Annotated in this window: 208 protein-coding genes, 7 tRNA genes, 1 other RNA gene, 6 pseudogenes and 1 riboswitch (2 of these 223 only partly in view); of the genes and pseudogenes, 111 read left to right on the plus strand and 111 right to left on the minus strand. The window is 65.8% G+C overall.

Annotation, left to right across the window (positions count from 1 at the left end; genetic code table 11):
- The 4 genes in view from BCEP18194_RS09980 to BCEP18194_RS09995 are tightly spaced (at most 12 nt apart) and all read left to right on the plus strand, a layout consistent with a single transcriptional unit that may run on beyond the window.
- On the plus strand, positions 1-352 hold the end of the coding sequence (locus BCEP18194_RS09980; protein WP_011351162.1) for a glycosyltransferase family 2 protein. It extends 503 nt beyond the left edge of the window; 352 of the gene's 855 nt are visible here — the last part of the coding sequence; the start codon falls outside the window, past its left edge; its stop codon occupies positions 350-352.
- Positions 349-1,311, plus strand: a complete 963-nt coding sequence (locus tag BCEP18194_RS09985; protein WP_011351163.1) for a UDP-glucose 4-epimerase family protein — start codon at positions 349-351, stop codon at positions 1,309-1,311. Before BCEP18194_RS09980 ends, BCEP18194_RS09985 begins: the two co-directional genes overlap by 4 nt.
- A gap of 5 nt (positions 1,312-1,316) precedes the next feature.
- The gene (locus tag BCEP18194_RS09990) at positions 1,317-2,333 is read left to right on the plus strand and encodes an MraY family glycosyltransferase (protein WP_011351164.1); all 1,017 of its coding nucleotides are present in this window, start codon (positions 1,317-1,319) and stop codon (positions 2,331-2,333) included.
- A gap of 12 nt (positions 2,334-2,345) precedes the next feature.
- Positions 2,346-4,229 carry a polysaccharide biosynthesis protein gene (locus tag BCEP18194_RS09995; RefSeq protein ID WP_011351165.1) on the plus strand — a complete coding sequence of 628 codons (1,884 nt, stop codon included), beginning with the start codon at positions 2,346-2,348 and terminating at the stop codon, positions 4,227-4,229.
- Positions 4,230-4,315: 86 nt separating this feature from the next.
- On the opposite strand, the gene BCEP18194_RS10000 is transcribed toward BCEP18194_RS09995, so the two are convergent.
- The 5 genes from BCEP18194_RS10000 to BCEP18194_RS10020 are packed head-to-tail and all read right to left on the minus strand — an operon-like array spanning position 4,316 to position 9,754.
- A complete protein-coding gene (locus BCEP18194_RS10000) occupies positions 4,316-5,422 on the minus strand; it encodes an MraY family glycosyltransferase (RefSeq protein ID WP_011351166.1) in 1,107 nt (368 codons plus the stop codon).
- Between the two features lie 27 nt (positions 5,423-5,449).
- Positions 5,450-6,472, minus strand: coding sequence for a UDP-glucose 4-epimerase GalE (gene galE / locus BCEP18194_RS10005; protein WP_011351167.1), 1,023 nt, complete (start codon positions 6,470-6,472; stop codon positions 5,450-5,452).
- A gap of 15 nt (positions 6,473-6,487) precedes the next feature.
- A complete protein-coding gene (locus BCEP18194_RS10010; protein ID WP_011351168.1) occupies positions 6,488-7,624 on the minus strand; it encodes a glycosyltransferase family 4 protein in 1,137 nt (378 codons plus the stop codon).
- A gap of 52 nt (positions 7,625-7,676) precedes the next feature.
- Positions 7,677-8,501 (minus strand): glycosyltransferase, encoded by an 825-nt coding sequence (locus BCEP18194_RS10015; protein WP_011351169.1) that lies wholly within the window; start codon positions 8,499-8,501, stop codon positions 7,677-7,679.
- Positions 8,498-9,754 (minus strand): lipopolysaccharide biosynthesis protein, encoded by a 1,257-nt coding sequence (locus tag BCEP18194_RS10020; protein ID WP_011351170.1) that lies wholly within the window; start codon positions 9,752-9,754, stop codon positions 8,498-8,500. Before BCEP18194_RS10020 ends, BCEP18194_RS10015 begins: the two co-directional genes overlap by 4 nt.
- A 263-nt stretch (positions 9,755-10,017) precedes the next feature.
- Here BCEP18194_RS10020 and BCEP18194_RS10025 point away from each other — a divergent pair, with 263 nt between their 5' ends.
- From BCEP18194_RS10025 to BCEP18194_RS10040, 4 genes and pseudogenes are all read left to right on the plus strand, one after another.
- Complete coding sequence (locus BCEP18194_RS10025; RefSeq protein WP_011351171.1) at positions 10,018-11,412, plus strand: phosphomannomutase/phosphoglucomutase; 1,395 nt, start codon at positions 10,018-10,020, stop codon at positions 11,410-11,412.
- An 886-nt stretch (positions 11,413-12,298) separates the two neighbouring features.
- A pseudogene (locus tag BCEP18194_RS39460) lies at positions 12,299-13,107 on the plus strand (IS5 family transposase).
- A 142-nt stretch (positions 13,108-13,249) separates the two neighbouring features.
- On the plus strand, positions 13,250-14,128 hold the full coding sequence (locus tag BCEP18194_RS38695; RefSeq protein ID WP_011351173.1) for a class I SAM-dependent methyltransferase: 879 nt from the start codon (positions 13,250-13,252) through the stop codon (positions 14,126-14,128).
- A 254-nt stretch (positions 14,129-14,382) separates the two neighbouring features.
- Complete coding sequence (locus BCEP18194_RS10040; protein ID WP_041492760.1) at positions 14,383-15,429, plus strand: acyltransferase family protein; 1,047 nt, start codon at positions 14,383-14,385, stop codon at positions 15,427-15,429.
- A gap of 237 nt (positions 15,430-15,666) precedes the next feature.
- Here BCEP18194_RS10040 and BCEP18194_RS10045 read toward each other — a convergent pair.
- The 3 genes and pseudogenes from BCEP18194_RS10045 to BCEP18194_RS10055 all read right to left on the minus strand — a co-directional run.
- A pseudogene (locus tag BCEP18194_RS10045) lies at positions 15,667-16,206 on the minus strand (transposase); the annotation flags it as partial.
- Positions 16,194-16,417, minus strand: a pseudogene (locus tag BCEP18194_RS39465) (IS5/IS1182 family transposase); the annotation flags it as partial. The pseudogenes BCEP18194_RS10045 and BCEP18194_RS39465, both read right to left, overlap by 13 nt.
- Positions 16,418-16,623: 206 nt before the next feature.
- Positions 16,624-18,273, minus strand: coding sequence for an FAD-dependent oxidoreductase (locus tag BCEP18194_RS10055; RefSeq protein WP_011351176.1), 1,650 nt, complete (start codon positions 18,271-18,273; stop codon positions 16,624-16,626).
- Between the two features lie 247 nt (positions 18,274-18,520).
- Between BCEP18194_RS10055 and BCEP18194_RS42045 the strand changes: the two are divergent.
- The 4 genes and pseudogenes from BCEP18194_RS42045 to waaA all read left to right on the plus strand — a co-directional run.
- Positions 18,521-19,267 (plus strand): annotated as a pseudogene (locus BCEP18194_RS42045) (DDE-type integrase/transposase/recombinase); the annotation flags it as partial.
- Positions 19,268-19,418: 151 nt separating this feature from the next.
- The gene (gene waaC, locus BCEP18194_RS10065; protein ID WP_041493025.1) at positions 19,419-20,414 is read left to right on the plus strand and encodes a lipopolysaccharide heptosyltransferase I; all 996 of its coding nucleotides are present in this window, start codon (positions 19,419-19,421) and stop codon (positions 20,412-20,414) included.
- A gap of 44 nt (positions 20,415-20,458) precedes the next feature.
- Positions 20,459-21,343, plus strand: a complete 885-nt coding sequence (locus BCEP18194_RS10070; RefSeq protein WP_011351180.1) for a Kdo hydroxylase family protein — start codon at positions 20,459-20,461, stop codon at positions 21,341-21,343.
- Positions 21,344-21,380: 37 nt separating this feature from the next.
- The gene (gene waaA / locus BCEP18194_RS10075) at positions 21,381-22,727 is read left to right on the plus strand and encodes a lipid IV(A) 3-deoxy-D-manno-octulosonic acid transferase (RefSeq protein WP_011351181.1); all 1,347 of its coding nucleotides are present in this window, start codon (positions 21,381-21,383) and stop codon (positions 22,725-22,727) included.
- 63 nt (positions 22,728-22,790) lie between these two features.
- On the opposite strand, the gene ureG is transcribed toward waaA, so the two are convergent.
- The 16 genes from ureG to hemN all read right to left on the minus strand — a co-directional run bounded on the left by ureG (position 22,791) and on the right by hemN (position 37,536).
- A complete protein-coding gene (gene ureG / locus BCEP18194_RS10080; RefSeq protein ID WP_011351182.1) occupies positions 22,791-23,438 on the minus strand; it encodes an urease accessory protein UreG in 648 nt (215 codons plus the stop codon).
- A gap of 18 nt (positions 23,439-23,456) precedes the next feature.
- Positions 23,457-24,137, minus strand: coding sequence for an urease accessory protein UreF (locus BCEP18194_RS10085; protein WP_011351183.1), 681 nt, complete (start codon positions 24,135-24,137; stop codon positions 23,457-23,459).
- Positions 24,124-24,747, minus strand: a complete 624-nt coding sequence (gene ureE, locus BCEP18194_RS10090) for an urease accessory protein UreE (RefSeq protein WP_011351184.1) — start codon at positions 24,745-24,747, stop codon at positions 24,124-24,126. The genes BCEP18194_RS10085 and ureE overlap by 14 nt, the downstream gene beginning before the upstream one ends.
- A gap of 22 nt (positions 24,748-24,769) precedes the next feature.
- A complete protein-coding gene (gene ureC, locus BCEP18194_RS10095) occupies positions 24,770-26,476 on the minus strand; it encodes an urease subunit alpha (RefSeq protein ID WP_011351185.1) in 1,707 nt (568 codons plus the stop codon).
- A 29-nt stretch (positions 26,477-26,505) separates the two neighbouring features.
- Positions 26,506-26,811 (minus strand): urease subunit beta, encoded by a 306-nt coding sequence (locus BCEP18194_RS10100; RefSeq protein ID WP_011351186.1) that lies wholly within the window; start codon positions 26,809-26,811, stop codon positions 26,506-26,508.
- Positions 26,812-26,819: 8 nt separating this feature from the next.
- The gene (gene ureA, locus BCEP18194_RS10105) at positions 26,820-27,122 is read right to left on the minus strand and encodes an urease subunit gamma (RefSeq protein WP_006406310.1); all 303 of its coding nucleotides are present in this window, start codon (positions 27,120-27,122) and stop codon (positions 26,820-26,822) included.
- Positions 27,123-27,358: 236 nt separating this feature from the next.
- Entirely contained in the window at positions 27,359-28,234 is an 876-nt protein-coding gene (locus BCEP18194_RS10110; protein WP_011351187.1) for an urease accessory protein UreD, read from the minus strand.
- Between the two features lie 194 nt (positions 28,235-28,428).
- Entirely contained in the window at positions 28,429-29,121 is a 693-nt protein-coding gene (urtE, locus tag BCEP18194_RS10115; RefSeq protein WP_041493026.1) for an urea ABC transporter ATP-binding subunit UrtE, read from the minus strand.
- A 4-nt stretch (positions 29,122-29,125) separates the two neighbouring features.
- Positions 29,126-29,983: an urea ABC transporter ATP-binding protein UrtD gene (gene urtD / locus BCEP18194_RS10120; RefSeq protein ID WP_011351189.1), complete on the minus strand. Its 858-nt coding sequence runs from the start codon at positions 29,981-29,983 to the stop codon at positions 29,126-29,128.
- Positions 29,980-31,167, minus strand: a complete 1,188-nt coding sequence (urtC, locus tag BCEP18194_RS10125; protein ID WP_011351190.1) for an urea ABC transporter permease subunit UrtC — start codon at positions 31,165-31,167, stop codon at positions 29,980-29,982. The genes urtD and urtC overlap by 4 nt, the downstream gene beginning before the upstream one ends.
- Position 31,168: 1 nt before the next feature.
- Positions 31,169-32,788: an urea ABC transporter permease subunit UrtB gene (urtB, locus tag BCEP18194_RS10130; RefSeq protein WP_011351191.1), complete on the minus strand. Its 1,620-nt coding sequence runs from the start codon at positions 32,786-32,788 to the stop codon at positions 31,169-31,171.
- A gap of 149 nt (positions 32,789-32,937) precedes the next feature.
- A complete protein-coding gene (gene urtA / locus BCEP18194_RS10135) occupies positions 32,938-34,245 on the minus strand; it encodes an urea ABC transporter substrate-binding protein (RefSeq protein ID WP_011351192.1) in 1,308 nt (435 codons plus the stop codon).
- Positions 34,246-34,702: 457 nt separating this feature from the next.
- On the minus strand, positions 34,703-35,026 hold the full coding sequence (locus tag BCEP18194_RS10140) for a rhodanese-like domain-containing protein (protein ID WP_011351193.1): 324 nt from the start codon (positions 35,024-35,026) through the stop codon (positions 34,703-34,705).
- Positions 35,027-35,040: 14 nt separating this feature from the next.
- Positions 35,041-35,697, minus strand: a complete 657-nt coding sequence (locus BCEP18194_RS10145) for a protein-L-isoaspartate O-methyltransferase family protein (RefSeq protein ID WP_011351194.1) — start codon at positions 35,695-35,697, stop codon at positions 35,041-35,043.
- 104 nt (positions 35,698-35,801) lie between these two features.
- Entirely contained in the window at positions 35,802-36,059 is a 258-nt protein-coding gene (locus BCEP18194_RS10150) for a hypothetical protein (protein ID WP_011351195.1), read from the minus strand.
- An 85-nt stretch (positions 36,060-36,144) separates the two neighbouring features.
- Positions 36,145-37,536, minus strand: coding sequence for an oxygen-independent coproporphyrinogen III oxidase (gene hemN, locus BCEP18194_RS10155; RefSeq protein ID WP_011351196.1), 1,392 nt, complete (start codon positions 37,534-37,536; stop codon positions 36,145-36,147).
- A gap of 172 nt (positions 37,537-37,708) precedes the next feature.
- Here hemN and BCEP18194_RS10160 point away from each other — a divergent pair, with 172 nt between their 5' ends.
- From BCEP18194_RS10160 to BCEP18194_RS10170, 3 genes are all read left to right on the plus strand, one after another.
- Complete coding sequence (locus BCEP18194_RS10160; protein ID WP_034195806.1) at positions 37,709-38,026, plus strand: YkgJ family cysteine cluster protein; 318 nt, start codon at positions 37,709-37,711, stop codon at positions 38,024-38,026.
- Positions 38,023-38,604, plus strand: coding sequence for a DUF1439 domain-containing protein (locus BCEP18194_RS10165; protein WP_011351198.1), 582 nt, complete (start codon positions 38,023-38,025; stop codon positions 38,602-38,604). Before BCEP18194_RS10160 ends, BCEP18194_RS10165 begins: the two co-directional genes overlap by 4 nt.
- An 81-nt stretch (positions 38,605-38,685) precedes the next feature.
- On the plus strand, positions 38,686-39,516 hold the full coding sequence (locus BCEP18194_RS10170; protein WP_011351199.1) for an undecaprenyl-diphosphate phosphatase: 831 nt from the start codon (positions 38,686-38,688) through the stop codon (positions 39,514-39,516).
- 111 nt (positions 39,517-39,627) lie between these two features.
- Here BCEP18194_RS10170 and trmB read toward each other — a convergent pair whose 3' ends face one another.
- On the minus strand, positions 39,628-40,395 hold the full coding sequence (trmB, locus tag BCEP18194_RS10175) for a tRNA (guanosine(46)-N7)-methyltransferase TrmB (protein ID WP_011351200.1): 768 nt from the start codon (positions 40,393-40,395) through the stop codon (positions 39,628-39,630).
- A gap of 134 nt (positions 40,396-40,529) precedes the next feature.
- A tRNA-Gly gene (locus tag BCEP18194_RS10180) sits at positions 40,530-40,604 on the minus strand.
- Between the two features lie 399 nt (positions 40,605-41,003).
- Here BCEP18194_RS10180 and BCEP18194_RS10185 point away from each other — a divergent pair.
- The 5 genes from BCEP18194_RS10185 (at position 41,004) to BCEP18194_RS10210 (ending at position 48,552) form a co-directional block, all read left to right on the plus strand.
- Positions 41,004-43,775, plus strand: a complete 2,772-nt coding sequence (locus BCEP18194_RS10185) for a type VI secretion system Vgr family protein (RefSeq protein ID WP_011351201.1) — start codon at positions 41,004-41,006, stop codon at positions 43,773-43,775.
- Positions 43,772-45,244, plus strand: a complete 1,473-nt coding sequence (locus BCEP18194_RS10190) for a hypothetical protein (protein ID WP_011351202.1) — start codon at positions 43,772-43,774, stop codon at positions 45,242-45,244. The genes BCEP18194_RS10185 and BCEP18194_RS10190 overlap by 4 nt, the downstream gene beginning before the upstream one ends.
- Positions 45,241-46,317: an Imm72 family immunity protein gene (locus BCEP18194_RS10195; protein WP_011351203.1), complete on the plus strand. Its 1,077-nt coding sequence runs from the start codon at positions 45,241-45,243 to the stop codon at positions 46,315-46,317. The genes BCEP18194_RS10190 and BCEP18194_RS10195 overlap by 4 nt, the downstream gene beginning before the upstream one ends.
- A gap of 696 nt (positions 46,318-47,013) precedes the next feature.
- Complete coding sequence (locus tag BCEP18194_RS10205) at positions 47,014-47,919, plus strand: Imm72 family immunity protein (RefSeq protein ID WP_041492761.1); 906 nt, start codon at positions 47,014-47,016, stop codon at positions 47,917-47,919.
- 288 nt (positions 47,920-48,207) lie between these two features.
- Positions 48,208-48,552 (plus strand): cupin domain-containing protein, encoded by a 345-nt coding sequence (locus tag BCEP18194_RS10210; RefSeq protein WP_011351206.1) that lies wholly within the window; start codon positions 48,208-48,210, stop codon positions 48,550-48,552.
- Between the two features lie 71 nt (positions 48,553-48,623).
- Here BCEP18194_RS10210 and BCEP18194_RS42430 read toward each other — a convergent pair.
- Both BCEP18194_RS42430 and BCEP18194_RS10215 read right to left on the minus strand, forming a co-directional pair.
- A pseudogene (locus tag BCEP18194_RS42430) lies at positions 48,624-48,683 on the minus strand (hypothetical protein); the annotation flags it as partial.
- A 102-nt stretch (positions 48,684-48,785) separates the two neighbouring features.
- On the minus strand, positions 48,786-49,403 hold the full coding sequence (locus BCEP18194_RS10215) for a CGNR zinc finger domain-containing protein (protein WP_011351207.1): 618 nt from the start codon (positions 49,401-49,403) through the stop codon (positions 48,786-48,788).
- Positions 49,404-49,474: 71 nt separating this feature from the next.
- Here BCEP18194_RS10215 and BCEP18194_RS10220 point away from each other — a divergent pair, with 71 nt between their 5' ends.
- The 5 genes from BCEP18194_RS10220 to BCEP18194_RS10240 all read left to right on the plus strand — a co-directional run bounded on the left by BCEP18194_RS10220 (position 49,475) and on the right by BCEP18194_RS10240 (position 53,925).
- The gene (locus BCEP18194_RS10220; protein ID WP_244272928.1) at positions 49,475-50,242 is read left to right on the plus strand and encodes an alpha/beta hydrolase; all 768 of its coding nucleotides are present in this window, start codon (positions 49,475-49,477) and stop codon (positions 50,240-50,242) included.
- Positions 50,243-50,287: 45 nt separating this feature from the next.
- Positions 50,288-51,142 carry an alpha/beta fold hydrolase gene (locus tag BCEP18194_RS10225; protein ID WP_011351209.1) on the plus strand — a complete coding sequence of 285 codons (855 nt, stop codon included), beginning with the start codon at positions 50,288-50,290 and terminating at the stop codon, positions 51,140-51,142.
- A gap of 25 nt (positions 51,143-51,167) precedes the next feature.
- A complete protein-coding gene (locus BCEP18194_RS10230) occupies positions 51,168-51,938 on the plus strand; it encodes an SDR family oxidoreductase (protein WP_011351210.1) in 771 nt (256 codons plus the stop codon).
- 257 nt (positions 51,939-52,195) lie between these two features.
- Positions 52,196-52,660, plus strand: coding sequence for an ion channel (locus tag BCEP18194_RS10235; protein ID WP_011351211.1), 465 nt, complete (start codon positions 52,196-52,198; stop codon positions 52,658-52,660).
- A 104-nt stretch (positions 52,661-52,764) separates the two neighbouring features.
- Entirely contained in the window at positions 52,765-53,925 is a 1,161-nt protein-coding gene (locus BCEP18194_RS10240; protein ID WP_011351212.1) for a mandelate racemase/muconate lactonizing enzyme family protein, read from the plus strand.
- On the opposite strand, the gene BCEP18194_RS10245 is transcribed toward BCEP18194_RS10240, so the two are convergent.
- From BCEP18194_RS10245 to BCEP18194_RS10255, 3 genes are all read right to left on the minus strand, one after another.
- Entirely contained in the window at positions 53,911-54,555 is a 645-nt protein-coding gene (locus tag BCEP18194_RS10245) for a LysE/ArgO family amino acid transporter (protein WP_011351213.1), read from the minus strand. The genes BCEP18194_RS10240 and BCEP18194_RS10245 overlap by 15 nt on opposite strands.
- 126 nt (positions 54,556-54,681) lie before the next feature.
- Complete coding sequence (locus BCEP18194_RS10250; RefSeq protein WP_011351214.1) at positions 54,682-55,023, minus strand: DMT family transporter; 342 nt, start codon at positions 55,021-55,023, stop codon at positions 54,682-54,684.
- A gap of 134 nt (positions 55,024-55,157) precedes the next feature.
- Positions 55,158-56,087: a LysR substrate-binding domain-containing protein gene (locus BCEP18194_RS10255; RefSeq protein WP_011351215.1), complete on the minus strand. Its 930-nt coding sequence runs from the start codon at positions 56,085-56,087 to the stop codon at positions 55,158-55,160.
- A 170-nt stretch (positions 56,088-56,257) separates the two neighbouring features.
- Here BCEP18194_RS10255 and BCEP18194_RS10260 point away from each other — a divergent pair, with 170 nt between their 5' ends.
- From BCEP18194_RS10260 to scpB, 3 genes are all read left to right on the plus strand, one after another.
- Positions 56,258-57,580: an MFS transporter gene (locus BCEP18194_RS10260; protein ID WP_011351216.1), complete on the plus strand. Its 1,323-nt coding sequence runs from the start codon at positions 56,258-56,260 to the stop codon at positions 57,578-57,580.
- A gap of 61 nt (positions 57,581-57,641) precedes the next feature.
- Positions 57,642-58,865: a CaiB/BaiF CoA transferase family protein gene (locus BCEP18194_RS10265; RefSeq protein ID WP_011351217.1), complete on the plus strand. Its 1,224-nt coding sequence runs from the start codon at positions 57,642-57,644 to the stop codon at positions 58,863-58,865.
- Positions 58,862-59,671, plus strand: a complete 810-nt coding sequence (gene scpB / locus BCEP18194_RS10270; RefSeq protein ID WP_011351218.1) for a methylmalonyl-CoA decarboxylase — start codon at positions 58,862-58,864, stop codon at positions 59,669-59,671. Before BCEP18194_RS10265 ends, scpB begins: the two co-directional genes overlap by 4 nt.
- 119 nt (positions 59,672-59,790) lie before the next feature.
- Here the strand turns inward: scpB and BCEP18194_RS10275 are convergent, their stop codons facing one another.
- From BCEP18194_RS10275 to BCEP18194_RS10285, 3 genes are all read right to left on the minus strand, one after another.
- Positions 59,791-60,330 (minus strand): chromate transporter, encoded by a 540-nt coding sequence (locus BCEP18194_RS10275; RefSeq protein ID WP_011351219.1) that lies wholly within the window; start codon positions 60,328-60,330, stop codon positions 59,791-59,793.
- Positions 60,327-60,938, minus strand: coding sequence for a chromate transporter (locus BCEP18194_RS10280; protein ID WP_011351220.1), 612 nt, complete (start codon positions 60,936-60,938; stop codon positions 60,327-60,329). Before BCEP18194_RS10280 ends, BCEP18194_RS10275 begins: the two co-directional genes overlap by 4 nt.
- Positions 60,939-61,219: 281 nt before the next feature.
- Complete coding sequence (locus BCEP18194_RS10285; protein ID WP_011351221.1) at positions 61,220-61,975, minus strand: DeoR/GlpR family DNA-binding transcription regulator; 756 nt, start codon at positions 61,973-61,975, stop codon at positions 61,220-61,222.
- Between the two features lie 81 nt (positions 61,976-62,056).
- On the opposite strand from BCEP18194_RS10285, the gene BCEP18194_RS10290 reads away from it, so the two are divergent.
- The 5 genes from BCEP18194_RS10290 (at position 62,057) to BCEP18194_RS10310 (ending at position 65,036) form a co-directional block, all read left to right on the plus strand.
- On the plus strand, positions 62,057-62,656 hold the full coding sequence (locus tag BCEP18194_RS10290; protein WP_011351222.1) for an NUDIX domain-containing protein: 600 nt from the start codon (positions 62,057-62,059) through the stop codon (positions 62,654-62,656).
- Positions 62,653-63,033, plus strand: a complete 381-nt coding sequence (locus BCEP18194_RS10295) for an NUDIX hydrolase (protein WP_011351223.1) — start codon at positions 62,653-62,655, stop codon at positions 63,031-63,033. The genes BCEP18194_RS10290 and BCEP18194_RS10295 overlap by 4 nt, the downstream gene beginning before the upstream one ends.
- A gap of 175 nt (positions 63,034-63,208) precedes the next feature.
- Positions 63,209-64,081 carry an SIR2 family NAD-dependent protein deacylase gene (locus tag BCEP18194_RS10300; protein ID WP_011351224.1) on the plus strand — a complete coding sequence of 291 codons (873 nt, stop codon included), beginning with the start codon at positions 63,209-63,211 and terminating at the stop codon, positions 64,079-64,081.
- A gap of 194 nt (positions 64,082-64,275) precedes the next feature.
- Positions 64,276-64,662 carry a fluoride efflux transporter CrcB gene (crcB, locus tag BCEP18194_RS10305; protein ID WP_011351225.1) on the plus strand — a complete coding sequence of 129 codons (387 nt, stop codon included), beginning with the start codon at positions 64,276-64,278 and terminating at the stop codon, positions 64,660-64,662.
- Between the two features lie 23 nt (positions 64,663-64,685).
- Positions 64,686-65,036 carry a DUF190 domain-containing protein gene (locus BCEP18194_RS10310; protein ID WP_011351226.1) on the plus strand — a complete coding sequence of 117 codons (351 nt, stop codon included), beginning with the start codon at positions 64,686-64,688 and terminating at the stop codon, positions 65,034-65,036.
- A 9-nt stretch (positions 65,037-65,045) separates the two neighbouring features.
- Here BCEP18194_RS10310 and BCEP18194_RS10315 read toward each other — a convergent pair whose 3' ends face one another.
- Positions 65,046-65,609: a YggT family protein gene (locus BCEP18194_RS10315; RefSeq protein ID WP_011351227.1), complete on the minus strand. Its 564-nt coding sequence runs from the start codon at positions 65,607-65,609 to the stop codon at positions 65,046-65,048.
- A gap of 75 nt (positions 65,610-65,684) precedes the next feature.
- Complete coding sequence (locus BCEP18194_RS10320) at positions 65,685-66,614, minus strand: Rossmann-like and DUF2520 domain-containing protein (protein ID WP_011351228.1); 930 nt, start codon at positions 66,612-66,614, stop codon at positions 65,685-65,687.
- 515 nt (positions 66,615-67,129) lie between these two features.
- Between BCEP18194_RS10320 and BCEP18194_RS10325 the strand changes: the two genes are divergently transcribed.
- Positions 67,130-67,432: a hypothetical protein gene (locus BCEP18194_RS10325; protein ID WP_041492762.1), complete on the plus strand. Its 303-nt coding sequence runs from the start codon at positions 67,130-67,132 to the stop codon at positions 67,430-67,432.
- 124 nt (positions 67,433-67,556) lie between these two features.
- Here BCEP18194_RS10325 and BCEP18194_RS10330 read toward each other — a convergent pair whose 3' ends face one another.
- Positions 67,557-68,225 (minus strand): LysE family translocator, encoded by a 669-nt coding sequence (locus BCEP18194_RS10330; RefSeq protein ID WP_041492763.1) that lies wholly within the window; start codon positions 68,223-68,225, stop codon positions 67,557-67,559.
- 58 nt (positions 68,226-68,283) lie between these two features.
- Entirely contained in the window at positions 68,284-69,840 is a 1,557-nt protein-coding gene (locus tag BCEP18194_RS10335; protein WP_011351231.1) for a UbiD family decarboxylase, read from the minus strand.
- Between the two features lie 596 nt (positions 69,841-70,436).
- Between BCEP18194_RS10335 and BCEP18194_RS10340 the strand changes: the two genes are divergently transcribed.
- Positions 70,437-71,549 carry a lytic transglycosylase domain-containing protein gene (locus BCEP18194_RS10340; RefSeq protein ID WP_011351232.1) on the plus strand — a complete coding sequence of 371 codons (1,113 nt, stop codon included), beginning with the start codon at positions 70,437-70,439 and terminating at the stop codon, positions 71,547-71,549.
- Between the two features lie 99 nt (positions 71,550-71,648).
- Here BCEP18194_RS10340 and BCEP18194_RS10345 read toward each other — a convergent pair whose 3' ends face one another.
- The 6 genes from BCEP18194_RS10345 to BCEP18194_RS39480 all read right to left on the minus strand — a co-directional run bounded on the left by BCEP18194_RS10345 (position 71,649) and on the right by BCEP18194_RS39480 (position 79,780).
- Positions 71,649-72,845 (minus strand): pyridoxal phosphate-dependent aminotransferase, encoded by a 1,197-nt coding sequence (locus tag BCEP18194_RS10345; protein WP_039371039.1) that lies wholly within the window; start codon positions 72,843-72,845, stop codon positions 71,649-71,651.
- A gap of 73 nt (positions 72,846-72,918) precedes the next feature.
- Positions 72,919-73,356 (minus strand): transcription antitermination factor NusB, encoded by a 438-nt coding sequence (gene nusB, locus BCEP18194_RS10350; protein ID WP_011351234.1) that lies wholly within the window; start codon positions 73,354-73,356, stop codon positions 72,919-72,921.
- Positions 73,353-73,871, minus strand: coding sequence for a 6,7-dimethyl-8-ribityllumazine synthase (gene ribH, locus BCEP18194_RS10355; RefSeq protein WP_011351235.1), 519 nt, complete (start codon positions 73,869-73,871; stop codon positions 73,353-73,355). Before ribH ends, nusB begins: the two co-directional genes overlap by 4 nt.
- Before the next feature lie 53 nt (positions 73,872-73,924).
- On the minus strand, positions 73,925-75,067 hold the full coding sequence (ribBA, locus tag BCEP18194_RS10360) for a bifunctional 3,4-dihydroxy-2-butanone-4-phosphate synthase/GTP cyclohydrolase II (protein ID WP_011351236.1): 1,143 nt from the start codon (positions 75,065-75,067) through the stop codon (positions 73,925-73,927).
- A gap of 191 nt (positions 75,068-75,258) precedes the next feature.
- Positions 75,259-75,777: a DUF1993 domain-containing protein gene (locus BCEP18194_RS10365; protein WP_011351237.1), complete on the minus strand. Its 519-nt coding sequence runs from the start codon at positions 75,775-75,777 to the stop codon at positions 75,259-75,261.
- 679 nt (positions 75,778-76,456) lie between these two features.
- A complete protein-coding gene (locus BCEP18194_RS39480; protein WP_011351239.1) occupies positions 76,457-79,780 on the minus strand; it encodes a 3'-5' exonuclease in 3,324 nt (1,107 codons plus the stop codon).
- Positions 79,781-80,591: 811 nt separating this feature from the next.
- Here BCEP18194_RS39480 and BCEP18194_RS38700 point away from each other — a divergent pair.
- A complete protein-coding gene (locus tag BCEP18194_RS38700; RefSeq protein ID WP_011351240.1) occupies positions 80,592-81,329 on the plus strand; it encodes a Shedu anti-phage system protein SduA domain-containing protein in 738 nt (245 codons plus the stop codon).
- Positions 81,330-81,381: 52 nt separating this feature from the next.
- On the opposite strand, the gene BCEP18194_RS10395 is transcribed toward BCEP18194_RS38700, so the two are convergent.
- The 4 genes from BCEP18194_RS10395 to BCEP18194_RS10410 all read right to left on the minus strand — a co-directional run bounded on the left by BCEP18194_RS10395 (position 81,382) and on the right by BCEP18194_RS10410 (position 85,096).
- Positions 81,382-82,017 (minus strand): riboflavin synthase, encoded by a 636-nt coding sequence (locus BCEP18194_RS10395; RefSeq protein ID WP_011351241.1) that lies wholly within the window; start codon positions 82,015-82,017, stop codon positions 81,382-81,384.
- 14 nt (positions 82,018-82,031) lie between these two features.
- Positions 82,032-83,153, minus strand: a complete 1,122-nt coding sequence (ribD, locus tag BCEP18194_RS10400) for a bifunctional diaminohydroxyphosphoribosylaminopyrimidine deaminase/5-amino-6-(5-phosphoribosylamino)uracil reductase RibD (protein WP_011351242.1) — start codon at positions 83,151-83,153, stop codon at positions 82,032-82,034.
- Positions 83,154-83,168: 15 nt separating this feature from the next.
- Positions 83,169-84,452 (minus strand): glutamate-1-semialdehyde 2,1-aminomutase, encoded by a 1,284-nt coding sequence (gene hemL, locus BCEP18194_RS10405; protein WP_011351243.1) that lies wholly within the window; start codon positions 84,450-84,452, stop codon positions 83,169-83,171.
- Between the two features lie 179 nt (positions 84,453-84,631).
- Positions 84,632-85,096, minus strand: coding sequence for a hypothetical protein (locus BCEP18194_RS10410; RefSeq protein WP_011351244.1), 465 nt, complete (start codon positions 85,094-85,096; stop codon positions 84,632-84,634).
- Positions 85,097-85,344: 248 nt separating this feature from the next.
- On the opposite strand from BCEP18194_RS10410, the gene BCEP18194_RS10415 reads away from it, so the two are divergent.
- Positions 85,345-86,562 carry a Bcr/CflA family multidrug efflux MFS transporter gene (locus BCEP18194_RS10415; RefSeq protein WP_011351245.1) on the plus strand — a complete coding sequence of 406 codons (1,218 nt, stop codon included), beginning with the start codon at positions 85,345-85,347 and terminating at the stop codon, positions 86,560-86,562.
- 96 nt (positions 86,563-86,658) lie between these two features.
- Here BCEP18194_RS10415 and BCEP18194_RS10420 read toward each other — a convergent pair whose 3' ends face one another.
- The 3 genes from BCEP18194_RS10420 to zwf form a co-directional block, all read right to left on the minus strand.
- A complete protein-coding gene (locus BCEP18194_RS10420) occupies positions 86,659-88,587 on the minus strand; it encodes a bifunctional transcriptional regulator/glucokinase (RefSeq protein WP_011351246.1) in 1,929 nt (642 codons plus the stop codon).
- Positions 88,565-89,245 carry a 6-phosphogluconolactonase gene (gene pgl / locus BCEP18194_RS10425; RefSeq protein ID WP_011351247.1) on the minus strand — a complete coding sequence of 227 codons (681 nt, stop codon included), beginning with the start codon at positions 89,243-89,245 and terminating at the stop codon, positions 88,565-88,567. Before pgl ends, BCEP18194_RS10420 begins: the two co-directional genes overlap by 23 nt.
- A gap of 88 nt (positions 89,246-89,333) precedes the next feature.
- Positions 89,334-90,803, minus strand: a complete 1,470-nt coding sequence (gene zwf / locus BCEP18194_RS10430) for a glucose-6-phosphate dehydrogenase (protein ID WP_011351248.1) — start codon at positions 90,801-90,803, stop codon at positions 89,334-89,336.
- Positions 90,804-91,233: 430 nt separating this feature from the next.
- On the opposite strand from zwf, the gene BCEP18194_RS10435 reads away from it, so the two are divergent.
- From BCEP18194_RS10435 to BCEP18194_RS10450, 4 genes are all read left to right on the plus strand, one after another.
- Complete coding sequence (locus BCEP18194_RS10435) at positions 91,234-92,481, plus strand: ABC transporter substrate-binding protein (protein ID WP_011351249.1); 1,248 nt, start codon at positions 91,234-91,236, stop codon at positions 92,479-92,481.
- A 138-nt stretch (positions 92,482-92,619) separates the two neighbouring features.
- On the plus strand, positions 92,620-93,558 hold the full coding sequence (locus tag BCEP18194_RS10440) for a carbohydrate ABC transporter permease (protein ID WP_011351250.1): 939 nt from the start codon (positions 92,620-92,622) through the stop codon (positions 93,556-93,558).
- The gene (locus BCEP18194_RS10445; protein WP_011351251.1) at positions 93,548-94,405 is read left to right on the plus strand and encodes a carbohydrate ABC transporter permease; all 858 of its coding nucleotides are present in this window, start codon (positions 93,548-93,550) and stop codon (positions 94,403-94,405) included. The genes BCEP18194_RS10440 and BCEP18194_RS10445 overlap by 11 nt, the downstream gene beginning before the upstream one ends.
- A gap of 112 nt (positions 94,406-94,517) precedes the next feature.
- A complete protein-coding gene (locus BCEP18194_RS10450) occupies positions 94,518-95,636 on the plus strand; it encodes an ABC transporter ATP-binding protein (protein ID WP_011351252.1) in 1,119 nt (372 codons plus the stop codon).
- A gap of 87 nt (positions 95,637-95,723) precedes the next feature.
- Here the strand turns inward: BCEP18194_RS10450 and BCEP18194_RS10455 are convergent, their stop codons facing one another.
- The 3 genes from BCEP18194_RS10455 to trxB all read right to left on the minus strand — a co-directional run bounded on the left by BCEP18194_RS10455 (position 95,724) and on the right by trxB (position 98,213).
- Complete coding sequence (locus BCEP18194_RS10455; RefSeq protein WP_011351253.1) at positions 95,724-96,347, minus strand: trimeric intracellular cation channel family protein; 624 nt, start codon at positions 96,345-96,347, stop codon at positions 95,724-95,726.
- Positions 96,334-97,113, minus strand: coding sequence for a Smr/MutS family protein (locus tag BCEP18194_RS10460; protein ID WP_041492768.1), 780 nt, complete (start codon positions 97,111-97,113; stop codon positions 96,334-96,336). The genes BCEP18194_RS10455 and BCEP18194_RS10460 overlap by 14 nt, the downstream gene beginning before the upstream one ends.
- 137 nt (positions 97,114-97,250) lie before the next feature.
- Complete coding sequence (trxB, locus tag BCEP18194_RS10465) at positions 97,251-98,213, minus strand: thioredoxin-disulfide reductase (RefSeq protein WP_041492769.1); 963 nt, start codon at positions 98,211-98,213, stop codon at positions 97,251-97,253.
- Positions 98,214-98,653: 440 nt separating this feature from the next.
- Between trxB and BCEP18194_RS10470 the strand changes: the two genes are divergently transcribed.
- The 3 genes from BCEP18194_RS10470 to BCEP18194_RS10480 all read left to right on the plus strand — a co-directional run bounded on the left by BCEP18194_RS10470 (position 98,654) and on the right by BCEP18194_RS10480 (position 103,173).
- On the plus strand, positions 98,654-100,963 hold the full coding sequence (locus BCEP18194_RS10470) for a DNA translocase FtsK (protein ID WP_011351256.1): 2,310 nt from the start codon (positions 98,654-98,656) through the stop codon (positions 100,961-100,963).
- Positions 100,964-101,009: 46 nt separating this feature from the next.
- Positions 101,010-101,699 carry an outer membrane lipoprotein chaperone LolA gene (lolA, locus tag BCEP18194_RS10475; RefSeq protein ID WP_011351257.1) on the plus strand — a complete coding sequence of 230 codons (690 nt, stop codon included), beginning with the start codon at positions 101,010-101,012 and terminating at the stop codon, positions 101,697-101,699.
- 163 nt (positions 101,700-101,862) lie between these two features.
- Positions 101,863-103,173: a replication-associated recombination protein A gene (locus BCEP18194_RS10480; protein ID WP_011351258.1), complete on the plus strand. Its 1,311-nt coding sequence runs from the start codon at positions 101,863-101,865 to the stop codon at positions 103,171-103,173.
- 45 nt (positions 103,174-103,218) lie between these two features.
- Here BCEP18194_RS10480 and BCEP18194_RS10485 read toward each other — a convergent pair whose 3' ends face one another.
- Positions 103,219-103,485, minus strand: a complete 267-nt coding sequence (locus tag BCEP18194_RS10485; protein WP_011351259.1) for a DUF2164 domain-containing protein — start codon at positions 103,483-103,485, stop codon at positions 103,219-103,221.
- 263 nt (positions 103,486-103,748) lie between these two features.
- Here BCEP18194_RS10485 and serS point away from each other — a divergent pair, with 263 nt between their 5' ends.
- The 4 genes from serS (at position 103,749) to BCEP18194_RS10505 (ending at position 108,110) form a co-directional block, all read left to right on the plus strand.
- On the plus strand, positions 103,749-105,050 hold the full coding sequence (gene serS / locus BCEP18194_RS10490; protein WP_011351260.1) for a serine--tRNA ligase: 1,302 nt from the start codon (positions 103,749-103,751) through the stop codon (positions 105,048-105,050).
- 135 nt (positions 105,051-105,185) lie between these two features.
- Positions 105,186-105,276, plus strand: a tRNA-Ser gene (locus BCEP18194_RS10495).
- 201 nt (positions 105,277-105,477) lie between these two features.
- A complete protein-coding gene (locus tag BCEP18194_RS10500; RefSeq protein ID WP_244272930.1) occupies positions 105,478-106,431 on the plus strand; it encodes a phosphatase PAP2 family protein in 954 nt (317 codons plus the stop codon).
- A 143-nt stretch (positions 106,432-106,574) separates the two neighbouring features.
- Positions 106,575-108,110: a methyl-accepting chemotaxis protein gene (locus BCEP18194_RS10505; RefSeq protein WP_011351262.1), complete on the plus strand. Its 1,536-nt coding sequence runs from the start codon at positions 106,575-106,577 to the stop codon at positions 108,108-108,110.
- A gap of 81 nt (positions 108,111-108,191) precedes the next feature.
- Here BCEP18194_RS10505 and BCEP18194_RS10510 read toward each other — a convergent pair whose 3' ends face one another.
- Positions 108,192-109,352, minus strand: coding sequence for an alkane 1-monooxygenase (locus BCEP18194_RS10510; RefSeq protein WP_011351263.1), 1,161 nt, complete (start codon positions 109,350-109,352; stop codon positions 108,192-108,194).
- 669 nt (positions 109,353-110,021) lie between these two features.
- Between BCEP18194_RS10510 and BCEP18194_RS10515 the strand changes: the two genes are divergently transcribed.
- The 5 genes from BCEP18194_RS10515 to BCEP18194_RS10535 all read left to right on the plus strand — a co-directional run bounded on the left by BCEP18194_RS10515 (position 110,022) and on the right by BCEP18194_RS10535 (position 113,181).
- Positions 110,022-110,534, plus strand: a complete 513-nt coding sequence (locus BCEP18194_RS10515) for a GNAT family N-acetyltransferase (RefSeq protein WP_011351264.1) — start codon at positions 110,022-110,024, stop codon at positions 110,532-110,534.
- Between the two features lie 169 nt (positions 110,535-110,703).
- Positions 110,704-111,477 (plus strand): septum site-determining protein MinC, encoded by a 774-nt coding sequence (minC, locus tag BCEP18194_RS10520; RefSeq protein ID WP_011351265.1) that lies wholly within the window; start codon positions 110,704-110,706, stop codon positions 111,475-111,477.
- 59 nt (positions 111,478-111,536) lie between these two features.
- On the plus strand, positions 111,537-112,352 hold the full coding sequence (gene minD / locus BCEP18194_RS10525; RefSeq protein ID WP_011351266.1) for a septum site-determining protein MinD: 816 nt from the start codon (positions 111,537-111,539) through the stop codon (positions 112,350-112,352).
- A 12-nt stretch (positions 112,353-112,364) separates the two neighbouring features.
- Positions 112,365-112,619 (plus strand): cell division topological specificity factor MinE, encoded by a 255-nt coding sequence (minE, locus tag BCEP18194_RS10530; protein ID WP_006486661.1) that lies wholly within the window; start codon positions 112,365-112,367, stop codon positions 112,617-112,619.
- A gap of 160 nt (positions 112,620-112,779) precedes the next feature.
- Positions 112,780-113,181, plus strand: coding sequence for a YXWGXW repeat-containing protein (locus tag BCEP18194_RS10535; protein ID WP_011351267.1), 402 nt, complete (start codon positions 112,780-112,782; stop codon positions 113,179-113,181).
- A 116-nt stretch (positions 113,182-113,297) separates the two neighbouring features.
- On the opposite strand, the gene BCEP18194_RS10545 is transcribed toward BCEP18194_RS10535, so the two are convergent.
- Positions 113,298-114,839, minus strand: coding sequence for a chloride channel protein (locus BCEP18194_RS10545; RefSeq protein ID WP_011351268.1), 1,542 nt, complete (start codon positions 114,837-114,839; stop codon positions 113,298-113,300).
- Between the two features lie 170 nt (positions 114,840-115,009).
- Between BCEP18194_RS10545 and waaC (BCEP18194_RS10550) the strand changes: the two genes are divergently transcribed.
- Complete coding sequence (waaC, locus tag BCEP18194_RS10550; RefSeq protein ID WP_041492770.1) at positions 115,010-116,008, plus strand: lipopolysaccharide heptosyltransferase I; 999 nt, start codon at positions 115,010-115,012, stop codon at positions 116,006-116,008.
- A 28-nt stretch (positions 116,009-116,036) separates the two neighbouring features.
- Here waaC (BCEP18194_RS10550) and BCEP18194_RS10555 read toward each other — a convergent pair whose 3' ends face one another.
- The 5 genes from BCEP18194_RS10555 to BCEP18194_RS10575 all read right to left on the minus strand — a co-directional run bounded on the left by BCEP18194_RS10555 (position 116,037) and on the right by BCEP18194_RS10575 (position 119,661).
- A complete protein-coding gene (locus BCEP18194_RS10555; RefSeq protein WP_011351270.1) occupies positions 116,037-116,216 on the minus strand; it encodes a hypothetical protein in 180 nt (59 codons plus the stop codon).
- A gap of 104 nt (positions 116,217-116,320) precedes the next feature.
- A complete protein-coding gene (locus tag BCEP18194_RS10560; protein ID WP_011351271.1) occupies positions 116,321-117,631 on the minus strand; it encodes an MFS transporter in 1,311 nt (436 codons plus the stop codon).
- 293 nt (positions 117,632-117,924) lie between these two features.
- The gene (locus BCEP18194_RS10565; protein ID WP_011351272.1) at positions 117,925-118,416 is read right to left on the minus strand and encodes an energy transducer TonB family protein; all 492 of its coding nucleotides are present in this window, start codon (positions 118,414-118,416) and stop codon (positions 117,925-117,927) included.
- Positions 118,417-118,759: 343 nt separating this feature from the next.
- Positions 118,760-119,053 carry a hypothetical protein gene (locus BCEP18194_RS10570; RefSeq protein WP_011351274.1) on the minus strand — a complete coding sequence of 98 codons (294 nt, stop codon included), beginning with the start codon at positions 119,051-119,053 and terminating at the stop codon, positions 118,760-118,762.
- A gap of 212 nt (positions 119,054-119,265) precedes the next feature.
- The gene (locus tag BCEP18194_RS10575; protein WP_011351275.1) at positions 119,266-119,661 is read right to left on the minus strand and encodes a hypothetical protein; all 396 of its coding nucleotides are present in this window, start codon (positions 119,659-119,661) and stop codon (positions 119,266-119,268) included.
- A gap of 183 nt (positions 119,662-119,844) precedes the next feature.
- Between BCEP18194_RS10575 and BCEP18194_RS10580 the strand changes: the two genes are divergently transcribed.
- The 4 genes from BCEP18194_RS10580 (at position 119,845) to BCEP18194_RS10595 (ending at position 124,928) form a co-directional block, all read left to right on the plus strand.
- Positions 119,845-122,517 (plus strand): type VI secretion system Vgr family protein, encoded by a 2,673-nt coding sequence (locus BCEP18194_RS10580; protein WP_011351276.1) that lies wholly within the window; start codon positions 119,845-119,847, stop codon positions 122,515-122,517.
- 34 nt (positions 122,518-122,551) lie between these two features.
- Positions 122,552-123,724 (plus strand): DUF2515 family protein, encoded by a 1,173-nt coding sequence (locus tag BCEP18194_RS10585; RefSeq protein WP_011351277.1) that lies wholly within the window; start codon positions 122,552-122,554, stop codon positions 123,722-123,724.
- Positions 123,724-124,608: a hypothetical protein gene (locus BCEP18194_RS10590; protein ID WP_011351278.1), complete on the plus strand. Its 885-nt coding sequence runs from the start codon at positions 123,724-123,726 to the stop codon at positions 124,606-124,608. The genes BCEP18194_RS10585 and BCEP18194_RS10590 overlap by 1 nt, the downstream gene beginning before the upstream one ends.
- Positions 124,609-124,679: 71 nt before the next feature.
- A complete protein-coding gene (locus BCEP18194_RS10595; protein WP_425266334.1) occupies positions 124,680-124,928 on the plus strand; it encodes a PAAR domain-containing protein in 249 nt (82 codons plus the stop codon).
- A 140-nt stretch (positions 124,929-125,068) separates the two neighbouring features.
- Here BCEP18194_RS10595 and BCEP18194_RS10600 read toward each other — a convergent pair.
- The 4 genes from BCEP18194_RS10600 to rph form a co-directional block, all read right to left on the minus strand.
- Positions 125,069-125,156: transfer RNA gene (locus BCEP18194_RS10600), tRNA-Ser, on the minus strand.
- A 44-nt stretch (positions 125,157-125,200) separates the two neighbouring features.
- A complete protein-coding gene (hemW, locus tag BCEP18194_RS10605) occupies positions 125,201-126,415 on the minus strand; it encodes a radical SAM family heme chaperone HemW (protein ID WP_011351280.1) in 1,215 nt (404 codons plus the stop codon).
- Positions 126,416-126,449: 34 nt separating this feature from the next.
- Entirely contained in the window at positions 126,450-127,076 is a 627-nt protein-coding gene (gene rdgB, locus BCEP18194_RS10610; protein ID WP_011351281.1) for an RdgB/HAM1 family non-canonical purine NTP pyrophosphatase, read from the minus strand.
- A gap of 1 nt (position 127,077) precedes the next feature.
- Entirely contained in the window at positions 127,078-127,809 is a 732-nt protein-coding gene (gene rph / locus BCEP18194_RS10615; protein WP_011351282.1) for a ribonuclease PH, read from the minus strand.
- A 173-nt stretch (positions 127,810-127,982) separates the two neighbouring features.
- Here rph and BCEP18194_RS10620 point away from each other — a divergent pair, with 173 nt between their 5' ends.
- From BCEP18194_RS10620 to BCEP18194_RS10635, 4 genes are all read left to right on the plus strand, one after another.
- Positions 127,983-128,906: a YicC/YloC family endoribonuclease gene (locus BCEP18194_RS10620; RefSeq protein ID WP_011351283.1), complete on the plus strand. Its 924-nt coding sequence runs from the start codon at positions 127,983-127,985 to the stop codon at positions 128,904-128,906.
- A gap of 6 nt (positions 128,907-128,912) precedes the next feature.
- On the plus strand, positions 128,913-129,596 hold the full coding sequence (gmk, locus tag BCEP18194_RS10625; RefSeq protein WP_011351284.1) for a guanylate kinase: 684 nt from the start codon (positions 128,913-128,915) through the stop codon (positions 129,594-129,596).
- 58 nt (positions 129,597-129,654) lie between these two features.
- Positions 129,655-129,858, plus strand: coding sequence for a DNA-directed RNA polymerase subunit omega (gene rpoZ / locus BCEP18194_RS10630; RefSeq protein WP_006025620.1), 204 nt, complete (start codon positions 129,655-129,657; stop codon positions 129,856-129,858).
- Positions 129,859-129,921: 63 nt separating this feature from the next.
- Complete coding sequence (locus BCEP18194_RS10635; RefSeq protein WP_011351285.1) at positions 129,922-132,288, plus strand: RelA/SpoT family protein; 2,367 nt, start codon at positions 129,922-129,924, stop codon at positions 132,286-132,288.
- 193 nt (positions 132,289-132,481) lie between these two features.
- On the opposite strand, the gene BCEP18194_RS10640 is transcribed toward BCEP18194_RS10635, so the two are convergent.
- From BCEP18194_RS10640 to BCEP18194_RS10650, 3 genes are all read right to left on the minus strand, one after another.
- Positions 132,482-132,558: transfer RNA gene (locus BCEP18194_RS10640), tRNA-Arg, on the minus strand.
- Positions 132,559-132,618: 60 nt separating this feature from the next.
- Positions 132,619-132,695, minus strand: a tRNA-Arg gene (locus BCEP18194_RS10645).
- Positions 132,696-132,762: 67 nt separating this feature from the next.
- Positions 132,763-132,839: transfer RNA gene (locus tag BCEP18194_RS10650), tRNA-Arg, on the minus strand.
- A gap of 128 nt (positions 132,840-132,967) precedes the next feature.
- Here BCEP18194_RS10650 and greB point away from each other — a divergent pair.
- Positions 132,968-133,531, plus strand: a complete 564-nt coding sequence (gene greB, locus BCEP18194_RS10655) for a transcription elongation factor GreB (protein ID WP_011351286.1) — start codon at positions 132,968-132,970, stop codon at positions 133,529-133,531.
- Positions 133,532-133,614: 83 nt separating this feature from the next.
- Here greB and BCEP18194_RS10660 read toward each other — a convergent pair whose 3' ends face one another.
- A complete protein-coding gene (locus BCEP18194_RS10660; protein ID WP_011351287.1) occupies positions 133,615-134,760 on the minus strand; it encodes a porin in 1,146 nt (381 codons plus the stop codon).
- Between the two features lie 501 nt (positions 134,761-135,261).
- Positions 135,262-135,534 carry a hypothetical protein gene (locus BCEP18194_RS10665; RefSeq protein ID WP_011351288.1) on the minus strand — a complete coding sequence of 91 codons (273 nt, stop codon included), beginning with the start codon at positions 135,532-135,534 and terminating at the stop codon, positions 135,262-135,264.
- A gap of 393 nt (positions 135,535-135,927) precedes the next feature.
- On the opposite strand from BCEP18194_RS10665, the gene BCEP18194_RS10670 reads away from it, so the two are divergent.
- Positions 135,928-136,131: a cold-shock protein gene (locus BCEP18194_RS10670; protein WP_011351289.1), complete on the plus strand. Its 204-nt coding sequence runs from the start codon at positions 135,928-135,930 to the stop codon at positions 136,129-136,131.
- Between the two features lie 141 nt (positions 136,132-136,272).
- Positions 136,273-137,409 carry an exonuclease domain-containing protein gene (locus BCEP18194_RS10675; RefSeq protein ID WP_011351290.1) on the plus strand — a complete coding sequence of 379 codons (1,137 nt, stop codon included), beginning with the start codon at positions 136,273-136,275 and terminating at the stop codon, positions 137,407-137,409.
- Between the two features lie 34 nt (positions 137,410-137,443).
- On the opposite strand, the gene BCEP18194_RS10680 is transcribed toward BCEP18194_RS10675, so the two are convergent.
- Both BCEP18194_RS10680 and BCEP18194_RS41630 read right to left on the minus strand, forming a co-directional pair.
- Positions 137,444-138,037 carry a chorismate mutase gene (locus tag BCEP18194_RS10680; RefSeq protein WP_011351291.1) on the minus strand — a complete coding sequence of 198 codons (594 nt, stop codon included), beginning with the start codon at positions 138,035-138,037 and terminating at the stop codon, positions 137,444-137,446.
- Positions 138,038-138,260: 223 nt separating this feature from the next.
- A complete protein-coding gene (locus BCEP18194_RS41630; RefSeq protein WP_162269111.1) occupies positions 138,261-138,365 on the minus strand; it encodes a chorismate mutase in 105 nt (34 codons plus the stop codon).
- A gap of 239 nt (positions 138,366-138,604) precedes the next feature.
- Here BCEP18194_RS41630 and BCEP18194_RS10690 point away from each other — a divergent pair, with 239 nt between their 5' ends.
- The 4 genes from BCEP18194_RS10690 to BCEP18194_RS10705 all read left to right on the plus strand — a co-directional run bounded on the left by BCEP18194_RS10690 (position 138,605) and on the right by BCEP18194_RS10705 (position 143,222).
- Positions 138,605-138,994: a DUF2946 domain-containing protein gene (locus BCEP18194_RS10690; RefSeq protein ID WP_041492771.1), complete on the plus strand. Its 390-nt coding sequence runs from the start codon at positions 138,605-138,607 to the stop codon at positions 138,992-138,994.
- A gap of 126 nt (positions 138,995-139,120) precedes the next feature.
- Complete coding sequence (locus BCEP18194_RS10695; protein WP_011351293.1) at positions 139,121-141,487, plus strand: TonB-dependent receptor; 2,367 nt, start codon at positions 139,121-139,123, stop codon at positions 141,485-141,487.
- Complete coding sequence (locus BCEP18194_RS10700) at positions 141,475-142,743, plus strand: sialidase family protein (protein WP_011351294.1); 1,269 nt, start codon at positions 141,475-141,477, stop codon at positions 142,741-142,743. Before BCEP18194_RS10695 ends, BCEP18194_RS10700 begins: the two co-directional genes overlap by 13 nt.
- Entirely contained in the window at positions 142,740-143,222 is a 483-nt protein-coding gene (locus BCEP18194_RS10705; RefSeq protein ID WP_011351295.1) for a TlpA disulfide reductase family protein, read from the plus strand. The genes BCEP18194_RS10700 and BCEP18194_RS10705 overlap by 4 nt, the downstream gene beginning before the upstream one ends.
- A gap of 79 nt (positions 143,223-143,301) precedes the next feature.
- On the opposite strand, the gene BCEP18194_RS10710 is transcribed toward BCEP18194_RS10705, so the two are convergent.
- The 7 genes from BCEP18194_RS10710 to pepN all read right to left on the minus strand — a co-directional run bounded on the left by BCEP18194_RS10710 (position 143,302) and on the right by pepN (position 151,175).
- Entirely contained in the window at positions 143,302-143,556 is a 255-nt protein-coding gene (locus tag BCEP18194_RS10710) for a GlsB/YeaQ/YmgE family stress response membrane protein (protein WP_041492772.1), read from the minus strand.
- Positions 143,557-143,817: 261 nt separating this feature from the next.
- The gene (locus BCEP18194_RS10715) at positions 143,818-144,030 is read right to left on the minus strand and encodes a hypothetical protein (RefSeq protein WP_011351297.1); all 213 of its coding nucleotides are present in this window, start codon (positions 144,028-144,030) and stop codon (positions 143,818-143,820) included.
- Positions 144,027-145,760 carry an FAD-dependent oxidoreductase gene (locus BCEP18194_RS10720; RefSeq protein ID WP_011351298.1) on the minus strand — a complete coding sequence of 578 codons (1,734 nt, stop codon included), beginning with the start codon at positions 145,758-145,760 and terminating at the stop codon, positions 144,027-144,029. Before BCEP18194_RS10720 ends, BCEP18194_RS10715 begins: the two co-directional genes overlap by 4 nt.
- A gap of 164 nt (positions 145,761-145,924) precedes the next feature.
- Positions 145,925-146,734: a helix-turn-helix transcriptional regulator gene (locus BCEP18194_RS10725; protein ID WP_011351299.1), complete on the minus strand. Its 810-nt coding sequence runs from the start codon at positions 146,732-146,734 to the stop codon at positions 145,925-145,927.
- A gap of 170 nt (positions 146,735-146,904) precedes the next feature.
- Positions 146,905-146,980 (minus strand) — tRNA-Thr (locus BCEP18194_RS10730).
- Positions 146,981-147,187: 207 nt separating this feature from the next.
- Positions 147,188-148,201 carry a class 1 fructose-bisphosphatase gene (locus BCEP18194_RS10735; RefSeq protein ID WP_011351300.1) on the minus strand — a complete coding sequence of 338 codons (1,014 nt, stop codon included), beginning with the start codon at positions 148,199-148,201 and terminating at the stop codon, positions 147,188-147,190.
- A 280-nt stretch (positions 148,202-148,481) separates the two neighbouring features.
- Positions 148,482-151,175 (minus strand): aminopeptidase N, encoded by a 2,694-nt coding sequence (gene pepN, locus BCEP18194_RS10740; RefSeq protein WP_011351301.1) that lies wholly within the window; start codon positions 151,173-151,175, stop codon positions 148,482-148,484.
- A 187-nt stretch (positions 151,176-151,362) separates the two neighbouring features.
- Here pepN and BCEP18194_RS10745 point away from each other — a divergent pair, with 187 nt between their 5' ends.
- Positions 151,363-152,061, plus strand: coding sequence for a DUF4136 domain-containing protein (locus BCEP18194_RS10745; protein ID WP_011351302.1), 699 nt, complete (start codon positions 151,363-151,365; stop codon positions 152,059-152,061).
- Positions 152,062-152,115: 54 nt separating this feature from the next.
- Here the strand turns inward: BCEP18194_RS10745 and BCEP18194_RS10750 are convergent, their stop codons facing one another.
- From BCEP18194_RS10750 to BCEP18194_RS10785, 8 genes are all read right to left on the minus strand, one after another.
- A complete protein-coding gene (locus tag BCEP18194_RS10750; protein ID WP_041492773.1) occupies positions 152,116-152,688 on the minus strand; it encodes a TMEM165/GDT1 family protein in 573 nt (190 codons plus the stop codon).
- Positions 152,689-152,782: 94 nt separating this feature from the next.
- Positions 152,783-152,904: riboswitch (yybP-ykoY riboswitch) on the minus strand.
- Between the two features lie 157 nt (positions 152,905-153,061).
- The gene (gene guaD / locus BCEP18194_RS10755) at positions 153,062-154,378 is read right to left on the minus strand and encodes a guanine deaminase (RefSeq protein ID WP_011351304.1); all 1,317 of its coding nucleotides are present in this window, start codon (positions 154,376-154,378) and stop codon (positions 153,062-153,064) included.
- Complete coding sequence (locus tag BCEP18194_RS10760) at positions 154,375-154,722, minus strand: hypothetical protein (protein ID WP_011351305.1); 348 nt, start codon at positions 154,720-154,722, stop codon at positions 154,375-154,377. The genes guaD and BCEP18194_RS10760 overlap by 4 nt, the downstream gene beginning before the upstream one ends.
- 26 nt (positions 154,723-154,748) lie before the next feature.
- Positions 154,749-155,774, minus strand: a complete 1,026-nt coding sequence (locus BCEP18194_RS10765; RefSeq protein ID WP_011351306.1) for an adenosine deaminase — start codon at positions 155,772-155,774, stop codon at positions 154,749-154,751.
- Between the two features lie 18 nt (positions 155,775-155,792).
- Entirely contained in the window at positions 155,793-156,803 is a 1,011-nt protein-coding gene (gene xdhC / locus BCEP18194_RS10770) for a xanthine dehydrogenase accessory protein XdhC (protein ID WP_011351307.1), read from the minus strand.
- Positions 156,804-157,431: 628 nt separating this feature from the next.
- Complete coding sequence (locus tag BCEP18194_RS10775) at positions 157,432-157,944, minus strand: disulfide bond formation protein B (RefSeq protein WP_011351308.1); 513 nt, start codon at positions 157,942-157,944, stop codon at positions 157,432-157,434.
- A gap of 139 nt (positions 157,945-158,083) precedes the next feature.
- Positions 158,084-159,460 carry an amidase gene (locus tag BCEP18194_RS10780; RefSeq protein ID WP_011351309.1) on the minus strand — a complete coding sequence of 459 codons (1,377 nt, stop codon included), beginning with the start codon at positions 159,458-159,460 and terminating at the stop codon, positions 158,084-158,086.
- Positions 159,461-159,467: 7 nt separating this feature from the next.
- On the minus strand, positions 159,468-160,148 hold the full coding sequence (locus tag BCEP18194_RS10785) for a GntR family transcriptional regulator (RefSeq protein WP_011351310.1): 681 nt from the start codon (positions 160,146-160,148) through the stop codon (positions 159,468-159,470).
- Positions 160,149-160,427: 279 nt separating this feature from the next.
- Here BCEP18194_RS10785 and BCEP18194_RS10790 point away from each other — a divergent pair.
- Positions 160,428-161,616: pseudogene (locus tag BCEP18194_RS10790) on the plus strand (gamma-glutamyl-gamma-aminobutyrate hydrolase family protein).
- Between the two features lie 115 nt (positions 161,617-161,731).
- On the plus strand, positions 161,732-162,424 hold the full coding sequence (locus tag BCEP18194_RS10795) for a DUF2968 domain-containing protein (RefSeq protein WP_041492774.1): 693 nt from the start codon (positions 161,732-161,734) through the stop codon (positions 162,422-162,424).
- Between the two features lie 76 nt (positions 162,425-162,500).
- Here BCEP18194_RS10795 and BCEP18194_RS10800 read toward each other — a convergent pair whose 3' ends face one another.
- On the minus strand, positions 162,501-163,418 hold the full coding sequence (locus BCEP18194_RS10800) for a hypothetical protein (RefSeq protein ID WP_341864824.1): 918 nt from the start codon (positions 163,416-163,418) through the stop codon (positions 162,501-162,503).
- A gap of 384 nt (positions 163,419-163,802) precedes the next feature.
- Here BCEP18194_RS10800 and BCEP18194_RS10805 point away from each other — a divergent pair, with 384 nt between their 5' ends.
- Entirely contained in the window at positions 163,803-165,098 is a 1,296-nt protein-coding gene (locus BCEP18194_RS10805) for an MFS transporter (protein ID WP_011351315.1), read from the plus strand.
- Positions 165,099-165,181: 83 nt separating this feature from the next.
- Here the strand turns inward: BCEP18194_RS10805 and BCEP18194_RS10810 are convergent, their stop codons facing one another.
- Positions 165,182-167,023, minus strand: coding sequence for a tetratricopeptide repeat protein (locus BCEP18194_RS10810; protein ID WP_425266335.1), 1,842 nt, complete (start codon positions 167,021-167,023; stop codon positions 165,182-165,184).
- A 130-nt stretch (positions 167,024-167,153) separates the two neighbouring features.
- On the opposite strand from BCEP18194_RS10810, the gene BCEP18194_RS10815 reads away from it, so the two are divergent.
- Positions 167,154-168,794: an FAD-dependent monooxygenase gene (locus tag BCEP18194_RS10815; protein WP_011351317.1), complete on the plus strand. Its 1,641-nt coding sequence runs from the start codon at positions 167,154-167,156 to the stop codon at positions 168,792-168,794.
- Positions 168,795-168,802: 8 nt separating this feature from the next.
- On the opposite strand, the gene BCEP18194_RS10820 is transcribed toward BCEP18194_RS10815, so the two are convergent.
- Genes BCEP18194_RS10820 through BCEP18194_RS10835 form a run of 4 tightly spaced genes read right to left on the minus strand, consistent with a single transcriptional unit; the run spans position 168,803 to position 174,105 of the window.
- The gene (locus tag BCEP18194_RS10820) at positions 168,803-169,054 is read right to left on the minus strand and encodes a formate dehydrogenase subunit delta (protein WP_011351318.1); all 252 of its coding nucleotides are present in this window, start codon (positions 169,052-169,054) and stop codon (positions 168,803-168,805) included.
- 7 nt (positions 169,055-169,061) lie between these two features.
- Positions 169,062-172,013, minus strand: a complete 2,952-nt coding sequence (gene fdhF / locus BCEP18194_RS10825; RefSeq protein ID WP_011351319.1) for a formate dehydrogenase subunit alpha — start codon at positions 172,011-172,013, stop codon at positions 169,062-169,064.
- A gap of 17 nt (positions 172,014-172,030) precedes the next feature.
- A complete protein-coding gene (locus tag BCEP18194_RS10830; protein WP_011351320.1) occupies positions 172,031-173,608 on the minus strand; it encodes a formate dehydrogenase beta subunit in 1,578 nt (525 codons plus the stop codon).
- The gene (locus BCEP18194_RS10835; RefSeq protein ID WP_011351321.1) at positions 173,605-174,105 is read right to left on the minus strand and encodes an NAD(P)H-dependent oxidoreductase subunit E; all 501 of its coding nucleotides are present in this window, start codon (positions 174,103-174,105) and stop codon (positions 173,605-173,607) included. Before BCEP18194_RS10835 ends, BCEP18194_RS10830 begins: the two co-directional genes overlap by 4 nt.
- Positions 174,106-174,236: 131 nt before the next feature.
- On the opposite strand from BCEP18194_RS10835, the gene BCEP18194_RS10840 reads away from it, so the two are divergent.
- From BCEP18194_RS10840 to BCEP18194_RS10850, 3 genes are all read left to right on the plus strand, one after another.
- Complete coding sequence (locus BCEP18194_RS10840) at positions 174,237-175,343, plus strand: substrate-binding domain-containing protein (protein WP_011351322.1); 1,107 nt, start codon at positions 174,237-174,239, stop codon at positions 175,341-175,343.
- Between the two features lie 101 nt (positions 175,344-175,444).
- On the plus strand, positions 175,445-175,714 hold the full coding sequence (locus BCEP18194_RS10845) for a hypothetical protein (RefSeq protein WP_041492776.1): 270 nt from the start codon (positions 175,445-175,447) through the stop codon (positions 175,712-175,714).
- A 379-nt stretch (positions 175,715-176,093) separates the two neighbouring features.
- Positions 176,094-176,447: a DUF4148 domain-containing protein gene (locus BCEP18194_RS10850; RefSeq protein WP_011351324.1), complete on the plus strand. Its 354-nt coding sequence runs from the start codon at positions 176,094-176,096 to the stop codon at positions 176,445-176,447.
- A gap of 276 nt (positions 176,448-176,723) precedes the next feature.
- Here BCEP18194_RS10850 and ssrA read toward each other — a convergent pair.
- The 4 genes from ssrA to ompA form a co-directional block, all read right to left on the minus strand.
- Positions 176,724-177,093, minus strand: a transfer-messenger RNA (tmRNA) gene (gene ssrA, locus BCEP18194_RS38940).
- A gap of 17 nt (positions 177,094-177,110) precedes the next feature.
- On the minus strand, positions 177,111-177,827 hold the full coding sequence (gph, locus tag BCEP18194_RS10855; RefSeq protein WP_011351325.1) for a phosphoglycolate phosphatase: 717 nt from the start codon (positions 177,825-177,827) through the stop codon (positions 177,111-177,113).
- Positions 177,828-177,840: 13 nt separating this feature from the next.
- Positions 177,841-178,539, minus strand: a complete 699-nt coding sequence (gene ubiG / locus BCEP18194_RS10860; RefSeq protein WP_011351326.1) for a bifunctional 2-polyprenyl-6-hydroxyphenol methylase/3-demethylubiquinol 3-O-methyltransferase UbiG — start codon at positions 178,537-178,539, stop codon at positions 177,841-177,843.
- Positions 178,540-178,706: 167 nt separating this feature from the next.
- Positions 178,707-179,375, minus strand: coding sequence for an outer membrane protein OmpA (gene ompA / locus BCEP18194_RS10865; protein ID WP_011351327.1), 669 nt, complete (start codon positions 179,373-179,375; stop codon positions 178,707-178,709).
- Positions 179,376-179,918: 543 nt separating this feature from the next.
- Between ompA and gyrA the strand changes: the two genes are divergently transcribed.
- The 16 genes from gyrA to cysM all read left to right on the plus strand — a co-directional run bounded on the left by gyrA (position 179,919) and on the right by cysM (position 197,656).
- Positions 179,919-182,522 (plus strand): DNA gyrase subunit A, encoded by a 2,604-nt coding sequence (gene gyrA / locus BCEP18194_RS10870; RefSeq protein WP_011351328.1) that lies wholly within the window; start codon positions 179,919-179,921, stop codon positions 182,520-182,522.
- A gap of 83 nt (positions 182,523-182,605) precedes the next feature.
- Positions 182,606-183,205, plus strand: coding sequence for a DUF2059 domain-containing protein (locus tag BCEP18194_RS10875; protein WP_011351329.1), 600 nt, complete (start codon positions 182,606-182,608; stop codon positions 183,203-183,205).
- 155 nt (positions 183,206-183,360) lie between these two features.
- Positions 183,361-184,443 carry a 3-phosphoserine/phosphohydroxythreonine transaminase gene (gene serC, locus BCEP18194_RS10880; protein WP_011351330.1) on the plus strand — a complete coding sequence of 361 codons (1,083 nt, stop codon included), beginning with the start codon at positions 183,361-183,363 and terminating at the stop codon, positions 184,441-184,443.
- A 33-nt stretch (positions 184,444-184,476) separates the two neighbouring features.
- Positions 184,477-185,559, plus strand: coding sequence for a prephenate dehydratase (gene pheA, locus BCEP18194_RS10885; RefSeq protein ID WP_011351331.1), 1,083 nt, complete (start codon positions 184,477-184,479; stop codon positions 185,557-185,559).
- A gap of 186 nt (positions 185,560-185,745) precedes the next feature.
- The gene (locus BCEP18194_RS10890; RefSeq protein WP_011351332.1) at positions 185,746-186,672 is read left to right on the plus strand and encodes a prephenate dehydrogenase/arogenate dehydrogenase family protein; all 927 of its coding nucleotides are present in this window, start codon (positions 185,746-185,748) and stop codon (positions 186,670-186,672) included.
- A 13-nt stretch (positions 186,673-186,685) separates the two neighbouring features.
- Positions 186,686-187,990 carry a 3-phosphoshikimate 1-carboxyvinyltransferase gene (gene aroA / locus BCEP18194_RS10895; protein WP_011351333.1) on the plus strand — a complete coding sequence of 435 codons (1,305 nt, stop codon included), beginning with the start codon at positions 186,686-186,688 and terminating at the stop codon, positions 187,988-187,990.
- Positions 187,991-188,003: 13 nt separating this feature from the next.
- Positions 188,004-188,690 (plus strand): (d)CMP kinase, encoded by a 687-nt coding sequence (gene cmk / locus BCEP18194_RS10900; RefSeq protein ID WP_011351334.1) that lies wholly within the window; start codon positions 188,004-188,006, stop codon positions 188,688-188,690.
- A 142-nt stretch (positions 188,691-188,832) separates the two neighbouring features.
- Complete coding sequence (gene rpsA, locus BCEP18194_RS10905) at positions 188,833-190,545, plus strand: 30S ribosomal protein S1 (RefSeq protein ID WP_011351335.1); 1,713 nt, start codon at positions 188,833-188,835, stop codon at positions 190,543-190,545.
- Positions 190,546-190,567: 22 nt separating this feature from the next.
- Positions 190,568-190,891 (plus strand): integration host factor subunit beta, encoded by a 324-nt coding sequence (locus tag BCEP18194_RS10910; protein ID WP_006486894.1) that lies wholly within the window; start codon positions 190,568-190,570, stop codon positions 190,889-190,891.
- A gap of 210 nt (positions 190,892-191,101) precedes the next feature.
- On the plus strand, positions 191,102-191,395 hold the full coding sequence (locus BCEP18194_RS10915) for a lipopolysaccharide assembly protein LapA domain-containing protein (protein WP_021157458.1): 294 nt from the start codon (positions 191,102-191,104) through the stop codon (positions 191,393-191,395).
- Between the two features lie 53 nt (positions 191,396-191,448).
- The gene (lapB, locus tag BCEP18194_RS10920; protein ID WP_011351337.1) at positions 191,449-192,621 is read left to right on the plus strand and encodes a lipopolysaccharide assembly protein LapB; all 1,173 of its coding nucleotides are present in this window, start codon (positions 191,449-191,451) and stop codon (positions 192,619-192,621) included.
- A gap of 90 nt (positions 192,622-192,711) precedes the next feature.
- On the plus strand, positions 192,712-194,112 hold the full coding sequence (locus BCEP18194_RS10925; protein WP_011351338.1) for a UDP-glucose dehydrogenase family protein: 1,401 nt from the start codon (positions 192,712-192,714) through the stop codon (positions 194,110-194,112).
- A 7-nt stretch (positions 194,113-194,119) separates the two neighbouring features.
- Positions 194,120-195,070 carry a D-glycero-beta-D-manno-heptose-7-phosphate kinase gene (gene rfaE1 / locus BCEP18194_RS10930; protein ID WP_011351339.1) on the plus strand — a complete coding sequence of 317 codons (951 nt, stop codon included), beginning with the start codon at positions 194,120-194,122 and terminating at the stop codon, positions 195,068-195,070.
- 63 nt (positions 195,071-195,133) lie between these two features.
- The gene (gene rfaD / locus BCEP18194_RS10935) at positions 195,134-196,126 is read left to right on the plus strand and encodes an ADP-glyceromanno-heptose 6-epimerase (RefSeq protein ID WP_011351340.1); all 993 of its coding nucleotides are present in this window, start codon (positions 195,134-195,136) and stop codon (positions 196,124-196,126) included.
- A 73-nt stretch (positions 196,127-196,199) separates the two neighbouring features.
- On the plus strand, positions 196,200-196,541 hold the full coding sequence (locus BCEP18194_RS10940; RefSeq protein WP_011351341.1) for a ComEA family DNA-binding protein: 342 nt from the start codon (positions 196,200-196,202) through the stop codon (positions 196,539-196,541).
- A 212-nt stretch (positions 196,542-196,753) separates the two neighbouring features.
- Positions 196,754-197,656 (plus strand): cysteine synthase CysM, encoded by a 903-nt coding sequence (gene cysM / locus BCEP18194_RS10945; protein ID WP_011351342.1) that lies wholly within the window; start codon positions 196,754-196,756, stop codon positions 197,654-197,656.
- A gap of 79 nt (positions 197,657-197,735) precedes the next feature.
- Here cysM and mltB read toward each other — a convergent pair whose 3' ends face one another.
- Entirely contained in the window at positions 197,736-199,079 is a 1,344-nt protein-coding gene (gene mltB / locus BCEP18194_RS10950) for a lytic murein transglycosylase B (RefSeq protein WP_081436585.1), read from the minus strand.
- A gap of 43 nt (positions 199,080-199,122) precedes the next feature.
- Here mltB and BCEP18194_RS10955 point away from each other — a divergent pair, with 43 nt between their 5' ends.
- Positions 199,123-200,046 carry a histone deacetylase family protein gene (locus tag BCEP18194_RS10955; protein ID WP_011351344.1) on the plus strand — a complete coding sequence of 308 codons (924 nt, stop codon included), beginning with the start codon at positions 199,123-199,125 and terminating at the stop codon, positions 200,044-200,046.
- A gap of 32 nt (positions 200,047-200,078) precedes the next feature.
- Here the strand turns inward: BCEP18194_RS10955 and BCEP18194_RS10960 are convergent, their stop codons facing one another.
- Positions 200,079-200,999 (minus strand): alpha/beta hydrolase, encoded by a 921-nt coding sequence (locus tag BCEP18194_RS10960; protein ID WP_011351345.1) that lies wholly within the window; start codon positions 200,997-200,999, stop codon positions 200,079-200,081.
- Positions 201,000-201,217: 218 nt separating this feature from the next.
- Between BCEP18194_RS10960 and BCEP18194_RS10965 the strand changes: the two genes are divergently transcribed.
- The 6 genes from BCEP18194_RS10965 to BCEP18194_RS10990 all read left to right on the plus strand — a co-directional run bounded on the left by BCEP18194_RS10965 (position 201,218) and on the right by BCEP18194_RS10990 (position 207,540).
- Entirely contained in the window at positions 201,218-202,252 is a 1,035-nt protein-coding gene (locus tag BCEP18194_RS10965) for a methionine ABC transporter ATP-binding protein (RefSeq protein ID WP_011351346.1), read from the plus strand.
- A complete protein-coding gene (locus tag BCEP18194_RS10970) occupies positions 202,242-202,895 on the plus strand; it encodes a methionine ABC transporter permease (RefSeq protein WP_011351347.1) in 654 nt (217 codons plus the stop codon). The genes BCEP18194_RS10965 and BCEP18194_RS10970 overlap by 11 nt, the downstream gene beginning before the upstream one ends.
- Before the next feature lie 29 nt (positions 202,896-202,924).
- Positions 202,925-203,719, plus strand: a complete 795-nt coding sequence (locus tag BCEP18194_RS10975) for a MetQ/NlpA family ABC transporter substrate-binding protein (RefSeq protein WP_011351348.1) — start codon at positions 202,925-202,927, stop codon at positions 203,717-203,719.
- Positions 203,720-203,947: 228 nt separating this feature from the next.
- Positions 203,948-204,697 carry an electron transfer flavoprotein subunit beta/FixA family protein gene (locus BCEP18194_RS10980; protein WP_011351349.1) on the plus strand — a complete coding sequence of 250 codons (750 nt, stop codon included), beginning with the start codon at positions 203,948-203,950 and terminating at the stop codon, positions 204,695-204,697.
- Positions 204,698-204,713: 16 nt separating this feature from the next.
- Complete coding sequence (locus tag BCEP18194_RS10985; protein WP_011351350.1) at positions 204,714-205,649, plus strand: electron transfer flavoprotein subunit alpha/FixB family protein; 936 nt, start codon at positions 204,714-204,716, stop codon at positions 205,647-205,649.
- Positions 205,650-205,749: 100 nt separating this feature from the next.
- The gene (locus tag BCEP18194_RS10990) at positions 205,750-207,540 is read left to right on the plus strand and encodes an acyl-CoA dehydrogenase (RefSeq protein WP_011351351.1); all 1,791 of its coding nucleotides are present in this window, start codon (positions 205,750-205,752) and stop codon (positions 207,538-207,540) included.
- Between the two features lie 86 nt (positions 207,541-207,626).
- On the opposite strand, the gene BCEP18194_RS10995 is transcribed toward BCEP18194_RS10990, so the two are convergent.
- Complete coding sequence (locus BCEP18194_RS10995) at positions 207,627-208,913, minus strand: D-amino acid dehydrogenase (RefSeq protein ID WP_011351352.1); 1,287 nt, start codon at positions 208,911-208,913, stop codon at positions 207,627-207,629.
- A gap of 145 nt (positions 208,914-209,058) precedes the next feature.
- On the opposite strand from BCEP18194_RS10995, the gene BCEP18194_RS11000 reads away from it, so the two are divergent.
- Both BCEP18194_RS11000 and BCEP18194_RS11005 read left to right on the plus strand, forming a co-directional pair.
- Complete coding sequence (locus BCEP18194_RS11000) at positions 209,059-209,547, plus strand: Lrp/AsnC ligand binding domain-containing protein (RefSeq protein WP_011351353.1); 489 nt, start codon at positions 209,059-209,061, stop codon at positions 209,545-209,547.
- Between the two features lie 90 nt (positions 209,548-209,637).
- Entirely contained in the window at positions 209,638-210,825 is a 1,188-nt protein-coding gene (locus BCEP18194_RS11005; protein ID WP_041492777.1) for a PA0069 family radical SAM protein, read from the plus strand.
- Positions 210,826-210,874: 49 nt separating this feature from the next.
- On the opposite strand, the gene BCEP18194_RS11010 is transcribed toward BCEP18194_RS11005, so the two are convergent.
- Complete coding sequence (locus BCEP18194_RS11010; RefSeq protein WP_041492778.1) at positions 210,875-211,342, minus strand: NINE protein; 468 nt, start codon at positions 211,340-211,342, stop codon at positions 210,875-210,877.
- Positions 211,343-211,451: 109 nt separating this feature from the next.
- On the minus strand, positions 211,452-212,591 hold the full coding sequence (locus BCEP18194_RS11015) for a PQQ-dependent sugar dehydrogenase (protein WP_011351356.1): 1,140 nt from the start codon (positions 212,589-212,591) through the stop codon (positions 211,452-211,454).
- A gap of 153 nt (positions 212,592-212,744) precedes the next feature.
- On the opposite strand from BCEP18194_RS11015, the gene rpsP reads away from it, so the two are divergent.
- The 6 genes from rpsP (at position 212,745) to BCEP18194_RS11045 (ending at position 216,874) form a co-directional block, all read left to right on the plus strand.
- Entirely contained in the window at positions 212,745-212,999 is a 255-nt protein-coding gene (rpsP, locus tag BCEP18194_RS11020) for a 30S ribosomal protein S16 (protein WP_006476550.1), read from the plus strand.
- Between the two features lie 42 nt (positions 213,000-213,041).
- Positions 213,042-213,719, plus strand: coding sequence for a ribosome maturation factor RimM (rimM, locus tag BCEP18194_RS11025; protein WP_011351357.1), 678 nt, complete (start codon positions 213,042-213,044; stop codon positions 213,717-213,719).
- Between the two features lies 1 nt (position 213,720).
- Positions 213,721-214,515: a tRNA (guanosine(37)-N1)-methyltransferase TrmD gene (trmD, locus tag BCEP18194_RS11030; RefSeq protein ID WP_011351358.1), complete on the plus strand. Its 795-nt coding sequence runs from the start codon at positions 213,721-213,723 to the stop codon at positions 214,513-214,515.
- Positions 214,516-214,648: 133 nt separating this feature from the next.
- Positions 214,649-215,041, plus strand: coding sequence for a 50S ribosomal protein L19 (gene rplS / locus BCEP18194_RS11035; protein ID WP_011351359.1), 393 nt, complete (start codon positions 214,649-214,651; stop codon positions 215,039-215,041).
- An 87-nt stretch (positions 215,042-215,128) separates the two neighbouring features.
- Positions 215,129-215,815, plus strand: coding sequence for a CoA pyrophosphatase (locus tag BCEP18194_RS11040; protein ID WP_011351360.1), 687 nt, complete (start codon positions 215,129-215,131; stop codon positions 215,813-215,815).
- 120 nt (positions 215,816-215,935) lie between these two features.
- Positions 215,936-216,874 (plus strand): CobD/CbiB family protein, encoded by a 939-nt coding sequence (locus BCEP18194_RS11045; RefSeq protein ID WP_011351361.1) that lies wholly within the window; start codon positions 215,936-215,938, stop codon positions 216,872-216,874.
- Positions 216,875-216,938: 64 nt separating this feature from the next.
- On the opposite strand, the gene BCEP18194_RS11050 is transcribed toward BCEP18194_RS11045, so the two are convergent.
- From BCEP18194_RS11050 to BCEP18194_RS11060, 3 genes are all read right to left on the minus strand, one after another.
- Complete coding sequence (locus BCEP18194_RS11050) at positions 216,939-217,256, minus strand: putative signal transducing protein (protein ID WP_011351362.1); 318 nt, start codon at positions 217,254-217,256, stop codon at positions 216,939-216,941.
- A 66-nt stretch (positions 217,257-217,322) separates the two neighbouring features.
- Entirely contained in the window at positions 217,323-218,264 is a 942-nt protein-coding gene (gene rsgA / locus BCEP18194_RS11055; protein WP_011351363.1) for a ribosome small subunit-dependent GTPase A, read from the minus strand.
- Positions 218,261-219,520, minus strand: coding sequence for a M48 family metallopeptidase (locus BCEP18194_RS11060; RefSeq protein WP_011351364.1), 1,260 nt, complete (start codon positions 219,518-219,520; stop codon positions 218,261-218,263). Before BCEP18194_RS11060 ends, rsgA begins: the two co-directional genes overlap by 4 nt.
- 117 nt (positions 219,521-219,637) lie before the next feature.
- Between BCEP18194_RS11060 and orn the strand changes: the two genes are divergently transcribed.
- Positions 219,638-220,258 (plus strand): oligoribonuclease, encoded by a 621-nt coding sequence (gene orn, locus BCEP18194_RS11065; protein ID WP_011351365.1) that lies wholly within the window; start codon positions 219,638-219,640, stop codon positions 220,256-220,258.
- A 16-nt stretch (positions 220,259-220,274) separates the two neighbouring features.
- Here the strand turns inward: orn and mog are convergent, their stop codons facing one another.
- Positions 220,275-220,895, minus strand: coding sequence for a molybdopterin adenylyltransferase (mog, locus tag BCEP18194_RS11070; RefSeq protein ID WP_011351366.1), 621 nt, complete (start codon positions 220,893-220,895; stop codon positions 220,275-220,277).
- On the minus strand, positions 220,876-221,481 hold the full coding sequence (gene yjgA, locus BCEP18194_RS11075) for a ribosome biogenesis factor YjgA (RefSeq protein ID WP_277396355.1): 606 nt from the start codon (positions 221,479-221,481) through the stop codon (positions 220,876-220,878). The genes mog and yjgA overlap by 20 nt, the downstream gene beginning before the upstream one ends.
- Positions 221,482-221,608: 127 nt before the next feature.
- Between yjgA and pmbA the strand changes: the two genes are divergently transcribed.
- On the plus strand, positions 221,609-222,979 hold the full coding sequence (gene pmbA / locus BCEP18194_RS11080) for a metalloprotease PmbA (RefSeq protein WP_011351368.1): 1,371 nt from the start codon (positions 221,609-221,611) through the stop codon (positions 222,977-222,979).
- Between the two features lie 82 nt (positions 222,980-223,061).
- Here pmbA and BCEP18194_RS11085 read toward each other — a convergent pair whose 3' ends face one another.
- From BCEP18194_RS11085 to BCEP18194_RS39510, 3 genes are all read right to left on the minus strand, one after another.
- Positions 223,062-223,562: a dihydrofolate reductase gene (locus BCEP18194_RS11085; protein WP_011351369.1), complete on the minus strand. Its 501-nt coding sequence runs from the start codon at positions 223,560-223,562 to the stop codon at positions 223,062-223,064.
- A gap of 272 nt (positions 223,563-223,834) precedes the next feature.
- Positions 223,835-224,161, minus strand: a complete 327-nt coding sequence (locus BCEP18194_RS11090; protein WP_041492779.1) for a hypothetical protein — start codon at positions 224,159-224,161, stop codon at positions 223,835-223,837.
- 283 nt (positions 224,162-224,444) lie between these two features.
- The gene (locus BCEP18194_RS39510) at positions 224,445-224,681 is read right to left on the minus strand and encodes a hypothetical protein (protein ID WP_244272934.1); all 237 of its coding nucleotides are present in this window, start codon (positions 224,679-224,681) and stop codon (positions 224,445-224,447) included.
- Here BCEP18194_RS39510 and BCEP18194_RS11095 point away from each other — a divergent pair.
- Positions 224,661-224,761: the start of a sigma-54 dependent transcriptional regulator gene (locus BCEP18194_RS11095; RefSeq protein ID WP_011351371.1), read on the plus strand. The gene runs 1,297 nt beyond the window's last position; the window shows 101 of its 1,398 coding nt (coding positions 1-101); it begins with the start codon at positions 224,661-224,663; the stop codon falls past the right edge of the window. The genes BCEP18194_RS39510 and BCEP18194_RS11095 overlap by 21 nt on opposite strands.

The raw sequence follows: 224,761 nt of genomic DNA on the forward strand, positions 1-224,761 counted from the left end.
GCCGACCTGGGCCAGACGGCCATTCCGGAAGCGACTTGCCCGCTATGAAATGCGCGATACCATCGACGGCACGTCCGTCGTCTGGGATCCCCCAATCATCAGCGGTTGTTTCATGCTGTTTCGAACGAACGTGCTGAAGACGCTAGGGGGCTTTGACCCTCGTTATTTCCTGTATTTCGAGGACTATGACTTGAGCTTGCGCACCCACAATGTCGCGCGTGTTGCCTATGTCCCGTCCATCCGCGTGATTCATCACGGCGGAGGCGCCTCGCGCAAGGGCTTCGCGCACATTCGTATGTTCGCAGTGTCCGCGCTGAAGTTCTATAGCCGGTTCGGCTGGAGGTTGTGGTGAGCCGCATTGTCGTAACCGGTGCGAACGGTTTCGTCGGCCACGCTGTGTGCCGACTTGCGCTGGCGGCGGGGTATACCGTCACGGCGCTGGTGCGCCGGCCGGGTGGGTGTATCGAGGGCGTGCGAGAGTGGGTGCACGACGCACCTGACTTCGAGGGAGTCGCTGGTGCGTGGCCCGAAGATTTGCAGGCCGATTGCGTGATCCATCTGGCCGCGCGGGTACACGTGATGCACGACGAATCCCCCGATCCGGACGCCGCCTTCGATGCGACCAACGTAGCGGGCACGTTGCGGGTTGCCGACGCAGCGCGCATGCATGGTGTGCGCCGGTTCGTCTTCGCGAGCAGCATCAAGGTAGTGGGCGAGGGCGACGCGGGCGTACCGCTCGCGGAGGATGCCGTCCCGGACCCGCAGGATGCATATGGGCGCTCGAAGCTGCGTGCCGAGCAGCAGCTGGCCCGGCTCGGTGAGGCCGGTCTCGAAGTCGTCGTCGTCCGTCCGCCGCTCGTCTACGGGCCGGGGGTACGCGCCAATTTCCTCCGGATGATGGATGCCGTATTCCGCGGTGCGCCCTTGCCATTGGCCGCGATTCCTGCTCGTCGCAGCGTTGTCTATGTCGACAACCTTGCCGATGCCCTGCTGCACTGCGCAATCGATCCGCGTGCGGCGGGCGAGTGCTTCCACGTCGCTGACGACGACGCGCCCTCGGTTGCCGGATTGCTGCGGATGGTCGGTGACGCGCTCGGCAAGCCGGCAAGGCTGTTCCCGGTGCCGGCAGGTGCGTTGCGCGCGCTCGGTCGGCTGACCGGTCGAAGCGCTGTAGTCGATCGCCTGACGGGCAGCCTGCAGCTCGACACGGGGCGCTTGAGGCGGGTACTGAATTGGCATCCGCCATATACGACGCGGCAGGGCCTCGAGGCAACGGCCGCATGGTATCGTTCGCGCCACATACAGAAATAGGCAACATGCACTTCACGATTAACACGTGGTTTGCCGCGGTAGCAGTGGCAACGGGCGCGGCCGTCGCCACGACGACGATCCTGCGCGTGCTGCTCGCCACCGGACTGGCGTGGCGACTTGCCACCGACATCCCAAATGAACGCTCGCTGCATACGCGCCCGACGCCGCGCGTCGGTGGCTGGGGCATCGTGCCGGTCTGCGTTGTCGCATTGCTGTGGCTCGCGCCACAGATGTGGTTCATCGCCGTGGCGGCGGCGGGGCTGGCGGCCCTGTCGCAGCTCGACGATCGGCGCGGGCTACCCGCTCGTGTGCGGTTTGCGGCGCATTTGACCGCGGTCGTGGCGCTGATCGTCATCTACCCGGCCGCCGCCCCATGGTGGCTGCTCGTGGGGATTGGTTTCGTGATGGTCTGGCTGACCAATCTCTACAATTTCATGGACGGAGCGGACGGCCTCGCCGGCGGCATGGCGCTGTTCGGCTTCGGAGCCTACGCCATTGCGGCACTGTCCGGCGCGCAACCGTCCCCGGATCTCGTCGTCGCGGGCGGGGCGATCGCGGGGGCCGCGTTCGGCTTTTTGCTGCTGAACTTCCATCCGGCGCGACTGTTTCTTGGCGACGCAGGTTCGATCCCTCTCGGATTCATGGCCGGCGCGCTCGGCTATTGGGGCTGGCACGGTGGCATTTGGCCGGTCTGGTTTCCGGCGGCGGTGTTCGCCCCGTTTATTGCCGATGCATCTGTAACGCTTCTGAGACGTTTGTTACGCGGAGAAAAGTTCTGGCAAGCGCACCGGGAGCACTATTATCAGAGGATGGTGCGTTCCGGCATGAGTCACGAGCGTACTGCCGTTTATTGGTACCTCATCATGCTCCTGGGCATCGTCGTCGCCTTCTGGGCGCTCGGTCGTCCTGTCCTGCTGCAATGGTTGGTGTTCCTGGCGTGGTATGGCGTGCTGATGTGTATCGGCGTGGCGATCGACATGCGCTGGCGCCGGCTGCGGACGGTCATTGATAACAATTCGTGAGGTCTCTCGCCGATGTTGCGATCCAAAGCATCATGGCTGTCACTCAGTGCTTTCCTGTTCGATCTGCTGGCGGTTGTCGTCGCGTGGTTGTTCGCCTATCTTGTTCGCTTCAACGGTAGCGTTCCGCCCGATTTCCTGAGGGGTTCGCTGACTGCGCTCGCCTGGGTGCTTCCCGTCTATGCGCTGACGTTCCACCTGTTCGGCCTGTATCGCGGACTGTGGGTGTTCGCGAGCCTGCCGGACCTGGTGCGGATTTCGAAGGCGCTTGCGGGCGGCGGCGTGATTGTGATGATCGGCGCCGTGATGTTCCAGCCGTCGCCGATCATCCCGCGTTCCGTGCTGCTGGTCTCCCCGCTGATGCTGTTCCTGATGATGGGCGGCGCTCGTGCGCTGTATCGCGCGATGAAGGAGTTTTACCTGTACGGCGGCCTCGTCGGGCAGGGCAAGCCGGTGCTCGTGATCGGCGCGGGCACGGCAGGCGCGAACCTGGCGCGCGAATTGTCGCGCTCGGGCGAATGGCGTCTCGTCGGCCTGCTGGATGACGACCAGACGAAGCAGGGCCGCGAAATCTACGGCTACAAGGTGCTCGGCTCGCTCGACGACGTCGCGCACTGGACCGAGGCACTGAAGATCGAATACGCGATCGTGGCGATTCCGTCCGCGTCGGTCGAGGTGCAGCGCCGGACGGCGACCCTCTGCGTGCGCGCCGGCTTGAAAGTGATGGTGCTGCCGTCGCTGACCGCACTGATGCCGGGGCAGGGCTTCCTGTCCCAGATCCGTGAGATCGACCTCGAGGATCTGCTCGGCCGCGACGCCGTGACGATCGACACGCCGCACGTCGAGGCGCTGCTTCGCGGTCGTGTCGTGATGGTGACGGGCGCTGGCGGCTCGATCGGTTCCGAGCTATGCCGGCAGATCCTGCGTTTTGCGCCAGCGCAACTCGTCGCGTTCGACCTGTCCGAGTACGCGATGTACCGCCTGACCGAGGAACTGCGCGAGCGCTTCCCCGATCAGCCGGTCGTGCCGATCATCGGCGACGCGAAGGATTCTCTGCTGCTCGATCAGGTGATGTCCCGCCACGTGCCGCATATCGTGTTTCATGCGGCGGCATACAAGCACGTGCCGCTGATGGAGGAGCACAACGCATGGCAGGCGCTGCGCAACAACGTGCTCGGCACGTATCGCGTGGCCCGTGCGGCGATCCGCCACGACGTGCGTCACTTCGTGCTGATCTCGACCGACAAGGCGGTCAATCCGACCAACGTGATGGGCGCGAGCAAGCGCCTCGCGGAAATGGCCTGCCAGGCGTTGCAGCAGACGAGCGGGCGCACTCAATTCGAAACCGTGCGTTTCGGCAACGTGCTGGGCAGCGCGGGCAGCGTGATTCCGAAGTTCCAGCAGCAGATCGCGAAGGGCGGCCCGGTGACGGTCACGCATCCGCAGATCACGCGCTTCTTCATGACGATCCCGGAGGCGTCGCAACTCGTGCTGCAGGCGTCGAGCATGGGGCACGGCGGAGAGATCTTCATTCTCGACATGGGCGAGCCGGTGAAGATCGTCGATCTCGCATGCGACCTGATCCGCCTGTACGGTTTCTCGGAAGATCAGATCCAGATCGAGTTCACCGGGCTGCGGCCCGGCGAGAAGCTCTACGAGGAGCTGCTCGCGGACGACGAGACAACGACGCGCACCCCGCATCCGAAACTGCGGATCGCGCGTGCGCGGGAAGTACCGGACAATTTCCTCGACGAGCTGCTGCCGTGGCTGATGCAGCATCGTGTCCTGCCCGATGACGAAGTGCGGCGAGACCTGCGGCGCTGGGTGCCGGAATACCAAACGGCCGTGCCCCCGACGCTGCAGAGCGTGCCATCGGTGCGCGTCGTATCGAACGGGTAACTTGGCCGGGCGGCGGTTCGAACCGCATGGCAATGACGAAAAAAAACGCCCTACGGGGCGTTTTTTTGATGATGCCGGCGGGCCGTTCAGTGGCTGCGCCGCTCCTTCCTCACCACCATCCACCGCGGCACGCGGAACCGCACGATGCTGAGGTACAACCACACGTAAGTCAGCGCGAACAGCACGACGAACACGAACAGGTGCACCGTGTGCCGCCAGAACAGCGTCGCGGGTATCACCGCGACGAGGCACAGCAGCCACAGGTACGGCGACGTCAGCGAATTGCGGCGCGTGAGGTCGTGCGCGTGTTTCGTGCCGACGGCCCAGCGCATCAGCCGCTTGTACACGAGCATGTGCAGGTGCACGCCGTCCGGAATCCCCGGCGACATCCCACGAATGAATTTCTTCCGGTAGATCGAGAAGCAGGTCTCGAAGATCGGGTACATGAACAGCAGCACCGGGTACCACGCCGACACCTCGCGGTTGCGCATCACGAGCATGATCGCGAGCTCCGCGAGCATGAAGCCGATGAAGTACGCGCCGCCGTCGCCGAGGAAGATCAGCCCGGCCGGGAAATTCCACAGGAAGAAGCCGAGCACGGCGCCCATCATGATGATCGACGCGGACATGACGACCGGGTCGCCGACCTGGAACGCCACGTATGCGAGCGACGCGAACATCATGAAGCTGACCATCGACGCGAGCCCGTTGAAGCCGTCGATGATGTTGACCGCATTCGCGAGCGCCGCGACAGCGAGCACGGTGATGAACGCCGAAATGACCGCGTAATGGAGCAGGAAATCGAGCGGCGGCACGCTGATGCGCGTGACCGCGATGTCCATCAGCCAGAACGCGAGCGCGGCCGCGCCCATCGTGCAGAGCAGCCGCGCGCGCGGCGACACGCGTTTGGTCAGGTCTTCGACGAGGCCCGACAGGAACGCCGGCATGCCGCAGGCGGTGATGCCCAGGATGCTGCCGGCGATCGTCGGATAGCGTTCGAGCAGGATCAGTGCCGATGCAACGACGCCCGCGAGGATCCCGATGCCCCCGACCCGCGGCACGGGCCGCACGTGGAATTTCTGCACGCCGGCCAGATCGCTGTCGACCGAGAATTTCTCGTGAAGGTGCGCATAGCGCACGATGAACAGCGTGACGAGCAGGGAGACGATAAAGCCGGACGCGAAGCTGAGCATGGGATCGCTCGAAAAATGGACAGCGGATTATACAAAACCGCGCGGGTTCCCCTCCTGCCATCGCCAGTGATCGGCACACATTTCTTCGATGCCGAGCGTCGCGCGCCAGCCGATGATGTCGGCCGCGGCCTGCGGGTTCGCATAGCACTCGGCGATGTCGCCCGGGCGGCGCGCGACGAGCTCGTACGGCACCGGGCGGCCCGACGCCTTTTCGAACGCGCGCACGACTTCCAGCACGCTGTAGCCCTGGCCCGTGCCGAGGTTCACGATGAAGCTCGCGTCGCGTTTCGCGAGCGCGTCGAGCGCGGCGATGTGCCCCTTCGCCAGATCGACGACGTGGATGTAGTCGCGCACGCCGGTGCCGTCCGGTGTCGCGTAGTCGGAGCCGAACACGCGCAGCCGCTCCAGCTTGCCGACCGCGACCTGCGCGACATACGGCATCAGGTTGTTCGGGATGCCGGCCGGATCCTCGCCGATCAGCCCGCTCGCGTGCGCGCCGACCGGGTTGAAGTAGCGCAGCGTGGCGATTCGCCACGACGGGTCGGAAACCTCGAGATCGCGCAGGATCTGCTCGGCGATCAGCTTCGACTGGCCGTACGGGTTCGTCGCGGACAGCGGGAACGATTCGTCGATCGGCGAGCGCTCGGGCACGCCGTACACGGTCGCGGACGAACTGAACACGAACTGCCTGACGTTGCGCTCGCGCATCACCTTGAGCACGGCGAGCAGGCCGCCGATGTTGTTCTGGTAGTACTCGAGCGGCTTTGCGACCGATTCGCCGACGGCCTTGAGCGCCGCGAAATGGATCGTGCCGGTGATCGGGTGTGCATCGAATACCTTGGCGAGCGCGGCTTCGTCGCACACGTCGACCTGATGGAACGCGGGCGTCTTGCCCGTGATCCGCTCGATGCGGCGCACGGATTCGGCCTTGCTGTTGACGAGGTTGTCGACGATCACGACATCGTAGCCGTTGTCGAGCAGCTCGACGGCGGTGTGCGAGCCGATGTAGCCCGCGCCGCCGGTAACGAGGATGGTGCCTTTAGCGGTCATTGCAGATGCGCTCCTTCAGAGTGTGAATCCGGTCAACGAATGGATGGTCTCCCTATAGCGCTCGACGACCTGTTGCTCGTCGAACTCCGACGCGACCTTGTGCCGGCCGCGTTCGCCCAACGCCGCCCGGCCTTCCGGTCCGAGCGCGATCATGCGATTCAGTTGCTCCGCGAGGCTCGCGCTGTCGCGCACGCGGCACAGGAAGCCTGTTTCGCCATCGGCGACGACGTCGCGGCAGCCCGGCACGTCGGTCGCGACGATCGGGCGGCCCATCGCCGACGCTTCCATCAGCGTGCGCGGCACGCCTTCGCGGTACGACGGCAGCACGACGCAGTCGGCCGCCGCGATATGCGGGCGCACGTCGTGCGCCTCGCCGAGATATTCGATCACGCCTTCGCCGACCCACGCATCGACATCCGCGCGGCCGATCGCGCTCGGATTGTCGACGCCGAGCGGCCCGAGTAGCTGGAAGCGCGCGTTCGGGACACGCGCGCGCACGATGCGCGCGGCCTCCACGTATTCGCGCACACCCTTGTCCCACAGCAGCCGGCCGATCAGGATGAAGACGGGGGCGTCGCCAGCGGGCAGCGGCACGGGCGCGAACTGTTCGAGGTCGACGCCTTCGCCGTGCAGCAGCCGCGCGCGATCGGGATGCGCGAGCAACTGCTCGTCGGTGAAGGTCGCGAGATCGTCGCGGTTCAGGAACCACACTTCACGCGGGAAGCGGAACGCGAACCGGTACAGGCGCTTCGCGACGCTTGCCGCGCGGCTTTTCTGGATGAAGACGTAGCCGAGGCCCGTCGTCACCGCGATCGACGGCACGCGCGCGAGCCACGCGGCGACCGAGCCGTAGATGTTCGGCTTGATCGTGTAATGGAACACGAGATCGGGCTTCAGCGCGCGGTAGTGACGCACCAGCGCGGCGAGCGTGCCGAGATCCTCGCGCGGGCTCGTGCCTTTCGACGCGACCGCGAGCGCCACGTAGCGGCAGCCCATCTGCTCGAGCAACGGCACCGTGCGGTCGTGCGGCGCGATCACGATGACCTCGGCGCCGCGCGCGACGAGCGCACGGATCAGCCCGTGGCGATACGTGTAGATCGCCCAGGCCGTGTTGCAGACGAGCGCGATGCGCAGCGGGGAAGTGGCGGACATGAAAAAAAAGAATAAATAAAGCGTCGTAAATGCCGGATACGCCGAATCGGCGTCACGCGGACGGCCGCGCGGCGAACAGCGTCTGCTTGATTCGCTGCAACGTACGGTACGGCGTCACGAAATGCAGCAGGTTCTTGGCGAGGCCGGCCCAGTCGTACGGGTTCAGCACGTTGAAGTGGCTCAGCAGCAGCGTGAGCGTCGACACCAGCTGGCGCCGGCGCTTGGTCGCACTGATCCCGCCCTCGTTCAATTCGTAATAGAGGCCCAGTTCCGGCAGGTTCGCGCAATCGTAGCGTTGCATTAACCGCAAAAAAAGATCGAGATCCTCGGCCGCACGGTATTTCGCACGATAGTTCCCCACTTCACGCACGGCGTCGATGCGCAACATGACCGACGGGTGCACGAGCGGCGAGCGCAGGAAGCGCGTGCGGCGCAGCGTATCCGGATCGGCGGGCGGGGTCAGCATGAAGCGCGGCTCGCCGGCGTGGGACACGACTTGCGTCCACATGCCGACGCAGGCCACGCGCGGGTGGGCGCCGAGATACGCGCGCTCCTTCGCGAGGCGCAGCGGTGCGGCGAGATCGCCCGCGTCGATGCGCGCCGCATAGCGGAAGCCTCGTGCGGCGAGCGCGTCGATGCCGGCCGCGAGCGCACGCTCGATGCCGCCGTTCTGCGGCATGCGCAGCACGTCGATCGCGAGGCCGGGCAGGTCGGGCGCGACGATCGGCGGCGTGCTGCCGTCATCGACGATCAGCACGTGCACGGGCGTGTCCTCGCGAAACGAGGCGAGGGTCCGAACGACGTCGTCGTGCCCGTTGTAGGCCGGCATCAGCACGGCCATGTCGTCGAGCGGGGTCGGGCAATCAGGGGACGTCATGGTCGCAGCTTGAAACGGATGTAATAAAAATTAACGGCGGCGGCGGCCAGGTAGCCGGCCGCCAACCCGACGAGCGCGCCGTACAGGCCGAGCCGCGGGATGGCGAACAGGTTGACGAGCGCGGCGATCGCGAGCGCGAGCAGCCATTTCGACAGCAACACGAATTTTGCTTGATATTTGAGAACGATAAGATTGCCTATCGCCTCGATGCCGGCCGGTACCGACAGCCAGACCGCCCAGCGGAAGATGTCGACCGATGCCTCGTAGCCGCGGCCGAACACCTTGCCGACGATCAGCGGGGCGGCGGCGTCGAGCACAAGCGCGCCGGCCGTCATCAGGCAGGCCGTCATCGCGATCAGCCGGACGATGTTGCGGCGCAGCCGCGCGACGTCCTGCACGCGATAGACGAAGGCGGGCGCGATCGTCTGCGCGAGCATCAGCGCGAGCGTGATCCAGTTCTCGTTGAGCTGCTGCGCGGCCGAGTAGCGGCCGAGATCGGCGAACGATACGTGGCGCTCGAGCATCAGGCGGTCGAGCTTCAGGAACAGGTACATGCAGATGAGGCCGAGCCAGAACACGGTGCCGGCCGTCGCAAAGTGCCTGAACAGCGGCTTGTCGAACGTCCAGCCGAGCGCGCCGCCGTTACGATGCCGGTAGTACAGCAGCAGCGCGAAGCCGATGGCGGCGGCCTCGAGCGCCCACAGCCACGCGAAGCGGGCGGGGCCCGCGGCCGCACGGACCAGCAGCCAGACGAGCAGCGCCTTCACCAGCGCGGTGACCATGCTGGTGACGAGCTGCGGCTTGCTGTAGGTCATGCTCTGCAGCCACGCGTTGATGACGCCGACGAACGGCTCGCGGAACACCATCGTGACCGCGAGGCCCGCGAGCATCGCGCCGACCAGCGGATCGAAGGCGCCCGCGGCGATCGCGATCCAGGTCACGACGAGCGCGGCGACGGAGACGGCGATGCGCAGCGCGAATGCGCTGCCGAGCACCGCGCCGAGCTGGGCGGGCGGGCGCTGGACGATGGTCGGGACGAGGATTTCCGCGCCGCACACCCAGGTGAGCGGCGCCAGTACCAGGAGGAGCGTATTCGCATACTGCCATTTGCCGAACACATCTGGCCCGAAATAACGGGCCAGCAGGCCGCTGATCGCGATCGCGACGCCGATCTGCGTCAGCCGTTCGAGCCCCAGCCAGACGAGATTCGCGACGGCCTTCGCGACATCCGGGTTGCCGAAGCGCTTCAGCATGCGCGGCAGCGGCGTGCGCGCAAGGCGGCCGGCAGGGCGCCCGGGGGCTGCAGGTTGGCGGCGACGGGACGGCTAGGCATTAAAATGGGCGGCATGCGCGTCATCAAAACCCGCGATTATAAGTGGGATCGGGGTCGCTCCCGCCGTTCCGCGTCAGCGGTTTCACTCCGTGCCGGGCCAGCCTGTATCATGCGCGGCACCGGCGAGCGGCGGCCAGGCAAGCCAGACAATTTTCCATGCACGCAACTGAGAGAAGAGAATCGATGATCTCCCAATCCATCTTCAAGGCATATGACATTCGTGGTGTGGTCGGCAAGACGCTCGACACCGACACCGCGCGCGCGATCGGCCGGGCGTTCGGCAGCGAAGTGCGCGCGCAGGGCGGCGATGCGGTGGTCGTCGCGCGCGACGGCCGCCTGTCCGGGCCGGACCTCGTCGGCGCGCTGGCCGACGGCCTGCGTGCGGCGGGCGTCGACGTCGTCGACGTCGGCATGGTGCCCACGCCGGTCGGCTATTTCGCGGCGAACGTCCCGCTCGCGCTGAAGGACGGCGAGCGCCGCGTCGATTCGTGCATCGTCGTCACGGGCAGCCACAACCCGCCCGACTACAACGGCTTCAAGATGGTGCTGCGCGGCGCCGCGATCTACGGCGAGCAGATCCAGGCGCTGTATCAGCGCATCGTCGACGAGCGTTTCGAGACGGGCAACGGCTCGTACGAACAGTTCGACGTGGCCGATCAATACATCGCACGCATCGTCGGCGACATCAAGCCGGCCCGCCCGATGAAGCTCGTCGTCGACGCCGGCAACGGCGTGGCCGGCCCGCTCGCGACGCGCCTGTTCAAGGCGCTCGGCTGCGAGCTGGTGGAGCGTTTCACCGACATCGACGGCACGTTCCCGAACCATCACCCCGATCCCGCCCACCCGGAAAACCTGCAGGACGTGATCCAGGCGCTGAAGGACACCGACGCCGAGATCGGCTTCGCGTTCGACGGCGATGGCGACCGGCTCGGCGTCGTCACGAAGGATGGCCAGATCATCTATCCGGACCGCCAGCTGATGCTGTTCGCGGAAGAGGTGCTGTCGCGCAACCCGGGCGCGCAGATCATCTATGACGTGAAGTGCACGCGCCACCTCGCGCAGTGGATCAAGTCGAAGGGTGGCGAGCCGCTGATGTGGAAGACGGGCCACTCGCTCGTGAAGGCGAAGCTGCGCGAGACGGGTGCGCCGCTCGCCGGCGAAATGAGCGGCCACGTGTTCTTCAAGGATCGCTGGTACGGCTTCGACGACGGTCTCTACACGGGCGCACGCCTGCTCGAGATCCTCACGAAGACGGCCGATCCGAGCGCGCTGCTGAACGGGCTGCCGGACGCGATGAGCACGCCCGAACTGCAGCTGTGGCTCGACGAAGGCGAGAACTTCCGCCTGATCGACAAGCTGCAGAAAGAGGCGAAGTTCGACGGTGCAGAGGAAGTCGTGACGATCGACGGCCTGCGTGTCGAGTACCCGGACGGCTTCGGCCTCGCGCGTTCGTCGAACACGACGCCGGTCGTCGTGATGCGTTTCGAGTCGGAGACGCAGGAAGGGCTCAAGCGCATCCAGGAGGACTTCCGCCGCGTGCTGACGGCCGCGAAGCCGGACGTCAAGCTGCCGTTCTGAGTGCAGGTGGCGGCGCGGCCGCCACTGGTGCTAAACGCCCCCAGGGCTCGGTCCGAAAAGCGGCGCACGCGCATCGCGTGAGGCCGCTTTTCGCACTGTGTGCGGCGAGACTGCAATTCCAGTCGCAACGGGGCGGGTTAGTCCTTGTGCCGCAAGCATTCGATGTGATTTTGAGGTCCCGGTTTCTGTCTACGGCCAGGCCTGCCTGATCAGATCGAGTGCGTTGCATTGGGCGTGGCGGTAATGTCGAAGGTCGGTGCCCGGTCCGGGCAGCGACAAATGTGGCGCATGATGCCGCCCAGCTCAGCCATCAGCGTGGAGAGGCAGTGGACGGGCGTTGTGGTTGACCACCTTGTCTTGCGCTTGCGGCGGACGCTGCGTCGGTGTCACCGGGTTGCATGCGGCCTTGGCTGCTTGCTCGGTGTCGGCGAACATCAGCTCACGCTGGAGCGTGTTACGAACCTTGCTTCAGATGGTGCATGACCTGCGAGAACTGTTGCGCGTGTGCGATGGATGCAAAGCTCAACCCAGTGCAATGATCCCGGACAGCTTCGCGTTTCGTGTTGCTGCCCAGACATTGGGTAGTCGAGTGCAGCTTCGACTGTCTGATGCACACCCAAATCATCGACTTCATTTATATAGGTTCATATCGGATCCAGAATCCAAGCGGGCCAGATAGCGCGCAAATACGGGAAAATCTGTGTATTCGACGAGCCTAAAGGCTCCCGGACTGGCGTTCATGGCTATTCCGAATATCTGACTCATCCGATCGATGTGGAATATACCGATAAGGCGGCTAAGAGACGGTTTTAAAAAGACGCGTAGCTACTGTTAACTTTTCTCTTGACCTGTTAACCAGAGCCGTCGTGACAACCGGATCAGGGAGATGGGCAAGCGGATCATTGACGACGAGTTGTGGAAGCCAATCGAGCCACTTCTACCACCAGCCAAGCCCCGTCGGTTCAAGTACCCGGATCGCAAGCCCGTGCCGAATCGCGCAGCGCTGACGGGCATTCTGTTCGTGCTGAAGACCGGCATTCGCTGGCGCGATCTTCCTGCAGAAACGGGATGTGGCTCGGGCGTGAGTTGCTGGCGGCGGCTGCGGGACTGGCAAGAGGCTGGCGTGTGGGATGCATTGCACGCGTTGCTGTTGACCAAACTACGCGCGGCAAACCAGATCGACTTCTCACGTGTGGTCGTCGACTCCTCGTCGATTCGTGCGGTTGGGGCGAGCGAAAAACTGGCCCGAACCCCAATGATCGAGCGCGACCCGGTTCCAAACACCACCTCGCCACCGACGCCAACGGCACACCGATCGCGGCAATCTTGACCGGCGCCAACCGCAATGACGTCACGTAACTGATCCCCCTGATCGAGGCGATCGCGCCGATCAAAGGCGTTCGCGGTCGGCCACTGAGCCGGCCCAAACGCGTCTATGCGGATCGAGGCTACGATCACGACAAGTACCGGCGCATCCTGCACGAGCGAGGCATTCCCACCAGCATTGCCCGACGTGGACAACCACACGGCAGCGGTCTTGGGAAGGTTCGATGGGGCGTTGTGCGTACGCATGCCTGGATGCACCACTTTCGACGTCTCCGTATCCGATTCGAACGACGTGCCGACATTCATGAAGCGTTCCTCAAACTCGGTTGCTCCATGATCTGCTGGAACATTTTGCAGCGGACTCGGTAGCCTTTATGAAACCGTCTCTAATGCAGAGACGGGTTTGCGCCCTATCATCACTGCGTTGATTGGTGCAATTCGGAAATAGCGGAGGATGCTATACAATGTCCTGACCGAACATTCCCACCAGCTGTCAACAGAGCATTGACATATGGAAACCATTGCCGCAGGAATGAGGTTTGATTCGCCATATATAAATCAGGAGACAATCACCGAAGCGACGAGGCGCGTCGACGAGGAGGGCCGACGTCTCGGCGTCGGCGGCGGAGGTCTTCATTTCGATACGAGGCGTTTCGCGCTGACGGTCGAATACATGAAAGCGTTCGAGCTTCACCGAGGGTATTGTGTCGAAATCGGTAGCCTCGAATACTTGAGCTCCAAAGTGATATGGTCGTTCTTTCCAGGCTCAACCGTCCGCGGTACCGAAAGCGATCTGCGATATGATCCGCTTCCTTTTGCCGATAATTCAGTCGACAACGTAATCTGTACCGAAGTCATCGAGCATATTTCGGACATTTCTTATCGGCAGGCTACGACGCTGAACGGAATATTCTTTTTCCTCGATGAGGTCTACAGGGTTCTTCGAGTTGGGGGGCGTGCGCTAATCTCAACTCCGAATGCGACCAGCCTATGGGCAATTCAGCGGGCGATGATGCAACGTGCGCCATTGATGTATGACTGGCACTTCCGTGAATTCACGAAACACGAAATGCGTCAGATCGTTGAATATGCCGGATTTGAGGTCGTTGAACATAACGCCGAGTTTGTATGGCATTTATGGGATTTCAGTCCGGTTGAAGAGTTCATGAGGAACTCAAACTACGAATTGTCCGACCGGGGGGATGATCAGTTCATGATCATCGAGAAGCCGGCCCAGCGAATCCGGAGGCCGCACAATCTCAATCTGCCGTCCAAGAAAATCTGGAAGGAAGGTGGCCTACGGCTGGTCAGGAATCAAATTCGACGGAAGTTATATAACCTCGACCTTAGGCTAAAGCTTGCAGCGAGGCGATTCGCTGGGCGTAATTGATTTACGAAATCAGATGTTCCTGCGGGGATAAAATCGGCGTAAGCATCCCGCCGCTCGCCAGTGTCTAATCAGGCCCCTTGATACGGCCACGTCTCGAGATCCTGCGCGCAACCGAACGAGACGGTATGCCGCAACGGTTCTGCAGCCGATTGTGGTCCGCGCACTACGAGCGAACCAGGGACGATTCGCGATGTGAGAAAATTGGCGCAACCCGCAACATGCGATTGCGCCCCTTCCCGATTCGACCCGTCAACATGCTCGGAGCACTCCGCACTTTTCTTGCGCTGATCGTCATGGCCGCTCATCTTGGGCGATGGACTGATCTCACGGCAACCTATGCTGTGTCGACGTTCTTTGTGATCAGTGGCTATCTGATGACCGCAACGCTCCATCGCAATTATGGGTTCGGATCATCGGGATTCTTTCGGTTCTTCCTGAACCGCTTCCTGAGGCTCTATCCGATGTACTGGATTGCAGCTGGCATGTCGGTCTTGCTGATTGTCCTTGAGCCCACGCTTGCGGAGGCATATCACCGAAATTTTCTGCTGCCCGATTCGCTGCGATCGTGGGCTAGCCTGGCCATGAACTGGTACTGGCGCCCGGATTTCCCCCTGCCCGGCAAGCCGAGCGTATCGCACATCGTGCCGCCGGCATGGGCGCTAGCCGTTGAATTTGCCATGTACGTGGTGCTCGCATTGGGCGCTGCGCGCAACATCAAAACCGGCGTGCTGTGCCTGCTTGTCGGCGTGTCGTTCCATGTTGCGATGGCTCATGACGTGAACGAGCGGATCTATGCGATACCTGCGGCTGCACTTCCGTACGGCATCGGAATATGCCTCTATTTCGCAATCAAGGCATGTCGGGCTTCCGTCACTACGTATGCCTCGGTTACCGCTACGCTCCTGTACGCAGGATTTATATGTGCGCTGCATTTCCTCCCGCTCGATGCTGCAGGAATCCCTTACTACCTGAATCTGGCGGGATTCGCGGTGGCATTCTTCTTCATCGCATCCGCGACGGAAGGGGGCTATTTCAGATGGATTGATCGAAATATCGGAGGCCTGTCTTACCCGATCTATCTCATCCACTATCAGGCTGCCTTTGCCATTCAGCTCCTTCTTTCTACGAAGGCAGCTGGTTGGACGTTATTCTGGTTCACGCTCCCCTTGGCCGTGGCATTATCGGCGGCGCTCGAATACTTGAACAGGCAGATAGTTGACCCTTGCAGAAATGTGGTCCGCGCAAAAGGTGGCGTCCTGTCTGGCGGCGCACCGAACATGAGCCAATCAGGCACCAGGTGAATTTAATGTGTCTTGCGGAAACTGGGCAGCGTAAGACGCCCATCGTGGATCAACTGGCGCAGGATCATCCGCAGGTTGTGCGTGGCGCCGCACGGCACTGCGTGGATCGCGTCACCCAGCGCGCCCTTGAGTCAGTTCCGGTTGAGTTTGCTGTCGATGGCACGTCCTTGTAGTCGCGATCGGCCGGTGATCTCGGACGTGTCAGGAATTTCGTGTGCTGAGGTCGGTTAAGAAATCTCAACTGATGGCGGCAGTGAATCGCTCGCCGAACAGAATGGCGAACTGATTGACTGCTTGCCGCCAAGTGATAGGCGGCATCTTCCAATCCTTTTCGATGATGCGTAAGGCGAGAAACAGCAGTTTGCTGGCAGCTTCGTCGCTCGGGAAGTGGCCGCGATTCTTCACGATCTTGCGCAACTGCATGTGCATGCTCTCGATGGCGTTGGTCGTATAGACGATTCGACGCACCTCGGGCGGATAGGCGAAGAAGGGAATCACCTGCTCCCATTGGCGCTGCCACATGGCCGCGACGGTAGGGAATTTGCGGCCCCACTCGCTCTGTGCAAAGGTATCGAGCAGCCGCTGCTGCGGCCTCGGCCGTGGCGGCCTGGAGATCGGCTTGATCGCGGCCGCCAGCGGCTTGCGGTCCTTCCAGCTCGCGAGATTCAGCGACTTGCGGATCAGATGCACGATGCCGGTCTGGATTTGCGCGGCCGGGTAGACCGCCTCGATCGCTTCGGGGAAGCCGCGCAAGCCGTCGACTAGATCGGCGGCTCCGTCTGCAAATACGTTTCATCGGTAACGACCTGCCAGTACAGGCCCTCGCGCCATTGCCGGACTAAGTCCTCGTCCGGGAGGTCGAAGGCATACGGCAGGTGCGGCAATCCCGTGATCAGGCGTGGCGAACCGACGGATGCGCCAAGTTGATCTGCTCGCGCAACGGTTGGCGGAAGAACTCTCCCTCCGTCACCGACGTCTTCGGCCCCATCCTCGCCTTGTAGAGAGTTGCAGGTTTTACGCGCCAATATGCCCGTTCACTGCAACTCCCGTATCGTCTCGATCTTGCAGCCTTGCTGTATATGCTTTCAAGGATTGTTCAGGGTCGACTACTTTCTCGGTTGAGTCGGTGAAGGCGACCAGGAATTCCATCGAGAACCTCAGAAAGTACAAGCAGCCATGCTGTCCCGTCGACAGTCATCTGTTCGCCAACACCGCACCTTCGCTCACCAGTGTCGCGGACAGCTTTGCATAGTCGATGTTTTGAACACTGCTTCGCGAATCTATGGCGAGCGCTGCGGCGGCTCCGGCCGCCTGACCGGTAATCATGAGCGTCGGCTCGACGCGTATCGATGAATACGCGACGTGCGACGCAGACAGTGCAACCGGCACGAGCAAATTCCGGATCTCGCTGTACTTGGGGACAATCGATCGATACGAGATCGGGTACGGACGCGGCAGCGGCTGCCAAATGGCGCCTTCGGTACCGACCTGTCCGTCTACCGCAATACGATTGACCGTATGCTGATCGATCGGGAATGCACCAAGACCGATGGGATCCGGGATCCGGGTTTCCGTGTACAGATCGTGCTGTGTCATCACATAGCTACCGACCATCCGGCGACTTTGCCGTACGTAAAGACGCCATGGGAACCCGCCGTTATCCTGGAACTCGTCCTTGCAGAATCCCCACGAGCGAACGTCATCGCGTACGTTTGGCGGAATGCGGGGATCCGTCGCGAGAAACGTCAGGAGCGCCAGCGTATAACGCTTGTGCTCCGCCTCGATTTGGCGACGACCGTTCGCATTCGCATTGGCATACTCCGCGCTTCCCTCGATCTCGTCCGTCGATAGCAGGCCGAGGCTATTGACGTCGAACTTGTTGTTGGGAATCGGAACGTTCGCGATGTAGTTGAACGTCTTGACGATTTCCGGGTGAGCCAGGGCGACGCGCCCCAGTAGTTCGAATTCCTTGGGATCGTAGTTGGCCGGTTTGACGACGGGAATCTGGTTTCCCTTATCCGCAGTGAGGCAAAGCCGATAGCCATATGCCTGCACGGCCGAGTCTGCCGTTCCCGGGGCGCCGAGATTGTTGGGCGCTACATGCGGAAGCAATCCGCTGCTCGGTTGACCTGGCACAACGTAGGGATCCACGCGCGCGCCGTCCTTGATGGAAATGGGGCCAACGCCGGCGAGGGGTTCGCCATATTGTGACTTCGCTTCGCGCCCGAGCGTATGGTCGACGCCGGCCTTCTCGAGCAAATCGCCTTCGTAGCTCGCATCGATGAACATCTTTGCCGCGTAACTATGTCCGTTGCTCGTCTGGACGGCCTTGATCTCGTGATTATTGGTTTGAACGCTCGCCAGTTCGGCTCCGTATTCGACGGAAACGGACGGGGCGTCGGCAAGCATCTGCAGCAGAATGCTCTCGGCGACATGCGGCTCGTGAAATATGCCGCCCATCGTCCAGGTCTTTCCGTAGCGCGCGTTTACCGTGTCGACGAAGCGATGCGCGAAACCGCCCATTGCCCATAGACGATCCTGGGGATAGGCGTCTGTCACGCTGATCCCGCTCGTCGTCATGCCACCGACGTGTTTCGTCGGTTCCAGAATGACGACCCGCTTGTTCAGTTTCGCGGCTTCCAGTGCCGCGGATATACCGCCCGGCGTCGCACCGTAGACGAGGACATCCGCAGGGTCGGATCCTGGTGCGGGCACCGGCATGGCGACGGGCGGAGCGGGCGTCCCGTGTGGTTGGTCGTCGGTACCGTGGCCGCATGCCGCGAGAATGAGCACCGAACCGACCAGCAGCAATCTGCTTGCAACATTATCGAATACTACGAACATGTGACCGCGAGTGTTAGAGAAACAGGGTTAGATGAATCGAGCGACAAGGAGCCGGGCTCGGCGAGCGCCTTCAATGTTACGACGTATTAAAAAAGTTACGATGTATTACGAAAGGTGCGCGGAGTTTATCACTTGCGGATGACACAAAACTATCGACTGGAACCCTGCGGATCCTTGCCGCGCGAGGAGCGGCGAAACGGGGCAGGAGGTGGTGAGGGTCAGATCAAGATGCTGACAAACCGGGGGGGCGACGAAGGCCGGCAAGCTGAAAGATGTCGTCGACCGTCAACGGAAGCCGCTGACAGAAGTGGAGGCCGAGCTGGCACAGGTCAAGCGTTGGCTGGTCGAGGTCAGAACGGAGCGCGCTCTCCTCAAAAGGTTCGCGACGTACTTCGCGAAGGAGTCGAGGTGAGGTGCGGATTGAACAAATGCGACGAGACTACCCCCGTGCCGCCAATGTGCCGAGTGCTGGGCGTACACGTGAGCGGCCACCATGTGTGGCGCAAGCGCAAGTCACCCGAAAGAGCGTGGCAGGAACCTCGCCCTGGAAGCGGAGGTGCTCACGGTCCACCGGCGAATCCGGGAAAGTTTCAGGCCGGAGCGCCTGCGGCGACATCGGGTGGAGAGGGGCGTGCGAATCGGCTTGCACCGGGTCAGGAGACTGCGCAGAAAATCGGGATAGCGCTGCAAGCAGAAGCGCCGGATCAAGGCCACGACGAATTCGAAGCACGACGTGCCTGTCGCGTCGAATCCGCTGAACCAAGATGTCTCGGTGACGGTGCCCAATCAAGTCTGGTGTGGTGACGTCACCTCTTTTGCGATCGATAAGGGTGTGTTGTGTCCTGCCGGCCTGAGGTGCCTGCAGCCCGGTGAAATCGCCGGTTACGCGATGAGCGATCGGATGACGAAACATCTGGTCACGCAGGCCTTGCTTCGCGCTGTCGCGACTCGCTGGCCGCCTGCAGGTCTGATCCGCCACACCGATCGCGGGTCGTAACACCGTGCGTTGGCCTATCAACTGCTCGTGAACCGGTTGACTGCTACTAATTCAGTCCGACCTCAGTTTTTCGCCTGATCGGCTCCCCGGGCGGGATAAAATCCCCCCTTTATGCTTGTCGCCGGCTGCCTGCCGGCGTTTTTTCAGCGTGCAAAAGATCCTGATCGTGCGCGTGTCGTCGCTGGGCGACGTCGTGCACAACATGCCGGTGATCGCCGATATCCGGCGCCGCCACCCCAATGCGCAGATCGACTGGCTCGTCGAGGAAAGCTTCGTCGACCTGGTCAAGCTCGTCGACGGCGTGCGCAACGTGCTGCCGTTCTCGCTGCGCCGCTGGCGCAAGAAGCCGTTCTCGGGCGCCACGTGGCGCGAGATCCGTGCGTTCCGCCAGCGCCTCGCGGCCGAGCAGTACGACCTCGTGATCGACTGTCAGGGCCTCATCAAGACGGCCTGGGTCGCCAGCTGGGCGCGTGGCCCGCTCGTCGGGCTCGGCAACCGCACCGACGGCGCCGGCTACGAGTGGCCCGTGCGCTTCTTCTATCGCAAGCGCGTGCCGATCGCGCCGCGCACGCACGTCGTCGAGCGCTCGCGGCAACTCGTCGCGGCCGCGCTGGACGACCCGGCGCCGACGCCGGCCGATCCGGTCGACTTCGGCCTCGATACGCGCGCGGCGGCGCTCGCGGTGGCCGCGCTCGGCCTGAACCTGCCGGTGCCGTACGTGGTGTTCGTCCACGCGACGTCGCGTGCCGACAAGCAATGGCCGGACGCCGCGTGGATCGAGCTCGGCCAGGCCCTCGTGCGGCGCGGCGCGTCGCTCGTGCTGCCGTGGGGCAACGACGCGGAACGCGCGACCAGCGAGCGGCTCGCAAAAGAGTTCGGCGCGGCGGCGATCGTGCCGCCGCGGCTGTCGCTGCCGGCGGTGGTCGGGCTGATCGACGGCGCGGCCGCCACCGTCGGGGTTGATACAGGTCTGGTTCACATCGCGGCCGCGCTGAAGCGTCCGACGGTCGAACTGTACAATTTCGCGACGGCCTGGCGGACCGGCGGCTACTGGTCGCCGAACGTCGTCAATCTCGGCACGGCGGGGCAACCCCCGTCGATCGCGCAGGTGAAGTCGGCGCTCGCGGGCTTCGGTCTCCTGTAACGCTGTCACACGTGCGAACCCGCGCGAACCCACGCGAACCGAACATGAGCGAATCCCAGATCATCGAAGTCCCGTCCGCCGACTGGAGCGGACACAACCTGTCGGCGCCGCGCGAGCAGCTGCTGGCCGCCGTCGAGGAAGGCAAGGTGCTGTATTTCCCGCACCTGCGCTTCGCGATCGAAGGCGGCGAGGAAGCGCTGCTCGATCCGGCGCTCGCCGACCCGAAACGCAAGAACATCAGCCTCGCGCCGAACGGCGGCGCGCTCGCCGGCGTGCTCGGCGACAACGTCACGCAGTCGGCGGTGCGCGCGCTCGTCGCGCGCTTCCAGCAGCAGGCCGGCACGCTCGTCGACGGCCTCTTTCCCGAATACCGCGGCAAGCTGCGCGTCGCGCCGACGAGCCTGCGGCTGATGCAGGTCGAGACGCGCCAGACGTCGTGGCGCAAGGACGACAGCCGGCTGCACGTCGACGCATTCCCGTCGCGGCCCAACTACGGCGAGCGCATCCTGCGCGTGTTCACGAACGTGAACCCGGTCGGCGTGCCGCGCGTGTGGCGCGTCGGCGAGCCGTTCGAGGACGTCGCGAAGCGCTTCCTGCCGCACATCAAGCCGCAGTTGCCGGGCGCCGCATGGCTGCTGAACCTGCTGCACGTGACGAAGTCGCCGCGCAGCGCGTACGACCACCTGATGCTGAACCTGCACGACAGCATGAAGGCCGATCTCGACTACCAGAAGACGGCTCCGCAGCAGACGATGCCGTTTCCGCCGGGCTGCGTGTGGATATGTTTCTCGGATCAGACTTCGCACGCTGTGATGTCCGGCCAGTTCATGCTCGAACAGACCTTCTTCCTGCCGGTCGACGCGATGGTGCGCCGCGAATGCGCGCCGCTCGGCATTCTCGAACGCCTGAAGGGCAGGGCGCTGGTTTGAGCGCGCCTCTTCTCCGTTGCAACATGAGGGTCGCCGCATGCTGAGGGTGATCTATCGCGCGCTGTGGTGGCTCGTCGCACCGATCGCCGTCATCCGGCTTTACGTGCGCTCGCGCAAGGAGCGTGGCTATCGCGAGCACATCGGCGAACGTTTCGGCCACGTGGCCGGCCGCTCGCGCGACGACCGCGCGCCGCTGATCTGGGTGCATGCGGTATCCGTCGGCGAGACCCGCGCGGCGCAGCCGCTGATCGACGCGCTGATGCATGCCCGCCCCGATGCGCGCATCCTGCTCACGCACATGACGCCGAGCGGCCGCGCGACCGGCGAACAGATCTTCGGCGATCGCGTGCTGCGCTGCTATCTGCCGTACGACATGCCCGGCGCGGTACGACGCTTCCTGCGCGCGTGGCGGCCGACGCTCGGCCTCGTGATGGAAACCGAGGTGTGGCCCACGCTGATCGACGAGTGCCGCCGCGCGGACGTGCCGCTGGTGCTGACCAATGCGCGCATGTCCGCGCGTTCGTTCCGGCGTGCATCGAAGTTCGGCGCGGCGACGCACGACGTGTTCGGCGGCTTCTCGCGCGTGCTCGCGCAGAGCCCGGCCGATGCGGAGCGGCTGTCGTCGCTCGGCGCGCGCAACGTGACCGTGCTCGGCAACCTGAAGTTCGACATGACGACGCCGCCGGAACTCGCGGCGCGTGGCCATGCGTGGCGCGAGGCGATCGGCGCGCGGCCCGTGTGGGTGGCCGCGAGCACGCGCGAGAACGAGGAGGCGCTGGTGCTCGACGCATTCACGGCGATGCGCACGCCCGGCGCGCTGCTGGTGCTCGTACCGCGTCATCCGCAGCGCTTCGCCGAGGTCGAGGCGCTCGTCGAGCGCAGCGGGCTCAAGTGCGTGCGACGCTCGGTGTGGGCGGCCGACAAGGCCGCGCTCGCGGCCGGACGGCCGGCTGCCGAGCCGCTGCCGGACGACGTATCGGTGTTGCTCGGCGATTCGATGGGCGAGCTCGGCGCGTATTACGCGGCGGCCGACATCGCGTTCATCGGCGGCAGCCTGTTGCCGCTCGGCGGCCAGAACCTGATCGAGGCGTGCGCGGTTGGCGTGCCGGTGCTGATCGGCAAGCACGTGTTCAACTTCACGCAGGCGACCGCCGATGCGGTCGCGGCCGGCGCGGCGCTGCAGGTCGAGGATCCGCTCGATCTCGCGCACGTGCTCGACGCGCTGTTCGCCGACAAGGCGCGGCGCATCGCGATGGGCGCGGCCGGCGCCGCATTCGCGTCGCGTCACCGCGGCGCGACCGCACGCACGGTCGACGTGCTCGCGGCACTGCTGCCGCCCGCCGAGCGTGGCGTGCGCACGCTGCAGGACGCTTCCGACGACTAGGCGAAGGCGGCGCAATGCCGCCATGAGCACGCGTGGCGGCACCGTATGGCGCCGCCACGCCGCTCAGACCGTCAGCAACCCCTTCTTCTCGATGAACGCGATCACGTCCGCGACGCCTTCGAGCGCCTTCAGGTTCGTCATCACGTAAGGCCGCTCGCCACGCATCTTCTTCGTGTCGGACGCCATCACGTCGAGGTTCGCACCGACCAGCGGCGCGAGATCCGTCTTGTTGATCACGAGCAGGTCGGATTTCGTGATGCCTGGGCCGCCCTTGCGCGGAATCTTCTCGCCGCCCGCGACGTCGATCACGTAGATCGTCAGGTCCGACAGCTCGGGGCTGAAGGTCGCCGCGAGATTGTCTCCGCCCGATTCGATGAACACGATGTCGGCGTCGGGGAAGCGCGACAGCATCCGGTCGACGGCCTCGAGGTTGATCGACGCATCCTCGCGGATCGCCGTGTGCGGGCAGCCGCCCGTCTCGACGCCCATGATGCGCTCCTCGGGCAGTGCGCCCGCGACCGTCAGCAGCCGCTGGTCTTCCTTCGTATAGATGTCGTTGGTGATCGCGACGAGGTCGTACCGGTCGCGCATCGCCTTGCACAGCATTTCGAGCAGCGTGGTCTTGCCGGAGCCGACGGGGCCGCCGATGCCGACGCGCAGCGGCGGCAGTTTCTTCGTGCGGCGGGCAGAGGAGGGAGCAGGTGCGTTCATGGCGGATAAGCGTCGGGTTCAGGAGCGGAACAACCGCGAATACTGGGTTTCGTGCCGCGCGGACAGGATGCCGAGCTGCGGCGCGAACGTGTTGACGGCGTCGGGCGGCGTCGCGAGCGCGCGGCGCACGGCTGCGTCGATCGCACCGCGCAGCGCGACGATGATGCGTTGCCCGGCGAGCTGGCCGAGCGGCACGGCCTTCAGCGCGGCGGACGTCTGGTTCTCGACCCAGCCGAATGCGTATGCGGCGAGCACGGCGTCGGCGCTCGCGTCGTGCGCGGCGGCTGCGTACGCGAACGCGGTGGGCAGCGCGATCGGCGTCATCGCCGCGAGCGTCGCGCGGCGCGCGGCATCGCCCCATTCGAGCGACGCGCAGAGCTGCGCGAGCGACCAGCCCATCTGTTCGGTCTCGCGGCGCAGTTCGGCCGATTCGCGGCTCGCGATGAACCACGCATTCTCGGTGACGAGCGCCGGCGTGTCGTGCGCGTGCCAGCGCGCGAGCTGGTGCGCGAGGAACGGCAGCTCGCCGTGCGCGAGCACGTCGGTCAGGCCGCTCGCGATCCAGTCGCGCGCGGTATCCGCGTCGTGGATCAGGTTTGCGTCGAGCGCCGCTTCAAGCCCCTGTGAATAGCTGTACGCGCCGATCGGCAGCGCCGGCGATGCAAGGTGCAGCAGCGCGACGAGTTCAGTGGTGGTCATGGCCGTGGCCGTGCGCGCAACCGGGACCATGCTGATGGTCGTGGTCGTGGTCGTGGTCGTGGTCGTGCGAATGCGAATGCGAATGAGCGTGACCGTGGTGCTCGCCGAACACCTGCTGCGCGAGTGCGTAATCCTCGGCGAACGTCGCGTCGTGCCCGTGCTTGTGGCCGCCGCCGTACGCGCCGGCTTCCGGCTGAAACGGCGCGAGGGTCTCCTCGACCTGCGTGCCGAGCCGGCGCAGCATGTCAGCGAGCACCGGGTCGGCTTCGAGCTTCAGATAGCCGTCGCCGATCTCGACCGGCGTGTGACGGTTGCCGAGGTGGTACGCGGCGCGCATCAGCGTGAGCGGATCGGCGGCGCGCACGCGCAGCACGGTCTCGGGCGCCGCGGCAATGCGCACGAGCGCGCCGTCGTCGGCGACGAGCACGTCGCCGTCGCGCAGGATCGTGCCGCGCGGCAGCAGGACCGCGACGTCCTCGCCGGTGTCGAGCGTCGCCGCGAGGCGGCTCTTGCAGCGGGCGTCGTAGGCGAGCGTGAGCGTCGGCGCGCGCGCGACGAGCGACGCGGCGAGTTTCACGTTCGGGGCAATGCGTTTGTCGAGGGTGCGCATGAGTCGAAAACCGGCAATCAGGTCAGAACAGGAAATAGCGCTGCGCCATCGGCAGCACCGTGGCCGGCTCGCAGGTGAGCAACTGGCCGTCGGCGATCACGTCGTAGGTTTCGGGGTCGACGCTGATCGACGGGCGCCACGCGTTGTGGATCATGTCGGCCTTCGTCACGTTGCGGCAGTTGCGCACGGGCACGATCCGCTTCGCGAGGCCATAGCGTTCCGCGATGCCCGCATCGGCGGCCATCTGCGACACGAAGGTCAGCGACGTGCGCGCGAGCGCACCGCCGCGCGTGGCGAACATCTCGCGATAGTGGACCGGCTGCGGTGTCGGGATCGACGCGTTCGGGTCGCCCATCTGCGCCATCGCGATCATTCCGCCCTTCAGGATCATCGACGGCTTGATCCCGAAGAACGCCGGCTCCCACAGCACCAGGTCGGCCCACTTGCCGGGCTCGATCGAGCCGACTTCGTGCGCAATTCCGTGCGTGAGCGCCGGGTTGATCGTGTACTTCGCGACGTAGCGCTTCGCACGGAAGTTGTCGTTGCGCGTGTTGTCTTCCGGCAGCGCGCCGCGTTGCACCTTCATCTTGTGCGCGGTCTGCCACGTGCGGATGATCACCTCGCCGACGCGGCCCATCGCCTGCGAATCGGACGACAGCATCGACAGCGCGCCGAGATCGTGCAGGATGTCCTCGGCCGCGATCGTCTCGCGGCGGATCCGCGATTCGGCGAACGCGAGATCCTCGGCGATCGACGGATCGAGGTGATGGCACACCATCAGCATGTCGAGATGCTCGTCGAGCGTGTTGATCGTGTACGGGCGCGTCGGGTTGGTCGACGACGGCAGCACGTTCGACTCGCCGCACACCTTCAGGATGTCGGGCGCATGGCCGCCGCCCGCGCCTTCGGTGTGGTACGTGTGGATCGTGCGGCCCTTGAACGCGGCGACCGTCGATTCGACGAAGCCGCCTTCGTTCAGCGTGTCGGTGTGGATCGCGACCTGCGTGTCGGTGTCGTCGGCAACGGAAAGACAGTTGTCGATCGCCGCGGGGGTCGTGCCCCAGTCCTCGTGCAGCTTCAGCCCGATTGCGCCGGCCGCGATCTGCTCGACGAGCGGCTGCGGCAGGCTCGCGTTGCCCTTGCCGAGAAAGCCGAGATTGATCGGCCAGCCGTCGGCGGCCTGCAGCATCCGCTCCATGTGCCACGGGCCCGGCGTGCAGGTCGTCGCGTTGGTGCCGGTGGCCGGCCCCGTGCCGCCGCCGAGCATCGTCGTGACGCCCGACGCGAGCGCCTCGTCGATCTGCTGCGGGCTGATGAAGTGGATGTGCGTGTCGATGCCGCCGGCCGTCACGATCAGCCCTTCGCCGGCGATCACTTCAGTCGCGGCGCCGATCGCGATCGTCACGCCCGGCTGGATGTCCGGATTGCCGGCCTTGCCGATCGCGGCGATGCGGCCGTGCTTGATCGCGATGTCGGCCTTCACGATGCCCCAGTGATCGAGGATCACCGCGTTCGTGATGATTGTGTCGGGCACGTCGGCGGCCACGCGCTGCGACTGGCCCATGCCGTCGCGGATCACTTTCCCGCCGCCGAATTTCACTTCCTCGCCGTAGGTCGTGAAATCGCGTTCGATCTCGATCAGCAGTTCGGTGTCGGCGAGCCGGACGCGGTCGCCCGTCGTCGGCCCGAACATTTCCGCGTACGCGCGGCGGCTCAAGCGTAGTGTCATGGTGCTGTTCCTGAAGAGCGGGGCGCGGCTTACAGCGGCCCCATCACCTTGCCCTGAAAACCGTAGACGGCGCGATCGCCCGCGAGTGCGACCAGCTCGACGGTGCGCGTCTGGCCCGGCTCGAAGCGCACGGCGGTGCCGGCCGCGATGTTCAGGCGAAAGCCGCGCGCGGCCGCGCGATCGAACGACAGCGCGTCGTTGACTTCGAAGAAGTGGTAGTGCGAGCCGACCTGCACCGGGCGGTCGCCGGTGTTCGCGACGACGAGCGTCAGCGTCGCGCGGCCCGCGTTCAGTACGTGTTCGCCGTCGTCGGTGAGGATTTCGCCGGGGATCATGCGGGGCCTCACGGAATCGGGTGATGGACGGTCACGAGCTTCGTGCCGTCGGGGAAGGTCGCCTCGACCTGGATGTCGGGAATCATCTCCGGCACGCCGTCCATCACGTCGTCGCGCGTGAGCAGCGTCGTGCCGTAATGCATCACCTCGGCGACCGTCTTGCCGTCGCGCGCGGCTTCCATCAACGCGGCGGTGATGAAGGCGACCGCCTCCGGATAGTTGAGCTTCAGGCCGCGTGCGCGACGGCGCTCGGCCAGCAGCGCCGCCGTGAAGATCAGCAGCTTGTCCTTCTCGCGGGGAGTCAGTTTCATGAAGGAAAACGTTCAGTAAAACGTAATTTTTATCGGTGCGCGCGCAACGATGCGAACGCGCGGGTCATCGTAGCATCGCGCTGTTTTGCGTGCGTCGTGTAGCGGTTATGTAAGCAGCAAGGCGCGTGCCATGTGCATGGAACGCCGTGCGATGCGCGCTCGTGGTGCGCGATGCATGGGCAATGTGCAGCGCCGGTCGCGACGCTGCGCCGAAACGGTGCGTGGCGCGACCGCGCTCAGGTTTGCCAGAGGCGCAGCGGCCGTGCGTCGACACCGTGCACGATCGGCCGCAGATGCAGCCAGCAGTCGGTGAAGTGGCGTTGCAGCGCTTCCATCGACGTCGACAGCGCGCGGACGAGCACGACGCCCGGCGTCACGCAGGTCGCGCCCGCGCGCAGCGTGGCATCGAACGGCATCCGCGCGGCGAGCGATTCCGCGAGTGCGGCGTCGCATGCGGCGCCGGCCGCCCACAGCGTGCCGTACGCGGGAAAGCCGGCGAGACCCTGCAGCGCGCCGCGCAGCGGGTCGTGCGCATCGAGCAGCGCGCGTTCGGTCCATAGCGGCCGGCCGTCGGCATCGACGAGCGCGGAGGTCGACGCGACGCGGCCCGCCGACCAGGTTTCGCCGGCCGCCTGCCGGCCGAGCTGCGACGCGTCCCAGCCGATCGCAGTCGCACCCGTGCCGAGTTTTACCGTGAAGTCGAGCGAAGCATGCGCCGCGTCGAAGAACAGGTTGTTCTGCGGCAGCCAGTCGAGTTTCGCGTGTTCGCCGACCGTGATGCCGATGCGCTGTGTCGCGTCCAGCCCGTTCGACTTGTACCACTTGGTCGCGCCGGGTGTCGTCAGCACCGCATGCGTGCCGTCGCCGAGCGCGATGTCGATGTCGAGCCGGTCGCCGCCGGCGACGCCGCCCGGCGGGTGCACGATCACCGCGTGGCAGATCGCGTCGCCTTCCGGATACAGCGGGCGCTGCACGCGCAGCGGGCCGTCGTGCAGACGGTGCGCGAGCGTCGTGCGCATGCCGTGCCGTTCGAAGCCGAGTTCGAGGCGGCCGTGCCACGACTTGGCGACGGCGGGGCGGGACAGCGGGGCACGGGAATCGGGGGCGGACATCGGCGGGAAGCAGGGGACGGGCGCGGGGAACGAGGATGCTACCGCAACAATATACGCTTCGGTACCGGCGTTGCCGGAGGCTGCAACGCTACGCTCAGGCCGTGCCGTTTCGCTGGCGTGCGCCCGGCATGCGCCATTCGGCGAGGCGCCGGATCGATCGCCGGAAGCGGTGCCGTTCCGGGCCACCTTTCCCGCTACACCGCGATCAGCTCCCGCACACCGTTCGCTTCCATCTCGTGCGCGTCGCCGCCCGCGACGATCTCGCCACGGCTCATCACCCAGTAGCAGTCGGCGATCGACTGGGCGAAGTCGTAATACTGCTCGACGAGCAGCACGGTCATCTTCGATTCGTCGACGAGCTGGCGCAGCGTGCGGCCGATGTCCTGGATGATCGACGGCTGGATGCCTTCGGTCGGCTCGTCGAGGATCAGCAACTGCGGTTCGCTCATCAGCGCGCGGCCGATCGCGAGCTGCTGCTGCTGGCCGCCCGACAGGTCGCCTCCGCGCCGAGCGCGCATGTCCTTCAGCACCGGGAACAGGTCGTAGATGCGGTCGGGCACCTTCGACGGCGCCTTGCGGCTCGCCGCGCCGACGAGCAGGTTCTCCTCGACGGTCAGCCGCGGAAAGATGTCGCGGCCCTGCGGCACATACGCGAGCCCGGCCGCGACGCGCGCATACGGCGGCATCGCGCCGAGCGCCGTGCCGCGCCACGACACGCTGCCGCTTTTCGCGGCGACGACGCCCATCAGGCAGCGCAGCAGCGTGCTCTTGCCGACGCCGTTGCGGCCGAGCAGCACGGTGAGCTTGCCGTCGTCGGCGGCGAGGCTCACGTTGCGCAGGATATGGCTGCCGCCGTAGTACTGGTTCAGTGCATCGATCTTCAGCATCGCATCATCGTCCAAGGTAAGACTCGATCACCGCGTCGTCGCGCTTGACCTGGTCGAGCGTGCCCTGCGCGAGCACCGCGCCCTCGGCCATCACCGTCACGCGGCCCGTGTCGCCCGCGAGCGCCGCGACGAATTCCATGTCGTGCTCGACGACCATCATCGAGCAGGTGCCGCGCAGCGTGTTCAGCAGTTCGGCGAGTTCCATCGTCTCGTGGTCGGTCATCCCGGCCGCCGGCTCGTCGAGCAGCAGCAGCGCGGGGCGCTGCATCAGCAGCATGCCGATCTCGAGTCGCTGCTTCTGCCCGTGCGACAGTTCGCCGGCCGCGCGGAAGGCATGGCTCTCGAGGCCGATCAGCGCGAGCGTCTCCTCGATCTTCGCCTGCGCGGTGCGGTCGAGCCGCGCGCGCAGCGACGCGAGCCAGCCCTTGTCGGTCTGCATCGCGAGCTCGAGGTTCTCCCACACCGGATGCTGTTCGAACACGGTCGGCTTCTGGAACTTGCGGCCGATGCCCGCGCGCGCGATCTCGGGCTCGTTCATCCGCGCGAGGTCGATCGTCTGGCCGAGAAACACCTTGCCTGCATCGGGGCGTGTCTTGCCGGTGATCACGTCCATCATCGTCGTCTTGCCGGCGCCGTTCGGGCCGATCACGCAGCGCAGCTCGCCCGCGTCGATCGCCAGCGACAGCTTCTTCAGCGCGCGGAAACCGTCGAAGCTCACCTCAATATCCTCGAGGTAGAGGATCGTGCCGTGCGACGTGTCGATGCCGGGCGGCACCACGCGCCCCATCGATGCGGTGCCGCTGACGGCCAGCCCTTCGTCTTCGGGCGGCGGCGTGAACTGGTACAGGGCCGTTCCGTTCATGCGCGTTTCCCCTTCGCGATCAAGGTTTCGACGAGGCCCATGATCCCGCGCGGCAACAGCAGCGGCACGAGCACGAAGATCAGGCCGAGGAAGAACAGCCAGTATTCGGCGAAGTACGCGGTAAAAACGCTCTTCGCGCCGTTCACCGCGAACGCGCCGACGATCGGTCCGATCAGCGTGCCGCGCCCGCCCACCGCGACCCAGATCGCCATCTCGATCGAGTTGCCGGGCGACATCTCGCCGGGGTTGATGATGCCGACCTGCGGCACGTACAACGCGCCCGCGATGCCGCACAGCACGGCCGACACGGTCCACACGAACAGCTTGTATGCGAGCGGGCTGTAACCGAGGAACATCAGCCGCGTCTCGCCATCGCGCACCGCGGTGACGACACGCCCGAGCTTGCTGGTGACGATCGCACGCGCGGCGATGAACGCGAGCACGAGCGTCGCGAACGTCATCAGCAACAGCACCGTGCGCGTGCCGGGCGACGTGATCGCAAAGCCTGCGATGCGCTTGAAGTCGGTGAAGCCGTTGTTGCCGCCGAAGCCCGTCTCGTTACGATAGAACAGCAGCATCGCGGCGAACGTCATGGCCTGCGTGATGATCGACAGGTACACGCCCTTCACGCGCGAGCGGAACGTGAAGAAGCCGAACACCCACGCGAGCACGGCCGGCACGAGCACGACGAGTGCGAGCGCCCACGCGAGATGCTGCGTGCCGCTCCAGTACCACGGCAACTGGTGCCAGTCGAGGAACACCATGAAATCGGGTAGGTCGCTGCCGTACTTGCCGTCGCGGCCGATTTCGCGCATCAGATACATTCCGATCGCATAGCCGCCGAGCGCGAAGAACAGCCCGTGGCCGAGGCTCAGGATCCCGCAGTAGCCCCACACGAGATCGAGCGCGAGTGCGGCGATCGCGTAGCACATCAGCTTGCCGGTGAGCGTCATCGCGTACGCGGACAGATGGAACGCGCTCGACTCGGGCGCGACGAGCGCGGCGAGCGGCACGCCGATGCCGATCGCGACGCACAGCGCGATCAGCGCGAGCCACGCGCGTCGCGACAGCAGCGCGGGGCGGGGCGGCAGGCCGAGCGCGAAGCGCTCTTCCGTGCGTGCGGCGGCAGCCGGCTTCGGCGCATCGGCGGCCGGATTGGACAACGAGTGGGTGAATGAAGTCACGTCAAGCCTCCGCACTGCGGCCCTTCGGGGCAAACATGCCCTGCGGACGTTTCTGGATGAACAGCACGATCATCACGAGCACCGCGATCTTCGCGAGCACGGCGCCCCAGAACGGCTCGATCGCCTTGCTCGCGAGGCCGAGCCCGAAGCCGCCGAGCACGGTGCCGGCGATCTGCCCGACACCGCCGAGCACGACCGCCATGAACGAATCGATGATGTAGTTCTGGCCAAGGTCGGGGCCCACGTTGCCGATCTGCGACAGCGCACAGCCGCCGAGGCCCGCGATGCCCGCGCCGAATGCGAACGCATACGCGTCGACGCGCGCGGTCTTCACGCCGACGCAGGCGGCCATCCGGCGGTTCTGCGTGACGGCGCGCACGAACAGGCCGAGCCGCGTCTTCGTCAGCACCGCCCACGCGACGAATACCACCGCGAGTGCGAACGCGAGGATCGCGAGCCGGTTGTACGGCAGGATCAGGTTCTGCATCACGGTCACGCCGCCGCTCATCCACGACGGGTTCACGACCTGCACGTTCTGCGCGCCGAACAGCATGCGCGTCGCCTGGATCAGGATCAGGCTCACGCCGAACGTCGCGAGCAACGTCTCGAGCGGGCGGCCATACAGGTGCCGCAGCACGAGCCGTTCGAGCACGATGCCGACGAGCGCGGCCGTCACGAACGACACCGGCACCGCGACGAGCGGATACCAGTCGAACGCGCCGGGCGCGTAGCGCTGGATCAGCGTCTGCACGACATAGGTTGCGTACGCACCGATCATCAGGAATTCGCCGTGCGCCATGTTGATCACGCCGATCAGCCCGTACGTGATCGCGAGGCCGAGCGCGGCGAGCAGCAGCACACTGCCGAGCGACAGGCCCGCGAACAAGGTGCCGACGATCTCGCCGCGGCGCTGCAGCGTGTGCAATGCGTCGAGTCCTTGCTGCGCGGCGGCGCGCACGCGCGCGTCGGGTTCCGCGTAGCTGCCGTCGGCATTCTTCGCGACGAGCGGGCGCAACTGTTCGATCATGTCGAGGTCGCGGCGTGCAGCCACCACCTGCACGGCTTCGAGGCGCTTCGCCGGATCGGCATCGTGCAGCGCGGCGATCGCCCACAGTGCGTCGAGGCGGCGCTTCAGCGCGGGATCGGTTTCCTTCGCACGCGCGCGGTCGATCATCGGCTTGAGCGCCGGGTCGGGCGATTTCAGCAATGCATCGATCGCGTCGCGACGCGCGGCGACGTCGGGCGACGCGAGCGCGAGCCCCGACAGCGCACCAGTTATCTTCGTGCGCAGCAGGTTGTTCAGCATCACGGGCTGCGCGTCGCCGGCCGGCGTCGTGGCCTGCGTGAGCGCATCGTGCGCGGTGTCGCCGGTCTGGATCAGCAGGCGGCCGTCACCGGTCGCGAGCGCGTCGCCGGTCGACAGCGCATTGAGCAGCGCGACGGCGCGTGGGTCGGAGTCGGCGGCGAGCCGTTCGATCGCGGTCGTCTTTGCGTCGAAGTCGTCGCCGGCGAGCGCGGCGGTATCGGTCGCCGTCAGCGCGAACGCGGCGCGTGGCAGCCCGCCCGCGAGGGCGGCGCACGCGACGATCGCGACGGCGGCTCGGCGAAAGCGTGTAGGCATCGGGAAATCCTGTCGGGCGTGGGGAAGCGGATGCGTGCGGCGATGCGCGGGCGCGTGCGGTTCATCTCGGCAAGCGCGGACGGCACATCGGGTTCGGCATCGGCGCGCGAGCGGCGCGTCGCGTGTGAAGCGCGACGCGCCACCCTGCATCAGGCGAGCGCCGCGCGCTGCCGGCGCAGGAAGGCCGGGATCGACGTGACGATGTCCGGCTTGCCCTGGTTGCCCGCGATGAACGGGCTCCACGGTTGCGCGCGCACCGCGGTCTTGGTTTTCCACACGACGTTGAATTGCCCGTCGCCGCGGATCTCGCCGATCATCACCGGCTTGTGCAGGTGATGGTTGCCGTCCATCGCGAGCGTGAAGCCCGACGGCGCGGCGACGGTCTGGCCGACCATCGCGACGCGCACCTTGTCGACGTCGGTGCTCTTCGCCTTCTCGACGGCCTGCTTCCACATGTGGATGCCGACGTAGGTCGCTTCCATCGGGTCGTTGGTCACGCGCTTCGCGCCGCCGGGCAGGTTGTTCGCCTTCACCCACGCGGCGAACTGGTCCTTGAACTTCGTGTTGGTCGGGTTCTTCACCGACATGAAGTAATTCCACGCGGCGAGGTGACCGACGAGCGGCTTCGTGTCGATCCCGCGCAGCTCTTCCTCGCCGACCGAGAACGCGACGACCGGCACGTCGGTCGCCTTGATCCCCTGGTTGCCGAGCTCCTTGTAGAACGGCACGTTCGAGTCGCCGTTGATCGTCGAGATCACGGTCGTCTTGCCGCCTTGCGAGAAGTTCTTGATGTTCGCGACGATGGTCTGGTAATCGCTGTGGCCGAACGGCGTGTAGACCTCCTGAATGTCGGCGTCCTTCACGCCCTTCGATTTCAGGAACGCACGCAGGATCTTGTTGGTCGTGCGCGGATACACGTAGTCGGTGCCGAGCAGGAAGAAGCGCTTCGCGCCGCCGCCTTCCGCGCTCATCAGGTACTCGACGGCCGGGATCGCCTGCTGGTTCGGTGCGGCGCCCGTGTAGAACACGTTGCGCGACATTTCCTCGCCTTCGTACTGCACCGGGTAATAGAGCAGCCCGTTCAGCTCCTCGAACACCGGCAGCACCGACTTGCGCGACACCGACGTCCAGCAGCCGAACACGCACGCGACCTTGTCCTGCGTGAGCAGCTGGCGCGCCTTCTCGGCGAACAGCGGCCAGTTCGACGCGGGATCGACCACCACGGGTTCGAGCTTGCGGCCCATCACGCCGCCGCTCTTGTTGATGTCGGCGATCGTCATCAGCGCGGTGTCCTTCAGCGACGTCTCCGAGATCGCCATCGTGCCCGACAGCGAATGCAGGATGCCGACCTTGATCGGGCCGGTGCCCGCGTCGGCCGCGTGAGCGAACGGGCTCTTGCCCGCGAGCGCGAGTGCGCCGGCCATCGAACCGAACTTCAACAGACTGCGACGTTTCATCGGGTTCCCCTTGACGTGTTGGATATGCGTGCGCCTTGAAGGCGCTGGCCAACGGGTAACGCAAGGCATGTGCCAGTCGTGCGGATGCACGTCTGGCGTGCCTGCGCGGGGCGGTGCGTGGTGTCGGGACGGTGCGCGTGACGCGTCGTGCAGCATGCGCGGTCCGTCACGGTGCAGGGGCACGGGCGTAAATGGTGCACGGTCGGGGTTCCCCGTTCCGGCGCCTGCACTTGAACGCGGGGCGGGAACCGTCGTGCACCATGACTTCGCGCCACGCGGGCAGGACAAGTCACGGACGCCGCGCAGCGCCGCTGTCGGTCATCGAGACGACGCTGAAGTGATTAACCGGAGCGGAAAAGAGAAACGGGCACGCGATGCGTGCCCGTTCGGGGGAATCAGTGCGGCCGGCGGCAGTGTGCCGATCGGCGAGGCGGCGCGTGATGCGCCGCCGACAGGATCAGTAACGCGGCACGGACGGATCGACGTCGCGCGACCACGCGTCGATCCCGCCTTGCAGGTTGTACAGCTTCGTGAAGCCGCGCGATTCGAGGAACATCGCGACTTGCGCGCTGCGCATCCCGTGATGGCACACGCAGACGATTTCCGCTTCGTCGTCGAGCTCTTCGCTGCGCGCGGGAATCTGCTGCATCGGGATCGACACGCTGCCCGCGATATGCGCGGTCGCGATTTCCCACGGTTCGCGCACGTCGAGCACGACCGGCGCGGGGCGTGCCTTGTCGCCGAGCCATTCCGCGAGCATCGCGGCCGTCAGGATCTGCATGGTGGCTCCGTCGCTCAGAACTTGAAGCGCGACGGCTCGATCGCGTTGACGAGGTGGTCGATATACGTTTCGAACACGTCGGCGACGCGGTACTGCTTGTCGTCGATGCGCGTGATGATCTGTGCCTTCATCACCGGACGGCCGCCGACGAATGCCGCGAGGCGGCCGCCGACCTTCAGCTGTTCGAGCATTTCCTGCGGCACGACGGGCAGGCCGCCCGCGACGCAGATCACGTCATACGGCGCCTTGCCGGCCCAGCCGCGCGAACCGTCGCCGAGGACGACTTCCGCGTTGGTCACGCCGTCGTTGCGCAGGTTGTCTTCCGCGAACTTCGCGTTGGTCGGATCGATCTCGACGGCCGTCACGTGCTGCGCGCGGTGCGCGAACAGCGCAGCCAGGTAGCCCGAGCCGGCGCCGATGATGAGCACGTTCTCGTGCTTCTTGACCGTCAGCTCCTGCAGCACGCGCGCTTCGACGCGCGGGAACAGCATCTTGCTGTTGCCGCCGGGCAGCGGGAGTTCGAGATCGGCGAACGCGAGATCGCGGTATTCGGCCGGAACGTAGTTTTCACGCTTGACGATCGACAGCAGGCCCAGGACGTCGAGATCCAGCACGTCCCACGGCCGGATCTGTTGTTCGATCATGTTGAAACGCGCGTTTTCGATATTCATGGTGTGGTCACGCAGCCTGGTCGGCCATCAGCGGGGATAGAGAAACTTCGTGATTGTACCAAACGGGGCGGCCGCGAAGCCTTCAGGCGGCCTGCAACAGACCTTTACCCCTTGCTCTTCTTGATCTGCGCCTCGAACGCGAGGTCGAGCTTGCTCGCCTTGCGCGGTTTTTTGGGGCCGAATTCGTCGACGAACTTGACGAACTCGTCGAGCGGCAGCGGCTCGCAGCGCTTCTCGGTGGTGCCGCCGGAGCGGTCGACGAGATAGAACAGGCCGCCCGCCATCGCGACGGCCGCGAATTGCGGGTTGCCGGAGCGGGTTTTCAGGCGTTCGACCGCGTGGGTCGCTTTGGTGGTGCGCATCGTGCGGAATCTGGCGGGGCGTAAGCCCCACACTGTATCAAACCGGCCGCCCGCGTGCGGCCGGTGGCCTGGGAGCCGTCTGGCCCTAGACCGTGCGCGAATAGCGCTGCTGCTGCGTCTGGCCGAGATACGCGTCGAACGCCATCGCGATGTTGCGCACGACCATCCGGCCGGCCGGGTGGATCGTCAGGCGGTCGGCCGCGATCGTCAGCAGCCCGTCCCGCTCGAACGGGCGCAGCGCGTCGAGTTCGCGCGCGAAATGATCGGCGAAGCGGATGCCGTGCGCGGCCTCGACATGCGAGAACGGCAGGTCGAGGTTGCACATCAGTTGCGTGATCACGTCGCGGCGCAGCCGGTCGTCGGGCGTGAGCCGCACGCCGCGCGCGATCGGCAGCCGGCCCGCGTCGAGCGCGGCGCCGTAGGCGGGCAGGTCTTTCGCGTTCTGCGCGTAGACGTCGCCGACCTTGCCGATCGACGACACGCCGAACCCGACGAGATCGGTATCCGCACGCGTGCTGTAGCCCTGGAAATTGCGCTGCAGCGTGCCGTTCTTCTGCGCGCGCACGAGTTCGTCGGACGGCCGCGCGAAGTGGTCCATCCCGATGTACACGTAGCCGGCCGACGTCAGCATGTCGATCGCGAGGCCGAGCAGCGCGATGCGCGTTTCCGGCGGCGGCAGCGTCGCGTCGTCGATCTGACGCTGCATCTTGAACAGGTGCGGCATGTGCGCGTAGCCGAACACCGACAGCCGGTCGGGCGCGAGTTCGATGATCGTTTCGAGCGTGCGCGCGAATACGGACACGGTCTGGTGCGGCAGCCCGTAGATCAGGTCGACGCTGACCGAATGAAAGCCCGTCGTGCGCGCGGCGGAGAGCAGGTCGGCCGTCATCGCGAGCGGCTGGATGCGGTTGATCGCCTGCTGCACGACCGGATCGAAATCCTGCACGCCGAGGCTCAGCCGGTTGAAGCCGATGGTGCGCAGGTGGACGAGCGTCGCGGGCGTGACCGTGCGCGGGTCGATCTCGATCGAGAACTCGGCGTCGGCATCCGGCGCGAGCGCGAAGTGCTCGCGCGTGGCCGCCATCAGCTCGGCCGTTTCGTCGTCGGACAGGAAGGTAGGCGTGCCGCCGCCCCAGTGCAGTTGCGTGACCGGGCGCGCGGGATCGAACAGCGCGGCCTGCAGCGCCATCTCGCGCTTGAGCTGGTCGAGATACGGGCGCGCGCGGCGGTGGTTGTTGGTCGCGATCTTGTTGCAGCCGCAGTAGAAGCACGCGGTGTTGCAGAACGGAATGTGGAAGTACAGCGACAGCTCGCTCGACGATGCGCCGGGGTCGCTCGCGGCGCGCAAATAGTCGGCCGGGTCGAAATCGTCGCGGAACTGGAGCGCGGTGGGGTACGACGTATAGCGCGGCCCGTTCGCGCCGTACTTCGCGAGCAAATCGGGACGGAACAGTGTGTCGGCAGAACCTGAACGCATGACAACCTCGCGCTTTTTAGATGCTTTCGAGTATATAAACGCGCGATTCGGCTGCATTGTGTAATAACGTCGCAGCCGGGGATGGCACAATGCGGAGTGGGGCTGCCGGCACCGCGTCCGGTTGCCGCACCGTTTTTTGTTGTTCGTTCGAGAGAGCCGAGTGTCCGTCGAATTGCCTGTCCGCCCGGCACCAGCCGATGTCCCGCCGCCGCACGCGTGCCGCGAGGGCTGCGGCGCGTGCTGCATCGCGCCGTCGATTTCCAGCCCGATTCCGGGCATGCCTGATGGCAAGCCGGCCGGCGTGCGCTGCGTGCAGCTCGGTGACGACCTCCGCTGCCGGATCTTCGGCCGCCCCGAGCGGCCCGCGTGCTGTTCCGGGTTGCAGCCGGCCGCGGACATGTGCGGCGCGTCGCGCGACGACGCGCTCGCGTGGCTCACGCGTCTCGAGGCCGCGACGCGGCCGTCGCAACCAGGAGAGTGTTCAGCATGACCGCACCTTGCGCGCCCGGCCGGCGCCGTTTTCTCGCCGCAACCGTCGGCGCCATCGGCGTGACGCTCTCGCTTGCCGCGTGCGCGTCGACGTTCCCGTTCATCCCCGATCACTACACGTTCTCGCGCGGTGACGTGCAGAAAGCCGTCGCGCGCAAGTTCCCGTACCAGAAGACGGTCGCGCAGGTCGTCGACGTGTCGCTCGCGAACCCGGCCGTCAACTTGCTGCCCGACCAGAATCGCGTCGCCGTGCAGCTCGACGCGCATTTCGTGAGCCCGTTCCTGCGTGCGCCCGTCAGCGGCAAGTTCACCGTGTCGGGCCAGCTCGCGTACGACGCGCCCAGCCGCTCGGTCGTGCTGAAGTCGCCGGCCGTCGACAGCCTCGCGCTCGACGGCGACGCGCAGATGTACGCGCAACAGGTTGGCGCGGCCGCCGGCCTGCTCGCGACGCAGTTGCTGACCAACTATCCGATCTACACGTTCAAGCCCGAACAACTGCAATTTGCCGGAGTGAACTACGAACCCGGTACAATTACGATTCTTACAAACGGCATACGCGTGGCGATCGTCGAAAAGTGACGACGAACCGCGCTCGGCCGGAGGGGGGCCGCGCGTGGAAGAGTGGCCCATTCATTCGACCATTTCGGAGTTGGGCCACGGATGGACTGGATCCTGATCTGCAAGGCTTTGATCCTCGGCGTCGTCGAGGGGCTGACGGAATTCCTGCCGGTATCGAGTACCGGTCACCTGATCGTCGCGGGCAGCTTCCTGAATTTCAACGATTCACATGCGAAGACGTTCGACGTCGTGATCCAGTTCGGTGCGATCCTCGCGGTCTGCTGGGAATACCGGCAACGGATCGCGTCCATCGTGTCCGGGCTGCCGAGCCGGCCCGATGCGCGGCGCTTCACGCTGAACGTCGTGATCGCGACGATTCCCGCGATCGCACTCGGCCTTCTGTTCGAGAAGAAGATCAAGGCCGTGCTGTTCTCGCCGGTGCCCGTCGCGTTCGCGCTCGTCGTGGGCGGCGCGATCATCCTGTGGGCCGAGGCGCGGCAGCGCGAGCGCCGCGAGCCGCCGCGCGTGATGTCGGTCGATGAACTGACGCCGCTCGACGCGCTCAAGGTCGGTATCGCGCAGTGCTTCGCGCTGATTCCCGGCATGTCGCGCTCGGGTTCGACGATCATCGGCGGGATGCTGTTCGGCCTCGACCGGCGCGTCGCCACCGAATTCTCGTTCTTCCTCGCGATCCCGATCATCTTCGGCGCGACGCTCTATGAAACCGTGAAGGACTGGCAGGCGTTCACCGTCGATTCGCTCGGCCTGTTCGTGCTGGGCGCCGTCGCGGCATTCGTCAGCGCGTTCGTGTGCGTGCGCTGGCTGCTGCGCTATGTCGCGTCGCACGATTTCACGGTGTTCGCGTGGTACCGGATCGCATTCGGGCTGTTCGTGCTGCTGGTCGGGTACAGCGGCTGGCTGAACTGGGCGTGACGCGAACCCGAAGGCGGGCGCGCCTCGCATGAAAAAAGCCCGATCGGCATAGGCCGGTCGGGCTTTTTCTTGTCCGGAGCGGAGCGACGTGCGCTGCCGCAGCAGGAGAACTCAGGCTGCGCGCTTACGGAACACCAGGTCCCACACGCCGTGGCCGAGCCGCAGCCCGCGCCGTTCGAACTTCGTCACCGGGCGGTAGTCGGGGCGCGGTGCGTAGTCGGCGGCCGTGTTTTCGAGCGTCGGCTCCGCGCCGAGCACTTCGAGCATCTGCTCCGCATAGTTCTGCCAGTCGGTCGCGCAGTGAATGTACGCACCGGGCTTCAGGCGCGATACGAGATGCGCGACGAGCGGCGGCTGGATCAGCCGGCGCTTGTGGTGGCGCGCCTTGTGCCACGGATCGGGGAAGAAGATGTGCACGCCGTCGAGGCTTTCCGGTGCGAGCATGTGCTCGAGCACTTCGACCGCGTCGTGCTGGATGATGCGGATGTTCGACAGGTCCTGCTCGCCGATCAGCTTCAGCAGCGCGCCGACGCCCGGTTCGTGCACTTCGACGCCGAGGAAGTCGTCACCCGGGCGGTTCGCGGCGATTTCCGCGGTCGATGCGCCCATCCCGAAGCCGATCTCGAGGATGCGCGGTGCACTGCGGCCGAACACCGCGTTCCAGTCGGGCAGCTCCGGCGCATACGGCACCACGAAGCGCGGGCCGAGTTCGTCCATCGCGCGGCGCTGGCCAGTCGACACACGGCCGGCGCGCGTCACGAAGCTGCGGATGCGGCGGTGGTGCAGCGGATTGACTGCGTCGGCGCCTTCGGCGGCTTCGTCGGGAATGGCGTCGTCGTGCGGCGGCAGGCCGGCTTCGTTCGGATCGTCGTGCATCATCGGTGACAGAGAAAGGCTCGGTTGCGGGCGAGGGCCCGTTGCGCGCAGCAGTGGGCCGGGGGAACCGGCACATGGTACAAAAAAGCCGCCTTCGACGAGGCGGCTCATGCGCAGGCTGCGATGCAGCCGGAAAGTGGAGCGGGCGATGGGAATCGAACCCACGTCATCAGCTTGGGAAGCTGAGGTAATGGCCATTATACGACGCCCGCAGAACGCGCAATTCTACAGGGGTTCGGGTGGGGATGGCAAGCGGGAGGTTTTGGGCGGTCGCAGCGAGACGGGCATCGCTCGATGCTGGAGCGGTGGCGTCGCCGGCGGTGTCGGGCGAGCCCGCTGCCATTCACGGGACCTACCGTCCAGGCGCAAGGCACATCCGTTCTGCGCGCTGTCGTATCGGGGCCGAACTTCAACGGCCCGACGGATGTGCCGAATACGCTTCTCGAGCGATTCGTATGTGAGCGGCAGGTTCGACATGTTGCCGGCCCTGGCGGGCGACATTCTCACGACTTGCCGGCTCCGCTACAATTCCGCCGACATAACCGGGGAGCCGTCCTCGTGAGAGCGCAAGCCACCCGTAGGCTTGCAACAAATAAGAAGATGGATAACGCATGAACATGACTGAATTAGCTCAGGCTATTCGTGGTGGCCTGATCCAACAAGATCGATTGCTCAAGACGGACGTACCGTCGTTGCCGGACAATGCGCTCATCCCGCGCCGGGTCGTGACCTGTTCCGAGCTCGGTCGCGACTTCAGCGTCACGCTCGACATGGTATCCACGGCGGGCGACATCGAACTCAAGGCGTTGATCGCTCAACCGATGACGCTGTGGATTCAGCAGGCGAACAAGTCTTATCTGCCAGTCAACGGTTATATCCACACGGCGCGCAGGCTGGGCAGTGACGGCAGCCTTTCCAGCTATCAGCTTGTCGTCGCGCCATGGATGTACTTCCTCAAATTTCGGCGCGACATGCGGTACTGGCAGGACAACAGCGTCGACCGCATCATCGCTGACGTATTCGATGTGCATCCGCAGGCTCGTGGACAGTATCAATTTGCGCTGTCGAAACCGCTGCCCTCGCGCTCGTACTGCCGTCAGAGCGAAACCGACTGGAATTTTGTCCATCGGCTGATGGAAGAAGAGGGCCTGTTCGGCTTTTGGCGCCAGGGCAAGGACGGCAAGTCGCATACGCTGGTCGTGACCGACGATATTCATGCGCTGGACGAGGTGTCGCCCAACCCGATCGGATTCAATCGGTCGGGCACCGGCAGCGACACGGATGCGTTCACGCAGTGGGCGGGTTCGCGAACTCTGCAAAGCACCGTCCATACGACCCGCACGTTCGACTACAAGGCGCCGTCGTCCGCCGACAGTCCGAACGGAACGTCGTTGCCGACGAAGGCCGGCCAGGGAAATCTGCCGGAACGGGCCGAAGTCTACGAGTACACGGGCGCCTACACCTATGGACGTCAGGACCGAGGCGAGCACCTGTCGAAAATCCATCTGGAAGAATGGGAGTCGCGCGCCAAGCGATTCGTCGGAAGCGGGGGAGCGCGCGGGATCGATGCCGGCCTGCGCTTCACGTTGACGGGCCATCCGGAACACGATCGCGATTCGGCCGAGCAACGCGAGTTTGCCGCGATCAAGGTTCGACGCTACATCGAGAACAACCTGCCGCTGTCGGATCACGAGACCCGCTTTCCCCATAGCATGCAATCCAACCTGGAGCGTGTGAAAGCAGGGTACACGGGTGCGTCAATTCACCACGATGACGGTTCGGCCGGCTTCTATCTGATCGAAGTGGAGGCGCAACGCACCACGGTTCCGTATCGCAGCCCGTTCGAGCACGCGAAGCCGGAGATGCATCTCGAGACGGCGATCGTCGTTGGGCCGCAGGGGGAAGAGGTCCATACCGACGAGCTGAACCGTGTGAAGGTGATGTTCGTCTGGGACCGGCAGAACCCGGGAGATGCCGGCGCGTCGTGCTGGATCAGAGTGGCGCAATCGGATACCGGCGGCGGCTACGGCGGTGTGCATATTCCGCGAGTCGGCGAGGAAGTCATCGTCGGTTACGTCGGCGGCGATTGTGATCGGCCCATCGTGCTGCATCGCGTCTACAACGGTGCGGTCAGCCCGCAATGGCATAGCGACGGGATCCTGTCGGGCCATCGCTCGAAAGAGTATGGCGGCAGCGGTTATAACCAGATGGTGATGGACGACGCGACGGGCCAGAACCGCGTGCAGTTGATGAGCAGCAGCGCGAACAGTGTGCTGCATCTGGGCTATCTCATCGAACAAAGCGGCAATACTCGCGGTGCCTATCTCGGATCGGGCTTCGATCTGCGGACGGATACATACGGCGCCGTGCGTGCTTCGCGGGGGCTGTATGTGTCGACGTATCCCAAGTCGGCGAACAGCCAACCGCTCGACGTTCGCGAAGCGCAACAGCAGCTCGTCAATGCCGAGAGCATGATCGAGGCCATGTCGCAGGTCAGCACGATGCATCAGGCGGAAAGCCTGGGAGAAGGGCATGACGCGCTGAAGACGTTTACCGATGCGACGCAAAGCAGCGTGCAAGGCTCGCAGTCGGGCGGGCGGACGGCGGGAGGCGGTGCCGGGAGTGTGAACGCGTTCAAGACACCCGTCATGCTGGTGGCGAGTCCTGCCGGGATCGCACTGTCGACGCAGGCATCCGTGCATGTGTCGAGCGATCAGCAAACGAATCTGGTGAGCGGCCAGAGCACGTTCATCGCCAGCGGGAAGTCACTGGTTGCGAGTGTGGCGGAGAAGATCAGCCTGTTTGCGCAAAACGCCGGGATGAAGCTGTTTGCGGCCAAGGGCAAGGTGGAGGTTCAGGCGCATTCGGACAATATCGAAATAACGGCCCAGAAAACGGTCAAGGTCCTGTCGTCCACCGAGAAGATCGAGGTGGCGGCGCAGCAGGAGATTCTGCTTACCTCGGGGGGCGCCTATATCCGGCTCAAGGGCGGCAACATCGAGATTCACGCGCCGGGAACGATCGATGTGAAGGGGGGGCAGCATGCATTCAGCGGGCCGACGCGGATCGACTATCCGCTGTCGCCTGCGCCGACCTCCCGTGGTGTTGCAGCGCTGCAATACCATTACCACGACGACACGCCCGTGCAGGGCGCCAAGTTCACTATCCACTACGACAACGGCGCGACCTTTTCCGGCACCGTCGACAGCAAAGGCATGGCAGATCTGACGGGGGCGCCGCAAGGACCGGGGCGCATCGAGTTGGGCGAGGACAGCCGACCCTACGAAATCAAGGCTACCGAGAAAAATCCCAGCTACAAGGCTGATTGGGACGAATTCGACATGCAAGCCTCCCTGGACCGGATGCAAGGAGGTCGGGCATGAGCAGCAGTTGGGTCAGCCAGGCGGCATCCGAGGTCGGTGACTATATCTGGAGCGGCGCGACTACAGTCGGCGATACCGTCGTCGGCGTCGTCGCGGGGGAGTTCTCGCAAAAGCGCAATACGGGCTCGATCATCATCGATGCCGTCATCAGCATGTTCCCTGTCGCCGGAGAGGTCACGGCCGCGCGCGATGCGATCGCCATCGCGCTTCGCATGTGCGACGACCCGAAGGTCCGGCACGACGGGTGGGAGTGGGTGGCGCTCGTGCTTTGCCTTGTCGCGGTCGTTCCGGTGGTCGGAGGTTTGCTCAAGGGCATCGGCAAGTTGTTGATGCGAGCGGTCAGCAAATCCGAAGATCTGGTCAAGCTATGCCAGGAAATCCTGGCCTTGATCCGCAAGGCCGGCTTTGGCAATGCCGTGGAGTGGCTCAGGAAACTGGACTTCAACAAGTATCAGGCTGCCGTGAAAAACGCGTTCGGCATGTTGCTGGATCGCATCGGCAAGGCGTTGCATTTCATTCTGAACCGCCTCGGGTCTGTTATCCCGGCGCGGGTGGAGAGTTACATCCGGAAGCTGCTGCCGATGCTGGAGGAGCTGCGCAAGCTGGGGGACACGCAAATCGCGCTGGCCTTCAAGGATCTGATGCAGTTGCTGGAGCGTGTGCGAGGCCATATGGTGGAGGGCACCTGGGCGGATGTGAAGGTGGGGAGCGGCACCACTCGGACGATGACCGAGGAGGCGCGCCTGGCTCACCTGGCCGAGGAGACGAAGAGCCTGGGGCACAAGCCGATGACCCTCAAGCAATACGTACATAAAGAAGGGTGGTCCGACCTTCGCACCTTTGAAGTGGGGGAGGCCATCGGTACGTTCAGCTCCAAGGTGCCGATTGAAGCGATTACTCGAGCGCCGGGCGAGGTGATGATTCGTGTGGTCGACACGCGTTACCTGGCCAGCCCACGGACAATCCCAGGCAAATTTTGGACCGATACTCTTGCTCCAAACGGACTCTGGTGGCGTATCTATAGCGCGATCAAGCACGCGTGGAGCATGAATGGCAGCTATGTGAAGATAAAGGTGCCGACGCGCGAGGCAATGGAAAAGCTCGGCATCGAAGTCCCAGCTGGATGGAACGGGATGCGCCTGTGGAAGGGGCGGATTGCGGAGCAATGGGACGACGAAAAGGAGGTTGCCACCATGCGCTTGCTGGTCGGGGGTGACCTTCAATTCTTCGTGGACTTTGACAACAAGTTCAATGCACCCGTGAAAAAATGGATAGATGCACAGCTCGCGAACGGGCAGCTCAAGGCGCTTCGGACGCATTGGACTGACGTTAAGCTACCCGATCAAGCAACTGCACGAGCGCTCATGCTGGCCGAGCGTGAGCGATCGGCCAAGATCAGGCAGGAAGGTTACGCGCGGAGAGCGATATCCGATGCAGGCAAACAATTGACGGACGAACAGGTTCCATGATGTTGAATATTTTGACCATGACCCCGGAGCAGGAACAGGATGCGCGAGCAAAGGCGTTTTATCTGCTCAAGAAGTGGACGAGTTTCACGTTCCTGGAATACGCCGTTGGACTATATCGGGACTTTCTCGGCGCGTACGCAAAACAACTGGACACACCGAGCCCAAATCAGGTGGAGCTTGAGGAAGCCTACGTACATGATTTCCTGGGGGCACTGGTGCAAATGGATCAAGGCATCGATGCATTGCGCCGAGGTCTTGACAAACGAGCAGCATACGACGCGTTGGTTATAGGAAGCCAGCAAGGTGGCGACCTGTTGTTTGGACGGAGTGCGCTTGAAATCGGTCGTAAATACGATCCTTTTTTTCATTCACTGGGACTGAAGGACACCAATTTTTCGGACCCGGTGTATGCCACTGGCTTCGCGGAGGGGGTGTGGATCGAGAGATTGATTTGCTACGCGCTCAAGTGCTCGGTCGGATTCGGTTATATCGGGATGCTTGCATACGGAACACGTGAGGATGGCGGAACCCGCGTTTTTGAGCATTGGACCTATGAATCCATGTTCGAAAATGCACCGCTTCCGGCTTGGCGGTATTGGCCACCCGGTCGCACCTATCCCGCATCGCTTCCGCCCTGTCCGCCGAAGAACGAATCCGCAAGCGGCGAGATTTACAGCGATCAGGAGATTCCCGTCGAGGGTATCTGGGAGCCATGGTTACCGTCCGGCAAGGTGGGCTGTCCGAGCTACTTCCTCAGAGGCAGTGTTGCCCACCAGTACCTGCTGGAAGGGTCCAACGACGAACAGGTGGTGCGCTGGCGACTGCTGTGGGAAGACAAGCGTTATCGGGACGGCAGCATCCCGGCGGAGGAAGAAACGTACTTCCCCAAGCCCGTCGCACAACCGAGGCTACGGGTGCTGCCCGGCGAGCCTTGTCCGCGCACCGGTTACTGGCAAAGCCCGGCGGTGAAAGATTCGGTTCATGTCGAGGCCGGAGCGCCTATGCCGGGGCCGCAGCGCACTGCGTGGGGCATGGTCATTTGGCATTATGCCGATCCTCAACCGGACAATTGAATAACTGCTGAGCCACGAGGGTATTCGCACGTGCAACAGGTTGTGCTGTGTGACGCGGATCTTGGATGACTGACATTCAATGTCACATCGTTGCTGCGTGACGACAAGGGGCCGGGTATTTCTACGTCGATCGGTTCCGCAAGAACCAGGATCCGGCACAGCCTGAGCACGTGGTGCACCTCAAGATGATCACGTTGGATAGGGAAGACCAACCACCGAGCAGATTCATCTGGCGGTGGCAGTTCACGAAGACTTCAGATCCGATCTCTCGCGAGCAGCTTTCATTGACGGCGTCCTGTTACTTCTCGAAGACATTCCGGGACTCGAGGCAGGCAAGGTGGAGGAGAGGATTATCGAATTGGCGTGGGCGCTATACATCGGCCTCCCGCACGAATCCTGAGATATCCACTCCCGCACCAGCTCAGCCACTTCTCCATAGAGCGTTTCTCGGTACGTGTGAGCGTCGTCCGAGAAATGAAGCCGCTGATGGCAGGGCAGTTTGGGCAAACGGAGAACGCATTTGTCACCGTGTCCGATTCACTGTCCGTCAGCTTGCGGAGATGATGAGTGTCGAGAAATGGGAATCCATCCGCTCCCGAGTACGTCGCGGGATGGCCACAAGCCTCGCAAGTTGTCTCCGCTCGATCAAGCAGCGATAGCCGATGCCGGCAAACAATCGACTGAAAAACAGAACCCATGATGCTGAATACCCTGACCATGACTCCTGAGCAGGAGCTGGACGCGCGCGCCAAAGCGTTTTACCTGCTCAAGAAATGGACAAGCGTTACGTTCCTGGATCATGCAGTTGATCTGTTCAGGGATTTTCTTCACGCGTACGCCAGGCAATTGGACACGCCGAGCCCCAATCAGGCTGAATTGGAGGCAGCGTATGTCAGCGATTTCCTGAATGCGTTGGTGAGGATGGATCAAGGGATCGAGACATTGCGACAAGGCGCCAACAAGCGATCGGCATACGTTGCGCTCATCTCCGGTAGCGAGAAGGGGGGCGAGCTTTTGTTCGGGCGGAGTGCGCACGAGGTCGGTCGAACATACGACCCGTTTTTCCACGCGCTTGGCGTGAGGGATACGGATTATTCGGATTTCGAATATGCAACGGGGTATGCGGAAGGGGCGTGGATTGAAGAGTTGAGCTGTCTGGCGCTCAAGTGCACTGTCGGGCTCAATTTTTCCGAATACCTGACCTATGGCAAGCGTGCCGACGGCGGCACTCGGGTGTTCAAGCATTGGACGTATGAATCGTTGTTTCAGGATCCGTTTTTTCCTGCATGGCGATATTGGCCACCCGGTCGCAGCTATCCCGCATCGCTTCCTCCCTGTCCGCCGAAGAACGAATCCGCAAGCGGCGAGATTTACAGCGATCAGGAGATTCCAGTCGAGGGTATCTGGGAGCCGTGGTTTCCGGCCGGCAAGGTGGGCTGTCCGAGCTACTTCCTCAAAGGCAGTGTTGCCCACCAATACCTGCTGGAAGGGACCAACGACGAACAGGTGGTGCGCTGGCGGCTGCTGTGGGAAGACAGGCGTTACCGGGACGGCAGCATTCCGGCGGAGGAGGAAACTTACTTCCCCAAGCCCGTCGCGTAATTGAGGCTACGGGTGCTGCCCGGCGAGCCTTGCCCGCGCGGCGTTTACCGGCAAAGCCCGGCGGTGAAAGATTCGGTTCATGCCGGGGCCGCAGCGCACAGCGTGGGGCATGGACATTTGGCATTGTGCCGATCCTCAACCGGACAATTGAATAACCGCCGAGGCGGAGTGCCCTCACGCGGGCCGGTGTCGAAAATAGACGAGTCAGCGTCGGAAGCATACAAGTCCCCACCACGCTTTCGAACTAACGTGACAGGCCTCTTACACGATCGTTAGTCTGGAGCCGACATGTCCGATTTCATCACCGTTCTGCGCAAAACCTGCCCGACCCCCGTCCTCGATGCGACCAAGTGGAAGCGCATCGGTGGCGATCCGCACACCGTGAACCTGAACGCCTACGTCTCGAAGGACGGCAGCAAGATCATGGGCACCTGGATTTGCACGCCGGGCAAGTTCGAGGTGAACTACGAGAAATGGGAGTACTGCCACTTCCTCGACGGCTACTGCATCATCACGCCGGAAGGCGAGGAAGCGGTGCACCTGAAAGCCGGCGATGTGTTCGTGATCGAACCCGGCATGAAAGGGACGTGGGAAGTGGTGGAAACGGTGCGCAAGTACTTCGTGTTCGCCTGAGCGGGCCGGTCAATTCGAGCCACGCATACTGTCGTCGCTCGATACTCTCCCGGTTCACGGAGCCGGGAGGGTCAGCGGGAGATTCCGACTCGATAAAGTTCGCTCCGGTCCGGATGCAGGACCATGTGGCCGAGTTCGTGTGCAGCAGTAAAGCGGCACTTCCTACTTAGGTTGCCGGGGGCGCCTCACCGATAAACGGGCATCGCCCGATGGGCGGCTCCGGTCGCACCACGTTACCCCCGCTCCTTCACCCGCTTCCGATGCGCGGCCGCTTTCGCGCGATTGCCGCAAATCGCCATGCTGCACCACCGCCGCGCGTGCCCGCGCGTGTGATCCGCGAACATCAGCGTGCACCGCGGGCCCTCGCATGCCTTCACATACGTGAAGTCCTCGTCGCAAACGAGCTTCGTGAGCGCTTGCGCGATCGGCATCAGAAGCGACTCCGGCGATCGCCAGCGCCGTTTTTCCCGAAGTGCAAAACCGTTCGCGTCGTCCGCGACGAGTTCTTCATATCGTTCGTCCCGCTCCAGCAGCTGATTCAGCCGCTCGAGTTCGCTCAGGTCCGCGGCAGCCAGCGGCCGTCCTTTCCGTGCGCGGACGAATGCCCTGAACCATTCGCGTAGCGCACGCGCCTGCGCCGCGACCGCGTCGAACTCGGCCGGCGTCGAATGCGACCGCAGTGCCGCGAGTGCGTCCGCCGGCACCATGCCGGCCTGTTCCAGCCACGCCAGCAAGCCTTCGCCGTCGCGGATCCAGTCAACCTCCTGATCCACCGGCGTTGCGACGGAGTTCAGGAAGTCGAGGCCAGGCGCGTCGGCGACGAAGATCGCGGGAATCGGCAGGTAGTCCATGACGGGGGAGGCAGGCGAAGGTGATGACGCATCGTAACCACTAAAAACCGCCTTGACAAGTTACTCTCGCTTTGAGTAACCTGATTGTGAATATCAAGGCGGTTACTTTAGTGCGTCATTCAGCTTTCTCAAAGGAGCGGGAGATGTCATACGGCAACGTGAGTGCAGTGCTCGTGCACGGCGCATGGGCGGACGGGTCGAGCTGGGGCGCGGTCATCGAGCGTCTCCAGCGGCAGGGGATCAACGCAATCGCGGCGCCGTTGCCGCTGACTTCGCTGGGCGATGACATCGCCGCGCTCGACCGGGTGCTCGAACGGATCGACGGCCCTGTCGTGCTGGCCGGCCACGCATATGCCGGTGCGGTGATCGGGGCGACGCGGGCGGCCAATGTCGCGGGGCTGGTCTATGTCGCCGCACTCGCGCCGGATGAAGGCGAAACGGTCGGCGATGTATTCCATCGTGGCGAGCCGCATCCGCAGGCGCCGCAGCTCGCGCCGGATCGGCACGGCTTCATCTGGCTGCCGACGGACGCGTCTCCACGGGCTTTCGCGCAGCACGCAACGCCGCAGCAACTCGCGGTGCTCGCGGCAGTGCAGCGACCGATTGCGGCGGCGTGCATCGGCGAGGCGGTCGGGCGTCCGCTGTGGCGCGACCGTCCGAGCTGGTTCCTGATCGCCGAGCAGGACCGGATGATCGATCCGGCCACGCAGCGATTCACCGCAGAGCGCATGAAGGCACGCGTGAATTCGCACGCTGTCGACCACACGCCGATCGTGACGGCGCCCGACATCGTGACCCACGTGATCGTCGACGCGCTGCGGACGGTTGCTGCCCGCTGACGTCCGTTCACTTTCCCCGAGCACTGTTCCTCAAGGAGACAGACCATGGCTGCCATCACCTACCGTCGCGCCGACGTTGACGGCTTCAACGTGTTCTACCGCGAGTCCGCGCTGCCCGGCGCGCCGAAGCTGTTGCTGCTGCACGGCTTCCCGAGCGCGAGCCACATGTTCCGCGACCTGATCCCGGCGCTGGCCGACCGCTTCCATATCGTCGCGCCGGATCTGCCCGGCTTCGGGCAGTCGGACATGCCTGCCAGAGACGCCTTTACGTATACGTTCGACAACATCGCGAACGTGATCGAGCGCTTCACGGAAGTGATCGGCTTCGATCGCTTCGCGGTCTACGTGTTCGACTACGGCGCACCGACCGGCTTCCGGCTCGCGCTGCGGCATCCAGAGCGGATCACCGCGATCGTGTCGCAGAACGGCAATGCGTACGAAGAAGGCCTGAGCGACGGCTGGAACCCGATCCGCACGTACTGGCACGATCCGTCGGCCGCGAACCGGGATGCGCTTCGCGCGCTGCTCGCACGTGACACGACGATCTGGCAGTACACGCACGGCACGCCCGATCCGGCCGCGGTGTCGCCCGACGGCTACTCGCTCGACTACTACTACCTGGGCCGGCCCGGTGCGCACGAGGTCCAGCTCGACCTGTTCCGCGACTACCGAAGCAACGTCGCGCTGTACCCGGCGTTCCAGGAATACTTCCGCACGCACCGTCCGCCGTTCCTCGCCGTGTGGGGGAAGAACGATCCGTTCTTTCTGCCGGCCGGCGCGCTGGCGTTCCGGCGCGACCTCCCGGACGCCGACGTACGGTTTTTCGACACTGGCCATTTCGCGCTGGAAACGCATGCGGCGGAGATCGCCGAGGCGATGTCGGCATTCCTCGTTCGCTGATCCGTTCCGACCCAGGAGAAACATCATGTCCGACAGAGTGGCCATCGTGACCGGCGCGAGCCAGGGGATCGGCCGTTCGACCGCGGTCCGGCTCGCACGGGATTTCGACGCGATCACGCTCGTCGCGCGCAACCGCGCGAATCTCGAGCAGACTGCGATCGACGTGAAAGCGGCCGGTGCCGCGTGTCTCGTGATTGACGTCGATCTTGCCGCGCCGGAGGCGGCGCAGCGCGTGGTCGACGACACACTCGGCGCGTTCGGCCGGATCGACGCGCTGCTGAACATCGCGGGCGCGGTCCCGCAGATCGACGTGTTCGAGATGACCGACGCGCAGTGGGAGCAAGGCCTGGCGCTGAAGCTGCACGGCGCGCGGCGCCTGACGATTGCCGCGTGGCCGTCGCTGAAGGCCAGCGCGGGCTCGGTCGTGCTGATGTCCGGCAACTCGGCGCTGTTTCCGAAGGCGCCGTATGCGGCGGTCGGCACGATCAACGCGGCGATCATCGCGCTCGCGAAGGCATTCTCCGATCGCGGCATCACCGATGGCGTACAGGTCAACAGCGTACTGCCGGGGCCGGTGATGACGGGCCGCCGGCGTTCGTACCTCGAGCATTGGGCGCCGCTGCACGGCATGAGCGTCGACGAGGCGACGGCCCGGTTTCCGGTCGATGCGGGCATCGCACGGTACGGCACGCCGGAGGAGATCGCGGAACTGATCGCGTTCGTCGTGTCGCCGGCCGCGCACTGGATGACGGGTTCGGCGCTGCGGATGGACGGCGGGGAAGTGAAGTCGGTCTGATGTCGAGGTTCGCCATGGGCGAACCCCGTTTCGTTTCCGCACCTGAACGTTACTGCTGACTGCGATCCGCCGATGGCTGCAGTGTTCACGCGAATCAGGCAGCAGCGACGCGCGCCGTTCGTCGCATGGCCCGGCATCGCGCCCGGTGCGGCGACCGGATACCCGTTGCCACCCGCCCGCGCGATTGCGCCATTGCGCGGCCCCAGTGTTAATCTTCCGCCAATCCCCGCAGCCGCCCCCGACCCCAAAGGCCTCCCATGGAAAGCTGGACGATCGGCATCCTGCTCGGCATGACCACGATCCTCATGCACACCGCGGCGATGGTCGGGCTGGCGGTCGTTGCGCGCCGCCTTCGCGAAGCGCTCGACGTGCGTCGCGACGATATCCACGAACAACTGCGCAAGGTGACGGGCATCATCGCGCTGATCTGCATCGCGCTCGGGCTGCTGCATACGCTGGAAGCGATCGCGTGGGGCGCGACCTTCGTGCAGGTCGGTGCGATCGGCTCGTTCAGCGATGCACTGTTCTTCTCGATCGACACGATGTCGACGCGCGGCGCGTCGGGCATCGTCCCGGCCGCGAACTGGCGGATGCTCGGTGCAATTGAAGCATCGTGCGGCGTGCTGCTGTTCGGGATGTCGACCGCGTTCATCTTCGCGGTGATCCAGGCGGACTTCTCCGCGATCACGCAGCGGCTGCAGCGCGATCGTCCGCCACGGTAGCGCACGCCTGCAGCCCGCGGCGACAGCGCCTATGATGCAGCGGTCCGGCCGCATCGCATCCCTCGTTCGCCTGCGCGTCGGCCGCCACCTCCGGAACCCCGACCATGCGCATCACCGCGATTCACGAACAAGCGATTCCCGTGTCCCGTTACGCCGACCCGGCGATCCCGTCCGGCGGCCTGACGACGAGTGTCGTCGCGGTCGTCACCGACGTCGTACGCGACGGCCGCCCGGTGACGGGCTACGGCTACGCGTCGATCGGCCGTTTCGCGCAGGGCGGCCTGATTCGCGAACGGTTCGCGCCGCGCCTGCTGGCCGCTGCCGACACGCTCGCCGACGAAGCCGGCACGAACCTCGACCCGTTCCGCGCGTGGCGCGCGATGATGGCCGGCGAAAAGCCGGGCGGGCACGGAGAACGATGCGTCGCAGTCGGCACGCTCGACATGGCGATCTGGGATGCCGCCGCGAAGATCGCCGGCCTGCCGCTCCATCGCTTTCTCGCTGACCGACTTGCACGCACGGCCGCACCGCGCGTGCGCGTGTACGCGGGCGGTGGCTACCGCTATCCGCATGACGATCTCGCGCGCTTGTCGGACGAGATGCGCCGCGTCGCCGATCTCGGCTACACGCACGCGAAGATAAAGATCGGCGGCGCGGATCTCGATCAGGACCGCAGGCGCATCGAAGCGGCTGCCGCGCAATTGGCGGACAGTTCGCATCTCGCGGTCGACGCGATGAACTCGTACGACGCGACGACCGCCGGCGCGGCCGCCGCGATGCTCGCGCCGTTCGATCTCTGGTGGTTCGAGGACATCTGCGATCCGCTCGACCTGCCGCTGCAGGCGGACATCGCCACCCGCTACGCCCCGCCGATCGCCGCCGGCGAGGCGCTGTTCTCACTCGCGGAAGCGAAGCTGCTCGACCGCTACGGCGGCCTGCGCCCCGAGCGCGACATGCTCGTATTCGATCCGGTGCATGGCTACGGGCTGCCGGGCTATCTGCAGATCGTCGAGCACTTCGCATCGCGCGGCTGGCGGCGCGACGCGTTCTGGCCGCACGGCGGCCACCTGTTCTCGCTGCACGTCGTCGCGGCGCTCGGGCTCGGCGGTGCGGAAGTCAGCCCGTTCGCGTTTCATCCGTTCAGCGGACTGGCCGACGGCGCAAGCATCGACGCCGGATACGCACGCGTTCCGCAAGCGCCGGGCATCGGCTTCGAACTGCATGCCGGCGCGCACGACGTGTTTCGCACGTTATCGAGCCGCTGACGCCTGAAGCGCGTCGATCGCGAAACGCACCGCGAAGCCGAGCATCATCGCCGCGACGAAGAAATCGAGCACGCGCCATGCGAGCGTACGGGCGAACCATGCGCGGCACGCACGCGCGCCATAGGCGAGCATCAGGAACCACGCGAGCGAAGCCGTCATCGCGCCAAACGCAAACGGCGCACGTGCGGCGGGCGTGTGGCTCACGATCACGGTGCCGAGCAGCAGCACGGTGTCGATCCACGCATACGGATTGAGCAACGAGACGGCGGCAGTCGCGAGCACCGTGCGCGCACGCGTGGGTTCGCTGCCCGTGCGCGGACCGTCGACGTGCTCAGGCTGTCGCCGTCGGATCGCCGAACGCAGCGCGAGCAGGCCATAGCCGGCGAGATACGCGATGCCGGCCCACAGCGCGGCCGACACCACGCCGGGATGTCGCGATAGCAGCGACGACAACCCGTGCGCGCCGAGCGCGATCAGCAACGCGTCGCTGCCTGCGCAGACGAGGGCAATGGAAAGCAGATGGGGGCTCGAGATCGAGCGCTTGATGACGAATGCGTCCTTGGGGCCGACGGACGTGAACAGTCCGGCGCCAAGCAGCAGGCCTTCGATGAAGGCAGAGGTGTCGAGCACGAGCGGGCCGACAACCTCTTAAGCTGAACCGGTGATGGTTACGATGGGAGCAACGTTAAGGGGCGTCGGGGGGCGTTGTCAATGTCTCCCCGATGCCCGCGTGCCGGCAACCGGTGGTGATCGCGGTCAGTGCGTCGCCGCGTCGCCGAGGTTGAGCGCGACAAGCGCACACACGGTCAGCGCGATGCCGGCGAGCTTCAGCGACGATGTCGATTCGTCGAAGCAGACGATGCCGATCACAGCCGTGGCCGCGGTGCTGGCGGCGGCCCAGCTTGCATATGCGAGCCCCATTTCGAGGCGTTTCGTCGCGAGCGCCATCAGCCAGACCGCGCATGCGTAACAGACGACGGTGAGTGCGGAGGGGAGCGGGCGGGAAAAGCCGGCCGAATATTTCAGGCCGACGGAGCCGAGTACTTCGGCGAGGACACTGACGCCCAGCAGAAGCCAGGCAGACTGGAGCGGGGACACGAACGGCCTCCTTCCCCCGACGCTTATACCGAGCGGTGAGGAGAAGTGGGGGTGTCAGCGGTACCCAGGATGAACGAAGCTTAGTCCGCGCGCCTTCGCAGCACAAGGAAGGGGCAAGGCACGCGGCGCCCCGGTCACGCACGGCCGGCCTGCCCGGCCGCCCACTCGGGCCGCTGCCCGAGCGTGTCGAACAGCCGGACGATCTCGGCTTTCACTTTCTGCACCGCGTTGCTGACGAGCGCCGTATCGTGCCAGCACAGCGACAGGTCGCGCGCGAACAGCCGATGCGCGACCGTCGACAGCTTGAGCTTGCGCTCCTCGATCTCGACGTGCGCGGCCGTCCACGGCAGGATCGTCACGCCGAGCTGCGCCATCACGGCCGCGAACAGCAGCCCGGTCGAGCTCGCCTCGAAGCTGATCTCGTACGACAGCCCGGCCTCGCGCATCGCCCAGTCGACGCGGTTGCGGATCGTGTTCGGCGCGCTCGGCAGTACGAGCGGCATCTGCGCGATCGCGTCGAGCGGCACGGGATCGCCCGGCACCTGGAACCCGGGCCACGTGATCAGGTACAGCGTTTCCGTCAGCAGCCGGTGGATCGCGATGCCGCGCGTGTCGACCGCGTCGACGACGATCGCGAGATCGAGCCGCGTGCGTTCGAGCAACGTGTCGAGATCGGCGCTCGGCGCCTCGATCAGCTCCAGCATGATGCCCGGATAGCGGTCGCGCACCGCGCGGGCGAGCGGAATGGCCAGCACGCGCGCGGTGCTCGACGGCATCCCGACCGTCACGCGGCCCTGCGGTGTGTCGGCGTCGCGGCGCAGCAACTCGCGCGTGCCGTCGGCCTGGCGCAGCAGCTCGAGCGCGTGCTGGTACAGCGTGCGGCCGGCGGCGGTGGGCGCAACGCCGCGCACGCTGCGTTCGAGCAACTGCATCCCGAGATCCTGTTCGAGATTGCGCATCTGCTGGCTGACCGCCGGCTGCGCGACATGCAGCGCCTCGCTCGCATGCGTGACGTTGCCGCATTCGACGACCTTCACGAAATAGCGCAACTGCCTCAAGTCCATCGCCGCCGCCTCCCGATTCGAGCCATAAGCCAATCCGATCGAGCAAGATGAATATCATATTTTTCTCCGATCGATGGTGTTTCTATACTCGTCTCACAAAAGAGCCAGCCTCCCGGCCATCCCGGACCGGACGCGGCAAAAGCGCCGGCCTCGCCGGCAAGGAGACGAAGATGTTCAAGGCGATCGACGCGCCGGCGGCCGGCGCGAAGCCGCGGCGCACGCCGCTCACGCGCGAGCAGGTCAAGGGCTTCTGGGCCGTGTACGCGGGCTGGGTGCTCGACGGCGTGGATTCGGTGATCTACGCGCTGGTGCTGATTCCCGCGTTGACCGAGCTGCTGCCGGCGTCCGGCATCGCGGCGACGCCCGCGAATCTCGGGATGTACGGCTCGATCCTGTTCGCGCTGTTCCTGATCGGCTGGGGGCTGTCGTTCATCTGGGGGCCGCTCGCCGACCGCTTCGGCCGCGTTCGTACGCTCGCCGCGAGCATCCTGATCTACTCGGTGTTCACCGGCGCGGCCGCATTCGTGCACGACGTGTGGGCACTGGCCGCGTGCCGGCTGATCGCCGGGATCGGTGTCGGCGGCGAATGGGCGCTGGCGGGCACCTACGTCGCCGAGAGCTGGCCGGAAGACCGTCGCAAGATGGGCGCCGGCTACCTGCAGACGGGCTACTACTTCGGCTTCTTCATCGCGGCGTGCCTGAACTACACGATCGGTGCGACCTACGGCTGGCGCGCGATGTTCCTGTGCGGGCTCGCGCCGGCGCTGCTCGCGGTGTTCACCGTGATGCGCGTGAAGGAGCCCGGCCAGTGGCGCCGGCATGACGCACGCGACGGCGACGTGGCCGACGCACGACGCGCCCATCCGATGCGCGAGATCTTCGCGCCGGCCTTCCTGCGCCGCACGGTGACGAGCGCGAGCCTCGTCGGCGTCGCGATCGTCGGGCTGTGGGCCGGCTCCGTCTACGAGGCGAGTGCGGTCAGCACGCTGGCGGCGCGCGCGGGCATCGATCACATCGGCGCGATGCGGCTGGCATCGATCGGCGCGGCGATCCTGTCGTGCGCGACGATCGCCGGCTGCCTGGTTGCGCCCTGGCTGTCCGAACGGCTCGGCCGCCGCACTGCGCTCGGCGTGTATTTCGCGGGCATGGCCGCATCGATCGTGTTTGCGTTCGGCTGGGCGTTCTACCAGCCGAACGGGCTCGCGGCGTTCATGGTGTCGCTCGCGTTCCTCGGTTTCTTCGGCGGCAATTTCGCGATCTTCTCGCTGTGGCTGCCCGAGCAGTACCCGACGCGCGTGCGGGCCACCGCGTTCGCGTTCAACGCGTCGGTCGGCCGCTTCATCGGCGCGGGCGTGAACTTCCTGCTCGGCGCCGCGATACACGGTTACGGATCGCTCGGCGTGCCGGTCGCATGGACCGCGGCCGTGTTCGGGCTCGGCATCCTGATCCTGCCGTTCGCGGTCGAAACCCGCCACCAGACGCTGCCCGAATGAGCGGCACGCCGCGATCGTTCGGCAACAAGCCACACCCAGTCATCAATATCAGGAGTCCGGAATGCAGGCATTACAAGGAATCAGGGTCGTCGATCTGAGCCGCGCGCTGTCGGGGCCGTTCTGCTCGATGGTGCTCGCCGATCTCGGCGCCGACGTGATCAAGGTCGAGTCGGGGCCGCACGGCGACATGAGCCGCGCATGGGGGCCGTTCGATCGCGGCGTGAGCACGTACTACCTCTCCTGCAACCGCAACAAGCGCGGCATCTGCGTGGATTTCCGGCAGCCGGCCGGCCTCGACGTCGTGCGGCGGCTGATCGCGCAGGCCGACGTCGTGATCGAGAATTTCAAGGCCGGCACGATGGATGCGATGGGGCTCGGCTATGCGACGCTGAGCGCGCGCGATCCGCGGCTCGTGATGGGCAGCGTCACCGCGTTCGGCCCGCGCGGCCCGTTGCGCGACTGGCCGGGCTTCGACCAGATCGCGCAGGGTTATGCGGGGCTGATGAGCCTCACCGGTTTTCCCGACGGCGAGCCGACCCGCACGGGCACCGCGATCGGCGATCTCAGCTCGGGGATGTGGGTCGCGACCGGCGTGATGGCCGCGCTTTACGAGCGCGAGCGCACGGGGCGCGGGCAGCATGTCGGCACGTCGCTGCTCGAAAGCCTCGTGTCGCTGCTGAGCGTGCACGGGCAACGCTACCTGAGCCTCGGCGACGTGCCGCGCCGCACCGGCAATGCGCATGCGGTGATCGCACCGTACGGCGTGTTCGAGACGGCCGACGGGCCGCTCAACCTCGCGCCGATCACGACCGACATGTGGCTGCGGCTGTGCCAGTTGCTGGATCTGCCCGAGCTGCCGAACGATCCGCGTTTCGCCACCAACGACGCGCGTGTCGCGCACCGCGACGACCTGAAAGCGTTGCTCGAAAGCCGGCTGCGCACGCGCGGCAAGCGCGAATGGACGCAGCGTTTCGTCGACGCCGGGCTGCCGGCCGGGCCGATCAACACGCTCGACGAAGTGTTCGACGACCCGCAGCTCGCGCATTGCGGGCTGGTCGAGCCGGTCGCGCACCCGACGCTCGGCACGCTGCGCCAGGTCGTGACGCCGCTCGGCGGGATGGGTGACGACATGCCGACGCCGCGCACGCGCCATGCGCCGCCGCTGCTCGGCGAGCATACGGTCGACGTGCTGCGCGAAGCGGGCTATGGCGACGACGCGATCGACACACTGCTGGCCGAGCGCGCGATCTTCCAGGCGGAAGCCGTGGCGGAGGCCGTGCAATGAGCGACACGACGAAACACGACAGCGCGTCGCACGTGACGGTCGACATGGTCGGCGAGCGGATCGCGCGTGTGCGGTTCGCGAATCCGGCGCGACGCCATGCGCTCGACGCGCCATTGCTCGATGCGCTCGTCGCGTGCCTCGACGCGCTGGCCGAACACCGTCCGCCGCCCGTCGTGATCCTGTCGAACGACGGCAGCGGCGACGTGTGGAGTGCGGGGCACGACCTGCGAGAACTGGCCGACGATCGCGATCCGCTTGCGTACGGCAAGCCGCTCGAACGGGCGCTGCGACGCGTGCGGACCTACCCGGGCGCGGTGATCGCGGCGGTGGCGGGCTCGGCGTGGGGCGGGGCGGTCGATCTGGTGATGAGCTGCGACCTGGTGGTCGCGGCGCGCGACGCGCGTTTCGCGATGACGCCCGCGAACATCGGCCTGCCGTATTCGACGAGCGGCCTGCTGCGCTTCTACGACAACCTGCCGATCCACGTGCTGAAGGAGATGTTCTTCTGCGCGCAGCCGCTCGATGCGGAGCGCGCCGCGCATCACGGGCTCGTGAACCGGCTGGCCGACGCGGGCGGTGTCGACGATGCGGCGCTCGACGTTGCGCGCACGATTGCTGCGAAGGCGCCGCTCGCGGTGCACGCGGTGAAGGAGCAGTTGCGCGTGCTGCAGGACGCGCGGCCGTTGCCGGCCGACGCTTTCGAACGGATTGCCGAGCTGCGCCGGCAAGCGTGCGAAGGCGCGGACTTCAGCGAAGGGTTGCGCGCGTTTGCGGCGCGCCGCGCGCCGGTGTTTCGCGGCGTCTAGGCGACGGGTTGCGCGAGCCGGGCGCACAAGCGGCTGACAGCGTGCGGAGGCGCTCGCGCCGCTGGGCGGATATCGGCTGCGTCGTTCGCGGCCGCCCGCGCACGCCGCGTTGCCGCGCGTCACATGCCGAGCGTGTGCACGCCGACCAGCAGCAGCGCGCCGATCGCGATCAGCAGCAGCGCATGAACGCGCGTATACATCACGCACAGCGTCGACGCGACCGCGATCGCGCGCGCGGCCCAGCCGCCGTCGAGCGCCTGCAGCAGCACCCACACCGACGCGAGGATCATGCCGGCCGCGACCGGGCGCAGGCCGGCCTCGAGCGCGATCTGCCAGCGTGCACCCTGGTGCCGCCGCCACAGATGCGCGACGCCGTAGATCAGGAAAGCAGTCGGGCCGAACAGCGCGAGCGTCGCGATCACCGCACCCCAGAAGCCGGCCACCTGCCAGCCGATCAGCGTCGCCAGCAGCGAGCCGGGGCCCGGTGCCATCCGCGCGATCGCGAAATCGTTCACGAATTGCGTGGCGGTCATCCAGTGATGCACGTCGACCACTTGCCGCTGGATGTCGGCGATGATCGCCTGTCCGCCGCCGATCGTCGCGATCGACAGCGGCGCGAATACGCCGAACAGCGCGGCGTAGCGTTGCGATACGGTCATGGCGTGTCGTTCCCGGCTGGCGTCGCGGCCGTGCGGCGATATTCGAGCGCGACGCTCAGCGTGCCGCCGACCAGCACGGTCCACACGAGCGGCCAGTGCAGCACGGCCACCGACACGAAGGTGAGCGCCATCACCGCAAACGGCAGCGCGCGGCGTGGCAGCCGGCGCACGGCGGTGATCGCCATCGAGATCGACAGCCCGATCGCTGCCGCCGCCGCGCCGGCGAGCGCGACATGCGTGAGCGGAAAGCGCGTGAGGGTCGAAAACGCGATGCCGAACAGCACGATCAGCACGGCCGGCGGCGCGATGATGCCGGTGAAGCCGGCCACCGCGCCGCGCCATCCGGCGAGCCGGTAGCCGATCCAGATCGCGAGGTTCTTCACGTTGACACCCGGCAGCGCCTGCGACAGCGCGAGGCCGTTGAGGAACGCCTCCTCGTCGAGCCAGCGCCGCTCGTAGACGAAGTCGCGCATCATCCGCCCGCTGAGCCCGCCGCCGAAGCTGGTCAGGCCGATCTGCGAGAACGCGATGAACAGCGCGAGGACGCCGGGTGGTGGTGCGTCGCCTGCTGGCGGTGCAGGTGAGGTGGCGGCGGAGGGCGGGGGCATCGGGCGGGCGGCGCGTGGCGGTTGGGCGTGCGCCCATGTTAGCAAGCGGACGCTGTCAGCACGCTGACATGGGCTCAGCGGTGGTGTGATGGAAGACCGCTGCTGAGTCGGCGGGCGTGTTTCGGTGCATCCGGGACATCCGGGACATCCGGGACATCCGGGACATCCGGGACATCCGGGACATCCCGCACACCCCGCACACCCCGCACACCCCGCACACCCCGCACACCCCGCACACCCCGCACACCCCGCACACCCCGCGCGGGCGCACCCCGCCGCCGCTACGCGCGCACGACCGTCACGCCTGCCGCCTCAATAGGCTTCGTCAGCGCGGCGTCGGTTTCCTTTTCGACCACCACGGTGTGCGCCAGCGTGAGCTCGCCGATCACGAACTGCGACGCCGCGCGCAGCTTCGACTGCGACGCGAGCACGACCGTCTCGGCCGCGCGTTCGGCGAGCGCGCGCTTGATCGCCGCTTCCTCGAAATCGCCGGTGCTGAGCCCCGCGACCGGATGCACGCCCGTGACGCCCATGAAGTACAGGTCCGCATGGATGCGCGCAATGCCTTCCATCGCCGCCGCGCCGACGGCGACGATCGAATGCTTGTAGAGCCGCCCGCCGATCAGGATCACGTCGATCGATGGATGCGCGGCCAGCGCCACCGCGACACTCGGGCTGTGCGTGACGATCGTCGCACGCAGGTCGGCCGGCAACTGGCTGACGAGCAGCGCCGAGGTCGTGCCGCCGTCGACGATCGCTACCTGCCCGGGCGCGATCATCTCCGCGGCCCGCCGCGCGATGCGCCGCTTTTCCGCCGTCTCGAGCGCCTCGCGCTGCGCGAACGGCGCAATGGCCGGCGACGCCGGCAGCGCGCCGCCATGCACGCGCTGCAGCAGGCCTTCGGCCGCGAGCTCGCGCAGGTCGCGGCGGACCGTGTCTTCGGACACGCCGAATTGCGCGCTCAGCTCGACCGCCAGCACCTGGCCGTCGCGCGCGAGTGCGTCGAGGATCGCTTTCTTGCGTTGTGTCGTCAACATCGTGTCTGCACGAATTTTCTTGAAGTTGCACGAATATGCACGTTACCATGGGCGCCGTCTTTTGTCGAACCGGAGGCTGGGATGGCTGCAACGCGGGACCGTGTCCGCATCGTCGATACGACGGTGCTGTCCGATGACTGGTATGTGCTGAAGAAGGTGACGTTCGATTTCCTGCGCCGCGACGGAACGTGGCAGCGCCTGAGCCGCGAGACCTACGATCGCGGCAATGGCGCGACGATCCTGCTGCGCAATGCCGAGACGGGCGACGTGCTGCTGACGCGGCAGTTCCGGATGCCGGTGTTCGTCAGCGGGCATGACGGCATGCTGCTCGAGGCCGCCGCCGGCCTGCTCGACGACGCGACGCCCGAAGCGCGCATCCGCGCGGAGGCCGAGGAGGAGACCGGCTATCGCGTGCGCGGCGTGCGCAAGGTATTCGAGGCGTTCATGAGCCCGGGCTCGGTGACGGAGAAGCTGCACTTCTTCGTCGGTGAATACGACGCATCGTTGCGCACCGGCGATGGCGGCGGCGTCGCGGAAGAGGGCGAGGATCTCGAGGTCGTCGAGATGCCGCTGCCGGCGGCGCTGGACGCGATCGAGCGCGGCGAGATCGTCGACGGGAAGACGATCATGCTGCTCCAGTACGTCGCGCTGCGGGAAACCGCCGGCGCGCGCCCGTCATGACGCCGCTGCTCGTGCTGGTCGCCGGCCCTTATCGCAGCGGCACGGACGGCGACCCCGCGCGCATCGCCGCGAACCTGCACCGGCTGGAGGAGGCGGCGCTCGCCGTGTATCGCCGTGGACACATGCCGATGATCGGCGAGTGGGTGTCGCTGCCGCTTGCCGTCGCGGCCGGGTCGCGACAGGTCGGCGACGCGATCAGCGAGGCGTTCCTGTATCCGGCCGCGCACCGGCTGCTGCGCCGCTGCGATGCGGTGCTGCGTATCGACGGCGCGTCGCGCGGGGCGGACATGGACGTCGGTCTTGCCAGGCAGCTCGGCAAGCCGGTCTATTTCGCGGCCGACGACATTCCGGTCGCACAGGACGATTCGGATAGCTGATCAGGCGGGGAGGCACCCGGCTGCGGCGCCTCCCTGTATCGGTCGGACGCCCGCGCCGACCGCGGCCGGGCGAGCATCGCGTCATGCCGTTGCATCGCGCATGCCGCGCCGCGCGCGAACCGGCGTATGATCGCGACGCCACTCGCGCACCGCCCGACGCTATCGCCGCCCCATCATGCCGCTTTCCGATTCCGTGGACTCCACCGCTGCGGCCGCCGCCGCGCAACTGCCGGCCGACCTCGTCGCTTCCGCCGTTGCTGCGCTCGCGCGCGCCGACGCATTGCTCGTGACGGCCGGTGCCGGTATCGGCGTCGATTCCGGGTTGCCCGATTTTCGCGGTACGGACGGCTTCTGGCGTGCGTATCCGGCGCTGCGCCACGAGCGTTTCGAATTCCACGAGATCGCCTCGCCGCACGCGTTCCGTGCGCGCGCGCAACTCGCGTGGGGCTTCTACGGACACCGCCTCGCGCTCTATCGTGCGACGGTGCCGCATGCGGGCTTCGCGATCCTGCGCCGCTGGATCGACGCGATGCCGAACGGCGGCTTCGTGCTGACGAGCAATGTCGACGGCCAGTTCCAGAAAGCCGGCTTCGATCCGGCGCGGATCGTCGAGATCCACGGCTCGATCCATGCGATGCAGTGCCTGCGTCCCTGTTCGGACGATACATGGGAGGCGGCGCCGTTCGTACCGGACGTCGACGAAGCCACCTGCCGCCTCGTCGGTGACATGCCGCGGTGCCCGCACTGCGGCGGCCTCGCGCGGCCGAACATCCTGATGTTCGGCGATACCGGCTGGCTTGGTGCGCGCTACGACGCGCAGGAGCGTGCGCTGGAAGACTGGCTCGCGCAGGCCGGGCGCGTCGCCGTGGTGGAGATCGGCGCGGGCACCGCGATCCCGACCGTGCGCCTGCTGAGCGAACGCCTCGGCGCCGACGTGATCCGCATCAACGCTCGCGAAGCGCATGCGCGTCGTGCGGACGTGATCGGCTTGAAGGGCGGCGCGCTGGCGACGCTGAGCGCGCTCGACGCGGCCTGGCCAAGCGCGTGAGCCTGCGGGCGGGCAAGACGATCCGAACGGGCCGGCATCCTGCAGACGGTCGCCGTTGCAGGGGCGCGGTGAATCCGCATACAGTTCAGCGTGTGCCGCCCGCGCACGCGCCACAAGCGTCCGGGAGCGGACCACGCCCCGGGCAATCGGGGGCCGGCGGCTGACTCCAGCCGCATCATCGACCGGGAGCGCCCTTGTTCTATTCGATCGTCGCGATCTTCGTCGGCGCCGGGCTCGGCGCGTTGCTGCGCTGGTTCCTGAGTCTCGCGCTCAACGAATTTTTTCCCGCGGTGCCGCTCGGCACGCTCGCCGCGAACCTGATCGGCGGCTACGTGATCGGCATCGCCGCCGTCGTGTTCACGACCCGCGTCGGGCTCCCGCCCGAGTGGCGGCTGTTCGTGATCACGGGCTTTCTCGGCGGCCTCACGACGTTCTCGACCTATTCGGTCGAAGTGATGACGCATGCGGTGCAGGGCGAATTCGGATGGGCGTTTGCGGTGGCTGCCCTACACTTGACTGGATCGTTCGCGCTGACGGCGCTCGGCATGTGGACCGCGCGCGCGTGGCTCGCGGCGGCCTGAGCGTGCCGCCATCGGAGGGTGCGATGGACAAGATCTTCCTGCGCTTCTATGTGCACGAGAAGCACCGGCTGCACTGGAAACCGCTATGGGAATGGCTGCTGGAGGAGGCGAACCGGATGGGCGTCGCGGGCGGTTCCGCGTTTCGCGCGATGGCCGGGTTCGGCCAGCATCGCGTGCTGCACGAGGACCGCTTCTTCGAACTGCAGGGGTCGCTTGCGATCGAGGTCGAATTCATCGTCACCGAGGACGAGGCGCAGCGCTTGCTCGACCGGTTGTCGCACGAGAAGGTGCGCGTGTGCTACGCGATGATGCCGGCGCGCTTCGGCGTGATCGACACGCTCGGCGCACCGCCGGCGCAGGGGCCGGCGGCGTAGGGTACGGCGTCAGATCCCGAACATCGTCAGCGACACGGCGGCACGCGTGACGATCATCAGCAGCACCTGCACGATCACGAACAGCAGGATCGGCGACAGGTCGATGCCGCCGAGGTTCGGGATGATGCGGCGCAGCGGATTCAGGAACGGCGCGGTGAGCTGGAAGAGGATCGGCATCGCCGGCGAACGCGGGTTGAGCCACGACAGCAGCGCCATCAGGATCGTCATCCAGATCACGAGATTGAGCGCCCACTTCACGACGGTGAGCAGCGCGACCACGACGAGCGTCGCGATCACCGAGGCCGGGTCGAAGCCGGCCATCACGACCATCAGCACGACGTAGACGAGCGCGGTGAGCAGCGCGGCGACCACGCTGGCCCAGTCGATGCCGCGTACGCCGGCGATCACGCGGCGCAGCGGCAGCACGAGCCAGTTGGTCGCCTGCAGCACGGCCTGCGTAACGGGGTTGTACGGCGGCACGCGGACGGCCTGCATCCAGACGCGCAGGATCAGCGCGGCGCCGAACAGCGTGAAGACGGTATTGAGCAGAAAACGGGCGATCTCGCCGAACATCGTTGGCATCCTTTTTATACAGTCAGTAGCGTGCGGCCGCCAACGCCGGATGGCGGCGCATCGGCCGACACCTTATCACGCCTCGTCTCGCGACGGGGAGGGGTGCGCGGCCGTGCGCGCGAGCGACGTTTCGACGGCTTCGGCGAGCGCCGGCAGCGACGTCGGCGGCGTGGCGCGTTGCGCCGCGAGCGCGACTGCGCGGCGCGTCAGCAGCGCGTACAGCGTCGCGTGATCGCCGCCGCGCGTTTCAAGCAGTGCCAACTGGCGTTCGACGATGCCCGTGTCGCCGCGCGACACCGGGCCGGAGAGCGCGTTCGCGAGCCCCTTGTCGCGCGCGGTCTCGATCGTGCCGGCCAGCATCGGCAGCAGCGCGCGCAGCGCGGCGTCTTCGTCGAATCCGAGGCCGCGCCACAGCTCGACGGCCTCCGCCAGCCCGCACAGCGCGAAGCTCGCCGCGTAGTGCGCGGCCGCGTGATAGAGCATCCGGCCGCCGGCCGGAATCGACAACGGATGGCAGCCGAGTGCGGCAGCAAGTCGCATCAGCGTCTCATGCAATGCGCCGTCGGCTTCGATCGTGACCGAACAGCCGTCGATGCGGGCGAGGTCGGCGTCGGTGCCGCCGAACAGGTAGAGCGGATGGAAGCCGCCGGTGGCCGCGCCTTGCTGCTTCGCCGGATCGAGCAGGGCGACCGCCGACGCGCCGCTGCAGTGAACGACGGCTTGCCGCGCGGCGCGCGACGCGTCGAAGTGCAGCGCCGCGGCGGTCGACGCGAGATGGTCGTCGGGCACCGTCAGGAAGATCAGGTCCGCGGCGTCGGCAACCTGCTGCGGCGTGTCGACCGCCTGGCAGCCGTCGATGCGCGCGGCGAGCGCCGCGGCCGACGCGGGCGTGCGGCTCGCGATCGCGACGACTGGAAAGCCGGCCTGCGCGAAGCGCTGCGCGACGCAGCGCGCGAGACGGCCGGCGCCGATGAAGCCGAGGCGGGGTGTGTCGGGGAGGGACATGGCAGCGGACGTAAGCGAAAACGAAGCAACCGCCAGTATCGCAGGAATGACGGCGAGGCCGCGAAAGGCCCCTGTCCGTGCGGACAGGGGCGTGAATTACCGGCATGCGGTGCGCTCGACGCGTGTATCGGCGCCCGGCGTCACGGTCGATTCACGATCGTGGAATCCGACCCCGAAACATATCGCACCCGTATCCGGCTTGAAATGTCGGCATCTTGTCTCAAATTTGTAATCGTTCATTACGGTCGCGTGCCCGCAGCGTGCGCTGTATCCGGTAAGACTGACCGGCCATGATGTTGCGACCCGACTCGTCGGACGGAATCGCTCGATCCGCAAGGGTCCCCGCCGGTGCAGCGAGCCACGCCGCACGGTGCCGTCGCCCGCGTGCAATTGCAATTTGCAACAAATGCACGATACGCGTGGGGCGGGTTTTCGCTACATTGCTTCCATGCGACGTGCATGTCCGCCGTTGCCGACAGGGGCGCATAAAATACCGCTCCAGCAGGAGAATCGAAGTGAAAAAGCTCATTCCGTTCATCGCCGCCGCCGCGCTGGGCCTGGGTGCCGCAAGCGCTGCGCAGGCTCACGTGTCGATCGGGGTCGGCATCGGTATCCCGGTCGCGCCCGCGTATCCCGTCTATGCACCGCCGCCGCCCGTGTACTACGCGCCGCCGCCTCCGCCCGTCTATTACGCACCGGCGCCGGCCTACTACGCGCCGCCGCCCGCAGTGGTGGTCGGCGGCTACTATGGCCGTCCGTACTGGCGTCATGGCTACTATGGTGGCGGCTGGGGCCATCACGGCTACTGGCGTCGCTGATTCGTGCCGCGCGGCTTGACCGCGCTTGGCAAAACGGCGCAACGTCCCGCGAGGGGCGCTGCGCCGTTTTTTCTTTGGAGCCGTGGCCTGACCTCGGTGAGCTACCCGTGCAGGCCGGCTTCGATTACGCCGCGTGCACGATCAGGTCGCGGTAGCCGCCGACGATCACGCTGTACGAGAAATACGCGAACAGCAGCGCCGACGCGATGTGACACGCGCGCATCAGCCCGGCGCCCGCGCGCTTGCGGCCCTGGCTCGCGAGCGTGCACATGAAGAGGGTCCACGCGAGGCCGCCGAGGAAAAAGCCCGACAGGAACACCGACGCGGTCGCCGGCGTGGTCGCGCCGGTCTTCGCGATCAGCGCGCCGCCGACCGCCGCGAACCACAGGATCGCGCTGGGCGACGACATCGCGAGCAGCATCCCGCGCAGGAAACTGCGTCGTGCGCTGGCGCGCGGCTGCGGCGCGTCCTCGGCATCGTCGCCGGCCGCCTTGGCCGGCGTGAGCGCTTCGCGCGCCATCTTCCACGTGAGGAACAGCAGCACGGCACCGCCGCCGATCCACACGATCCAGCGCACCGGCTCGAATTGCAGCAGCACGGCCATCCCTGCGAGCGCCAGCGCCGCATAGACGAGATCGCCGACACACGAGCCGATGCCGAGCCAGAAGCCCGGCCGGAAGCCGTGCGACAGCGTCAGCGACAGCATCGCGACGTTCACGAGGCCGATGTCGAGACACAACGACAGCGACAGAAAAAAACCGTCGGACAGCATGGAGGCGGGCGGAAAAGTCATCTTCGTTGTTCTTGTCGCGATGGCAGTCCACGGGCCGGCAGGCGCCGGCCGCATGGTGTCAGAGACCGATCTCCTGCCAGAGCCGGTCGACGCGCGCCTTCACGGCCGCATCCATCTCGATCGGGCGGCCCCATTCGCGGTTGGTCTCGCCGGGCCACTTGTTGGTCGCGTCCAGCCCCATCTTCGAACCGAGGCCGGCGACCGGCGACGCGAAGTCGAGATAGTCGATCGGCGTGCTGTCGACCATCACGGTGTCGCGCACGGGGTCGACGCGCGTCGTGATCGCCCAGATCACTTCCTTCCAGTCGCGGATGTTCACGTCCTCGTCGACGACCACGATGAACTTCGTATACATGAACTGCCGCAGGAAGCTCCACACGCCGAACATCACGCGCTTCGCGTGGCCCGCGTAGCTCTTCTTCATCTGGACGATGGCCATCCGGTAGCTACAGCCTTCGGGCGGCAGGTAGAAGTCGGTGATCTCGGTGAACTGCTTCTGCAGCAGCGGCACGAACACCTCGTTGAGCGCGACGCCGAGCACCGCGGGCTCGTCAGGCGGCTTGCCCGTGTAGGTCGAGTGGTAGATCGCGTCGCGGCGCATCGTGATGCGCTCGACGGTGAACACCGGGAACCACTCCTGCTCGTTGTAATAGCCGGTGTGGTCGCCGTACGGGCCTTCGAGCGCGTGCTCGTACTTGGCCGATGCGTTGCCGGCCGGGCGCGGCGGTGCGCCGGCCGGAGCAGGGGCGGGGGCGCCTTCCTGCGGATAGATGAAGCCTTCGAGCACGATCTCCGCGCGCGCGGGCACCTGCAGCGTGTCGACGCCGGGCGTCAGGCACTTCGCGAGCTCCGTGCGGCTGCCGCGCAGCAGGCCGGCGAACTGGTACTCGGACAGCGAATCGGGCACGGGCGTCACCGCGCCGAGCGTCGTGGCCGGATCGGCGCCGAGCACGACCGCGACCGGATACGGCTTGCCGGGGTTCTGCAGCGCGAATTCGCGGAAGTCGAGCGCGCCGCCGCGATGCGCGAGCCAGCGCATGATCAGCTTGTTGCGGCCGATCAGCTGCTGACGGTAGATCCCGAGGTTCTGCCGCGACTTGTTCGGCCCGCGCGTGACCGTCAGGCCCCACGTGACGAGCGGCCCTGCGTCGCCGGGCCAGCAGGTCTGGATCGGCAGCCGGTTCAGGTCGACGTCGGCGCCTTCCCAGACGATCTCCTGGCACGGTGGCGACGATACCGACTTCGGCGCCATGTCCCACACGGCCTTCGCGAGCGACAGCAGCTTGCCGGCGTCCTTCAGGCTCTTCGGCGGATCGGGTTCCTTCAGCGCGGACAGCAGGCGCCCGAGATCGCGCAGCGAATCGAGCGCGGCGTCGTCGCCCGCATCGACGCCCATGCCGAGCGCGACGCGGCGCGGCGTGCCGAACAGGTTGCCCAGCACCGGGAAGTCGTAGCCAGTCGGTGCGTTGAACAGCAGCGCAGGGCCGCCGGCGCGCAGCACGCGGTCGCACAGCTCGGTCATTTCGAGCACGGGCGACACGGGCTGCGTGACGCGCCGCAGTTCGCCGAGCGCCTCGAGGCGCTGGATGAAATCGCGTAAGTCTTTGTATTTCATGAAGATGGTCCGGGCCACCCGCCAGGCGGGCAGCGATGGGTGGGCACAGCGGCTGGCTGTGACCCCGAATCGACCGACGATTTTACCCGCGCCGCCGCATGCCCGCCCGGCGGAGAAAAAAGTCGACTGCGCGCAAACCCCCTACGGCACGGGGCTTGCGATCTGAAGAGCGCCGTTAAATTACTTTTTGTTATGATTTCAATGTTTTATAGTGTTGACGATCTATAAAACCCTGCTAGAATCCGCTCACATTGGCTGCAGGGTAAAAGGCTTCGAGCCGCCAATCACCGATCTTTGACGCAGCGCGTCACCGTCCGCCGAATCCTGCACGGCGTATCCGACGGCTTGAGTTGTAGTCCCGGCCAGCGCCACCAGACGCTGGTTTTTTACGTGGGTGCCACCGCGTATGCCCGCCTCGCCCAGTGTGCGAAGGCGCCGGCCCTCTTACACCGTGGCCTCGAACGGTACTTATACCGTTTCCCCGATGCTTGCACGCCCCAACCAAAGCGTGCGGCGTCGTGATTCCGCGGCGCGTTACCTGTCTCGCCATCGAGCTGAGCGAGCCGCACGAGTCATGTTCATGGGAGATGATCTGAATGAACGCTTGGTTATCGTGGCGTCCTAGTGAGCAGCATGCGCAGTTCGTGCGCAGCATGCTGCGTCGCGGGACGCGTGTCAGTCACCATCTTTTCAGCGTTGTCGGCTGTCTCGCTGTCGCAGTTGCACTTGCACTGTGGCTGCTGCCAACCGTCCGCGGCACGCTTGCCGCGAAGCTGATGCCGGTCGTATCCGCGGCCGTGCAAGCTGGCCCGGCCCGTCTGCTGACCGGCCATCCGCTGCCGAACTTCGCGCCCGCCGGCGCGCAGCCGCAGCAGGAAGACAACAGCCCCGAAACGGACGCGCTTGCGGTCGGCCTCGACGTCGCACCGGAAGCCGCCGCCGCGCAGGGCGATGCGTCCGATCCGGCCCGTAACGGCCCGTCGCCCGTCGCGCTTGCGAAGCTGATCCCGACCCAGCGCGTGGCAGCCGATGCGCGTGACGACCGTGCGCTCGCATCGAATCGCGAACAGGCGCTCGTCGCGACCTACCTGTCGCGCCGTTACCGTGTCGCCCAGGAGCCGCTTGGCCAGCTCGTCAAGGCTGCGTTCCAGACCGGCCGTGACGTCGGCCTCGATCCGCTGCTGCTGCTGTCCGTGATGGCGATCGAATCGGGCTTCAACCCGTACGCGGAAAGCGGCGTCGGCGCGAAGGGCCTGATGCAGGTCATGTCGAAGGTCCATTCCGACAAGTTCGAGTATTTCGGCGGCACCGATACCGCGCTGCAGCCGCTCGCGAACCTCCAGGTCGGCGCACTCGTGCTGAAGGACTGCATCGCACGTGGCGGCTCGCTCGCGACGGGCCTGCGCATGTACAACGGCTCGACGAACCCCGAGGACAACGGCTACGGTTCGAAGGTGATGGCCGAGCGCGGTCGCCTGCGTGACGTCGCGCGTGGCCGTAGCGTGCCGGTCAATGCACCGCAGGCACCGGCGAAGCCGATCGTCACGGCCGCTGCCGTGACGGCAGCCGCAGGCGGCGCGAAGCGCGTGCATGCGACGCTCGAAACGTCGGCGAAGTCGACGGCATCGAAGGAAGCCACGTCGCAGGACGACGCGAGCGTCGATACCGCGAAGCAGGCGCACAGCGACCATTCGGAGCTGGGCGCGTAACTTACGCATCGCTCCGGCAGGCAGGAAAGGAAAAAGGCACCCGATCCGGGTGCCTTTTTGTTTTTACGGTACGCGGAATGGCCGCCGCACCGCCGCGTGTCAGTGCTGCCCGAACAGCGTCGCGAGTCGGTCGACCGCTTCCTCGAGCCGCGAGTAGGCGGTCGCATAGGACAGGCGGATATAGTCGCGTGGCGCATGGACGCCGAAGTCCATGCCGGGCACCAGCACGACGCCCGCGTCGTGCAGCATCGCCGTCGTGAGTGCGGCGCTGTCGCCGGCTGCCGGGTGGGCGACGCCGCCGCAGTGCGCATAGACATAGAACGCGCCGTCCGGCATCACGGGCACCGTGAAGCCGAGCCGCTCGAGCGCCGGTGCGATGAAGTCGCGGCGGCGCTTGAATTCGAGGCGGCGCGCTTCGTAGATATCGAGCGCGGCCGGCTCGAAGCACGCGAGCGCCGCGTGCTGCGCGAGCGCGGACGGGCAGATGAACAGGTTCTGCGCCAGCTTCTCGAACGTGCCGACCAGCGCGGGCGGCACGACCAGCCAGCCGAGCCGCCAGCCCGTCATGCTGAAATACTTGGAGAAGCTGTTCACGGTGACGACGTCGTCGCCGAACGACAGCGCCGACACGGGCGCCGCGTCGTAGCTGAGCCCCTGGTAGATCTCGTCGACGATCGTGAAGCCGCCGCGTGCGCGCACGGCTTCGACGATCCGTTTCAGTTCGTCGGGTTCGAGCGACGTGCCGGTCGGGTTCGACGGCGACGCGAGCAGCACGCCGCGCGTGCGGTCGCCCCAGCGCGTACGGACGTCATCCTCGGTGAGCTGGAAGCGCGCGTCCGGGCCGCTCGGCACGAGCACCGCACGGCCTTCGGCCGCCGCGACGAAGTGCCGGTTGCACGGATACGACGGGTCGGGCATCAGCACCTCGTCGTCACGCCCGACGAGCGCGAGGCACGCGAGCAGCAGCGCGGCAGACGCGCCGGCCGTCACGACGATCCGTTCCGGACTGATCGTGAGGCCGTACGCGCGCGCGTAGTGCGCGGCGATCGCCTCGCGCAGCGGCGCAATGCCGAGCGCGCTCGTATATTGGGTGACGCCGCGGCGCAGTGCAGCCGCGGCCGCTTCGACGACCGGCTCCGGCGCGGTGAAATCCGGCTCGCCGATGCCCATGTGGATAACATCGCGCCCGGAGGACTCGAGACGCTGTGCCTCCTTCATCAATTCCATCACGTAGAAGGGCTGGATCGCGTCGACACGTGCGGCGAGTCTGACGAGCGAATCGGTGGCGGTATTCATCGGGCGGGCAGGGCGAGGGAGGCGAGGCAAAAGAAAAAACGGGCGCATGCGCGCCCGTTCCGGACCAACGGGTTCAGCCGTTGCGGCGCGCCTGCGTTTCGGCGGGGCGCAGCTTCGCGGCGAGCTTGTCGAGCACGCCGTTCACGTACTTGTAGCCGTCGGAGCCACCGAACGTCTTCGCGAGTTCGACAGCTTCGTTGATGATCACGCGGTACGGCGTTTCGACGTGGTGCGTGAGCTCGAACGTCGCGATCAGCAGCACGGCGCGTTCGACCGGCGACAGCTGCTCGATCGGGCGGTCGAGCGACGGCGTCAGCGCTTCGACGAGCGTCGCGTGCTCGCGGATCACGCCGTGCAGGATCGCCTCGAGCAGCTCCTTGTCAGCCTTGTCGTAGCCGAGCGCGCCGCGCAGTTGCGCGTCGATCTCACCGGAGGACGCGTTCGACAGCAGCCACTGGTACAGCCCCTGCGTCGCCAGCTCGCGCGATTGTCGGCGGGCGCTCTTCTTCATGCGCGCTCCTCTTCGTCGTCTTCGTCTTCCTCTTCGTCCTCGTCGTCATCGCCGAGCTGGTCGAGTGCCATCGTCAGGTTGGCCATCTCGACGGCGACGCGTGCGGCGTCACGACCCTTTTCGGTCATGCGCGCGACGGCCTGCTCGTCGTTTTCGGTCGTCAGGACCGCGTTCGCGATCGGCAGGTTGAAGTCGAGGCCGATGCGGGTGATGCCCGCGCCGCTCTCGTTCGACACGAGTTCGAAGTGGTAGGTCTCGCCGCGGATCACTGCGCCGAGCGCGATCAGCGCGTCGAACTGGCCGCTTTCCGCGAGCTTCTGCAGCGCGAGCGGGATTTCCAGCGCGCCGGGCACCGACACGAGCAGCACGTCTTCACCGGTGACGCCGAGGCGTTCCAGTTCCTCGACGCACGCGTCGGCGAGGCCGTTGCACACGGGCTCGTTGAAGCGCGATTGCACGATGCCGATACGCAGGCCGTCGCCTTCGAGATTCGGTTGGTATTGTCCGATTTCCATGATCTTGTCCGTGGTGTGGATGAACGGTTATAGGGCGAAAGCGCCGTGGCGGGTTACGCGTTGGACGCCGGGCAGGACTTGGCTTCGCCGCCGGGCATCGGAATGAAGCCCGTGACTTCCAGGCCGTAGCCGGACATGCTGCCCAGCTTGCGCGGATTCGACAGCACCTGCATCTTGCTGACGCCGACATCGCGCAGGATCTGCGCGCCGATGCCGAACGTCTTGAAATCAACCGGCCGGCGCTTGAGCGCAGCGGCCTTTTCTTCCTCGTCGAACGCCTTGAAGACGTCGATCAGGTGTTCCTTCGTGTCGCCGCAGTTGAGCAGCACGATCACGCCGAGGTCGCGTTCCGCGATCTCGCGCATGGCGGCGTCGAGCGTCCACGAGTGCGTCGACACGCCCGTCTCGAGCAGGTCGAGCACCGACAGCGGCTCGTGCACGCGCACCGGCGTATCGACGTCCGGCGACGGCGCACCGCGCACCAGCGCGATGTGCGGCGAGCCGCTCGGCTGGTCGCGGTACAGCACCGCGCGGAACGTGCCGTGCGCGGTCTGCATCGTGCGCTCGGCGATCCGCTCGATGATCGATTCGGTGCGGCTGCGGTACTGGATCAGGTCGGCGATCGTGCCGATCTTCAGGTTGTGTTCCTGCGCGAACTCGATCAGGTCGGGCAGGCGCGCCATCGTGCCGTCGTCCTTGATGATCTCGCAGATCACCGCGGCCGGCGTGAGGCCCGCAAGCGCGGTGAAGTCGCAACCGGCCTCGGTATGGCCCGCGCGGACGAGCACGCCACCCGGCTGCGCCATGATCGGGAACACGTGGCCCGGCTGCACGATGTGCTCGGGACGCACGTCATGCGCGACCGCCGTGGCGATCGTGCGCGCACGGTCGGCGGCCGAGATGCCGGTCGTCACGCCTTCGGCCGCTTCGATGCTGACCGTGAAGGCGGTGCCGTACTGCGTGCCGTTGCGGTAGGTCATCAGCGGCAGGTGCAGCTGCTTGCAGCGTTCCTGCGTCAACGTCAGACAAACCAGGCCGCGGCCGTACTTGGCCATGAAGTTGATCGCTTCCGGCGTGACGAATTCGGCGGCGATCACGAGGTCGCCCTCGTTTTCGCGGTCTTCTTCGTCGACCAGGATCACCATCCGGCCGGCTTTCAGCTCGGCGATGATGTCGAGCGTGGAGGCGAGCGTCATAAGGGGGCGTGAAAGAGGAAAGTGCGTATTTTACGCCAGCCGGACGACGTTTCGGCTGGCATGGGCCGCGCGCGGCCGGCAAGCGCTCCGGAAAGCGCCGCGGCCGGCCTTCGCGGCAGGCCTGGCATGGCCGCCGCGCGTGGTGCGCCCGGGTGCGGACGGTAGCAGGCCGGGCTTTGCCCGGCCGCGCGTCACGTGTGCTGGTCGCGCCCGCCCAGGTAGTCGAGCTTGCCGAGCTCGACGCCGCTGTGGCGCAGGATGTCGTACGCGGTCGTCACGTGGAAGAAGAAATTGGGCAGCACGAAATTCAGCAGGTACGACTGGCCGCTGAACTCGATCGGGCCGACGCGCATCTTCAGCACGATCTGGCGCGCCTCGCTGCCGTCGATCTGCGCGGCGTCGAAGCTTTTCAGGTAGTCGATCGTCTTCTGGATGCGTGCGTGCAGTTCGTCGAAGGTCTGCTCGACGTCCGGGTAGCTCGGGATCTCGACATCGGCGAGGCGCGCGGCGCAGCCCTTGGCCGTGTCGGTCGCGATGTAGACCTGGCGGACGAGCGGCAGCATGTCCGGGTACAGGCGGGCGCCGACGAACACCGACGGATCGATCTGCTTTTCGGTCGCATGAGCCTGCGCCTTGCCGAGGATGTGCTGCAGGTTGGTCAGGCCACGGATCAGCACGGGCAGCGAAGCCTGGTACATCGAGATGGACATGGGGACGACTCCTGGTGGAAAAGAGGGCGGCTGGTACGCGACGTGCGTCGCGGCGCCGAATCCGCTGCCGTTGCATCTTAGCGCGACGGGACGGCCCGTGCGCGTCGTTGGCTGTCAGGCCAGGTGCGCGATACATCAGGGCCAGCGAGCGGATGCGAAGAGCATCATTTGATCGGCCGCGGCAGTCGGCGTTGACCGGTCGGTGGACTCTGTATGACGCAGGGTTGGATGCGAGCTACACGCATCGGCTGTGGCGTGATGGACATCGGGAAGGCCGAGCATTCGCCAGCGCAGATGAAAGAATGCATCGTGCGTCAGTTCGTCCGGTACCCATGCGTGACCGGCACGATGACCGGCAAGTGACGGAAAGGCTGCGGTGCCCGGACCATACCAGACCGAGCCGCCAGTCTGCTTTCCGAAGGGAACCGAACGAAACCCGCAGCAATCATCCTGATGGACGCCGTGCGATGCCGGCATTATCTGCTCGACATACCCTCAAAGATTATGTTGTGAGTCTCACCGGGAGCGTTTGCCTCACGTAAGGATCGGCTTAGAAGGTTGTTGGGATGCCGTCAAAACCACGGTCAAATAGTAACGTTTGCGTTCTAAACGGTTCCTTAGAAGATGTGCCTAGCAGATCCGATGTAAGGCTGGTGGGCAGGAGTATCGGTCATAAGAGTCATTTGTCTCCTTCAGCTGCTTCAAAAGACTTTGCCTGCGCCACATTTGTTGCGATGAGCAACGGAAAAGACCGTTCGTAAAAATGAACTTTGGCGTCACGGGCCTGCCCCGACAAGATCATGTCCTTACAATCACTCACTTGCTGCACGAGTGTGAAATTTTCGAGTAGGCGTTTGCATTCATCAAGGCCGGCCTTCGTTAGTGCCATTGCGTTTGGATCGTTTCGCATAACGCGCAGATATTGCGTTTGCAGCCACGTGGCGATCTCTTGTCGAGGAATCAGGAAGCTCAAAATCGGATACGGCATGGGCCGAGCCATTCCCAACTCAATGGCGCCTGATACGCCCTGCGCCACACACATCGACGCCAAAATATGCGCCCGGCGCTGCTGCTCAGGGAACGTCAGGACGTCTTCATGCCTAAAGAGCATCATGCGTGGGCTCGGGCCCGTGCCGACTGTCGCTGGGCTGCTGGCATTCGTGGCGTTGCCGGCGCTTGCAGTTGCTTGCTCTGCGCCGACGCTGTCAGGGCCGTGCGTCATTATTTGCGATTCTAATCGCGCTTTCAGTTCATCCCACGCTTCATTACTCAATATCCCGGCTCTCGAGAGAGGACTCTCCATATCTTGGAAAAAGCTGCCGAATTCCTTCCATTCAATCTGCTTTGTGCGGCCTCCGCCGCCAGCGCGTGCTTCCGTTCGAACTATTCCGGTTACGCGCTGGAGAATCTGATCTTGGGCCGATGCAGTTAGGCCAACAGCCTCGCGCATACGTAAGAACTCTTTGCCAGACACCGACCAGTTCGAAATATTTCCGACCTGTCGCAACGATGGTGATGGCCAGACGAAGGCCGTCAAGTCGCCGCCTTGGTTGCCATGTTCATACCAACTCGCAGGATTGAAGCAATCCTCGGCACTCGCAATGAAGTTCGAAAGCGTTGAATGGTAGCTCACGACTAGCTCTTTTTTTGCACGGGTTAGTGCTACGTAGAGCTTACATAATTCTCGATATGATTCGTGTTCGGGTAAATTTGGGTGAGGAATCACACCGTCACGACAATTCAATACGATCATCAGGTCGAATTCGAAACCTTTAGTCTGCTCCAAATCGGAAACAAAGAGCGACTGTGCTGACACGTCGGTTGTACCACAGAGCGCGGATAGCCCGAGACTCGTCGCCATTTGTTCAATGGCTGGCTGGGAGTAGCCACAGACGGCTATGCATATCTTGTGGCTCGGCATGCCCTGGAGATTGTCGCGCGCGTAGGCAAGTGCGAATGACAATTCCTCACTTATGGACCTGGCTCGTAAGAGAAGCGGCTTGGCGGATGAGAAGTTGGCGAACTCGGGCTGTAGGATTTCGAGGTCGACTGTGCCGGTGGGAATTTTCCCGAACGATCGAGTCAAGACCTCATACGCAGCGGTGAGAATCTGACGGCTATTCCTATAATTTTGATTCAAGCGGATCCAGCGTTGTGAGGGAAGATCAACACCGGCGTCCTTCATATGCAAATACTTCGTATGTACGGTCTGTGCGGCGTCTCCGCAGAGGAATAGGTCGTTTTCTCCTTCACGTGTCAACCGGCGAACAATGCGAAGCTCTAGCGTTCCTAGATCCTGCACCTCATCTACTAAGACGTGATCAAATTCTGGTTGCAGCGCTTCCAGATGCGGCGACAATGCGGTAACGATGCCTCCGTCATCAATCGCCCCTACAGCGGCCATCTTCTTTTCCCAACCAGCTAGGCCGCGCAGGACAGCCTCGCGATAGCGTCCTTCCAAACCAATTACCCGTCCAACCCGATCCATTCCGAGATACGCATCGCGCTCTCCTGGCCCGAATGCGCTCCGTGCATAGTCCAGCTCCTGTCGGAGGTAGTCTTGGGGCAAGACGCCACGAGCAAGAAGCGTGCGAACAACATCAAACATAACATCCGCGTCTTGGTTATTGGCTTGGCAGTGAAAGTATTCTTCCCAAATATCGTCAATATGTTCTGCTGCGGCGAATTCATTGCGTTGCACAATTCGTTTGCCATAGTAGTCCCGCTTGCCAGGGTCTAGTGTTATCAATTTTTCTCGGCACAGCGCAAAGACAGACTTCACGCGTAAGTTTTTTGGTCGTGCGGGACCACACTCAGCATCAATGAGTTCGTCGATCAGTCTCGCAAGTGCCTCATTCAGCGTGAGCACGAGCACTTGCTTCTCCGGGGCGACTCTGGCTAGACGTAACGCGCGATGGATCACCACACATGTCTTGCCCGAACCGGACACGCCTGCTAGCCGGGTAGGTCCAGGAAAGTCGCGATCGACGAACTCACGCTGTCTAGGATGCAGATAGAGCATCCATTGCTTGAAATCAGCGGTCTTGACGAAATGCTCGAACAAGATTGGATCGATATCTTGTACGCGTACTGTTGCGTCCCCGGATACAATTTTTTCAGTTTCTGCGTTGGTGAGCGTCTCGACTTTTCTCGCTTCATTATCCATCAGATCGATGCGCGACTTAGCTCGTACAAGATCTCCGGATCGTAATGCTAGTAGGACGTCCAAAACGGCATCAGCCTGATTTTGGTGTTCGATCTTGCTAGCGATTTCGAGGATGAAATCTTCTGAAGTATCCGATTCAACATGGTGAATGTGAGTCAACACTTCTTCGTTCAATCCGACCAGAAGGCGGGTTCTGTAGCGCCCGGGCAACTGATCAATGACTGGACCGCTGCTCATCCAATCGATCTCGGAATGAACTAGACCCTTTCTTCCCTCTTGGCGATCCGAAACGTACACTGGTGCAACGCTAAAACCGCCATCCTGTTCTCGGGCAATAAAATCCAGTCCTTTGTTGGTATCGAGCCAGTTGTCGACTGTCTCGTGATCGCCGGCAAATAGAAAAATGCACAGGTTGTTGCTGTATGCCGTTACAAGTCGAGCGTATCCGGTGAGGTCAAATTTCCGGCAATGCATGATCCTTGATTCGCCGCGAGTTGTCAGCGTGAGACCGTCGAAAACGGAAGCGAAAGTCGATTCTCCGATCCGTGCTTTACCCCAAGCCTGAAACACGCGTTCTCCGGCCTTCTGATACTGCCCCCCCTTCTGATACAGCTTCTTGAGCGATGCGGTGAAATCCGCCCCCTGTATGAATTCAATCTTGTTCTGTGTCATTTCTGGTCTGATCCCCGTTGTGGCAATCGCCTCAAATAGCAGCATAAATGCGATCGTTTCGCTGCCATTTTGCCATCGTCGTAACGGTACAGAAAAGACAAATGTATGCAGCCCGCCATCTTCGCGGCTCCCATCAGGGCAGCGCGTGCGTAGCGCATCGATCAACCTCTGACAGCGGAGGGCTAGTGAAGGCCGTCGGAGGTCGGTCTGGCCGCACGGAACTGTAGCCTGCGCCGGATATGTAGGGCCTTGGGCGCATTAGGCTCGCTCGAAATGGAAGTGTATGCAGTCCCCGACAAGGCATGGGAGCATACGAGCGAAAACCCGTGTAACGAGGCCACTGGTCCACCGGAAGGTGCCAGTGAAGCATTGACAACCTCCGTTCCGTAATGAGCTCGCGGCAAGCCTGCGTCAACCTGTCGGCAGTTGGGCTGTATCGGGCGCGTGGCGGGAGGGGCGGATACGCGAGCCTTCTCGGCGCTACAATCTTGGTGAAACGATCACGCGCCTCACGACGAAGCGTCGTTGACGCAGCGAATTGGACGAATGCTCTGCGGGCGTTAAAACGTTCGCCGGCGGTTCGTAACCTGATCGCGTCGACCGGCGCTATCGGCGTGCTGTATCCTTACAACTACGACAAATGTCCCGCAACCCACATGGGTCCGCAAATGAATACGCGATTGTACTTCTCACAGAGATTCGAGCGGAAGGCAGACTTGCTCGATAACTCAGTCCAACCTCGGCTACGGAATCGACTCTCCGCTATCGAGGCTGCCCCGATTGACGTGTTGATTACCCAATCTCATAAGCTAGAGCAGCCACGCTTTCATCGAGAGAATGACGATCGCGGCCAATTGTGGGTTACCAGATTGTTTGACGACTATCGGATGATTTTTCGCCGAACCGAGAGAGATGCAATCGAATTGGTTGATATCGCGGCTCACGCTGATCTGCGAAAATTCGCGGGGGGAGTCAGGTGAAAGGCTTCAAACAGTTTAGCTTTGATAAAACGCTCCTCCGGACCGAGTGTGACATTTTGAAGAATACCCTCAAGAAGGGTCAAAATCTGTCGCTGGACGAGGACGCTCATCTTTCTCCGATTTTTAAAAAATCCCCGAACCTTGTATCGATTATTGCCTCGGCATTCGGCGGTGTTGCGGATCCCAACCTAATTGCATCGGAATATTGGATTCTTGATAAACTTCGATGCGACTTCGCTGTTGCAAATTTCCGCCACAAGAAATTTTGCTTCATAGAGATTGAGGACGCCAAGCAGAACAGTATTTTTGTTGAGCGCAAGCCGGACCAGTTCAATGGGCTCATGGGAAAGTCTCCATACTTCGACTGGGCACAGCGATTCGAGCATGGAACGAGTCAGATGGTCGATTGGATTCGGATTTTGAAAGATGAAGAGAAGACTGACAACTTCCGAGCGCATTTTGGTTCATCGAACGACTTCGAGGCAGAATTCGTTTTAGTGATCGGTCGCGACGAGTTCCTCGATGACAATCAGAGACAACGTCTTGCTTGGAGATCGAAGAACGTCTTAACCGCCGGGCATAAAGTGAAAAGTATTACGTACGACGAGGTAGTGTCCGAGGCTGAGTGGGAGCTCGATACTTACGGCCCCGCGGCAGATGCCGATGCATCCATTGCCGACGCGTCGGTTGCAGTAGCTTTGGATGGACCACTGAAGGATGGTGGGTCGGCGTGACGAGTTTTAGTTTTAGTGAGTTGGTGGCACAGTTGAATCACTAAAATACTAACTATTTCGATGTCATATGGCTGTCCTTAGCCGCGCTCATCATTCGTTCGACATACCGCGCGATCATGTCGACTTTGAGATTGACCTTGTCGCCGGCTTTCACGTGCCGCAGCGTCGTGACCTCGACCGTATGCGGAATCAGGTTGATCGAGAACTCGCAGCCGTCCGCGCGATCGTCGATCGTGTTGACGGTCAGGCTCACGCCGTTGACCGTGATCGACCCCTTGTACGCGAGATAGCGGCCGAGTTCGCGCGGCGCGACGATGCGCAGTTCGTGCGATTCGCCGACGGGCTCGAACCGCGACACCGTGCCGAGTCCGTCCACATGACCCGACACGATGTGCCCGCCGAGGCGGTCGTGCGCGCGCAATGCCTTCTCGAGGTTCACGTCGCCGGGTGTTGCGAGGCCGACTGTGCGGTTCAGGCTTTCGCGCGACACGTCGACGTCGAACGCGGCGTCGGATTTTTCGATCACCGTCATGCATGCGCCCTGGATCGCGATGCTGTCGCCGAGCGCCACATCGGCGAGGTCGAGCCCGCCGGCCAGCACGGTGAGGCGCACACCCGCATCGGCCGACGCGCCGAGCGGCTGGATCGATTCGATACGGCCGACGGCCGCGACAATGCCGCTAAACATCGTGACGCTCCCGTTCAGTGAGCGGCGTCGGGCGGCGCGAAGCGCGCGAGGATTCGCAGATCGTCGCCGACCCGCTCGAACCCGTGGAACGACAACCGCGTACGTGCGTCGAGGTTCGCCGGAGCCGCGAGGTCGAACATGCCGGCCGCATCGGCGCCCAGCAGGCTCGGCGCGAGGTAGACGAGCAATTCGTCGACGCACTGCTCGCGCAGCAGCGAGCCGTTCAGCTTGTGGCCCGCCTCGACGTGCAGCTCGTTGACGCCGCGCGCGCCGAGCGCTGCCAGCATCGCGGGCAGGTCGACCTTGCCTTGCGCATTCGCGATCGGCACGATTTCCGCGCCACGGGCCTTCAGCACGTTCGCACGTAATTCACTGGCGGCGTCGAGCCGGCCGCAGAAGATCAGCAGCGGCGCGCCTTCGAGCAGCCGCGCATCGAGCGGCAGGTCGAGGCGGCTGTCCACCAGGATGCGCTGCGGCTGGCGCGGCGTGTCGATGCCGCGCACGGTCAGCAGCGGATTGTCTTCGCGCACGGTGCCGATGCCGGTGAGGATCGCGCAGGCGCGCGCACGCCACGCATGCCCGTCGAGGCGCGCGGCCTCGCCGGTGATCCACTGGCTTTCGCCGGACGGCAGCGCGGTGCGGCCGTCGAGCGACGCGGCGGTCTTCATCCGCACCCACGGGCGGCCGCGCGTCATCCGCGACACGAAGCCGATGTTCAGCTCACCGGCTTCATGCGCGAGCAGCCCGCAGCGCACGTCGATGCCCGCGTCGCGCAGCATCCCGAGACCGCGCCCCGATACCTGCGGGTTCGGGTCTTCCATCGCGGCGACGACCTTCGCGACGCGTGCTTCGATCAGCGCGTTCGCGCACGGCGGCGTGCGGCCGAAATGGCTGCACGGCTCGAGCGTCACGTAGACGGTCGAACCGGCAACGTCGTAGCCGCGGGCACGCGCGTCCTTCAGCGCCTGCACTTCAGCGTGATCCTGGCCGGCCGGCTGCGTGAAGCCTTCGCCGATCACCTCGCCGTCCTTGACGATCACGCAGCCGACACGCGGGTTCGGCGCCGTCGTATACATGCCGCGCGCGGCGAGCGTCAGCGCGCGCTGCATGTGGGCGAAATCGATATCCGAGAACATGCGCGCGGACCCGGGTCAGGCAGCGAGTGCCGCGAATGCGCGGCGCGCGGCCGCGAGCGTCGCGTCGATCACCGCGTCGTCGTGCGTGCTCGACACGAAGCCGGCCTCGTACGCGGACGGCGCGAAGTACACGCCTTCGTCGAGCATCAGGTGGAAGAAGCGGTTGAAGCGCTCGGTATCGCTCTTCGTCACTTCGGCGAAGCTGGTCGGCACGCGTTCGGTGAAGTAGAGGCCGAACATCGCGCCGATCGAGTCGGCCACGAACGGCACGCCGGCCGCACGCGCTTCGGCCGCGAGGCCGTCGGCGAGCCGCTTCGTCTGCGCGGTGAGCGCGTCGTAGAAGCCAGGTGCCTGGATCAACTGCAGCGTCTTCAAGCCCGCGGCGACCGCGATCGGGTTGCCCGACAGCGTGCCGGCCTGGTAGACGCCGCCGAGCGGCGCGAGGTGGGCCATGATGTCGCGGCGGCCGCCGAACGCGGCAGCCGGCATCCCGCCGCCGATCACCTTGCCGAGGCAGGTGAGGTCGGCCGTGATCCCGTAATGTTGCTGTGCGCCGCCGAGCGCGACGCGGAACCCGCACATCACTTCGTCGAAGATCAGCACGGCGCCGTGCTTCGTGCACAGCGCGCGCAGCGCGTTCAGGAATTCCGGCGTGCCGCGCACGAGGTTCATGTTGCCCGCGACCGGCTCGACGATCACGGCGGCGATCTCGTCGCCGAACGCGCCGAACGCTTCTTCGAGCGCGGCGACGTTGTTGTATTCGAGGACGGTCGTGTGTTTAGCGATGTCGGCGGGCACGCCGGCCGACGTCGGGTTGCCGAACGTCAGCAGGCCCGAGCCGGCCTTCACGAGCAGGCTGTCCGCGTGGCCGTGGTAGCAGCCCTCGAACTTGACGATGCGGCTGCGGCCGGTGAAGCCGCGCGCGAGACGCAGCGCGCTCATCGTGGCCTCGGTGCCGCTCGACACCATCCGCACCTGCTCGATCGACGGCACGAGCTTGCAGATTTCCTCGGCGATCTCGATCTCGGCTTCGGTCGGCGCGCCGAACGAGAAACCATCGGCGAGCACGTTCTGCACGGCCGACAGCACTTCCGGATGGACGTGGCCGACGATCATCGGGCCCCACGAGCCGATGTAGTCGATGTACTGCTTGCCGTCGGCATCCCAGAAATACGGGCCTTGCGCGCGCGCGACGAAGCGCGGCGTGCCGCCGACCGAACGGAATGCGCGCACCGGCGAGTTGACGCCGCCGGGAATGGTCTTCTGGGCGCGTTCGAAGAGGATCTGATTGTTGGACATGGACGAAACCTGCGAGAGAGGGGCGCGGGGGCCTGTGCACGGGCCGCGGCGCCTGGGCGGAACGATCGTCCGATTGTACCGGAGACGCGCGCGGCGAGCCCGCGGCGCGGTCTGCGGCGTATCGGCGCGCGAGGGATCATCACGCGAGCCTGGAAGGAAGAGCGAGCGATTCGGCCCCGTTATCGATCCGGCAAGGGCGGCGGCTTGCGCTTGCCGGTCAGCTCGGCCCAGCGCTTCTCGAGCGGGCCTTCGACCATCGGCTTGATCACCGTGCCGGAGCTCTGCGCATCCCAGGTCTGCACCGAGTACGGATGGACGCGCAACGCGTCGCGCGCGATCACCACGTCCTGGTGCGCATCGACCAGCCAGTCGTATACGAAGTCGATGCACAGCCGGTAGCCGCGCTTCGTCGACGGATCGGGCACCTCGTACGGCGCGCGCGTCACGTAGCCGGAGCCGAACACGCCCTTGGGTTCCTTCGCGACGCGATGCAGGAACACGCGGTCGCCCGGCAGGATGCCGCGCGCGAAGCCGCAGCCCCACACGTCATGCACGGCCTCGCCGGCCTTCACGCGCGCGGCGACGTCGGGCAGTTCGGGCCACGGCCATTTCTTGGGGCTCCAGATCAACAGGAAAGCGGTCATCGGTTCGGTCGGGCGTCGTATTGGTCAGACAAGAGGGGCGAGGAGCTGCAAGCTTAATCGAATCCCCGCGCGCGATCCCGCGTGGCCGGCGCCACGCCGGTGCTTTTCGGCCCGTCGTGCACTCGCGCCGCCAGCACGAAAAAAAGTTGCGCGTACAATCATGGGCCTGGGCGCACCGTTCGCGGCGCGGCCTCCCGTCTTCACCGCCACGCGCGCCCCGATGCGCACGGGCTCCATTCCGGATACCCATGTCTCACGTCATCCGACGCCGGCCCGATGCCCGGCTGATCCTGTTGCTCGGCGCGCTCGCCGCCTGCGGGCCGATCGCTACCGACATGTACCTGCCGAGCCTGCCGTCGATCGCCGACGGCTTCTCCGTCAGCCCCGGCGCCGCGCAGCGCACGCTGACGAGCTTCATGGCCGGCTTCTCGGTCGGCATGCTGCTGTACGGCCCGCTGTCCGACACGTGGGGCCGACGCCCCGTGCTGCTCGGCGGCATCGCGCTGTTCACGCTCGCGAGCATCGGCTGCTTCGTGTCGACTTCGATCGACATGCTGATCATCGTGCGCTTCCTGCAGGCACTTGGCGCCGGCGCGGCGTCGGTGCTGTCGCGAGCGATCGCGCGCGACGCGCACGAGCCGACCGACGCCGCGAAGGTGCTGTCGATGGTCGCGATCGTCACCGCGGTGGGGCCGTTGCTTGCGCCGCTGATCGGCGGGCAGATCCTGCGCTTCTCCGGTTGGCGCGGCGTGTTCGTCGTGCTGGCCGTGTTCGGCGCGGTGTGCGCGGCGACCGCGTACCTGCGCGTGCCCGAAACCTGGCCGAAGGAGCGGCGCAAGAGCGCGGCCGTGCTCGCGTCGTTCGCGTCGTACGGGCGCATCCTGTCCGACCCCGTTGCCTGGGGCCACATGCTGTGCGGCGGGATGGCATTTGCGTCGATGTTCTCGTACATCACCGCCACGCCATTCGTGTACATCGAGTATTTCCACGTGTCGCCGCAACACTACGGGCTGCTGTTCGGCCTGAACGTCGTCGGCATCATGATCGGCAACTTCGCGAACACGCGGCTCGTCGGCCGCATCGGTTCGCTGCGCATCATCGCGGCCGCGTCGCTCGTGAGCTGCATCGCGTCGCTCGCGGTCGCGCTCGTCGCGCTGACGGGGTGGGGCGGGCTGTGGTCGATCGTCGTGTGCCTGTTCTTCGTGGTCGGCGTGGTCGGGATCCTGTCCGCGAACTGCACGACCGACCTCATGCATCGCTATCCGCACAACGCGGGCGCGTCGGCGGCCGTGTTCGGCGCGATGCAGCTGGCGCTCGGCGCGCTCGCGAGCGTCGCGATCGGCGCACTCGCGGACGGCACGCCGTTCGCGATGGGCGTGACGATCGGCATCTCGGGCGTGCTGTGTTTCGCCGGCCGCTACCTCGTGCTGCGCTGGCACGGGCGGCCCGTCAAGGCGGGCGCCTGAACCGCGGCCTGACGGCAAAATGAAAAACGCCACCGCGCGCGCTGCGCCGGTGGCGTTTTTGTTTCGAACGCGGGAAGCGGCTGCCGCCGCACCGCGTCAATCCCGCGCGACGTCCTTCGCCGCCGGCGATGCACCGTGGCTCAGCCAGTCGAGCACGTCGGCCGTTTCGTCGTCGCTCGCACGGGCCTTCGCCTGCGCGACGGCCTCGGGCAGTTCGCCGTTCGTCGATGCACGACGGATCGCGACGCCCACCGCGAGGATGTCGATCATCAGCAGATGCAGGATCCGCGAGATCATCGACAGCTGCGACTCGCGCATCTCGATGTGGTCGGTTTCGAGCGCGACGGTCGCGCGCTTTGCGAGCGGCGTGTTGCTCGACGTGATCGCGATCACCTTCGCGCCGGCCTGCATCGCGACGTCGAGCACGCGCAGCAGCTCGGGCGCGCGCCCCGACTTCGACACCGCGACGATCACGTCGCCCTTGCCGAGCAGCGCGGCCGATGCGGCCTGCATGTACAGGTCGCCGTACGCGATCGTCGGGATCCCGAAGCGGAAGAACTTGTAATGCGCGTCCTGCGCGACGATGTTCGAGTTGCCGAGCCCGTAGAACTCGATGCGCCGCGCGCCGTTCAGGATCTCGATCGCGTTCTCGACGTGCTCGAAATTCAGGTGCTCGCGCAACTGCAGGATCGCGGACACCGTGTTGTCGAGCACCTTCGCGCCGAAGTCGGTGGCCGTGTCGCCGAGATGCACCTGGCTGTGGCTCATCGGGATCGTGCCGGTGAGGCCGGTGGCGAGCTTCAGCTTGAAGTCCGACAGCCCCTGGCAGCCGAGCGAGCGGCAGAAGCGGATCACGGTCGGCTGGCTCACGTCGGCCTTGCGTGCGATGTCGACGATCGGATCGTTGATGATCGAGCGCGGGTGGTTCAGTGCGAGATCGGCGACGCGGCGCTCGGCCGGCGTCAGTGCGTCGCGCATCTGGCGGATCCGCTCGAACACGGCCGACGACGCACCGCCCGAGCGGTTCGACAGCTGCTCCGCGAGGATCGCCGATACGCCGAGGAACGCCGGGTATTCGGCGGTGATCAGGTAGGTCGGGATGTTCTCGAGGTAGTGCGTGAAGCGGCCCTTTGCCTCGAAGCGCGCGCGGAACGACGAGCGCGTGAACAGTTCGCCGAGCTTCAGCGCGACACCGCCGCCGATGTACACGCCGCCGAGCGCGCCGAGCGTCAGCGCGACGCTGCCCGCGAACGCGCCGAGAATTCCGCAGAAGCATTCAACCGTCTCGAGCGCGAGTGCGTCGCCCGCATGCGCGCGTTCGACGATCTCGACCGTGTCGACGGTCGCGGCCACGCGCTTCTTGTCGCGCGCGGCGAGCGCGCGATAGATGATCTCCATGCCGGGGCCCGCGCACACGCGTTCGAACGACACGTGCGGAAACTTCTTGCGCGCGTACTGCAGCACCAGGTCCTCGCGCTCGTCCTGCGGTGCGAACGATGCGTGGCCGCCTTCGCTGCCGAGCGCGATCCAGCGGTCGTCGGCCGGAATCAGCCCCGACACGCCGAGCCCGGTGCCGGGCCCGAGCAGCCCGATCACGCTGTTCTGGCGGCGCGCGCCGCCGCCGATCTGCACGCGCTGCGCGTCGGTCAGGCCCGGCAGCGCCATCGCGAGCGCGGTGAAATCGTTGACGACGAGCAGCGTGTCGAAGCCGAGCGCGCGGCGCGTCGCCTCGATCGAGAAGCTCCAGTCGTGGTTGGTCATCGTGACCTGGTCGCCGTCGACCGGATTGGCGATCGCGATCGCCGCGTGGTTCACGCGGGTGATCTTCACGTCCTTCAGGTATTTGCGGATCGCGTCGGTGAGCGTCGGATAGTCGGCGCCGGGATACACGCGGATCTGCGTGATGTCGCCCGGGCCGGTTTCCAGCGCGAAGCGCGCGTTGGTGCCGCCGACGTCCGCGAGCAGGCGCGGGCCGTCGGCATGCTGGCCTGCGACGGCCGCCTTACTTTGCGCACCAGTAGACATCGAGCTGGGTCCCCTTGTCGTTGGCCAGTTGGGAAATCGCGTTCTTCTGCAACGATGCGGCTGCGGCGTCGAGCACCGCGCGCTTCGCGTTGCCCGCGATCAGCAGGAACAGCCGGTCAATGCGCTTGAGCGCATCGAGCGAGAAGCTCACGCGCGCATGCGGCGCGACGCCGGGATGGACGGCGACGAAACGCTCGGGCGTCGCGATCGCGTGATCCCATTCGGGCGCATCGGCGAAGATCGACGCGGTATGGCCGTCCTCGCCCATGCCGAGCACGGCGACGGTCGGCACGCGGTAGTCGGCGTTCGCGTTCAGCGCGGCGACGTGCGCGTCGAGCGCGGCGCGCGTATCGACGAGCGGCAGGAAGCGGGCAGGGGCGGCTGCATGCTGCAGCAGCGTGTCGCGCACGAGGTGCGCGTTGCTGGCTGCATCGTCCTCCGGCACCCAGCGGTCGTCGACCAGCGTCACGTCGACGCCGGCCCAGTCGAGCGCCGTGTGCGACAGCGTTTGCAGGAACGGGCGCGGGCTCGTGCCGCCCGACACCGCGAGCGTCGGGCGCGCGGGGCCGGCGAGCGCGGCGCGCAGCGCATCGCCGACGGCGCGCGCGAGCGCTTCGCTTTGCGCTTCCTGGGTGTCGAAAGCGTGAATCTCGATCACATCTCCTCCGGACTGCTTTGTCTGTTCAAATCGTACGAATCGCGGGGCACGTTGCCGCGTACGGTGGCGTGCGCGGCAACGGTTTGCATCAGTTCTCTTCTTCGAGCCAGCAGGTGTCGTGCTGCGCGAGCATCGCGCTCGCCGCGGCCGGCCCCCACGTGCCCGCCGCGTACGGCTTCGGCGGCTTCAGCGAGCGTGCCCATTCGTTCAGGATAGGCTCGACCCAGCGCCATGCGGCTTCTTGTTCGTCGCGGCGCACGAAGAGGGCGAGACGGCCGTTGATCACGTCGAGCAGCAGGCGCTGGTACGCCTCCATCTGCCCTTCCTTGAAGAACTGGTCGAACGCGAGGTCGAGGTGCACGCTCGCGAGGTTCATCCCTTCGCCGGGCTGCTTCGCGAGGCAGTACAGGCGGATCGTCTCGTTCGGCTGCAGCCGGATCACGAGGCGGTTCGAGCCGGGACGCAGCGCGGTGGGCCCGAGCGCCGAATGCGGCACCGGGCGGAAATTGACGACGATCTCCGCGACGCGATCGGCGAGCCGCTTGCCGGTGCGCAGGAAGAACGGCACGCCGGCCCAGCGCCAGTTCTCGATCTCGACCTTCAGCGCGACGAAGGTTTCGGTCTGGCTGTCGGGCTTCACGCCCGGCTCGGTTGCGTACGCCGGCACCTGCGCGCCCTTGATCACGCCCGCATGATACTGGCCGCGCACGGCAACCTTGCCGATGTCGCGCGGATCGACCGGTTTCAGCGCGCGCAGCACGCGCAGCTTCTCGTCGCGCACCGAATCCGAATCCATCGAATGCGGCGGCTCCATTGCGACGATCGACAGCAGCTGCAGCAGGTGGTTCTGCACCATGTCGCGCAGCGCGCCCGTATTGTCATAGAAATCGCCGCGCGCCTCGACGCCGAGCTCCTCGGCGATCGTGATCTGGATGCTCTCGACCCATTCGCGGCGCCACAGCGGCTCGAACAGCGCATTGCCGAAGCGCAGCGCGAGCAGGTTCTGCACGGGTTCCTTGCCGAGATAGTGGTCGATCCGGTAGATCTGGCCTTCCGCGAAGATCTCGCCGACCGCGTCGTTGATCGCGTTCGACGACTTCAGGTCGTAGCCGAGCGGCTTCTCGAGCACGATGCGCGAGCCTTCGTTCAGGCCGACCGACGCGAGCGCCTTGCAGATCGGCACGAACAGCGACGGGCCCGTCGCCAGATAGAACACGCGGATGCCGGGCAGCGAGGCCACCGCGTCGCGCAGCACGCCGTAGTCTTCCGCGCGGCCGAGATCGAGGTGCACGTACTCGATGCGATCGAGGAAGGATTTCCACGCAGCTTCGTCGAACGCCTTGCCGGCGGCCTTGGCCGCGTGCGGCTTCACGTGGGTGTCGACCCATTCCAGATAGGACGCCCGATCCGATTCATGACGCGCCACGGCAACGATCCGGCCGCTCTCCGCCAGCATGTTCGCACGGTGCGCCTCGAACAGCGCGGGCAGGATCTTGCGCATCGACAGATCGCCGGTGCCGCCGAAAAGTACGAAGGTAAAGCTGGAATCGGTATGCATGTGTCTCCGCCGGGTTGGGGTGCTGGGAAGCGATCCGTAGTGCGATAAAAATATTTTTGACACTGAATTGTAGTTTAACTACAATCCGCCGCAAGGGGTAGCACCTGGGTGAAGAAAAAAAGAAGTGCGGTCGATGAACTGCGCGAGCTTCGCCTTCGGGAACGCCTTGTGCCGAATGTTATCGGACATTGACGGCGCGCATCGTCAGCGCGACGTCGGCCCCGGGCTCGCGCCGCATCATTGCGGCGGGCCAGAAACACAAAGAGGAGACACGCCGTTGAATCTCGATTCACGCTTTCTGTAAGAGCCCGGCCGGTCATCGGCCCCGTACGCTGCATGCGTCCCGCGGCTCGATTTCCCCGTCGTTATCAAGAAGCCGGTTCCCCGTCAGGGAACCTCACGAGTTGATTCAGTCTGGAGGAGATAAGTAATGAAAGTTCGCTCGATCATGGGTGCGCTCTGCGCGGCAGGTCTGATGGCTGGCGCCGTGGCGGCGCAGGCAGCCGAGAATGTAACGGTGCTGCACTGGTGGACCTCGGGCGGCGAGTCGAAGGCCGTCGGCGTGCTGAAGGACGACCTGCAGAAGCAGGGCTACGTGTGGAAGGACTTCGCGGTCGCGGGCGGCGCCGGCGCCGCGGCAATGACCGCGCTGAAGACCAAGGTGATCAGCGGCGACTCACCGTCGGCCGCGCAGATCAAGGGCCCGCTGATCCAGGACTGGGCCGACCAGGGCGTGCTCGTCAACATCGACTCCGCTGCCGGCGACTGGAAGCAGAACCTGCCGCCGGAAATCGACAAGATCATCAAGTACAAGGGCCACACCGTCGCGGCGCCGTTCTCGGTGCACCGCGTGAACTGGCTGTACATCAACAAGGCCGCGCTCGACAAGGTCGGCGCGAAGGTGCCGACCACCTGGCCTGAATTCTTCGCGGTGGCCGACAAGCTGAAGGCCGCGGGCATCCAGCCGGTCGCGATGGGCGGCCAGCCGTGGCAGGACCTGACGCTGTGGGAAGACGTCGTGCTGTCGCAGGGCCCGGCGTTCTACAAGAAGGCGCTGGTCGACCTCGACCAGGCGACGCTGACCTCGCCGCAGATGCTGTCCGTGTTCGACACGGTGCGCAAGATCCAGGGCTACTTCGATGCCGGCCGTAACGGCCGCGACTGGAACCTCGCGACCGCGATGGTGATCAACGGCAAGGCCGGCATGCAGTTCATGGGCGACTGGGCGAAGGGCGAGTTCGAGAACGCCGGCAAGAAGTCGGGCAAGGACTACATCTGCGCACCGGTGCCGGGCACGGCGAATGCTTACACGTTCAACGTCGACTCGTTCGTGTTCTTCCAGCAGAAGGGCGAGAAGGCGGCGACGCCGGGCCAGCTCGCGCTCGCGAAGACGATCATGACGCCGGACTTCCAGGAACAGTTCAGCCTGCTGAAGGGTTCGGTGCCGGTCCGTCTCGGCGTGAAGATGGACAAGTTCGACGACTGCGCGAAGAAGTCGTATGCCGACGAGCAGACCGCGATCAAGTCGGGCGGCTTCGTTCCGTCGCTCGCGCACGGGATGGCGCAGAGCGATGCGACCGCCGGTGCGATCACGGACGTCGTGACGAAGTTCATGAACTCGCAGCAGGATTCGAAGAGCGCGGTTGCCGCGCTCGCGAAGGCCGCGAAGGTCAAGTAACGCGCGACAGGCGCCCGGCCGGAAACGCTTCATCGGCCGGGCGTTTTTGCATGTGCAGCAAACGGGCTCGCCCGCGGGCTCGTGCCGTACCTGGCGCCGGCCCGGCCTGCGTCGCCCTCGTTCCAGGAGTCGAATCAAGTGGCTGCCCCTCTTAGCGGAAACGGATCCGGCGCTGCCGCCGCACGGCGTACGTCGCCGATGTCGGCCTTCGCCGATCGCTGGATTCCGAAGCTCGTGCTTGCGCCGAGCGTCGCGATCGCCGTGGTGTTCATCTACGGCTTCATCCTGATTACCGGCTATCTGTCGCTGACCAATTCGCGGCTGTTGCCGAACTACGAATTCGACGGCTTCGGCCGTTACACGGACCTGTTCCAGAACGACGTGTGGTGGACTTCCGCCGCGAACCTCGGCTGGTTCGGGATTCCGTTCATCGCGATCTGCGTCGCGCTCGGGCTGTTCCTCGCGATCCTGCTCGACCAGCGGATTCGCAACGAAGGCGCGCTGCGCGCGGTCTTCCTGTACCCGATGGCGCTGTCGTTCATCGTCACCGGCACCGCGTGGCAGTGGATCCTGAACCCGGGCCTCGGCCTCGAGAAGGTGATGCACGACTGGGGCTGGACGAGCTTCTCGTTCGACTGGCTCGGCGATCCGGACAAGGCGATCTTCTGCGTGGTGATCGCGGCCGTGTGGCAGTCGACCGGCTTCGTGATGGCGCTGTTCCTCGCAGGGCTGCGCGGTGTCGATGCGGAGATCTTCAAGGCCGCGCAGGTGGACGGCGCGACGCTGCCGACCATCTACCGCAAGATCGTGATCCCGAGCATGCGCCCGGTGTTCTTCTCGGTGCTGCTGATCCTCTGCCACATCACGATCAAGACCTTCGACCTGGTCGTCGCGCTGACGGCGGGCGGCCCGGGCACGTCGTCGTCGCTGCCGGCCATGTTCATGTACACGTTTTCGTTCAACCGCGGCCAGCTCGGGCTCGGCGCGGCGTCCTCGGTGATGATGCTCGCGACCGTGGTCGCAGTGCTGGTGCCGCTGATGTATATGGAATCGAGGAGCACCCGCAATGCAGCCTAAGATGACGATCAGCCGGGCAGTGATCTATGCGGCATTGATCCTGTTCGCGCTGTATTTCCTGTTCCCGATCTACGTGATGCTGTCGACGTCGTTCAAGGATCTCGACCAGTTGCGCACCGGCAACCTGCTGACGCCGCCCACCACGTGGACCGTCGACCCGTGGGTGAAGGCCTGGAGCGGCGCGTGCACCGGCGTGCGCTGCGACGGCATGAAGCCGTTCTTCCTGAACTCGCTCGAGATGGTGATCCCGGCCGTGCTGATCTCGTCGCTGATCGGCGCGTTCAACGGCTACGTGCTCACGCACTGGCGCTTTCGCGGCGCCGACGCGCTGTTCACGATGATGCTGGTCGGCTGCTTCATCCCGTTCCAGGTGATCCTGCTGCCGATGGCGCGCCTGCAGGGGATGCTCGGCCTCGCCAACACGATTCCGGGCCTCGTGTTCGTGCACGTCGTGTACGGCATCGCGTTCACGACGATGTTCTTCCGCAACTTCTACGTGAGCGTGCCGGCCGAGCTCGTGAAGGCCGCGCGCATCGACGGCGCGGGCTTCTTCACGATCTTCACGAAGATCCTGCTGCCGGTGTCGCTGCCGATCTTCATGGTGTGCCTGATCTGGCAGTTCACGCAGATCTGGAACGACTTCCTGTTCGGGATCGTGTTCTCCGGCGTCGATTCGATGCCGATCACGGTTGCGCTGAACAACCTCGTCAACACGTCGACGGGCGTGAAGGAATACAACGTCGACATGGCCGGCGCGATCATCGCCGCGCTGCCGACGCTGCTCGTCTACATCGTCGCCGGCCGCTACTTCGTGCGCGGGCTGACGGCGGGCGCGGTGAAGGGGTAAGCGCGGCTTCATCCGATACGACGAACCGGCCGCGCCTCGCGCGCGGCGCATCGAAACGAACCCGACGCGGCGCCGGAGTGCGCCGCGCGAGACGAGACAGAGGATTCACAGCATGGCAAGCCTTTCCATCCGTGACGTGTACAAGACCTACCCGAACGGGGTGCCGGTCCTGAAGGGTGTCGACATCGAGATCGAGGACGGACAGTTCCTGATCCTGGTCGGCGGGTCGGGCTGCGGGAAGTCGACGCTGCTCAACATGATCGCCGGGCTCGAGACCGTGACGAGCGGCGAGATCTGCATCGACGGCAAGGTCGTCAACGACCTGTCGCCGAAGGATCGCGACATCGCGATGGTATTCCAGTCGTACGCGCTGTATCCGTCGATGACGGTGCGCGAGAACATCTCGTTCGGCCTGAACATCCGCAAGGTGCCGAAGAGCGAGCAGCAGCAGATCGTCGACCGCGTGTCGCAGATGCTGCAGATCCAGCACCTGCTCGACCGCAAGCCGGGCCAGCTGTCGGGCGGCCAGCGCCAGCGCGTCGCGATGGGCCGTGCGCTCGCTCGCGATCCGTCGCTGTTCCTGTTCGACGAGCCGCTGTCGAACCTCGACGCGAAGCTGCGCATCGAGATGCGCGCGGAAATCAAGCTGCTGCACCAGCGTCTCGGCACGACGATCGTCTACGTGACGCACGACCAGATCGAGGCGATGACGCTCGGCGACCGGATCGCTGTGATGAAGGACGGCGTGGTGCAGCAATTCGGCGCGCCGCAGGACATCTACGATTCGCCGTCGAACCTGTTCGTCGCGGGCTTCATCGGCGCGCCGCCGATGAACTTCATCAACGGCAAGCTGGTCGAGCAGGGCAGCGGGATCGCGCTCGAGATCGACACGGGCCTCGCGCGCAGCGCGCTGAACCTGCCGTTCGACGCGGCGAAGTTGAAGGCGCACGTCGGCCGCGAGGTGATTCTCGGCCTGCGTCCGGAGCGCATCACCGACGCGCGCAACGCGCACAACGGCGAGGCGTCGAACCTGCAGCCGATCGACGTGCGCGTCGACGTGACCGAGCCGACCGGGCCGGATACGCACGTGTTCGCGCAGGTGAACGGCAAGCGGATCGTGAGCCGTGTGCATCCGGCCGCGAACCCGCAGCCGGGGCAGACCCAGTCGCTGCTGTTCGACGTGTCGAAGGCGGTGCTGTTCGATCCGGCGTCGGAAGAGCGGATCGCGTGATGTCGCGCGGGCGCTGAACGAAGCAAAAAGGGGCCGTCTTCGGACGGCCCCTTTGTTTTTGCGCTCCGACTGTCGCTGCTTTGGCAGTCAGTGCGGCAGCCGCACGTCGAACTTGAACGTCGCGAGCCGCGCGACGAGGATGAAGCCGGTCGCGAGCAGCACGCTGTACACCGAGTCGAACTGCAGCCACACGAGCAGCAGGTAGAACCAGCAGCCGACGAACGCGCAGGTCGCGTAAGGCCGCGAATCGCGCAGGATCAGCGGGATATCGTTGCACAGCACGTCGCGGATGATCCCGCCGACCACGCCCGTGATCACGCCCATCATCACCGCGATGAAGCGCGGCATCTCGGCATCGAGCGCGATCGCCGTGCCCGAGATGCTGAAGATCCCCAGCCCGATCGCATCGGCGACGAGCAGCAACCGCTCGGCCGACAGTCGCGACAGCATTCGCAGCACGAACGGCGCGAACAGCGCGAGCACGAAGATCGCGATCACGTAGTCGTCGTGCACGACCCAGTAGAACGGCCGGCGTTCGAGCAGGATGTCGCGCAGCGTGCCGCCGCCGAACGCGGTGGCGAGCGCGACGACGAACGTGCCGACCGAGTCGAGGCGGTTCTTGCGCGCCTCGATGAAGCCCGAGATCGCAAAGGCCAGCGTGGCGATCGCCTCCAGTATCGCGATCGCGAGCGTCAGCCTAGGATGCGGCACGCGGCCCCCGGTCGCCGGGCGCCGCGAACGGTTGCAGCAGCACCAGAACCGCGCCCGCGCCGCCGTCGTTGCCGCGTGCCTCGCAGAACGCGATAACTTCTTCCTTCTGCACGAGCCACGCGCGGACCTTGCCTTTCAGCACCGGTTCCTTGCCGATCGAGCCGAGCCCCTTGCCGTGGATCACGCGCAGGCAGCGCAGCCCTTTCTTGCCGGCTTCGCGGATGAATTCTGCGAGCGCGTCGCGCGCTTCGTCGCGCCGCATCCCGTGCAGGTCGATCTGCGCCTGCACGATCCACGCGCCGCTGCGCAGCTTGCGCACGACGTCGCGGCTGACGCCGGGGCGGTGGTAGTACAGCGAGTCGTCGCTGTCGAGCAGCGTTTCAGGATCGAATTCGTCGGACAGCGTCGCGTTCAGCACGGCTTCCTCGTCGCGCTGCGTCTGCTTCGGCACCGGGTCGGGCGGCGTGCGGCCGGCCGCTGCGCGCGGTGGCGCCTTGAGCGGCTGGATGGTGCCGACCTCGTTGCGGAACACGTTCGCGTCGGCTTCCGCCTTGCGCTCGGCCTTGGCCGTTTCGATGCGCTCGCGGTCGCGGCGATCGGCTTCGCCTTGCAGCGACTTGCGCAGCGCGCCGAGGCCCGCGAGCCCCTGGCCGCGCAACGCGGCGGGATCGGGCGCGGGCGCCGGCGCGACGGGCGCGGGGTTTGCGGGACGGGCGGCGATCTGCCGCTTCGCGGGATCGCTCGGATGGGGCTGGTTCTTCGCCATGATTCGGTACGCAGGGCAGGCGCGTTCGGGCGCGCGGGCAAAAAAAAGCCGCTGCACGGCGGCAGCGGCTTGTCCGGCCAGACCCGCATCGCGGCAGCGGACGCCATTGTAGCGCCCGGCGCGACAGGTCTCGCGGCTTACTTCTTGTCGTGCAGGCTTTCGAGGTAGCGCTGCGCGTCGAGCGCGGCCATGCAGCCCGTGCCGGCGCTGGTGATCGCCTGGCGGTACACGTTGTCCTGCACGTCGCCCGCGGCGAACACGCCGGCGACGCTCGTCGACGTCGCGTTGCCGTGCAGGCCGCTCTTCGTCAGGATGTAGCCGTCCTTCATCTCGAGCTGACCCTGGAACAGGTCGGTGTTCGGCTTGTGGCCGATCGCGACGAACACGCCTTGCACGGCGAGATCTTCCGTCGCGCCGGTCTTCACGTTCTTGATGCGCAGGCCCGTGACGCCCGAATCTTCGCCGGTGACTTCGTCGAGCACGTGATCCCACTTGATCACGACGGCGCCTTCCTTTTCCTTCTCCAGCAGGCGGTCGATCAGGATCGGCTCCGCGCGGAACTTGTCGCGACGGTGGATCACCGTGACCTTCTTCGCGATGCCAGTGAGGTAGAGCGCTTCCTCGACGGCCGTGTTGCCGCCGCCGATCACCGCGACTTCCTGGCCGCGATAGAAGAAGCCGTCGCAGGTCGCGCAGGCCGACACGCCCTTGCCCATGAACAATTCTTCGGACGGCAGGCCGAGATACTGCGCGGACGCGCCGGTCGCGATGATCAGCGAGTCGCACGTGTATTCGCCCGAGTCGCCGATCAGGCGGATCGGCTGCTCGTGCAGCTTCGCGGTGTGGATGTGGTCGAAGATGATTTCGGTGTTGAAGCGCTCGGCGTGCTCGAGGAAGCGGGCCATCAGCTCCGGACCCTGCACGCCTTTCGCGTCTGCCGGCCAGTTTTCGACGTCGGTCGTGGTCATCAGCTGGCCGCCCTGCGCGATGCCGGTGATCAGCACCGGGGACAGGTTGGCGCGTGCCGCGTATACGGCAGCCGTGTAGCCGGCGGGGCCGGAACCGAGAATCAGGACTTTGGCGTGTTTGGGCGTGGACATGTGCGAATCCGTAAAAGGCGGCCGCGGCGGGCGGGGTAGGGCTCGCCGTACGATCCGGGGTGACCGGGATGCCGTCATAGATGGGTATCAGACGCGCATTATAAAGGCCCCGTTGCTGCGTTGCCGAACGAGAGTTTCAATCGTGGCGATAGTGTCGGGCAGTGCAACGGCCGCGCACGCGGGGTGGGCGGGGCGCGCGGCGGCGCGTTGCCGCACGGGCGCGGCGCGGCCTGGCACCGGCTCGGGGGGCGCCGCGACAGTGCCCGACGGGGCCGGCCGGGCCAGGGCGAACGGGCCGCTGCGGCGCGCGTCCGGCGAGCCGGCCGTACCCCGGCCCTGTTATGTAACCGTCATTTACACTTGGCGGCCCGGTGCAGCGTTTACAATAAGCGGGATCGAACGACAGGCGGGCGCATGGCCCGTCCTCTTTATACGGATTCATGGCAAAAGCTCCTTATTCCGCCCAGGCACAGGCGTTGCCGCACCGGATGTCGAAGCTCCTCACGGAGATCCGCTGGATTCTCCAGGTCGCGCTCTGCGCATTTCTGGTGATGGCCCTGCTGAGCTACAGCCGGCGCGATCCGAGCTGGACGCACGCCGCCCAGGTGGACCACATCACGAACTGGGCCGGCCGCGTCGGCGCCTGGACGGCCGACATCATCCTGCTGCTGTTCGGCCTGTCGGCCTACTGGTTGATCGTGCCGCTCGCGCGGCGCATCGCCGTCAACTATCGCCGCATCACGCGCCATGAGGCGGTCCCGGACGAACCCGAGCGGCCGATTGGCTGGCTCACCGAAATCCTCGCGTTCGTGCTCGTCGTGCTGGCATGCGACGGCATCGAGGCGCTGCGCATGTGGTCGCTGAAGGTGCAGTTGCCGCGTGCGCCGGGCGGCGTCGTCGGCGAGGCCGTCGCGGGCGCGATGTCGCACGCGTTCGGTTTCACGGGCGGCACGCTGCTGCTGCTGATCGCACTGGCGATCGGCCTGTCGCTGTATTTCCGCTTCTCGTGGCTGTCGGTCGCCGAGCGTGTCGGCGGTGCGATCCTGTCCGCCGTCAACGTCGCGAAGCTGCGCCGCGAGGCCGAGCGCGACCGCAAGCTCGGCGAGGCCGCGGCCGTGCGCCGCGAAGGCAAGGTCGAAGAAGAGCGCGTGCGCATCGAGGATCACGAGCCCGTGACGATCGTGCCGCCGGTCGTCACGCCTGCCAAGTCCGAGCGCGTCGAGCGCGAGCGCCAGGTGCCGCTCTTCACCGACCTGCCGGGCGATTCGACGCTGCCGGCGGTATCGCTGCTCGACCCGGAGCCGAAGGCGCAGGAGGCGATTTCCGCCGACACGCTCGAATTCACGTCGCGCCTGATCGAGAAGAAGCTGAAGGACTTCGGCGTCGAGGCGAGTGTCGTCGCCGCGTATCCGGGCCCGGTCGTCACGCGCTACGAGATCGAGCCGGCCACCGGCGTGAAGGGCAGCCAGATCGTCAACCTCGCGAAGGATCTCGCGCGCTCGCTGTCGCTCGTGTCGATCCGCGTCGTCGAGACGATTCCCGGCAAGAACTACATGGCGCTCGAGCTGCCGAACCAGCGCCGCCAGACGGTCCACCTGTCCGAGATCATCGGTTCCGAGGTGTACGCGGCCGCCTCGTCGGCGCTGACGCTGAGCCTCGGCAAGGACATCGGCGGCAAGCCGGTGTGCGCGGATCTCGCGAAGATGCCGCACCTGCTGGTGGCCGGCACGACCGGTTCGGGCAAGTCGGTCGGGATCAACGCGATGATCCTGTCGCTGCTGTATAAAGCGACCGCCGAGCAGGTACGCCTGATCCTGATCGATCCGAAGATGCTCGAAATGAGCGTCTACGAAGGCATTCCGCACCTGCTGTGCCCGGTCGTCACCGACATGCGCCAGGCCGGCAACGCGCTGAACTGGACGGTCGCGGAGATGGAGCGCCGCTACAAGCTGATGAGCAAGCTCGGCGTGCGCAATCTCGCGGGCTACAACAACAAGATCGACGAGGCCGCGAAGCGCGAGGAGAAGCTGCCGAATCCGTTCAGCCTGACGCCGGAAGATCCTGAGCCGCTCGGCCGCCTGCCGAACATCGTCGTCGTGATCGACGAGCTGGCCGACCTGATGATGGTCGTCGGCAAGAAGGTCGAGGAACTGATTGCACGGATCGCGCAGAAGGCGCGCGCGGCCGGCATCCACCTGATCCTCGCGACGCAGCGTCCGTCGGTCGACGTGATCACCGGCCTCATCAAGGCCAACGTGCCGACGCGGATCGCGTTCCAGGTGTCGTCGAAGATCGACTCGCGCACGATTCTCGACCAGATGGGCGCCGAATCGCTGCTCGGGATGGGCGACATGCTGTATCTGGCGCCGGGCACCGGGCTGCCGGTGCGCGTGCACGGCGCGTTCGTCGCGGATGACGAAGTGCACCGCGTCGTCGAGAAGCTCAAGGAGCAGGGCGAGCCGAACTACATCGAGGGCCTGCTCGAAGGCGGCACCGCCGACGGCGACGAGGGCTCGGCCGGTGCGGGAACCGGCGAAGGCGGCGACGAGTCTGATCCGCTGTACGACCAGGCGGTCGAGATCGTCATCAAGAACCGCCGCGCGTCGATCTCGCTCGTGCAGCGCCACCTGCGGATCGGCTATAACCGCGCGGCGCGGCTGCTCGAGCAGATGGAGCAGTCGGGGCTCGTGTCGGCGATGTCGTCGAGCGGCAACCGCGAAATTCTTGTGCCGGCGCGCGACGCGGAATGAGTCCGCGGCGTTCGCAGCGCCGGCCACCCAGGGAGAAAACCGCAATATGCAGCAACATTCGTTCGCAATGTCCCTTCGTTCGACGCGGCGCTGGCTCGGCGCGGCGCTCGCCGGCGCATCGCTGATGCTCGCGGCGACGCACGCGTTCGCGGGCGGCACCGAGCAACTTAAGGCGTTCGTGTCGCAGGTGCGTTCGGCGAAGGGCGACTTCACGCAACAGATCGTCAAGGCGCCGGCGAAGGGCGCAAGCGCCGTGCAGGCCGTGCCGAAGCCCACCGACAACTCGAGCGGCACGTTCGTGTTCGCGCGCCCGGGCAAGTTCATCTGGACGTACCAGAAGCCTTATCAGCAGGTGCTGCAGGCCGACGGCGAGAAGCTTTACGTATACGACCGCGACCTGAACCAGGTCACCGAGCGCAAGCTGAACGGCGCGCTGGGCGCGAGCCCGGCCGCGATCCTGTTCGGCAGCAACGATCTCGACAAGAACTACACGCTGCGCGATGCCGGCGAGAAGGGCGGCATCGAGTGGCTCGAGATGCTGCCGAAGGCGCAGGACACGCAGTTCCAGCGGATTGGCATCGGCTTCAAGAACGGCACGCTCGCCGCGATGGAGCTGCATGACGTGTTCGGCAACGTCACGCTGCTGACGTTTACGAACATCCAGACGAATCCGCCGCTGAAGGGCGATACGTTCAAGTTCGTCGTGCCGAAGGGCGCCGACGTGATTACCGGCTGACCGGCGCCGCGCGCTGCTCTTCCGCAACGGGCCTGCCGGCGACGGCAGGCCCGTGTTGTTTCTGGGCACCGGGCGCAGGCACGGCGGTGCTTTCGCGCCGCTGTCATAATGTCGGGTCCGGCGGCCGGTTCGGCCGCCATTGTTTGATGTGGAGCGAGGGTTCATGTCCGACCTGTTTCAAGTCGAGCCGCGCCGCCCGCTCGCCGAGGCGCTGCGGCCGAAGACGCTCGCCGAGGTGATCGGCCAGACGCATTTGCTGGGCGAAGGCAAGCCGCTGCGGCTCGCGTTCGAATCGGGCAAGCCGCATTCGATGATCCTGTGGGGGCCGCCCGGCGTCGGCAAGACGACGCTCGCCCGGCTCACCGCGCTCGCGTTCGACTGCGAGTTCATTGCGCTGTCCGCGGTGCTCGGCGGCGTGAAGGACATTCGCGAGTCGATGGAGCAGGCAAAGGACACGCTGAACCGCACCGGCCGCCACACGATCCTGTTCGTCGACGAAATCCACCGCTTCAACAAGGGGCAGCAGGACGCGTTGCTGCCGTTCGTCGAGTCGGGGCTCGTGACCTTCATCGGCGCGACGACCGAGAACCCGAGCTTCGAGGTCAACTCGGCCTTGCTGTCACGTGCGCAGGTGTACGTGCTGAAGTCGCTGGACGATGACGAGATGCGCCAGTTGCTGAAGCGCGCACAGGAAATCGCGCTCGACGGCCTGTCGTTCGACGAAAAGGCGATCGATACGCTGGTCGGCTATGCGGACGGCGACGCGCGGCGCTTCCTGAACCTGCTCGAGCAGGCGCAGACGGCAGCCACGTCGGCCGGCACCGCGACGATCGATGCCGAATTCGTCAGCAGCGCGATGACGCTGAACGCCCGGCGCTTCGACAAGGGCGGCGACAACTTCTACGACCAGATCTCGGCGCTGCACAAGTCGGTGCGCGGGTCGAGCCCGGACGGCGCGCTGTACTGGTTCTGCCGGATGATCGACGGCGGCGCGGATCCGAAGTATCTCGCGCGGCGGATCGTGCGGATGGCGTGGGAAGACATCGGCCTGGCCGATCCGCGCGCGCTGCAGATGGCGAACGACGCGGCCGAAACCTACGAGCGGCTCGGCTCGCCGGAAGGCGAGCTCGCACTCGGGCAAGCGGTCATCTATCTCGCATGCGCGGCGAAGAGCAACGCGGGCTACAACGCGTTCAACCAGGCGATGGCGTTCGTGAAGCAGGACAAGTCGCGCGAGGTGCCCGTGCATCTGCGCAACGCGCCGACCAAGCTGATGAAGGAACTCGGCTACGGTCACGCTTACCGTTACGCGCACGACGAGCCGAACGCGTATGCGGCCGGCGAGACGTACCTGCCGGACGGGATGCGCGAGCCGCGTTGGTACAAGCCGGTGCCGCGCGGGCTCGAATCGAAGATCGCCGACAAGCTCGCGTGGCTGCGCGACCTCGATCGCGAGGCCGGCAAGAAGGACTGACGGGAAGGCGCGCGGTGCAGCCCGGCCGGCGCCGTCGCGAACGCGTCAGCGCTTGCGGGCCGGCTGCTTCTTCCAGTAGCCGAACGGCTCCTGATGGCACTCGATGTCGAGTTCGGTGACGCGTGCGTGCAAGCTCTGCTGCGCATCGGCGATCGCGAGGTTGTAGATCGCGGGCGCGATTTCCTCGACGAAGAAGTGCAGCAGCGCGCCGGCCTGGATGTTGCCGATCGGCTCGTCCATGTTCTCTGTGAAATAGCGTTGCAGCGACGCGATCGCGCGGTCGCGTACGTCCTTGTCCAGTTCGATGGCCATCGGGTTCCTCAGGTAGCTGTGACGGGTGGCGGGTGCCTCGTGCGATGCGCTGCTGCGGGCGCGCACGGGCGTTTCGCGATCCGCGGCGCGGCGCTGCCGCGTAATTTCGCGGGGGGCGACGGGCGGACCGGCAAGGCGATACTGCCACGGCCGTCGCACCACGGTCATCGCCCGTTTGCAGCATAGTCCGTCCGGCCAGTGCCGTGGCGGCCCCGCGGTGCGTTAGAATTCCCGTCTTACACAACGATTCTCCAAGTCCTCCCATGCTCGACATCCAGTTGCTGCGCAAAGACCTCGACGGCGTCGCCCAGCGCCTCGCCGATCGCGGCTACACCCTCGACGTCGCCGCGTTTTCCGCCCTCGAAGCGGAACGCCGCGCGATCCAGACCCGCACCGAAGAGCTCCAGGCGCGCCGCAACAGCCTGTCGAAGCAGATCGGCGCGATGAAGGGGAAGGGCGAGGACACGTCGGCCGTGATGGCCGAGGTCGGCGGGATCGGCGACGAAATGAAGGCGGGAGAGGCCAAGCTCGGCGAAATCCAGGCGCGCCTGTCCGACCTGATGCTGGGCATGCCGAACGTCGCGCATGAAAGCGTGCCGGTCGGCAAGGACGAAGCCGACAACGTCGAGGCGCGCCGCTGGGGCACGCCGCGCCAGTTCGATTTCGAAGTGAAGGATCACGTCGACGTCGGCACGCCGCTCGGCCTCGATTTCGAAACCGGCGCGAAGCTCGCCGGCGCGCGCTTCACGATGCTGCGCGGCTCGATCGCACGCCTGCACCGCGCGCTCGCGCAGTTCATGATCGACACGCACACGCTGCAGCACGGCTATACCGAGACGTATACGCCGTACATCGTGAACCCCGAGATCCTGTACGGCACGGGCCAGTTGCCGAAGTTCGCGGACGACATGTTCCGCGTCGAGAAGGGCGGCGAGGAGAACAAGGTCACGCAATACCTGATCTCCACGTCGGAAATCTCGCTGACGAACACCGTGCGCGAGTCGATCGTCGACGCGTCCGCGCTGCCGATCAAGCTGACCGCGCATTCCCCGTGCTTCCGCTCGGAAGCCGGTTCGTACGGCCGCGACACGCGCGGCATGATCCGCCAGCACCAGTTCGACAAGGTCGAGATGGTGCAGGTTGTCGCACCGGAAGCGTCGTACGCGGCGCTCGACGAGATGGTCGGCCATGCGGAAGCGATCCTGCAGAAGCTCGGCCTGCCGTACCGCGTGATCACGCTGTGCACGGGCGACATGGGCTTCTCGGCGGCGAAGACGTTCGACCTCGAAGTGTGGCTGCCTGCGCAGAACACCTATCGCGAGATCTCGAGCTGCTCGAACACCGAAGCGTTCCAGGCGCGCCGGATGCAGGCGCGTTTCCGCAACGCGCAGGGCAAGCCCGAGCTCGTGCATACGCTGAACGGTTCGGGTCTCGCGGTCGGCCGCACGCTCGTCGCGGTTCTGGAGAACTACCAGAACGCGGACGGTTCGGTCACGGTGCCGGAAGCGCTGCGTCCGTACATGGGCGGCATCGAGCGCATCGACGCGCCGGCACAGGCGTCGTAAGCGCGCGTTCCGGCAAACTCTCGAATGCCCCGCAAAAAATTTGCAAAAAGGGCTTGTGAGAGGCGAAGAGATCGTTCTATAATCTTTTCTTTCGCGGAAACGACCAACCGCGAAATGCAGTAAAGCAGCAAGGAAGGAGAGGTGGCAGAGTGGTCGAATGTACCTGACTCGAAATCAGGCGTACGGTTTCCCCGTACCGTGGGTTCGAATCCCACCCTCTCCGCCAAAATACGAAGCCCCGTGATCCGGAAGGATCACGGGGTTTTTCGTTTTGGGTTCGCGGAATGCGTGTCGTGTCGCACGCCGTTGTCGTGGCAACCGCTCGACCATCGACACATCGGATCGTGCTGATACGATGCGACCCACAGCGTGCATGATCGTGCCGCGTCCCCATGCCGCCGTGCTGAATGGCAAACATCGCGATCCCATGACGAACCGAGTGCCGAAAGTCCTGACGAGCATTGCGCTGCTGACTGCCGTCATTGCCGTCGCGGACATCCGCGGCGCGCATGGCAACGGCATGGCGCTGGCGCTCGGTCACGCGGCGCATTTCGCGGGGCTGGCAGGATGCGCGGCCATCGCAGTGGCGGCAGCATTGATCGTGCTGTCGCACACACCGCGCTACCGCGAGCGCTCGCTCGCCTGGCGATGGCGCGAATGGGCGCTCGCGTTGCTGTGCGTCGTGACGATCGCGGCCTTCAGCCAGGCGATCGTGGTACTCGACTACTTGTGCGTGGCGCTTGCCCCGCCGTCGATCGAAGCCGATCTCGTCCGGTTCGATGCGTTGCTCGGCTTTCACTGGCCCGACCTGTATCGCTGGGTGAGGGCACATGCCGAGCTGCAGCGTGCACTGGCGGTCGCATATCACGGCAGCATCGTGCAGCTGATCGCCGTCCCGTTCATTCTCTCGACCGCGCGGCGACACGACGACCTCGCCGAATTCATGGTGATGTTCGCAGTCGCGTTGCTCGTCGTTGTCGTCGTCTCGACGCCATTTCCCGCACAAAGCGCATTCGTCCATTTCGGCATCGCCGATGCGAACACCGCGTCGACCGTGTCTCACTACGACCTGCTGCGCAGCGGGCAGCTTCGGCTATTCAGCCTGTCCGAATCGCAGGGGCTCGTGTCGTTGCCGTCGTTTCACGTGATGCTGGCGCTGCTGTTCGCGTATGCGGTCCGGCACGTCCGTTACGTGTTTCCCGCGTCGATCGGGCTGAATGTCGCGATGATCGTGTCGACGCCGACACAGGGCGGCCACTACCTGGCCGACGTGATCGCCGGGATCGTATTCGGCGCGCTGTCGATCGTTGTCGTGCGCCGCTGGATGGCGGGCCCGCGCAGCGCCGCGACCACCGGGCCGCGCGCGACGCATCCGACCTGACCGGATTGGCGGCCGGCGTTTTCGCACGGCCCGAGCCTTTCCCGCTTTCTTCAGCTTTAAGCCCGCGCTTCCCGCGCCGTTAACACGGGGCGGCGGCCGGCGCCCGTGCCGGACCGCTTCGTTCCCCGTCGATCCAAGGTCCCATGAAGCTGAGCTACAAGATTCCCCTCGCATTCGCCGTCGCGCTGCTGCTGATGTTCTGTGGCGCGCTGTACGGTATCCATATTCTCAATCGGTCGATCGATACGTTCGCCGAAGACGTGCAGACGAACGTCGGCGACGAACGGCTCGTGTCGGCCACGCTCGTCCAGTTCAAGCTGCAAGTGCAGGAATGGAAGGACACGCTGTTGCGCGGCAAGCAGCCCGGCAAGCTCGACCAGTACTGGCAGGCGTTCCAGACGCGCGAGCGGACGGTCGATACGCTCGCCGCGCAGCTCGTTCACCAGTTGCCGCCCGGCGAGAGCCGCTCGCTCGTCGAGCAGTTCATGCGCGCGCACACGGCGATGGGCGAAGGTTACCGGCGCGGGTTCGACGCATTCAAGGCTGCCGGCTTCGAGCCGTCGGCCGGCGATGCCGCGGTGGCGGGCGTCGACCGCGAACCGGCGGCGCTGCTGGAGCGGGCCGCGAAGTCGATCGCCGACGAGAGTGCCGCCGTGTCGGCGCAGGCGAGCCGCGACGCGCAGCACGCGACCACCGCGAGCCTCGTGCTGATGCTGGTCGTGCTCGGCGTCGCGATGGTCGGCGCGTTCCTGTTCAGCCGCGCGATCCTGCGTCCGCTCGACCGTGCGGTGGCGTGCGCGCAGGCCGTCGCCGAAGGCGACCTGACGCGCGACGTCGACACGGCCGGCCGCGACGAGATCGCCGATCTGCTGCGCGCGTTGCAGACGATGCAGGCGAGCCTGTCGGGCGTCGTGCTCGAAGTGCGTACGCACGCCGAAGCCGTCGCGACGGCGAGCGCACAGATCGCGTCGGGCAACCACGACCTGTCGGCGCGTACCGAGGCGCAGGCTGCATCGCTCGAGGAGACCGCCGCCAGCATGACCGAGCTCACGGGCATCGTCCGCCAGTCGGCCGAACACGCGCAGCACGCGGCGCAATTGGCGCACGACGCGTCGAACATCGCCGCGGCGGGCGGCGGCGTGATGACGGATGCCGTCGGCACGATGAACGGCATCGCCGACAGCTCCGCAAAGGTCGGCGAGATCATCGCGGTGATCGACGGCATCGCGTTCCAGACCAACATCCTCGCGCTGAACGCGGCGGTCGAGGCGGCTCGCGCGGGCGAACAGGGGCGCGGCTTCGCCGTCGTCGCGGCGGAAGTGCGTACGCTCGCGCAACGCAGCGCCGCCGCGGCGAAGGAGATCAAGGGACTCATCGAGCAGTCGACGAAGCGGGTCGACGAGGGTGCCGTGCTGATCGGCCGTGCGGGCGAATCGATTCACGAGATCGTCGGCGCGGTGCAGCGCGTCACGACGATCGTCGGCGAGATCTCGTCCGCATCGCAGGAGCAGAGCGGCGGCATCCAGCAGGTGAACATCGCGGTGACGCAGATGGACGAAGCGACGCAGCGCAACGCCGCGCTCGTCGAGCAGGCCTCGGCCGCGACGCAGGCGCTGGCCGAGCAGGCGAGCGCGCTGCGGCACGCGGTGGCCGTGTTCAGGCTGCCGGAAATGGCGTGACGGCTGCGCCGTCGCGCCGGACTTCGACGGAACCGGGGGCCGGCGCGTCGGCGCCGGTTTCCCCCGGCCCGTCTCCCGCGATCACGCCGCGGCCGGATATTGCGCGAGCACCCGGGCGCGGATCGACGGCTTGATGTTCGATTGCGCCATGTCGCCGCCGTAGTGCGCGACGACGCGCGGATTCATCACGCGATACCAGAGCGGCGGCACGTACGCGAACAGGATCATCGTCGCGTAGCCGGCCGGCAGTTGCGGCGCGTCGTCGAAATGGCGCAGCGCCTGGTACGAGCGCGTCGGATTCGCATGATGGTCGGCGTGGCGCTGCAACTGGTACAGGAACAGGTTGGTGACGACGTGATTGCTGTTCCAAGAGTGCTGCGGCGTGCAGCGTTCGTAGCGGCCGCTCGGCAGCTTGCGGCGGCCGAGCCCGTAATGCTCGACGTAGTTCACGACTTCGAGCAGCGACGCGCCGTAGATGGCCTGGATCACGAGGAACGGAATCACGACCTTGCCGGCCATCGCGATCGCCATGCCCCACACGACGACGGTCATCGCCCACGCGTGCAGCACCTCGTTGCGCCAGGTCCATGGCGAATGCCCGAGCCGTTCGAGGCGGGCCTTCTCCAGCCGCCACGCCGAGCGGATGCTGCCGGTCACGGTGCGCGGCAGGAACGCCCAGAACGATTCGCCATAGCGCGCGCTCGCCGGATCCTCGGCCGTCGCGACGCGTACATGGTGCCCGCGGTTGTGCTCGACGTAGAAGTGGCCGTATGCGACCGGCGCGAGCGTGATCTTCGCGAGCCAGCGCTCGAAGCGGTTGGTCTTGTGCCCGAGTTCGTGCGCGGTATTGATCGAGATGCCCGTCGCGGCGCCGAGCGACAGCGCGAAGCCGACGTAGTCGTACCAGGCGAGCGCATGCGTGCCGACGATCCACACGCACGCGAAGAACGCGACGTATTCGACGAGGGTCGCGAGATAGACGATCAGCCGGTAGTAGCGCTCCCGTTCGAGGAGCGGCACAACGTCCTCGGGCGGGTTGTCGCGATCGTCGCCGATCAGCGTGTCGAGGATCGGGATCACGCCGAACGCGAACAGCGGGCCGAACCACCAGAACACGTGCAGGCCCGTCGACAGCGCGAGCTGGGCGGCGAGGATCGGCAGCGTGATCGTCAGCGCGCCGAGCAACCACAGGTAACGCTTGCCATCCGACCAGCTCGAGGCCGATCCGTCGGTCATTGCCATTGTCTCCCTCCTGCCGGCCGGCCCGAAGGCGGCCGCCTGTACGGTTGTTCGAATTCTCGTTGGTCCGCGATGCGCGCGCGGTTGTGCCGGATCGTCACCCGGTTCTGCCTGTTATACGACCCGCGCGCACGCTTGCCAAACTCCGGCACTAGTCGCGCGGCTCCAAACGGAGGGGCGCGTGCGGCGCAGGCAGGGAAGGGCCCGCGCAAGCTGATTGAAACATGCCGGGATCGCCGGATCGTTCCGCTCGGGCGGCCGGTTTGTCAGACGGAAGGCACGCCGTGACGCGTGCGGGTGTCGGTGCCGCCAGTCCGCAACAAATGTTGCAATGCAATATTCGGAGGGAGACAGGTACCCGAGATACATGCTTTCGGGGTTACCAATCTTACGGATCATTACGACTTCCACGCTGAAATCCACCGGCCCCGACGGGCAACTGCCGCATGTCGCAAGGCGACCGGCACCATGCGTCGAACGAAGCCGCCGCAACCGTCTTTCGGCGGCACGCATCGACATCGCAATGCTGCACCTGCACACCAACTGGCCGCACGGCTGCCGGCGGTGCATGCTGCCTTTCGATTCGCGCTGTCATTTGAAAATAACGATTTGACTCATGCCCCGCTTTCGGTTGAAGCTAATAGCTTGCTGTCCGAAGGGGGCTGTGCCTGCATGAGTTCGACCTTGACCGTTCGTCGTATCGTTGCCGATCAGGGCAGCGTGTATCGCGAACTCCGCGCCGCATCGCTGCGCGAGCCCTACGCGCCCGGCGAAGCGCCGGAGGCCGAATTGCTGAACGTCGAAACGGACGCAGCGTCGGCGATTGCCGCGCAGCGCGCCGTGTCCGACGAGTCGACGACTTTCCTGCTGTATACCGAAGGCCATCCGGCCGGCATGATCGGCGCGTATTTCGACAATACGCCCGATCGGCGCGCGTTCGTCAGCGAGCTGTGGGTGGCGCACGCGGTGCGTCATCTGCGCGGCGGCGTGCTGCTGCTGGAGACGGCCACCGAATGGCTCGCCGAGCGTGGCGCCCAGGACGTCTACGCCTGGATTGCCGATGCGAACCGCAACGCGATCCGCTTCTACGAGCGGGCGGGTTTCGGCAACACCGGCGAACATGCGCCGATCGCGCGGATGCCCGGCGCGATGAAATCGCTGTTCGTGTCGCAGACGAAGCACTGACGTGACGTCAGAACGCGGGCCGCGCGGCGCGATGAAGGTCCGGTCGCCCGCTTGCCTGCCCGCCTGCCGGTTGCGCGCCCGCCCGGGCCGCCGCCCCCCGGTTCCCCAAAAATAATGGCCGCGCGCGTGGACGCCTGTAAAATACGCAAAAAATTTTTGCAGAGTGTCCATGTCGCTTAAAAAATCGCCATTCTTCGAGCTGCGCAGCGGATCGGTCGATACGTTGCTGTTCACCGTGAAGACGACCGATCTCGATGCGTTGCGTACCGAACTGGTCAAGCGCTTCGAAGCGACTCCCGAGTTTTTCGCCGACGATGTCGTCGCGATCGACGTCCGCCGCCTGGCTGACGGCGAACGCGTCGCGCTGGCGGACATCCGCCAGATGCTGAACGACGTGCGGATGCGCCCGGTGGGCGTCGTCGCGCTGGCAACGCAGGGCTGGGCGGGGGAAGCCGGCCTGCCGTTGCTCGAGGCGCGCGATCGCCGCACGCCGGCCGCGAAGCACGCCGACGAAGCGGAACCGGCGCCGGCGCCCGTCGTCGAAGCTGCCGCCGCTCCGGCAGCGGAATCGGCGCAGGAGCCCGCACCGACGCTGTTGCACGCGGGCGGCCGGACGCTCGTGATCGACCGGCCGTTGCGTTCGGGGCAGCAGATTTACGCGAAAGGAGACCTCGTGGTGCTCGCGCCGGTCAGTCACGGCGCGGAGATCATCGCGGAAGGCAATATCCACATCTACGCGCCGTTGCGCGGCCGCGCACTCGCGGGCGTGCACGGCAATCACGACGCGCGCATTTTCTGCACGTGTCTCGAGCCGGAACTGATTTCGATCGCGGGTATCTATCGAACAACCGAGAACCCGTTGCCCGCCGAAGTACTGGGCAAATCGGTGCAGATCCGGCTCGAAGAGGAAAAACTGATGATCGAACCGCTGCGCCTGACGTAATCCACGCGGTGCGCTCCGGAGCGATCGGCTCTCATTGACGAACACAGGGTATTGGGTAAATGGCAAAAATCATCGTGGTGACCTCGGGCAAGGGCGGCGTGGGCAAGACGACGACGAGCGCGAGCTTTGCGTCCGGTCTCGCGCTGCGCGGCCACAAGACGGCCGTCATCGACTTCGACGTCGGCCTGCGCAACCTCGATCTGATCATGGGCTGCGAGCGCCGCGTGGTGTACGACCTCGTGAACGTGATCCAGGGCGAAGCGAACCTGAACCAGGCGCTGATCAAGGACAAGAAGTGCGAGAACCTGTTCATCCTGCCGGCGTCGCAGACGCGCGACAAGGATGCGCTCACGCGTGACGGCGTCGAGAAGGTGCTGAACGACCTCGCCGCGATGGACTTCGAATTCATCGTCTGCGATTCGCCGGCCGGTATCGAGGCCGGTGCGCTGCACGCGATGTACTTCGCGGATGAAGCGCTGATCGTCACGAACCCGGAAGTGTCGTCGGTGCGCGACTCGGACCGCATTCTCGGCATCCTGTCGTCGAAGACGAAGCGCGCGACCGAAGGCAAGGATCCGATCAAGGAACACCTGCTGATCACCCGCTACAGCCCGAAGCGCGTCAGCGAAGGCGAGATGCTGTCGCTCGAGGACATCAGCGAGATCCTGCGCATCAAGCTGATCGGCGTGGTGCCCGAGTCGGAAGCCGTGCTGCATGCGTCGAACCAGGGTCTGCCGGCCGTGCATATCGACGGCACCGACGTTGCGGAAGCGTACAAGGACGTCGTCGCGCGTTTCCTCGGCGACGACAAGCCGCTGCGCTTCACGGATTACCAGAAGCCGGGCCTGCTGCAGCGCCTCTTCGGCAGCAAGTAACGGAGGCCGTCCATGTCCATCCTTTCGTTTCTCCTCGGCGAGAAGAAGAAGTCCGCATCGGTCGCGAAGGAGCGCCTGCAGCTCATCATCGCGCACGAGCGCGTCGGCGGCCGGCCGCCGGCCGATTACCTGCCGGCGCTGCAGAAGGAGCTGGTCGCGGTCATTTCGAAGTACGTCCATATTTCGAACGATGACATCCGCGTGAGCCTCGAGCGCCAGGACGATCTCGAAGTCCTCGAAGTGAAGATCGAGATCCCGCAAGCCTGACCGTTGCAGGTCTCCCTCCGCACGGCGGCATTCGCCGCCGTGCGCGTCTTACGCCCTGTTGCACTTTCGGGCATGCCGTAACACGGCGTCTGTCGGCCGTTACCGCGCCTCCCGCATTGAACGAATACGCTCGCGTAACTTGTTCAACCAGGAGGTTGTGATGGCTGTCTCTACTGTTCAACGTCGTATCGTTTCGCTCGCACTGCTTGCCGCGAGCCTGTCAGCCGTCGTCGCGCCGCTTGCCGCGCATGCTGACGAGATTCTCGTCGGCACCCCCGTGATCGTGCCGCAGGGCCGCGTGGTCGTTGCCGAGCCGGTCGCCGTGCGCACCGAGGAAATCGTCGTCGTCGCGCCGAATGCGCCGCCGCCGGTGCGCTACGAGGTCGTGCCGGCCTCGCGCGTGGGCTACGTGTGGGATCGCGGGCACTGGCACTGGGAGCATGGCCGCTACGTGTGGATCGGCGGACACTGGGAAGCCGAGCGCGTCGGTATGCAATGGGTGCCGGGCCATTGGGACCAGCGCGGTCCGAACTGGTTCTGGACCCGTGGCCACTGGGCGTGATGGAGGCGGACGATGAAAAGAACCGCAATCGCAATCGCGCTCGTCGCGATCACGCTGGCCGGATGCATCGTCGTGCCGGCCCGGCCCGTGTACTACCGGCCGGCACCCGTCGTGATCTACTGAGCGTCGCGCGGGCCGGGCTGCGCCGGGCGCTTCGTCCCGGCCGCGGCCGGCTCGTCGTCGTGCGGCGCCGGGGCATGCGCTGCGCCTTCGGCCGGCGCGGCGGCAGCCGGCGCTTCGCCGCGCAGCGTGTCGAGCGGATCGGCGGGTGCCGCGGCCGCATCCTGCGGCTCGGTGACGCCGGTTGCCACCGTCGCGCTCGCCGCGGCGGCCGCAGCCGGTTCCGCGGCCGCGACGGGCGGCGCGAGATAGCGCTGGGCGAGCGTTTCGTAGAGCGGCGGCGCGAAAAAGCGCGACACGCGGCTCGACACCAACGCGGTAGCCATCAGTGAAATCACGAGCGCGTGACCGTTGATCATCTCCATCACGATCACGAACGACGTGATCGGCGACTGCGTGACGGCCGCCATGTAGCCGACCATCGCGAGCGCGATCAGCATCGGCAGGCTCATGTTGCTGAACACGATGTGCAGCAGGTTGCCGAACCCGGCGCCGATCGACAGCGACGGCGCGAAGATCCCGCCCGGGATGCCCGGCAGGTACGACGCGACCATCGAAATCATCTTCAGGAACGGATAGAACACCGACAGATGCTGGCTGCCGTCGAGCAGGCCGCGCGCCTCGGCGTAGCCGCTGCCGAAGGTCGTGCCGCCCGATATAAGGCCGACGACGGCGATCGTGAAGCCGCACAGCGCGGCGAACGTGATCGGCCGCTCGCGATACAGGCCCAGCAGCCGCGCGGGCAGCCAGCGCCCCGTGTTGAGCAGCAGCCAGCAGAACAGGCCACCGGCGATCCCCGTGACGATCGCGGTGACCAGCACGGCGAGCGCCAGCAGTTTCGGGAAATGGGGGCCGGCATCGATCGTGCCGAAATACGTGTAGTTGCCGTTCAGGCCGAGCGCGACGACGCCGGCGAGGATGATCGCGGTGATCAGCACGCCGCTGGCGCGCGCGGAGAAGCTGCGCGTCAGCTCCTCGATCGCGAACACGATCCCGGCGAGTGGGGTATTGAACGCGGCCGACAGCCCGGCCGCCGCGCCGGCGAGCACCAGCTGGCGTTCGATCTGCGCGTTCGAGCGCGGGTAGAAGCGTCGCAGGTTGAACATCAGTGCCGCGCCGACCTGCACGGTCGGCCCTTCGCGGCCGATCGTGAAGCCGCCCAGGATGCCGAGGAACGACACCAGCACCTTGCCGAACAGGATGCGCAGCGTCAGCAGCCGGGAGCCGAACGCGCTCGGGCGCGCATGCAGCGTCGCGATCACCTGCGGGATACCGCTGCCCTCGGCGCCACGGAAGAAGCGGCGCGTGATCCATACCGACACCGCGGCGATGGCCGGCGTGAGCAGCAGCGGCAGCCACGCGGCGTGATCGCGCATCGTGCGGAAGGTTTCGTAGCCCCAGTCGATCAGTCGCGCGTAAAGTACGGCAGTGAGGCCGACGACGATCGCACCGAGCCAGAAAACGCCGTACTGGCGCCAGATCCTCAGCGAACGACGGGTGAGGGCGGGAAACAGGGCGGGAAGGGCGGGGCGTTGCATCGACGCGGGCCGGTAGGCAAAGATCGAATTATAAAAAGAACCGGATGCGGGCGGGGCGCGAGAATGTTCCCGAAAGGAGATGCATTTTGTTGCAAAAGTAATTTTCACGTAATGTTGGCGCATGTAACCATCGTTAGCATGCCAAATTGGCCCGTCTATCCCCACACATCGTGAAACGTATCCTCATCGTGAAAGTGACGTCGCTCGGCGACGTCGTCCAGACGCTACCGGTCGTTGCGGATCTGCATCGCGCCTTTCCCGGCGTAACGGTCGACTGGGCGGTGGACGAATCGTGCGCGGAGGTCGTGCGCTGGCATCCGGGCGTCAGCCATGTCCTTTGCGCGCCGCTGCGCCGCTTCAAGAAGATGCGCAATCGCGGCGACCTGAAGGCGATCACGGCGTCGATCAGCGCGCTGCGGGCACACCGCTACGATGCGGTGATCGACCTGCACGGCGTCTACAAGAGCGCGATCATTTCGGCGCTCGCACGCGCCGCGCGCCGCGTCGGCTACCAGACGCAGGATCTCGGCGAAACGGGTGCACGCTTCGCGTATTCGCATCGCTTCGGCCCGCGGCCGGACTGCGACGCGTGGCACGGGATGCGCGTGAGCGCCGGCGAGGCGCTCGGCTACGCGCCCGAGGGCATCGCCACGTACGGCATCGTCCCGCCGCGGGACGTGAACCTGCCGGCGGCCGTGACCGACGGCGCACCGTTCATGCTGCTGTTCCATGCGACGTCGAACCCCGACAAGAAATGGCCGGCCGACCACTGGGCCGCGCTCGCCACGCAGATGATGGCGCGTGGCGTACGCGTGCTGTTGCCGTGGGGATCGGCCGCCGAGCACGACGATGCACAGGACATTGCCGCACGCGCGCCGGGTTCGGTCGTGCTGCCCGCGATGACGGTGCGCGAGCTCGGCGCGGCGCTCGGCCGGGCTGCGCTCGTGGTGGGGGTCGATACGGGGTTCGTGCACATGGCGCACGCGCTGAAGCGGCCGACCGTGATGATTTTCGTCGCGACGTCGCGGCACCATTGCGGCATCGGCGGCGCGCCGAATGCACTGTCGATCGGCGAGCCGGGCACGATGCCGTCCGTCGACGAGGCGCTGGATGCGATCGATGCGGTCGGGCCGGCCTACGGCGCGCTGCGCGCGCGGCTGACCGCCTGACGAAGCGACGCGTGCCGGCTCAGGTGGCTCAGGCGAGCAGCGCCTCGACCGTGACGACGGCGGCGATGGCCGCCAGATTCGCCAGCAGCGCTTCGAACACGAGGCCGCGCCACGTCTTCGGCCGGAAGCGCAGTGCGAGCAGGATCGCGCCACCCAGCGCAAGCGCGAGGATCAGGACGAGATCGGCATTGCCGAGGCGGATGTTCATGGCGGCGGCTCCTTCGGGGCGGGATCCCGGGGGCGCGCGGCGGCGCACCCAGGATCGAGTATAGGCAGCGCCGGCCACCGCACAACCCGGGTCGCCCCGGAGTCTCAGACGAGCGATGCGTCGCGCGTTTCGCGCATCAGCAGCACACCAATCAGGCTGATTGCTGCCGCAACCGAAACATAGCCGCCAACCCACGACAGCCCGCCGCGCGCTGCCAGCAGCTGCGCGATATACGGCGCGATCGACGCGCCGAGAATCCCGCCGAGGTTGTACGCGACGCCCGCGCCCGTATAGCGGACGTTGGTCGGGAACAGCTCCGGCAGCAGCGCGCCCATCGGCGCGAACGTCACGCCCATCAGGAACAGCTCGATCGTCAGGAACAGCGCGACCAGCGGCATCGAGCCGCTGCCGAGCAGCGGCTCCATCGCGAAACCCGACAGCAGCGCGGCGATCGCGCCGACGACGAGCACCGGCTTGCGGCCGAAGCGGTCGGATGCCCATGCGGACAGCGGCGTCGCGAGTCCCATGAACACGACCGCGAAACACAGCAGGCCGAGGAAGCTCTGGCGCGGAATATGCAGCGCCGACACGCCGTACGACAGCGAGAACACCGTCGAGATGTAGAACAGCGTGTAGCAGACGACCATGGCGAGCGCACCGAGCAGCGTCGGCCGCCAGTGTTGCGTGATCAGTGTCGCGACCGGCACGCGCACGCGCTCGTTGCGATCGAGCGCGGCCTGGAACGCCGGCGTTTCGGTGATCTTGAGCCGCACGTACAGGCCGAGCGCGACGAGCACCGCACTGACCAGGAACGGGATGCGCCAGCCCCAGCTGCGGAACTGATCGTCCGACAGCGACAGCGCGAGCGCAAAGAACAGCCCGTTCGACATCAGGAAGCCGACCGACGGCCCGAGCTGCGGGAACATCCCGAACCAGCCGCGCTTGCCCTGCGGCGCGTGCTCGGTCGCGAGCAGCGCGGCGCCGCCCCATTCGCCGCCGAGGCCGATCCCCTGGCCAAAGCGCAGCACGCACAGCAGCACCGGCGCGAGCGCGCCGATCGCGTCGTAGCCGGGCACGAAGCCGATCGCGGTGGTGGACACGCCCATCACGAGCAGCGACGCGACGAGCGTCGATTTGCGGCCGATGCGGTCGCCGAAGTGCCCGAACAGGAACGAACCGATCGGGCGTGCGATGAACGCGATGCCGAACGTGACGAACGCGGACAGCGCCTGTGCGGTCGCGGAGCCGTGCGGGAAGAACACGGGGCCGATGACGAGCGCGGCGGCCGTTGCGTACACGTAGAAATCGTAGAACTCGATCGCGGTGCCGATGAAGCTCGCGAACACGATGCGCCGGTGGCTGACGGCGCCGGCCGAACCGGTTGCGTGTGCAACGGTCGGGGGGGATGCGGACATGGATGTCTCCGTTTTGTCGTTGGGGCGGTCGGCTGAGCGTGCGGTCAGGCAGGCGGACGCCTGCCGGGGGCAGCCGAGCGGATGATGCGGTGGCGGCGTGGACGCGCGCCGTGGCGCGGACGTCACCCGCCGGTCGACGATGGAGACGGGTACGTCGCCGCCGCCCGGTGCCGGCGTGGTCGGCTCGCATGCCGGGTGGGGCGCGCGAACGCGCGCGCGGCGTGATGGCCGCGCGATTGCGGAAAATTATAGCCAGCGCCGCCGCGCACCGGCAATCGCCGTGCGGCGACCGGTCAGTCGATCGATTGCGCCTGCGCCGACGCGGTGCTTTGCAGCTGGAAGTGGCCGTCGTCGTTGAAGAGCCAGCCTTCCATCATTTCGAGCCGGCCGTTGCCGTCGAGCAGTCGCGACGGTGGCGGCGGCAGCGGCGCCGAGCGGCGCAGCGACGCGAGCGCGAGTGCTTCCGCTTCGCTGTCGCCGTTGCTGCGATAGACGGACGCGTTGACGAGTCGGCCGCTGCCATCGACGGTGAAGGCCACGACGACGAGCGAGCGGAGCATGGCCTGTGGTGTGCCATGCAGCATGCCGGACGGATTGCGTTCGGCGACACGCTGCGCGACTTCGACGCGGTACTGGTCGAGGCTGCCGCTACGGGTGATCGATGGAATCGTCAGGATCGAATGCAGCGACGGAGGCGGCGTGATCGTGCACGCCGCGAGCATGGCGACGACGGCCAGCGCAACTGCACGCAGCCGGTCGACACGCAATCGGGGAAGGGGGCGCATGGGAGGCTAGCCAGAAGTGACTATAAAAAAATGATAGGCGCACGGACGCGAGTCGATATCGGGAGAAACGCATAACGGGCGATGCCGGACGATGCGATCGCTGATGACGAGCAGGCGCGCGCTCGCGCATCGCGATGTGACGTGACATGTGACAGCACGCTCGCGTGGCTGCCGTCCGTGTGCGCCCCGGCGTGCGCGTGTGCCTGTTGCAAGCTTGAAAGAAAGGCGCGGAACGCGCGTGGCACGCAGGCACGTGGCGATGGTCCGGCCGGGCGCAGTGGGTTGCCGCAGGCAGCGCCGCGGTAGCCGCTCGCGCAATCGTCAGCGATGCGTGCCACCCGGGTCAGAAGCCGTGCGTGACGAGCGACAGGATCGACAGGTCGGGGTGCGTGCCGTCGATGATGCTCTTGCCGATGTGCACGGCTTCATGGACGGCTTCATCTAGGCTCGCGAAGCTCTCCTCGCCGTCCGCGTGGAATGGCACCGCGTGGCCGGGCAATGCGGGATTCGCGCCCGGATGGCACACGTAGCCGGTGTAGGTGTAGCGCGTGTCGCTGCCGGGCACGGTGGCCGGCACGACATGGACCTCGAAGCCTTCGTAATCGACGTGTTCCGCCGGTGTCGACAGTTCGGTCATGGCGATCTCCGTGTACCGCACGCAGGGGTGGCGCGCGCGGCATCGAGTACGCGGCGGCGGTCGTGTCGCCGTGTTGATCGAATTCTAGGTGATCGAGCGGCCGGCCGGGAGGCTTCCGGCGCAGTGCGACAGCGGCAGTTGCGCGGATCCGGTGGTGCACTGCCGCGGACGCGCGTTCCGTCCCGACGGGCGGCGTCGCGCGCATGGCTGCATCATTGCTTGCAGCGCGCGTCCTTGCGTTGCACGACGATGATCACCGGGTATTTCTGCCCGTGGTCGAGCTCCACGCGTGCCACGACGGTCAGCGTTGCCGGATCGGAGTCGTCGTACACGCTGACCTGTTCGTTCCGGAGATAGGTCACGCCGGTACAGTTCGACGTGCGGCCGTCGTCACCCACCTTGCACTGGAGGTCGTTTTCCTTCAGGTAGTTGTAGGGCGACGGGCTTGCAAGGTATTCGCGCAGGCCGCGCGGCGAGCCGCCGACGCCGCTCACGTAGGCGATCGCGCACGACGCTTGTGCATCGCTGCCGGCGGCGGTGTCGGCCGTCGCCTGCGTGCTGACGGCAACCAGCAGCGCGGCGAGCGACGAGACGATGAAGGGCTTCATGACGTGGGTTTCCCGTTTCGCGAATCGGAGCGCCGGATTGTAACGGCATCCGGCAAGGCGCGTCCGGAAGTGACGGCACGGCCACGAGAGTGGTCGACGATTTGACTGTAGAATCGCGGCCTGAGAGCGCCAGCCACCATCTGGTGAAAAAACGACGGCAAAAGAAGCAATAAAGGGATTGGAATGAGTGCGCAGGATATCGTGCGGGCGCTTCAAGGGGGGCTGATCCAGCAGGACCGCTTGCTGAAACTCGACACTCCGCTTGGGCCCGACGTGTTGTTGCCGCAGCGTGCGGCGGGACTTTCGCGGATCGGCCGGCATTACGACTTCACGCTCGATGTGCTGTCGACGCGCAGCGACGTCAAGCTGAAGAGCCTGATCGGGCAGCCCGTTACCCTGTGGATCCAGCAGCCGAACCAGTCGTATCTGCCCCGTCACGGCTATGTCCATATGGTGCGACGGCTCGGATCGGAAGGCGGTCTGACCAGCTACCAGCTCGGTTTCGCGTCATGGATGCATTTCCTCAAGTTCCGCCGCGATCAGCGCATCTGGCAGGACAAGCCGGTCGACGAAATCCTGCGGGACGTGTTCAACGCGCACCCGCAGGCGAAAGGCCGATTCGAGTTCGCGCTGTCGAAGCCGCTGTCGCCTCGATCGTATTGCACCCAGTACGAGGACGATTGGACCTTCGCGCACCGGCTGATGGAGGAAGAAGGCCTGTTCGGCATCTGGAAGCAGGCCGATGACGGTCAGTCCCACACCCTGACCGTGACGGATGGCGTGGATACCTGCGCGCCGCTTGCCGCGAGGACCATGCGATTTTCCCGTTATGGCGCGAACCGCGAGGTCGACGCGCTGGTTCGATGGTCCGACTTGCGCACGCTGCACAGTGCCGCGCTCACTACCCGTACGTTCGACTACAAGAGTCCGTCACCCCTGGCGAATCCGAAGGGGACGCACATGCCGACGGTATCGCACGAACTGCCCGAGCAGCTCGAGATGTATGAATATACGGGCCCGTACACTTATCTGAAGCAGGAGCGCGGCGATCACCTGACCAAGGTGCGGATGGAAGAGTGGGAGTCGCGTGCCAAGCGGTTCTACGGCGCGGGCGGCTTGCGCGGCGTCGATGCGGGTGTGTGGTTCGAACTCGCGGGGCACCCCGAGCACGACCGGGAATCCGGCGACCGGCGACAGTTCGTCGTCGTCGAGACTGTCTGGCTGATCCAGAACAACCTGCCGGGCTCGAGCCATCACGCGAACTTCGCACACAGCCTGCGGCACCGGATCGACGAAGCGGTCGCGCAGCAGGGCGGAGAGCCAACCGGGTTGAGCGTGTCGCATCACGACGGTTCCGAGGGCTTCTTCCTGACGGAAATCGAGGCGCAGCGCAAATCCGTTCCGTATCGCAGTCCGTTCGAACACCACAAACCGGTCATGCAGATGCAGACGGCCACCGTGGTAGGCCAGCAGGGCAACGCGATCCATACGGACGAGATGGGGCGCGTCAAGGTGCAGTTCCACTGGGACCGCGTCGGCCAGCGCGACGAGCGCAGCTCGTGCTGGATGCGTGTCAGCCAGCCGTGGGGCGGGCAGGGGTTCGGGATGATCCATGTGCCTCGGATCGGGGACGAAGTCATCGTTTCGTTCCTGGACGGATGCCCGGACCGGCCCGTCATCACGGGCCGCGTGACCAACGGCATCAACGTCGTACAGTGGAAGCTGCCGGACAACCAGGCACTGTCGGGCCTGCGCTCGCGCGATATCGGCGGTGCACAGGCGAACCAGGTCGTGGCCGACGATACGCCCGGCCGGTTGCAGGTGCAGGTGTCGAGCGACCACGAGCAGTCGCGCCTCGTGGTCGGCTACAACACGCGTATCGACGGCCATGCGGGGCGCGCGAGCGGGCGCGGGACCGGATGGGAGCTGGCCACCGACGCGTGGGGCGTGCTGCGTGCGAATCGCGGCATGCTGGTGACGACCGAAGCGCGTACCGGCGCGAGCGCGCCGGTGAAAGATCTCGGCGAGACGGTGCAGCGTCTGGCGCAGGCGCGCGAGTTGCATGACACGCTTGCCAAGGCCGCGATCCAGGCCCAGGCGCAGGACGGACAGGATCAGCCCGCGGTGGTCGAGGCGCTTCGGAAGCAAGGTGACGAGATCGGCGGGCAGGGCGGTGGAGATTACCCGGAGCTGTCGAAGCCGCATCTGGTCGTCGCGTCGCCGGCCGGAATCGAAGCGACCACGGCGGGCAGTACGCACATTGCGAGCGCGGAGCATACGGCGCTCACCGGCGGCGGCCATGTCAGCGTGAGCAGCGGCAGCAGTCTGCTGGCCACCGCCCGCAACGCGATTCGTTTCTTCGCCTACAAGCTGGGCATCCGGATGATCTCCTATGCCGGCGACATCGACATCAAGGCGCTGCAGAAGAACCTGAATCTGCTGGCGAAGCTGGAGATCACACAGAGCGCGAACCGGATCACGATCCGCGCGACCGAGGAGGTGATGCTTCACGGCGGCGACAGCTATATCAGCCTGAAGAGCGGCAAGATCACGGTCGGCGGCGAGTTGTACGAGGTCAACGCCCAGGCGCAAAACATGCCGCCGAAACCTATGGGCGTGAGCCCGAACGGGTTGCCCGACGTTCAGGCGAACGACCAGCGGTTCAGGGTGCTGTCTCCGACGGGCAAGCCGCTTCCCGGGGTGGACTATCGGCTCACGACGCCGTCCGGCGGCCATATCTTCGCGACGGACGGTCTGGGGCGCTCGCCGATGGTGAATACGGCAGAACAGGAAAATGCGGAGTTCCAGTTGCACTGGGACGACTTTGCAGCGGCGTCCGACCGCGCAGGTGCGTAACGGAACACGGGAACTCGACTAGGAGCGGAAGGCTTTGGCAGACAATCTGAAGGCAACGGCGCAGACCAACCCGGAATCGAAGGTCTGCGTGGACGCGCAGTGCAATTGCAACATCATCTGGTCGCTCGCGCAGCAGTTCTCCATGCGGCAGATCGTGACGAATGCGCGTTCGCACAATCACATGCCCGACTATCGCGAAGGCGAAGGGCACGTGTCCGGGCAGCAGGTCGAGACCCAGGCGCCGGCGTTCGTCAGCGACCCGGAGGTCAGGGCTCGCCGTATCGCCGCCGCCTATGCGCGCGTGTTTCTCGAACAGTTCCACCTGGGCGATACGAGCAAGGTCGGCCGCTTCTACTGGCTGGGACTCGGTGCATTCGCGTCGAAGCAGGTCGCCGCGACGCTCGCGCTGTGGCAGGTGCGATATGCCGGGCGCTGGACCGAATTGCGGGCGGGGCTGGGCCGCGGCAATCTCTGGCTCTTCAACGACGTGCTGGCGTGGTTCTACGCGTATGCCGCCGGGTCCGATACGTTCGACAAGTGCGTGCAATCGCGTGACAGCACCCAGTTCGTCAAGCAGGTGGCCGTCAACTTCACGCGACAGGTTGGGTACGACGAAGCGATCGACAAGGTGCCGTTCGAAATCGACGGAGAAACCGGCGCCAAGCAAAAGCAGCTGGGCTATCTCAAGTCCACGTCGATCATTGTTGCAGGATTCAACAAGATAAAGCAGTGGGAAGCGGGCGATGAGCAAAGCCGGGCGATCTGGGCTTTCCAGCACCTGGTTTTGATTGCGCAACACGAGCAGGGCGAGGTGTTGCAGGGGCTGATCTACGAAAACAAGAAGTTCAAACGATGGCTTGGCGTGCAGCGCGGCGCACTGGCGTCTTCGGACGATACGGCGATCAACAACTCGGTCGAATCGATGCAGCACGGCCTGTCGGACGGTTCCGAGATTGCGCTGGCACCGGTCATTCGCGCGCTGGTTCCCAGCCTTCAACTCGTGCTCACGTCCGATGACAAGACGGACAGCATCGAATTCAGGTCGGATGCGCCGGACCGCCTGGTTCTGGAGGACTATCAGAAGCGCATGGACTGGATCCAGACGGCAGCAACGAAGTACGACGGGTTGATGCAGGGGCCCAGGAGGCAAGTCATGCTCGATTATCTCGGAACGATCAAAAGCTGGGGCGACAGACCCGATACCTGATGAAAAAGACTCATTTCTTTGTACTGATCCTCGGGGCGCTCCTGCTGGGCGTCGTACTCGCATCGCACAACGGGAATGCCCGCTCAACCCTCGACAACCGCAACGGCATGAATTCATCACTTACAGTTATCCGGCTCGGCGATCCCAAGGACTCCGATCTCAACGGTCCGGGCGCGTCCGTCGACAATCATCCGTCAGGTACGAGCTTTTATCAGCATGACTGGATGCGCGGCAATCTCGGCACGGTGAAGTTCATGCAGGGGACGCATGGCTTCGTGCTGGATAACGTGCTGTCCGCGGTGGGTTCAGCGGACAAGGATGTGCCGGGCGGCATCTACACGTGGAATATTAATTTTGGCGTCAGCCCCGAGCAGGCCGACACGCACGAGGCCGCATTGGCGCGCATGACGAAACTGTTTCAGGATCTGCGCGCGAACGGCTGGGTCCGGTACATCGACGTCAGCAATCCGCGCCTGACCGGCAAGCAGGCGTGGGACTACATGAAGACGTATTCGATCTATTCCCTCGATTCCGGTTACACACCGACGATCGAGGAGTGGAAGGCCGCCGTGAAGGAAATGCCGAGATGGGTGTTTTATGCCGACGGCGCCTATCTGGAGATTTCGCTGTCGGAGAAGAACATGGGCGGCTTTGTCGGGAAGACGACCTATCTTCTGACGGCTCGCATCAGGAACGAGTATGCGTTCTACGGGTTGGGGTATTTCCCCGGGAACGCCGAAAAAATTCGCAACTGGAAGACGCTGTTGCCCGCGGAACTGCAGAAGTACCACGCGAAGCGCATCGCGACCGAGGCTGCCCTGAAGGGGCAGGGCTATACGATCGACACGGCCTACCAGGATCCGCCCATCCAGGCGTTGAAGTGACGTGTCCGCCCATTCGTGACGAGGTGATGCAGGTGATGCGAGCAACAGTAGGCGGGAAGGCGCAGATCGTGGTGGGCGACACGACCAGTCATGGCGGGCGGGTGATTTCCGGCAGCCCTTCTTCGACATGGGGGCGCGCGGCGATTCCGATCGCGCGCAAAGGCGACAAGGTGACCTGTCCGATTTGCGCACCTCATGTCTTCGAGATCGCGGAGGGTTGTGCGAACAGTCTGGATTTCGGTGCGCCGGTTGCGCTGGAAGGGCACACGACGACGTGCGGCGCGGTGCTGCTGGCCCAGCCCGGCGGTGCCGAGTCGTGAACGGCACCGCCGATTGTGCGTGACCACGCACACGAATCGTGTCGACGATGCACCGTGAGCCGCGCAGGCGGATGTCCGCGAGCGGCTGATCGCTGTCGGAAATGAAAAACGGGCCGAGCGGCCCGTTTTCTTTGAAGCTCTGGCGGAAGCGGTGAGATTCGAACTCACGGACAGTTTCCCGTCGCCGGTTTTCAAGACCGGTGCCTTAAACCGCTCGGCCACGCTTCCACACGAGGCGGCATTGTAACCGAAATGCCGCGAGGTTCATTCCTTCAATCGTCGCGCAGGAACAATTCCTGCAGGTCGTTGAGGAAACGCTGGCCCAGCGGCGTCGGCGCGATCTGCGCGAAATCGCGCGCGATCAGCCCGCGTCGTTCCGCTTCCTGCAGCGCCGGCTCGATCGTGCTCATCGGCAGGCCCGTGCGTTCGGCGAAGTTGTGCACGGGGAAGCCCTCGACGAGCCGCAGCGTGTTCAGCATGAACTCGAACGGCAGGTCGCGCGCGCCGACTTCACGCTCTTCCTGCACGGCCGTGCCGGCCATCGCCTGCTCGATGAAGGTTGCCGGATGCTTGTAGCGTGCCTGCCGCAGGATCCGGTTCGGGAACGACAGCTTCGTGTGTGCGCCCGCACCGATTCCGAGATAGTCGCCGAAGCGCCAGTAGTTCAGGTTGTGCTTGCACTGATGATTCGGCTTCGCATACGCGGAGACTTCGTAGTGTCCGTAACCGGCCTCGGCCGTGCGCGCGTGAATCCATTCCTGCATGTCGGCCGACGCGTCGTCGTCGGGCACGACCGGCGGGAACTTCGCGAACAGCGTATTCGGCTCGAGCGTCAGGTGATACAGCGACAGATGCGGCGGCGCGTACGACAGCGCGGTTTCGACGTCGGTGCGGCATTCGTCGAGCGTCTGGTTCGGCAGCGCGAACATCAGGTCGAGGTTGAAGTTGTCGAAGTTCTTCGCGGCGATCTCGACAGCGGCGCGTGCCTGCGTGGTGTCGTGAATCCGGCCGAGCGCCTTCAGGTGCGTCTCGTTGAAGCTCTGGATGCCGACCGACAGGCGATTCACGCCGCTCGCGCGGAACTGCGCGAACTTCGCGGCCTCGAACGTGCCCGGATTGGCCTCGAGCGTGATCTCCGCATCGGCGTCGAGCGGCAGCAGCGCGCGCACGTCGGACAGCATCCGGTCGAGACCGGCCGCCGACAGCAGGCTCGGCGTGCCGCCGCCGATGAATATCGTATGCACCTGCCGGCCCCACACGAGCGGCAGCGCCTGCTCGAGATCGGCGCGCAGCGCGTCGAGATACTCGGTTTCCGGAAACCGCTCGCCCTTCCACTCGTGCGAGTTGAAATCGCAGTACGGGCACTTGCGCACGCACCACGGGAAATGCACGTACAGCGCGAGCGGCGGCAGCGACGTGAGCCGCACCTGGCCGGGCGACGTGAAGGTCGCGACAACGCGCGCGCCGGTTTCCGCGGCCTGGCTCATGCAACCTCCGTCGGCGAACGGGTATCGGGCATGCTCATGCTTCCTCCGCGAGCCGCGCCAGCAGCGCCTTCAGCGCCAGCGCGCGATGGCTGTGCGTGTTCTTCACGGCCGGCTCGAGTTCGGCGGCCGTCGCGCCGAGCGACGGCAGGTAGAAATACGGGTCGTAGCCGAATCCGTGCTCGCCGCGCGGCGTGTCGACGATCTCGCCCGACCAGCGCCCTTCGGCGAACAGCGGTTCGGGGTCGTCCGCATGGCGCACGAGCGCGAGCACGCAGCAGTAGTATGCGCGCCGGTCGTCGACGCCGCGCAGTTGCTCGACGAGATACGCGTTGTTCGCCGCGTCGCCCTTGTCGCGGCCCGCGCGCTGCGCGTAGCGCGCCGAATAGACGCCCGGCGCGCCGCGCAGCACGCGCACGCACAGGCCCGAATCGTCGGCGATCGCCGGCAGCCCGGTGAGCCGCGACGCGTGGCGCGCTTTCGTCAGCGCATTCTCGATGAAGGTGCCGAACGGTTCTTCCGCCTCGGGCACCGCGAGGTCGCCCTGCGGGACGATCTCGATGCCGACCGTCGAGAACAGCGCGGTGAATTCGCGCAGCTTGCCGGCGTTGTTCGACGCGAGAACGATGCGCGACAGCGGCGCGATGGTGTGGTCGTCCGGCATGTCAGGCGCCCAGCACGTCTTTCTGGAGCTGCACGAGCTCGGCGATCCCGCCTTGCGCGAGGTCGAGCAGCGCATTCATCTCGGCGCGCGAGAACGGCACGCCTTCGGCCGTGCCCTGGACTTCGACGAAGCCGCCGGCGCCGGTCATCACGACGTTCATGTCGGTGTCGCACTGCGAATCTTCCGCGTAATCGAGGTCGAGCACGGGCGCGCCTTCGTACACGCCGACCGAGATCGCGGCGACGTGGTCGGTGATCGGCGAGCGCGTGATCTTGCCGGCCGCGATCAGCTTCGACACGGCGTCGTGCGCGGCCACAAACGCGCCGGTGATGCTCGCCGTGCGCGTGCCGCCGTCGGCCTGGATCACGTCGCAGTCGATGTGGATCGTGCGCGGGCCGAGCGCCTCGAGGTCGAACACCGCGCGCAGCGCGCGGCCGATCAGGCGCTGAATTTCCTGCGTGCGGCCGGTCTGCTTGCCGCGGGCGGCTTCGCGGTCGCTGCGCGTGTGCGTCGCGCGCGGCAGCATCCCGTATTCGGCGGTCAGCCAGCCTTGCCCGCGGTCGCGCAGGAAGTCGGGGACGCGTTCGGAGACGCTCGCGGTGCAGAGCACCTTGGTGTCGCCGAATTCGACCAGCACCGAGCCTTCGGCATGTTTCGTGTAGTGGCGCGTAAGGGCGACCTTGCGCAGTGCGTCGGCGCGGCGGCCGCTCGGGCGGGAAACGGAGGACGTCATGTGGGAGTCGCGGAACGAGAGGAAACCCCGATTTTAGCGCCGAACGGCGGGTGTGCCCGGCGGGATGGTCCGCAAAAATGGGATAATGCGCGCTTCCCGCCCCGCGCTTTACGATGCGCCGGGCGCCTCGACATATTCCTGCCCGCGAGGGCACCCAGACGGCGAGACGAACCATGATCTACAGCATGACGGGCTACGCGAGCGCGACGCGCGAACTCGCGACGGCCACCGGCAACGGCGGCACCAGCGTGTCGGTCGAACTGCGCACCGTGAACTCGCGCTTTCTCGACCTGAATTTCCGGATGCCGGACGACGTGCGCGCGTGCGAACCCGCGCTGCGCGAAATGCTGATGAACAAGCTGTCGCGCGGCAAGGTCGACATCCGCATCAACCTGCAGCGCGGCGAGCAGAGCATCGGCGCGGGCGCGCTGAACCAGTCCGCGCTCGGCCAGCTCGCCGAGCTCGAACGCTCGGTGCTCGACTCGTTCCCGGGTGTCGGTCGCCTGCGCGCGGGCGAGATCCTGCGCTGGCCCGGCGTGATCGCTGAGAGCGGCGTGTCGGCTGACGCGATCCGCGAGGCGGTGCTCGCGTGCGGCAAGGAAGCGATCGGCGAGCTCGTCGTCGTGCGCTCGCGCGAAGGTGCCCAACTGGCGACGATGCTGCTGTCGAACGTCACCGAGATGGAGGCGATCGTCGCGCGCATCACGCCGCTCGTGCCGGAGCTGATCGCGAAGCACCAGCAGAAGATCGTCGAACGGCTGCAGGAGGCGCTCGGCATCGCGGCGCCCGAAGGCAGCTCGACGATCGTCACGCGCGAGGAAGCCGCGGAGCGCATTCGTCAGGAAGTGACGATGTACGGGATCCGGATCGACATCGCGGAAGAGCTGTCGCGGCTCACCGCGCACCTGAACGAAACGCGTCACGTGATCGAGAAGGGCGGCCGCGTCGGCAAGCGTCTCGACTTCATGATGCAGGAACTGAATCGAGAAGCAAACACGCTCGGCTCGAAGGCGGCGGCGAAGGAACTCGCCGACGCATCGATGGCGCTCAAGCTGTTGATCGAGCAGATGCGCGAGCAAGTGCAAAACCTGGAGTAAAGCAACATGACCCAATCCACCCACGACGGCCACGCCGCGCATTCGCTGCACGGCGGCGTCTATCCCGGCAACCTGTTCATGGTCGTCGCGCCGTCGGGCGCCGGCAAGTCGACGCTCGTGAATGCGCTGCTGTCGAAGGACAGCGACATCTGCCTGTCGATCTCGTACACGACGCGCAAACCGCGCCCGGGCGAGCAGGACGGCCAGCACTATCACTTCACGACGGTCGAGGATTTCCGCACGCGTCACGCGGCGCATGAATTCCTCGAGAGCGCGGAAGTGCACGGCAACTACTACGGCACGTCGCGCGTCTGGATCGAAGAGCAGATGAAGAACGGCCACGACGTGCTGCTCGAAATCGACTGGCAGGGTGCGCTGCAGGTGAAGAAGCAGTTCCGCAACGCGGTCGGCATCTTCATCCTGCCGCCGTCGCTCGACGCGCTCGAGGAGCGCCTGAAGAAGCGCGGCCAGGACGAACCGAAAGTGATCACGCGCCGCCTGCTGGCCGCCGGCAGCGAGATCGCGCACGCGCCCGAAGCGGAATACGTGGTGATCAACGAGAATTTCGAGCGTGCGCTCGCGGAGCTCGAATGCATCGTCGCGGCCACGCGCCTGCGCTTTGCTTCGCAGTACGCGCGACACACGGAGCTGTTCATCGAGCTCGGCATCCATCTGCCCCACGCGGAATGACGCGGGGGACGAGGGACATAAGGTAGAATAAGGACTATATTCAGAAGGAATTACCAACATGGCTCGCATTACCGTCGAAGACTGCCTGAAGCAAATCCCGAACCGCTTCGAACTGGCGCTCGCCGCCACCTATCGCGCGCGGCAGCTCGCGCAAGGCCATACGCCGAAGATCGAAAGCCGCGACAAGCCGACCGTCGTCGCGCTGCGCGAAATCGCTGCCGGCCAGGTCGGCGTCGAGATGCTGAAGAAGGTGCCGGTGTAACGCGCATCCGGCCCGTTCCAGCCATGTAATCCACGCGCGCAACGACTCGACCTGGAGGCGAATATGAGCACCACCCCATCGTCCGCCTCCGCGGATTCGACCACCGAAGCCACGGCCCAGTCGCCTGCGCGCCAGTACATCGACGCGGTCCTCGAACAGTCCTTCCGGCATCTGTTCGGGCCGACCGCGACACCGGAGCAGCCTCGCAAGCACGGCGTCGTTTCGATCGCGAAACTGACGGCCGCGCTTGCCGAGTATCTTCCTCCGGAAGAAATCAAAGAGGTCAAGGCGGCATTCCACTTCAGCGACGAAGCCCACCTCGGTCAATATCGCCAGAGCGGCGAGCCCTACATCACCCATCCTGTCGCCGTTGCGGAAATCTGCGCCGGCTGGAAGCTCGACGCGCAGGCCGTGATGGCAGCGCTCCTGCACGACGTGATGGAAGATCAGGGCGTGACCAAGAGCGAGCTGGCCGAACGGTTCGGCCCGAAGGTCGCCGAACTGGTCGACGGCCTGTCGAAGCTCGACAAGATGGAGTTCCGCAGCCGCGAGGAAGCGCAGGCGGAAAACTTCCGCAAGATGCTGCTCGCGATGGCACGCGACGTGCGCGTCATTCTCGTCAAGCTCGCCGACCGCCTGCACAACATGCGCACGCTCGGCGCGGTGCCGATGGAAAAGCGCCGCCGCGTCGCGCGGGAAACGCTCGACATCTACGCGCCGATCGCGCACCGCCTCGGGTTGAACAACACGTATCGCGAGCTGCAGGACATGAGCTTCGCGAACTTCAACCCGCATCGCTACGCGACGCTCGAGAAGGCCGTGAAGGCCGCGCGCGGCAATCGCCGCGAAGTGATCAGCAAGATCCTCGAGGCCGCGCAGCGCGCGATGGCCGACGCGAAGATCGACGCCGAGATCACCGGCCGCGAAAAGACCATCTACAGCGTGTACCGCAAGATGCGCGACAAGCAGCTGTCGTTCTCGCAGGTGCTCGACGTGTACGGCTTTCGCGTCGTCGTCGACAGCCCGCTCGACTGCTACACGTGCATCGGCGCGCTGCACGCGCTGTACAAGCCCGTGCCCGGCAAGTTCAAGGACTACATCGCGATCCCGAAGATCAACGGCTATCAGTCGCTGCACACGACGCTCGTCGGCCCGTTCGGCGCGCCGATCGAGTTCCAGGTGCGCACGCGCAAGATGCACGAGATCGCCGAGGCGGGGGGCGCCGCGCACTGGCTGTACAAGAACGGCAGCGCGGATCTCAGCGACGTGCAGAAGCGCGCGCACCAGTGGCTGAAGTCGCTGCTCGACATCCAGAGCGAAGCCGGCGATTCGAGCGAATTCCTCGAGCACGTGAAGATCGACCTGTTCCCGGATGCGGTCTACGTGTTCACGCCGAAGTCGAAGATCATGGCGCTGCCGCGCGGCGCGACGGCACTCGATTTCGCGTATTCGATCCACAGCGATCTCGGCAACCAGTGCGTGGCCGTGAAGATCAACAACGAACTGCTGCCGCTGCGCACCGAGCTGAAGAGCGGCGACATCGTCGAGGTGATCACCGCGCCGTATTCGAAGCCGAACCCAGCGTGGCTCGGCTTCGTGCGTACCGGCAAGGCGCGCTCGGCGATCCGGCACTACCTGAAGACGATGCGCCTGAACGAATCGGTGCAGCTTGGCGAGCGGCTGGTCGACCAGAGCCTGAAGGGCTACGGTCTTGCGCTGGCCGATGTCGAGCCGGAAGTGTGGGAGAAGCTCGTGCAGTGGACGGGCAACAAGAGCCGTCAGGAAATCTTCGCGGACATCGGCCTCGGCCGTCGCGTGGCCGCGGTGATGGCCAAGCGCATCGAGGTGCTGATGAGCGGCCGCGATGCGGACGACGATCTGCCGAAGTCCGAGCGGCATCCCGCGCACCATGCGCCGCCGGTCGTGATTACCGGCACCGAAGGGATGTCCGTGCAGTTGTCCGCGTGCTGCCGGCCGATTCCGGGCGACGCGATCATGGGCTATATCGGCATTGGCCTGGGGATGGCGATTCATACGACCGATTGCCGCGTGGCGCAGCGTATTCATCGCCGCGATCCGGGCCGCTGGATCGATGTCGAATGGGCGCCGCAGCCGGGCCGCCTGTTCGATGTCGCCGTGAAGGCGCTCGTGAAGAACACGAAGGGCATCTTTGCGCGCGTGGCGGCGGATATCACGTCGGCCGATGCGAACATCGTGCACATTGCGATGGACGAGGATCTGACGCACGAATCGACGGTGCTGCGCTTCGTGATCCAGGTCAGCGATCGCGTGCATCTCGCGAACGTGATGCGGCGCGTGCGCACCAATCCGGATGTGATGCGGATCATGCGCGAGCGTTCGACCGACGACGGCGCGCATGCGCGCCACGACGGTGGCATGCGCATCGAGCGCGAGCGGCAGGATTATTGACGCTACGCCCGCGTGGGCGATCGATCGACGGCGGCCAATGGCCGCCGTTTTCATTTGTGCCGCAGGGGAGGCGAACGTGCGGCGTGGCCGACGTTCTTCCGAAAGGCGCGCAACCGTACGTTGCCGTGCCGTGAGCAAGGGAAGGGGAGGCGGAAAAGAAAAAGGGCCTTCCCGGAGGAAAGCCCTTTTAAGGTGGCGCGGCTGGCAGGATTCGAACCCACGACCCCTTGGTTCGTAGCCAAGTACTCTATCCAACTGAGCTACAGCCGCACGCAAAACGGTACTGCTTAACTGACGGAACCTTCTGCGATGGGAAGGCACCCAAAAAAGTGGCGCGGCTGGCAGGATTCGAACCCACGACCCCTTGGTTCGTAGCCAAGTACTCTATCCAACTGAGCTACAGCCGCACGCAAAACAAAACTTCTACTGCTTCGAACTGAAAGGGCCTTCGGTTCGGAAGGCCCTCGAAAAAAGTGGCGCGGCTGGCAGGATTCGAACCCACGACCCCTTGGTTCGTAGCCAAGTACTCTATCCAACTGAGCTACAGCCGCACGCAGAAGCGGAAGTATAGCAGGGTTGTATAAAAAGGGAAGCCTTAATCGCAAATTAGGTGCATGGCCTTGCCGGGGCGCCCTTCGTGTACCCTTGGAGCATCAGTCATCCATGTTGAACCCGCATCATGAACAAGGCGTTTGTCAAAGAGTCGGACGGCGACGACGACGATCTGGACCAGGCCCAGCCGGCGATTCCGGCGGGCTCGAAGAACTACATCACACCGGCTGGTCACAAGCGGCTGAGGGACGAACTGCTGAACCTGATCGACGTCGAGCGTCCCGAGGTCGTGCGGCTCGTGTCCTGGGCCGCGTCGAACGGCGACCGGTCGGAGAACGGCGACTATATCTACGGCAAGCGGCGGCTTCGCGAGATCGATCGCCGCATCCGCTTCCTGACGAAGCGGCTCGATCTGGCCGAAGTCGTCGATGCGAGCCGGCAGGAGAACGTCGACCAGGTGTTTTTCGGTGCAACGGTCGATTACGAAACGCCGGACGGCGAGGATCACACGATCACGATCGTCGGGATCGACGAGGTCGATCTCGATCACGGTTGTGTCAGCTGGATTTCGCCGGTCGCGCGGGCGCTGATCAAGGCGAAGATCGGCGATACCGTCATGCTGATGACGCCGGCCGGCCCGCAGCCGATCGACGTGCTCGACGTCCGTTACCCGGCGTCGGGCAACGCCTGAGCGGCGCTCGACGCAGCCCGGCAAAGAAAAAGCGCCCCGATGGGGCGCTTCGTCTTCCGGCGTGCAGCCGATGTGCCTGTTGTTCAGAAGCGGTGGCGCATGCCGGCCGTGACCGCGATCTGCTTGTTGGTCGATGACGCGGCGCCCAGCCCGTTGATGTTGGCGCCGAGATCGAGGCCGTCGTTGTTGACCTTCTGGAATTCGCCCTGCAGGTAGACGTCGGTGCGCTTCGACAGCGCATAGTCGGCTTGCAGGTTGAACTGGTGCCAGGTCGGCTTGTCGCCGGCCAGGCGGCCCTGCGTGTACGTGTAGGAGCCGGCGAGCGACAGCGCCGGCGTCAGCGCGTAGCGTCCGTTGAGTTCGTAGTTGCTGAAGCGCGCGGTTCCGCCGAGGCCCGTGATGCCGCCGGACACACCGGACTGCGACGCGCTGATCGCGCGGATGCCGGTCAGGCGCGTCTGGGTGAACACGAAGCCGACCGTGGCCGGGCCGAACCCGTAATTCAGGCCGGCGCCCCAGGTGCGCTGCACGCGCGACGCGAAGGTCCAGTCGCCGGTCACGGCTCCCGGATCGGACGCGGCCTGCGCGAGCGCGTTCACGTCGCTGTTCAACTGCAAGTAGGCCGCGGCGAAGTTGAAGCCGAGGTAGCTGTACGACACGCCGCCGCTATAGGCGCGGTTGTTCGCGAAAGCCGTCGAGTTCGAGAACCCGTACAACGCACCGAACTTGAGGCCGCCGTAGTTCGCGCTCTGATACTTGACCGAGTTGTTGATCCGGAACGAATTGTTCAGGTTGTCGTTGTCGAACGGGTGGGCAAACTGCGTGCCGCCGTACTGGGTACCCGTCAGCGACAGCGGCCCGAGGTAGTCGACGACGCTGTCGTACTGCCGGCCCAGCGTCAGCGAACCGTAGCTGTCATGGGCGAGGCCGACAAACGCTTGCCGGCCGAATTCGCGGCCGTTCTGCTTCAGCGCGCCGTTATTGATGCCGAAACCATTTTCCAGCGTGAAGATCGCTTTCAGGCCGCCGCCGAGATCTTCGGTGCCGCGCAAGCCCCAGCGGCTGCCGTTGACCGAACCGCTCGTTTCCTGCCAGGCGCTATGGCCGCCCTGATTGTTCGTGTAGGTGATGCCTGCGTCGATCAGGCCATAGAGCGTCACACTGCTTTGGGCGTGAGCTGCCGTAACGAATACTCCCGACAACGCGGCGACGATCAGGGTTTTTTTCATGGATCTGTCTCCAAACAGGATGATGTCGATCGAACCTGCTGCGGACTGGCATGTTTTGCTTGACGCTGCGGCCGGTCCGGCAGAGCGGCGGTGCGCTTATCAAAAAGCCATCTGCAGTGTACGGAGGGCGTGGAGCGGGGGAGGGATGCGCTTTAAGCAATAATATATTTTGGAATCCGCAAAGATAGGTAATGTGGCGCAAACGATTACCCATCAAGGGTTTGCCGCGGTGCAGCGAAGAAAAATGGCGATCAGGACTCCGTAGCGGGCGTTGCGCGATCGCGACAGGCAGTCAGCGGCAGGCGGGGATGGTCGTAATCCGATTATTGACACATCGGCAATAGAGGTTTGTGTGGAGCATGGCTAATGAAAGGTTGTTCTCTCGCTATACTGCGATCTCTGCTTTCCGAAGCAGACTTTTTCGTTGACGGAAAAGATCTCCAAACCTTTGTCGGCGCGACTTCCCAGTCGCGCTTTTTTTTTGCCTCGTCGGTCCGCGCGCTATTGCGCGAACGAGCGCCGCTTGCGCTTGGCCGCAGGCGCGGCCTCCTTGGCTTCGTTGGGCGGTGGCGTGTATGTCCAGTCTTCCATCACGTAGTGACGGGCATCGAGCGGCGATGAGAGCAGGTTCTGCCAGTGATCGCCGTGCCAGGTCGTATCGAATTCGGTGTCGCACGGCGCTTCACGCGAGGACGCGGACTCGGCAAGGGCGCGGGACTTGCGGCGTACGCGTCCGAGCCGGCTCGCGAAGCGCTTGATTCCGTCCAGCCACATGACCTTCTCCTTCCTTCCGACGTTAGGTGAGCATCGCAATGTCCCCGGATTTCCGCAACCCGGAAAAAACCCGAGGATTTTACCGACCCGATTTGTCCCCGGTAGGAATTTCATGGATGAAAATATCGGGACTCTGATCCCGGTAATATTGACAGGTTTTTGATGCGAATCAATTAATTAAATGCGGCGGTGTACCGATTCCAATGGCATTAGCTCTTTTTTGATAAAACGATCGTCAAAAATTTCCTTGACGCACCCGGATTGTCCAATTTATAAAGTCAGCACTCCGTCCTCGGGCGGCGTGCTGGTGCGGGTGCTGGCGCAATGTTTCGGGATTTCGGGAAACGGCTATAAAAATAGCTTTTTTGATCTAATCGAGTGGGGAACGAAGACATGGATACCGGTATCGTGAAATGGTTTAACGATGCTAAAGGTTTTGGTTTTATTACGTCGGACAATGGTGGTGAAGATTTGTTTGCACACTTTTCCGAAATCAAGATGGACGGCTTCAAGACGCTGAAGGAAAACCAGCGTGTTTCGTTCGACGTGAAAGTCGGGCCGAAAGGCAAGCAGGCAGCGAATATCCAGGCGGTCTGACGCGCCACGCATTGCCGATCACGTCCGGCCCCCGCATGGCGGGGGCTTTTCGTTTTTCGGGGACGAAGCATCCCGGTTCGGGCTGGCCGCGAACGGGGATGCCGGTGCATACTCACGGAAGCACCGTTTCCCAGTCTTTTCATGTCTGATTTCCCCCGTCCGTCCGATCCCGCCAGCGAACAGCCGCTCGTCTTCGTCGACCTTGAAACCACTGGCGGCTCGCCCGCCGAACACCGCATCACCGAAATCGGCGTCGTCGAAATCGGCCCGCTCGGCGTATCGACGTGGACGACGCTCGTCAATCCGGGGCAGCCGATTCCGCCGTTCATCCAGCAACTGACGGGTATTTCGGACGAGATGGTGCGCGATGCGCCGTCGTTTGCGTCGCTGGCGCCGGCGTTGTTCGAGCGGCTCGACGGCAAGCTTTTCGTCGCGCACAACGCGAGCTTCGACCGCGGCTTCCTGCGGGCCGAATTCGAGCGCGCCGGCTTCGCGTTCAATCCCGATGTGCTGTGTACGGTGCGGCTGTCGCGCGCGCTGTTCCCGCGTGAAACGCGGCACGGGCTCGACGCGTTGATCGAGCGGCACGGCCTCGTGCCGGCTGCGCGCCACCGGGCGCTGGCGGATGCCGACCTGCTATTGCAGTTCTGGCGCCTGTTGCACGACATCGTGCCGCTCGAGCGGCTGCGCGACCAGATCGCGCGCACGACGCGCCACTTCCGTCTGGGCGGCGACCTGACTGAAGCCTGGCTCGATACCGCGCCGGCCGGGTGCGGCGCGTACGCGCTGTTCGGGGAGGAGGACGCGCCGCTGTATGTCGGTCGCAGCGTGCGGGTGCGGCAACGGCTGCGTGCGTTGCTGACGGGGGAGCGCCGTTCGTCGAAGGAAATGCGGCTTGCGCAGCAGGTAAGGCGGGTCGAATGGCGCGAGACCGGTAACGAGCTGGGGGCGATGCTCGCCGAAGCGCAATGGATCGCCCGGCTGCGACCGTCGTACAACCGGCGTCCCGTGGCCGACGCCCGTGCCGGCGTTGCGCCCTGGCCGTTCGAAGGCGCTGTCGCGTTCGAGGCGAGCGGCGAGCGCCGCCTGTTTCATGTGATCGATGGCTGGCGCTATCTCGGTGCGGCGGAATCGCTCGACGCGGCCGCGCGGCTCGCGGCCGACGGGACGGACGGTGCGTTCGAACCCTTCACCCACCGCCTGCTGCAGACGCACCTCGCGCGCGGTCTGCAACTCATTCCGCTCGCCGCGCTCACGCCTGAGGGGCAGGCGGGCTAATCAGGCGCGGTCGCGCGACCCGCGCCCGTTGTCGTCAGCCGATCGCGCTTGCGCCGCCGGCCGAGCAGACGTGCGACAGCGCGGTGTCGAGTGCCTGCGTTTGCGTGGAGTCGTAGCGCGTGAGCGTCTTCCAGTTGGCGATGCTGCGCGCGAGCCGCGCCTGGCAATCAGGCGCATCGCGCAGCGGTGCAACCTGCGCGAGCCCCGCGAGCATTTTCTGCGTCAGCCGGTCGAGCGCCGGGCGCGTGCTGGTCGCGAGATCGGGCGGCGTGCCTTCCGGCGGCCGCGTCGCGCGCCAGGTCGCGAACAGCGCGTTCTGCACATCCTTGCTCGCGGTGATCTGATCCTCGAAGAACGTCCGTGCGAACGCGGGATCGACGCCGGCCTGTGCCGCGCGCTTCTCGACCGATACGAGCAGCTCCGCTTCGCGCGGCCGGTCCTCGATTGCCTTGTGATTCGCCCATTTCCAGCGAGCGACCGGTTCGGCAAGCGCGAGGCGCTGCGACGCGAGCGCGACGATGTTGGTGAGGGCGGTGTCGTCGCCGTCTGCATTGGCGATGCGCGGGGACGAAAAGAGGGCGACGCCGAGCGCGGCGACAGCGAGGCTGGCACGAATGGCTTGCTTCATCGGAACGATCAGGAGAGCCGGGCGGGCCGGAGGTGGAAAACCAGAAGGATAGACGAAGACAGTCGCGCGGCGTAGCGCTGCGACCGGAGAATCAGCAGGCGAGCTGATCCGGCACCGTCAGGCTGTTGCGGCCCGGGTGCGAGGCGAATTGCGCGCGATGCGCAGAGATGAACCGCACGATAGCGATGATCGACACGTGGCGGTTACAGAACCGAACAGGCGTTCACTTCGGCGAGTACAGCTTGTGCTGCTCGTCGAAGAATGCCCGCACGTGGTCGGGCAATTCGGCGAGGAATTCCACGCCGACGGGTTCCGGATCCGGGCTCATCACTTGCTCCGGCGGTGGCATGCGAGTTGGTCTTTCGTCCATGGTCATTTCTCCAGCAGGTTCGATGATTATCAACCTCGCGCTTGGATTTATGCCAGTGGCGAATCGTTAGATTTTGTCTCTGTTGTATTAACGGCACATGCCCTCTGACGCGCGTTCCGATGCCGACTCTTGCCTCGTGCGGAATCGGCAACAATCGGGCCGCTTGTTATACTTGCGCGCACTTTTTCTGGACCGCAATGAAACGAACGACGCGATGGATCGGCCTCGTATGGCTGGCGCTGGTACTGAACGTACTGTCGCCCGTCATCGGCTATGCGCGTCTTGCGTCGAGCGGCTCCGGCGAGCTCACGCTCGAGTTGTGCAGTGCAGCGGGCGCCCGCCAGGTCGTGCTCGCGCAGGCGGGCGGCGAACACGATACGTCGTCGTTCGACCATGCCGGCGTGTCGCACTGCGTGTACTGTCCCGGCTTCGCGGCGAACGTGGCGCTCGGGTCGAGCCAGCCCCCGCTGCCGGGCTTCGTGCGGACGTTCGCCTATCGCGCGGCCCCGCCGGCCATTCCCGAATTGCCCCGCAAGGGCATCCGTCTCGCGCAGCCTCGCGCCCCGCCTGAAAACGCTCCGATCTGATTGATGTCGTCCGCGCGCCCCGGTGGCGCGCGTGCCGTCCGCGGCCGGGCCGCGTGCCGCGCCGTCCGTGCGCGGCGCGTGCGCTCGTGTCCGGCGGCGTCCGATCACGTTTTCAGGAATTCACTCATGTCCTCTCCCTTCGCCGCGCGGCCGTCGCGCGGCCGGCTGGCGCTCGCATGCGCGGCCGCCTTTGCGTGGCCTGCCGCCCATGCGGCCTCGACGGACGATGCACGCGGCGCCACCGCGCGCGGTGGCGTCGAGCGTGCCGCCGATGCCGCCGCTCCCGCTTCGGCCGTCGCAACCGTGCCGCCAGCGCCGGTAGCCGGCGATACGCTGACCGCCGTCAGTGTGACCGCGCAGCGGCAACCGGTCGATCCCGATACGCCGGCCGTCGTCACGTCGATCACGCGCGAGCAGATCGAATCGCACACCAACGTCACCACCGAGGACGCGCTGAAGTACGCGCCTAACCTGATGGTCCGCAAGCGCTATATCGGCGACCGCAACAGCGTGTTCGCAGGCCGCGACTTCAACGAACTGCAGAGTGCGCGCGGACTCGTCTATGCCGACGGCGTGCTGCTGTCGAACCTGCTCGGCTCGAGCTACGCGTACCCGCCGCGCTGGTCGCTGATTCCGCCCGACGATATCGCGCGCGTCGACGTGCTCTATGGCCCCTTTTCCGCGCTGTATCCGGGCAACTCGATCGGCTCGACCGTGCTGCTCACCACGCGTCGCCCGGAAAAGCTCGAGGCGTCGCTGTCGACGCAGTTCTTCACGCAGCGCTACCACGACGGCTACGGATTCGCGGACAGCTTCGGCGGCAATCACCAGACCGCGCGGATTGCGAACCGCGTCGGCCGGTTCTGGTTCGCGCTGTCGCTCGACCGGCTCGAGAACAACGGTCAGCCGATGCAGTATGCGAGCCCCAATTCGGCGTACAACCCGAAGCTCGGCACGGCCGTGCCCGTGACGGGCGCCGCGACCGACATCGGGCCCAATGGCCGGCCGCGGACGATCGTCGGCGCGCAGACGATCGAGCGGACCGAGCAGCTCAACGAGACGGTGCGGATGGGCTATGCGTTCACCGACCACGTCGATGCGACGCTCACGCTCGGGCATTGGGAGAACCATTACCGGCAGCACGGCGAGACCTTCCTGCGCGATGCGGCCGGCAATCCGGTCTACGGCGGCAACGTGTCGATCGGCGGCCAGAACATGACCGTCGCGCCGAACGCATTCGCGCCGCAGCGCGGCGACCAGGAGAACTGGCTGTACGCGCTCGGCCTGAACGGCCGGCTCGATTCCGGCTGGCGCCTGTCGGGCGTCGTGTCCGCGTACGACGTGTCGCGCGACGTGCAGCGCTCGGCGTCGACCGTGCAGGGAGGTGCAGGCACGCTGTTCCAGGGCGACGGCACCGGCTGGCGCACGCTCGACCTGAAGGCCGAGGCGCCGGAAGTGAAGGGCCATACGTTCACGTTCGGCTATCACTACGACAACTACTTCCTGCGCAACGTCACGTTCAACACGGCCGACTGGCTGGCCGGGCCGACCACGTCGCTGTCGAGCGTCTATCGCGGCGACACGCGCACGCAGGCGCTGTTCGGACAGGACGCGTGGCGCTTCGCGCCGGGCTGGCTCGCAACGCTGGGGCTGCGCTACGAGCGCTGGGATGCATACGGCGGCGCGCTCGGCAATGCGAGCGGCACGCTCGGCTACGCGGACCGCAGCGCGAATGCGCTGTCGCCGAAGGTCGCACTGCAATGGGATGCGACCGACGTCTGGCGCTTCCGGCTGTCGTTTGCGACCGGCACGCGTTTCCCGACGGTCGGCGAACTGTTCCAGGGCACGATCTCGAACAACGCGATCGTCAACAACAACCCGAACCTGCGGCCGGAAAAGGCGATCGACTGGGACTTCACGGCCGAACGCGACGTGGGCGTCGGCGTCGTGCGTGCCAGCGTGTTCCAGAGCGATCTGCGCGATTCGATCTACAGCCAGACGACGGTGTCGGGCGCGACGACGGTGACCAACATCTCGAACGTCGATCGCGTGCGCGTGCGCGGCGTCGAACTCGCGTTCAGCGGCGAGAACGTCGGTTTGAAGGGGCTCGCGATCGACGCGAACGTGTCGGCGAGCAACGCGCAGATCCTCGCCGATGCGGCGAATCCCGCGTATGTCGGCTCGCGCTTTCCGCGAATTCCGCGCATGCGTGCGAACCTGCTCGCGTCGTATCGCTTCGACGAGCACTGGCTGGCGAGCGTCGGCGTGCGCTACTCGGGCCGCCAGTTCAACACGCTCGACAACAGCGACGTGAATCCGGACGTCTACGGCGGCACGAGCTCGTTCACGGTCGTCGACCTGAAGGCGCGCTACCGCTTCGACCATCACTGGACCGCGTCGCTCGGTATCGACAACCTGACGGACCGCCGCTACTACGTGTTCCACCCGTATCCGGGCCGTACTTTCTATGGAGAACTGAAATGGTCGCTGTGAGATCGCTCGCGGCAGGCGTCGCGCTGTGGTTCGCGTCGCTGTCGCCGGCCGGCGCGCACGATGCGCACGACGTGCCGAAGGCCGCCGATTCGCACGCCGCGCACATGAGCATGCAGGCCGCGCCCGCGCAGCAGAAGCAGCCGCTCGCGACGGGGGTGGCATTCGACACGCATCACCGGCTGTGGGTCGCGTGGGTCGAGGGCGCGCATGTCGTCGTCGCGCATTCCGACGACACGGGCCGCACGCTGTCCGCGCCCGTGACCGTCAACGCGATGCCGGAGCCGATCTACACGAGCGCCGAGAATCGCCCGAAGATCGCCACGAGTCCGGACGGGCGTGCGGTGTACGTGTCGTGGTCGATGCCGCTCGATGCGCCGTACACGGGCATGGTGCGTTTCGCACGATCACTCGACGGCGGTGTGACGTGGAGCGTGCCCATGACCGTGCATCGCGACCGGCAGGCCATCACGCACCGCTTCGACATGATGGCCGTCGATCCGGCCGGCAACATCGCGATCGCGTGGATCGACAAGCGCGATCTCGTCGCGGCGAAAGCGGCGGGGCAGGCGTATGAAGGCGCGGCCGTCTACTACGCGGTATCGCGCGACGGCGGCGCATCGTTCGAAGCCGAACGCAAGGTGACCGACCATACGTGCGAATGCTGTCGCATCGCGATGGCGATCGATCCGGCCGGACGTATCGAGACCGCATGGCGCAACGTGTTCCCGGGGCAGATTCGCGATCATGCGCTCGCCGCGTTGCCCGTCGCTGCGTCGGAATCGATCGTCCCGGTGCGCGCGACGTTCTCGAACTGGCACGTCGAGGCGTGCCCCGAGCATGGGCCGGCGCTGGCGATCACGCCGGACGGCACGCGCCATCTCGTCTGGTTCGGTGTCGTCGGCGGCCGGGCCGACGTGTTCTATTCGCGCATCGGCGCCGATGGCCAGCCGCGCGGCACGCCGTGGGCATTCGGCGCGAATCCCGCGGTGCCAGGCGAGCAGGCGTCGCATGCGGCACTCGTCGCGCGTGGCGACATCGTGTGGCTCGCCTGGAAGGCGTTCGACGGCGACACGATGCAGATCAAGCTGCGCCGGTCGGACGATCGCGGCGAGCACTGGTCGGCGCCGCGCGTGATCGCAGCGACATCGGGTGCAAGCGACAACCCGCAGTTGCTCGACGATGCGGGGCGAATCTATTTGTCGTGGCGCACGCGTAACGACGGCTATCGGCTGATCGCCGTGGAGGCGGTGAAATGAAGCGGCTGATTGCATTGCTGGGCATCGTGCTCGCGAGCGTGCCGGCGTGGGCCGGCGGCGAGTTGCAGCCGCTGCGCGCCGCCGACGTCGCGCGCCTGTATTCGACTGCGCACGAGCGGCCACTGGTGGTCGAGATCTGGTCGCTCGATTGCGGATACTGTCGCGAGAACGCCGCGCATCTGGTCGCGTGGCAGCGTCGTCATCCGGACGTGCAGCTCGCGATGGTTGCGATGGATACATATGACGACAGCGGTGCGGCGATCTCGCAGGCGCTCGCGCAGATGAACTTGCCGCCGCAGGTCGCGCAGTACGCGAACGCGGAGCCGATGCCCGAGCGTCTGCGGGCGGTGCTCGATGCGGGATGGAGAGGGGAGATGCCGCGCACCGTGTGGATCGGGCGCGATGGCGCACGGGAAGCGCGCAGCGGATTGCTGACGGCCGATGTGCTCGACGGCTGGTTGCAGCGCGCCAAGCGCTGAACGGGCCGACGGCGCGCGGCGAACGGGCCGCGCGCCGGCCTGATGCGAAAACGCGCCCGAAGGCGCGTGGAGAGAAGCGTCAGGCCGCTCGCTTGAATAGCCGGATCACGAACAGCAGGATCACCGCTCCGACGACGGCGACGATCACCGAACCGATGAAGCCGCTGCCGACGCTGATGCCGAGCATCCCGGCGAGCCAGCCGCCGATCACTGCGCCGACGATCCCGACGATGATGTCGACGATCAGCCCGAAGCCGCCGCCCTTGACGAGCAAGCCGGCAAGCCAGCCGGCAATCGCACCGATGATGAGCCACATAATCAAGCCATGAGCCATGGTTGTCCTCTCCTTGAGTTGTGTCGAATGACCGGACGTCGGCTGTGTCGCCGCAAGCTGAATGAAGGCGGCATTGCGACCCGCCGCGCCGCCCACGCAATGTAACGCGATAGACGGGTCGGAATCGTTAAGTAATGTTATGCACCCTTAACGGGATTTTCCAGGGAATTCGTCTGCATACGGTGAGGCTCGCGCACGGGCAATACGCGGCGAAATGAATCTGTAAGAAAGGCCGGCGGTGAAGCCGGTCGGCCATGCGTGTCATCGTTCGTGCGTCGACGCCTGCATGCCCGCGTCGGGCAATCCGTCGCCTGCGTCGGCGATCAGCCGTGCGACGGTCGCGGAATCGCCGATCGCCTCGATCGACAGCCACGCGAAGCGGGCGAGAAAGAGCGACGCATCGGCTTCGCCGATCCGCGTCATCGTGCGGCACAGGTCGGTGTAGAGCGTGTCGCGTTCGGTATCCGTCATCATGCGGTCTCCTGAGGATCGGTTGATGCGCACGGATGGAGTGCGCGTTCGAGCGCGGCGGTCACGTCGCTGGCGCGAGCGTCGTGCCAGCGGCCGAGTACGTGACCGTCCGGACGCACGAGATAGACGGTGCCGTCGCGCGCGCCGTACATGTCGAACAGCCGGCCGTCGTCGTCATGGCCGCCACAGCGCGGTTGTTGCGGCGCCGCATGCCGTGCGAGCGTGACGAGTGCGAACGGTATCCGTGAAGCCTGCAGACGCCGTTCGAGATCGGCCAGCGCCGGATCGGGCTCGCCGTCGGACGTGAAGCAGAACGCGGTGAAGCGCGGGGCGACGAGATCGGTCAGGTGGCCGCGGCGCATGTCGCTGCCGTGGGCCGTGTACAGCATCAGCGGACATTCGGCGAGCACCGTGCCGGGCGCGGGGCCGGCTGAAAACGTGTCGCGTTCGGCTGCGTTGAGCGGCGACGTTGCATACGCGATCGCCGTCGTCTGGCGCGGATTGATCAGCGAGCGCAGCGCCGGATGCCGGACCGCGAGCGACAGCACGGCCTTGCGCATCAGTTCGAAGGCAAACGACGGCGGCGCCATGAACTCGGTGCTCTTCGTGCCGTAGCGCAGGTTCTCGTGCGTCGCGAACACGCGTTCGTCCGAGTAGCTGTCGAGCAGCGTGTCCGATGCGAGCCCGCGCGTCACGTACGCGAGTTTCCATGCAAGGTTGTCGGCATCGTCGATGCCCGAATTCGCACCGCGCACGCCGAAGATCGGCACGAGATGCGCGGCGTCGCCGCAGAACAGCACGCGGCCGTGCCGATAGCGTTCGAGCGTCAGCGCGTTCGCCTTGTAGATCGTGATCCAGATCGGCGACCAGTCGCCGCGCTCGCCCATCATGTCGAGCAGGTTCTGCACGCGCGGGATCACGTTCTCCGGCTTGACGGCCGCTTCGGGATCCTCATCGTCGCGCAACTGGTAGTCGATGCGCCACACGTTGTCGGGCTGCTTGTGGACGAGCACCGTCGAGCCCGGGTTCGACGACGGATCGAAGTACGCGAGCCGTTCGGTCGGCCGGTCGCTGTCGAGCGCGATGTCGACGATCACGTAGCGGCCCTCGTAGCTCGTGCCCTGCAGCGACAGGCCGAGCGCTTCACGCATCGTGCTGCGTCCGCCGTCACACGCGACGACCCAGGCGGCGTCGAGTGCGTAGCCGCCGAGCGGCGTGTCGACGTCGACGCGCACACCGTCCGGTTGCCGGGTCACGCCGGTGACTTTCGCCTGCCAGCGAATCTCGATGAGTTCGGGGCGGCGCTGCACGGCATCGAGCAGGAACTGCTCGATGTGATACTGCGCGAGATTGATCATCGGCGGCAGCTTCTGGTTTTCGTCCTGCGGCATCGTGAAATGCAGCACTTCGTCGCGACGGTAGAAGCTGCGCCCGCCGGTCCACGGCAGTCCCGTGCGCAGGAAATCGTCGAGCGCGCCGAGCCGCTCGATGATTTCGAGGCTGCGCCGCGAGATGCAGATGGCGCGGCTGCCGTGGCAGACCGCATCGTCGGCCTCGATCAGCACGCTGTGGATACCGTGGTTCGCGAGACCGAGCGCGACGGCGAGGCCGACGGGGCCGCCGCCGACGATCGCCACGCGATGCCGGTGCGTATCGATACTGTCGTCGCAGGCTGGCAGATGCGCGGGATGGCGCTCGGCGACGAACGGGTAGGGCTTGAAGTCGATATCCATCGTTGGCTTCCAGGGGAGGGCAGTTCGACGTGCACGCGCGCCGGGGCAACGTGTGCAGGCAGTCGAAGCAGTATGGAAGCCGGGCGGAAATCCGCTGTCCCCATTCCGGGTACAGCAAGCCGACCGGGATTTACCCGGATTCGGTCATCACCGGCCCGGTTGGTTCAGGGCTGCAGGCAGAGCGCGAACAGCTGGCGCTGGCTCGAGATGCCCAGGCGCCGGTATGCGCGTTTCTGGTACGTGACGACACTCGACGCCTTCACGCCGATCGTCTCGCCGATCTCGTGCGCGGTCTGGCCTTCGAGCACGCCGCGCAGCACGTCGAGTTCACGCTTGGACAGCGCCGGGCATGCGCGGCGTAGCCGCGCGAGCATCAGTTGCGGGATCCCGATCTGCGCCGCACCGGCGAGCGCGTAGTGATGCTTCGCGGCCTGCGCGATCAGCGGCGCGAGCGCTTCGATTTCCGCGATCTCACGCGGCTGGAACGCACCGCTGCGATGCGCACGGTACAGGTTGATCGACATCCAGCTCGCATCGTTGGGCTGCATCAGCAGCGACAGCCGGTCGGACACGTCTGGCCCGCGGTAGCAGGCCGCGCGATACGCTTCATGATCGATCTCGTCGCCGGCCTGCTGGTGCAGCAGCAGGTCGTGGCGGCGCGCGCCGCGATGCGCGCTCGACACGATCTTCTGGTTGCCGTCGAGCGCGTAGAAGTGTCGCGCGTAGGTGTCGGCGACGTCGCGCAGGTAACGGCCGCCGCGATGGTCGGCGACGGATAGCGTGCGCGGGCGGTTGCCGAACTCGTACGCGAAGATCGTGCATTGCGTGACCGACAGCGCGTCGTCGAACAGCTTCAGCACTTCGGCTGCGAATGCGTTTGGTTCGCTGTCGCCGATCGCGGCGACGAGGCGCGTCGCACGCGATACGTCCAGTTGCCCGGTGAGGTTCGGTCGCTCGAGACGCCAGGTGCGCATGATGCTCGGAAAGGGCGGAGTGGTTCGTCGATTGTAATCGGCGGGGTACGGCGCGGGAGTCGGGTGATGCCCGCAAGCGGAGCGGACGCGGAGAGAAGGCGGGCAGCGCACGATTTGGCGCCTGGAATGAGAAAAGGGCTGACAAGCATGCTTGTCAGCCCTTTATAACTTGGTGCCGGAGATAGGAGTCGAACCTACGACCTTCGCATTACGAATGCGCTGCTCTACCAACTGAGCTACACCGGCATCAGAGAAACGAAATTATAAGGTGAAATCTGAATCCTTGGCAATAGGTTTTGCGAATTTTTTTCAGCTTGCTGCTGCTGTTTCGCGAAACTCATCGACTCGGCAAACTTCCCGCTTCGTTTCACTGCGATACGACCCGGTGGGGTCACATCGAGAGCCGCGATTCTACGTACGTCGCGCGACACTGTCTAGTGCTGCAGTGCAAATTTATTGCTTTTCCTGGTGGTAGCCCGTCACGCGATCGACTTCGTTCTTCGAACCGAGGAACACCGGGACGCGCTGATGCAGGCCTGTCGGCTGCACTTCCATGATGCGCTGCGTGCCGGTCGTCGCGGCGCCGCCTGCCTGCTCGACGATGAACGACATCGGGTTCGCTTCGTACATCAGGCGCAGCTTGCCCGGACGATCCGGCGTGCGCTTGTCGGCCGGGTACATGAAGACGCCGCCGCGGTTCAGGATCCGGTGCACGTCTGACACCATCGATGCGATCCAGCGCATGTTGAAGTTGTCGCCGCGCGGGCCGTCCTTGCCGGCATTCAGTTCGTCGACGTAGCGCTTGACCGGGTCGTACCAGTGACGCGCGTTCGATGCGTTGATCGCGTATTCGCGCGTGTCGGCCGGGATCTGCATGTTGCTCTGCGTGAGCACCCACGAGCCGACTTCGCGGTCGAGCGTGAAGCAGTTCACGCCGTTGCCGGTCGTCAGCACGAACACCGTCTGCGGGCCGTACACGGCGTAGCCGGCCGCAACCTGCTGCGTGCCGGGCTGCAGGAACGATTCCTCGGTGGCCTGCTTGCCGTCCGGGCAGCGCAGCACCGAGAAGATCGTGCCGATCGACACGTTCACGTCGATGTTCGACGAGCCGTCGAGCGGATCGAACACGAGCAGGTATTCGCCGCGCGGGTAGTTCGCCGGGATCGGGAAGAACGTTTCCATTTCTTCCGATGCCATCGCGGCGAGGTTGCCGCCCCATTCGTTCGCGTCGAGCAGGATCTCGTTCGACAGGATGTCGAGCTTCTTCTGCACTTCGCCCTGGACGTTCTCGCTGCCGGCGGTGCCGAGCGCTTCGCCAAGCGCGCCCTTCGACACGTTGTAGCTGATCGCCTTGCACGCGCGTGCGACGACTTCGATCAGCAGGCGCAGGTCGGCGGGGAGGTTGTTGGTCTCACGTTGCTGTTCGATCAGGAACTTCGACAGCGTGGTGCGGCGGGCAATGGACATGACAGACTCCAGAAGGCCAAAAGAATCCTTGAATGGCCGCAATTTTACCCGTCGCACCTCCCGAGCCGCCGGGTTTTTTCGTCCGGTTACATGGCCGGGCGGCCGGACCGGCCCGGTTTCCGGTGGTGGAGACGGGCGGGACGCGCGTTGCGGCGGCGGCCGGCGGCGCGGTCAGACCCCGCGATTGCGCCTGGTTACAGCCGTGTTCACACAATAAAAAAGCCGGTGCCGCGACGGGCGGCACCGGCTGTCTCGCGCGGGCGCGATGCGGGCGATCGCGTTACGCGAGCGCCTTCTCGACGATCTCGCGCACGTCGCGCGATTTCGCGCCGGCGGCGACCTGCTCGAGCGCTTCGCGCATCCGGTCGCGCAGTGGCGGCGTGAAGCGGCGCCACAGTTCGAGCGAGCGGGCGAGGCGTGCCGCGACCTGCGGGTTGATCGCGTCGAGCGCGAGCACCTGTTCGGCCCAGAACGCGTAACCCGAGCCGTCCGCCGCGTGGAATTGCGCGGGGTTGGCCGCGCAGAAGCTGAAGATCAGCGAGCGTGCGCGGTTCGGATTCTTCAGGTTGAACGCCGGATGCGCGAACAGCTTGCGAACCTTCGCGAGCGTCGGCTGTGCGGCCGTACCGCGCTGTGCGGCCTGCATCGCGAACCACTTGTCGATCACGAGCGCTTCCTTCTCGAAGCGGCGATAGAAATCGTCGAGTGCGTGCTCGGCCGGTTCGTTCGCACCGGCGGCCGCGGCGGACAGCAGCGCGCCGAGTGCCGCCGCGCGATCGGTCATGTTGTTTGCCGCATCGTATTGCGCGGTCGCGAGGCGCACGGCATCGGCCGGATCCTCGAGTTCGGCGAGATACGCGAGCGCGAGGTTCTTCAGCGCGCGACGGCCGGAGGCCTCCGGCGTCGGTTCGTAGGTGCCGGGCGTCTGGTGCTGCTCGTATGCGGCGAGCCAGTCGGCGCGCAGTGCGGTGGCAAGCTGGCGGCGCACGAACTGGCGCGCGCGATGCACGGCGGCCGGATCGGCTTCCGCCATCTGGTCGGCGAGGTAGGTTTCCGACGGCAGCGTCAGCGCGAGTTCGCGGAACGCCGGCGACAGCGTCGCGTCGGTCAGCACGCGGCGGAATGCGGCGACGAAGTTCTCGCCGAGCGTGAGCGGCTCGTTAGCGGCGGCACGCGAGGCGAGCGTCAGCAGCGCGCGCGTCGCGAGGCGCTGGCCGGCCTCCCAGCGGTTGAACGGGTCGCTGTCGTGCGCGAGCAGGAATGCGAGGTCGTCGTCGCTGTAGTCGTACTCGACGATCACCGGCGACGAGAAATTGCGCAGCAGCGACGGCAGCGGTTGCTCCGGTACGTCGACGAACGTGAAGGTCTGCTCGGTGTCGGTGAAGTCGAGCACGCGCGTCGTGCCTGCGGCGGCGGCTTCGCCGTCGAGACGCAGCGGCAGGTCGCGGCCGTCGCGACCGATCAGGCCGATCGCGAACGGGATCAGCAGCGGCCCTTGCTGCGTTTCACGTGCGGCCGGCGACCCGTCGCCGTAGCCCTGCGCGAGCGTGACCGTATAGCGGCGCGCGGCCGCGTCGTACGCGGTGCGCACCGACACGCGCGGCGTGCCCGCCTGGCTGTACCAGCGTTCGAACTGCGCGAGGTCGCGCCCGTTCGCGTCGGCCATCGCGTGACGGAAGTCGTCGCAGGTCACCGCATGGCCGTCATGGCGCTTGAAGTACAGGTCCATCCCCTTGCGGAAGCCGTCGCGGCCGAACAGCGTCTGGTACATCCGCACGACTTCCGAGCCTTTCTCGTAGACGGTCATCGTGTAGAAGTTGTTGATCTCGACGTAGCTTTCCGGGCGTACCGGGTGCGCCATCGGGCCCGCGTCCTCGGCGAACTGCAGCTGGCGCAGCACGCGCACGTCCTCGATGCGCTTGACCGCGCGGGCCGCCGATTCGATGTCGTCGCCCGCAGCCATGTCGGCCGAGAATTCCTGGTCGCGGAACACCGTCAGGCCTTCCTTCAGGCTCAGCTGGAACCAGTCGCGGCAGGTCACGCGGTTGCCGGTCCAGTTGTGGAAGTACTCGTGGCCGACCACCGATTCGATGTTCGCGAAGTCGGTATCGGTCGCGGTCTCGGGGTTCGCCAGCACGTACTTCGTGTTGAAGATGTTGAGCCCCTTGTTCTCCATCGCGCCCATGTTGAAGTCGCCGACCGCGACGATCATGAAGCGGTCGAGATCGAGCTCGAGGCCGAAGCGCTTCTCGTCCCAGCGGATCGAGTGGATCAGCGAATCCATCGCATGACGCGTCTTGTCGAGGTCGGCCGGCTCGACCCACACCTGCAGCAGCTTTTCCTTGCCGGAGCCGGTCGTGATCTTTTCCTCGATCGCGACGAGCTTGCCCGCGACCAGCGCGAACAGGTAGCTCGGCTTGCGGAACGGGTCTTCCCACTTCGCGAAGTGGCGGCCGTCGGGCAGGTCGCCGGAGTCGACGAGGTTGCCGTTCGACAGCAGCACCGGGTACGCGGCCTTGTCGGCGCGCAGCGTCACCGTGTACGACGCCATCACGTCGGGGCGATCGAGGAAGTAGGTGATGCGGCGGAAACCTTCGGCTTCGCACTGCGTGAAGAAGTTGCCGCTCGACACATAGAGGCCGGACAGCGTCGTATTCTGGTCGGGTGCGCATGCGCTTTCGAGCGTCAGCTCGAACGCGTCGGGGACGTTCTCGACGGTCAGCCCGTGTTCGTGTGCACGCACGGCGCCATGCGGCGCGCCGTCCAGGTGTGCGCCGAGGAATTCGAGCGCTTCGCCCATCAGCTCCAGGTGCGGCGCGGGCGCGGCGTCCGGATTGCGGCGCACGCGCATCGTGTTCCTGACGATCGTACGGGCCGGCGCGAGATCGAATTCGAGCGCGACGGAATCGATGAGGAAGGCCGGCGGCGTGTAGTCGGCGCGGCGGATCACGGTGGAAGAGGCGTTGTCGGACATGGTCGTCGAGATCGGTGGAGTGGGGGACGGGCCCGTGGCACGGGCCGGGCGAACCGGGCCATTGTACAAAGGCTGACGGCCGCGTGCCGGGCGAACTTTTTACCGGTTCCGGGAGTCCGCGTATTATCGGCATCCCGTTACGGTTCGCGCGGTGCGACGAACGGGTGACGGATCGAAGAGGATCAACATGAAACGCGAATGGATTCAACGCGGTGCGGGCTGGGCGGCGGTGCTGTGCGTGGCACTGCTGACCGGCTGCACCAGCTACGTGACGACCCAGGTCACGGCCTTTTCCGACTGGAGCGGCAGCGACGCGACACGCACCTATGCGTTCACGCGCACCGATGCGCAGAAGAACAGCATCGAGCAGTCGACCTACGAGCCGATCGTCGCGAACGAACTGTCCACGTATGCGTTCCGGCAGGTGCCGCAGGCGCAGGCGCGGTACCTCGTCGGGCTGACCTATGCGGTCGGCAGCGATCTCGTGACGGTGCCGCAGCCGGTCTATTACGATCCGTGGTTTGCGCCCGGGCCGTACTGGCGGCGCGGGCCGTGGGGCCCGTGGGGGCCCTGGGGGCCGATGCCGGCCGGCTACGTCGCGCAGACGTACCAGGTGTTCGACTACACGCTCGGCATCCGCATCACCGAACGCGCGACGGGCAAGGAGGTGTACAACGTGTCCGCGCGCACGACCGGTGACAACGGCACGCTGCTGTACGCGATGCCGTTCCTCGCGCGCAGCGCGCTCGCCGATTTCCCGCTGTCGAACGGTGCGGTCCGTTCGGTCCGGCTACCGGTCGACAAGCGCGGCGGCCCGGCGGCGCCGGCCGCCAACGAGCGCGCGGTGCCGGCGGCGCCCGCTTCGGGGCCCGCCGCCACGAAGTAACGCAGCGTCAGTCTCGGCGCGGCCGTCCGGCCGCGCCCGCCATTTTCCTCCCCGTCAGACCCCGATGCCCAGCAGCGCCAGCGCGCCGAGCACGACGAACAGCACGGCCGCGATGCCGTGCACGAGCTTCGTCGGCAGGCGGTGCGCGAAGCGGTCGCCCAGCAGGATCGCGGGCACGTTCGCGAGCATCATCCCGAACGTCGTGCCGGCCACGACACCGATGTAGTCCTGGAAGCGCGCGGCCAGCGCGACGGTCGCGATTTGCGTCTTGTCGCCCATTTCCGCGAGAAAGAATGCGACGAGGGTCGCACCGAACACGCCGAGCCGCGAACGGTTCGTATTGGCTTCGTCGTCGTCGAGCTTGTCCGGCACGAGGATCCACAACCCCATCGCGATGAACGAGAATGCGAGCGCCCAGCGCATGATCGACGGCGTGACGAGCACGCCGAGCCATTCGCCGAGCGCGCCGGCGAAACCGTGGTTCACGAGTGTCGCGACGAGCACGCCAAGAATGATCGGCACCGGCTTGCGATAGCGCGCGGCCAGTACGAGGGAAAGCAGTTGGGTCTTGTCGCCGATTTCAGCGAGGGCGACGGCGCCGGTGGAGATCAGGAAGGCTTGGGACACGGATGGGGTTCCACGGGCCGATGTTGTGCGTGCGAGCGACGATCCACCGCGCGCCGGGCCCTGATGCGGCGCGCTGTGAACCATCGGTCTCGCCAGGCCAACGTGGCTGCGTCCGCCATGGCCTGACGGCCAAGTCTGTTGACGGACGCCTCCGTCACGATGCGCGCCGGGAGCGCGGGACATCGAGCGGAGCGGCTACTCCCCAATGAGCGGCGAATTCTAGCACGGCGCGTCGCGCGCGGGAAAGCCGTTGGAGGGCGCTGCGCGTGGCGTCGGGGTGGGATCGGCGGACGGCAATCTCCGGCGGGACGGGAGGCCCGGCAGGCACGGTGGCGGATGCCCGCGCCTGCCGGGAAACGCGCCCGGAACGCTGTTACGCGGCCGCGCGGCGTGCCGCGCCGCGCTCGTGAACGAGTTTGCCGGCCGCATAGGTGCGGTACACCGCGCGGTCGTCGCCGAGCAGTGCGAATGCGAACAGCAGCTCCTCGAGCGAATCCGCGCGCTTCGTGCGGCGCGCGAGCAGCGGCGTGGCCTGCGGATCGAGCACGACGAAGTCGGCCTCGGTGCGCGGCGCGAGCGTGCCGACCGTATCGGTAAGGTCGAGTGCCTGCGCGGCGCCGGCCGTCGCGAGCCAGAACATCCGCGTCGCGGTCAGGTGGTGGCCCGACAGCCGCGCGACCTTGTGCGCCTCGTTCATCGTCTGCAGCATCGAGAACGACGTGCCGCCGCCGACGTCGGTCGCGAGCGTGACGGGCACGTCGTATTCACCGGCCTTGTCGAAATCGAACAGCCCGCTGCCGAGGAAGAAGTTCGAGGTCGGGCAGTGTGCGACGACCGTGCGCGTCTCGGCCATCCGGCGGCGGTCCTCGTCGTCGAGGTGGATGCAGTGGCCGTACACCGCGCGCGGGCGCAGCAGACCGTAGCGGTCGTAGATGTCGAGATAGCTGCGATGGCCGGGGAACAGCTCGGCCACCCATTTCACTTCGTCGACGTTTTCCGCGACGTGGCTCTGCACGAACACGTCCGGATGGCGGCGCGCGAGCTCGCTGCACGCCTCGAGCTGCGCTTCGGTCGACGTCGGCGCGAAGCGCGGCGTGAGCGCGTACATCTGGCGGCCCTTGCCGTGCCAGCGGTCGATCAGCTCGGCGCTGTCGTCGTAACCCGATTGCGCGGTATCGCGCAGGAATTCGGGGCAGTTGCGGTCCATCAGCACCTTGCCCGCGATCATCCGCAGGTCGCGTGCGTCGCTCGACGCGAACAGCGCATCGGCCGACTGCTTGTGCACCGTGCAGTAGACGAGCGCGCTCGTCGTGCCGCAGGCGAGCAGTTCGTCGACGAAGAAGTCGGCGACTTCGCGCGCATGCTCGGGATCGCCGAACTGGCGCTCGGTCGGGAACGTGTACTTGTCCAGCCACGGCAGCAGGCCCGGCGCCGGCGACGCGATCATGTCCGTCTGCGGATAGTGGATGTGCGTGTCGATGAAGCCGGGCACGATCAGCTTGTCGCGCAGGTCGTGGACGATCGTGTCGCGCGCGAGCGTCGCGGCGAGCTGCGCGTACGGGCCGGCCGCGACGACCTTGCCGTCGTCGACGATCAGGAGGCCGTCGGTCTCGTAGTTCGCGGCCTGGCTCGATTGCGCCGGGTCGCCGTTGAAGGTCAGCAGCTGGGAACGAAAAGCGGTTTGCGTCATGACGAATGGTCCTGCATCAAGGTAAGGCGAACAGAAGAAAACGAGCGACGCCGCACGAGGGCAAGGCGGCGCCTGGCGAGCGGGTGCGGCACACTGCGTGCGGCACGACCGGATGCGATAGCGCGGGCGAACGTGGCGGCCGAAGCCGCCAGCGAGTGGTTGCCGGCGGGCCTCGCAGCCGTTGCGCTCGCGACCGATGCGGTGGCGAGCGCAACAGCAAATCGCGACGGCAGGCACGCGCGCGCGACGACGAACAACGCCGTCGCCGTGCGCTCACGCGCGCGGTCGTCCCGGCGCAAGGCCGGGCCGGTGGTCGCGAAGCGGATGCCGTTGCCGTGTTTCATCTGTCAGCGTTCCTCGATGCCGGCCGTCACGCGGCCTGCCAGTACGCGTCGAGGCGCGCGTACAGTGCGTCGCGCTGCGCCGGTTCGATGAACGACGCCTCGAAGCCGTTGCGGATCACCGCATGGACTTCGGCATCCGTGAGTTGCAGCCCTTCGGCCGTCGCGAAGTAGTTTTCGTTGACGTAGCCGCCGAAATAAGCCGGATCGTCGGAGTTGATCGTCACCGCGACGCCGCGATCGAGCAGCGCCTTCAGCGTGTGCTTCGCCATGTCGTCGAACACGCAAAGCTTCAGGTTCGACAGCGGGCACACGGTGAGCGCCGTGCGCGTTTTCGCGAGGCGCTCGACGAGTGCCGCGTCCTCGATGCTGCGCACGCCGTGGTCGATCCGGTCGACCTTCAGCACGTCGAGCGCTTCGTAGATGTACGCGGGCGGGCCTTCCTCGCCCGCGTGCGCGACGAGCTTCAGCCCGAGCGCGCGTGCCTTCTCGAACACGCGGGCGAACTTCGTCGGCGGATGGCCCAGCTCGGACGAGTCGAGGCCCACGCCGATCAGGCGATGGCGATAGCGTTCGAACAGCGGCAGCGCGGATTCGAACGTCGCGAGCGCGTCCTCTTCGGACAGGTGGCGCAGGAAGCACAGGATCAGCTTGCTCGACAGCCCGCGTTGTTCGGCATCGGCGAGTGCACGCTCGATGCCCGCGACGACCGTGTCGATCGGCACGCCACGTTCGGTGTGCGTCTGCGGATCGAAGAACAGCTCGGTGTGGACGACGTTGTCGGCGAGTGCGCGTTCGCAGTACGCGGCCGTCATGTCGTAGAAATCCTGCTCGGTCAGCAGCACGCTCGCACCGGCGTAATAGATGTCGAGGAACGATTGCAGGTCGGTGAATGCGTACGCGGCGCGCAGCGCGTCGATCGAGTCGTACGCGAGCTTCACGCCGTTGCGCTGTGCGAGCGCAAAAATCAGTTCGGGCTCGAGCGAGCCTTCGATATGGATGTGCAGCTCCGCTTTCGGCGCGCGGGCAATCTTGTCCTTGAATGTCGGGGTCATGGCGTCGTTCTTGGTCGGTCAGTAGGTAGGGGAAGCCTGTGCGGACGCATTCGCGTTTGCCTCGACGGCCTGCAGCAATTGCGCCGCCACCGAGATCGCGATCACTTCAGGTGCCTTGTCGATGATGCCTTCGACACCGATCGGGCAGCGCATCCGCGCGACCTGGGCCGGGTCGAAGCCGATCGCTGCGAGGCGATGATCGAACTGCACGCGTTTCGCGTGCGAGCCGGTCATCCCGAAGTACGCATAGTCGCCGCGTCGCAGGATGCGCTCGGCCAGCACGAAATCGAGTGCGTGGTCGTGCGTCATCACGACGAAGTAGGACTGCGGCGGTGCGGCGTCGACCGCGTCGGCCGGGGCAGCGGCCGCTTCGATCGCGAGGTTGCCGATGCCGGCGAGCGCGTCGGCCGGCGGGAACACCGCATCGGGCCCGTCGATCCAGCGCACGTGGCACGGCAGCGTCGCCAGCACCTTCACGAGCGCGGTGCCGATGTGCCCGGCGCCGAACAGCACGACGGGGAACGCAAACGGCGCGATCGTTTCGGTCATCAGCGACACGCCGCCGGTTTCCCACAGCAGGCAGTCGGCACGCGCGGCTTCCGATTCGGGCTCGCTCAACAGCGGCGCGCCCGGCGAGGGGCCGAATGATACGCTACGCACGGTCGCGGCGCCGGCCGCGACACGCTTCGCGAGCGACATGATCCAGCCGAGATCGCCGACGTCGAGCCGCTCGAACGCGAGCACCACGGCGCCGCCGCAGCACTGGCCGAGGCTCGGGCCGAGCGCGAGCCGTTCGAGCCGGCGCGCGTGCGGCACGTGCGCGCCATCCTTCAGCAGATGCCGCGCGATCTCGATCGCCTTCCATTCCAGATGACCGCCGCCGATCGTATGGCGGGCCATGTCGCGCGTGACGAGCATCTTGGTGCCGGCTTCGCGCGGTGCGGAGCCATCGGTGTGCGCGACCGTCACGAGCACGGCCGCTTCGCCATGCGCGAGCAGTTGCTGCAGATCGCCGAGCCAGGCTTCCATCAGCACGCTCCGTTCGGGACGACGTGGCACGGCACGCGGCGCGGGCTGGCGAGCGTGACGGCAACGATGACGGACGGGAGCGGAGCGGGCCGGCCGCACGGCCGATGCGGTGCGGCGGCAGCGCGCGAACGGCGCGCGCGGACGGCACCGCCGGATGCGCGGACGCCATGAGGGTGACGGATGCGGATGGTTTGCGTTGTCATGATGAATCCAGTCGACATTGCGGATCGGGCGCGCGTTACGCAGGGGTGGTGAGACCGCCTGGCCTCGCGCACGTAGATCGCCATCCAGTCACGAAGATAGCACCGCAGGGCGACGGGAACATCGCGGGGCGGTGATCCGGGCTATCAGGAGGCGATCATGTCGATCATAGGCCCGCCGCGCGGGATCAGGGTGCCGATGCGTGATCATCGGGCCGAAACGCAGGCGTGGCGGGGCTGGGCGCGGAAGTCGCGCGATGCGCGTTCGCCCGGAGATCCGGGCGGCGGCGGAGTAGGTGTTTACGCTTGACGGGCCGGATGCGGCCCGCCGGGTTGGGCCGGCGAGCGCACCGGGGCCGGGCGGTCGCCGGCCGCTGCGGGGCGGCCCGGGCGAGCGGGCCGCGCGCAGGCCGGTCGAGACCGTCCGGTCAGCCCACGAGCTTGCGGCGATGGCGCCAGAGGCTCGCGACGACCGCGATCAGGATCACGGCGAAGCCGATCAGCGACCAGCCGGGCAGCAGGATGCCGAAGATCGGCGGGTAGACGGTTTCACACAGCCCGGCGACCTTGAACATGCCGGGGAACCACTGCGCGGGCGGCAGGCTGTCGACGATCGGCTGCAGCGTGTCGAAGCCGCAGCTGAAGCCCGGATTCATCTGGATCGTCAGGTGCCGTGCGGCCGTACCGACGCCGCCGGCCGCGGCGATCGCGATCAGCAGCTCGAGCACCCAGACGCCGCGCCAGTTGCGGATCCCGGCGGCCAGGAACGCGAAGATCCCGATCGCGCAGAAGAAGTAGCGCTGGATGATGCACAGCGGGCACGGATCTTCGTTCTTCACGTACTGCAGGTACAGCGCACCGGCCAGCAGGGCGATGCACACCCATCCGAGCAGCATCAGCAGGCGGCGTTCGCGGCGGATGGCGAGCGTGTAGTCGTTCATGTCGGCGGGGTTCCTCGTGGGTCGGTCCGGAAAACAATCGCGCGATTTTAGCGCGAACGGTCTGGCACGAAACTGACAGCGCGCGTGCGGCAACCTGCCGCACCGCGCGTCCTGTCCGCCGGCGGTCGTTCGGCTGCGCTCAGCGGATCGTGTTCAGCACGGCCTCGACCGCCTGGCCGATCGCGAGCAGCGCGTCGTCGCGATGCGGTGCGGCCGCGAGCATCAGGCCGACCGGCGCCGCGTCGCGCGGATGGCAGGGCAGCGACAGCGCGCACGCGTCGAGGAAGTTGAACGCGCTCGGGTTGCGCAGGATCAGCGCGTTGGTGCGTGTGAACGCGGCGTCGTCCGTTTCGAGTTCGGCGATGCGCGGCGGCACGACCGGCACCGTCGGCGCGACGAGTGCATCGAAGCGCGCCCAGACCGTGTGGGCGGCTTCGTCGAGCATCGCCGCGCGTGCGGCGAGCAGGTCAAGATAGTCGGCCGCGGTCGCGGGTTCGCCCTTCAGGATCCGCGTGAGCACGCGCGGGTCGTACTGGTCGCGGTGCTTGGCGAGCAGCGGGCGATGCCACGCGTAGGCCTCGATCGGCGAAAAGCCGAAGCGGTTGACGTCCGGCAGCCGGTCGAGCGCCGGGAAACGCACTTCGGTGACGATCGCGCCGGCCGCTTCGAGATGCTTGAGCGCGGCGTCGAGCGCGGCCGCGACGTCGGCATCGACACCGTCCGTCACATAGTTCGTCAGCACGCCGAGCCGCACGCCTTCGAGCGGCCGGGCGGCCGGCACGTGCGGTTCGAGGCCCGCGAGCATTCGGTCGACGAGCGCGCAGCACGCGACCGTCAGGCCGATCGGGCCGAACGAGTCGAGCGTCGTCGACAGCGGCACGCCGCCTTGTGTCGGGATCCGGCTGGCGGTCGGCTTGAAGCCCGTCAGCCCGCACAGCGCGGCCGGAATGCGGATCGAGCCGCCGGTGTCGGTGCCGAGCGCGACGGCGGCCATCCCGTCGGCGACGGACGCGGCGGCGCCGGACGACGAGCCGCCGGAGATCCGCGCGTCGCCCGGCACGTCGCGGTGGTATGGCGAGCGCGGATGGCCGAAGTGCGGATTCAGCCCGAGCCCCGAGAACGCGAACTCGCTCATGTTGGTGCGGCCGACCAGCACCGCGCCCGCGCGCTTGAGCCGCGCGACGGCGACCGCATCGGTGCGGGCGGCCGGCGCGCCGTCGAGCACGCGCGAACCCGCGCGCGTCACCTGGCCCGCGACGTCGAACAGGTCCTTGACCGACACGGGAATGCCCGCGAGCGGCGACAGCACGGTGCTGGCGGCGCGCAGCCGGTCATGCGCGTCGGCGGCCGCGCGCGCGTTGTCGGCATCGACTTCGGTGAAGACGACCGCACCCTGGCCCGACGGATCGGCGATCCGGTCGAGCGCGGTATCGACGAGTGCGCGGCTCGTGGTCCGGCCGGCGGCGAGGTCGGCGGCGAGCTGGGCGAGCGGGGGGAAGGGCGTGAAAGTGGTCATGGGCGGCTCAGGGGCGAAGATGTTGAAGAAGCGTGGAGCGGAACGAATCGATATGGCTTTCGACGGCCGCGCGCGCGCCGGCGGCGTCACGCGCGGATAGCCGATCGAACAGTTCGCGATGCTCGTGCTGGACGTCGGCGAGATGGTGGGGTTCGGACAGCGTGACGAACCAGAAGCGCAGCGAGCGCTCGTGCAGCGCGCGCAGGATGTCGGCAAGCACCGCATTGCGCGCGGCCGTGGCGATCGCCTGATGGAACGCGCGGTCGAGTTCCATCATGCCTTCGACGTTGTGCGTGTCGACGCACGCCTGCCCGGCGTCGAGCAGCGCGGCCAGGCGCGCGAGATCGTCGGGGGTCGCATGGCGCGCGGCGAGTTCCGCGCAATGCGCTTCGTTGATGCGCCTCACGTCGATCACCGCGACGATGTCGTCGAGCGACAGCGGCTGCACCATCAATCCCTTGCGCGGCATCACGGACAGCAGCCCTTCGAGCACGAGCCGATGCACGGCCTGGTGCACTGGTGTGCGGCCGATGCTGGTGCGGGCGACGAGGTCGGCTTCGTTGAGGGCGGCGCCGGGCTTCAGGCGCATCGTGATGATGTCGCGCTGGATCAGCGTGTACGCGCGGTCGGCGAGGCTGCCTGCCGGTGCGGCTGGGCGCTCGAGGGTGACATCGGTCGGGGCATTCATGCGGGTTGCGGCGCGGCGGCCGGACGGGGCGCGATCATGGCGCAGGCGATCGGGAGCGTGGACGATGCTTGGATATTATTGTGATATATCACTGGTGTCCAGTACCGGCGGTGATGCGTCGGCGTTGCCCGTACGCGGGCGGGGACGCTCCCCGACGCGGTTTGCCGCCAACTTGCAACAATTTCGACAGGATGTTGCAGGTTTGCCGCTCGATCGTGCGCTGAAGCATAATGAATCCTCGTTTATCCATACGCGTGAGCGACGTACCAGACCATCGTCATGAGCGAAAACACGCCTTCCCCGGCCGGTCTGCCCGGCACCTCCTCCGTTTCTTCCGATTCCCCCCGTACCGATCCGGCGAAAGCGCCCGATGCGCCGGCAGCCCAGGCCGCTGCGCAGAACGTCGCTGCTGACGGCGCGTCACCGGTGACGGCTGCGTCCGAGCCGGGTGCGCCCGGTGCGACAGGCGCCGCCATCGATGGCGTTGCTGCCGCCGCGCCGCCGAAGGCTGGAACGCCACCACCCGGATTCGGTGCGCAGCCCGATTTCGACTCGCCGCGCCCGCCGCCCGCGAGCGCGCAGAATGCGCCGCCGGCTTACCTGAAGCAGAGCGACACGCCGTGGTCGGTGTTCGGCCGGATCGTGGCCGCGCGCGCGCCGGCTGTTTGACCGTGCCGGCCAGCGCATCACGCAGCGCACGCTGCGCATCGGCGTGTCGGCGCGGATCTTCCATCCGGAACCGGGTGCGAAGGGGCTGCGGGGCAAGACGCTGCAGTATCTCGAGGAATCGATCGCGCACTGGGTGATGTCGCGCGACGTGCTCGTGTTCATGATCCCGACCGTCGGTCACCAGGGCATGATTCACCCGAGCAACATCCGCCTGCGCGACTACGCGAAGCATCTCGACGGCCTGTTGCTGCAGGGTGGCGCCGACGTATCGCCGCAAACCTATGCTGCGTCCGACGCCCGCCCCGAATGGCCGGGCGATCGCGTGCGCGACATGTACGAGCTCGAGCTGCTGCATGAGTTCGTCGAATCCGGCAAACCCGTCCTCGGCGTGTGCCGCGGCTGCCAGCTGATCAACGTCGCGTTCGGCGGCTCGCTGTACCAGGACATCGCCACCGATGTGCCGACCGCGAATGCGCACGTGAGCGAGCATTACGACCAGCATCGTCACGCGATCCGCTTCCCGGATTCGTCGACGCTCGCGAGCATGTTCCCCGGGCGCAGCGAAGCGATCGTCAACTCGATTCACCATCAGGCGATCCGCGATCTCGGCCGCGATCTGAACATCGAGGCCGTGTCGGCGGGCGACGGGATCATCGAAGGCATTCGCCATCGGCGTTCGCCGTTCGTCGTCGGCGTGCAGTGGCACCCCGAGTTCCATCGTGCCGGCGGCTCGGAGCTGCTCGACTGTACGCCGCTGCTCGATGCATTCCTGCGCGCGGCGCGCGAAACTCGCCTGTAGCGAGCTGCATGCTTCACGTCATACGCAGGCCGGCCGCGTCCCGATAAATTCGAGATGCGGCCGTTTCGTTTTGAACGATAATCGCGAGTCCCGATTCGTTCGCCGGAGTCTGACGTTGGCTTTCCGAAATTTTTCCCCTGCACGATGCGCGACGTGGATCGTTGCGCTGGCTGCCTGCGCGCAAGCGGGCGCGGCCTGGTCCGCCGACGCGACCGCGCCCGCCGCCGGCACGCGTCCGGCGGTCACGAGCCTGCGCGGCGACGCGGCGGCATCCAATGCGGCTGCGACGGATGCGGCCGCGCAAGGCAACGTCGCCGAGCTGACGCAGATGCTGCACGATGGCCGCATCGTCGAGATGCGTACGACGTACAACGGCAGCTACGGTGCGAGCCTGATGCTCGATCCGCGCGAGATGACGTACTACGTCGCGCTGTTCCAGGACAAGCACCTGTGGCGCGTGATCCGGTCGCAGGAAAAGAATCGCGCGGAGATGGTGTACGCGAACTTCGTTCAGCAGACCGTACAACTTGCCGACATCGAGATCCGCCGTACCGAGCTGGAGGCGCAGAAGGCGTTTCTCGAGCGGGTGATCGCGCTGCAGGCGAATCGTGCGCAGCAGTTGCAGGCCGACCTGAGCGTTGCGCGCAGCCAGCAGGCTGAAGTCGCGCAGCGGCAGCGTTCGGCGCAGGAGCAGGCGCAAGCGCTGCAGGTCGAGAAGCGGGCCGCGCAGTTGCAGCTGCGCGATCTGCAGGAGCAGGTGCGACAGCTCGAGAAGCAGACCGAGACAGGGCTGCCCGCGCACAAGTAACGATTCGTCAGACGGACGCGGAGACGAGCAAAACCCGGCGAAGCGAGCTTCGCCGGGTTTTTTTATGGCCGGGCCGTCAGCGCGCGAATGCGTCCGGCGTATCGGTCAGGCGGCGATGGGACAGTTGCGCCGTCCAGTCCAGGCCGGTGGCGGGCGCGTGCGTTGCGCGGGCAGGCTGGGTCGTGCGCAGCGCGTTCGCCATCGCGATCAGCGTGAGCGGATCTTCGAGCGAGTCGCGCGTATCGCCGGTGGCACGCGGCGATGCGGCAAGCCGATCGCGTGTGCGGGCGTCGACCGTGCTGCTCCGGGGCGGCGGGCGCGTGGCCAGCCGCGACACGGCGGGTGTTCGGGCCGGCGCAGCCGCCATGCGCTTGCCACTCGAACGAGGCGACGCTGCCGTGGCTGTCGGCGGCACGCTGGATGTTGCCTTCGGACGAAGCGACGCGGGACGACGCTTGACGTGGTGCGTGGCCGGCGGTGACTCGGCCGTTGTCGCGACAGGCGCGGCCATCTTGCGCTGCGGTGGCGCGCTCGTCGACGTATGTGGCTGAACCGCAGCGACCCGCACGGTACCGGACGACGACGTAGCGTGATCCGGTACGCCACCGGCCGCGTGAATCGCGTATGCAGGCCCGAACCCCGCAATGGGTTCATGCGCGGCAATCAGCCAGCCGATGATGCCGAGCGCGCCGATACTCCAGCAGATTGCATACTTCGCACGCCGGTCGCGAAAGCCGCCGGCGAAACGGCGGGAACACGGGGCGGCAGCGGCAGGCCGTGCAACCACCGACCCGGCAAGAGTCGGTGCCGGCGCTGCCATGGGCAGCGGCTTCCAGTGGCATGCGCGGTGCGGCCGGCCCACGTCGATGCAGGACGTCGCCAGTGTCGCGAGGCAGTGCTTGCCGGGCCGCGCACCGGGTGCGCCGCGAAAGGTCCAGTCGCGGCCGAACGACGGTACGTGATCGAGCGGAGCGACGCGAGGGCGGGCGAGCACGCCTGCCACGGGGACAAGGGACGATGGGATCATGAGGGCGGTGCGCCATGCGACACGGGCAACCGTGCCGGTGCGGCGCGGAACTGTCGTTGCAAATCGAGACATTGTGGTCAGCCGGCGAAGGCCGGTCGATCAGATCAATCTGATTTTTGCTTCCGTTTCGGGGCGACTCGTACGAGGAGAACGCTGCGACGGCAACGGCAGGGGCGACACAAGGCAAATGTCGGGTTGGCGTGGCATGATGCGCGAACCATGCCGGTGCGCGTGTCGTTGCGCGGTGCGCCGCCGGCGGGCAGCGATGCCCGTGCGCGCCGGCGGCGCGCCGCGTGCGTCGTCGGATCCATGCGGCGCGGATTCGCGCCATCCGAGCTGAGCGAGAAAAACATGTCCACAGCGTCACACGCCATCGCGCAGGAATCCAAAGTCCGCACCGTATTCCGGGTCGTCAGCGGCAACTTCCTGGAAATGTACGACTTCATGGTCTACGGCTATTACGCGTCGGCCATCGCGAAAACCTACTTTCCGAGCGGCAACGCATTCGCGTCGCTGATGCTGTCGCTGTCGGTGTTCGGCGCGGGCTTCCTGATGCGGCCGGTCGGCGCGATCGTGCTCGGCGCGTACATTGACCATCACGGCCGCCGCAAGGGGCTGATCCTGACGCTCGGGCTGATGGCGATCGGCACGCTCGCGGTGGCCGCGATACCGGGCTATGCGACGATCGGCGTGCTCGCGCCGGTGCTCGTGCTGCTCGGCCGGCTGCTGCAGGGCTTCTCGGCCGGCGTCGAACTCGGCGGCGTGTCGGTCTACCTGTCGGAGATCGCGACGAAGGGGCACAAGGGGTTCTATACGTCGTGGCAGTCGGGCAGCCAGCAGGTGGCCGTCGTGTTCGCCGCGCTCGTCGGCGTGCTGCTGAACCGCGTACTGCCGGCCGAGGAGATGACCGCGTGGGGCTGGCGCATTCCGTTCCTGATCGGCTGCCTGATCGTGCCGTTCCTGTTCCTGATCCGCCGTTCGCTGAAGGAGACCGACGAATTCCTCGCGAAGCGTCATCGTCCGACGATGGGCGAGATCATGCGCTCGATGCTCGACAACTGGGGCATCGTGGTGGCGGGCATGGGGATGGTAATCATGACGACGGTGTCGTTCTACATGATCACCGCCTATACGCCGACGTTCGGCAAGGAAGTGCTGCACCTGTCGTCGCTCGACGCGCTCGTCGTAACCGTCTGCGTGGGGATCTCGAATCTCGTGTGGCTGCCGCTGTCCGGTGCGTTGTCCGACCGCATCGGCCGCCGCCCGGTGCTGATCGCGTTCACCGTGCTGACGCTGTTGACGGCTTACCCGGCCGTGCTGTGGCTCGTCGGCGATCCGTCGTTCCTGCGGTTGCTCGCGGTCGAGCTGTGGCTGTCGTTCCTGTACGCGTCGTACAACGGGGCGATGGTCGTCGCGTTGACCGAAGTGATGCCGGCCGACGTGCGCACGGCCGGGTTCTCGCTCGCATACAGCCTGGCGACGACGATCGGCGGCTTCACGCCCGCGATCTCGACGCTGCTGATTCATCAGACCGGGAACAAGGCGGCGCCGGGGCTGTGGCTGAGCGTTGCCGCGATTTGCGGACTGATCGCGACACTCGTGCTGTATCGCACGCCCGAGGCGCGCAACCAGTACAAGGCGGCCTGACCGGCATCCGGTTGGCGCGCGGCGCCGGCCGCACGCGTTGCACTGAAAAAGGGAGCGCGCCGCGCTCCCTTTTTTGTCTGCGTTCAGGCTTCGCGCAGCATGCCGGCGACTTCGACCGCCACATCGAGCCATTCGCCCGGCGCGGGCTGGCGGGCGAGCCTGGCCTGCGGATACCACGGGCAGTCGTCGCCGGTAAACCAGCGCCAGTCGGGCGCGAACGGCAGCATGACCCACAGCGGCTTGCCGAGCGCGCCGGCAAGGTGCGCGACTGCCGTATCGATCGTGACGACGCCGTCGAGCCGCTCGATCAGCGCGGCCGTGTCGGCAAAGTCGTTCAGGCGGCCGTCGAGCCGGTGCACGCGCGGATGCGCGTCGACGTGCGCGCGTTCGTCGTCGTCGAGTGCGGGTTGCAGCACGATCCAGTCGATATCCGGCAGCGCGAGCAGCGGCGCGAGCGCGTCGAACGGCATCGAGCGGTTTTCCTGCGCCTGCCGGCGCCCCGACCATGCGAGGCCGAACTTGCGCTTCGACTGCCCGCCGAGCGAGCCGCGAAAGCGCCTGCCGGCGCCGTCGGGCGTATCGAGGTAGCGCGAGCTCGCGACGATGTCCTCTTCCGTCTGAAGCCCGAGCAGGAACGGCAGGCTCATCAGCGTGCATGCGACATCCGCGGCAGGCGGTTTCGCGGCGCCCAGCGCGACGAGCGTCACGCGCCAGCGCGACGCGGCGGGCGCCAGCAGCGCAACGAGTTCCGGCTGGACTTCGAGCACGACGCGCGCGCAGCGGGCGCGGGCGAGCGGCACGAAGCGGACGAACTGCAGTGTGTCGCCGAAGCCCTGTTCCGCGCGGATCAGCAGCGTGCGCGATGCAATCGGCTCGCCTTGCCAGCGCGGCAGCGTGCCGAGCGGCGTCGCGCCCGGCGTGTCGTGGCGCGCTTCGTAGGCGGGCAGGCCGCGCGTGAAATCGCCGAGCGTCAGCAGCGTGACCGCGCGGTGCAGCCGCGCCAGCGTGAGATCGGGTGCGACGCGCAGCGCCTGGTCGAATGCGCGCAGCGCCATCTCGTGCGCACCGAGTGCGTGATGTGCGTTGCCGAGGTTCAGCCAGGCCAGGCTGAACGACGGATCGAGACCGACGGCGCGCTCGTAGTAGGGTAGCGCGTCGCGGTGGCGTGCCTGCGCGCTCAGTGCGTTCGCGAGCCCGAACAGCGCGAGCGGAAACGGCGGATGGAGCGCGAGCGCGGCTTCGAACGCAGCCGCCGCCTCGGCATGCCGGCCGACCGCATCGAACGTGTTGCCGAGATTGAAATGGGCGGCGACGAAGCGTGGCTGCGCGGCGATCGCGGCCTGGAAGTGCGCGATCGCGTCGTCCGCGTGGCCCATTGCGTTCAGCGCCATCGCAAGATTGTTGTGCGCCCCCGCATGCCCGGGCCGCAGCTCGAGCGCACGATGGAACGCGGCGAGCGCGTCGTCGTGGCGGCCGAGCGCGTTCAGCGCGTTGCCGAGATTGTTATGGATCGATGCATCGTCGGGCGTGAGCCGGAGCGCACGGCTGAACGCATCGATCGCATCGTCGTGGCGCTGCAGCGCCGCATACGCGTTGCCGAGGTTGTAGTGCGCGAGCGGAAATTCGGGCGCGAGCGTCAGCGCGTTGCGGAACCGGTCGACCGCTTCGTCGAGCCGACCGAGCGCCTTCAGCGCGTTGCCGAGGTTGAGCTGCAGCGCGGCATCGCCCGGCCGCAGCGCGACGGCGCGGCCGACGAGATCGGCTGCCTCGGCGTGCTGGCCCTGCTGGTGCCGCAGCACGCCGAACAGATGCAGCGCGTCGGCGTCGGCGGGATTGGAGGCGAGCGCGTTGCGATAGCCGTGCTCGGCCTCGGCGAGGCGGCCCGCGCGGTGTGCGGCATACGCCCGGTCGAATGCGGAATCCATAACGCGAAAACTGACGGAAAGCGCGTATTTTCCCACACCGCGCGGCGGTGCCGCGGATCGGCCGATCGGCATATGGCCCCGTCACGCTGAGCGGCGTAGACTTGCAGGGTCGCGTGTCATCGAGGTTCTCATGGCTGACACACTGTCCGATATCCCGCCCGTGCTGATCGTCGGCGCGGGGCCGACCGGCCTTGCCGCGGCGATGAGCCTCGCGCGGGCCCGCGTGCCGGTGCGCATCATCGATCGGCTCGCTACGCCTGCGCCGCATTCGCGCGCGATCGGCATCCAGGCGCGCACGCTCGAACTGCTGGAGCAGCATCGCGCGGTCGAACCGTTTCTCGCGCTCGGTCATCGTGCGCATGCGGCCGCGCTGCATGCCGACGGCCGCGTGATCGCGCGGCTCGATTTCGATCCGCTGCAAACGCGCTATCCGTATCTGCTGTTTCTCGACCAGACCGTCACCGAGCGCCTGCTTGCCGAGCACCTGGCCCGGCTCGGCGTGACGGTCGAGCGCGGCGCGACGCTGACCGCGTGCGATGCGGGCGGCGCGTCGCTCGACGTGTCGGTCCGCCGCGCCGACGGCCGCGACGAATCGTTCGCGCCGTCGTACCTGATCGCTGCCGACGGCGCGCACAGCACGGTCAGGCATCTGCTCGGCCTGGGCTTCACCGGGCATGCGTTCGAACAGACCTTCCTGCTGGCCGATTTCGCGGCGATACCCGACTGGCCGGACGAAGAGATCCACCTGTTCACGACATCCGAAGGTATTGCGGGCCTGTTTCCGATGGGCGGCGGCCGTTACCGGCTCGTGGCCGACCGGCCGCCCGGCAGCGATGCGTCGCCCGATGCGCCAACCCCGTCGCTCGCGGAATGCGACGCGATCGTGCGTACCCGTGCCGGCGCGTCGATCTCGCCGAGCGATCTCGCGTGGTCGTCCTATTTCCACCTGCACACCCGGATGATCGACCGGCTGCGTCACGGCCGCGTGTTCTTCGCCGGCGACGCCGCGCACGTCCACAGCCCGGCCGGCGCGCAGGGCATGAACACCGGCATCCAGGAGGCGTTCAATCTCGGCTGGAAGCTCGCGCGCGTGCTTGGCGCGGGCACGCCCGAGCGGCTGCTCGACACGTATCACGCGGAGCGTCATCCGATCGAGCGCGACGGGTTGCGGCAGACCGGTTTCGTCACGCAGATCGTCGAAGCCGAGCGTGGTGCGATGAAGCTGCTGCGCGATCACGTCGTGCCGGTGCTGGCGTCGTTCGGGCCGATGCGGGACGCGGTGCGGCGCACGGTCAGCGAGCTCGGCGTGCAGTACCGGAAGAGTCCGCTCACGCTGGAGCGTGTGCTCGACGGCGGGCCGCGCGCAGGCGAGCGGGCGCCGGACGCGCTCGTGCGGGTGCTCGACGGGCCGCTCGGTCAGGCGCCCGGAACGGCGCGGCTATACGACCTGCACGATCCGGCGAGTTTTACGTTGCTGCTGCTGGAGGAGCCGGTGAATGCCGACGGCGCGGTGCCGCCGATGCCGGCCGATGCGCAGGCGCTCGTGCAGGGGCTCGAACGGATCATGCCGGATGCGGTGCGCGCGTGGCGCGTCACCGATGCCGAAGGCGGCGATGGCGGGCTTGCGCAGGAATACGGCCGCTCGCGACCGTCGTTTTACCTGCTACGGCCGGATGGTTACGTCGCCGCGCGCGGGCGCACGGCGACCGATGCGAACGCGCTGCTGCGCCACTGCGAAAGCTGGTTCGCGGGCATGTCGCAGTCAGCGTAGCGGTGCGGTCAGGCGCTCGCCGCGGCAGGGACGAGCGACGCGCGGTGCACGGCGATCGCGTCGCGCACGATCGGCGCCGCGCGTTGCGCGGCTTCGCCCGACGGATCGTCGAGTGCCGCGAGAAACGCACGGCGCATCCGCGGCTCCCAGAAGCGCCGGATGTGGTCGGCGATGCCGGTCAGCGCTTCGTCGCGATCGGGCATCGATTCGAAGAATGCGCCGATCTGGTTGGCCATGTCGATCAGGTGTCCGTTGTCCATCGCTTCCTCACTTGCCTGTCGTCACGGTGGCGGTCGCGGCGGCGCGGCGCTCGAGCAGGTCGAGCTGCTCCGCGTTGAAGCGCGCATACGCTTGCTGCCAGTCGGACGGCTGCGCGACGGGCAGCACCTGCACGGCCGTCACCTTGTACTCGGGGCAATTCGTCGCCCAGTCCGAGCTGTCCGTCGTGATCACGTTCGCGCCCGATTCGGGGAAGTGGAACGTCGTATAGACGACGCCCGGCTGCATGCGTTCGGTCACGAGCGCGCGCAACACCGTCTGCCCCGCACGCGATTCGATGCCCACCCAGTCGCCGCTGCGGATACCGCGATCCTGCGCGTCGTGCGGATGAATCTCGAGGCGATCCTCTTCGTGCCACTGCACGTTCTCGGTGCGGCGGGTCTGCGCGCCGACGTTGTACTGAGACAGGATGCGACCCGTCGTCAGGATCAGCGGATAGCGTTGCGTGACCTTCTCCGGCGACGCGATGAACTGCGTGATCACGAACTTGCCCTTGCCGCGCACGAATGCGTCGATATGCATCGTCGGCGTGCCTTCCGGCGCGTGCTCGTTGCACGGCCACTGAATGCTGCCGAGCGTGTCGAGCTTCGCGTACGACACACCCGAGAAGGTCGGCGTGAGTCGCGCGATCTCGTCCATGATTTCCGACGGATGCGCATAGTCCATCTCGTAGCCGAGCGCACGCGACAGCATCAGCGTGACTTCCCAGTCCGCGTAGCCCGCGAGCGGCGGCATCACCTTGCGCACGCGTGAGATGCGGCGTTCCGCGTTCGTGAACGTGCCGTCCTTCTCGAGGAACGACGAGCCGGGCAGCAGCACGTGCGCGTATTTCGCGGTCTCGTTCAGGAAGATGTCCTGCACGACGATGCATTCCATTTCCGACAGCGCGGCCGCGACGTGCTGCGTATTCGGGTCCGACTGGACGATGTCCTCGCCCTGGCAGTAGAGCCCCTTGAAGCTGCCGTCGAGCGCCGCATCGAACATGTTCGGGATGCGCAGCCCCGGTTCCGGTTGCAGTTTCGCCGACCATGCAGCTTCGAACTGCGCGCGCACGACCTCGTCGCCGATGTGGCGGTAGCCGGGCAGTTCGTGCGGGAACGAGCCCATGTCGCACGAGCCCTGCACGTTGTTCTGGCCGCGCAGCGGATTGACGCCGACGCCTTCGCGGCCAATGTTGCCGGTCGCCATCGCGAGGTTCGCGATGCCCATCACCGTCGTCGAGCCCTGCGCGTGTTCGGTCACGCCCAGCCCGTAGTAGATCGCGGCATTGCCGCCCGTCGCGTAGAGGCGCGCGGCTTCGCGTACCGACTCGGCCGGCACGCCCGTCACGCCGGCGGTCGCCTCGGGCGAGTTGTCGGCACGCGACACGAAGTCGCGCCATTGCTCGAATGCGCGCGTCTCGCAGCGCTCGGCGACGAATGCGTCGGCGACGAGCCCTTCGGTGACGATCACGTGCGCGAGCGCGTTGACGATCGCGACGTTGGTGCCGGGGCGCAACTGGAGGTGGTGGGTGGCTTTCACGTGCGGGCCGTCGACGACGTCGATGCGGCGCGGGTCGATCACGATCAGTTTTGCGCCTTCACGTACGCGCCGTTTCAGCCGTGAGCCGAACACCGGGTGGCCGTCGGTCGGGTTCGCACCCATCACGACGATCACGTCGGCCTGGCCGACCGACGCGAATGTCTGCGTGCCGGCCGATTCGCCGAGCGTCGTCTTGAGGCCATAGCCCGTCGGCGAGTGGCACACGCGTGCGCAGGTGTCGACGTTGTTGTTGCCGAACGCGGCGCGCACCAGCTTCTGCACGAGGTAGGTTTCCTCGTTCGTGCAGCGCGACGACGTGATGCCGCCGATGGAATCGCGGCCGTACTTGTCCTGCAGCTTGCGGAATTGCGTGGCCGCGTAGGTGAGCGCTTCGTCCCAGCTGACTTCGCGCCACGGGTCGGTGATCTTCTCGCGGATCATCGGCTTCGTGATGCGGTCTTTGTGCGTCGCATAGCCCCACGCGAAGCGGCCCTTCACGCACGCGTGGCCCTCGTTCGCGAGGCCGTTCTTGTGCGGCGTCATGCGCACGACCTGCGTGCCCTTCATCTCCGCCTTGAACGAGCAGCCCACGCCGCAATACGCGCAGGTCGTGACGACCGAGTGTTCGGCCTGCCCGAGTTGCACGACGGATTTTTCCTGCAGCGTGGCCGTCGGACATGCGGCAACGCATGCGCCGCACGACACGCATTCCGATGCCATGAACGATTCGCTTTCGCCTGCGGCGACGCGCGATTCGAAGCCGCGTGCGGCGATCGTCAGCGCGAACGTGCCCTGCGTTTCCTCGCAGGCGCGCACGCAGCGGTTGCAGACGATGCACTTCGACGGGTCGTACGTGAAGTACGGATTCGACTCGTCCTTTTTGTCGCGCAGATGATTTGCGCCGTCGAAGCCGTACCGCACCTCGCGCAGCCCGACGACGCCCGCCATGTCCTGCAGCTCGCAGTCGCCGTTGGCCGGGCAGGTGAGGCAGTCGAGCGGATGGTCGGAGATGTACAGCTCCATCACGTTGCGACGCAGCGACTGCAGCCGGTCCGACTGCGTGCGCACCTTCATGCCCGCTTCGGCAGGTGTTGTGCACGACGCCGGATAACCGCGCCGGCCTTCGATCTCGACGAGGCACAGCCGGCACGAGCCGAACGGTTCGAGCGAATCGGTCGCGCAGAGCTTCGGGACGTTCACGCCGGCTTCGATCGCCGCGCGCATCACCGACGTGCCGGCCGGCACCGTGACCGGTTGGCCGTCGATTTCGAGCGTGACATCGGTATCGGCATGCCGCTGGGGCGTGCCGTAATCGGTATCGTCGAACGGGTTGCCGGCACGCGCCTGCGCGGCGCTCTTGCACGCGCATTGGCCCGAGCCGCAGCCGCCTTGGCGGACGTTGTTCGTGTCGAGGGACATGCAGGGCTCCTTCTGGGTCAGGCCGCAGCCTTGACCGGACCCGACGCGGCATCTTTGCCGGCAGCGAGCCCGAAATCTTCGGGGAAATGGTCGAGCGCGGACAGCACCGGGTAGGGTGTCATGCCGCCCATTGCGCATAGCGAACCGGCCAGCATCGTGTCGCACAGGTCGCGCAGCAGCGTGACCTGCCGCTCCGACGTGTCGCCGTCGCGGATGCGCGCGATCGTCTCGACACCACGTGTCGAACCGATCCGGCACGGCGTGCACTTGCCGCACGACTCGATCGCGCAGAACTTCATCGAGTATTCGGCCAGCTCGGCGAGGTTCGACGTGTCGTCGTGCAGCACGATGCCGCCGTGGCCGACCACCGCGCCGATCGCCGTATACGCTTCGTAGTCGAGCGGCACGTCCCACTGGTGATCGGGCAGGTAGGTGCCGAGCGGGCCGCCCACCTGCGCCGCACGTGCGGGCCGGCCGCTTGCCGTGCCGCCGCCGAAATCGAACAGCAGCTCGCGCAGCGTGACGCCGAACGAGAGCTCGACCAGGCCGCCGTGGCGGATGTTGCCCGCGAGCTGGAACGGCAGCGTGCCGCGCGAGCGGCCCATCCCGTAGTCGCGATAGAACGCGGCGCCGCGCGCGAATATCACGGGCGCCGTCGCGAGCGTGATCACGTTGTTGATGACGGTCGGCTGGCCGTACAGGCCGGCGAGCGCGGGCAGTGGCGGTTTCGCACGCACGACGCCGCGCTTGCCTTCGAGCGATTCGAGCAGCGCCGTTTCCTCGCCGCACACGTACGAGCCCGCGCCTTTCGCGACGTGCAGCTCGAACGCATGTGCGGAGCCGAGCACGTGCTCGCCGAGCCAGCCGGCTTCGCGTGCGCGGACGATCGCGGCTTCGAGCGTCGCGATCGCATGCGGGTATTCGCTGCGCACGTAGATGTAGCCGACCGTCGCGCCGGTCGCGACGCCCGCGATGATCATCCCTTCGATCAGGCAGTACGGATCGCACTCCATGATCAGGCGGTCGGAGAACGTGCCCGAATCGCCTTCGTCTGCATTGCAGACGATGTACTTCTGCGTGGCGCTCGCTTGCCGGACCGTGCGCCACTTGATGCCGGCCGGGAACGCCGCGCCACCGCGGCCGCGCAACCCCGATTCGATCAGCGCTTCGCATACGGCATCGCCGTCGAGCGCGAGGACGTTCTTCAAGCCGGCGAGGCCTTCGTATTGCAGGTAGTCGTCGATCGACAGCGGATCGGTCAGGCCGATGCGCGCGAACGTGAGGCGCTGCTGGCGTGCGAGATAGGGCAGTGCGTCGACGAGGCCGACACCGCTCGGATGCGCGCCGCCTTCGAGCCAGTTTGCGTCGAACAGGGCCAGCACGTCGGCGGCCGACAGGTTCGCATAGCCGACGCGGCCGGCGGCCGTGCCGACCTCGACGAGCGGCTCGAGCCACAGCAGCCCGCGCGAACCGTTGCGGACCAGTTCGACGGCGACGCCGCGCCGTTCGGCTTCCGCAGCAATCGCGGCGGCGAGCGCGTCGGCGCCGAGCGCCAGTGCGGACGAGTCGCGCGGGACGTAGATGCGGGTCGTCATGCGGCCTCCGGGGTGTGGGCGGCGGCCTCGGCAAGCAGCGCGTCGAATTTCTCCGGCGTGACCCTGGCATGCAGCACGCCGTTGACCGTTAGCGACGGCGACTGCGCGCACAGCCCGAGGCAGTAGACCGATTCGAGTGCGACGTCACCGGGCGCATGCGCATCGGCGGCATCGCCGTGCGCCGCGTCGAACCGGCAGCCCGTGCGGGCTTCCGCATGCGCGGCCAGCGCTTCGCAGCCCATGCTGCGGCACGCTTCGGCGCGACACATCTGGATCGTCACGCGCGCGGGCGGCGCGGTGCGGAAGTGGTGGTAGTAAGTCAGGACGCCGTGCACTTCCGCGCGCGACAGGTTGAGTGCGCGGGCGAGCGGCGCGACGCAGCCTGGCGGCACGTAACCCGCGTCGTCCTGGATCGCGTGCAGGATCGCCACGAGCGACCGGCCGGCGCGTGCATGGCGCTCGACGAGCGCGTCGGGCGCGTGGGAATTCGGGGACATCAGTTGTGCTCCTCCAAAGTCTCATATGCGCTCGAGATTCATATAGTGCGCATCGCGACTTCGTTCTGATTGATTTTGACCAACGATAAGCGGAAGATTTGGCGGTCGCAATAGGAAATCGGAGTGCATAATTGATTCGAATCGAATGCGACGCGTATCTGACCGTACGCGACACGGAAGGCCGCGCGGCCAGCCTGTCGGACGTCGCTCCGTTGCTGGAACTCGTGGCCGACACGGGCAGCATTGCGCAGGCCGCGCAAGCGAAAGGGCTGTCCTACCGGCACGCATGGGGCATGCTGCGCGCGCTGGAGGCGTGCATCGGCGGGGAACTGATCGAAACCGCGCGCGGCAAGGGCTCGACGCTGTCGGCGCTCGGGCAGGCCGTCGTCGATGCGCAGCGTCTCGCACGCAGTCGGCTCGACGGGAACCTGCGCACGCTGGCGGCCGAAGTGGCGAGCGACCTGAACCGGCGGCTCGCGCAGCGCGACGGCGCCGTGCGCATCCACGCGTCGCACGGCTATGCGGTCGCTACACTCGTCTCCGCGCTCGTCGATGCGCAGGCGGCTGTCGACATCAAGTATCGCGAGAGTGTCGAGGCCGTGCAGGCGCTTGCTCGCGGCGAGTGCGACCTGGCCGGCTTCCATCTTCCGCGCGGCGCCTTTCGCGCGCAGTGCGCGCAGATCTACCGGCCGTGGCTCGACGAGACGCGCCATGTGCTGATCCACCTGACGCGGCGCCAGCAGGGGCTGTTCGTTCCGCGCGGCAACCCGAAGCAGGTTCGCGGGCTCGCGGATCTCGCGCGCAATGACATCCGCTTCGTCAACCGCCAGCCGGGGTCGGGCACGCGCATGCTGCTGGATCTTGCACTGCGCGCGATCGGCATCGATCCCGAGCGCATCGACGGCTACGCGTCGGCCGAGCTCACGCATTCGGCGATCGCGGCGTTCGTCGCGAGCGGAATGGCCGATCTCGGCTTCGGCGTCGAGCCGGCCGCCCATCATTTCGGGCTCGATTTCATCCCCGTCGTCGACGAAGACTATTACTTTGCATGCGAACGCGCGCGGCTCGACGCGCGGCCGCTTGCCGGCGTACTGGCGCTGCTGCGCGATGCGCGCTTCGTCGAGCGCGTCGCGCATCTCGACGGCTACGATCCGGCCGCGTGCGGAACGCTGACGAGCATCGCGACGGGGCTGGCCGGCGGCGACGGCGCGAGCGTGCCGGAGGGCAATTCCCGGTAACGCAGGCGCAATCGCACCGCGATGCAGCAGCGAGGGATTTGCGCTACGCTTGCCGCTTGACCAACGTTCTAACAAGCACGCCGTTCAAGCGTCATCCCGCCATGAAATTTTCCTTTCCCCTCGCCGCGGCAGCGTTGACCGCGGGGCTGCTGGTCGCTGTTTCGCCGTTTGCGCTTGCGCAGAATTCCCCCGGTGTACCCGGCGGTATCCTGAGCGAACAGTTTCGCCTGAACGAGCATCCGCAGATGCCGTTCGCAGCGTCGACGCCGTCGCAGAAATACCAGAGCGGCAAGAAGTCCGCGTTGCGCCGTAAAGGCGACTTGGGCGATCCGAACGGCTGCAACCTGAAGTGTCCGATGGATACGCAGTAACCCGGCAGGCGGGCGTGTCCGCACGATAGTCATGCGGCACCGGTTCGACTGGCGGGCATCGCGCCCGCGCACCGGCCTGGCCGGCTGACTGGCCACTGCCGGAATCCCGTGCGATTCCGATTCTGTCCGAGCCCCGCGAAGCGTTGCCGCTTCGCGGGGCTTTTGCTTTCCGTCGAATCTTCATGCGATTCGACGCCGGGCGATGCCCGTACGTGCGCATCGCCGGCCTGGCAGGCGATCTAGGGTTAACCCGTAAATCAGGAAGGATGTCTTCCAGAAACCTGCCTTATTCTTAAGCATCCGCCTACATAAACTTCGGGTTGTCAGCGATGAACAAGGTGTTCACCGCGAACACAGACAAATCTGGAGGTAGGTCATCATGAAGTCGCTCGTTCAAGCTGTTGTCGTTGCTGCCGCTCTCGTTGCCCCGGTCGTGTCGTTCGCCCAGTCGGGTTCGACGATCACCCGCGCGCAGGTTCGTGCCGAACTGGTCCAGCTGCAGCAGGCAGGTTACAACTCCGCTCGCGGTGAAGATCCGCATTACCCGGAAGCGATCCAGGCTGCGACGGCGCGTGTTGCAGAGCAACAGCGCAGCGCGCTGGCGCAAGCGCAAGGCGCCGACGCTAGCGGGTACGGTGCACAGGCACAGGGCGCATCGGCATCGGGTTCGCGTGCAATGGGCGTGCGTCCGGCCACCGCTGAAGAAATGAAGTCACTGTATCGCGGCAGCTAAATCGCGCATTGCCCCGGTGTGCGTGAATGCCGGGTGCGACGACGCGTCGCGCCCGACACTGCAGCGCCCGGGCTGGCCGCTGCCTGGCGCGATCGATGATTGCGCGGGCGTGGCAGGACATCCGTCACCTCCTGTCGCTGGAAGTCCGGCGGCATTCCGCCCGGCCCACCCGTGGCTGGGCGCTTTTTCGGACGGGGAGGGGCGCATGCGTTTCGCCGGCAACAAAAAACCCCGCAGACTTGCGTCATGCGGGGTTCGTGCGGCGAGCGCGGAATTTGGTGGAGGCGGCGGGAATCGAACCCGCGTCCAGAAGCGCTCCACGACTAGTTCTACATGTTTAGTTCAGTCATTTGATTTAACCGCAGCGACGCGGACGAACACGCTGCACTACGGCGATTCGCTAGGTTTTCGACCCTGGCGTCGCGACGCCGACAGGGCTTAACTGACGTAAATGACCTCTGGCGGTATTGCTACCGGTCTTGCGACACTAGCCCGTCAGTGAACTAGGCAGAGGACGGCGGCCGTTAGGCTGCCAGTGCGAACGTATCGTCGTTTGCAGTTACGATTTTCCCATTGATTAACGAGGTGACGGGTCCTCGACATGCCCTAGCCGCTTCACAACCCCTGTCGAAACCAGGTCGCCCCCGCGGATAAGATCGACCATTATAGCCCAACATCGCGCAGCAGTTCGCGCAGTTGCTGCGTCGTGTCGACGAGATGTTGCGCTTGCCAGTCGGATGGCGCGGCGCCGTCGCCGCAATAGCCATACGCGGCCGCGACCGTTGCCATGCCGGCGGCGCTGCCGGCCTGAATGTCGCGCAGGTCGTCGCCGACGTAGACGATGCGCGCAGGCGCGAGCGTCAGCTGGTCGGCCGCATGCAGCAGCGGGGCCGGGTGCGGCTTCGGGTGCGGCGTTGTGTCGCCCCCGACGACGCAGGCGGCACGCGGCGCGAGGCCGAGCAGGTCGACGAGCGGCGCCGTGAGCCGCATCGCCTTGTTCGTGACGATGCCCCAGCGCACGCCGCGCGCATCGAGTTCGTCGAGCACGTCGCCGATGCCGGGGAACAGCGTCGTGTGCACGCACAGATCCGTCGCGTAGTTGGCCAGGAATTCGTCGCGCATCGCTTCATAGCCGGGCGTCTGCGGATCGATGCCGAACGCGCCGCCGAGCAGGCCGCGTGCGCCGGCCGAGGCCAGCGGCCGCAACACGTCGAGCGGCGTTTCGGGCAGGTCGCGCACGCGTTGCATCTTGTTGACGGCAGCCGCGAGATCGGGGGCCGTGTCGGCGAGCGTGCCGTCCAGATCGAACAGCACGGCATCGCAGTGCAGCAGGCGCGGTTCGTCGAGTGCAGCCCGCGCGGTCGAGAGGGGAGTCGTCATGCCGGTTGGAAGGTCACGCGCCGCGGCGGCACGCGACGAGGTAGTTGATGTCGGTGTCGTTCGACAGCGCGAAGCGCTTGCCGATCGGGTGATACGTGATGCCCTTGATCTCCACGATGTGCAGATCGGTTGCCCGCACGAAGCCGGCCAGTTCCGACGGGCGGATGAAGCGCGCGTAGTCGTGCGTGCCCTTCGGCAGCATTTGCGCGATGTACTCCGCGCCGATCACGGCGAACAGGTAGGCCTTCAGGTTGCGGTTCAGCGTCGAGAAGAACACCCAGCCACCCGGCTTCACGAGCGTCGCGCACGCGGCGACGATGTCGCCCGGCGACGGCACGTGCTCGAGCATCTCCATGCACGTGACCACATCGTAGGTGCCCGGTTCGCGCGCGGCGATCGCTTCGGCGGCGATGGCCTCGTAGTCGACCGTGATGCCGCTCTCGAGGCTGTGCAGGTCGGCGACGCCGAGCGCTTCGGTCGACAGGTCGATCCCCTTCACCTGCGCGCCGAGTCCGGCCATCGATTCGGACAGGATGCCGCCGCCGCAGCCGATGTCGAGTGCGCGCTTGCCGGCAAGGTGCGCATGCGCATCGATCCAGCCGAGCCGGACCGGGTTCAGGTCGTGCAGCGGCTTGAATTCGGCGTTCGGATCCCACCACCGATGGGCGAGGTCGCTGAATTTCTGGAGTTCGTGCGGATCGGCGTTGGTCATGTCGGCAAACGGGCTACGGGAGGAGGGCGGTGCTGCGGTTCGTCAGCCCCGAGTATATAAGAAGCGGACGAGCGGCGAAGCGGCGAGCGCCTGGACGGGCGTCAAAGGCGGCGTCAAAGAAAAAAGCCCCGCCGGAGCGGGGCTTTGAAGCAGTCGAAAACCGCGGCTTAGTTTGCCGGAACGGTCGTCTTCTGGACTTCTTGCGTACCAACCACTTCGACTTCCACGCGGCGATCCGGTGCGAGGCAGGCGATGAGTTGCTTGCGGTTCTTCTGGTTGCAGCCAGTCGTAACCGGGTTGCGCTTGCCCTTGCCTTCCGTGTAGATCTTGTTGGCCGGCACACCCTTGCTGACCAGGTACGACTTCACGGCTTGCGCACGGCGCAGCGACAGACGGTCGTTGTACTTGTCCGAACCGATGCGGTCCGTGTAGCCCGTTGCGACGACCACTTCCGTGTTCATGCCTTCGATCTTCGAAGCCAGTTCGTCCAGCTTTTGCTTGCCCAGCGGCTTGAGCGTTGCCTTGTCGAAGTCGAACAGTGCGTCAGCTTGATACGTGATCTTCTGGCTCGTGATTGCCGGAGCGACCGGAGCGACCGGCGGCTGCGGTGCCTGGGCGACCAGTGCGCCATCGCACTTCGCGTTGGCGGTGGCCGGCGTCCAGAACGCATCGCGCCAGCAGAGCTCGTTCGTGCCGTTCATCCACACCCATTCGCCCGTGCCGTTCACCCAGTTGTCATTGACGGCTTGACGCGACGCCGGCACCGACTGTGCCGAAGCGGATGCAGCCATAACTGCGGTAGCTGCAATGAACGCGAGCTTTGAAAGTTTATTCATATTTCTCCTCTCGAAATTGAGATTACCGCAGGTTTACTGCGAGCCTGTTGACGGTGACAAGTCATACATTGCTCGAAGTATAACATTGGTGCGGCACAAAAAACGCGGCGCCGCCTCTGTGTAGACTTCGAGCAGCGTCTAACTTTCAGTGCGTTGGCATTTTGCCATATCGTTCCCTTCCTACGAAAAAAAATCCTCCCCACCCTAAGATCGCTTCGACTTTGTGGCGCATGCGCAACACCGACCTGCCGTAACTTTTAGAAATTGTCAAGAGTGTGGCGGCGAAATTGCGCCGATGAATGCAGTTGTTTACTCGTGCGCGAGAAACAAGTGACGCTGCAATCGTCCGTGATGCCGAGTCGGGTGCAATTGCGGCGTGCAATTCCCGGCCGATTCGCCGCCGCCGCGATTTTCGCTATTTATATATAGAGGGGGAGGCGAATTGGCGGCTGATGGGCGCATGTTAGAATCTCGCGTTGCGTTGCGCATGCAGCGCCCACGCGAAAGGCGTTCGCCGTCTTCGCTCCGAAACGATACGGATACATGGATCAATTCGCCAAAGAGACCCTGCCCACCTCCCTAGAGGAGGAAATGCGCCGTTCGTATCTCGATTACGCGATGAGCGTGATCGTCGGACGTGCCCTCCCGGATGTCCGCGATGGCCTGAAACCCGTGCACCGGCGCGTGTTGTTCGCGATGCACGAACTGAACAACGACTGGAACCGCGCGTACAAGAAGTCGGCGCGTATCGTCGGCGACGTGATCGGTAAGTACCACCCTCACGGCGATACCGCGGTCTACGACACGATCGTGCGGATGGCGCAGGACTTCTCGCTGCGCTACATGCTGATCGACGGGCAGGGCAACTTCGGTTCGATCGACGGCGACAATGCCGCGGCGATGCGGTACACCGAAATTCGCATGGCGAAGATCGGTCACGAGCTGCTCGCCGACATCGACAAGGAAACGGTCGATTTCGAGCCGAACTATGACGGCAACGAAATGCAGCCGTCGGTCCTGCCATCGCGCATCCCGAACCTGCTGATCAACGGCTCGTCGGGTATTGCGGTCGGCATGGCGACCAACATCCCGCCGCACAACCTGAACGAAGTCGTCGACGCGTGCCAGCACCTGCTGGGCAACCCGGAAGCGACGATCGACGAGCTGATCGAGATCATCCCGGCGCCGGATTTCCCGACGGCCGGCATCATCTACGGCGTCGCCGGCGTGCGCGACGGCTACCGTACCGGGCGCGGCCGCGTCGTGATGCGCGCGGCCACGCACTTCGAGGAGATCGACCGCGGCCAGCGGATGGCGATCATCGTCGACGAGCTGCCGTACCAGGTGAACAAGCGTTCGCTGCTCGAGCGGATCGCCGAGCTTGTCAACGAGAAGAAGCTCGAGGGCATCTCCGACATCCGCGACGAGTCCGACAAGAGCGGCATGCGTGTCGTGATCGAGCTCAAGCGCGGTGAAGTGCCGGAAGTGGTGCTGAACAACCTGTACAAGGCGACGCAGCTCCAGGATACGTTCGGCATGAACATGGTCGCGCTCGTCGACGGCCAGCCGAAGCTGCTGAACCTGAAGGAAATCCTGCAGTGCTTCCTGTCGCATCGACGCGAAGTGCTGACGCGCCGCACGATCTACGAACTGCGCAAGGCCCGCGAACGCGGCCACGTGCTCGAAGGTCTCGCGGTCGCGCTCGCGAACATCGACGAGTTCATCGCGATCATCAAGGCCGCGCCGACGCCGCCGATCGCGAAGGCGGAGTTGATGGCGAAGCCGTGGGATTCGTCGCTCGTGCGCGAGATGCTCACGCGCGCCGAGAGCGAGAACGCGGCGGCCGGCGGCCGTTCCGCGTATCGTCCGGAAGGCCTGAACCCGGCGTTCGGCATGCAGGTCGACGGGCTGTACCGCCTGTCCGACACGCAGGCGCAGGAAATCCTGCAGATGCGTCTGCAGCGCCTGACCGGCCTCGAGCAGGACAAGATCATCGGCGAGTACCGCGAAGTGATGGCGCAAATCGCCGACCTGCTGGACATCCTCGCGCGCCCCGAGCGGATCACGACGATGATCGGCGAGGAACTGACGTCGGTGAAGGCCGAGTTCGGCGACGCACGCCGCTCGAAGATCGAGCTGAACGCAACCGAGCTGAACACCGAAGACCTGATCACGCCGCAGGACATGGTCGTCACGATGTCGCATGCGGGCTACGTGAAGTCGCAGCCGCTGTCCGAATACCGTGCGCAGAAGCGCGGCGGTCGCGGCAAGCAGGCGACGCAGATGAAGGAAGACGACTGGATCGAGACGCTGTTCATCGCGAACACGCACGACTACATCCTGTGCTTCTCGAACCGCGGGCGCGTGTACTGGGTCAAGGTCTACGAAGTGCCGCAGGGCTCGCGCAACTCGCGCGGCCGTCCGATCGTCAACATGTTCCCGCTGCAGGAAGGCGAGAAGATCAACGTCGTGCTGCCGGTCAAGGAATTCTCGGCCGACAAGTTCATCTTCATGGCGACGTCGCTCGGCACCGTGAAGAAGACGCCGCTCGAGGCATTCAGCCGTCCGATGAAGAAGGGCATCATCGCGGTCGGCCTCGACGAAGGCGACTACCTGATCGGCGCGTCGATCACCGACGGCGCGCACGACGTGATGCTGTTCTCGGACTCCGGCAAGGCCGTGCGCTTCGACGAGAACGACGTGCGTCCGATGGGTCGCGAGGCGCGCGGTGTGCGCGGCATGCAGCTTGAAGACGGGCAGCAGGTCATCGCGTTGCTGGTTGCCGGCAGTGAAGAGCAGACGGTGCTCACCGCGACCGAGAACGGTTACGGCAAGCGCACGCCGATCACCGAGTACACGCGTCACGGCCGCGGCACGAAGGGTATGATCGCGATCCAGACGTCCGAGCGCAACGGCAAGGTCGTGGCTGCAACGCTCGTCGATGCCGAAGATCAGATCATGCTGATCACGACGGCCGGTGTGTTGATTCGCACCCGTGTGTCGGAGATTCGCGAGATGGGGCGTGCCACGCAAGGTGTTACACTCATCAGTCTCGATGAGGGTACCAAGCTCTCTGGCCTGCAGCAGATCGCGGAGGCCGAAGAGGGTGAAGGCGAGGCCGACGAGGCGTCGGACGGCGAAGCCTGAAGAACGGATGAGACTCTAGCCGCCGCAGGCGCGAAGCGCCGCGGCCGGCGAGCAACCATTCATATTTCCAAAAGGGAGTGATGATGCAAAAGCAATTCAAGCAACTGGTTCTGCTGGCTGCACTGGTGCCGACGTTCGCGATGGCGCAAGCGCTGTCGAATTCCGCACCGGCAGCTCCGGCGGCAGCTGCGCCGATCGACGCCGACAAGAAGGCAGCGATCAAGGATCTGCTCGACGCGATCGACGCGCCGAAGCTCGTGTCGGCAATCGGCAACAGCGCCGAAATGCAGGCCAAGCAACTCGTCCCGGCGATCCTGTCGGACGCGCTGTCGGAAAACAAGACGCTGAACGACAAGCAGAAGCAGGCTGCCGTTCCGACGCTGCAGAAGAACGCGGTGCCGAAGCTGGTTGACGGCGCAGGCAAGGTGTTCGGTACGCAACAGTTCCAGAACGACGCGATGTCGGCTCAGTACGACGCCTACGCGAAGTACTACAGCACGTCGGAGATCAAGGATCTGACGACGTTCTACAAGAGCCCGACGGGCCGCAAGTTCATCCAGGTTCAGGATCAGGTCGGTCGCGACGTGGTCAACGGCCTGATGCAGAAGTACATGCCGCAAGCTATCCAGGCAACGCGCACGCAGGCTGACAAGGAAGTCGCAGCAGTCAAGCCGGGCAAGTAAAGCCGTCCGGGCACGCCCCCGGCCGTTCGGCCGGGTTTGGCGGGAGCCTGACGACAGTGCGATAATGGCCGTTTGCGCGCGAGCGCAAGCGGCCATTTCTTTTTTGGCGCGTTCTGCCGGCGGCGAGCCGGTCGCGTCCCTCCGAGGTTTTCACGATGCGCGTCTTTAATTTCTCCGCCGGCCCTGCGGCGATGCCCGAGGAAGTGCTGCGGCAAGCTGCCGACGAAATGCTCGACTGGCACGGCAGCGGCATGAGCGTGATGGAGATGAGCCATCGCGGCAAGGAATTCATGTCGATCCACGAGGCCGCGCTGACCGACCTGCGCGACCTGCTCGGTGTGCCGGCCAGCCACCGGATCCTGTTCCTGCAGGGCGGCGGTATCGCGGAAAACGCAATCGTGCCGATGAACCTGCTCGGGTCGCGCAAGACGGCCGACTTCGTCGTCACGGGCTCGTGGTCGCAGAAATCGTTCACCGAAGCGAAGAAATACGGCACGCCGCATCTCGCCGCGACCGGCAAGACGGAAGACGGCTATACGCGTGCGCCCGTGCGCGCCGAATGGCAGCTGTCGGACGATCCGGCCTACGTGCATCTGTGTACCAACGAGACGATCGACGGTGTCGAGACGTTCGAGATTCCCGATCTCGGCGATGTGCCGCTGGTCGCGGATGTGTCGTCGCACATCCTGTCGCGCCCGATGGACGTCGCGAAATACGGCGTGCTGTTCGGCGGCGCGCAGAAGAACATCGGGATGGCCGGCGTGACGCTCGTGATCGTGCGCGAGGACCTGCTCGACCGTGCGCTGTCGATCTGCCCGTCCGCGTTCGAATGGAAGACCATCGCCGCGAACAACTCGCTGTACAACACGCCGCCCACCTACGCGATCTACATCGCGGGCCTGGTGTTCCAGTGGCTGAAGCGGCAGGGTGGCCTCGAAGCGATCGAGGCCCGCAATATCGAAAAAGCGAAGCTGCTCTACGACACGATCGATTCGAGCAGTTTCTATCTGAACAAGGTCGAGCCGGCAGCACGTTCGCGGATGAACGTGCCGTTTTTCCTGGCCGACGAAACGCGCAATGAAGACTTCCTTGCCGGCGCAAAGGCGCGCGGGCTGCTGCAGCTGAAGGGCCACAAGTCCGTCGGCGGCATGCGGGCGTCGATCTACAACGCGGTGCCGCTCGAGGGCGTGAAAGCGCTCGTCGAGTACATGAAGGACTTCGAGCAGCGCGGCGCCTGACGGCGGCGCTGTTCAAACAGCACGGCAAAACGCATGGACGACGAACTGAATTCCCGCCTGAAACCGCTGCGCGATCGCATCGACGCGATCGACGCGCAGCTGATCGCGCTCCTGAACCAGCGCGCCGCGGTGGCGCTGGAGGTGGGAGAGGTCAAGAAGCATTTCAACGCACCGGTGTTCCGGCCGGAGCGCGAGCTGCAGGTGATCGCCCGGCTGCAGGACATGAGCGCGGGGCCGCTCGCGAGCGAGCACATCAGCGCCATCTGGCGCGAGATCATGGCCGCGAGCCGCGCGCTCGAACAGACGATCCACGTCGCGTTCCTCGGGCCGGTCGGCACGTATAGCGAGCAGGCGATGCTCGAGTACTTTGGCCAGTCGATCGAAGGGCTGCCATGCCCGTCGATCGACGAGGTGTTCCGCTCGGTCGAGGCCGGCGCGTCCGCGTTCGGCATAGCGCCGGTCGAGAATTCGACCGAAGGCGCCGTGTCGCGCACGCTCGACCTGTTGCTGCAGACGCAACTGCTGATCAGCGGAGAGCTCGCGCTGCCGATCCATCACAACCTGCTGACGCAAAGCGGCACGCTCGACGGCGTGAAACGCGTTTGCGCGCATGCGCAGGCGCTTGCGCAATGCCAGCAGTGGCTCGCGGCGAACGCACCGCAGCTTGAGCGGCAGGCGGTGGCGAGCAACGCGGAGGCTGCGCGTCTCGCGGCGGCCGATCCGACGGTCGCGGCGATCGCGGGCGATCGCGCGGCTGCGCACTACGGCCTGCAGATCGCGTTCTCGCTGATCCAGGACGATCCGCACAACCGCACGCGCTTCGTGATCGTCGGCAAGCAGCCGGCGGGGCAAAGCGGTCACGACCAGACGTCGCTGATCGTGTCGGTGAAGAATGAGCCGGGCGCCGTGTTCAAGCTGCTCGAGCCGCTTGCGCGGCACGGCGTGTCGATGACGCGCTTCGAGTCGCGCCCGGCGCGCGTCGGCACGTGGGAGTACTACTTCTACATCGACATCGAAGGGCACCGGGACGATGCGTCGGTTGCAGCCGCGCTCGCGGAACTCGGCCAGAAGGCCGCGTTCCTGAAGATACTCGGTTCGTATCCGCGCGCACGCTGATGCGCGGCGGCCCGTCGCCTGTTCGCGCAGGTGTTGGGGCCAGGCGGGCAGGGCAGGCCGGTCGGCGCTGCCGAAGGCGGGTTCGGGCGGCATGCAGCACAGCTTGTGCTGCATGCGGGCCCGTTGCCCGGAATCTGGAATTCCGCGTGCGGGGCGTCGTCCCGCGCGCGTAACTTGGCTCTTGTCGTGTCAGGCTTTGCATTCAACAAACTGGTCATCTTCGGCGTCGGCCTGATCGGCGGATCGCTGGCTCGCGCGCTGCGCGAGCGCGCGCCGGGCGGCGCGGGCGAGGTCGTCGGCGTGGGCCGTTCGCGTGCGTCGGTCGAGCGCGCGCTCGCGCTCGGCGTGATCGACCGCGCGGCGGCGCTCGACGACGATGCGCAATTGCGCGACGCGCTGGCAGGCGCCGATCTCGTGCTGCTGGCGGCGCCCGTCGCGCAGACGGGCCCGTTGCTCGCGCGCATCGCACCGTGGCTTGAAGCGGCGACGATCGTCACCGATGCGGGCAGCACCAAGTCCGATGTCGTCGCGGCCGCGCGCGAAGCGCTCGGTGCGCGGATCGCGCAGTTCGTGCCGGGGCATCCGATCGCCGGTCGCGAGTCGAGCGGCGTCGAGGCCGCGTTGCCGGATCTGTACGTCGGCCGCAACGTCGTGCTGTGTCCGCTTCCGGAAAACGCACCCGAATCGGTCGCGCGGATCGACGCGATGTGGCGCGCGACCGGCGCCGACGTGCGCACGATGAGCACGGAGCAGCACGATCGGGTGTTTGCGTCGATCAGCCATCTGCCGCACGTGCTGTCGTTCGCGCTCGTCGAGCAGATTCTCGGCGAGGCTGACGCGGAACTGAAATTCTCGTACGCGGCGGGCGGTTTCCGCGATTTCACGCGCATCGCGGCGTCGAGCCCGGAGATGTGGCGCGACGTGTGCGTCGCGAACCGCGCGGCGCTGCTCGATGAACTCGACGGCTATACGCGCGTGCTCACGCGGCTTCGCGCAGCGATCGACGCCGGCGATGGCGCGGCGCTCGAAGCGGTGTTCACGCGCTCGCGCGCTGCGCGCAAGGCATGGCAGGAGCGCGGTGGTACGCCCGCTGCCGAACCGGTCAAGAAATAACAGGACGATTCCCATGGACTATCTCGATCTCGGCCCGTACTCCAGCGCATCGGGCACCGTGCGCCTGCCCGGCTCGAAGAGCATTTCGAACCGCGTGCTGCTGCTCGCGGCGCTTGCCGAAGGCGAAACGACGATCACCAACCTGCTCGACTCCGACGACACGCGCGTGATGCTCGACGCACTCGGCACGCTCGGCGTGAAGCTCGCGCGCGACGGCGACACCTGTGTCGTCACGGGCACGCGCGGCGCATTCACCGCGAAGACGGCCGACCTGTTCCTCGGCAATGCGGGCACGGCCGTGCGGCCGCTGACCGCCGCGCTCGCGGTGAACGGCGGCGACTATCGCGTGCACGGCGTGCCGCGCATGCACGAGCGGCCGATCGGCGACCTCGTCGACGGCCTGCGGCAGATCGGCGCGCAGATCGACTACGAGCTGAACGAAGGCTACCCGCCGCTGCGGATCAAACCCGCGAACATTTCCGTCGACGCGCCGATTCGCGTGCGCGGCGACGTGTCGAGCCAGTTCCTCACGGCACTGCTGATGACGCTGCCGCTCGTGAAGGCGAAGGACGGCAAGATCGTCGTCGAGGTCGATGGCGAGCTGATCTCGAAGCCGTACATCGACATCACGATCCGGCTGATGGAACGCTTCGGCGTGACCGTCGAGCGGGATGGCTGGCAGCGCTTCGTTGTGCCGGCCGGCGTCCGATATCGCTCGCCGGGGCGAATCATGGTCGAGGGCGATGCGTCGTCCGCATCGTACTTCCTCGCGGCCGGCGCGCTTGGCGGCGGGCCGCTGCGTGTCGAAGGCGTGGGGCGTGCGAGCATTCAGGGCGATGTCGGCTTCGCGAACGCGCTGATGCAGATGGGCGCGAACGTGACCATGGGCGACGACTGGATCGACGTGCGCGGTATCGGCCACGACCACGGCAAGCTCGAGCCGATCGACATGGACTTCAACCTGATCCCCGATGCGGCGATGACCATCGCGGTCGCTGCGCTGTTCGCGAACGGCACAAGCACGCTGCGCAACATCGCGAGCTGGCGCGTGAAGGAAACCGACCGCATCGCTGCGATGGCGACCGAGTTGCGCAAGGTCGGCGCGATCATCGAGGAAGGTCCTGACTACCTTGTCGTCACGCCGCCGGAAAAGCTCACGCCGAACGCGGCGATCGACACGTACGACGATCACCGGATGGCGATGTGCTTCTCGCTCGTCAGCCTGGGCGGCGTGCCCGTGCGGATCAACGATCCGAAGTGCGTCGGCAAGACGTTCCCCGACTATTTCGACCGCTTCGCCGCGCTCGCCAAAGCCTGACCCCACTGTTCTGATGAAATCGACCCGACCCTTTCACCCGACTCCCGTCATCACGATCGACGGCCCGACTGCTTCCGGCAAGGGCACCGTCGCCGCGCTCGTTGCCGCGCATCTTGGCTTCCACCTGCTCGACAGCGGCGCGTTGTACCGGCTTGCCGCGCTCGCGAGCGTGCGCTACGGCATCGAGGCGGAGGATATCGACGCGCTGGTGAAGCTGATCGACGATCTCCACATCACGTTCCGCGAAGGCTGCGCGCAGCTCGACGGCGTCGATGTGTCGAACGACATCCGCGCCGAAGTGGTCGGCAACCGCGCATCGGCGATTGCCGTGCACGGGCCCGTGCGCACCGCGCTCGTCGCGCGCCAGCGCGCGTTCCGCAAGACGCCGGGCCTCGTTGCAGACGGGCGCGACATGGGCACCGTGATCTTCCCGGACGCCGTGCTGAAGGTGTTTCTGACGGCCAGTGCCGAGGCGCGCGCGACCAGACGGCATAAGCAATTGATGCAAAAAGGTTTTTCTGCTAATATAGATGACTTGCTCCGGGATCTTCGTGAACGTGACGCGCGCGACAGCAATCGCGCAGCCGCGCCGCTGAAGCCCGCGGCAGATGCCAAGCTGCTCGATACGTCGGCGCTTTCGGTCGATGAAGCGGTCGACCAGGTGCTGCAGTGGTACCGGGCGCTCGGCCAGCCCGCCTGAGAAGGCGGGTCGCGGTAGGTGCTCCACGCCGTAAGCGCGGAGCGTGTTTCGAACCCTTAACCCCGTGTGGTCATCGATCTGGCCCTTTCAGCCTGCCATTCCGGCCGGCGTGGCACAGCGATCCATGCACAATCAGATTTTTATGTCCGACCTGCAAACCTCTACCCCGAATACTGAATCTTTCGCGGCTCTGTTCGAAGAGTCGCTGACCCGCCAAGACATGCGCGCCGGCGAAGTGATTTCCGCCGAAGTCGTGCGCGTCGACCACAACTTCGTGGTCGTCAATGCAGGCCTCAAGTCCGAGGCTTACATTCCGATCGAGGAATTCCTGAACGATCAGGGCGAGGTTGAGGTGCAGTCGGGCGATTTCGTGTCCGTCGCAATCGACGCACTCGAAAACGGCTACGGCGACACGATCCTGTCGCGCGACAAGGCGAAGCGCCTTGCATCGTGGCTGTCGCTGGAAAAGGCTCTCGACAACAACGAACTCGTCACCGGCACGATCACCGGCAAGGTGAAGGGCGGCATGACCGTGATGGTCAACGGCATCCGCGCGTTCCTGCCGGGTTCGCTGGTCGACACGCGTCCGGTCAAGGACACGACCCCGTACGAAGGCAAGACGCTCGAGTTCCGCGTGATCAAGCTCGATCGCAAGCGTAACAACGTCGTGCTGTCGCGTCGTGCAGTGATCGAAGCAACCCAAGGCGAAGAGCGCGCGAAGCTGCTCGAGACGCTGAAGGAAGGCGCGATCGTCAACGGCGTGGTCAAGAACATCACCGACTACGGCGCGTTCGTCGACCTCGGCGGCATCGACGGCCTGCTGCACATCACCGACATCGCATGGCGTCGTGTGCGTCACCCGAGCGAAGTCCTGTCGGTTGGCCAGGAAGTCACCGCGAAGATCCTCAAGTTCGATCAAGAGAAGAACCGCGTCTCGCTGGGCATCAAGCAACTGGGCGACGATCCGTGGGAAGGCATCTCGCGCCGTTACCCGTCGGGCACGCGCCTGTTCGGCAAGGTCACGAACATCACCGACTACGGCGCATTCGTCGAAGTGGAATCGGGCATCGAAGGCCTTGTCCACGTGTCGGAAATGGACTGGACCAACAAGAACGTTGCTCCGTCGAAGGTTGTCCAGCTGGGCGACGAAGTCGAAGTCATGGTCCTCGAGATCGACGAAGACCGTCGTCGTATCAGCCTCGGCATGAAGCAGTGCAAGCCGAATCCGTGGGATGACTTCAGCCGCAACTTCAAGAAGGGCGACAAGATCACGGGCGCAATCAAGTCGATCACCGACTTCGGCGTGTTCATCGGTCTGCCGGGCGGCATCGACGGCCTGGTCCACCTGTCGGACCTGTCGTGGAGCGAAACTGGCGAAGAAGCGGTTCGCAAGTACAAGAAGGGCGACGAAGTCGAAGCAATCGTGCTCGGTATCGACGTCGAGAAGGAACGCATTTCGCTCGGCATCAAGCAGCTCGAAGGCGACCCGTTCAGCAACTACGTTGCAATGAACGACAAGGGCTCGATCGTCGACGGCGTCGTGAAGACGGTCGATGCGAAGGGTGCGGTCGTCACGCTGACGGGTGACATCGAAGGCTACCTGCGTGCGTCGGAAATCTCGCAAGATCGCGTCGAAGATGCTCGCAACGTGCTGAAGGAAGGCGACAAGGTCAACGCGATGGTGATCAACATCGATCGCAAGTCGCGCGGCATCAACCTGTCGATCAAGGCGAAGGATTCGGCTGAACAACAGGAAGCGATCCGCGGCCTGCAGTCGGACTCCAGCGCTGCTGCGACCGGTACGACCAACCTCGGCGCGCTGCTGAAGGCGAAGCTCGACGGCCAGAACCAGTAAGCCTCACGAGGTCTGCTGAAGTATGACCAAATCCGAGTTGGTCGCGCAGCTGGCATCGCGATTTCCGCAACTTGTCCTCAAGGATGCGGATTTCGCGGTGAAAACGATGCTCGATGCGATGTCTGACGCCCTGGCGAAAGGGCATCGCATTGAAATTCGGGGTTTCGGCAGCTTTGGCCTCAACCGTCGGCCGGCGCGCGTCGGACGCAACCCGAAGTCAGGGGAGAAAGTGCAGGTGCCCGAGAAGTTCGTGCCGCACTTCAAGCCAGGCAAGGAATTGCGTGAACGCGTCGACGGCCGCGCCGGTGAACCGCTGAAGGCTGACGATCCGGACGACGAGCGTTAAACGTCATCCGGTTTGCCCGGAACCCATCCGGCGAAGGCTGAAAAGAAAAGCGCCCCTTGCGGGCGCTTTTTTCATTTCCGGCGATCGCCGCGCAACGGGGGCACGCAGGATCTGCGCAGCCGCGGAAACGCATCCTTTACAATACGGGTCGATTCGGTGCGACGCAGGGGAGTCGCGCGCCGCGGCAAACCTCAACAAAGAGAGGGCTTCATGAAGTTTATCGTCTGGCTGATCCGGGTATTGGTGTTCGTACTGCTGCTGGTGCTTGCGCTGGCCAATACGCAAACCGCGACGCTGAATTTCGTTGCCGGCTATTCATGGCAAGCGCCGCTGATCCTGATCGGCCTGGCGTTCTTCGCCGTGGGGCTGCTGGCCGGCCTGCTGTCCGCGCTGCCTTCGATCTTCCGCCTGCGTCTCGAGAACGGGCGCCTGAAGCGCGATCTGCGTGCGGCGCGCGAAACGCCGGCCGTCATCGACCAGCCGCCGATGCCGCCCGTCATTTAACACGGACGCCGCGCGATCATCGCGCGGTTTTCGTCTCTGCTTCGATATTTCGCATGGATCTGGATTTCTGGTGGTTGCTCGCGATTCCGGTCGCGTTCGCGCTTGGTTGGGCGGCGTCACGCTATGACCTGAAGAATCTCCTGTCGGAGAGTGCCAACCTGCCGCGATCGTATTTTCGCGGCCTGAATTTTCTGTTGAACGAACAACCCGACAAGGCGATCGACGCGTTCATCGAGGTCGCCAAGCTCGATCCCGAGACGGTCGAGCTGCACTTCGCGCTCGGCAACCTGTTTCGCCGCCGCGGCGAGACCGATCGTGCGATCCGCGTGCACCAGAACCTGCTGAGCCGCACGGACCTGCCGGTCAACGAGCGCGACCACGCGCTATACGAGCTCGGCCAGGATTTCCTGAAAGCCGGCCTGCTCGATCGTGCCGAAGAGGCGTTTCACAAGCTCGCCGACGGCGATTACGCGCTCGGCGCGCAGCGAGCGCTGCTGACGATCTACGAGATCGAGAAGGACTGGAACAAGTCGATCGATACGGCGAAGCGCATCGAGTCGATGAGCGACAAGCCGCTCGGTGTCGAAATTGCCCAGTTCCACTGCGAACTCGCGCAGGATGCGCTGCAGCGCAAGAACGCGGCAGCGGCAGCCGAACAGCTGCGCCTGGCGCTGACCGTGAATCCGCAGAATGTTCGCGCGACGGTCCTGTCCGGCGACGCGGCGGAAGCGGAGGGCAACCACGCGGCCGCGATCGAGCACTGGAAGCGCGTCGAAGCGCAGAATCCGGCGTATCTGCCGCTCGTCGCCGACAAGCTGATGAAGGCGTATGTCGCGCTCGGCAAGAACGCCGAAGGCGCCGAGCTGCTGATGGGCTATATCGACCGGTATCCGTCGAACGACCTGCTCGACATTGCGTACCAGCACATCGCGGGGTTGCGTGGCCAGGATGCGGCGCACACGCTCGCGCGTACGCAGATGGAGAAGTCGCCGAACCTGTCGGGGATGCTGCATCTGCTCGATGCGCAAATCGCCGCGGCCGACGAACCGCGTCGTAAGGAACTTGAAATGATGCGTGCGCTGATCAAGCAGCGCACGAAGAATCTGCCACGGTATACGTGCCAGAATTGCGGTTTCCGGGCACGGCTCTTCTATTGGCAGTGCCCTGGATGCAGCGGCTGGGAAACCTATGCGCCGCGCCGCGTCGAACCTGCGATGCCGGGCTGATCCCGGCACGCGGAGCCAACGCGCTGCGGTTGCCGCCGGGCTCGTCCCGGCGGCCAAGTTAGTCAATTACCGGGAAGTACCGGAACATCTATGAAAATCACCATCATCGGCACCGGCTATGTCGGTCTCGTCACGGGCGCCTGCCTCGCAGAGATCGGTCACGACGTCTTCTGTCTCGACGTCGATCCGCGCAAGATCGACATCCTGAACAACGGCGGGATGCCGATTCACGAACCGGGGCTGCTGGACATCATCGCGCGCAACCGCGCGGCCGGGCGCCTGCGCTTCTCGACCGACATCGAGTCGAGCGTCGCGCACGGCGAGATCCAGTTCATCGCCGTCGGCACGCCGCCCGACGAGGACGGCTCGGCCGACCTGCAGTACGTGCTCGAAGCCGCGCGCAACATCGGCCGCCACATGACGGGCTTCAAGGTGATCGTCGACAAGTCGACGGTGCCGGTCGGCACTGCGCAGCGCGTGCGCGGCGTGGTCGACGAGGCGCTTGCCGCCCGCGGTCTGGCAGGCAGCGTCGCGCATCGCTTCTCGGTCGTGTCGAACCCGGAGTTCCTGAAGGAAGGCGCCGCGGTCGAAGACTTCATGCGTCCGGACCGGATTATCATCGGCGTCGACGACGACGAGACGGGTACGATCGCACGCGAGAAGATGAAGAAGCTTTACGCGCCGTTCAACCGCAACCACGAGCGCACGATCTACATGGACGTGCGTTCGGCCGAGTTCGCGAAATATGCGGCGAATGCGATGCTCGCAACGCGCATTTCGTTCATGAACGAGATGTCGAATCTCGCCGACAAGGTCGGCGCGGACATCGAGGCCGTGCGCCGCGGGATCGGCTCCGATCCGCGCATCGGCTATCACTTCCTGTACGCCGGCGTCGGCTACGGCGGCTCGTGCTTCCCGAAGGACGTCCAGGCGCTGATTCGCACCGCAGGCGAGAACGGCCAGCCGCTGCGTATCCTGGAAGCCGTCGAAGCGGCCAACCATGCGCAGAAGGACGTGCTGATCGGCAAGATCGAGCAGCGTTTCGGCGCCGACCTGACCGGCCGCGAGTTCGCGGTCTGGGGCCTGGCGTTCAAGCCGAACACCGACGACATGCGCGAGGCGCCGAGCCGTCGCCTGATCGCCGCGCTGCTCGAACGCGGCGCGACCGTGCGTGCGTACGATCCGGTCGCGGTCGACGAGGCGCAGCGCGTGTTTGCGCTCGATTTCGGCACCGATCCGGACACGCTGGCGCGGCTGCATCTCGTCGAGACGCAGGACATCGCCGTGACGGGTGCGGACGCGCTCGTGATCGTGACCGAGTGGAAGGAATTCCGGAGCCCCGACTTCACGCGCCTGAAGGCCGAACTGAAGGCGCCGGTGATCTTCGACGGGCGCAACCTCTACGAGCCGGATGCGATGGCCGAACTGGGCATCGACTACTACGCGATCGGCCGGCCGTATGTCGATCCCCAGTCGTCCACCCGTGGCTGACCACACGATGAATACTCTCCGCGAAGTCGTTCCGGTGCCGCGCGAACAGCTCGCGCGCTCGCGCGTGCTTGTCGTCGGCGACGTGATGCTCGACCGTTACTGGTTCGGCAACGTCGATCGCATTTCGCCTGAGGCGCCGGTGCCGGTCGTGCACGTGCAGCGTCAGGAGGAGCGCCTCGGCGGTGCAGCGAACGTCGCGCGCAATGCCGTGACGCTCGGCGGCCAGGCCGGGTTGCTGTGTGTCGTCGGTTGCGACGAACCCGGCGAGCGGATCGTCGAGCTGCTCGGCAGCAGCGGCGTGACGCCGCATCTCGAGCGCGACCCGGCGCTGCCGACCACGATCAAGCTGCGCGTGCTCGCGCGCCAGCAGCAATTGCTGCGCGTCGACTTCGAAGCCATGCCGACGCACGAGGTGCTGCTCGCGGGGCTCGCGCGCTTCGATGCGCTGCTGCCGCAGCACGACGTCGTGCTGATGTCGGATTACGCGAAAGGCGGTCTGACGCACGTCACGACGATGATCGAGAAGGCGCGTGCGGCCGGCAAGTCCGTCCTCGTCGACCCGAAGGGCGACGACTGGGCACGCTATCGCGGCGCGTCGCTGATCACGCCGAATCGCGCGGAACTGCGCGAGGTGGTCGGGCAGTGGAAGTCGGAAGACGATCTGCGCGCGCGCGTTGCGAAGCTGCGCGCGGAACTCGGCATCGACGCGCTGCTGCTCACGCGTTCGGAAGAAGGGATGACGCTGTTTTCCGCCACCGGCGAATTGCACGCACCGGCGCTCGCGCGCGAGGTGTTCGACGTGTCGGGCGCGGGCGATACCGTGATCGCGACGGTCGCGACGATGCTCGGCGCAGGCGTGCCGCTCGTCGATGCCGTCGTGCTCGCGAATCGCGCGGCAGGCATCGTGGTCGGCAAGCTCGGCACGGCCACGGTGGACTACGACGAACTGTTTCACTGAGCGCATGCGGTGGCGCGACGAGCGCGCCGCACGCATGGCTCGCACTTTTCAGGCAGGACGATCATGACCCTCATCGTCACCGGCGCAGCCGGTTTTATCGGCGCGAACATCGTCAAGGCGCTCAACGAGCGCGGCGAGACGCGCATCATCGCGGTCGACAACCTGACGCGCGCGGACAAGTTCCGGAACCTCGTCGATTGCGAGATCGACGACTATCTGGACAAGACGGAATTCGTCGAACGCTTCGCACGCGGCGATTTCGGCAAGGTACGCGCAGTGTTCCACGAAGGCGCCTGTTCGGACACGATGGAAACCGACGGCCGCTACATGATGGACAACAACTTCCGCTACAGCCGCGCGGTGCTCGACACCTGCCTCGCGCAGGGCACGCAGTTCCTGTACGCGTCGTCGGCGGCGATCTACGGCGGCTCGACGCGTTTTGTCGAAGAGCGTGACGTCGAGGCGCCGCTGAATGTCTACGGCTATTCGAAATTCCTGTTCGACCAGGTGATCCGTCGCGTGCTGCCGACGGCGAAGAGCCAGATCGCCGGCTTCCGCTATTTCAACGTGTACGGCCCGCGCGAAACGCACAAGGGGCGCATGGCGTCGGTCGCGTTCCACAACTTCAACCAGTTCCGCGCGGAAGGCAAGGTGAAGCTGTTCGGCGAGTACAACGGCTATGCACCGGGCGAGCAGACGCGCGACTTCGTGTCGGTCGAGGACGTGACGAAGGTGAACCTGTTCTTCTTCGATCATCCGGAGAAGTCGGGCATCTTCAACCTCGGCACGGGCCGTGCGCAGCCGTTCAACGATATCGCGTCGACGGTCGTGAATACGTTGCGTGCGCTCGACAACCAGCCGCCGCTGACGCTTGCGCAGCAGGTCGAGCAGGGGCTGATCGAATACGTGCCGTTCCCCGATGCATTGCGCGGCAAGTACCAGTGCTTCACGCAGGCCGACCAGACGAAGCTGCGCGCGGCTGGCTACGACGCACCGTTCCTGACCGTGCAGGAAGGCGTCGACCGCTACGTGCGTTGGCTATCCGGCCAGGTTTAAGCGGAAGCGTTGCATCGATAGACTGGGTCTCACGGTCGGCAGCCGCCGGCCGTATTCATCGGAGATCCAGCACATGATCAGGAAATGGTTGGCCGCAGCGGCAATGCTCGGCACGATCGCGTCGGCCTGGGCGGCCGTCGACGTCAACACCGCGAACGAGGACGCGCTCGTCGGCATCAAGGGCATCGGCCCGGCACGAGCGAAGGCGATTCTCGACGAACGCGGCGCACGCGGTCCGTTCAGGAATGCGGACGATCTCGCATCACGCGTGAAAGGCATGGGCGGCCATACCGTCGAGCGGCTTCAGCGGGAAGGGCTGACGATCGGCGCGGCCGGTACGAGTGCCGCGCTGCCGGCCGAGGGCAAGAAGCCGGCGAAGCCCGCGACTCCACCCGCACGCACCGTACAGAAGTAGCGCGCCACGCGCGGCCGGCAACGAGCTCCTTCAGTCGCCGTCGTTGCGACGGCTTCCCGCGGCATGCCGCGGGTTTTTTGCGTGGGCACGGCGCAGGGCGGCCACGCGTTGCATGCCACGCGTATTCCATCGTCGCAATGGGGTTGCCGGCGCGAGCAGCGGTGCTGGTTTACAATCGTTTGATTGATCGGCCTCGTACTCACGGTATATCCATGGCTTACAAAACTATCGAAGACACGATCGGCAATACGCCGCTCGTCCAACTGGTCCGCTTGCCGGACGACGAAATCCGCGCGCGCAACAACGTGGTGCTCGCGAAGCTCGAAGGCAACAATCCGGCCGGTTCGGTGAAGGATCGTCCGGCACTGTCGATGATCAGCAAGGCCGAGGCGCGCGGGCGCATCAAGCCGGGCGATACGCTGATCGAGGCGACCAGCGGCAACACGGGTATCGCACTCGCGATGGCAGCGGCGATCCGCGGCTACAAGATGGTGCTGATCATGCCGGAGGACCTGTCGGTCGAGCGCCGCCAGAGCATGGCCGCCTACGGTGCCGAGATCATCCTGACGCCGGTGAAGGGCGGGATGGAACTGGCACGCGATCTCGCGGACCAGATGCAGCGCGAAGGCAAGGGCGTGATCCTCGACCAGTTCGCGAACCCCGACAATCCGATTGCGCACTACGAAGCGACGGGCCCGGAAATCTGGCGCGATACCGAAGGGCGCATCACGCACTTCGTATCGGCCATGGGCACGACGGGCACGATCATGGGCACGTCGCACTATCTGAAGGAACAGAATCCGGCGATCGAGATCGTCGGTGCGCAGCCGGAAGACGGTTCGCGCATTCCGGGCATCCGCAAGTGGCCGGAAGCGTACATGCCGACCATCTTCGATCGCAGCCGCGTCGACCGCGTCGAGAACGTGAGCCAGGCCGCGGCGGAAACGATGGCGCGCCGGCTCGCGTCGGTCGAAGGCATTTTCGCGGGCATTTCGTCGGGCGGCGCATGTGAAGTCGCGATGCGCATCGCGCGTCAGGTCGAGAATGCGACGATCGTGTTCATCGTCTGCGATCGCGGCGACCGCTACCTGTCCACGGGCGTGTTTCCTGCCTGAGCGCGGGCAGGCGCGCGTCGTGCGCGTGAGATAAAAAAAGCGCCGCATCTGCGGCGCTTTTTCTTTGGGCGGTCGGTGCTTACTGCGACTCGGTGTCGGCAGTGGCCGGCTGGAGTGCGCCGCTCGCTTCCATCTGTGCCTTCACGGCCTCGCCAAGCTGGTACACGGTGAGCGCGTAGAAGAAGCTGCGGTTGTAGCGAGTCAGCACATAGAAATTCTTGAGACCGAGCATGTATTCGGTCGCACGTCCCGGCGACGGCAGGTCGACCACCGTCACGGGCGTGCCGGCTTCAGTGGTGATGTTGACCGCCGGCTCGTTCAGCGTCATGCCCGCGCGCAGCAGTTGCGACAGCGCCCAGTGCGGTTCGGGCTGGCCGTCGGCGGCGGCCTGGGCGATCCCCAGGCTGCCCGTATCGGGCGTGATCTGCCAGACCACCGGGCGGTCGGTTTCCCAGCCGTGCTGCTTCAGGTAGTTCGCGACGCTCCCGATCGCATCGACAGGACTGCTGCGCAGGTCGACATGGCCCGTGCCGTCGAAGTCGACCGCATATTCGCGGATGCTGCTCGGCAGGAACTGCGGAATCCCGATCGCGCCCGTATACGAGCCGAGCACGGTGGTCGGGTCGAGCTGGTTGTCGCGCGTCCAGACCAGGAAGTCCTCGAGGTTCTTGCGGAACGTCGCCTGGCGGCTGTCGCGATTCGGCGTGTCCGGATAGTCGAACGAGAGCGTCGTCAGCGCGTCGAGCACGCGGAAATTGCCCATGTAGCGGCCGTAGATCGTCTCGACGCCGATGATGCCGACGATCACTTCGGGCGGTACGCCGAACTGTTCGGATGCGCGCTGCAGCGTGGCCTGGTTCGCCTTCCAGAATTTCACGCCCGCGTTGATACGGATCGGTTCGATGAAGCGCGAGCGATAGACGCGCCAGTTCTTGACCGTCGGCGACGCAGCCGGCTTCACGAGCTTGACGGCCGTCGCCGAATAGCTGATGCGCGAGAACAGCGCATGCAGGCTGGTGGAGTCGAAGCCGTTGCGGCTCACCATCTCGTCGATGAACGCGTCGACCTTCGCGTTGTTCGCGTAACGCTGCGGAACAATTTCCTCTTCGAAGGTCTGGCCTTGCGGCGTCGGCTGCTGCGGCTGGGCCTGTGCGACGAGCTTGCCCGCGGACTTCGCGGGTTGCGTCTGCGCGCCGGCAGGCGCGGTGCCGAGGGCCGCGACCACCGCGGCCGCAACGAGCGGCACGCGAACACGGAACAGCGCGGAGAGAAGGGCGGCAGGCTTGCTGGAATTCATGTCGAAGCGGGCGGACAAGGCGATTGGGTACGGCGCAGTATACCCGACGGATCCGGCGCACCGGGGCGTGGCAGGCCCCCGTTGTGGTAAGTTAGCGGCGAATTCGCGGCAGACGATGGACATCATTGATGGAGACCTGCGGCGCACCGTGCGCCGTGGATGACAGCTTATGGCAACCGCTTTCTATACGCACCCCGACTGCATGCTGCACGAGATGGGGGAATGGCATCCGGAATGCCCGGCTCGCCTGTCGGCGATCCAGGATCAACTGATCGCGAGCCGCATCGACGACCTGATCGTGCACGAAACCGCGCCGTTCGCGAGCGAGGTGGCGCTGGGTCGGGTGCATACGCAGGCGCACATCGACTACATCCGGAGCATGACGCCGGTCGACGGCTACGTCGAGATCGATCCCGATACGCTGATGAACCGCGATACGTGGCGCGCTGCGCTGCGTGCGGCCGGTGCCGCGATTGCTGCGACCGACGCGGTGATCGAAGGCCGCTATGCGAATGCATTCTGCGGCGTGCGCCCGCCCGGTCACCATGCGGAGCCTGCGCGCGCGATGGGTTTCTGCTTCTTCAACAACGTCGCGATCGCCGCGCGACATGCGCTCGACGTACACGGTCTCGAGCGAGTCGCGATCATCGATTTCGACGTGCATCACGGCAACGGCACCGAGGCCGCATTCGCGAATGACGAGCGCGTGCTGATGTGCAGCTTCTTCCAGCATCCGCTGTACCCGTTCTCGGGCGTCGATCACCAGGCGCCGAACATGGTCAACCTGCCGATGCCGGCGCGCAGCAACGGGATGGCGATCCGGGAAGCCGTCGACATGTTCTGGCTGCCGCGGCTCGATGCGTTCAAGCCGCAGATGCTGTTCGTGTCGGCGGGTTTCGATGCGCATCGCGAGGACGACATCGGCAACCTCGGCCTCGTCGAAGCCGACTTCGAATGGCTGACCGCGCAGATCGTCGACGTGGCGCGCCGGCATGCGCAGGGCCGCATCGTGAGCTGCCTCGAAGGCGGCTACAACCTGTCCGCACTCGGGCGCAGCGTCGTGGCCCACCTGCGCGTGCTGGCCGGCATCTGATTACCGATTGACCGGGGCCGGGCCGGGCACGCTCAGCGCGCCGGCGCGCGTGCGTGAATCCACGCGATCAGCGCGTCGATCACGCGGTCGCGTTCGAGATCGTTCATCGTTTCGTGAAAGCCGCCTTCGTACAGCGTCAGCGTGCGATCGGGCGAGCCGACGCGCGCGCCGAACGCCCGGCTGCCGTCGGGCTCGGTCAGCTTGTCTTCGGTGCCGTGATAGACGAGCACCGGAACGCGCAACCCACCACGGCCGCTTTCGATGCGTGCCATCGCGTCGAGAATCTCCGCACCGGTGCGTGCGGGCACCGCGCCGTGATGCACGAGCGGATCGGCGCGATTGGCCGCGACGATGGCCGGATCGCGCGACAGCAGCGCCGCATCGATCTTGATGGCAGGGAAGGTCGGCCATACGCGGCTGATGACGCGGCTCACCGCGAGCATCCAGCGCGGCACGTCGCGCCCCGGCGCGAGCGCCGGGCTCGACAGCACGAGGCCCGTCAATGCGTGGCCACGTGTCGGCGCGCGCTCGATTGCGTACAGCGCCGCGACCGCGCCACCCATGCTGTGCCCCATCAGGAACAGCGGCGAATTGCCGCGTGCGGCTTCCGCGACCAGCGCATCCGCATCGTTCAGGTAGCCGTCGAAACGCTCGACCCAGGCGCGCTTGCCGGGTGACTGGCCATGGCCGCGCAGGTCGATCGCGAGCACGTCGATGCCGGCCGCATTCAACCGGCCGGCGAGTGCGGCATAGCGGCCCGCGTGTTCGGCGAGGCCGTGCACGAGCGCGATCGTCGCGCGCGGTGGCGCGGTGCCGCCTCCGGCGGGCCACCGGTACGACGCCAGTTCGAGCCCGTCCACGGTACGGAGCCGGCCCATGGTCGGCGCGGGCGACGACGAAGGTGCCGGTCCGGCGGTGGCGGGTGCGGCGGCCGGCGTAGTGGTGGCGGTCATCTGGCGTGTCCCCTGTCGGTTGGCATGTGTGTTCCGGATCATAGTCGCGGCACCGTCGTGACGCGCCAGCGGCGCTCCTCTAATTTCGTGTGGTTATGAAAAGATCGAAATCGATTATTAAGGGGAATGAGGGGTTTGCGGTAAAATCGCCGGTTATTCCAGATGCATCGGCGGCCGACTGGCGGGCCAACTCGCCAGCCGGCCGCCGTTTTGTTTACATGATCGAATTACGCAATCTTTCGCAGCGATTTCCCGGGCCGGGTGGCTGGGTCGAGGCGCTGCGCAACATCAACCTGACGATCCCGCAGGGCGAGGTGTTCGGCATCATCGGCCGAAGCGGCGCCGGCAAGAGCACGCTCGTGCGCACCATCAACCTGCTCACGCGGCCGACCGAAGGCAATGTCGTCGTCGGCGGGCGCGACCTCACGATGCTGCCGGCTGGCGCGCTGCGCGAGGCGCGCCGCGAGATCGGCATGATCTTCCAGCACTTCAACCTGCTGTCGTCGCGCACGGTGTTCGACAACGTCGCGCTGCCGCTCGAGCTGGCCGGTGCAAGCCGTGCCGAGATCGACGCCGCCGTGCTGCCGCTGCTCGACCTCGTCGGGCTGTCTGCGCAAAAGGATCGCTATCCGTCGCAGATCAGCGGCGGGCAGAAGCAGCGCGTCGGTATTGCCCGCGCGCTCGCGAGCCAGCCCAAGGTGCTGCTGTCGGACGAGGCGACGTCCGCGCTCGACCCCGAGACCACGCGTTCGATCCTCGACCTGCTGAAGCGCATCAATCGCGAACTCGGCCTGACGATCGTGCTGATCACGCACCAGATGGAAGTGATCAAGCAGGTGTGCGATCGCGTCGCGGTGCTCGATGCGGGGCGCGTGGTCGAGGAAGGCCGCGTGATCGACGTGTTCCTGCAGCCGCATCACGAAGTGACGCGCGCGCTGATCGGCGACGTGATCGCGCAGGAGCTACCTCCCGCGCTGAAGGCGCGCGTGGCCGAGCGGCTGAAGACCGGTCGCGGGCATCTGCTGCGGCTTGCGTTCACGGGCTCGGGTGTCGACCAGCCGATCCTGTCGGAGACGATCCGCCGGTACGAACTCGATTTCAACATCCTGCACGGCCAGATCGACGAGATCCAGGGGCAGGCATTCGGTTCGCTCGCGGTGCTCGCGGGCGGCGAGCCGGGCAAGGTCGGGCAGGCACTCGCGTTCCTGCGCGAGCAAGGTGTGGTGGTAGAGGAGCTTTCGTATGTTGAGTGAGATGTTCGATATGTTCGTGCAGTCGTTCTGGGAGACGCTGATCATGGTCGGCATCTCCGGAGTGGTTGGCGCGCTCGTCGGCCTGCCGCTCGGCGTGCTGCTCTACCTGACCGATCGCCAGGGCGTGCTGCAGAATCTCGCGGTGAATCGCGTGCTCGGCGGCATCGTGAATGCGGTCCGCTCGACGCCGTTCATCATCCTGCTGGTCGCGGTGATTCCGTTTACGCGGCTCGTCACGGGTTCGTCGATCGGCACGGCCGCGGCGGTCGTGCCGCTGACGCTCGCGGCCGCGCCGTTCATCGCGCGTCTCGTCGAGACGGCGCTGCGCGAAGTCGACCGCGGGCTGATCGAGGCTGCGCAGTCGATGGGCGCGACCACGTCGCAGATCGTCTTCAAGGTGCTGCTGCCCGAATCGCTGCCGGGCGTCGTCGCGGGCCTGACGATCACGTTCGTGTCGCTGGTCGGCTATTCGGCGATGGCGGGCGCGATCGGTGGTGGCGGCCTCGGCGATCTCGGGATCCGCTACGGCTACCAGCGTTATCTGCCCGAAGTGATGTGGACGGTGGTCGCGATCCTGATCGTATTCGTGCAGATCGTGCAGTCGTTCGGCGACTGGCTCGTCCGCCGGCTGAGCCACAAGTAAAACAAGATTGATCCGTTAGGGGACACACGATGCAACGACGCTTCATGCTGAAATTCGCGGCGGCACTGGGCGCAGCCGCGCTGTTCTCGGGCGCGCACGCGCAGGCCGAAACCATCAAGGTGGGCGTAACGGGCGGGCCGCACGCGCAGATCATGGAAGCGGTGAAGAAGGCCGCGGCGAAGAGCGGCCTCGACATCCGCATCGTCGAATTCTCGGATTACGTGCAGCCGAACGCCGCGCTCGCGTCGGGCGACCTCGACGCGAACAGCTACCAGCACGATCCGTATCTGCAGGCGCAGGTGAAGGATCGCGGCTACAAACTGATCAAGGTCGCGGATACCGTCACGTTCCCGATGGGCATCTATTCGAAGCGCGTGAAGTCGCTGGCCGAACTGAAGCCGGGCGCGCGCATCGCGGTTCCGAACGATCCGACCAACGGCGGCCGTGCGCTGCTGTTGCTGCAAAAGCAGGGCCTGCTGAAGCTGCGCGCGGACGCGGGGCTGAAGGCGACGCCGCTCGATATCGTCGACAATCCGCGCAAGCTGAAGATCGTCGAACTGGATGCGGCGCAGATTCCGCGCTCGCTCGGCGACGTCGACGCGGCCGCGATCAACACCAACTACGCGATGGAAGCGGGGTTGAAACCGAAACAGGACGCGATCGCGATCGAGGGTCCGAATGGCCCGTACGCGAACATCCTCGCGATCCGCGAGGCGGACCGGAGCAAGCCGTGGGTCGCGAAACTGGTCGCGGCCTATCATTCGGCCGAGGTGAAGCAGTTCATCGAAGGCAAGTTCGGCGGCGCGGTCATTGCCGCCTGGTAACAGGCGAAGCACGGCGTGCCCGGCAAGATTAGAGTCGATGATCGAAAACCCGGGCTTTGCGTCCGGGTTTTTTCTCTTTTAAAATAGAACGACCGTTCGCTATCATTGGCGCGTCGCCAAGAAGCGGTATCCTCGACAACCACGAAGGTTGGGTCCGCTTGGCCGCGCAGTCATGAGGCCTCGCTATAGAATGGCCTCTGGTCGTATTCGTAACTTTGGAGCGTGTGCATGAAAATCCTGGTGCCAGTGAAAAGAGTGGTCGATTACAACGTGAAGGTCCGCGTGAAGTCGGACAACACGGGTGTCGACATCGCGAACGTGAAGATGTCGATGAACCCGTTCGACGAAATCGCGGTTGAAGAAGCCGTGCGCCTGAAGGAAGCCGGTGTGGCGACTGAAGTGATCGCCGTGTCGGTGGGCGTCGCGCAAGCGCAGGAAACGCTGCGTACGGCGCTGGCGATCGGAGCGGATCGCGCGATCCTCGTCGAGTCGAACGATGGCGTCGAGCCGCTGGGCGTCGCGAAGATCCTGAAGGCGCTGGTCGACAAGGAACAGCCGCAACTGGTGATCCTCGGCAAGCAGGCCATCGACGACGATTCGAACCAGACGGGCCAGATGCTGGCCGCGCTGGCAGGCCTGCCGCAAGCGACGTTCGCATCGAAGGTCACGGTGGCCGACGGCAAGGCAACGGTCGCACGCGAAGTCGACGGCGGCGCGGAAACGCTGTCGCTGTCGCTGCCGGCGGTGATCACGACCGACCTGCGCCTGAACGAGCCGCGTTACGTGACGCTGCCGAACATCATGAAGGCGAAGAAGAAGCCGCTTGAAACCGTGAAGCCGGAAGACCTGGGCGTGGACGTCGCGCCGCGTCTGAAGACGCTGAAGGTGGTCGAGCCGCCGAAGCGCGCAGCCGGCGTGAAGGTGCCGGACGTGAAGACGCTGGTCGAGAAGCTGAAGACCGAAGCCAAGGTGCTGTAAGAGGGAGCGGAAAGAAATGACGATTCTGGTGATTGCAGAACACGACAACGCGTCGATCAAGGCCGCGACGCTGAACACGGTGGCGGCGGCAGCGAAGATCGGCGGCGATATTCACGTGCTGGTCGCGGGCCACAACGCGCAAGCGGCTGCGGACGCAGCAGCGAAGATCGCAGGTGTGTCGAAGGTACTCCTGGCCGACGCGCCGCAACTCGAAGCGGGCCTCGCGGAGAACGTCGAAGCCACCGCGCTGAACATCGCGAAGGACTACTCGCACATCCTCGCGCCGGCTACCGCCTACGGCAAGAACATTGCGCCGCGTATCGCCGCGAAGCTGGACGTCGCGCAGATCTCGGACATCACGGCGGTCGATTCGGCCGACACGTTCGAGCGCCCGATCTACGCAGGCAACGCGATCGCGACGGTGCAGTCGAGCGATCCGATCAAGGTGATCACGGTGCGTGCGACGGGTTTCGATCCGGTCGCAGCGGAAGGCGGTAGCGCATCGGTCGACAAGATCGAAGCGGCAGCCGATGCCGGCAAGTCGCAGTTCGTGAGCCGTGAAGTGACGAAGCTGGACCGTCCGGAACTCACCAGCGCGAAGATCATCGTGTCGGGCGGCCGCGGTCTGGGCAGCGGCGAAAACTACACGAAGGTGCTGGAGCCGCTGGCGGACAAGCTGAGCGCGGCACTGGGCGCGTCGCGCGCGGCAGTCGACGCCGGCTACGTGCCGAACGACTACCAGGTCGGCCAGACCGGCAAGATCGTCGCACCGCAGCTGTACATCGCGGTCGGCATCTCGGGTGCGATCCAGCACCTGGCAGGCATGAAGGATTCGAAGGTGATCGTCGCGATCAACAAGGATCCGGAAGCACCGATCTTCAGCGTGGCCGACTACGGCCTCGTCGGCGATCTGTTCGCGCTCGTGCCGGAGCTCGTCGCCGAGCTCGGCTAAAGCAGTGTGACGCTTCGGCGGTAAGCACACGAGAAGAGGGGCGCGACGAGCGCCCCTTTTTTTTTCGCCATCGACAGAAGAGAGAAGAGGGAGACACACCATGAGCTATCACGCCCCCGTCAAGGACATGCTGTTCGTGCTGAAGGAACTGGCCGGCATCGACGCCGTTGCGCAGTTGCCGGGCTTCGAGGATGCCGGTTACGACACGGCGCAGGCCGTGCTCGACGAGTCCGCGAAGTTCTGCGGCGAGGTGCTGGCCCCGCTGAACGTCGAAGGCGACCGCAACCCGAGCAGCTGGAAGGACGGCGTCGTGACCGCGACGCCGGGCTTCGGCGAAGCGTTCCGCCAGTTCGTCGAAGGCGGCTGGCAGGGGCTGCAGCATCCGTCCGAATACGACGGCCAGGGGCTGCCGAAGCTGATCGCGACGCCGTGCATCGAGATGCTCAACGCATCGAACCTGTCGTTCGCGCTGTGTCCGCTGTTGACCGACGGCGCGATCGAAGCGCTGCTGACGGCCGGCACCGACGAACAGAAGCAACGCTACGTGCCGAAGCTGATCTCGGGCGAATGGACCGGCACGATGAACCTGACCGAGCCGCAGGCCGGCTCCGATCTCGCGCTGGTGCGCTCGCGCGCCGAGCCGCAGGGCGACGGCACGTACAAGGTGTTCGGCACGAAGATCTTCATCACGTGGGGCGAGCACGACATGGCGGACAACATCGTCCACCTGGTGCTGGCGCGCACGCCGAACGCGCCGGAAGGCGTGAAGGGCATCTCGCTGTTCATCGTGCCAAAGTTCATGGTCAACGAAGACGGCTCGCTGGGCGCACGCAACGACGTGCACTGCGTGTCGATCGAGCACAAGCTCGGGATCAAGGCGAGCCCGACGGCGGTGCTGCAATACGGTGACCACGGCGGCGCGATCGGCTACCTGGTCGGCGAGGAAAACCGCGGCCTCGAATACATGTTCATCATGATGAACGCGGCGCGCTTCGGTGTCGGCATGCAGGGGATCGGCGTGGCCGACCGTGCGTACCAGAAGGCCGCGGAATTCGCGAAGGAGCGCGTGCAGAGCCGCCCGGTCGATGGTTCGGCCAGGCAGTCGGTGACGATCATCCATCACCCGGACGTGCGCCGCATGCTCGGCACGATGCGCGCGCTGACCGAAGGCGCACGTGCGCTGGCCTACGTGGCCGCCGCGCACAGCGACATTGCCCACCGCCATTCGGACGAGGCGACGCGGGCGCGTCATCAGGCAATCTACGAGTATCTGGTGCCGGTGGTGAAGGGCTGGAGCACGGAGATGGTGAACGACGTGGCGAGCCTGGGCGTGCAGGTACACGGCGGGATGGGCTTCATCGAGGAGACGGGCGCAGCGCAGTATTACCGCGATGCACGTATCCTTGCGATCTACGAAGGCACGACGGCGATCCAGGCGAACGACCTGGTGGGCCGCAAGACGATGCGCGACGGCGGCGCGGTGGCGAAGGCGCTGATCGCGGAGATCGGCGAGACGGTGGCGGCGCTGGGCAAGCTGGACGGTGCGGCGGCCGCATCGGTGAAGGCGCAACTGGAGAAGGGCGCGAAGGCGCTGTCGTCGGTGGTCGATTACGTGGTGGCCAACGTGAAGCAGGACCCGAACGCGGTGTTCGCGGGCAGCGTGCCGTACCTGAAGCTGGCGGGCGTGGTGCTGTGCGGGTGGCAGATGGGCCGCGCGCTGGTGGCGGCGCAGGCGAACCGCGCGAGCGATCCGGCGTTCTTCGATGCGAAGATCGCGATCGCGCAATGCTATGCGGAGCACGTGCTGGTGCAGGCAGGCGCATTCGAAGCGTCGATTGTCGGCACGAAGGGCAACGAGGGCGTGCTCGCGTTGACGGAAGACCAGTTCTGATTCCGCCACGCATCCGGTGAAACGAAAAAGGCGCCCCGAGGGGCGCCTTTTTCATGCTGGCCCGCATTGCTGCAGGCACCCGCGGCTTATGCGTATGCCGGACGCGTCTGGCCGGCCACGTCCTTCAGGTAACGATGCACCGACAGGTCGTCGGCCTGGATCGCGGGCATCTTGCCCGAGATCAGGTCGGCGAGCAGCTGGCCCGAGCCGCACGACATCGTCCAGCCAAGCGTGCCGTGACCGGTGTTCAGGAACAGGTTCGACACCGGCGTGCGGCCAACGATCGGCGTACCGTCCGGCGTCATCGGGCGCAGGCCCGTCCAGAACGTTGCCTTCGACGTGTCGCCGCCGCCCGGGAACAGGTCGTTCACGCACATTTCGAGCGTTTCGCGGCGCGCGGCACGTAGCTTCTTGTCGAAGCCGACGATTTCCGCCATGCCGCCGACGCGGATGCGCTGGTCGAAACGCGTGATTGCGATCTTGTAGGTTTCGTCGAGCACGGTCGACACGGGCGCGGCCGCTTCGTTGACGATCGGCGCGGTGATCGAATAGCCCTTCAGCGGATAGACGGGGATCTTCATCAGGTTCGAGATGAAGCTGGTCGAGTACGAGCCGAGCGCGACGACGTAAGCGTCCGCGCGCACCGTCTCGCTGCCGCATTGCACGCCGGCGATCTTGCCGCCCGCGATTGCGAGTGCATCGATCGGCGTGTTGTAGCGGAACTTCACGCCAAGCGATTCGGCGAGCGCTGCAAGGCGCGTCGTGAACAGCTGGCAGTCGCCCGTTTCGTCACCCGGCAGGCGCAGGCCGCCCGTCAGCTTGTGCGAGACGGCGGCAAGCGCCGGTTCGGCTTTCTTCAGGTCGGCCGGCGACAGCAGTTCGAACGGCACGTTCGCTTCCTGCAGGACGGCGATGTCCTTCGCCGCGCCGTCGAGTTGCTGCTGCGTGCGGAACAGTTGCAGCGTGCCGCCCGTGCGGCCTTCGTACTGGATGCCGGTATCGGCGCGCAGTGCCTGCAGGCAGTCGCGGCTGTATTCGGCGAGGCGGACCATGCGGCCCTTGTTGACCGCATAGCGCTCGGCCGTGCAGTTGCGCAGCATCTGGTACATCCACTGGAGCTGGAAGCGCGTGCCGTCGAGGCGGATCGCGAGCGGCGCGTGTTTTTCGAACATCCACTTGACGGCCTTCAGCGGCACGCCGGGTGCGGCCCACGGCGCGGCATAGCCGGGGGAGATCTGGCCTGCGTTCGCGAAGCTCGTCTCGAGCGCCGGGCCGGCCTCCCGGTCGATCACCGTGACTTCATGACCGGCGCGCGCGAGGTAATACGCGCTTGCCACGCCCACCACACCGCTGCCCAGAATGACGACTCGCATAGCTGCTCCAGATGGAAGGGACCAGATCGAGGCCGGGCGCACCTGCGTCTCCGTGTAACCTCTAGCTGATCTAGTTTTTTGCGCTATGGTATTGTCGAATGTGTAGGTTTTGTTATCGTATTTTTCAGGTTTTCAGCATAAACAAATGAGAACGCAACGTCAGCCCGTACGCTCGCTCGACAAGCTCGACCGACGCATCCTGAAACTGCTCCAGGACGACGGCCGGATGGCGATGAAAGACCTCGCGGAACAGGTTGGACTGACCGTCACGCCGTGTATCGAGCGCGTGCGGCGCATGGAGCGGGATGGCGTGATCACCGGCTATCACGCGCGGGTCGACCCGCACCAGCTGGATGCCGCGTTGCTGGTGTTCGTCGAGATCACGCTCGGCCACAAGGGCGGCAACATGTTCGAGCAATTCCGCCGGGAAGTGATGAAGATCGACGAGGTGCTCGAGTGTCATCTCGTGTCCGGCGATTTCGACTACCTGATCAAGGCGCGGATCGGCGAGATGGCCGACTACCGGAAGCTGCTCGGCGATATCCTGCTGCAGTTGCCCGGCGCCGTGCAGTCGAAGAGCTATGTCGTGATGGAAGAAATCAAGGAGACGCTGACGATCGCCGTGGGCGACTGACGCGCCTGCGGCAGGCTGTCGGCCCCTTTATCCCGCCCTTGGCATGCTGCGCCCAATACTGTATAAATGTACAGTATTGGGCGCAGGCGAATGGGTGGGTACATGGACGATCGATCCGACAACGAATTTCCGGTAGCGCCGCCCGTGCCCCGCAAGGGGCGCGGTGCGGTCGACAACCTGCAGGGGCGATACGAAATCGCGCAGCGCGAAGCGGTCGACGACGGCTGGACGCACGAGTCGGACGATACCGATTTCCCCGCGCCGCTGCGCACGCAGGTCTTCGAGGAGCGTGCGAAGAGCATCCTGACGCACAACCAGTCGCCCGACATTCCGTTCAGCGTATCGCTCAATCCGTATCGCGGCTGCGAGCACGGCTGCATCTATTGCTTCGCGCGGCCGACGCACAGTTATCTCGGCCTGTCGCCGGGGCTCGATTTCGAAAGCCGCATCTATGCGAAGGTCAACGCGGCCGAACTGCTCGAGCGCGAGATTTCACGCAAGCGCTACGTGCCGGAGCCGATCGCGCTCGGCGTCAACACCGATGCCTACCAGCCGGTCGAGCGCGACCTGCGCATCACGCGCAGCGTGATCCAGGTGATGCACGATCGCGGGTTGCCGTTCGCCGCGATCACGAAGTCGTCGCTGATCGAGCGCGATCTCGACCTGCTCGCGCCGATGGCCGAACGCGGGCAGGTGATGGCGGCGGTCACGATCACGACGCTCGATGCCGATCTCGCGCGCACGCTCGAGCCGCGCGCGGCAACACCGGCGCGCCGGTTGCGCACGATTCGTGCGCTGAGCGAGGCGGGCGTGCCGGTCGGCGTGAGCATTGCCCCGGTGATTCCGTTCGTCACCGAGCCCGACATGGAGCGCTTGCTCGAGGCGTGCGCGGAAGCCGGCGCGACGCATGCGAGTTACATCATCCTGAGGTTGCCGTGGGAAGTCGCGCCGCTGTTCAAGAACTGGCTTGCCGCGCATTTTCCCGATCGCGCGGAGCGCGTGATGAACCGCGTGCGCGACATGCGCGGCGGGAAAGATTACGACTCGGATTTCTCGAAACGGATGAAGGGCGAAGGGATCTGGGCCGACCTGCTACGGCAGCGCTTCCGCCAGGCCGTCAAGCGGCTCGGGCTGAACGAGCGCACGAACGGCATTCTCGATCTGTCGCAGTTTCGCGGTGCGCCGGCCGCCGCGGCGCCGGCGCCGCGCGTTGCTGTTCGTTCAGCCGGCACGCGGTCGGCGCAACCGCGCGACGACATGCAATTGAACCTGTTCTGACCGGCGTGCCAAACCGGCTCGGAGCGCCGGTGCGTAGCGGCCGTTACGCTTACTGCGAAATCTGCTTGGCCGCTTCGACCTGCGACTCGAAATACGTCTGGAACGACAGCGCGAGCGCGGTCATCAGCAGGAAGGCGCCGATCAGCAGCGAGAAGATCACCACGAAGATCACGGTCCAGCCCGACTTGCTGTGCTTGCCCGTCTCCGCATTGAATTGCGCGTCCCATTTTTCGTCGGGGCGGAGCCCGTAGACGAGCGCGGCGAGGAACGCTGCCAGCAGCGAGATCGCGCCGGGAACCGAGAGCCACCAGCCGAGGCCGGCGCTGCGCTGGGTCGCGGCGAGCAGGAGGAAGCCCGGGATGCCGACGATCGTTGCGAGCAGGTGCGCCCAGCCGAACACGTCGCGGAAGCCATACAGATAGAAGCGGTGCGCGCCGAGCGATCCGAACAGGAACGCGAGGGCGGCGGTGAGCGTCTTGGAGCGAAAGCGGCGGGACGGTGCGGTGCTGCTGGACATGGATGGCGGCGTATTGTCGTTGGCATGGGCGGCCGGCGGGCCGGCGCGGGCGCGCGGCCCGGCACGCATTCTACGACGCCCGGTCGGGCCCGGTCACCCCTGTCCTGCGTCAAGGTGCCGCATAGGTCACGCGGTAGATCGCGCCCGCGTAGTCGTCGCTGACGAGCAGCGAGCCGTCCGGTAGCTGCAACACGTCGGCCGGACGCCCCCAAACCGTGCCGTCGGGCCGCAGCCAGCCCGTGACGAACGGGGTCTGGCGCGCCTGGCTGCCGTCCGCCGAAACGACGACGCGCATCACGCGGTAGCCGACCTTCGTGCTGCGATTCCACGAGCCGTGTTCGGCGATGAAGATGTTATTGCGATACGACGCCGGAAACATCGGCCCTGTATAGAAGCGCATGCCGAGTGCCGCGACATGCGCGCCGAGTTTCAAAACGGGCGGCACATAGCGGCGGCATACGTCGGCGCTGCCGAATTCGGGGTCGGGCGTGTCGCCGCCATGGCAGTAAGGAAAGCCGAAGTCGAGGCCGGCGCGTGGCGCGCGGTTCAGCTTGTCGTCGGGCACGTCGTCGCCCATCATGTCGCGCCCGTTGTCGGTAAACCAAAGCTCGCCCGAATCGGGATGCCACGCGAAGCCGACCGTATTGCGTACGCCGCGGGCAACAACCTCGCTCCCGCTGCCGTCCGCCTTCATGCGTGCGATGATCGCGTAGCGGCTGCGATCGGCGAGACAGACGTTGCACGGTGCGCCGGTCGGCACATACAACTTGCCGTCGGGGCCGAACGCGATGAATTTCCAGCCGTGATGGTGTTCGGTCGGCAGCGCGTCAGTGACGACGGCGGGGGCGGGCGGCGTCGCGAGCCGGTCGTCGATATGATCGAGACGCAGGATGCGCGATACCGCGGATATATAGAGTGCGCCGCCACGGTAGGCGACGCCGACGGGCATGTCGAGCCCGGATGCGATCACGTAGCGCGCGCTGATCCGGCCCTCATGCATCACGAACGCATGCACGCGGCCTTCCCGTGTACCGACATACAGGATGCCGCGCGGCGACCACGCCATTTCGCGGGCGGTCGGCACCGCGTCGGTCAGCACTTCGACGTGGAAGCCGGGCGGCACGACGAGTTCACCCAACGGCAACGGCGCGGCAAACGCCAGTGCGGACGCGAGGCAGGCAAGGCCGGCAAGCAGCGCCGCAAAACGGTGCTGCACGCGGCGCATCGAGGCGGCGCGAAGGGGCGGCATGACGGTGTGGAACGTCCCGGACACGACGATTGTATGCCCGGCGGATAGCCCGCCTCCGGATTTTTTCCGCGTAAGTGTTTGTTGTACCTCTGGTTTCCGGCTATAATCGCGTGTTTCAGTAGTTTCGAACCCGGTTTTCCCGAAGGACATCATATGGTTATCATCCGTCTGGCTCGTGGCGGCTCGAAGAAGCGCCCGTTCTACAACATCGTTGCTACCGATTCGCGCAACCGTCGTGACGGCCGCTTCATCGAGCGCGTCGGCTTCTACAACCCGGTCGCTACGAAGGGCGAATCGCTGCGTATCGCTCAGGATCGTCTGACGTACTGGCAAGGCGTTGGCGCGCAACTGTCGCCGACCGTCCAGCGTCTCGTGAAGGAAGCGCAAAAGGCGCAACCGGCTGCCTAACATGGCACGGTGTGCCGGTCGTGCCGGCTTTGAGGTGCATTAATGGCGGGTCACGATTCCGGTAATGCAAGGCGCGGGCGTGCGTCGTTTGGCGCATTCGTCCGCAAGCCGGTCGAGCGCGACGCTGTCGCGAACGCCGGTCAGGCTGCCGAACAGGGCAGTCTCGAAGAGGCGCAAGCCTGGCCCGACGATGCCGTCGAGGTCGGGGCGGTGGTCGACGCCTATGGCCTGAAGGGCTGGGTCAAGGTGGCGACGCACGCCGACGCCGGTCGCGGCGGCGATGCACTGCTCAAGGCGCGCCACTGGTGGCTGGAACGCGGTGCGGAGCGGCTTTCGGTCCGCATCATGCAGTCGAAGGCGCACAGCGACACCGTCGTTGCGCAACCCGCGGGCGTCAGCGACCGCGATGCCGCGTTCGCTATGCGCGGTTTTCGCGTGTTCGTGCGCCGGGAAGATTTCCCGGCATTGGCCGCGGACGAATTCTATTGGGTCGACCTGATCGGTCTCGACGTCGTCAACGAGCAATCGGTGGCACTCGGGAAGGTGAGCGGGATGATCGACAATGGCGTGCATTCGATCATGCGTGTCGAGTATCCGGCGACTGGTAAAGACGGTCAGCCGACCACCGACGAGCGGTTGATTCCGTTCGTCGGCGTATATGTCAAAACGGTGGATCAGGCGGCGCGTCGCATCGTCGTCGACTGGGAAGCCGATTACTGAAATGAACCAGGTTACCGAGAGCGCGGTGCAGTTCGACGTCGTCTCGCTCTTTCCCGAGATGTTCCGTGCACTGACCGACTGGGGGATCACCAGCCGGGCCGTCAAGCAAGGGCGCTTCGGGCTGCGCACCTGGAATCCGCGTGATTTCACGACGGACAACTACCGTACGGTCGACGATCGTCCGTACGGCGGTGGTCCGGGCATGGTGATGCTGGCCAGGCCGCTCGAAGCCGCGATCGATGCCGCGAAAGCGGCACAGGCGGAACAGGGTATCGCGAGCACGCGTGTCGTGATGATGTCGCCGCAGGGCGCGCCGCTCACGCACGATCGTGCGGTGCGGATGGCGCAGGAGCCCGGTGTCGTCGTGCTGTGCGGCCGCTATGAAGCGATCGACCAGCGCCTGCTCGATCGTTGCGTCGACGAGGAAATCAGCCTCGGCGATTTCGTCCTGTCCGGCGGAGAATTGCCGGCGATGGCGATGATGGATGCAGTCGTGCGGTTGCTGCCCGGTGTGCTGAACGATTCGCTGTCGGCCGTGCAGGACAGTTTCGCCGACGGCCTGCTCGATTGTCCGCACTACACGCGCCCCGAGGAATACGACGGCGTGCGTGTGCCGGACGTGCTGCTCGGCGGGCATCATGCCGAGATCGAGCGGTGGCGGCGCCAGGAAGCATTGAGAAATACGTTGCGGAAGCGGCCGGACCTGATCGTCCGGGCGCGCCGCGAGAAGTTGTTGAGCCGTGCCGACGAGGCGTGGCTTGCGAACCTCGCACGCGAAGCGAAGGACGCCTCCTGAGGCGGCTGCGCGGGCGGGAATTGGCGGTGCCGTGCATGCGTGCGCGGCGCCTGATGTGAATCCATCCTCTATCGGGGCCAGGCCTGGAAGCAGGCGGGTGCCAACGCCGACACGATGGCATAAGGAGTCAGTAATGAATCTGATCGCAAAACTTGAGCAGGAAGAAATCGAGCGCGCGCTCGCCGGCAAGACGATCCCCGAATTCGCCCCGGGCGATACGGTTATCGTGAACGTGAACGTGGTTGAAGGTAACCGCAAGCGCGTTCAGGCTTACGAAGGCGTCGTGATCGCGATTCGCAGCCGTGGCCTGAACTCGAACTTCATCGTCCGCAAGATTTCGTCGGGCGAAGGCGTCGAGCGTACGTTCCAGACGTACTCGCCGCTGCTGGCAAGCATCGTCGTGAAGCGCCGCGGTGATGTGCGTCGTGCGAAGCTGTACTACCTGCGCGAGCGTTCGGGCAAGTCGGCTCGTATCAAGGAAAAGCTGGTGTCGAAGGATCGCACCGCAGCAGCTTCCCAAGAGTAAGAGCTGTAAGGAAAAAGCACCCAACCGGGTGCTTTTTTCATTCTGGCGCGAGAATATGCTCGATACGACACGAACCCGAGAGCCCCATTGAATCGCCGCCCCATCATCGATCCCGAAGTCCTGCCGGTCGAAGGCACCGGCGCCGGCCTGCCGGCCATCGATTCCCGACTGATGACGCCGTCCGGCCTGCGCGACCGATTCGCGCGCACGCTCGAATGGAGCGTCGAGCCTGGCGAAGCGCGGCTGCAGAAGGGCGTCGATCTGCGTAGCGCGGCCGTTCTCGTGCCACTGGTCGTCCGCGAGTCCGGCCTCACCGTGCTGCTGACCCAGCGCGCCGACCACCTGAACGATCACGCCGGACAGATTAGCTTCCCCGGCGGTCGTCGCGAACCGTTCGATCGCGATGCAACCGCAACCGCGTTGCGCGAGGCGAAGGAAGAGATCGGGCTGGCCGACAAGCGTGTCGAGATCCTCGGCGCGCTGCCCGACTACCTGACCGGTACGGGCTTCTGCGTGACGCCGGTAGTTGGCCTCGTGCATCCACCGTTCACCGTGCAGGCCGACACGTTCGAAGTGGCCGAGATTTTCGAGGTGCCGCTCGCGTTCCTGATGAATCCCGCGAACCATCAGGTCCGTGTGTTTCGCTGGGAAGGCGGCGAGCGTCGTTTTTTTGCGATGCCCTATCCGAATGGCGAACCCGGCGGGCATTACTTCATCTGGGGCGCAACTGCCGGCATGTTGCGCAATCTGTACCGCTTCTTGGCCGCCGGCTAGGCGCACACGGCGTCTGGGGCGCGCGGCCGGCCGCCGGGCGACCGCACCGGCAGCCATCCGGTGCTTACGCTGTGCTATCGTTATGCAAAAAATGACATAACTCCGAAGACGGCGCCACGCATGACTTTCTTTTCGGTTCTCCTCGCCCTCATCATTGAACAGGTCCGCGCGTTGTCGCCGAACAATCCGGTGTTCGCGCTGTTCCAGTTTCATGCGGAAACCGTCGCGCATGGTCTCGACGCAGGCAAGCAGAAGCACGGCATCCTCGCCTGGCTCGCGGTCGTGCTGCCGTGGGTGCTGATCGTCGCGCTGATCTATTTCCTGCTGTTCAAGGTGAGCTTCGTGCTCGCATTCATCTGGAACGTCGTCGTCGTGTATTTCACGCTCGGCTTCCGTCAGTTCAGCCATTACTTCACCGACATCCACCTCGCGCTCAATAATGACGACGTGCCGCGTGCACGCGAAATCCTGCACGAGTGGACAGGCATCGACACGGTCGACATGCCGGTCGGCGAAATCGTTCGCCATACGCTGATTCACGCCGTTGTCGCATCGCATCGCCACGTGTTCGGCGTGTTCTTCTGGTACGTGCTGCCGATCGGCCCGGCCGGCGCCGTGCTGTACCGGATTTCCGAATACCTCGCGCGCAGCTGGTCGACGCCGGGCGACGACCGCACGGCGGCGTTCTCGACGTTCGCGCAGCGCGCGTTCTTCGTGATCGACTGGATTCCCGCGCGATTGACCGCGCTCGGCTTCGCGATCGTCGGCAATTTTGAGGACGCGATCTATGCTTGGCGCAACCATACGCGCCAGTGGCCCGATCCGAACGATGGCGTCCTGCTGGCAGCCGGCAGCGGAGCGCTCGGCGCACGCCTCGCCGGGCCGCTCGCGGAGCCGTCGAGCCTCGATGCGCTGGCAGTTGGCGACAGCGGTCCGCTGACGGTCGGTGACGATTGCACGCCGCGTACGCTGCAATCCGCGGTCGGCCTCGTCTGGCGTGCGGTGATCCTGTGGATGATTCTGCTGCTGATGCTGACGCTCGCCGTCTGGGTGTCCTGACGGGGCAGTGCGGTACCCGATGAAAGGCAGAAGGCCGGCTTGAAGCCGGCCTTTTTGCTGTGGGTCAGTCGTCTAGCGGATCGCGCACGGCGCCGCATTGCCAGCACGCGGTGAACTGGGCTTCGAGCGCCTCGCCGCACTGCCGGCAGCGCCACGGTGCGGCGCCAGCCGACGGGCCGTGCGACGCGGCATCGAGGAGCCGGCGCGCGAGTGCGTCGTCGCGTTCGTCGTCGAGCCACAGTTCGGGCGTGCACGCGTCGGCGGGCAGGCCGCCGAGTGCGCCGGTTGCGTAGCAGTTATGCAGCTCGCAACCGATGCCGGCCACCTGAAGCACGTTGGCCCAATGCTGCGCCGTCGCAAGATCGGGTGCCTTGAAACGCATCGCGGCTCCTGTCGGTGAAAGCCGGCCCGGATGGCACCGGCTGGCCGCCGCGCGCGTGCCGCGCGATCAGCGGACGATCTGGCTCGCCTCGTGCACGAGCTGCGCATACAACGCATGCCGCGACGGTGCGATTCGGCCGTCGGCGACGGCTTCGAGAATCGCGCAGCCGGGCTCGTGCAGATGATGGCAATTATAGAAACGGCAGTCGGCGAGCAGCGGCCGGAACTCCGGAAAGGCGCGCTCGAGACGACCTTCCGTCAGGTGGTAGAGGCCGAATTCCTGGAAGCCCGGCGAATCGATCAGCGCGCCGCCGCCCTCCAATGGGTAGAGGCGCGTGAACGTCGTCGTGTGACGGCCGCTGTTGAGCGCAGCCGAAATCTCGCGCGTCGCGGCTTCGGCATCGGGAACGAGCAGGTTCACGAGCGTCGACTTGCCCATCCCGGACTGGCCGAGCAGGATCGTCGAATGTCCGGTGAGGTGCGGCATCAATTGTGCGCGCGCGTCGTCGGGCGAGCCCTTCACCGACAGCTCGAGCACGTCGTAGCCAAGGGCGCGGTAGGGTGCGAGGCGCTCGCGCGCGACCGGCAGCGCGGCTTCGACGTCGATCTTGTTCAGCACGACGAGCGGCTTCAGCTCGTTTGCCTCGGCGGCGATCAGCGCACGGCCGAGCAAGTCCTCGCTGAAGTAGGGCTCGGTCGCGAGCACGATCAGCAACTGGTCGAGGTTGGCCGCGAACAGCTTCGACTTGAACTGGTCGGAACGGTACAGCAGGTTGCGCCGTTCGCCGATCTCGACGATGACGCCCTGGTCGGCCGATGCGAGTTCGTACACGACACGGTCGCCGACCGCGATATCGCTCTTCTTGCCGCGCGGGAAGCACTGCAGCATCGGGCCGCCATCGTCAGGCGCGACGATGTAGTGGCGACCGTGCGCCGCGATCACGCGGCCTTCGACCCGTTGCGCATTCGACGCGCGCGGGGCCGGCTTGCGGGAGGTCGGCCGGCTCATGCGTGCTGCATCAGGCGGTCGATCCGCTGCGACGCAGGCGGATGCGAGTAGTAGAAAGCCGTGTAGACGGGGTCGGGCGTCAGCGTCGACGCGTTGTCCTCATAGAGCTTCACGAGTGCGCTGACGAGATCCTGCGCGTCGGTCTGGCTGGCCGCGAATGCGTCGGCCTCGAATTCGTGCTTGCGCGACGTGAGGCTGCCGAACGGCGTCGCGAAGAACAGGAACACGGGAATCGCGAGGAAGAACAGCACGAGCGCGGCACCCGCGTTGCTCGTGTCGAGCGACGGCGTGACGCCGAGCCCCGTGTAGAACCACGTGCGTTGTGCAAGCCAGCCGAGCAGCGCGAGCAGCACGAGGCTCAGCACGAACGACACGAGCATCCGCTTCATTACGTGGCGGCGCTTGAAGTGGCCGAGTTCGTGCGCGAGCACGGCCTCGATTTCCTGGCCGGACAGGCGCGCGAGCAGCGTGTCGAAGAACACGATCCGCTTCGACGCGCCGAAGCCCGTGAAGTACGCGTTGCCGTGCGCGGAGCGGCGGCTGCCGTCCATCACGAACAGCCCCTTCGCCGCAAAGCCGCAGCGCTTCATCAGCGACTCGATGCGCGCGCGCAGTGCGTCGTCCTTCAGCGGTTCGAACTTGTTGAAGATCGGTGCGATGAAGGTCGGATAGATCAGCAGGACAAGCATCTGGAACGCGACCCAGACGATCCAGGTCCACAGCCACCACAGGCTGCCGGCCTGGTTCATCAGCCACAGCACGACGAACAGCAGCGGCAGGCCGAGTGCGGCGCCGAGCAGCGAATTCTTCAGCATGTCGGTGAAGAACAGCCGCTTCGTCATCCGGTTGAAGCCGAAACGCTGTTCGATCCCGAACTGTCGGTAATACTCGAACGGGACGTCGATGACGCTCGTGATCACGAGCACCGCCGCGACGAGCGCGACCTGCTGCCCGTAGCCGCGGCCGATCCAGCCGGTGAGCAGCGTGTCGAGTGCGCCGACGCCGCCGAGCAGCGTGAGGCCGACCAGCACGGCCGCGCTGACGACGATTTCGAGCATCGTCAGCCGGGTGCGCTCGACCGTATAGTCGGCCGCGCGCTGGTGGGCGGTCAGCGGAATGGTTGCGCTGAACTGCGCGGGGACGCCGTTGCGGTGCGCCGCGACGAAGCGGATCTGCCGCGACGCGAGCCACAGCTTGGTGACGACCATCGCGAGCACGGCGAGCGCGAACAGCAGGGTGAACGAAAAGGGTGACATCGAAGGCGCCAAAGGGTTCTATGCGAGAATTATATGTTCTTGCGGACCGGCCCCGCTGATGCGATGCCGGCCGCCCGGGCGGCGCCGCGCGCCGTCCGCCATTTTCCAGGATGACTCATGACCGATACCGCCGCTTCCACCAGCCAGCCCGCGCTCGTGCGCAACGAGTTGAACCTCGTCTGGCTCGACATGGAGATGACGGGCCTCGACCCGGATAACGACCGCATCATCGAGATCGCGGTCGTCGTGACCAATTCCACGCTCGATATCGCCGTCGAAGGCCCGGTGTTCGCGATCCACCAGAGCGACGAAACGCTCGCGAAGATGGACGACTGGAACAAGTCGACGCACGGCCGCTCGGGCCTGATCGACCGCGTGCGTGCATCGACCGTGACCGAAGCGGAAGCCGCCGAGCAACTGCAGGCCTTCCTCGCGCAGTACGTGTCGCCCGGCAAGTCGCCGATGTGCGGCAACTCGATCTGCCAGGACCGCCGCTTCATGGCGCGCTGGATGCCCGAATTCGAGCGGTTCTTCCACTACCGCAACCTCGACGTCAGCACGCTCAAGGAGCTGTGCCGCCGCTGGCAGCCCGCGATCTACAAGGGCTTCCAGAAGCGGGCAATGCACACGGCGCTCGCGGACATCCACGAGTCGATCGACGAGCTGAAGTACTACCGCGAGCATTTCCTGATTCCGGCCGCGTCTGCTTCGGCCGGCGAGTCCGCGCCGGCCGCCTGAGCGGGCCGGCACACGCTTAGCGCGGTGCGCGCTGAGCGCTTTTCGGCCGGAACGCCGCGACCACCGCGGCGTCGGTCTCGATGTAGGGGCCGCCGATCAGGTCGATGCAGTAAGGCACCGCGGCGAAGATGCCGGGCACGGTCGACTTGCCGTCGGCATCGCGCAGCCCTTCGAGCGTTTCCCGGATCGACTTCGGCTGGCCTGGCAGGTTGACGATCAGCGCCGCATGGTCGGCCGTCTCGCGGATCACCGCGACCTGCCGCGACAGGATCGCGGTCGGCACGAAATTCAGGCTGATCTGCCGCATCTGTTCGCCGAATCCCGGCATTTCCTTCGTCGCCACGGCCAGCGTGGCCTCGGGCGTCACGTCGCGGCGCGCGGGGCCCGTGCCGCCCGTCGTCAGCACGAGGTCGCATCCCGCGACGTCGACGAGCTCGGCGAGCGTGGCGGAGATCGTGGGCGCATCGTCCTGGATCAGGCGCGTTTCGGCGCGCCACGGCGACACCAGCGCGCCGGCGAGCCATTCCTGCAGCGCGGGAATGCCTTTGTCCTCGTAGACACCCGTGCTCGCGCGGTCGCTGATCGACACGAGGCCGACGACGAGCTCGTCCGGGTGGTTACGCTTCGTCGTCGTCATGGTCGTCTCCGGCGTCGTCCGCCGCTTCGTCGTCCGCATTGGACGTGCCGCCGGCGGTCTTGATCCACTGGAACAGCTCGCGGAAATAGCGCGGCGGCTTGCCTTGCTGCGCTTCCTTGCGTGCGTTGCGGATCAGCGTGCGGCCTTCCTGGATATCGGCTTCCGGGTGCTGGCGCAGGAATTCGGTCAGTGCGTCGTCGTTCGCGAGCAACTGTTCGCGGGTGCGTTCGATCCAGTGCAGGCGGGCCGTCGCGGCCTTGTTCACGCCGCGTTGCGCGTCGAGCGCGGTGCGCAGCGCGGCCGTCTCGTCGTCGGTCAGCGAGCGCATCACGCGGCCGACGTACTGGAGCTGGCGGCGCTTGCCTTCGTGATCGGTGATTCGGCGCGCCTCGCGCACGGCGTCCGCGAGGCTTTCGGGCATCGGCATGCGTTTCAGCGCGTCTTTCGGCAGATCGACGAGTGCCTGGCCGAGCACCTGCAGCTCGTGCATCTCGCGCTTCAACTGGGATTTGCTGGGGCGATCGTAGCCATTGTCGTCGTCTTCGGCGGCATGCTCGATCGGCTGGATTCGGGTTTTGCGTGTCATGGACGGCATTGTATCGCGCCGCGGACACCCCAAGCTTGTCGGTGCCCGGCCCCGGACCTTGCTATGATCGCGGGATACGCAACATTTTGAACATGCGGGCGCCCGCCCGCCACCGGATATCTAGACGATGGCAGCCAATCTCGACGTACAAGCGCGCTATTTCCCGCACACGCAGGACCAGCTCAAAGAAATCGCCTCGGACATCCTTCGCCATGCGAAGGCACTCGGCGCGACGGACGCCGCGACCGAAATCTCCGAGGGCGACGGCCTGTCGGTGTCGGTGCGCCGCGGCGAGGTCGAAACGATCGAGCACAACCGCGACAAGATGGTCGGCGTGACCGTGTTCATCGGCAAGAAGCGCGGCAACGCGAGCACGTCGGATTTTTCGCCGGGCGCGATCAAGGATACCGTCGCCGCCGCGTACAACATCGCACGCTTCACGGCCGAGGACGAAGCGGCCGGCCTGGCCGAGGCCGAACTGCTCGAAACCGACCCGCGTGACCTCGACCTGTACCACCCGTGGGCGCTGACGGCCGACGAGGCGGTCGAGCTCGCCCGCCGCGCGGAAGACGCCGCATTCGCGGTCAGCCCGCAGATCCGCAATTCGGAAGGCGCAAGCGTGTCGGCCCAGCATTCGCAATTCGTGCTGGCCACGTCGCGCGGCTTCCTGTCCGGCTACCCGTACTCGCGCCACTACATCGCATGCGCACCGATCGCGGGCAGCGGGCGTCACATGCAGCGCGACGACTGGTATTCGTCGAAGCGCAGCGCGATCGATCTCGCGGCACCCGAAGCGGTAGGCCGTTACGCGGCCGAGCGTGCGCTGGCGCGGATGGGCGCACGCCGCCTCGACACCCGCAAGGTGCCCGTGCTGTTCGAGGCGCCGCTCGCGGCCGGCCTGCTCGGCGCATTCGTGCAGGCGGTGAGCGGCGGCGCGCTGTACCGCAAGACGTCGTTCCTCGTCGACAGCCTCGGCAAGCCGGTGTTCGCACCGCACATCCAGGTCGTCGAGGATCCGCACGTGCCGCGCGCGATGGGCAGCGCGCCGTTCGACGAGGAAGGCGTGCGCACGCGTGCGCGCAGCGTCGTCAAGGATGGCGTCGTCGAAGGCTACTTCCTGTCGACCTATTCGGCGCGCAAGCTCGGCACGCAGACCACCGGCAACGCGGGCGGCTCGCACAACCTCGCGCTGCGCAGCTCGAACACGCAGGCAGGCGACGATTTCGACGCGATGCTGAAGAAGCTCGGCACGGGCCTGTTGCTGACCGAGCTGATGGGGCAGGGCGTGAACTACGTGACGGGTGACTATTCGCGCGGTGCGGCGGGCTTCTGGGTCGAGAACGGCGTAATCCAGTATCCGGTCGAGGAAATCACCGTCGCGAGCACGCTGCAGGAAATGTTCCGGCATATCGTTGCGATCGGCGCCGATTCGATCGTGCGCGGCACGAAGGAAACGGGCTCGGTGCTGATCGAGCAGATGACGATCGCCGGGCAGTAAGCGGCGCGCGGCATCGGCCGCCATCAAACAAAAAGCCCGACCGGCATGAGCCGGTCGGGCTTTTTTCATGGCGCGTGATGCGTCAGCCGCGCTTGCGCTCGTAGACGACGAACGCGTAGCCGAACGTGTTCGGTGCGGCCGCGTGGTGCGCATCGCGCGACACTTCCTGCCACTGCGCGGCGTCGGGCGCCGGGAACGAGGCGTCCCCATCGAAGTCGGCATCGATCTCGGTGACGACCAGCTTGTCGGCGAGTGCGAGACCTTCCGTGTAGAGCTGCGCGCCGCCGATCAGGAACGCTTCGGGCGCGCCGTCGCGCGCGGCGAGCGCCAGCGCATCGGCGAGCGACGTGACCGTGTCGCAGCCGTCGAAGCGACGCGTCGCGTCGCGCGTGACGACGATATTGCGGCGGCCCGGCAGCGGCCGGCCGATCGACTCGTGGGTCTTGCGGCCCATCACGATCGGTGCGCCCATCGTCGTGCGCTTGAAGAAGGCGAGATCTTCGGGAAGTTTCCAGGGCAACTGGTTGTCGCGGCCGATGATGCCGTTGCGGGCACGCGCGACGATCAGGGTCAACGTCGTCATGAAGGTCGGGGAAAGGAAAACCGGAATGGCGCCGATTCTACCGGAACGGCGGCGCGCGCCGGTTCCGGGTGCGCGTATCCGCTCCTGCACTGCGCGCCGCGACGCTCGAGGCAATGCGTCGCGGCGACGGAATGAATAAAAAGAGTGCCCGCCGGGGGACGGAGCACAAAAACCGTTTCGTGTTGCGAGATCGACGATGCCGGCATCCGATCGATGCAATCCGGTTCGCTCAAATCAATACGTCATCCTTATCAAATGAATCGGCTTGTGCATCATTGATGTGTGCTGCCTTGCGCGGTGCCTTCCATCGCGTGCTGCACATCGCCCGGCTGCGGTGCCGGGAGCGGCATCGGCAATTGAGGCGGCGGCGGGATTTCGTCCCACAGCGTCACCGACGTCCTGCCGGCCGTTAGCGGTTGCGGTGACGACACGGTCACGATGCCGAACCCGTTGCCGTGCTGCATGCTCGGCGCGTTGGCCGCAAGCAGCATGGCGCGATCCGGATTCGTGTTGTCGTCTGCGCGTGCGGGCGTAGGCGGGCCGGCGGCCGCGACCGCAATGGCCATCGGCACGAAAGAAAGTAAAAGATGTTTGCGCATGGTCGCTGTCTCCGACGGTTTCCATGTTCAGCGAAATGCATGCCATCGCGCCGGGACCGTTGTCGAGACTGCGATTCGTGCTCAAGCGTTGCGAATTGTGTCGGAAAACGACGGAAAATGTTTCAGGCCTGAAACGAGGGGGCTCGGGAATACTGCGGATTCAATCGATACGCTTCAAGGATGAAAATCGTCGCAAGTGTTGATGACAGAACGTATCGCTGCGCGGGTGCTATGTGCAGACGATTGACATGCATCGACCTCCTGAGCGATACGGCCGCATCGCTCACCGCGCTGAAATCGGATTGTCGTATTCAGTGCCTATAACTAAGCTGTCTTGATCAAAATAACTGGACGCAAGATAAGCGCCATCATGCGAGGCTTTGTCGTCGCGCATCGGCATGGCGAATCGAGCCACCTTCGGCTGACCCGATTCGATCCTTTTCGCACGTGATCTGGCGTGCACGGCAATCGTTAGACGGTTGATGAACGGGGTGAGCATATGGGAGCCGATCAGCGGCACGTGATCTACTATTCGCGCGAACCGAACGACGCGTTGCGCGGCCATTTCGACGAGTGCGGTTGGCGTGTCGATCTCGCGGA

The organism is Burkholderia lata (assembly GCF_000012945.1).
Lineage (GTDB): Bacteria > Pseudomonadota > Gammaproteobacteria > Burkholderiales > Burkholderiaceae > Burkholderia > Burkholderia lata.

What these genes read in the sequence shown, in the direction of transcription:
- BCEP18194_RS10010 (WP_011351168.1), bottom strand. Translation starts at nt 7,624, where the DNA reads ATGTCCGCCACTTCCCCGCTGCGCATCGCGCTCGTCTGCAACACGGCC.
- BCEP18194_RS10845 (WP_041492776.1), top strand. Translation starts at nt 175,445, where the DNA reads ATGAAATTTTCCTTTCCCCTCGCCGCGGCAGCGTTGACCGCGGGGCTG.
- BCEP18194_RS10445 (WP_011351251.1), top strand. Translation starts at nt 93,548, where the DNA reads ATGCAGCCTAAGATGACGATCAGCCGGGCAGTGATCTATGCGGCATTG.
- BCEP18194_RS10760 (WP_011351305.1), bottom strand. Translation starts at nt 154,722, where the DNA reads ATGAAACACGGCAACGGCATCCGCTTCGCGACCACCGGCCCGGCCTTG.
- BCEP18194_RS10620 (WP_011351283.1), top strand. Translation starts at nt 127,983, where the DNA reads ATGATCTACAGCATGACGGGCTACGCGAGCGCGACGCGCGAACTCGCG.
- BCEP18194_RS10280 (WP_011351220.1), bottom strand. Translation starts at nt 60,938, where the DNA reads ATGCCCCCGCCCTCCGCCGCCACCTCACCTGCACCGCCAGCAGGCGAC.
- BCEP18194_RS10675 (WP_011351290.1), top strand. Translation starts at nt 136,273, where the DNA reads ATGTCTGATTTCCCCCGTCCGTCCGATCCCGCCAGCGAACAGCCGCTC.
- BCEP18194_RS11005 (WP_041492777.1), top strand. Translation starts at nt 209,638, where the DNA reads ATGGGTGGGTACATGGACGATCGATCCGACAACGAATTTCCGGTAGCG.
- gph (WP_011351325.1), bottom strand. Translation starts at nt 177,827, where the DNA reads ATGACGACTCCCCTCTCGACCGCGCGGGCTGCACTCGACGAACCGCGC.
- BCEP18194_RS10810 (WP_425266335.1), bottom strand. Translation starts at nt 167,023, where the DNA reads ATGGATTCCGCATTCGACCGGGCGTATGCCGCACACCGCGCGGGCCGC.
- rpsA (WP_011351335.1), top strand. Translation starts at nt 188,833, where the DNA reads ATGTCCGACCTGCAAACCTCTACCCCGAATACTGAATCTTTCGCGGCT.
- BCEP18194_RS10460 (WP_041492768.1), bottom strand. Translation starts at nt 97,113, where the DNA reads ATGGCGAAGAACCAGCCCCATCCGAGCGATCCCGCGAAGCGGCAGATC.
- BCEP18194_RS10725 (WP_011351299.1), bottom strand. Translation starts at nt 146,734, where the DNA reads ATGCGCACCTGGCGTCTCGAGCGACCGAACCTCACCGGGCAACTGGAC.
- pmbA (WP_011351368.1), top strand. Translation starts at nt 221,609, where the DNA reads ATGGCAGCCAATCTCGACGTACAAGCGCGCTATTTCCCGCACACGCAG.
- BCEP18194_RS10070 (WP_011351180.1), top strand. Translation starts at nt 20,459, where the DNA reads ATGAGCGAATCCCAGATCATCGAAGTCCCGTCCGCCGACTGGAGCGGA.
- BCEP18194_RS10985 (WP_011351350.1), top strand. Translation starts at nt 204,714, where the DNA reads ATGACGATTCTGGTGATTGCAGAACACGACAACGCGTCGATCAAGGCC.
- ribH (WP_011351235.1), bottom strand. Translation starts at nt 73,871, where the DNA reads ATGGAAATCGGACAATACCAACCGAATCTCGAAGGCGACGGCCTGCGT.
- BCEP18194_RS10140 (WP_011351193.1), bottom strand. Translation starts at nt 35,026, where the DNA reads ATGCAGATCCTGACGGCCGCGATGCTCGCGGAATGGCTCGGCGACAAG.
- BCEP18194_RS10555 (WP_011351270.1), bottom strand. Translation starts at nt 116,216, where the DNA reads ATGAACATCCGCCTCGGCAATGCCGATCTCGTCCTGATCCTCGCGCTT.
- BCEP18194_RS11085 (WP_011351369.1), bottom strand. Translation starts at nt 223,562, where the DNA reads ATGACGACGTTGACCCTGATCGTCGCGCGTGCCCGCAACGGCATCATC.
- rph (WP_011351282.1), bottom strand. Translation starts at nt 127,809, where the DNA reads ATGACGTCCTCCGTTTCCCGCCCGAGCGGCCGCCGCGCCGACGCACTG.
- BCEP18194_RS10265 (WP_011351217.1), top strand. Translation starts at nt 57,642, where the DNA reads ATGCAGGCATTACAAGGAATCAGGGTCGTCGATCTGAGCCGCGCGCTG.
- rfaE1 (WP_011351339.1), top strand. Translation starts at nt 194,120, where the DNA reads ATGAATACTCTCCGCGAAGTCGTTCCGGTGCCGCGCGAACAGCTCGCG.
- serC (WP_011351330.1), top strand. Translation starts at nt 183,361, where the DNA reads ATGCGCGTCTTTAATTTCTCCGCCGGCCCTGCGGCGATGCCCGAGGAA.
- fdhF (WP_011351319.1), bottom strand. Translation starts at nt 172,013, where the DNA reads ATGTCCCTCGACACGAACAACGTCCGCCAAGGCGGCTGCGGCTCGGGC.
- BCEP18194_RS10450 (WP_011351252.1), top strand. Translation starts at nt 94,518, where the DNA reads ATGGCAAGCCTTTCCATCCGTGACGTGTACAAGACCTACCCGAACGGG.
- BCEP18194_RS10210 (WP_011351206.1), top strand. Translation starts at nt 48,208, where the DNA reads ATGTCCGATTTCATCACCGTTCTGCGCAAAACCTGCCCGACCCCCGTC.
- BCEP18194_RS10910 (WP_006486894.1), top strand. Translation starts at nt 190,568, where the DNA reads ATGACCAAATCCGAGTTGGTCGCGCAGCTGGCATCGCGATTTCCGCAA.
- BCEP18194_RS10745 (WP_011351302.1), top strand. Translation starts at nt 151,363, where the DNA reads ATGAAACGCGAATGGATTCAACGCGGTGCGGGCTGGGCGGCGGTGCTG.
- ompA (WP_011351327.1), bottom strand. Translation starts at nt 179,375, where the DNA reads ATGAATAAACTTTCAAAGCTCGCGTTCATTGCAGCTACCGCAGTTATG.
- BCEP18194_RS10150 (WP_011351195.1), bottom strand. Translation starts at nt 36,059, where the DNA reads ATGCGCACCACCAAAGCGACCCACGCGGTCGAACGCCTGAAAACCCGC.
- serS (WP_011351260.1), top strand. Translation starts at nt 103,749, where the DNA reads ATGCTCGACATCCAGTTGCTGCGCAAAGACCTCGACGGCGTCGCCCAG.
- BCEP18194_RS10285 (WP_011351221.1), bottom strand. Translation starts at nt 61,975, where the DNA reads ATGTTGACGACACAACGCAAGAAAGCGATCCTCGACGCACTCGCGCGC.
- BCEP18194_RS10320 (WP_011351228.1), bottom strand. Translation starts at nt 66,614, where the DNA reads ATGTCCCTCCCCGACACACCCCGCCTCGGCTTCATCGGCGCCGGCCGT.
- BCEP18194_RS10205 (WP_041492761.1), top strand. Translation starts at nt 47,014, where the DNA reads ATGATGCTGAATACCCTGACCATGACTCCTGAGCAGGAGCTGGACGCG.
- BCEP18194_RS10365 (WP_011351237.1), bottom strand. Translation starts at nt 75,777, where the DNA reads ATGTCCATCTCGATGTACCAGGCTTCGCTGCCCGTGCTGATCCGTGGC.
- ureE (WP_011351184.1), bottom strand. Translation starts at nt 24,747, where the DNA reads ATGCGCACCCTCGACAAACGCATTGCCCCGAACGTGAAACTCGCCGCG.
- BCEP18194_RS10565 (WP_011351272.1), bottom strand. Translation starts at nt 118,416, where the DNA reads ATGCGCCCCCTTCCCCGATTGCGTGTCGACCGGCTGCGTGCAGTTGCG.
- BCEP18194_RS10510 (WP_011351263.1), bottom strand. Translation starts at nt 109,352, where the DNA reads ATGGCAATGACCGACGGATCGGCCTCGAGCTGGTCGGATGGCAAGCGT.
- rdgB (WP_011351281.1), bottom strand. Translation starts at nt 127,076, where the DNA reads ATGCCGGACGACCACACCATCGCGCCGCTGTCGCGCATCGTTCTCGCG.
- BCEP18194_RS10710 (WP_041492772.1), bottom strand. Translation starts at nt 143,556, where the DNA reads ATGGCTCATGGCTTGATTATGTGGCTCATCATCGGTGCGATTGCCGGC.
- BCEP18194_RS10040 (WP_041492760.1), top strand. Translation starts at nt 14,383, where the DNA reads ATGCTCGGAGCACTCCGCACTTTTCTTGCGCTGATCGTCATGGCCGCT.
- cysM (WP_011351342.1), top strand. Translation starts at nt 196,754, where the DNA reads ATGGCTTACAAAACTATCGAAGACACGATCGGCAATACGCCGCTCGTC.
- urtB (WP_011351191.1), bottom strand. Translation starts at nt 32,788, where the DNA reads ATGCCTACACGCTTTCGCCGAGCCGCCGTCGCGATCGTCGCGTGCGCC.
- BCEP18194_RS10535 (WP_011351267.1), top strand. Translation starts at nt 112,780, where the DNA reads ATGGCTGTCTCTACTGTTCAACGTCGTATCGTTTCGCTCGCACTGCTT.
- BCEP18194_RS10100 (WP_011351186.1), bottom strand. Translation starts at nt 26,811, where the DNA reads ATGATCCCCGGCGAAATCCTCACCGACGACGGCGAACACGTACTGAAC.
- BCEP18194_RS10335 (WP_011351231.1), bottom strand. Translation starts at nt 69,840, where the DNA reads ATGAAATACAAAGACTTACGCGATTTCATCCAGCGCCTCGAGGCGCTC.
- BCEP18194_RS10315 (WP_011351227.1), bottom strand. Translation starts at nt 65,609, where the DNA reads ATGTTCGGCGAGATCGCCCGTTTTCTGCTCAATACCGTCTTCACGCTG.
- BCEP18194_RS10340 (WP_011351232.1), top strand. Translation starts at nt 70,437, where the DNA reads ATGAACGCTTGGTTATCGTGGCGTCCTAGTGAGCAGCATGCGCAGTTC.
- xdhC (WP_011351307.1), bottom strand. Translation starts at nt 156,803, where the DNA reads ATGGAAGCCTGGCTCGGCGATCTGCAGCAACTGCTCGCGCATGGCGAA.
- BCEP18194_RS10020 (WP_011351170.1), bottom strand. Translation starts at nt 9,754, where the DNA reads ATGCTGAAGCGCTTCGGCAACCCGGATGTCGCGAAGGCCGTCGCGAAT.
- ureC (WP_011351185.1), bottom strand. Translation starts at nt 26,476, where the DNA reads ATGACACTACGCTTGAGCCGCCGCGCGTACGCGGAAATGTTCGGGCCG.
- BCEP18194_RS10835 (WP_011351321.1), bottom strand. Translation starts at nt 174,105, where the DNA reads ATGTCCCCGAATTCCCACGCGCCCGACGCGCTCGTCGAGCGCCATGCA.
- BCEP18194_RS10850 (WP_011351324.1), top strand. Translation starts at nt 176,094, where the DNA reads ATGAAGTCGCTCGTTCAAGCTGTTGTCGTTGCTGCCGCTCTCGTTGCC.
- BCEP18194_RS10635 (WP_011351285.1), top strand. Translation starts at nt 129,922, where the DNA reads ATGAGCACCACCCCATCGTCCGCCTCCGCGGATTCGACCACCGAAGCC.
- BCEP18194_RS10815 (WP_011351317.1), top strand. Translation starts at nt 167,154, where the DNA reads ATGGCTGACACACTGTCCGATATCCCGCCCGTGCTGATCGTCGGCGCG.
- BCEP18194_RS10260 (WP_011351216.1), top strand. Translation starts at nt 56,258, where the DNA reads ATGTTCAAGGCGATCGACGCGCCGGCGGCCGGCGCGAAGCCGCGGCGC.
- gyrA (WP_011351328.1), top strand. Translation starts at nt 179,919, where the DNA reads ATGGATCAATTCGCCAAAGAGACCCTGCCCACCTCCCTAGAGGAGGAA.
- BCEP18194_RS10995 (WP_011351352.1), bottom strand. Translation starts at nt 208,913, where the DNA reads ATGCGAGTCGTCATTCTGGGCAGCGGTGTGGTGGGCGTGGCAAGCGCG.
- BCEP18194_RS10700 (WP_011351294.1), top strand. Translation starts at nt 141,475, where the DNA reads ATGGTCGCTGTGAGATCGCTCGCGGCAGGCGTCGCGCTGTGGTTCGCG.
- cmk (WP_011351334.1), top strand. Translation starts at nt 188,004, where the DNA reads ATGAAATCGACCCGACCCTTTCACCCGACTCCCGTCATCACGATCGAC.
- pepN (WP_011351301.1), bottom strand. Translation starts at nt 151,175, where the DNA reads ATGTCCGACAACGCCTCTTCCACCGTGATCCGCCGCGCCGACTACACG.
- BCEP18194_RS10990 (WP_011351351.1), top strand. Translation starts at nt 205,750, where the DNA reads ATGAGCTATCACGCCCCCGTCAAGGACATGCTGTTCGTGCTGAAGGAA.
- yjgA (WP_277396355.1), bottom strand. Translation starts at nt 221,481, where the DNA reads ATGACACGCAAAACCCGAATCCAGCCGATCGAGCATGCCGCCGAAGAC.
- BCEP18194_RS10970 (WP_011351347.1), top strand. Translation starts at nt 202,242, where the DNA reads ATGTTGAGTGAGATGTTCGATATGTTCGTGCAGTCGTTCTGGGAGACG.
- BCEP18194_RS10665 (WP_011351288.1), bottom strand. Translation starts at nt 135,534, where the DNA reads ATGTGGCTGGACGGAATCAAGCGCTTCGCGAGCCGGCTCGGACGCGTA.
- BCEP18194_RS10255 (WP_011351215.1), bottom strand. Translation starts at nt 56,087, where the DNA reads ATGGACTTGAGGCAGTTGCGCTATTTCGTGAAGGTCGTCGAATGCGGC.
- waaA (WP_011351181.1), top strand. Translation starts at nt 21,381, where the DNA reads ATGCTGAGGGTGATCTATCGCGCGCTGTGGTGGCTCGTCGCACCGATC.
- urtE (WP_041493026.1), bottom strand. Translation starts at nt 29,121, where the DNA reads ATGCTGAAGATCGATGCACTGAACCAGTACTACGGCGGCAGCCATATC.
- lolA (WP_011351257.1), top strand. Translation starts at nt 101,010, where the DNA reads ATGCAGCAACATTCGTTCGCAATGTCCCTTCGTTCGACGCGGCGCTGG.
- BCEP18194_RS10395 (WP_011351241.1), bottom strand. Translation starts at nt 82,017, where the DNA reads ATGTTTAGCGGCATTGTCGCGGCCGTCGGCCGTATCGAATCGATCCAG.
- BCEP18194_RS10695 (WP_011351293.1), top strand. Translation starts at nt 139,121, where the DNA reads ATGTCCTCTCCCTTCGCCGCGCGGCCGTCGCGCGGCCGGCTGGCGCTC.
- urtA (WP_011351192.1), bottom strand. Translation starts at nt 34,245, where the DNA reads ATGAAACGTCGCAGTCTGTTGAAGTTCGGTTCGATGGCCGGCGCACTC.
- BCEP18194_RS10765 (WP_011351306.1), bottom strand. Translation starts at nt 155,774, where the DNA reads ATGACCCCGACATTCAAGGACAAGATTGCCCGCGCGCCGAAAGCGGAG.
- BCEP18194_RS10545 (WP_011351268.1), bottom strand. Translation starts at nt 114,839, where the DNA reads ATGCAACGCCCCGCCCTTCCCGCCCTGTTTCCCGCCCTCACCCGTCGT.
- BCEP18194_RS10875 (WP_011351329.1), top strand. Translation starts at nt 182,606, where the DNA reads ATGCAAAAGCAATTCAAGCAACTGGTTCTGCTGGCTGCACTGGTGCCG.
- BCEP18194_RS41630 (WP_162269111.1), bottom strand. Translation starts at nt 138,365, where the DNA reads ATGAGCCCGGATCCGGAACCCGTCGGCGTGGAATTCCTCGCCGAATTG.
- ribBA (WP_011351236.1), bottom strand. Translation starts at nt 75,067, where the DNA reads ATGACGCTCGCCTCCACGCTCGACATCATCGCCGAGCTGAAAGCCGGC.
- BCEP18194_RS10500 (WP_244272930.1), top strand. Translation starts at nt 105,478, where the DNA reads ATGACGAACCGAGTGCCGAAAGTCCTGACGAGCATTGCGCTGCTGACT.
- BCEP18194_RS10955 (WP_011351344.1), top strand. Translation starts at nt 199,123, where the DNA reads ATGGCAACCGCTTTCTATACGCACCCCGACTGCATGCTGCACGAGATG.
- BCEP18194_RS10170 (WP_011351199.1), top strand. Translation starts at nt 38,686, where the DNA reads ATGGACTGGATCCTGATCTGCAAGGCTTTGATCCTCGGCGTCGTCGAG.
- BCEP18194_RS10015 (WP_011351169.1), bottom strand. Translation starts at nt 8,501, where the DNA reads ATGACGTCCCCTGATTGCCCGACCCCGCTCGACGACATGGCCGTGCTG.
- BCEP18194_RS10980 (WP_011351349.1), top strand. Translation starts at nt 203,948, where the DNA reads ATGAAAATCCTGGTGCCAGTGAAAAGAGTGGTCGATTACAACGTGAAG.
- BCEP18194_RS10055 (WP_011351176.1), bottom strand. Translation starts at nt 18,273, where the DNA reads ATGTTCGTAGTATTCGATAATGTTGCAAGCAGATTGCTGCTGGTCGGT.
- BCEP18194_RS10215 (WP_011351207.1), bottom strand. Translation starts at nt 49,403, where the DNA reads ATGGACTACCTGCCGATTCCCGCGATCTTCGTCGCCGACGCGCCTGGC.
- BCEP18194_RS11050 (WP_011351362.1), bottom strand. Translation starts at nt 217,256, where the DNA reads ATGCGTTTCAAGGCACCCGATCTTGCGACGGCGCAGCATTGGGCCAAC.
- orn (WP_011351365.1), top strand. Translation starts at nt 219,638, where the DNA reads ATGACCGATACCGCCGCTTCCACCAGCCAGCCCGCGCTCGTGCGCAAC.
- lapB (WP_011351337.1), top strand. Translation starts at nt 191,449, where the DNA reads ATGGATCTGGATTTCTGGTGGTTGCTCGCGATTCCGGTCGCGTTCGCG.
- BCEP18194_RS10485 (WP_011351259.1), bottom strand. Translation starts at nt 103,485, where the DNA reads ATGGCCATCGAACTGGACAAGGACGTACGCGACCGCGCGATCGCGTCG.
- ureG (WP_011351182.1), bottom strand. Translation starts at nt 23,438, where the DNA reads ATGAACGCACCTGCTCCCTCCTCTGCCCGCCGCACGAAGAAACTGCCG.
- ribD (WP_011351242.1), bottom strand. Translation starts at nt 83,153, where the DNA reads ATGTTCTCGGATATCGATTTCGCCCACATGCAGCGCGCGCTGACGCTC.
- rsgA (WP_011351363.1), bottom strand. Translation starts at nt 218,264, where the DNA reads ATGAGCCGGCCGACCTCCCGCAAGCCGGCCCCGCGCGCGTCGAATGCG.
- BCEP18194_RS10775 (WP_011351308.1), bottom strand. Translation starts at nt 157,944, where the DNA reads ATGAACGACTACACGCTCGCCATCCGCCGCGAACGCCGCCTGCTGATG.
- BCEP18194_RS10480 (WP_011351258.1), top strand. Translation starts at nt 101,863, where the DNA reads ATGTCCGACCTGTTTCAAGTCGAGCCGCGCCGCCCGCTCGCCGAGGCG.
- BCEP18194_RS10345 (WP_039371039.1), bottom strand. Translation starts at nt 72,845, where the DNA reads ATGAATACCGCCACCGATTCGCTCGTCAGACTCGCCGCACGTGTCGAC.
- BCEP18194_RS11045 (WP_011351361.1), top strand. Translation starts at nt 215,936, where the DNA reads ATGACTTTCTTTTCGGTTCTCCTCGCCCTCATCATTGAACAGGTCCGC.
- BCEP18194_RS10025 (WP_011351171.1), top strand. Translation starts at nt 10,018, where the DNA reads ATGATCTCCCAATCCATCTTCAAGGCATATGACATTCGTGGTGTGGTC.
- BCEP18194_RS10560 (WP_011351271.1), bottom strand. Translation starts at nt 117,631, where the DNA reads ATGTCCGCATCCCCCCCGACCGTTGCACACGCAACCGGTTCGGCCGGC.
- BCEP18194_RS10660 (WP_011351287.1), bottom strand. Translation starts at nt 134,760, where the DNA reads ATGAAAAAAACCCTGATCGTCGCCGCGTTGTCGGGAGTATTCGTTACG.
- BCEP18194_RS10780 (WP_011351309.1), bottom strand. Translation starts at nt 159,460, where the DNA reads ATGACCACTTTCACGCCCTTCCCCCCGCTCGCCCAGCTCGCCGCCGAC.
- BCEP18194_RS10515 (WP_011351264.1), top strand. Translation starts at nt 110,022, where the DNA reads ATGAGTTCGACCTTGACCGTTCGTCGTATCGTTGCCGATCAGGGCAGC.
- BCEP18194_RS38695 (WP_011351173.1), top strand. Translation starts at nt 13,250, where the DNA reads ATGGAAACCATTGCCGCAGGAATGAGGTTTGATTCGCCATATATAAAT.
- BCEP18194_RS10235 (WP_011351211.1), top strand. Translation starts at nt 52,196, where the DNA reads ATGGAAAGCTGGACGATCGGCATCCTGCTCGGCATGACCACGATCCTC.
- greB (WP_011351286.1), top strand. Translation starts at nt 132,968, where the DNA reads ATGAACAAGGCGTTTGTCAAAGAGTCGGACGGCGACGACGACGATCTG.
- BCEP18194_RS10975 (WP_011351348.1), top strand. Translation starts at nt 202,925, where the DNA reads ATGCAACGACGCTTCATGCTGAAATTCGCGGCGGCACTGGGCGCAGCC.
- aroA (WP_011351333.1), top strand. Translation starts at nt 186,686, where the DNA reads ATGGACTATCTCGATCTCGGCCCGTACTCCAGCGCATCGGGCACCGTG.
- ureA (WP_006406310.1), bottom strand. Translation starts at nt 27,122, where the DNA reads ATGAAACTGACTCCCCGCGAGAAGGACAAGCTGCTGATCTTCACGGCG.
- hemN (WP_011351196.1), bottom strand. Translation starts at nt 37,536, where the DNA reads ATGCGTTCAGGTTCTGCCGACACACTGTTCCGTCCCGATTTGCTCGCG.
- BCEP18194_RS10785 (WP_011351310.1), bottom strand. Translation starts at nt 160,148, where the DNA reads ATGAATGCCCCGACCGATGTCACCCTCGAGCGCCCAGCCGCACCGGCA.
- BCEP18194_RS10110 (WP_011351187.1), bottom strand. Translation starts at nt 28,234, where the DNA reads ATGTCCGCCCCCGATTCCCGTGCCCCGCTGTCCCGCCCCGCCGTCGCC.
- BCEP18194_RS10705 (WP_011351295.1), top strand. Translation starts at nt 142,740, where the DNA reads ATGAAGCGGCTGATTGCATTGCTGGGCATCGTGCTCGCGAGCGTGCCG.
- BCEP18194_RS10300 (WP_011351224.1), top strand. Translation starts at nt 63,209, where the DNA reads ATGCCGCTTTCCGATTCCGTGGACTCCACCGCTGCGGCCGCCGCCGCG.
- ubiG (WP_011351326.1), bottom strand. Translation starts at nt 178,539, where the DNA reads ATGACCAACGCCGATCCGCACGAACTCCAGAAATTCAGCGACCTCGCC.
- BCEP18194_RS10575 (WP_011351275.1), bottom strand. Translation starts at nt 119,661, where the DNA reads ATGAAGCCCTTCATCGTCTCGTCGCTCGCCGCGCTGCTGGTTGCCGTC.
- BCEP18194_RS10690 (WP_041492771.1), top strand. Translation starts at nt 138,605, where the DNA reads ATGAAACGAACGACGCGATGGATCGGCCTCGTATGGCTGGCGCTGGTA.
- zwf (WP_011351248.1), bottom strand. Translation starts at nt 90,803, where the DNA reads ATGCATACCGATTCCAGCTTTACCTTCGTACTTTTCGGCGGCACCGGC.
- BCEP18194_RS10590 (WP_011351278.1), top strand. Translation starts at nt 123,724, where the DNA reads ATGAAAAAGACTCATTTCTTTGTACTGATCCTCGGGGCGCTCCTGCTG.
- BCEP18194_RS10410 (WP_011351244.1), bottom strand. Translation starts at nt 85,096, where the DNA reads ATGACCGCTTTCCTGTTGATCTGGAGCCCCAAGAAATGGCCGTGGCCC.
- BCEP18194_RS10680 (WP_011351291.1), bottom strand. Translation starts at nt 138,037, where the DNA reads ATGAAGCAAGCCATTCGTGCCAGCCTCGCTGTCGCCGCGCTCGGCGTC.
- pheA (WP_011351331.1), top strand. Translation starts at nt 184,477, where the DNA reads ATGGACGACGAACTGAATTCCCGCCTGAAACCGCTGCGCGATCGCATC.
- BCEP18194_RS10820 (WP_011351318.1), bottom strand. Translation starts at nt 169,054, where the DNA reads ATGGACAACGGACACCTGATCGACATGGCCAACCAGATCGGCGCATTC.
- rplS (WP_011351359.1), top strand. Translation starts at nt 214,649, where the DNA reads ATGAATCTGATCGCAAAACTTGAGCAGGAAGAAATCGAGCGCGCGCTC.
- BCEP18194_RS10735 (WP_011351300.1), bottom strand. Translation starts at nt 148,201, where the DNA reads ATGTCCATTGCCCGCCGCACCACGCTGTCGAAGTTCCTGATCGAACAG.
- BCEP18194_RS10195 (WP_011351203.1), top strand. Translation starts at nt 45,241, where the DNA reads ATGATGTTGAATATTTTGACCATGACCCCGGAGCAGGAACAGGATGCG.
- BCEP18194_RS10720 (WP_011351298.1), bottom strand. Translation starts at nt 145,760, where the DNA reads ATGGATATCGACTTCAAGCCCTACCCGTTCGTCGCCGAGCGCCATCCC.
- minC (WP_011351265.1), top strand. Translation starts at nt 110,704, where the DNA reads ATGTCGCTTAAAAAATCGCCATTCTTCGAGCTGCGCAGCGGATCGGTC.
- BCEP18194_RS11060 (WP_011351364.1), bottom strand. Translation starts at nt 219,520, where the DNA reads ATGTCACCCTTTTCGTTCACCCTGCTGTTCGCGCTCGCCGTGCTCGCG.
- rpoZ (WP_006025620.1), top strand. Translation starts at nt 129,655, where the DNA reads ATGGCTCGCATTACCGTCGAAGACTGCCTGAAGCAAATCCCGAACCGC.
- BCEP18194_RS10965 (WP_011351346.1), top strand. Translation starts at nt 201,218, where the DNA reads ATGATCGAATTACGCAATCTTTCGCAGCGATTTCCCGGGCCGGGTGGC.
- minE (WP_006486661.1), top strand. Translation starts at nt 112,365, where the DNA reads ATGTCCATCCTTTCGTTTCTCCTCGGCGAGAAGAAGAAGTCCGCATCG.
- BCEP18194_RS10960 (WP_011351345.1), bottom strand. Translation starts at nt 200,999, where the DNA reads ATGACCGCCACCACTACGCCGGCCGCCGCACCCGCCACCGCCGGACCG.
- mltB (WP_081436585.1), bottom strand. Translation starts at nt 199,079, where the DNA reads ATGATGTCCATCGTCTGCCGCGAATTCGCCGCTAACTTACCACAACGG.
- gmk (WP_011351284.1), top strand. Translation starts at nt 128,913, where the DNA reads ATGACCCAATCCACCCACGACGGCCACGCCGCGCATTCGCTGCACGGC.
- BCEP18194_RS09995 (WP_011351165.1), top strand. Translation starts at nt 2,346, where the DNA reads ATGTTGCGATCCAAAGCATCATGGCTGTCACTCAGTGCTTTCCTGTTC.
- BCEP18194_RS10435 (WP_011351249.1), top strand. Translation starts at nt 91,234, where the DNA reads ATGAAAGTTCGCTCGATCATGGGTGCGCTCTGCGCGGCAGGTCTGATG.
- rimM (WP_011351357.1), top strand. Translation starts at nt 213,042, where the DNA reads ATGGCGGGTCACGATTCCGGTAATGCAAGGCGCGGGCGTGCGTCGTTT.
- BCEP18194_RS10230 (WP_011351210.1), top strand. Translation starts at nt 51,168, where the DNA reads ATGTCCGACAGAGTGGCCATCGTGACCGGCGCGAGCCAGGGGATCGGC.
- scpB (WP_011351218.1), top strand. Translation starts at nt 58,862, where the DNA reads ATGAGCGACACGACGAAACACGACAGCGCGTCGCACGTGACGGTCGAC.
- BCEP18194_RS10830 (WP_011351320.1), bottom strand. Translation starts at nt 173,608, where the DNA reads ATGACGACCCGCATCTACGTCCCGCGCGACTCGTCCGCACTGGCGCTC.
- trmD (WP_011351358.1), top strand. Translation starts at nt 213,721, where the DNA reads ATGAACCAGGTTACCGAGAGCGCGGTGCAGTTCGACGTCGTCTCGCTC.
- BCEP18194_RS11090 (WP_041492779.1), bottom strand. Translation starts at nt 224,161, where the DNA reads ATGCGCAAACATCTTTTACTTTCTTTCGTGCCGATGGCCATTGCGGTC.
- galE (WP_011351167.1), bottom strand. Translation starts at nt 6,472, where the DNA reads ATGACCGCTAAAGGCACCATCCTCGTTACCGGCGGCGCGGGCTACATC.
- BCEP18194_RS10310 (WP_011351226.1), top strand. Translation starts at nt 64,686, where the DNA reads ATGGACAAGATCTTCCTGCGCTTCTATGTGCACGAGAAGCACCGGCTG.
- BCEP18194_RS11000 (WP_011351353.1), top strand. Translation starts at nt 209,059, where the DNA reads ATGAGAACGCAACGTCAGCCCGTACGCTCGCTCGACAAGCTCGACCGA.
- BCEP18194_RS10940 (WP_011351341.1), top strand. Translation starts at nt 196,200, where the DNA reads ATGATCAGGAAATGGTTGGCCGCAGCGGCAATGCTCGGCACGATCGCG.
- hemL (WP_011351243.1), bottom strand. Translation starts at nt 84,452, where the DNA reads ATGTCCAACAATCAGATCCTCTTCGAACGCGCCCAGAAGACCATTCCC.
- BCEP18194_RS10190 (WP_011351202.1), top strand. Translation starts at nt 43,772, where the DNA reads ATGAGCAGCAGTTGGGTCAGCCAGGCGGCATCCGAGGTCGGTGACTAT.
- BCEP18194_RS11015 (WP_011351356.1), bottom strand. Translation starts at nt 212,591, where the DNA reads ATGCCGCCCCTTCGCGCCGCCTCGATGCGCCGCGTGCAGCACCGTTTT.
- BCEP18194_RS09990 (WP_011351164.1), top strand. Translation starts at nt 1,317, where the DNA reads ATGCACTTCACGATTAACACGTGGTTTGCCGCGGTAGCAGTGGCAACG.
- BCEP18194_RS10145 (WP_011351194.1), bottom strand. Translation starts at nt 35,697, where the DNA reads ATGAATATCGAAAACGCGCGTTTCAACATGATCGAACAACAGATCCGG.
- BCEP18194_RS10225 (WP_011351209.1), top strand. Translation starts at nt 50,288, where the DNA reads ATGGCTGCCATCACCTACCGTCGCGCCGACGTTGACGGCTTCAACGTG.
- BCEP18194_RS10805 (WP_011351315.1), top strand. Translation starts at nt 163,803, where the DNA reads ATGTCCACAGCGTCACACGCCATCGCGCAGGAATCCAAAGTCCGCACC.
- BCEP18194_RS10330 (WP_041492763.1), bottom strand. Translation starts at nt 68,225, where the DNA reads ATGACTTTTCCGCCCGCCTCCATGCTGTCCGACGGTTTTTTTCTGTCG.
- nusB (WP_011351234.1), bottom strand. Translation starts at nt 73,356, where the DNA reads ATGAAGAAGAGCGCCCGCCGACAATCGCGCGAGCTGGCGACGCAGGGG.
- BCEP18194_RS10290 (WP_011351222.1), top strand. Translation starts at nt 62,057, where the DNA reads ATGGCTGCAACGCGGGACCGTGTCCGCATCGTCGATACGACGGTGCTG.
- BCEP18194_RS10470 (WP_011351256.1), top strand. Translation starts at nt 98,654, where the DNA reads ATGGCAAAAGCTCCTTATTCCGCCCAGGCACAGGCGTTGCCGCACCGG.
- BCEP18194_RS10670 (WP_011351289.1), top strand. Translation starts at nt 135,928, where the DNA reads ATGGATACCGGTATCGTGAAATGGTTTAACGATGCTAAAGGTTTTGGT.
- BCEP18194_RS10420 (WP_011351246.1), bottom strand. Translation starts at nt 88,587, where the DNA reads ATGTCTACTGGTGCGCAAAGTAAGGCGGCCGTCGCAGGCCAGCATGCC.
- rpsP (WP_006476550.1), top strand. Translation starts at nt 212,745, where the DNA reads ATGGTTATCATCCGTCTGGCTCGTGGCGGCTCGAAGAAGCGCCCGTTC.
- mog (WP_011351366.1), bottom strand. Translation starts at nt 220,895, where the DNA reads ATGACGACGACGAAGCGTAACCACCCGGACGAGCTCGTCGTCGGCCTC.
- trxB (WP_041492769.1), bottom strand. Translation starts at nt 98,213, where the DNA reads ATGTCCACGCCCAAACACGCCAAAGTCCTGATTCTCGGTTCCGGCCCC.
- BCEP18194_RS10000 (WP_011351166.1), bottom strand. Translation starts at nt 5,422, where the DNA reads ATGCTCAGCTTCGCGTCCGGCTTTATCGTCTCCCTGCTCGTCACGCTG.
- guaD (WP_011351304.1), bottom strand. Translation starts at nt 154,378, where the DNA reads ATGACGCAAACCGCTTTTCGTTCCCAGCTGCTGACCTTCAACGGCGAC.
- BCEP18194_RS10165 (WP_011351198.1), top strand. Translation starts at nt 38,023, where the DNA reads ATGACCGCACCTTGCGCGCCCGGCCGGCGCCGTTTTCTCGCCGCAACC.
- BCEP18194_RS10240 (WP_011351212.1), top strand. Translation starts at nt 52,765, where the DNA reads ATGCGCATCACCGCGATTCACGAACAAGCGATTCCCGTGTCCCGTTAC.
- trmB (WP_011351200.1), bottom strand. Translation starts at nt 40,395, where the DNA reads ATGATGCACGACGATCCGAACGAAGCCGGCCTGCCGCCGCACGACGAC.
- BCEP18194_RS10185 (WP_011351201.1), top strand. Translation starts at nt 41,004, where the DNA reads ATGAACATGACTGAATTAGCTCAGGCTATTCGTGGTGGCCTGATCCAA.
- BCEP18194_RS10505 (WP_011351262.1), top strand. Translation starts at nt 106,575, where the DNA reads ATGAAGCTGAGCTACAAGATTCCCCTCGCATTCGCCGTCGCGCTGCTG.
- BCEP18194_RS10715 (WP_011351297.1), bottom strand. Translation starts at nt 144,030, where the DNA reads ATGATGACGGATACCGAACGCGACACGCTCTACACCGACCTGTGCCGC.
- BCEP18194_RS10085 (WP_011351183.1), bottom strand. Translation starts at nt 24,137, where the DNA reads ATGACCACCACTGAACTCGTCGCGCTGCTGCACCTTGCATCGCCGGCG.
- BCEP18194_RS10580 (WP_011351276.1), top strand. Translation starts at nt 119,845, where the DNA reads ATGAGTGCGCAGGATATCGTGCGGGCGCTTCAAGGGGGGCTGATCCAG.
- BCEP18194_RS10570 (WP_011351274.1), bottom strand. Translation starts at nt 119,053, where the DNA reads ATGACCGAACTGTCGACACCGGCGGAACACGTCGATTACGAAGGCTTC.
- BCEP18194_RS10295 (WP_011351223.1), top strand. Translation starts at nt 62,653, where the DNA reads ATGACGCCGCTGCTCGTGCTGGTCGCCGGCCCTTATCGCAGCGGCACG.
- urtD (WP_011351189.1), bottom strand. Translation starts at nt 29,983, where the DNA reads ATGAACGGAACGGCCCTGTACCAGTTCACGCCGCCGCCCGAAGACGAA.
- BCEP18194_RS10915 (WP_021157458.1), top strand. Translation starts at nt 191,102, where the DNA reads ATGAAGTTTATCGTCTGGCTGATCCGGGTATTGGTGTTCGTACTGCTG.
- rfaD (WP_011351340.1), top strand. Translation starts at nt 195,134, where the DNA reads ATGACCCTCATCGTCACCGGCGCAGCCGGTTTTATCGGCGCGAACATC.
- hemW (WP_011351280.1), bottom strand. Translation starts at nt 126,415, where the DNA reads ATGAGCCAGGCCGCGGAAACCGGCGCGCGCGTTGTCGCGACCTTCACG.
- BCEP18194_RS10275 (WP_011351219.1), bottom strand. Translation starts at nt 60,330, where the DNA reads ATGACCGTATCGCAACGCTACGCCGCGCTGTTCGGCGTATTCGCGCCG.
- BCEP18194_RS11010 (WP_041492778.1), bottom strand. Translation starts at nt 211,342, where the DNA reads ATGTCCAGCAGCACCGCACCGTCCCGCCGCTTTCGCTCCAAGACGCTC.
- BCEP18194_RS10925 (WP_011351338.1), top strand. Translation starts at nt 192,712, where the DNA reads ATGAAAATCACCATCATCGGCACCGGCTATGTCGGTCTCGTCACGGGC.
- minD (WP_011351266.1), top strand. Translation starts at nt 111,537, where the DNA reads ATGGCAAAAATCATCGTGGTGACCTCGGGCAAGGGCGGCGTGGGCAAG.
- BCEP18194_RS10415 (WP_011351245.1), top strand. Translation starts at nt 85,345, where the DNA reads ATGTCTCACGTCATCCGACGCCGGCCCGATGCCCGGCTGATCCTGTTG.